This is a genomic window from Litchfieldia stipae, from assembly GCF_014837155.1.
Lineage (GTDB): Bacteria > Bacillota > Bacilli > Bacillales > Bacillaceae_L > Litchfieldia.
Map to the genome: position 1 here is coordinate 1 of NZ_JACYHA010000002.1, position 230,686 is coordinate 230,686.

General features: G+C 34.9%; 222 protein-coding genes, 1 other RNA gene, 3 pseudogenes, 1 riboswitch and 1 other annotated feature (1 of these 228 cut by a window edge). Of the genes and pseudogenes, 92 read left to right on the forward strand and 134 right to left on the reverse strand.

Going from position 1 to position 230,686, the window contains the following annotated elements:
- Positions 1 to 270 precede the first annotated feature (270 nt).
- A complete protein-coding gene (locus F7888_RS02175) occupies positions 271 to 774 on the reverse strand; it encodes a QcrA and Rieske domain-containing protein (RefSeq protein WP_191776804.1) in 504 nt (167 codons plus the stop codon).
- Between the two features lie 214 nt (positions 775 to 988).
- Here F7888_RS02175 and lgt point away from each other — a divergent pair, with 214 nt between their 5' ends.
- The 10 genes from lgt to F7888_RS02225 all read left to right on the forward strand — a co-directional run bounded on the left by lgt (position 989) and on the right by F7888_RS02225 (position 9,634).
- Complete coding sequence (gene lgt, locus F7888_RS02180; protein ID WP_225228558.1) at positions 989 to 1,852, forward strand: prolipoprotein diacylglyceryl transferase; 864 nt, start codon at positions 989 to 991, stop codon at positions 1,850 to 1,852.
- Positions 1,853 to 2,143: 291 nt separating this feature from the next.
- Entirely contained in the window at positions 2,144 to 2,485 is a 342-nt protein-coding gene (locus tag F7888_RS02185) for a metal-sensitive transcriptional regulator (RefSeq protein ID WP_225228559.1), read from the forward strand.
- A gap of 17 nt (positions 2,486 to 2,502) precedes the next feature.
- Complete coding sequence (gene copZ, locus F7888_RS02190; protein ID WP_191776807.1) at positions 2,503 to 2,709, forward strand: copper chaperone CopZ; 207 nt, start codon at positions 2,503 to 2,505, stop codon at positions 2,707 to 2,709.
- 178 nt (positions 2,710 to 2,887) lie between these two features.
- Entirely contained in the window at positions 2,888 to 5,320 is a 2,433-nt protein-coding gene (locus tag F7888_RS02195; protein WP_191776809.1) for a heavy metal translocating P-type ATPase, read from the forward strand.
- A 556-nt stretch (positions 5,321 to 5,876) separates the two neighbouring features.
- Positions 5,877 to 7,250, forward strand: coding sequence for a HAMP domain-containing sensor histidine kinase (locus tag F7888_RS02200; RefSeq protein WP_191776811.1), 1,374 nt, complete (start codon positions 5,877 to 5,879; stop codon positions 7,248 to 7,250).
- A 4-nt stretch (positions 7,251 to 7,254) separates the two neighbouring features.
- Positions 7,255 to 7,923 (forward strand): response regulator transcription factor, encoded by a 669-nt coding sequence (locus F7888_RS02205; RefSeq protein ID WP_191776813.1) that lies wholly within the window; start codon positions 7,255 to 7,257, stop codon positions 7,921 to 7,923.
- A 27-nt stretch (positions 7,924 to 7,950) separates the two neighbouring features.
- A complete protein-coding gene (locus tag F7888_RS02210; protein WP_225228561.1) occupies positions 7,951 to 8,367 on the forward strand; it encodes a NusG domain II-containing protein in 417 nt (138 codons plus the stop codon).
- Positions 8,368 to 8,485: 118 nt separating this feature from the next.
- Positions 8,486 to 8,716 carry a DUF2933 domain-containing protein gene (locus tag F7888_RS02215; RefSeq protein WP_191776815.1) on the forward strand — a complete coding sequence of 77 codons (231 nt, stop codon included), beginning with the start codon at positions 8,486 to 8,488 and terminating at the stop codon, positions 8,714 to 8,716.
- A gap of 456 nt (positions 8,717 to 9,172) precedes the next feature.
- A complete protein-coding gene (locus F7888_RS02220; protein WP_191776817.1) occupies positions 9,173 to 9,388 on the forward strand; it encodes a hypothetical protein in 216 nt (71 codons plus the stop codon).
- A 27-nt stretch (positions 9,389 to 9,415) separates the two neighbouring features.
- Positions 9,416 to 9,634: a thioredoxin domain-containing protein gene (locus F7888_RS02225; RefSeq protein ID WP_191776820.1), complete on the forward strand. Its 219-nt coding sequence runs from the start codon at positions 9,416 to 9,418 to the stop codon at positions 9,632 to 9,634.
- A 97-nt stretch (positions 9,635 to 9,731) separates the two neighbouring features.
- On the opposite strand, the gene F7888_RS22790 is transcribed toward F7888_RS02225, so the two are convergent.
- Entirely contained in the window at positions 9,732 to 9,854 is a 123-nt protein-coding gene (locus tag F7888_RS22790) for a hypothetical protein (RefSeq protein ID WP_263601176.1), read from the reverse strand.
- Positions 9,855 to 9,872: 18 nt separating this feature from the next.
- A complete protein-coding gene (locus F7888_RS02230) occupies positions 9,873 to 10,115 on the reverse strand; it encodes a hypothetical protein (protein WP_191776822.1) in 243 nt (80 codons plus the stop codon).
- 628 nt (positions 10,116 to 10,743) lie between these two features.
- Between F7888_RS02230 and F7888_RS02235 the strand changes: the two genes are divergently transcribed.
- Positions 10,744 to 11,475: an urease accessory protein UreH domain-containing protein gene (locus F7888_RS02235; protein WP_191776824.1), complete on the forward strand. Its 732-nt coding sequence runs from the start codon at positions 10,744 to 10,746 to the stop codon at positions 11,473 to 11,475.
- 49 nt (positions 11,476 to 11,524) lie between these two features.
- The gene (locus F7888_RS02240) at positions 11,525 to 12,595 is read left to right on the forward strand and encodes a F510_1955 family glycosylhydrolase (RefSeq protein WP_191776826.1); all 1,071 of its coding nucleotides are present in this window, start codon (positions 11,525 to 11,527) and stop codon (positions 12,593 to 12,595) included.
- A gap of 235 nt (positions 12,596 to 12,830) precedes the next feature.
- Here F7888_RS02240 and F7888_RS02245 read toward each other — a convergent pair whose 3' ends face one another.
- On the reverse strand, positions 12,831 to 13,178 hold the full coding sequence (locus tag F7888_RS02245; protein WP_191776828.1) for a four-helix bundle copper-binding protein: 348 nt from the start codon (positions 13,176 to 13,178) through the stop codon (positions 12,831 to 12,833).
- A 175-nt stretch (positions 13,179 to 13,353) separates the two neighbouring features.
- On the opposite strand from F7888_RS02245, the gene F7888_RS02250 reads away from it, so the two are divergent.
- The 13 genes and pseudogenes from F7888_RS02250 to F7888_RS02310 all read left to right on the forward strand — a co-directional run bounded on the left by F7888_RS02250 (position 13,354) and on the right by F7888_RS02310 (position 24,629).
- The gene (locus F7888_RS02250; RefSeq protein WP_191776830.1) at positions 13,354 to 14,661 is read left to right on the forward strand and encodes an MDR family MFS transporter; all 1,308 of its coding nucleotides are present in this window, start codon (positions 13,354 to 13,356) and stop codon (positions 14,659 to 14,661) included.
- A 22-nt stretch (positions 14,662 to 14,683) separates the two neighbouring features.
- Positions 14,684 to 15,388, forward strand: coding sequence for a hypothetical protein (locus F7888_RS02255; protein ID WP_225228562.1), 705 nt, complete (start codon positions 14,684 to 14,686; stop codon positions 15,386 to 15,388).
- 267 nt (positions 15,389 to 15,655) lie between these two features.
- Positions 15,656 to 16,021, forward strand: a complete 366-nt coding sequence (locus F7888_RS02260) for a sigma factor-like helix-turn-helix DNA-binding protein (RefSeq protein WP_191776832.1) — start codon at positions 15,656 to 15,658, stop codon at positions 16,019 to 16,021.
- Positions 16,022 to 16,048: 27 nt separating this feature from the next.
- Complete coding sequence (locus tag F7888_RS02265) at positions 16,049 to 16,249, forward strand: type 1 glutamine amidotransferase family protein (protein WP_191776834.1); 201 nt, start codon at positions 16,049 to 16,051, stop codon at positions 16,247 to 16,249.
- 759 nt (positions 16,250 to 17,008) lie between these two features.
- A pseudogene (locus tag F7888_RS02270) lies at positions 17,009 to 17,533 on the forward strand (LLM class flavin-dependent oxidoreductase); the annotation flags it as partial.
- Positions 17,534 to 17,647: 114 nt separating this feature from the next.
- Positions 17,648 to 18,472: an aldo/keto reductase gene (locus tag F7888_RS02275; RefSeq protein WP_191776836.1), complete on the forward strand. Its 825-nt coding sequence runs from the start codon at positions 17,648 to 17,650 to the stop codon at positions 18,470 to 18,472.
- Between the two features lie 159 nt (positions 18,473 to 18,631).
- Positions 18,632 to 19,024, forward strand: coding sequence for a hypothetical protein (locus F7888_RS02280; RefSeq protein WP_191776838.1), 393 nt, complete (start codon positions 18,632 to 18,634; stop codon positions 19,022 to 19,024).
- A 111-nt stretch (positions 19,025 to 19,135) separates the two neighbouring features.
- The gene (locus F7888_RS02285) at positions 19,136 to 19,522 is read left to right on the forward strand and encodes a hypothetical protein (protein ID WP_225228563.1); all 387 of its coding nucleotides are present in this window, start codon (positions 19,136 to 19,138) and stop codon (positions 19,520 to 19,522) included.
- A gap of 87 nt (positions 19,523 to 19,609) precedes the next feature.
- Positions 19,610 to 19,876 (forward strand): DUF3221 domain-containing protein, encoded by a 267-nt coding sequence (locus tag F7888_RS02290; protein WP_191776840.1) that lies wholly within the window; start codon positions 19,610 to 19,612, stop codon positions 19,874 to 19,876.
- 513 nt (positions 19,877 to 20,389) lie between these two features.
- Positions 20,390 to 21,493, forward strand: a complete 1,104-nt coding sequence (gene bglB, locus F7888_RS02295) for a beta-galactosidase BglB (protein WP_191776842.1) — start codon at positions 20,390 to 20,392, stop codon at positions 21,491 to 21,493.
- A 263-nt stretch (positions 21,494 to 21,756) separates the two neighbouring features.
- Positions 21,757 to 22,755 (forward strand): TRAP transporter substrate-binding protein, encoded by a 999-nt coding sequence (locus F7888_RS02300; RefSeq protein WP_191776844.1) that lies wholly within the window; start codon positions 21,757 to 21,759, stop codon positions 22,753 to 22,755.
- Between the two features lie 13 nt (positions 22,756 to 22,768).
- Positions 22,769 to 23,272 carry a TRAP transporter small permease gene (locus tag F7888_RS02305; protein ID WP_225228564.1) on the forward strand — a complete coding sequence of 168 codons (504 nt, stop codon included), beginning with the start codon at positions 22,769 to 22,771 and terminating at the stop codon, positions 23,270 to 23,272.
- Between the two features lie 58 nt (positions 23,273 to 23,330).
- On the forward strand, positions 23,331 to 24,629 hold the full coding sequence (locus F7888_RS02310) for a TRAP transporter large permease (RefSeq protein ID WP_191776845.1): 1,299 nt from the start codon (positions 23,331 to 23,333) through the stop codon (positions 24,627 to 24,629).
- A 63-nt stretch (positions 24,630 to 24,692) separates the two neighbouring features.
- On the opposite strand, the gene F7888_RS02315 is transcribed toward F7888_RS02310, so the two are convergent.
- Positions 24,693 to 25,454 (reverse strand): IclR family transcriptional regulator, encoded by a 762-nt coding sequence (locus F7888_RS02315; RefSeq protein ID WP_191776847.1) that lies wholly within the window; start codon positions 25,452 to 25,454, stop codon positions 24,693 to 24,695.
- 338 nt (positions 25,455 to 25,792) lie between these two features.
- Between F7888_RS02315 and F7888_RS02320 the strand changes: the two genes are divergently transcribed.
- The 14 genes and pseudogenes from F7888_RS02320 (at position 25,793) to F7888_RS22440 (ending at position 35,819) form a co-directional block, all read left to right on the forward strand.
- Entirely contained in the window at positions 25,793 to 26,440 is a 648-nt protein-coding gene (locus tag F7888_RS02320; protein ID WP_191776848.1) for a bifunctional 4-hydroxy-2-oxoglutarate aldolase/2-dehydro-3-deoxy-phosphogluconate aldolase, read from the forward strand.
- Positions 26,441 to 26,444: 4 nt separating this feature from the next.
- The gene (locus F7888_RS02325) at positions 26,445 to 27,458 is read left to right on the forward strand and encodes a sugar kinase (protein ID WP_191776849.1); all 1,014 of its coding nucleotides are present in this window, start codon (positions 26,445 to 26,447) and stop codon (positions 27,456 to 27,458) included.
- Between the two features lie 160 nt (positions 27,459 to 27,618).
- Positions 27,619 to 28,461: a 5-dehydro-4-deoxy-D-glucuronate isomerase gene (kduI, locus tag F7888_RS02330; protein WP_225228565.1), complete on the forward strand. Its 843-nt coding sequence runs from the start codon at positions 27,619 to 27,621 to the stop codon at positions 28,459 to 28,461.
- Positions 28,462 to 28,504: 43 nt separating this feature from the next.
- Positions 28,505 to 29,287, forward strand: a complete 783-nt coding sequence (kduD, locus tag F7888_RS02335) for a 2-dehydro-3-deoxy-D-gluconate 5-dehydrogenase KduD (RefSeq protein ID WP_191776850.1) — start codon at positions 28,505 to 28,507, stop codon at positions 29,285 to 29,287.
- A gap of 374 nt (positions 29,288 to 29,661) precedes the next feature.
- Positions 29,662 to 30,495, forward strand: coding sequence for a sugar phosphate isomerase/epimerase family protein (locus tag F7888_RS02340; protein ID WP_191776851.1), 834 nt, complete (start codon positions 29,662 to 29,664; stop codon positions 30,493 to 30,495).
- Between the two features lie 146 nt (positions 30,496 to 30,641).
- Positions 30,642 to 30,947, forward strand: a complete 306-nt coding sequence (locus F7888_RS02345) for an MGMT family protein (protein WP_191776852.1) — start codon at positions 30,642 to 30,644, stop codon at positions 30,945 to 30,947.
- Positions 30,948 to 31,005: 58 nt separating this feature from the next.
- Positions 31,006 to 31,722 (forward strand): ABC transporter ATP-binding protein, encoded by a 717-nt coding sequence (locus tag F7888_RS02350; protein WP_191776853.1) that lies wholly within the window; start codon positions 31,006 to 31,008, stop codon positions 31,720 to 31,722.
- A complete protein-coding gene (locus tag F7888_RS02355) occupies positions 31,712 to 32,893 on the forward strand; it encodes an ABC transporter permease (RefSeq protein ID WP_191776854.1) in 1,182 nt (393 codons plus the stop codon). The genes F7888_RS02350 and F7888_RS02355 overlap by 11 nt, the downstream gene beginning before the upstream one ends.
- Positions 32,894 to 32,952: 59 nt before the next feature.
- The gene (locus F7888_RS02360; RefSeq protein WP_191776856.1) at positions 32,953 to 33,516 is read left to right on the forward strand and encodes a GNAT family N-acetyltransferase; all 564 of its coding nucleotides are present in this window, start codon (positions 32,953 to 32,955) and stop codon (positions 33,514 to 33,516) included.
- Between the two features lie 19 nt (positions 33,517 to 33,535).
- Positions 33,536 to 33,817, forward strand: coding sequence for a hypothetical protein (locus F7888_RS02365; RefSeq protein WP_191776858.1), 282 nt, complete (start codon positions 33,536 to 33,538; stop codon positions 33,815 to 33,817).
- Between the two features lie 136 nt (positions 33,818 to 33,953).
- Positions 33,954 to 34,430 (forward strand): DUF2975 domain-containing protein, encoded by a 477-nt coding sequence (locus F7888_RS02370; protein WP_191776860.1) that lies wholly within the window; start codon positions 33,954 to 33,956, stop codon positions 34,428 to 34,430.
- A gap of 10 nt (positions 34,431 to 34,440) precedes the next feature.
- Positions 34,441 to 34,656 carry a helix-turn-helix domain-containing protein gene (locus F7888_RS02375; protein WP_191776862.1) on the forward strand — a complete coding sequence of 72 codons (216 nt, stop codon included), beginning with the start codon at positions 34,441 to 34,443 and terminating at the stop codon, positions 34,654 to 34,656.
- A gap of 152 nt (positions 34,657 to 34,808) precedes the next feature.
- Positions 34,809 to 35,267: pseudogene (locus tag F7888_RS22435) on the forward strand (DUF3231 family protein); the annotation flags it as partial.
- A gap of 30 nt (positions 35,268 to 35,297) precedes the next feature.
- The gene (locus tag F7888_RS22440; RefSeq protein ID WP_225228584.1) at positions 35,298 to 35,819 is read left to right on the forward strand and encodes a DUF3231 family protein; all 522 of its coding nucleotides are present in this window, start codon (positions 35,298 to 35,300) and stop codon (positions 35,817 to 35,819) included.
- A gap of 204 nt (positions 35,820 to 36,023) precedes the next feature.
- On the opposite strand, the gene F7888_RS02385 is transcribed toward F7888_RS22440, so the two are convergent.
- The 3 genes from F7888_RS02385 to brnQ all read right to left on the reverse strand — a co-directional run bounded on the left by F7888_RS02385 (position 36,024) and on the right by brnQ (position 39,170).
- Positions 36,024 to 37,097: a Gfo/Idh/MocA family protein gene (locus F7888_RS02385; protein WP_191776864.1), complete on the reverse strand. Its 1,074-nt coding sequence runs from the start codon at positions 37,095 to 37,097 to the stop codon at positions 36,024 to 36,026.
- A gap of 111 nt (positions 37,098 to 37,208) precedes the next feature.
- Positions 37,209 to 37,712, reverse strand: a complete 504-nt coding sequence (locus tag F7888_RS02390) for a hypothetical protein (RefSeq protein ID WP_191776866.1) — start codon at positions 37,710 to 37,712, stop codon at positions 37,209 to 37,211.
- Positions 37,713 to 37,817: 105 nt separating this feature from the next.
- A complete protein-coding gene (brnQ, locus tag F7888_RS02395) occupies positions 37,818 to 39,170 on the reverse strand; it encodes a branched-chain amino acid transport system II carrier protein (protein ID WP_191776869.1) in 1,353 nt (450 codons plus the stop codon).
- A gap of 193 nt (positions 39,171 to 39,363) precedes the next feature.
- Between brnQ and F7888_RS02400 the strand changes: the two genes are divergently transcribed.
- The 3 genes from F7888_RS02400 to F7888_RS02410 all read left to right on the forward strand — a co-directional run bounded on the left by F7888_RS02400 (position 39,364) and on the right by F7888_RS02410 (position 41,847).
- Positions 39,364 to 39,846, forward strand: a complete 483-nt coding sequence (locus F7888_RS02400) for a hypothetical protein (protein ID WP_191776871.1) — start codon at positions 39,364 to 39,366, stop codon at positions 39,844 to 39,846.
- A gap of 336 nt (positions 39,847 to 40,182) precedes the next feature.
- Positions 40,183 to 41,349, forward strand: a complete 1,167-nt coding sequence (locus tag F7888_RS02405; protein WP_191776873.1) for an FtsW/RodA/SpoVE family cell cycle protein — start codon at positions 40,183 to 40,185, stop codon at positions 41,347 to 41,349.
- Between the two features lie 33 nt (positions 41,350 to 41,382).
- Positions 41,383 to 41,847 (forward strand): DMP19 family protein, encoded by a 465-nt coding sequence (locus F7888_RS02410; protein ID WP_191776875.1) that lies wholly within the window; start codon positions 41,383 to 41,385, stop codon positions 41,845 to 41,847.
- Positions 41,848 to 41,938: 91 nt separating this feature from the next.
- On the opposite strand, the gene F7888_RS02415 is transcribed toward F7888_RS02410, so the two are convergent.
- Together F7888_RS02415 and F7888_RS02420 are read right to left on the reverse strand one after the other, a co-directional pair.
- Positions 41,939 to 43,057 carry a DUF1648 domain-containing protein gene (locus F7888_RS02415; protein WP_191776877.1) on the reverse strand — a complete coding sequence of 373 codons (1,119 nt, stop codon included), beginning with the start codon at positions 43,055 to 43,057 and terminating at the stop codon, positions 41,939 to 41,941.
- 5 nt (positions 43,058 to 43,062) lie between these two features.
- The gene (locus F7888_RS02420; protein ID WP_191776879.1) at positions 43,063 to 43,443 is read right to left on the reverse strand and encodes a GntR family transcriptional regulator; all 381 of its coding nucleotides are present in this window, start codon (positions 43,441 to 43,443) and stop codon (positions 43,063 to 43,065) included.
- A gap of 279 nt (positions 43,444 to 43,722) precedes the next feature.
- Here F7888_RS02420 and F7888_RS02425 point away from each other — a divergent pair, with 279 nt between their 5' ends.
- Positions 43,723 to 44,241, forward strand: coding sequence for a GNAT family N-acetyltransferase (locus F7888_RS02425; RefSeq protein ID WP_191776881.1), 519 nt, complete (start codon positions 43,723 to 43,725; stop codon positions 44,239 to 44,241).
- 89 nt (positions 44,242 to 44,330) lie between these two features.
- On the opposite strand, the gene F7888_RS02430 is transcribed toward F7888_RS02425, so the two are convergent.
- Positions 44,331 to 44,966 (reverse strand): pentapeptide repeat-containing protein, encoded by a 636-nt coding sequence (locus F7888_RS02430; RefSeq protein WP_191776883.1) that lies wholly within the window; start codon positions 44,964 to 44,966, stop codon positions 44,331 to 44,333.
- Between the two features lie 173 nt (positions 44,967 to 45,139).
- Between F7888_RS02430 and F7888_RS02435 the strand changes: the two genes are divergently transcribed.
- The 5 genes from F7888_RS02435 to F7888_RS22445 all read left to right on the forward strand — a co-directional run bounded on the left by F7888_RS02435 (position 45,140) and on the right by F7888_RS22445 (position 49,473).
- On the forward strand, positions 45,140 to 45,796 hold the full coding sequence (locus F7888_RS02435) for a DUF1801 domain-containing protein (protein WP_191776885.1): 657 nt from the start codon (positions 45,140 to 45,142) through the stop codon (positions 45,794 to 45,796).
- Between the two features lie 39 nt (positions 45,797 to 45,835).
- The gene (locus F7888_RS02440; RefSeq protein ID WP_191776887.1) at positions 45,836 to 46,681 is read left to right on the forward strand and encodes a class I SAM-dependent methyltransferase; all 846 of its coding nucleotides are present in this window, start codon (positions 45,836 to 45,838) and stop codon (positions 46,679 to 46,681) included.
- 156 nt (positions 46,682 to 46,837) lie between these two features.
- Positions 46,838 to 47,752 carry an ABC transporter ATP-binding protein gene (locus tag F7888_RS02445; protein WP_191776889.1) on the forward strand — a complete coding sequence of 305 codons (915 nt, stop codon included), beginning with the start codon at positions 46,838 to 46,840 and terminating at the stop codon, positions 47,750 to 47,752.
- Between the two features lie 4 nt (positions 47,753 to 47,756).
- Positions 47,757 to 48,992, forward strand: a complete 1,236-nt coding sequence (locus tag F7888_RS02450; protein ID WP_191776892.1) for an ABC transporter permease — start codon at positions 47,757 to 47,759, stop codon at positions 48,990 to 48,992.
- A gap of 19 nt (positions 48,993 to 49,011) precedes the next feature.
- A complete protein-coding gene (locus tag F7888_RS22445) occupies positions 49,012 to 49,473 on the forward strand; it encodes a hypothetical protein (RefSeq protein ID WP_225228566.1) in 462 nt (153 codons plus the stop codon).
- A 93-nt stretch (positions 49,474 to 49,566) separates the two neighbouring features.
- On the opposite strand, the gene F7888_RS02460 is transcribed toward F7888_RS22445, so the two are convergent.
- Positions 49,567 to 50,208, reverse strand: coding sequence for a cupin domain-containing protein (locus F7888_RS02460; protein ID WP_191776894.1), 642 nt, complete (start codon positions 50,206 to 50,208; stop codon positions 49,567 to 49,569).
- Positions 50,209 to 50,400: 192 nt separating this feature from the next.
- Between F7888_RS02460 and F7888_RS02465 the strand changes: the two genes are divergently transcribed.
- The 15 genes from F7888_RS02465 to F7888_RS02535 all read left to right on the forward strand — a co-directional run bounded on the left by F7888_RS02465 (position 50,401) and on the right by F7888_RS02535 (position 65,840).
- A complete protein-coding gene (locus F7888_RS02465; protein WP_191776896.1) occupies positions 50,401 to 50,562 on the forward strand; it encodes a hypothetical protein in 162 nt (53 codons plus the stop codon).
- Between the two features lie 21 nt (positions 50,563 to 50,583).
- Complete coding sequence (locus F7888_RS02470) at positions 50,584 to 51,012, forward strand: GNAT family N-acetyltransferase (protein WP_191776898.1); 429 nt, start codon at positions 50,584 to 50,586, stop codon at positions 51,010 to 51,012.
- Between the two features lie 240 nt (positions 51,013 to 51,252).
- Entirely contained in the window at positions 51,253 to 51,801 is a 549-nt protein-coding gene (locus F7888_RS02475) for a hypothetical protein (RefSeq protein ID WP_191776900.1), read from the forward strand.
- Between the two features lie 65 nt (positions 51,802 to 51,866).
- Positions 51,867 to 52,141: a binding site (T-box leader), on the forward strand.
- 62 nt (positions 52,142 to 52,203) lie between these two features.
- Entirely contained in the window at positions 52,204 to 53,850 is a 1,647-nt protein-coding gene (metG, locus tag F7888_RS02480) for a methionine--tRNA ligase (RefSeq protein WP_191777434.1), read from the forward strand.
- Between the two features lie 330 nt (positions 53,851 to 54,180).
- Positions 54,181 to 55,197: an ABC transporter permease gene (locus F7888_RS02485; RefSeq protein WP_191776902.1), complete on the forward strand. Its 1,017-nt coding sequence runs from the start codon at positions 54,181 to 54,183 to the stop codon at positions 55,195 to 55,197.
- A gap of 17 nt (positions 55,198 to 55,214) precedes the next feature.
- A complete protein-coding gene (locus F7888_RS02490; protein WP_191776903.1) occupies positions 55,215 to 56,087 on the forward strand; it encodes a carbohydrate ABC transporter permease in 873 nt (290 codons plus the stop codon).
- Between the two features lie 57 nt (positions 56,088 to 56,144).
- Positions 56,145 to 57,638 carry an extracellular solute-binding protein gene (locus tag F7888_RS02495; RefSeq protein ID WP_191776904.1) on the forward strand — a complete coding sequence of 498 codons (1,494 nt, stop codon included), beginning with the start codon at positions 56,145 to 56,147 and terminating at the stop codon, positions 57,636 to 57,638.
- Between the two features lie 126 nt (positions 57,639 to 57,764).
- Positions 57,765 to 59,942, forward strand: a complete 2,178-nt coding sequence (locus F7888_RS02500; RefSeq protein ID WP_225228567.1) for a glycoside hydrolase family 88/105 protein — start codon at positions 57,765 to 57,767, stop codon at positions 59,940 to 59,942.
- A 22-nt stretch (positions 59,943 to 59,964) separates the two neighbouring features.
- Positions 59,965 to 62,022 (forward strand): beta-galactosidase, encoded by a 2,058-nt coding sequence (locus F7888_RS02505; protein ID WP_412095975.1) that lies wholly within the window; start codon positions 59,965 to 59,967, stop codon positions 62,020 to 62,022.
- Positions 62,023 to 62,209: 187 nt separating this feature from the next.
- A complete protein-coding gene (locus F7888_RS02510) occupies positions 62,210 to 62,590 on the forward strand; it encodes a VOC family protein (RefSeq protein ID WP_191776906.1) in 381 nt (126 codons plus the stop codon).
- Positions 62,591 to 62,672: 82 nt separating this feature from the next.
- Complete coding sequence (locus F7888_RS02515; protein ID WP_318246218.1) at positions 62,673 to 63,464, forward strand: aminoglycoside adenylyltransferase domain-containing protein; 792 nt, start codon at positions 62,673 to 62,675, stop codon at positions 63,462 to 63,464.
- A 117-nt stretch (positions 63,465 to 63,581) separates the two neighbouring features.
- Complete coding sequence (locus F7888_RS02520; protein ID WP_191777438.1) at positions 63,582 to 63,932, forward strand: GNAT family N-acetyltransferase; 351 nt, start codon at positions 63,582 to 63,584, stop codon at positions 63,930 to 63,932.
- A gap of 18 nt (positions 63,933 to 63,950) precedes the next feature.
- Positions 63,951 to 64,463, forward strand: a complete 513-nt coding sequence (locus F7888_RS02525; protein ID WP_191776908.1) for a DNA topology modulation protein — start codon at positions 63,951 to 63,953, stop codon at positions 64,461 to 64,463.
- A gap of 36 nt (positions 64,464 to 64,499) precedes the next feature.
- Positions 64,500 to 65,561 (forward strand): alpha/beta hydrolase family protein, encoded by a 1,062-nt coding sequence (locus F7888_RS02530; protein WP_191776909.1) that lies wholly within the window; start codon positions 64,500 to 64,502, stop codon positions 65,559 to 65,561.
- A 108-nt stretch (positions 65,562 to 65,669) separates the two neighbouring features.
- A complete protein-coding gene (locus tag F7888_RS02535) occupies positions 65,670 to 65,840 on the forward strand; it encodes a hypothetical protein (protein WP_191776911.1) in 171 nt (56 codons plus the stop codon).
- A 23-nt stretch (positions 65,841 to 65,863) separates the two neighbouring features.
- Here the strand turns inward: F7888_RS02535 and F7888_RS02540 are convergent, their stop codons facing one another.
- On the reverse strand, positions 65,864 to 66,577 hold the full coding sequence (locus F7888_RS02540; RefSeq protein ID WP_191776913.1) for a nucleotidyltransferase domain-containing protein: 714 nt from the start codon (positions 66,575 to 66,577) through the stop codon (positions 65,864 to 65,866).
- Between the two features lie 131 nt (positions 66,578 to 66,708).
- Here F7888_RS02540 and F7888_RS02545 point away from each other — a divergent pair, with 131 nt between their 5' ends.
- The 4 genes from F7888_RS02545 to F7888_RS02560 all read left to right on the forward strand — a co-directional run bounded on the left by F7888_RS02545 (position 66,709) and on the right by F7888_RS02560 (position 69,291).
- Complete coding sequence (locus F7888_RS02545; protein ID WP_191776915.1) at positions 66,709 to 67,407, forward strand: Type 1 glutamine amidotransferase-like domain-containing protein; 699 nt, start codon at positions 66,709 to 66,711, stop codon at positions 67,405 to 67,407.
- Between the two features lie 92 nt (positions 67,408 to 67,499).
- Positions 67,500 to 67,703, forward strand: coding sequence for a hypothetical protein (locus F7888_RS02550; RefSeq protein WP_191776918.1), 204 nt, complete (start codon positions 67,500 to 67,502; stop codon positions 67,701 to 67,703).
- A gap of 299 nt (positions 67,704 to 68,002) precedes the next feature.
- A complete protein-coding gene (locus tag F7888_RS02555) occupies positions 68,003 to 68,932 on the forward strand; it encodes a DMT family transporter (protein ID WP_191776920.1) in 930 nt (309 codons plus the stop codon).
- 140 nt (positions 68,933 to 69,072) lie between these two features.
- Positions 69,073 to 69,291: a hypothetical protein gene (locus F7888_RS02560; RefSeq protein WP_191776922.1), complete on the forward strand. Its 219-nt coding sequence runs from the start codon at positions 69,073 to 69,075 to the stop codon at positions 69,289 to 69,291.
- A 9-nt stretch (positions 69,292 to 69,300) separates the two neighbouring features.
- Here the strand turns inward: F7888_RS02560 and xerS are convergent, their stop codons facing one another.
- The 9 genes from xerS to F7888_RS02605 all read right to left on the reverse strand — a co-directional run bounded on the left by xerS (position 69,301) and on the right by F7888_RS02605 (position 79,454).
- Positions 69,301 to 70,380: a tyrosine recombinase XerS gene (gene xerS, locus F7888_RS02565; protein WP_191776924.1), complete on the reverse strand. Its 1,080-nt coding sequence runs from the start codon at positions 70,378 to 70,380 to the stop codon at positions 69,301 to 69,303.
- Positions 70,381 to 70,522: 142 nt separating this feature from the next.
- Entirely contained in the window at positions 70,523 to 72,133 is a 1,611-nt protein-coding gene (locus tag F7888_RS02570) for a PAS domain S-box protein (RefSeq protein ID WP_191776926.1), read from the reverse strand.
- 218 nt (positions 72,134 to 72,351) lie between these two features.
- Positions 72,352 to 73,320, reverse strand: coding sequence for a CAP domain-containing protein (locus F7888_RS02575; RefSeq protein WP_225228568.1), 969 nt, complete (start codon positions 73,318 to 73,320; stop codon positions 72,352 to 72,354).
- A 156-nt stretch (positions 73,321 to 73,476) separates the two neighbouring features.
- The gene (locus F7888_RS02580; protein ID WP_191776928.1) at positions 73,477 to 74,388 is read right to left on the reverse strand and encodes a DMT family transporter; all 912 of its coding nucleotides are present in this window, start codon (positions 74,386 to 74,388) and stop codon (positions 73,477 to 73,479) included.
- Positions 74,389 to 74,483: 95 nt separating this feature from the next.
- Positions 74,484 to 75,224: a sulfite exporter TauE/SafE family protein gene (locus tag F7888_RS02585; protein ID WP_191776930.1), complete on the reverse strand. Its 741-nt coding sequence runs from the start codon at positions 75,222 to 75,224 to the stop codon at positions 74,484 to 74,486.
- A 215-nt stretch (positions 75,225 to 75,439) separates the two neighbouring features.
- Positions 75,440 to 76,882: an MDR family MFS transporter gene (locus F7888_RS02590; protein WP_191776932.1), complete on the reverse strand. Its 1,443-nt coding sequence runs from the start codon at positions 76,880 to 76,882 to the stop codon at positions 75,440 to 75,442.
- A 195-nt stretch (positions 76,883 to 77,077) separates the two neighbouring features.
- On the reverse strand, positions 77,078 to 78,115 hold the full coding sequence (locus F7888_RS02595) for a sensor domain-containing diguanylate cyclase (RefSeq protein ID WP_191776934.1): 1,038 nt from the start codon (positions 78,113 to 78,115) through the stop codon (positions 77,078 to 77,080).
- A gap of 468 nt (positions 78,116 to 78,583) precedes the next feature.
- Positions 78,584 to 79,078, reverse strand: a complete 495-nt coding sequence (locus F7888_RS02600) for a hypothetical protein (protein ID WP_191776936.1) — start codon at positions 79,076 to 79,078, stop codon at positions 78,584 to 78,586.
- The gene (locus F7888_RS02605; RefSeq protein ID WP_318246220.1) at positions 79,068 to 79,454 is read right to left on the reverse strand and encodes a hypothetical protein; all 387 of its coding nucleotides are present in this window, start codon (positions 79,452 to 79,454) and stop codon (positions 79,068 to 79,070) included. The genes F7888_RS02600 and F7888_RS02605 overlap by 11 nt, the downstream gene beginning before the upstream one ends.
- A 252-nt stretch (positions 79,455 to 79,706) precedes the next feature.
- On the opposite strand from F7888_RS02605, the gene F7888_RS02610 reads away from it, so the two are divergent.
- Positions 79,707 to 79,850, forward strand: coding sequence for a hypothetical protein (locus tag F7888_RS02610; RefSeq protein WP_191776938.1), 144 nt, complete (start codon positions 79,707 to 79,709; stop codon positions 79,848 to 79,850).
- A 37-nt stretch (positions 79,851 to 79,887) separates the two neighbouring features.
- Here the strand turns inward: F7888_RS02610 and F7888_RS02615 are convergent, their stop codons facing one another.
- The 9 genes from F7888_RS02615 to F7888_RS02655 all read right to left on the reverse strand — a co-directional run bounded on the left by F7888_RS02615 (position 79,888) and on the right by F7888_RS02655 (position 93,166).
- A complete protein-coding gene (locus F7888_RS02615) occupies positions 79,888 to 80,049 on the reverse strand; it encodes a hypothetical protein (RefSeq protein ID WP_191776940.1) in 162 nt (53 codons plus the stop codon).
- On the reverse strand, positions 80,042 to 81,238 hold the full coding sequence (locus F7888_RS02620; RefSeq protein WP_191776942.1) for a hypothetical protein: 1,197 nt from the start codon (positions 81,236 to 81,238) through the stop codon (positions 80,042 to 80,044). Before F7888_RS02620 ends, F7888_RS02615 begins: the two co-directional genes overlap by 8 nt.
- Positions 81,235 to 82,467 (reverse strand): sensor histidine kinase, encoded by a 1,233-nt coding sequence (locus F7888_RS02625; protein WP_191776944.1) that lies wholly within the window; start codon positions 82,465 to 82,467, stop codon positions 81,235 to 81,237. The genes F7888_RS02620 and F7888_RS02625 overlap by 4 nt, the downstream gene beginning before the upstream one ends.
- A 165-nt stretch (positions 82,468 to 82,632) precedes the next feature.
- The gene (locus F7888_RS02630; protein ID WP_191776947.1) at positions 82,633 to 83,280 is read right to left on the reverse strand and encodes a hypothetical protein; all 648 of its coding nucleotides are present in this window, start codon (positions 83,278 to 83,280) and stop codon (positions 82,633 to 82,635) included.
- Positions 83,281 to 83,398: 118 nt separating this feature from the next.
- Positions 83,399 to 84,154 (reverse strand): AAA family ATPase, encoded by a 756-nt coding sequence (locus tag F7888_RS02635; RefSeq protein WP_191776949.1) that lies wholly within the window; start codon positions 84,152 to 84,154, stop codon positions 83,399 to 83,401.
- Positions 84,155 to 84,281: 127 nt separating this feature from the next.
- On the reverse strand, positions 84,282 to 87,119 hold the full coding sequence (locus F7888_RS02640) for a bifunctional diguanylate cyclase/phosphodiesterase (RefSeq protein WP_191776951.1): 2,838 nt from the start codon (positions 87,117 to 87,119) through the stop codon (positions 84,282 to 84,284).
- A 154-nt stretch (positions 87,120 to 87,273) separates the two neighbouring features.
- Entirely contained in the window at positions 87,274 to 87,990 is a 717-nt protein-coding gene (locus tag F7888_RS02645; protein WP_191776953.1) for a glucosaminidase domain-containing protein, read from the reverse strand.
- Between the two features lie 226 nt (positions 87,991 to 88,216).
- Positions 88,217 to 90,076: a molecular chaperone HtpG gene (htpG, locus tag F7888_RS02650; RefSeq protein WP_191776955.1), complete on the reverse strand. Its 1,860-nt coding sequence runs from the start codon at positions 90,074 to 90,076 to the stop codon at positions 88,217 to 88,219.
- A 153-nt stretch (positions 90,077 to 90,229) separates the two neighbouring features.
- Complete coding sequence (locus tag F7888_RS02655; RefSeq protein ID WP_191776957.1) at positions 90,230 to 93,166, reverse strand: EAL domain-containing protein; 2,937 nt, start codon at positions 93,164 to 93,166, stop codon at positions 90,230 to 90,232.
- 220 nt (positions 93,167 to 93,386) lie between these two features.
- On the opposite strand from F7888_RS02655, the gene F7888_RS02660 reads away from it, so the two are divergent.
- Both F7888_RS02660 and F7888_RS02665 read left to right on the forward strand, forming a co-directional pair.
- The gene (locus F7888_RS02660) at positions 93,387 to 93,902 is read left to right on the forward strand and encodes a MarR family winged helix-turn-helix transcriptional regulator (RefSeq protein WP_191776959.1); all 516 of its coding nucleotides are present in this window, start codon (positions 93,387 to 93,389) and stop codon (positions 93,900 to 93,902) included.
- 127 nt (positions 93,903 to 94,029) lie between these two features.
- Positions 94,030 to 94,551: a hypothetical protein gene (locus tag F7888_RS02665; RefSeq protein WP_191776961.1), complete on the forward strand. Its 522-nt coding sequence runs from the start codon at positions 94,030 to 94,032 to the stop codon at positions 94,549 to 94,551.
- Here F7888_RS02665 and F7888_RS02670 read toward each other — a convergent pair.
- The 6 genes from F7888_RS02670 to pepF form a co-directional block, all read right to left on the reverse strand.
- Complete coding sequence (locus tag F7888_RS02670) at positions 94,537 to 95,964, reverse strand: PAS domain S-box protein (protein WP_191776963.1); 1,428 nt, start codon at positions 95,962 to 95,964, stop codon at positions 94,537 to 94,539. The two genes, F7888_RS02665 and F7888_RS02670, sit on opposite strands and share 15 nt — an antisense overlap.
- Before the next feature lie 44 nt (positions 95,965 to 96,008).
- Complete coding sequence (gene ybaK / locus F7888_RS02675; RefSeq protein ID WP_191776965.1) at positions 96,009 to 96,485, reverse strand: Cys-tRNA(Pro) deacylase; 477 nt, start codon at positions 96,483 to 96,485, stop codon at positions 96,009 to 96,011.
- 21 nt (positions 96,486 to 96,506) lie between these two features.
- Positions 96,507 to 97,217 carry a polysaccharide deacetylase family protein gene (locus tag F7888_RS02680; RefSeq protein ID WP_191776967.1) on the reverse strand — a complete coding sequence of 237 codons (711 nt, stop codon included), beginning with the start codon at positions 97,215 to 97,217 and terminating at the stop codon, positions 96,507 to 96,509.
- A 136-nt stretch (positions 97,218 to 97,353) separates the two neighbouring features.
- Positions 97,354 to 98,715: a PFL family protein gene (locus tag F7888_RS02685; protein ID WP_191776968.1), complete on the reverse strand. Its 1,362-nt coding sequence runs from the start codon at positions 98,713 to 98,715 to the stop codon at positions 97,354 to 97,356.
- 16 nt (positions 98,716 to 98,731) lie between these two features.
- Positions 98,732 to 99,007 carry an ACT domain-containing protein gene (locus tag F7888_RS02690; RefSeq protein ID WP_191776969.1) on the reverse strand — a complete coding sequence of 92 codons (276 nt, stop codon included), beginning with the start codon at positions 99,005 to 99,007 and terminating at the stop codon, positions 98,732 to 98,734.
- A 98-nt stretch (positions 99,008 to 99,105) separates the two neighbouring features.
- Positions 99,106 to 99,185: riboswitch (glycine riboswitch) on the reverse strand.
- Between the two features lie 143 nt (positions 99,186 to 99,328).
- Positions 99,329 to 101,119 carry an oligoendopeptidase F gene (gene pepF / locus F7888_RS02695; RefSeq protein WP_191776971.1) on the reverse strand — a complete coding sequence of 597 codons (1,791 nt, stop codon included), beginning with the start codon at positions 101,117 to 101,119 and terminating at the stop codon, positions 99,329 to 99,331.
- Between the two features lie 176 nt (positions 101,120 to 101,295).
- On the opposite strand from pepF, the gene F7888_RS02700 reads away from it, so the two are divergent.
- Complete coding sequence (locus F7888_RS02700) at positions 101,296 to 102,066, forward strand: hypothetical protein (protein WP_191776973.1); 771 nt, start codon at positions 101,296 to 101,298, stop codon at positions 102,064 to 102,066.
- A gap of 410 nt (positions 102,067 to 102,476) precedes the next feature.
- On the opposite strand, the gene F7888_RS02705 is transcribed toward F7888_RS02700, so the two are convergent.
- From F7888_RS02705 to F7888_RS02720, 4 genes are all read right to left on the reverse strand, one after another.
- A complete protein-coding gene (locus F7888_RS02705; protein WP_191776975.1) occupies positions 102,477 to 103,208 on the reverse strand; it encodes an endonuclease/exonuclease/phosphatase family protein in 732 nt (243 codons plus the stop codon).
- A complete protein-coding gene (locus F7888_RS02710) occupies positions 103,198 to 104,772 on the reverse strand; it encodes an alkaline phosphatase family protein (protein WP_225228569.1) in 1,575 nt (524 codons plus the stop codon). Before F7888_RS02710 ends, F7888_RS02705 begins: the two co-directional genes overlap by 11 nt.
- A gap of 129 nt (positions 104,773 to 104,901) precedes the next feature.
- Entirely contained in the window at positions 104,902 to 105,564 is a 663-nt protein-coding gene (locus F7888_RS02715) for a DNA alkylation repair protein (RefSeq protein ID WP_191776977.1), read from the reverse strand.
- A gap of 210 nt (positions 105,565 to 105,774) precedes the next feature.
- Positions 105,775 to 107,715, reverse strand: coding sequence for a glycoside hydrolase family 127 protein (locus F7888_RS02720; RefSeq protein ID WP_191776979.1), 1,941 nt, complete (start codon positions 107,713 to 107,715; stop codon positions 105,775 to 105,777).
- A gap of 274 nt (positions 107,716 to 107,989) precedes the next feature.
- Here F7888_RS02720 and F7888_RS02725 point away from each other — a divergent pair, with 274 nt between their 5' ends.
- The gene (locus tag F7888_RS02725) at positions 107,990 to 108,886 is read left to right on the forward strand and encodes a helix-turn-helix domain-containing protein (protein ID WP_191776980.1); all 897 of its coding nucleotides are present in this window, start codon (positions 107,990 to 107,992) and stop codon (positions 108,884 to 108,886) included.
- Between the two features lie 3 nt (positions 108,887 to 108,889).
- Here the strand turns inward: F7888_RS02725 and F7888_RS02730 are convergent, their stop codons facing one another.
- The 4 genes from F7888_RS02730 to F7888_RS02745 form a co-directional block, all read right to left on the reverse strand.
- A complete protein-coding gene (locus F7888_RS02730; protein ID WP_191777446.1) occupies positions 108,890 to 109,654 on the reverse strand; it encodes a carbohydrate ABC transporter permease in 765 nt (254 codons plus the stop codon).
- 165 nt (positions 109,655 to 109,819) lie between these two features.
- Complete coding sequence (locus tag F7888_RS02735; RefSeq protein WP_191777448.1) at positions 109,820 to 110,692, reverse strand: carbohydrate ABC transporter permease; 873 nt, start codon at positions 110,690 to 110,692, stop codon at positions 109,820 to 109,822.
- A gap of 121 nt (positions 110,693 to 110,813) precedes the next feature.
- Entirely contained in the window at positions 110,814 to 112,118 is a 1,305-nt protein-coding gene (locus F7888_RS02740; RefSeq protein WP_225228570.1) for an ABC transporter substrate-binding protein, read from the reverse strand.
- Between the two features lie 171 nt (positions 112,119 to 112,289).
- Complete coding sequence (locus F7888_RS02745) at positions 112,290 to 114,824, reverse strand: bifunctional diguanylate cyclase/phosphodiesterase (protein ID WP_191776981.1); 2,535 nt, start codon at positions 114,822 to 114,824, stop codon at positions 112,290 to 112,292.
- Between the two features lie 460 nt (positions 114,825 to 115,284).
- Between F7888_RS02745 and F7888_RS02750 the strand changes: the two genes are divergently transcribed.
- Positions 115,285 to 116,289 (forward strand): 2-oxoacid:acceptor oxidoreductase family protein, encoded by a 1,005-nt coding sequence (locus F7888_RS02750; protein ID WP_191776982.1) that lies wholly within the window; start codon positions 115,285 to 115,287, stop codon positions 116,287 to 116,289.
- Positions 116,290 to 116,315: 26 nt separating this feature from the next.
- Positions 116,316 to 118,628 (forward strand): thiamine pyrophosphate-dependent enzyme, encoded by a 2,313-nt coding sequence (locus F7888_RS02755; protein WP_191776983.1) that lies wholly within the window; start codon positions 116,316 to 116,318, stop codon positions 118,626 to 118,628.
- Between the two features lie 158 nt (positions 118,629 to 118,786).
- Here the strand turns inward: F7888_RS02755 and F7888_RS02760 are convergent, their stop codons facing one another.
- The 21 genes from F7888_RS02760 to F7888_RS02860 all read right to left on the reverse strand — a co-directional run bounded on the left by F7888_RS02760 (position 118,787) and on the right by F7888_RS02860 (position 143,519).
- On the reverse strand, positions 118,787 to 120,286 hold the full coding sequence (locus tag F7888_RS02760) for a malate:quinone oxidoreductase (RefSeq protein WP_191776984.1): 1,500 nt from the start codon (positions 120,284 to 120,286) through the stop codon (positions 118,787 to 118,789).
- A 286-nt stretch (positions 120,287 to 120,572) separates the two neighbouring features.
- Entirely contained in the window at positions 120,573 to 121,568 is a 996-nt protein-coding gene (locus tag F7888_RS02765; RefSeq protein WP_191776985.1) for an SPFH domain-containing protein, read from the reverse strand.
- Between the two features lie 44 nt (positions 121,569 to 121,612).
- Positions 121,613 to 122,404, reverse strand: a complete 792-nt coding sequence (locus F7888_RS02770; protein WP_191776986.1) for a TPM domain-containing protein — start codon at positions 122,402 to 122,404, stop codon at positions 121,613 to 121,615.
- Positions 122,404 to 123,429: a TFIIB-type zinc ribbon-containing protein gene (locus tag F7888_RS02775; protein WP_191776988.1), complete on the reverse strand. Its 1,026-nt coding sequence runs from the start codon at positions 123,427 to 123,429 to the stop codon at positions 122,404 to 122,406. The genes F7888_RS02770 and F7888_RS02775 overlap by 1 nt, the downstream gene beginning before the upstream one ends.
- A gap of 29 nt (positions 123,430 to 123,458) precedes the next feature.
- A complete protein-coding gene (locus F7888_RS02780; protein WP_191776990.1) occupies positions 123,459 to 124,016 on the reverse strand; it encodes a PspA/IM30 family protein in 558 nt (185 codons plus the stop codon).
- Between the two features lie 160 nt (positions 124,017 to 124,176).
- Positions 124,177 to 125,037 carry a PHP domain-containing protein gene (locus F7888_RS02785; protein WP_191776992.1) on the reverse strand — a complete coding sequence of 287 codons (861 nt, stop codon included), beginning with the start codon at positions 125,035 to 125,037 and terminating at the stop codon, positions 124,177 to 124,179.
- A 33-nt stretch (positions 125,038 to 125,070) separates the two neighbouring features.
- Positions 125,071 to 125,766, reverse strand: a complete 696-nt coding sequence (locus tag F7888_RS02790; RefSeq protein ID WP_191777450.1) for a phosphonate C-P lyase system protein PhnL — start codon at positions 125,764 to 125,766, stop codon at positions 125,071 to 125,073.
- Between the two features lie 71 nt (positions 125,767 to 125,837).
- Positions 125,838 to 127,031: an alpha-D-ribose 1-methylphosphonate 5-triphosphate diphosphatase gene (locus F7888_RS02795; protein ID WP_191776994.1), complete on the reverse strand. Its 1,194-nt coding sequence runs from the start codon at positions 127,029 to 127,031 to the stop codon at positions 125,838 to 125,840.
- A gap of 15 nt (positions 127,032 to 127,046) precedes the next feature.
- Entirely contained in the window at positions 127,047 to 127,898 is an 852-nt protein-coding gene (locus tag F7888_RS02800) for an ATP-binding cassette domain-containing protein (protein ID WP_318246221.1), read from the reverse strand.
- Positions 127,898 to 128,758 (reverse strand): alpha-D-ribose 1-methylphosphonate 5-phosphate C-P-lyase PhnJ, encoded by an 861-nt coding sequence (locus F7888_RS02805; RefSeq protein ID WP_191776996.1) that lies wholly within the window; start codon positions 128,756 to 128,758, stop codon positions 127,898 to 127,900. Before F7888_RS02805 ends, F7888_RS02800 begins: the two co-directional genes overlap by 1 nt.
- A gap of 19 nt (positions 128,759 to 128,777) precedes the next feature.
- Positions 128,778 to 129,860 (reverse strand): carbon-phosphorus lyase complex subunit PhnI, encoded by a 1,083-nt coding sequence (locus tag F7888_RS02810; RefSeq protein WP_191776999.1) that lies wholly within the window; start codon positions 129,858 to 129,860, stop codon positions 128,778 to 128,780.
- Entirely contained in the window at positions 129,861 to 130,475 is a 615-nt protein-coding gene (gene phnH / locus F7888_RS02815; protein ID WP_191777001.1) for a phosphonate C-P lyase system protein PhnH, read from the reverse strand. It lies immediately after the preceding gene.
- Positions 130,462 to 130,899 (reverse strand): phosphonate C-P lyase system protein PhnG, encoded by a 438-nt coding sequence (phnG, locus tag F7888_RS02820; RefSeq protein WP_191777003.1) that lies wholly within the window; start codon positions 130,897 to 130,899, stop codon positions 130,462 to 130,464. The genes phnH and phnG overlap by 14 nt, the downstream gene beginning before the upstream one ends.
- A gap of 172 nt (positions 130,900 to 131,071) precedes the next feature.
- Positions 131,072 to 131,908: a PhnE/PtxC family ABC transporter permease gene (locus tag F7888_RS02825; protein ID WP_225228589.1), complete on the reverse strand. Its 837-nt coding sequence runs from the start codon at positions 131,906 to 131,908 to the stop codon at positions 131,072 to 131,074.
- Between the two features lie 35 nt (positions 131,909 to 131,943).
- The gene (locus tag F7888_RS02830; protein ID WP_191777007.1) at positions 131,944 to 132,729 is read right to left on the reverse strand and encodes a PhnE/PtxC family ABC transporter permease; all 786 of its coding nucleotides are present in this window, start codon (positions 132,727 to 132,729) and stop codon (positions 131,944 to 131,946) included.
- Positions 132,719 to 133,507, reverse strand: a complete 789-nt coding sequence (gene phnC, locus F7888_RS02835; protein WP_191777009.1) for a phosphonate ABC transporter ATP-binding protein — start codon at positions 133,505 to 133,507, stop codon at positions 132,719 to 132,721. Before phnC ends, F7888_RS02830 begins: the two co-directional genes overlap by 11 nt.
- A 20-nt stretch (positions 133,508 to 133,527) precedes the next feature.
- Positions 133,528 to 134,604, reverse strand: coding sequence for a PhnD/SsuA/transferrin family substrate-binding protein (locus F7888_RS02840; RefSeq protein WP_191777011.1), 1,077 nt, complete (start codon positions 134,602 to 134,604; stop codon positions 133,528 to 133,530).
- 98 nt (positions 134,605 to 134,702) lie between these two features.
- Positions 134,703 to 135,428, reverse strand: coding sequence for a GntR family transcriptional regulator (locus F7888_RS02845; protein ID WP_191777013.1), 726 nt, complete (start codon positions 135,426 to 135,428; stop codon positions 134,703 to 134,705).
- A 430-nt stretch (positions 135,429 to 135,858) separates the two neighbouring features.
- Positions 135,859 to 137,226: a sodium-dependent transporter gene (locus F7888_RS02850; RefSeq protein WP_191777015.1), complete on the reverse strand. Its 1,368-nt coding sequence runs from the start codon at positions 137,224 to 137,226 to the stop codon at positions 135,859 to 135,861.
- A 109-nt stretch (positions 137,227 to 137,335) separates the two neighbouring features.
- Positions 137,336 to 140,548: a UvrD-helicase domain-containing protein gene (locus tag F7888_RS02855; RefSeq protein ID WP_191777017.1), complete on the reverse strand. Its 3,213-nt coding sequence runs from the start codon at positions 140,546 to 140,548 to the stop codon at positions 137,336 to 137,338.
- Complete coding sequence (locus F7888_RS02860) at positions 140,541 to 143,519, reverse strand: PD-(D/E)XK nuclease family protein (RefSeq protein ID WP_191777019.1); 2,979 nt, start codon at positions 143,517 to 143,519, stop codon at positions 140,541 to 140,543. The genes F7888_RS02855 and F7888_RS02860 overlap by 8 nt, the downstream gene beginning before the upstream one ends.
- Positions 143,520 to 143,742: 223 nt before the next feature.
- Between F7888_RS02860 and F7888_RS02865 the strand changes: the two genes are divergently transcribed.
- Positions 143,743 to 144,378, forward strand: a complete 636-nt coding sequence (locus tag F7888_RS02865) for a cell wall hydrolase (RefSeq protein WP_191777021.1) — start codon at positions 143,743 to 143,745, stop codon at positions 144,376 to 144,378.
- 87 nt (positions 144,379 to 144,465) lie between these two features.
- Positions 144,466 to 144,633 carry an SE1832 family protein gene (locus F7888_RS02870; protein ID WP_191777023.1) on the forward strand — a complete coding sequence of 56 codons (168 nt, stop codon included), beginning with the start codon at positions 144,466 to 144,468 and terminating at the stop codon, positions 144,631 to 144,633.
- A gap of 49 nt (positions 144,634 to 144,682) precedes the next feature.
- Here F7888_RS02870 and F7888_RS02875 read toward each other — a convergent pair whose 3' ends face one another.
- The 5 genes from F7888_RS02875 to F7888_RS02895 form a co-directional block, all read right to left on the reverse strand.
- Positions 144,683 to 145,090, reverse strand: a complete 408-nt coding sequence (locus tag F7888_RS02875) for a NusG domain II-containing protein (RefSeq protein ID WP_225228572.1) — start codon at positions 145,088 to 145,090, stop codon at positions 144,683 to 144,685.
- A 9-nt stretch (positions 145,091 to 145,099) separates the two neighbouring features.
- Positions 145,100 to 146,146 (reverse strand): lactonase family protein, encoded by a 1,047-nt coding sequence (locus F7888_RS02880; protein ID WP_191777028.1) that lies wholly within the window; start codon positions 146,144 to 146,146, stop codon positions 145,100 to 145,102.
- Positions 146,147 to 146,303: 157 nt separating this feature from the next.
- Positions 146,304 to 148,235, reverse strand: a complete 1,932-nt coding sequence (fbp, locus tag F7888_RS02885) for a fructose-1,6-bisphosphatase (RefSeq protein WP_191777030.1) — start codon at positions 148,233 to 148,235, stop codon at positions 146,304 to 146,306.
- A gap of 110 nt (positions 148,236 to 148,345) precedes the next feature.
- Positions 148,346 to 149,554: an MFS transporter gene (locus F7888_RS02890; protein WP_191777031.1), complete on the reverse strand. Its 1,209-nt coding sequence runs from the start codon at positions 149,552 to 149,554 to the stop codon at positions 148,346 to 148,348.
- 215 nt (positions 149,555 to 149,769) lie between these two features.
- Positions 149,770 to 150,771: an LLM class flavin-dependent oxidoreductase gene (locus F7888_RS02895; RefSeq protein ID WP_191777033.1), complete on the reverse strand. Its 1,002-nt coding sequence runs from the start codon at positions 150,769 to 150,771 to the stop codon at positions 149,770 to 149,772.
- A 219-nt stretch (positions 150,772 to 150,990) separates the two neighbouring features.
- Between F7888_RS02895 and F7888_RS02900 the strand changes: the two genes are divergently transcribed.
- Positions 150,991 to 152,589 carry an aspartate:alanine exchanger family transporter gene (locus F7888_RS02900; RefSeq protein WP_318246222.1) on the forward strand — a complete coding sequence of 533 codons (1,599 nt, stop codon included), beginning with the start codon at positions 150,991 to 150,993 and terminating at the stop codon, positions 152,587 to 152,589.
- Positions 152,590 to 152,624: 35 nt separating this feature from the next.
- Here F7888_RS02900 and lhgO read toward each other — a convergent pair whose 3' ends face one another.
- The 16 genes from lhgO to F7888_RS02980 all read right to left on the reverse strand — a co-directional run bounded on the left by lhgO (position 152,625) and on the right by F7888_RS02980 (position 168,329).
- Positions 152,625 to 153,833: an L-2-hydroxyglutarate oxidase gene (gene lhgO / locus F7888_RS02905; protein WP_191777035.1), complete on the reverse strand. Its 1,209-nt coding sequence runs from the start codon at positions 153,831 to 153,833 to the stop codon at positions 152,625 to 152,627.
- A gap of 88 nt (positions 153,834 to 153,921) precedes the next feature.
- Positions 153,922 to 154,599, reverse strand: a complete 678-nt coding sequence (locus F7888_RS02910) for a GntR family transcriptional regulator (protein WP_191777037.1) — start codon at positions 154,597 to 154,599, stop codon at positions 153,922 to 153,924.
- 102 nt (positions 154,600 to 154,701) lie between these two features.
- Complete coding sequence (locus F7888_RS02915; protein ID WP_191777039.1) at positions 154,702 to 155,904, reverse strand: CaiB/BaiF CoA transferase family protein; 1,203 nt, start codon at positions 155,902 to 155,904, stop codon at positions 154,702 to 154,704.
- Positions 155,891 to 157,426 (reverse strand): tripartite tricarboxylate transporter permease, encoded by a 1,536-nt coding sequence (locus tag F7888_RS02920; RefSeq protein WP_191777041.1) that lies wholly within the window; start codon positions 157,424 to 157,426, stop codon positions 155,891 to 155,893. The genes F7888_RS02915 and F7888_RS02920 overlap by 14 nt, the downstream gene beginning before the upstream one ends.
- Before the next feature lie 22 nt (positions 157,427 to 157,448).
- Positions 157,449 to 157,907, reverse strand: coding sequence for a tripartite tricarboxylate transporter TctB family protein (locus F7888_RS02925; protein WP_191777043.1), 459 nt, complete (start codon positions 157,905 to 157,907; stop codon positions 157,449 to 157,451).
- 73 nt (positions 157,908 to 157,980) lie between these two features.
- On the reverse strand, positions 157,981 to 158,970 hold the full coding sequence (locus F7888_RS02930; protein ID WP_191777046.1) for a Bug family tripartite tricarboxylate transporter substrate binding protein: 990 nt from the start codon (positions 158,968 to 158,970) through the stop codon (positions 157,981 to 157,983).
- Positions 158,971 to 159,050: 80 nt separating this feature from the next.
- Positions 159,051 to 159,476, reverse strand: coding sequence for a PaaI family thioesterase (locus F7888_RS02935; protein WP_191777047.1), 426 nt, complete (start codon positions 159,474 to 159,476; stop codon positions 159,051 to 159,053).
- Between the two features lie 3 nt (positions 159,477 to 159,479).
- The gene (locus F7888_RS02940) at positions 159,480 to 160,268 is read right to left on the reverse strand and encodes an enoyl-CoA hydratase-related protein (protein ID WP_191777049.1); all 789 of its coding nucleotides are present in this window, start codon (positions 160,266 to 160,268) and stop codon (positions 159,480 to 159,482) included.
- The gene (locus tag F7888_RS02945; RefSeq protein WP_191777050.1) at positions 160,255 to 161,487 is read right to left on the reverse strand and encodes a CaiB/BaiF CoA transferase family protein; all 1,233 of its coding nucleotides are present in this window, start codon (positions 161,485 to 161,487) and stop codon (positions 160,255 to 160,257) included. Before F7888_RS02945 ends, F7888_RS02940 begins: the two co-directional genes overlap by 14 nt.
- A gap of 222 nt (positions 161,488 to 161,709) precedes the next feature.
- A complete protein-coding gene (locus F7888_RS02950; protein ID WP_191777052.1) occupies positions 161,710 to 163,113 on the reverse strand; it encodes an SLC13 family permease in 1,404 nt (467 codons plus the stop codon).
- Between the two features lie 2 nt (positions 163,114 to 163,115).
- Complete coding sequence (locus tag F7888_RS02955) at positions 163,116 to 163,646, reverse strand: gamma carbonic anhydrase family protein (RefSeq protein WP_191777054.1); 531 nt, start codon at positions 163,644 to 163,646, stop codon at positions 163,116 to 163,118.
- Between the two features lie 24 nt (positions 163,647 to 163,670).
- Positions 163,671 to 164,456: an SDR family oxidoreductase gene (locus tag F7888_RS02960; protein WP_191777056.1), complete on the reverse strand. Its 786-nt coding sequence runs from the start codon at positions 164,454 to 164,456 to the stop codon at positions 163,671 to 163,673.
- Positions 164,457 to 164,488: 32 nt separating this feature from the next.
- A complete protein-coding gene (locus tag F7888_RS02965) occupies positions 164,489 to 165,481 on the reverse strand; it encodes a 2-hydroxyacid dehydrogenase (RefSeq protein WP_191777057.1) in 993 nt (330 codons plus the stop codon).
- A 21-nt stretch (positions 165,482 to 165,502) separates the two neighbouring features.
- A complete protein-coding gene (locus F7888_RS02970) occupies positions 165,503 to 166,378 on the reverse strand; it encodes a fumarylacetoacetate hydrolase family protein (RefSeq protein WP_191777059.1) in 876 nt (291 codons plus the stop codon).
- 57 nt (positions 166,379 to 166,435) lie between these two features.
- Positions 166,436 to 167,491, reverse strand: a complete 1,056-nt coding sequence (locus F7888_RS02975; RefSeq protein ID WP_191777061.1) for an Ldh family oxidoreductase — start codon at positions 167,489 to 167,491, stop codon at positions 166,436 to 166,438.
- Positions 167,492 to 167,618: 127 nt separating this feature from the next.
- A complete protein-coding gene (locus F7888_RS02980; protein WP_191777063.1) occupies positions 167,619 to 168,329 on the reverse strand; it encodes a FadR/GntR family transcriptional regulator in 711 nt (236 codons plus the stop codon).
- A 200-nt stretch (positions 168,330 to 168,529) separates the two neighbouring features.
- Between F7888_RS02980 and F7888_RS02985 the strand changes: the two genes are divergently transcribed.
- Positions 168,530 to 169,141, forward strand: a complete 612-nt coding sequence (locus F7888_RS02985; protein ID WP_191777065.1) for a FadR/GntR family transcriptional regulator — start codon at positions 168,530 to 168,532, stop codon at positions 169,139 to 169,141.
- A gap of 44 nt (positions 169,142 to 169,185) precedes the next feature.
- Here F7888_RS02985 and F7888_RS02990 read toward each other — a convergent pair whose 3' ends face one another.
- On the reverse strand, positions 169,186 to 170,334 hold the full coding sequence (locus F7888_RS02990) for a tetratricopeptide repeat protein (protein ID WP_191777067.1): 1,149 nt from the start codon (positions 170,332 to 170,334) through the stop codon (positions 169,186 to 169,188).
- A gap of 333 nt (positions 170,335 to 170,667) precedes the next feature.
- On the opposite strand from F7888_RS02990, the gene F7888_RS02995 reads away from it, so the two are divergent.
- The gene (locus F7888_RS02995; RefSeq protein ID WP_191777069.1) at positions 170,668 to 170,925 is read left to right on the forward strand and encodes a hypothetical protein; all 258 of its coding nucleotides are present in this window, start codon (positions 170,668 to 170,670) and stop codon (positions 170,923 to 170,925) included.
- Between the two features lie 184 nt (positions 170,926 to 171,109).
- Positions 171,110 to 171,556 carry a DUF2663 family protein gene (locus F7888_RS03000; RefSeq protein WP_191777071.1) on the forward strand — a complete coding sequence of 149 codons (447 nt, stop codon included), beginning with the start codon at positions 171,110 to 171,112 and terminating at the stop codon, positions 171,554 to 171,556.
- A gap of 51 nt (positions 171,557 to 171,607) precedes the next feature.
- Here the strand turns inward: F7888_RS03000 and F7888_RS03005 are convergent, their stop codons facing one another.
- Together F7888_RS03005 and F7888_RS03010 are read right to left on the reverse strand one after the other, a co-directional pair.
- The gene (locus F7888_RS03005; protein WP_191777072.1) at positions 171,608 to 172,069 is read right to left on the reverse strand and encodes a DUF3052 domain-containing protein; all 462 of its coding nucleotides are present in this window, start codon (positions 172,067 to 172,069) and stop codon (positions 171,608 to 171,610) included.
- Positions 172,070 to 172,073: 4 nt separating this feature from the next.
- Positions 172,074 to 172,742, reverse strand: coding sequence for an MOSC domain-containing protein (locus tag F7888_RS03010; protein WP_191777073.1), 669 nt, complete (start codon positions 172,740 to 172,742; stop codon positions 172,074 to 172,076).
- Between the two features lie 152 nt (positions 172,743 to 172,894).
- On the opposite strand from F7888_RS03010, the gene F7888_RS03015 reads away from it, so the two are divergent.
- The gene (locus tag F7888_RS03015; RefSeq protein WP_191777074.1) at positions 172,895 to 173,827 is read left to right on the forward strand and encodes a DMT family transporter; all 933 of its coding nucleotides are present in this window, start codon (positions 172,895 to 172,897) and stop codon (positions 173,825 to 173,827) included.
- A 54-nt stretch (positions 173,828 to 173,881) separates the two neighbouring features.
- Here the strand turns inward: F7888_RS03015 and F7888_RS03020 are convergent, their stop codons facing one another.
- On the reverse strand, positions 173,882 to 174,535 hold the full coding sequence (locus F7888_RS03020) for an HAD-IA family hydrolase (protein ID WP_191777075.1): 654 nt from the start codon (positions 174,533 to 174,535) through the stop codon (positions 173,882 to 173,884).
- 179 nt (positions 174,536 to 174,714) lie between these two features.
- On the opposite strand from F7888_RS03020, the gene F7888_RS03025 reads away from it, so the two are divergent.
- Positions 174,715 to 175,230 carry a CueP family metal-binding protein gene (locus tag F7888_RS03025; protein WP_191777076.1) on the forward strand — a complete coding sequence of 172 codons (516 nt, stop codon included), beginning with the start codon at positions 174,715 to 174,717 and terminating at the stop codon, positions 175,228 to 175,230.
- Between the two features lie 22 nt (positions 175,231 to 175,252).
- Here the strand turns inward: F7888_RS03025 and F7888_RS03030 are convergent, their stop codons facing one another.
- The 4 genes from F7888_RS03030 to F7888_RS03045 form a co-directional block, all read right to left on the reverse strand.
- Positions 175,253 to 175,594, reverse strand: a complete 342-nt coding sequence (locus F7888_RS03030) for an ArsR/SmtB family transcription factor (RefSeq protein WP_191777077.1) — start codon at positions 175,592 to 175,594, stop codon at positions 175,253 to 175,255.
- Positions 175,595 to 175,623: 29 nt separating this feature from the next.
- Positions 175,624 to 177,378 (reverse strand): SulP family inorganic anion transporter, encoded by a 1,755-nt coding sequence (locus F7888_RS03035; RefSeq protein ID WP_191777078.1) that lies wholly within the window; start codon positions 177,376 to 177,378, stop codon positions 175,624 to 175,626.
- A gap of 181 nt (positions 177,379 to 177,559) precedes the next feature.
- The gene (locus tag F7888_RS03040) at positions 177,560 to 178,888 is read right to left on the reverse strand and encodes a S8 family peptidase (RefSeq protein ID WP_191777080.1); all 1,329 of its coding nucleotides are present in this window, start codon (positions 178,886 to 178,888) and stop codon (positions 177,560 to 177,562) included.
- Positions 178,889 to 179,012: 124 nt separating this feature from the next.
- Complete coding sequence (locus F7888_RS03045) at positions 179,013 to 179,795, reverse strand: enoyl-CoA hydratase (protein ID WP_191777082.1); 783 nt, start codon at positions 179,793 to 179,795, stop codon at positions 179,013 to 179,015.
- 201 nt (positions 179,796 to 179,996) lie between these two features.
- Between F7888_RS03045 and F7888_RS03050 the strand changes: the two genes are divergently transcribed.
- Complete coding sequence (locus F7888_RS03050; protein WP_191777083.1) at positions 179,997 to 182,039, forward strand: metallophosphoesterase family protein; 2,043 nt, start codon at positions 179,997 to 179,999, stop codon at positions 182,037 to 182,039.
- Between the two features lie 104 nt (positions 182,040 to 182,143).
- Entirely contained in the window at positions 182,144 to 182,296 is a 153-nt protein-coding gene (locus F7888_RS03055) for a hypothetical protein (RefSeq protein ID WP_191777085.1), read from the forward strand.
- A 48-nt stretch (positions 182,297 to 182,344) separates the two neighbouring features.
- On the opposite strand, the gene F7888_RS03060 is transcribed toward F7888_RS03055, so the two are convergent.
- The 4 genes from F7888_RS03060 to F7888_RS03075 form a co-directional block, all read right to left on the reverse strand.
- A complete protein-coding gene (locus tag F7888_RS03060; protein WP_191777087.1) occupies positions 182,345 to 183,199 on the reverse strand; it encodes a Cof-type HAD-IIB family hydrolase in 855 nt (284 codons plus the stop codon).
- 23 nt (positions 183,200 to 183,222) lie between these two features.
- Positions 183,223 to 183,882 carry a peptidylprolyl isomerase gene (locus tag F7888_RS03065; protein WP_191777088.1) on the reverse strand — a complete coding sequence of 220 codons (660 nt, stop codon included), beginning with the start codon at positions 183,880 to 183,882 and terminating at the stop codon, positions 183,223 to 183,225.
- A 128-nt stretch (positions 183,883 to 184,010) separates the two neighbouring features.
- Entirely contained in the window at positions 184,011 to 185,324 is a 1,314-nt protein-coding gene (locus tag F7888_RS03070) for a Na+/H+ antiporter family protein (protein ID WP_191777089.1), read from the reverse strand.
- A 181-nt stretch (positions 185,325 to 185,505) separates the two neighbouring features.
- Positions 185,506 to 186,240 (reverse strand): GDSL-type esterase/lipase family protein, encoded by a 735-nt coding sequence (locus tag F7888_RS03075; protein ID WP_191777090.1) that lies wholly within the window; start codon positions 186,238 to 186,240, stop codon positions 185,506 to 185,508.
- A 156-nt stretch (positions 186,241 to 186,396) separates the two neighbouring features.
- Here F7888_RS03075 and F7888_RS03080 point away from each other — a divergent pair, with 156 nt between their 5' ends.
- Both F7888_RS03080 and F7888_RS03085 read left to right on the forward strand, forming a co-directional pair.
- Entirely contained in the window at positions 186,397 to 187,416 is a 1,020-nt protein-coding gene (locus F7888_RS03080; protein ID WP_191777091.1) for an acyltransferase family protein, read from the forward strand.
- A 134-nt stretch (positions 187,417 to 187,550) separates the two neighbouring features.
- Complete coding sequence (locus F7888_RS03085) at positions 187,551 to 187,757, forward strand: hypothetical protein (protein WP_191777092.1); 207 nt, start codon at positions 187,551 to 187,553, stop codon at positions 187,755 to 187,757.
- Positions 187,758 to 187,784: 27 nt separating this feature from the next.
- Here F7888_RS03085 and F7888_RS03090 read toward each other — a convergent pair whose 3' ends face one another.
- The 7 genes from F7888_RS03090 to F7888_RS03120 form a co-directional block, all read right to left on the reverse strand.
- The gene (locus F7888_RS03090) at positions 187,785 to 188,738 is read right to left on the reverse strand and encodes an ArsA family ATPase (RefSeq protein ID WP_191777453.1); all 954 of its coding nucleotides are present in this window, start codon (positions 188,736 to 188,738) and stop codon (positions 187,785 to 187,787) included.
- Between the two features lie 6 nt (positions 188,739 to 188,744).
- Positions 188,745 to 189,008 (reverse strand): cory-CC-star protein, encoded by a 264-nt coding sequence (locus F7888_RS03095; protein WP_191777093.1) that lies wholly within the window; start codon positions 189,006 to 189,008, stop codon positions 188,745 to 188,747.
- Positions 189,009 to 189,069: 61 nt separating this feature from the next.
- On the reverse strand, positions 189,070 to 190,815 hold the full coding sequence (locus tag F7888_RS03100; protein WP_191777094.1) for a carbon starvation CstA family protein: 1,746 nt from the start codon (positions 190,813 to 190,815) through the stop codon (positions 189,070 to 189,072).
- Between the two features lie 205 nt (positions 190,816 to 191,020).
- A complete protein-coding gene (locus F7888_RS03105; protein WP_191777096.1) occupies positions 191,021 to 191,620 on the reverse strand; it encodes a response regulator transcription factor in 600 nt (199 codons plus the stop codon).
- On the reverse strand, positions 191,620 to 192,756 hold the full coding sequence (locus tag F7888_RS03110) for a sensor histidine kinase (protein ID WP_191777098.1): 1,137 nt from the start codon (positions 192,754 to 192,756) through the stop codon (positions 191,620 to 191,622). The genes F7888_RS03105 and F7888_RS03110 overlap by 1 nt, the downstream gene beginning before the upstream one ends.
- A 114-nt stretch (positions 192,757 to 192,870) precedes the next feature.
- On the reverse strand, positions 192,871 to 193,890 hold the full coding sequence (desA, locus tag F7888_RS03115) for a Delta(5) desaturase DesA (RefSeq protein ID WP_191777100.1): 1,020 nt from the start codon (positions 193,888 to 193,890) through the stop codon (positions 192,871 to 192,873).
- A 114-nt stretch (positions 193,891 to 194,004) separates the two neighbouring features.
- Complete coding sequence (locus F7888_RS03120) at positions 194,005 to 195,438, reverse strand: aldehyde dehydrogenase family protein (RefSeq protein ID WP_191777102.1); 1,434 nt, start codon at positions 195,436 to 195,438, stop codon at positions 194,005 to 194,007.
- 119 nt (positions 195,439 to 195,557) lie between these two features.
- Here F7888_RS03120 and F7888_RS03125 point away from each other — a divergent pair, with 119 nt between their 5' ends.
- Entirely contained in the window at positions 195,558 to 195,695 is a 138-nt protein-coding gene (locus F7888_RS03125; protein WP_191777104.1) for a YuzL family protein, read from the forward strand.
- Between the two features lie 45 nt (positions 195,696 to 195,740).
- On the opposite strand, the gene F7888_RS03130 is transcribed toward F7888_RS03125, so the two are convergent.
- From F7888_RS03130 to F7888_RS03185, 13 genes and pseudogenes are all read right to left on the reverse strand, one after another.
- The gene (locus F7888_RS03130; RefSeq protein WP_191777106.1) at positions 195,741 to 196,832 is read right to left on the reverse strand and encodes a GerAB/ArcD/ProY family transporter; all 1,092 of its coding nucleotides are present in this window, start codon (positions 196,830 to 196,832) and stop codon (positions 195,741 to 195,743) included.
- A gap of 222 nt (positions 196,833 to 197,054) precedes the next feature.
- Complete coding sequence (locus F7888_RS03135) at positions 197,055 to 198,215, reverse strand: Ger(x)C family spore germination protein (RefSeq protein ID WP_191777108.1); 1,161 nt, start codon at positions 198,213 to 198,215, stop codon at positions 197,055 to 197,057.
- Between the two features lie 24 nt (positions 198,216 to 198,239).
- Entirely contained in the window at positions 198,240 to 199,784 is a 1,545-nt protein-coding gene (locus F7888_RS03140; protein WP_191777110.1) for a spore germination protein, read from the reverse strand.
- A gap of 368 nt (positions 199,785 to 200,152) precedes the next feature.
- On the reverse strand, positions 200,153 to 200,422 hold the full coding sequence (locus F7888_RS03145) for a DUF1292 domain-containing protein (RefSeq protein WP_191777112.1): 270 nt from the start codon (positions 200,420 to 200,422) through the stop codon (positions 200,153 to 200,155).
- A gap of 90 nt (positions 200,423 to 200,512) precedes the next feature.
- The gene (locus F7888_RS03150; protein WP_191777114.1) at positions 200,513 to 200,710 is read right to left on the reverse strand and encodes a hypothetical protein; all 198 of its coding nucleotides are present in this window, start codon (positions 200,708 to 200,710) and stop codon (positions 200,513 to 200,515) included.
- Positions 200,711 to 200,842: 132 nt separating this feature from the next.
- Positions 200,843 to 201,439, reverse strand: a complete 597-nt coding sequence (locus tag F7888_RS03155) for a branched-chain amino acid aminotransferase (RefSeq protein WP_191777116.1) — start codon at positions 201,437 to 201,439, stop codon at positions 200,843 to 200,845.
- A gap of 65 nt (positions 201,440 to 201,504) precedes the next feature.
- Complete coding sequence (locus tag F7888_RS03160) at positions 201,505 to 202,266, reverse strand: exodeoxyribonuclease III (protein WP_191777118.1); 762 nt, start codon at positions 202,264 to 202,266, stop codon at positions 201,505 to 201,507.
- Between the two features lie 170 nt (positions 202,267 to 202,436).
- Positions 202,437 to 203,387, reverse strand: coding sequence for a methyl-accepting chemotaxis protein (locus F7888_RS23020; protein WP_412095976.1), 951 nt, complete (start codon positions 203,385 to 203,387; stop codon positions 202,437 to 202,439).
- Positions 203,382 to 204,089 (reverse strand): annotated as a pseudogene (locus F7888_RS23025) (HAMP domain-containing protein); the annotation flags it as partial. The gene F7888_RS23020 and the pseudogene F7888_RS23025, both read right to left, overlap by 6 nt.
- An 18-nt stretch (positions 204,090 to 204,107) precedes the next feature.
- Complete coding sequence (locus F7888_RS03170; protein ID WP_225228574.1) at positions 204,108 to 205,103, reverse strand: BMP family lipoprotein; 996 nt, start codon at positions 205,101 to 205,103, stop codon at positions 204,108 to 204,110.
- Positions 205,104 to 205,338: 235 nt separating this feature from the next.
- On the reverse strand, positions 205,339 to 205,539 hold the full coding sequence (locus F7888_RS03175) for a cold-shock protein (RefSeq protein ID WP_078546559.1): 201 nt from the start codon (positions 205,537 to 205,539) through the stop codon (positions 205,339 to 205,341).
- Positions 205,540 to 205,656: 117 nt separating this feature from the next.
- Complete coding sequence (locus tag F7888_RS03180; protein ID WP_225228592.1) at positions 205,657 to 206,568, reverse strand: CBASS cGAMP-activated phospholipase; 912 nt, start codon at positions 206,566 to 206,568, stop codon at positions 205,657 to 205,659.
- A gap of 56 nt (positions 206,569 to 206,624) precedes the next feature.
- Positions 206,625 to 207,431, reverse strand: coding sequence for a polysaccharide deacetylase family protein (locus F7888_RS03185; protein ID WP_412095977.1), 807 nt, complete (start codon positions 207,429 to 207,431; stop codon positions 206,625 to 206,627).
- A gap of 179 nt (positions 207,432 to 207,610) precedes the next feature.
- Between F7888_RS03185 and F7888_RS03190 the strand changes: the two genes are divergently transcribed.
- A complete protein-coding gene (locus tag F7888_RS03190; RefSeq protein ID WP_191777126.1) occupies positions 207,611 to 207,805 on the forward strand; it encodes a hypothetical protein in 195 nt (64 codons plus the stop codon).
- A gap of 71 nt (positions 207,806 to 207,876) precedes the next feature.
- Here F7888_RS03190 and speD read toward each other — a convergent pair whose 3' ends face one another.
- The gene (speD, locus tag F7888_RS03195) at positions 207,877 to 208,683 is read right to left on the reverse strand and encodes an adenosylmethionine decarboxylase (RefSeq protein WP_191777128.1); all 807 of its coding nucleotides are present in this window, start codon (positions 208,681 to 208,683) and stop codon (positions 207,877 to 207,879) included.
- Between the two features lie 158 nt (positions 208,684 to 208,841).
- Here speD and ssrS point away from each other — a divergent pair.
- A non-coding RNA gene (gene ssrS / locus F7888_RS03200) (6S RNA) lies at positions 208,842 to 209,037 on the forward strand.
- A 37-nt stretch (positions 209,038 to 209,074) separates the two neighbouring features.
- On the opposite strand, the gene F7888_RS03205 is transcribed toward ssrS, so the two are convergent.
- The 9 genes from F7888_RS03205 to glnA all read right to left on the reverse strand — a co-directional run bounded on the left by F7888_RS03205 (position 209,075) and on the right by glnA (position 223,526).
- On the reverse strand, positions 209,075 to 210,052 hold the full coding sequence (locus F7888_RS03205; protein ID WP_191777130.1) for an aldo/keto reductase: 978 nt from the start codon (positions 210,050 to 210,052) through the stop codon (positions 209,075 to 209,077).
- 261 nt (positions 210,053 to 210,313) lie between these two features.
- Positions 210,314 to 211,669, reverse strand: a complete 1,356-nt coding sequence (locus tag F7888_RS03210; protein WP_191777132.1) for an aspartate aminotransferase family protein — start codon at positions 211,667 to 211,669, stop codon at positions 210,314 to 210,316.
- A gap of 156 nt (positions 211,670 to 211,825) precedes the next feature.
- Entirely contained in the window at positions 211,826 to 214,402 is a 2,577-nt protein-coding gene (locus F7888_RS03215; RefSeq protein ID WP_191777134.1) for a helicase-related protein, read from the reverse strand.
- Positions 214,403 to 214,444: 42 nt separating this feature from the next.
- Positions 214,445 to 215,938, reverse strand: coding sequence for a D-alanyl-D-alanine carboxypeptidase/D-alanyl-D-alanine endopeptidase (gene dacB / locus F7888_RS03220; protein ID WP_191777135.1), 1,494 nt, complete (start codon positions 215,936 to 215,938; stop codon positions 214,445 to 214,447).
- A 132-nt stretch (positions 215,939 to 216,070) separates the two neighbouring features.
- On the reverse strand, positions 216,071 to 219,157 hold the full coding sequence (locus tag F7888_RS03225) for an AAA family ATPase (RefSeq protein WP_191777136.1): 3,087 nt from the start codon (positions 219,155 to 219,157) through the stop codon (positions 216,071 to 216,073).
- Positions 219,158 to 219,172: 15 nt separating this feature from the next.
- Complete coding sequence (locus tag F7888_RS03230; protein WP_191777137.1) at positions 219,173 to 220,366, reverse strand: exonuclease SbcCD subunit D; 1,194 nt, start codon at positions 220,364 to 220,366, stop codon at positions 219,173 to 219,175.
- 132 nt (positions 220,367 to 220,498) lie between these two features.
- Positions 220,499 to 221,299: an HAD family hydrolase gene (locus F7888_RS03235; RefSeq protein WP_191777138.1), complete on the reverse strand. Its 801-nt coding sequence runs from the start codon at positions 221,297 to 221,299 to the stop codon at positions 220,499 to 220,501.
- Positions 221,300 to 221,376: 77 nt separating this feature from the next.
- Positions 221,377 to 222,003 carry a YitT family protein gene (locus tag F7888_RS03240; protein ID WP_191777139.1) on the reverse strand — a complete coding sequence of 209 codons (627 nt, stop codon included), beginning with the start codon at positions 222,001 to 222,003 and terminating at the stop codon, positions 221,377 to 221,379.
- 158 nt (positions 222,004 to 222,161) lie between these two features.
- Positions 222,162 to 223,526, reverse strand: coding sequence for a type I glutamate--ammonia ligase (gene glnA / locus F7888_RS03245; RefSeq protein WP_191777140.1), 1,365 nt, complete (start codon positions 223,524 to 223,526; stop codon positions 222,162 to 222,164).
- A 253-nt stretch (positions 223,527 to 223,779) separates the two neighbouring features.
- On the opposite strand from glnA, the gene F7888_RS03250 reads away from it, so the two are divergent.
- Together F7888_RS03250 and F7888_RS03255 are read left to right on the forward strand one after the other, a co-directional pair.
- On the forward strand, positions 223,780 to 225,072 hold the full coding sequence (locus F7888_RS03250; protein WP_191777142.1) for a DUF294 nucleotidyltransferase-like domain-containing protein: 1,293 nt from the start codon (positions 223,780 to 223,782) through the stop codon (positions 225,070 to 225,072).
- 81 nt (positions 225,073 to 225,153) lie between these two features.
- Entirely contained in the window at positions 225,154 to 225,678 is a 525-nt protein-coding gene (locus tag F7888_RS03255; RefSeq protein WP_191777144.1) for a putative nucleotidyltransferase substrate binding domain-containing protein, read from the forward strand.
- A 40-nt stretch (positions 225,679 to 225,718) separates the two neighbouring features.
- Here F7888_RS03255 and F7888_RS03260 read toward each other — a convergent pair whose 3' ends face one another.
- On the reverse strand, positions 225,719 to 226,342 hold the full coding sequence (locus tag F7888_RS03260; RefSeq protein WP_225228577.1) for a hypothetical protein: 624 nt from the start codon (positions 226,340 to 226,342) through the stop codon (positions 225,719 to 225,721).
- 136 nt (positions 226,343 to 226,478) lie between these two features.
- Between F7888_RS03260 and F7888_RS03265 the strand changes: the two genes are divergently transcribed.
- A complete protein-coding gene (locus tag F7888_RS03265) occupies positions 226,479 to 227,420 on the forward strand; it encodes a 3'-5' exonuclease (RefSeq protein WP_191777147.1) in 942 nt (313 codons plus the stop codon).
- 25 nt (positions 227,421 to 227,445) lie between these two features.
- Here the strand turns inward: F7888_RS03265 and F7888_RS03270 are convergent, their stop codons facing one another.
- The 4 genes from F7888_RS03270 to proB form a co-directional block, all read right to left on the reverse strand.
- Complete coding sequence (locus tag F7888_RS03270) at positions 227,446 to 228,357, reverse strand: MsnO8 family LLM class oxidoreductase (RefSeq protein ID WP_191777149.1); 912 nt, start codon at positions 228,355 to 228,357, stop codon at positions 227,446 to 227,448.
- Between the two features lie 73 nt (positions 228,358 to 228,430).
- Entirely contained in the window at positions 228,431 to 229,105 is a 675-nt protein-coding gene (locus F7888_RS03275; protein ID WP_191777151.1) for an NAD(P)H-dependent oxidoreductase, read from the reverse strand.
- A 109-nt stretch (positions 229,106 to 229,214) separates the two neighbouring features.
- Entirely contained in the window at positions 229,215 to 230,462 is a 1,248-nt protein-coding gene (locus F7888_RS03280; RefSeq protein WP_191777153.1) for a glutamate-5-semialdehyde dehydrogenase, read from the reverse strand.
- Positions 230,455 to 230,686, reverse strand: partial view of a glutamate 5-kinase gene (gene proB / locus F7888_RS03285; RefSeq protein WP_191777155.1) — the 3' end only. The gene runs 884 nt beyond the window's last position; the window shows 232 of its 1,116 coding nt (coding positions 885-1,116); its start codon lies off the right edge, out of view — the gene reads right to left on this strand; the stop codon is at positions 230,455 to 230,457. Before proB ends, F7888_RS03280 begins: the two co-directional genes overlap by 8 nt.

Consider the following 230,686-nt stretch of genomic DNA (forward strand, 5'->3'; position numbering starts at 1 on the left):
CAGCCTCAATCTTGCGGACCAAATGGTCCGCAGGCACAAGTTGTTCTAAAGCTATCATTTCTATTTGGTCACGATTCATCTGTGTATTTTTAGTTAGCATTTCATTCACCCCAATAAATTTCTCTGTACCTTAATTATACAAAAAAGACTGCCAACAAATCCGAATTTATTCGAATTTGTCGACAGTCTGAGGCAAGTGTGATTCAACACTTGCCTTTTTACTAAACGAATTATAGTAACATAGAAATAAAAAATTCATAATGTAATTTCCTATTTTCTTTCCTCAACACTTAATACTGGAATATAGACATTTCCATCTTGTAAAAAGGATTTATGAAGATCTAAAGGTCGTGGTGGAGGACCACCAACGTTTATTCCGTATTCATCATATTCGCCGCCGTGACAAGGACAAAAAAATGCGATGCCATTTTCTTGTTTACTTTCTTCAGCTGTTTGAGCTGTACATCCAAGATGAGTGCATATTGGTGACATGATAAGCAATGAATCATCTTCTTTGTTTATATTTACATAAACAAATCCATCTCTTTCTTGTTTAACCCAGGCATCTTGAATGGTTACTTTATATGGCACTTTCTTAGGGAAGGGACCTTTTTTTAATTCAGTAACAGAACCTAAATTGGCCATCGCACTGGTATCAATCTTTTCGGTGTTACATGCTACTAAACCTAGTGGTAAAACTGAAATTGCCAAAAAACCTACTGTTCCTTTTACACTTCCCTTTAGAAACTCCCGGCGATTTATTTGATTATTCATAATATTCCTCCTTCCAAATAAATACTAAATTCAAAATATGAAGATTTGATGGATTTCAATCATAGATCTTGTGAACAAAAAGTGAATAAACTCACTATTATTTCCTTTCAAAATGATGTTGCTAACTATAGTTATAATTTATACAAATTTTCTCGACAAAAACTCCATTTTTGCAAATTAAGATAAAGGAAATCATCAGAAGTGATTATTTTAGATGATTAATAAAATGGATAAGGAAACGAGGAAAATAGAGATGAAACCGTTAGTTAGTATAGGTCCATTCACAATTTACTTTTTTGGTGTGATGATCGCCATAGGTGTGTTAGTCGCAATATTACTTTTTATGAAGTTAGCGAAACAGAAAGGACTAGACCATAAAGTATTGTTTGATGGTGTTTTTTATTCTTTAATAGGAGGAATTATCGGAGCTAGAATTATATATGTATTAATTTATAATCCTTCCTACTATATATCTAACCCAATTAACATCCTTTCCATTCACGAAGGTGGCCTATCGATTCATGGAGGTCTAGTAGGCGGGTTACTTGTTGGATATTTCTTTCTAAGGCATCACAAGATACCTATATGGAAAACGTTGGATGCTGTTGCTCCTGCACTAATATTAGCACAAGGAATTAGTAGGATTGGATGTGATGTGTTTGGAGGGCCAATCTCTAATGCGTTACCTTGGGGGATAGAGGTAAATGGGGAATATCTACACCCTGCTCAAGCATATGAATTTTTGTTAGATTATTTGTTGTTTGGCTATTTATTCCTCCGCTTGAAAAGACCTGCCTATACTGGTCAAATTTTTATTCATTATCTTATTGGATTTTTGATAATTCGTGCAATCGTAGAGTTTTCTAGACTAAATCCAATGGTCTTTGGTCCTTTTAGTGTAAGTCACATTATGAGCTTAATTGGTATCATCTTTGCGATTATCCTAATGATAGTCAGGAAGAAAGATAAATCAACACCTAAGGGAAATGTTATTAAAAAGAATGACTTTATGAAAACAGCCCTTGTTGTAATAGGGTTAATGATTCTTTCTTTAGTAATCTATTATTTGGTTCAATAATGAAGATGCCGTATGTTAGACTCCGAAAGAATTATTAATTGAAGAAGATATTAGAAATAATGAAGATTAAATATCAATCATGAAAAAGAATATTGCGTTAGGCATGTTTTGAAACAACCTATAAGTGACAATTCCACTGTAAGTTTTGGTAAAAGTCGCTGCCAGTTCTTTTTACCGCTGGAAGTTACTAATTTTACTTTAAACTGATTATATGAATATATTGTCACAATATTGACACTGTATATAGGGTGCAGGGGTATGGTATTATGAGTTATGAGGAGGTGTAACGAAATGATACCCAAAATAGAAAATAGTAAAACTTCTGAGGAAGGTTGTTGTTCCATTTCAAGCGAATTAAAAAGTCATCATTCCAGTAAAGTAAAACAGAACTTGGTTTCTAGATTGAATCGGATTGAAGGGCAAATTCGGGGCATAAAGAAATTAATCGAAAGGGATACTTACTGTGATGATGTCATTACTCAAATTTCAGCAAGTCAAGCAGCTTTAAATAGTGTTGCAAGAATTCTTCTAGAAGCTCATATGAAAGAATGTGTTGTCGAAAGACTTCAAGATGGTGATTTAGAAGTTTTAGATGAAGTCCTTGTAACGATCCATAAATTAATGAAAAAATAATAGGGAGGATGATTAGAGTGGAAAAAGTAACTCTTAATGTAGAAGGAATGTCTTGTGGTCATTGTGTAAAGGCAGTAGAAGGAAGCGTTGGAGATCTAAAAGGTGTTTCAAATGTAAAAGTGCATCTTGAGAATGGGACTGTCGATGTTGAATATAATTCTAATGAAGTGACTCTTGAGGTGATAAAAGAAACTATTGATGATCAAGGTTATGATGTTAAATAAGAGATGAGAGATAACGTGCTAACACATTAGCACGCTCTCTTTTACAAATTAATATACCCTAGACAGGTATATTTACATTAGCGTGGTTAAATTGTATTTATATAATCATTTTGATACGAAGATTTCAATAAAATAAGTGAAACTTTAGACCCTAACTGATGATTGGAGGATAATGTTAATGGCAGAACAAACAAATACGAGGGTTCGGTCAAATTCAAATGCAGGTGAGAATGTCTCATTGAGCATAACGGGTATGACTTGTGCTGCATGTGCTTCTCGAATTGAGAAAAATATTGGTAAAGTCCCTGGTGTCCAAAAAGCAAATGTTAATCTTGCTACAGAAAAAGCATCGGTAACGTATAATCCTGATGAGGCTTCTGTTGAAGAGATTATTGCAAAAATAAAAAAGACTGGGTACGGTGTTCAGGAAGAAAAAGTGAATTTTAACATTACTGGCATGACATGTGCAGCATGTGCAACACGTATTGAAAAAGTGTTAAACAAGGTTGATGGGGTAACAGATGCAGTCGTAAATTTAGCAACAGAGAAAGCAAATGTTGAGTTTATTCCGGGAAAAACCACAATCGATCAACTAATTGCTGCAATAAAAAAAGCCGGGTATGGAGCTAAATTAAGAGGTGAAGCGGATGGAGACTACGAACGAAGTGCACGAGAGCAAGCCTATAAAATTCAAAAAACAAAATTTACTGTCGGTGCATTGTTATCCATCTTTTTCTTAGTGCAAATGATTTCGGATTTTACAATGGAATATGGTAACGGTGGATTTTTCCATATGAGTCCATGGGTACAATTCTTACTAGCAACTCCTGTCCAGTTCTACGTGGGTGGTCATTATTATCGTGATGCTTACAATGCTGTACGTGGGGGTAGTGCAAATATGGCAGTACTCGTTGTACTTGGTACATCGGCAGCTTATTTTTATAGTTTAATCGTAACAATATTGGGAACGGGGCAATTTTTATATTATGAAGCCGCGGTAATCGTTATGACATTGATTGTTCTCGGGAAATTACTTGAAACAAGAGCAAAAGGACAAACATCAGAAGCGATTAAGAAATTGATGGGACTTCAAGCGAAAACGGCTCGTGTCATAAGAGGTGGTGAGGAAATCGACATACCACTTGAAGATGTACAAGTGGGAGACGTACTATTTGTTCGAGCAGGTGAAAAAGTTCCAGTTGATGGAGAAATAATCGATGGAAGTACAACCGTTGATGAGTCGATGTTAACGGGTGAGAGTATGCCTGTAAGCAAGAAAATTGGTGACACCGTAATTGGTGCGACTGTTAATAAACATGGTGCTTTCAAATTTAAAGCAAAAAAAGTTGGGAAAGATACAGCTCTTTCTCAAATCATCAAGCTTGTAGAAGAAGCCCAAGGCTCGAAGGCACCGATCCAGCATCTAGTAGATAAAATCTCTGGAATCTTTGTTCCAATTGTCATTGTTATTGCATTATTTACGTTTGCCATCACTTACTTCTTGGTAGGATTTATACCTGCCTTAGTAAGTACTATCGCTGTATTGGTAATTGCATGCCCTTGTGCATTAGGATTGGCAACTCCGACAGCTGTTATGGTTGGTACAGGTAAAGGTGCTGAATATGGACTTCTTATTAAAGGAGCAGAGCATCTTCAAAAGTCTCAACGTGTAACAACAGTAGTCTTGGATAAGACAGGCACAATTACAAAAGGTGAACCAGATGTGACTGATATCGTCACGTACGGCAACTTCTCAGAGGATGATTTATTGCAGATGGCTGCATCAGCTGAAAAAGGGTCAGAGCATCCTCTTGGAGAAGCTATCGTCAATAAAGCAAAAGAAAAAGGACTTCAGCTTCAGGATAGCGAAAATTTCCATGCCATACCAGGACATGGAATTGAAGTGAAAATTAATAATAAATTGGTGTTAATTGGTAACAAAAAGTTAATGATTAAAAACAATGTAGAAATAACGAACGCTCTTAGTCGGATGGAGAAACTTGAAGGCGAAGGGAAAACGGCTATGCTTATGGCTGTTGACGGAAGTCTCGCAGCAATCATTGCTGTAGCAGATACTGTTAAAGAAACATCGTCTGAAGCGATTAGAGTAATGAAGCAGATGGGAATTGAAGTGATTATGATTACTGGTGACAATCAGCTCACAGCAAAAGCAATAGCTAAACAAGTGGGGGTAGATCAAGTCCTTGCAGAGGTTCTCCCGGAAGATAAATCAGCTGAGGTAGAAATACTAAAACAGAAAGGTAAAGTGGTTGCGATGGTTGGAGATGGTATCAATGATGCCCCTGCTCTTGCTGCTGCTGATGTTGGGATTGCAATTGGTACAGGAACCGATGTAGCGATGGAGGCAGCCGATATTACCTTAATGCGTGGAGATTTAATGGGAATCGTTGATATCATCAGTCTCTCCAAAGCTACTATGAGGAAGATCCGGCAAAATCTATTTTGGGCGTTTGCTTATAATGTCATTCTTATTCCAGTTGCTGCAATCGGTCTTTTAAACCCAATCCTTGCTGGTGGAGCAATGGCATTTAGTTCTGTCTCGGTTGTTGGAAATACATTATTCCTTCGTAATTGGAAACCAGTTCGATAAGTGGAAATTGAATAATAACACCAGTTGTTAAAAACTGGTGTTAATTTTTTTATATAAGGCTCTTTTCTGGAATATTTATGGTATTAAGCTGATGCAAGAGTAAGAAATGTGCTCAAGGCATACATTGAAAATAAACCGAAAAAAATACCTTACCAATACGATCAATGAGCGTTCTACTACATAAGAAAAGCAGTTTGCAAAAATAACCTTATAAAAATATTCACAAGAAATTAATCATTTATTCACCCTTTCTGCACAATTACTTGAGAAAGTAATCATAAGGAATGGGGGGAGAAAAGTGAAAAAGTCAACATTCATTATCTTTGGAATCATCATGTTAACTATTGTAATATTGGGAGGATGTATGATTAATCGCTATATGTTGTATGAATATAGATATGATGGAATCGATACTAATCTCAATATGCATAATCAAGATGTAGAAGGACTACCCCTGTTTTCTGATAAAAATATAACGTGGGGCAGAAATAGTTAGTCATTATCGTGATAGACTTTAGGAGAGAAATGGGAAGTAAATAATAGGAGAAATGAATGCATGAATAAACTTTCGGTTAAGCTCGGTTTGTTATTTTTCATTTTTTTAGTGATTATCGAATTAATCCTATTTTATTTTTTATATTCAGGTTTAGTGAATAATCGTGTTGAAGAAGAATTGGCAGAACTACAAGCGAGGGGAAATAGTCATCGCAATATCCTGCAAAAGCATTTTGATAAACCAACGATTAATCATGTCGCCTTAATGGAAACAGAAGCTGTTACTGATGTTGTCATAATGTCGCATGAAGGTGCAATCCTTGCAGCTTCTAATGAATTAACACCTGAAATGCAGGATTTGCTACAAACTGAGAAATCATCAATTCCAACAGAAGGTAAAATTGTAGAAGGCCGGTGGAAAACAGAATTAACGATCTCTTCGGTTAGTCCAGTCATGATCGATAATAAACTAGTCGGACATGTATTTATGTTTAAAGATACAATTTATATTCAAAAAATGATCTTGCAATTAAAGAAACATTTTATCCTTGTAGGGGCATTGGCGTTTGTAGTAACAATTATCACCATTTTCTTTCTTACAAGGGCGATTACCCTCCCATTAATAAAAATGAAGCAAGCAACAAAATCACTTAGTAAAGGTGATTTTTCAGTATCTCTTACTGAAATTACAAGTAATGATGAGCTTGGTGAACTATCACGAAGTATCCAAAAGTTAGCTGAGGATCTCCATCATTTAAAAGAAGAACGGAATGAATTTTTAGCAAGTATTTCACATGAATTACGGACCCCTTTAACCTATGTAAAAGGATATGCTGATTTAGCTAAAAAAGAAGGGTTGTCTGAGAAAGAGCGCAATAAATATTTAGCGATAATTGTTGAAGAAGCAAGCCATATTTCAAGACTTGTTAAAGATTTGTTTGAATTAGCAAAAATCGATCAGCATAGCTTTGTTATTCATCAAGAAATGGTTAACGTAAACCAATTTCTAACTAATTTGGTAATGAAAATGAGACCTGCTTTTTCTGAAAAAGGAATTGGGTTGCAGTATGATCCAGTAAAGGATCTACAAATTTCAGTAGACCCAAATCGGTTTGAGCAAGTACTTATCAATTTATTAGATAATGCCTTAAAATATTCAAATTCAAAAGATGTTGTAGAAATTAGAGTATCTAGTAATGAGGAAAATATATTTATAACAGTTATAGACTCCGGTGAAGGTATCCCACCTAAAGATTTACCATATATTTTTGACCGACTTTACAGGGTTGATAAATCAAGAGCGAGAAAAAGTGGTGGCGCTGGATTAGGATTAGCCATCGTAAAAGAAATAGTGGAGGCACATGGAGGAGTCGTGACCGCAAAGAGTGAACTTGGGAAAGGAACGACGATTACAATCCAATTAAGGAGGACATAAGGATATGAAAAAAATCTTATTGATAGATGATGAAGAAAGGATGATTGATCTTTTATCACTTTATTTAATGCCAAAAGGGTATAAGTGTTATAAAACGTATTCAGGGAAAGAAGCAATTACCTTTATAGAAAATGAACAGGTTGACCTTGTTTTATTGGATATTATGATGCCAGAAATGGACGGATGGACAACCTGTAAAAAGATACGTGAATTTTCTAATGTTCCAATTATCATGTTAACTGCGCGTGAACAAAAAAGCGATATTGTCAAGGGATTAACGATAGGGGCGGATGACTATATTACGAAGCCATTTGATGAAAATGAACTTATTGCCAGAATCGAAACTATTTTTAGAAGGACGAAGCATGCTTCTATCGTGGAATTTAAACAATTGAAATGGGATGAAAATCAAAGAGAAGTGACCTATAAAGAAACGAAGCTATCTTTAACACCTAAGGAATTTTTATTAATCGGTTTACTACTTAACAATCGGAACAGAGTCTATTCTCGTGAACAGTTAATCGAACAGATTTGGGGGTATGACACAAATACAGAGGTTCGGACGATTGATTCTCATATTAGGAATATAAGAGATAAACTGCGTCAAGTTGACTTTCCGATTGATGACCATCTACAGTCGGTATGGGGAGTAGGTTATAAATGGATTGACTAATCTATACCATTAAAGGTGGTCGTTATATTGAAAGCCTTTTTCAGCATGATCAAACAGTGGGATATAGTTATTATTGTAGTTCTTGTTTCCCTTTCTTTTCTGCCAGTTTTTATTTTTAGTTATGTTCAAGCAGGGAAAATAACGGAAAATTCAATGAATGTTGCAGTTATTTCGGCTCGAAATCAAGAAATTGAGCGAATAACACTTACTGGAAATACAGGGAATCAATTTTTGAACATACCTGAAATAGAATGTGATCTAAATGCAGTTGAGATTACGAATGAGCAGATTCGAGTAAAGCGTTCTACATGTCCTGAACAAATTTGTGTCAGACGTGGATATATTAATAAACCGGGACAGACAATTGTCTGTATTCCACATAAGGTTATAATCGAAATCGAAACAGATGAAGGAGTGACTGATGAATTGATTATCAGCTCATAAATAAAGCCTTAAAAGAATAAAAGCTATTACTCAAGAATGTGAAAATTTGTACACAATTTCTCGATAAAAAATCCTTATTTTTAATTCAAACTAAAGAAAAAAAGAAGGTGTGATTACAATGGAATGGTTTTCATTATTACTTTTGTTGTTATGTCCGTTAATGATGATTTTCTGTATGAAGGGACATTTAGGTGGACATAAGCATAGTCATAGAAACGACTCCCACCAAAATCATGATTCTCATTTACCAAATGGTGTCTTATCAAAAGTGAAGAATCTAGAAATGGAGAATGAAAAGCTTCGGAAGGAGATAAATGAACTGACAACACTGGTGAAAAAACAATTTTAAAATATGTAGGTAAGATTATGGGAAAGAGAGGAGGGAGCCTGGCATGATTTGAGCCAGGCTTTTCTTTGTTTTGTAAGGCACTTTTCTGAAAGATTGTTGCTATTAGGGTACCTTTTATTAAGACTGTATTTTGAATCAAACAAAATAAAGGATAGTTTCGGAAGAAAAGATGCCACTATACATGGTTTAATACTGATTTCTATGTACGCTTAAAGCAACAAAGTTTGTGAAAACAGCCTTTTGTAAAGTTGAAAACAACATATACATCTCAGTCTGTTTGTACCCAATAAGTAGAATTCATAATTAATGCCTAACCAAGTAATAGCAAATTAATAAATAATCTACCAATATAATTAGATATAATATTTACGTCTCTGTTCACAAAACTTCCTTTTTATATCAACGATATCTGCACATATTTTTGTAATGATAGTATCCAACGAGGAGGTGTGTAAAATGAAAAAGGTAGTTTTGTATTTTGGGGCTGTTGTCATGTTGTTCGTGGCCATTTTCGTCATTAATAATAATAATGGTAAAGAAACTGAGTCGCAAACACTAGCAAGTAATCAGGATTTTGTTGGAGATGAAAATTACAATATTGAAGAAGACTTAGACGTGCCTAAAGTAATCTTTGTTTATTCAGATCCGACACCGCATCACCCACAGGGTTGAGGAACTTGTGAAGCTCAGAAGCCCGTGATGGCTTCTTTAAAAGAGAAATATGGAGAAAAAGTAAAATTCTATTTTGTTGAATATAATCGGGAAGATGCAATTCCGGTTATCGAGAAGTTTAACATTCAATCACACCCAGAAACATTTATTTTGGATGAAAATGATGAGCTAATTTTCAGGATGGAAGGTCTTACTAAGAGTGAAAAGCAACTAGGAAAAGAAATAGAGAAAGCTTTAGGAAATTAATCTTTTTAGATTACAGGTGATTGATCAGTATCAGTCACCTCGTTTATTATGTAAAAAAATAAAAAGGATTGAGGACCAATCCTTTTTATTTCTAAATCTATCTATTTTTTCTTAATGCTAGATTTACAGAAGCATACACCACGATTCCAATCACGACTAGGTTTAGTATCCACCCTAGAAGTCCATAACCCACCATGCTAACGCCATGTACACCCATCATTTAGGAATCACCTCATATTTAAAGACTATTCATAATGTTTTCTGAATTTCCATTTTGCATCATGCCACCTTCTCCATGGCAAGTGTCGTACATTTCTTTTAATTCTTTTGTTGATAAATCAGGATGCATTTCTTCCATATAAGGCTTCATTTGTCCGAAGTTTAGTAGTCCCTCCCCGTTTCCGTTAGCCTGAGCATAAGTAAATGTTCCTGCTCCTAAGATAAATGCTGCACTTAAAATACCTATCACTGCTTTTTTCATTTCTAACATCTCCTTTCATGATTTTATCTTACCTCTCAGGAATGAAGAACTTGTGGAGAACTTATGTGGAATTTATGAAGATTTCCTTTTCCATTCTTCAATAATTATAAGATACAAATCTTTAACAACAACCCCACATAAATTAATCCATATTGACTTAGTATCAACTAATTATATGGTTAAGGCTGTTGCAGGAGAAACGATATAATATTGAATTCATTGCAAATAACCCTGGAATATGGCCATTGAATGGTACAAAGCCATTCCATAAAACAAATAATGGCGTTTCACCTGGTGGAATGCTTACGCGCCTAAAATACCTTTGAATACATGAAGGAGCCAGTTATTATTAGTAAAATAGCAATAAGGCAACGGTTCTACGTTGTCTTTTTTTGCTGTTGTATGTGTTCAGCGTTATTTTCTAAGTAGTCATATAGACTTACGTTTTTTTATCCCAACTAAACTCCACAATACATTACCTTTGTAATCTACTTATAGTGTAACCCATTTTTTCTATTCATCTTCACAATTTCTACACATTTATATGGTAGTATAATTGATTGTGAATAGTGGGTTATTGTAGTTTAGTAGAGACGAATGATATAGAGAAGACTAGGAGTGGTGTAACATGTATCAACTTTTATCCAAGATAAGTAATATACTGAGTGAGCCATTTATGAATATGTTCTACACTGTAGATGGCTTACCAATGCTTGCGGCATTGTTGCTAGGTCTTGTCGGTTCATTGGTTCCGTGTCAGCTTACTGGCAATCTTGGAGCAATTACCATTTATGGAAACAGTTCAATTCAGAAAAAGCTTGCCTGGGTTGAGGTCGGTTTCTTTATCATAGGGAAGATTGTTGTATTTTCAGGGTTAGGTTTTTTAGTTTGGTTATTGGGACAAGAATTCCGTGCAAATTTAACATTACTGTTTCCATGGGTGCGTAAAATGGTTGGTCCAATTTTAATTTTAATTGGATTCTATTTAATGGGTTACTTTAAAATGAGATGGACTATTAAGTTAGGAGAAATACCTGACAGATTCATAAAAAAAGGGAAATTAGGCGCTTTTTTATTAGGGTTTAGCTTTTCATTAGGCTTTTGTCCAACAATGTTTGTTTTGTTTTTTGTAACATTAATTCCTTTAGTCTTATCCACATCTTATGGCGCAATTCTACCAAGTGTATTTGCAATTGGGACCTCTATACCACTAATTATCGCCATTTTTCTAATCTGGTATTTTGACTTAGGGAGTATCTTTTTAAAGAAAAGTCGAAATGTAGGAACGATTGTTCAAAAAAGTGCAGGTTCGTTTATGGTAGTGATTGGGGTGCTAGATACAATAACCTATTGGGGATAAATAACGATAATTCAATCATAAAAATAGAAACTTTAGGAGTGACTTCACAATGAAAAAACTAATTATCTTAATCAGTACAACTTTCTTATTATTCGGCTTTGCTGCATGCGGTCAGGTTGAGAATAGTGAGCAAGATCTATCAAATCAAGGAACAGGACAACCGGATCTAGAAAGTAAAAAAATGAATGAAGAAATAGAACCAACTGATAAAGAAACTGAGCAAACAAGTGAAGATGGCGAACAGATCAATCAAGACTTGTCTCAATCTACTTCTAATATTGAAGAAGATCCTTATTTCGAGTCCTTTGAGGGTTCTATTGATCATGTTCATGGATTAGGCTACGCTGGCAATCAAAATGCAATCTTTTTTGCAGCACATGATGGTTTGAAAATATTTACTAATGGTAAGTGGTATAAAACAAAAGCAGAAAATAATGATTATATGGGTTTTAATGCAGTAGAGAAAGGTTTCTTTTCTAGTGGTCATCCTGGTAAAGACTCAAGTCTCCCTAACCCATTTGGTGTTATGAGAAGCACAGATAATGGACAAACACTTGAAACTCTTGGATTGTTAGGTGAAACCGACTTTCATCTAATGGGAGTAGGTTATGAAACGAATTCAATTTATGCAATTCCACCAAATAATAATTCTGAAATGGAGGCGGGTGGATTATATGTTAGTGAAGATGATGCTAAATCTTGGAGAAAAGTAAAAGCTGAAAATCTAGGGGAAAACCTATTTCATCTAGCAGTACATCCAACAAAAGCAGAGATCGTTGCTGCAGCAGGGGAAGATGGAATTTATTTATCAGAGGATCGTGGAGAAACGTTTGAATTACTAACAAATGGATTCCAGGGTACAACGGTTTATTTTAGCGACGATGATCTTTGGTATGGTGGATTTAATGGAAAGGCAATATTAATGAAGAAATCAATTCTTGATGGCAGTGAAAAGGAAATCCCTTTACCAAAATTGGAACAGGATGCAGTCATGTATATGGCCCAAAATCCCAACAATGAAAATGAATTAGTCTTTGTTAGTTTTAATGGGGATATTTATAAATCAACTGACGATGCAAAAACGTGGACAACAATTGTGAAAAATGGAGTGATTCAATAGCTCATAAACCAAAACAAGGGATTAACATGGTTTCCTTGCTCTATATCGAGCTGTTCGTTACACGTCTAATGCTTTAATGGTATTTTATTCTGCTAATTAAAAAATCCCTTCATGATTAAATTATCAAGAGGGGTTATATAAAATAAGTAACTATGGAGCGTTTTTAAAATAAAAAATGAAAACACAGAGAACATCCTTCTAGGGTTTTCTGTGTTTTTCATTGTTAATGTAATAATTACATAGAAGCCATTTTTCTGCATTCTTCTGCACACATACGGCAAATATCCGCACACTTTTGGCAGTGATCATCCTTAAACATTGCACACTCTTCTGCACATTTTTCACAAATTTTCGCACATAATTCACAATGGTCTTTAGAAAATTGTCCATTCATTGACATCATTGAAACAGACATTTGGCACATCATTGCACACTCTACTAGTATGCTTACACAGTTTTTTCTTGCACTTAAATCTGGTTCATTTAGACATGCATTAAAGCATTCATAACATGCTTGCGCACACTTTGTACAAGCATCAATACACGCTTGAAATTGATCATTGACATTTGCAACTACACCCATATTTAAACCTCCTAATAAGATTTATTAAACAAAAATATTATTTGAACTACAAACGAAATTATTCAAGGTTACACATAATAATTTAATAATACGGGGAGATTTTATACGAGAGCAATAAAACAATGTAGTCATTTTCAGTGTCCATCTGTTATTAACTTATTATGAGGTGTGATATATGGTATTAAAGAGATTCAAGCAGCTTGACCGCTCTTTACTCATCCTGCTTATCGGAGTTTTGTTGACACATATTGGTACTTATATGGTTTTGCCAATGTTACCTATAATTTTGAAAACAGATGCTGGATTGAGCGTTGTACAAATAGGAACCATTCTTGCGAGTATTGCTATAGCTTTTCAAATTGGTAGCGTTGTAGGAGGGTTTTTGGCTGACCGAATTGGACGCAGATTTATCATTGCGTTGGGGGCTTTCATAACGGCAATTGGAATATCTGGCTTTGGTTTTATAGAAGGATATTTTTTGCTTGTTTTGATGGCGATTACAATGGGGATTGGGACTGGTTTAAATGCGCCCTCTACTAAAGCATCGATAGCGGCTCTGTCATCAAAGGATAATCAAACTACAGCTTTTTCGTTGAGAGGTATTGCAGCAAATATAGGTACAGCTATTGCTGGATTAGTTGTATTCTTTTTAGTAACAGGTGCTTCGAATCTCATTTTTTGGATAGCCGGAATCATCTATTTAATCGTTGCCATAAAAAGTTGGATTTTGCTCCCGAAAAATTGTGGAGATGCTCCTTGTCCTACCATCCCTGCAGGTGCTTATAAGGAAGTTTTTAAAAATAAACCATTTATCGTATTTAGTATTGCAAGTATCTTCATATGGGCACTATACGCCCAATTATCACTTGCATTACCCCTTAGAGCAACAGTTGTTCTTTCGGAGCCAAAGAATGTAGCATTAATATGGACCATCAATAGTGTGATTGTAATTTTAGCTCAAAGCTTTATTACTAAAAGAATAATTGAACGAGTTCAACCACTTTCCGCCCTTGGTGCAGGAGTATTATTTATTGCAGCAGGTATAGCATCCCTTTATTTTTCCCAATCATTTTTTCACTTAGCTATAAGTGCCGCTATTTTCGTAATTGGAGAGATGTTGATATTACCAACAATAGACAGTACCATTTCTCAACTTTCGAAAGCTGAATTGATTGGTCTCTTTTTCGCCCTTTCGAATGTGGTGTCAGGTTTAGGGGAAGCAGGAGGTAAATCAATAGGAGGCGGATTGTTGGAATCAGGAGGAAAACTTCCGTGGTTTATTTTTGGTGGGACTGGAATCATCTTATTCATAATGATCATGCTGTTAAAAAAATGGGAACCACTTAAAACATCTTTAGAGAGATCTGCAAGAAAAGAGAATAAGCCGAAACATGCGCCTAGCATGCCAGTAGAACCACCTCAGCATCGAACCCATCCATTATCCAGTTGGGAGCAAGAAATTTTCTTTCGTAAAAAAAACTAGAACTGAATAAGGAGCGATTGCATTGCAAAATCATTCTGAGCATTCCAATCACCATCAACAACATCAAGGTCATAATATGAACAAGTTTGAGAGTGAAGTAGAGGTATCGGTTTCATATGAGGATAAATATTTAAGAATTAAATTGAAGGATACGGAGGGGAATATTCCTTTACTTGAAGAAACACATGAAAAAATGATGCATTTGATAGTTGTTAGTAATGACTTAAAAGAATTTTATCATCTCCATCCGACACAAGAAGGTAATGAGTTTCATACTGATATTTCTTTGTCCTATTCTTCTTATACAGCCTTTGTAGATATAAACCCAAAAGGGAAAAATTATGTTATTAAACCAATACGATTAGAGATAAACAAAAATTCATCCCCTTTTATGGGTCTAGCAAAACCACTAGAAAAAGATCAAAACCTAATAAAGGAAATAGGTGGGAAGACAGTAGAACTAATAACTGATCCACTTAAAGTAGATGAAGAGGTCACGTTAGAATTCACCATTTCTAATGGAACACCCGAACCCTATTTAGGTGCACTAGGTCACGTTGTAATTATTGATCAAGCTGTAGAGCAATTTATTCATGTGCATCCCGTTTCAGTTCATGATACAATTTTTAATACTCAATTTGAAAAGTCCGGCTTATATAAATTGTGGGCCGAATTTAGATTCGGTATTCATGTACATGCTTATCCTTTCGTTTTTGAAGTAAAATAATCTTCATTTACTCATCCCAAGGTCTTTGTCGCTTAGTGGACAAAGGGGCATTGATCTAAAATGTAATGTACCCAAATGTTGACACGAAACAAAGTCATCTGCTTCACAGTACAACGATACTTGTAACTAAATAACGACAATGAGGCGGACGATTACATAAAAGGTGATCGTCTTTATTATTTAATCTATATTGTGAACTATGAAGGGAAGAAGGATAATAAATAAAGATAAAATAAGATAGTTAGGGAAAGGAGTTGGGGGATATACATGATTTCTAGAGAAGATGCACTTTATTATGTAGAAATGTTGGGAAATGAAAGGATACATAAAACTAAGCGATACTATAAGTTATTAAATGATAGAGAATCTTTTGATTATAAGAGGATTATCAATGTCTATCTTGAACATAAAAATTATTTATCGGAGAGAGAAAAATTTGTCTTGGTTTCTATTTATGGGGTTAAAGAAAAACCTATGAAACTAAGAGAAGTAGGTGCTATGTTAGAACTTACACCTGAAAGAATAAGAGAACTAATACAAAAAGGTGAAAGGAGAATAACAACGATATTACTTAGTAAATATAAGATTGATAAAAAGTGCATTAATAATACAAAGATTATAAAAGATAGATAACCGTTAATTCGAAAGAACAAGGTGGCAATGGAGAAAACAGTTTTTGTGGGAGTAAGTGCCGGAGCAGTAATTTTGAGTCCAAATATTGAAGTGGTTAATCATTTTACCCCTGAGATGAATAAAGTCGAAATGGATAACTTAACGGCATTAGAGATAACAGAAAAAGCTGGGCAGTTTAACGTAGCCTCAGGTTTATTGTGGAGTGAGAGTGTAAAGGAATACACCTAAACAAACGGGTAGAGAATGATTAACAAGGGTATTCACCTTTCTTTATTTTTTGAAATTCTATGTTTGGAACAACCATATAGAAGTACGAGGTAGTAATGAACAGTTTATAGTAGAATCTAAGGAGCTGTCGGCTTAAACAAATTACAGAGAAAAGTCTTCACCTTCAACTTAAATAATAATTAATACCAATTCTTTTAAACTGATGATTTATCTTATCGGTATAATATGATATATGTTTTAAATTTAAATTGTCTCAAGATGATAAATTGGAACCATAGCTATTCTGTCCCCTTATATTTTTTAATAGGTGTATTTGTGAAGTGGTTTGTCAATAAGATTAAGAAAACCGAAAATATTTATTTAGAAACTACAAATGCACAAATTAAATAATGGTATTCTTATCTATTAAAACCTCGATTGTTTGATTAAAGAAGCAGATTATGAAGTATTGTACTAATAATAAAAGGGGATCTAACACAATAAGGAAAAAAATAATGAGCCTAAAATATGCAAGTTTTTATGCACTACTTGCGTATTTTGGCTTATTTTACATTTATAAAGGATACTGCCATTAACAGCATTTTTAATTGCAAAATATATTGTTTTGTCAATTAGGCAGTTCTTATCAAGAAAATTAAATCAAAAAAAATTAAAACTAGATTTTTTCGAGTAATTTCACCCATTAATTTTCGGGAGAAATTACTACAACTTAAGTACTCATAAGATTATTATTTTTTAACCATAAATATAACCTTATACAATGGTGGGAATTCTGAATCTGTCGTAAGAGCTGGTCTACTTGGACTTCCTCTTGTGCTTGCTATCATTGGTGGTAGTCCGATTCAATTTGCTCCATTAGTTGAGTTATATAAGAAGGCAGCAAAGCATGCTGGTCATGATCCATCTAAGTTACCAGTTGCTTCTCATTCACATGGCTTTATTGCTGAAGAGACTCAGTTGGCTGCTGATAAATTTTTCCCTTCTACGCAACAAGCTATGAACAAAATCGGAAGGGAAAGAGGATGGGGACATTATGATCGCACAAGCTTTGATACTGCGAGGAGCTTTGACGGGGCATTATATGTTGGTGATCCAACCACTGTAGCAGAGAAAATCATTCATCTACGTAAGAATGTGGGAATCACTAGATTTATGCTTCATGTACCGGTTGGAACCATGCCACATGGAGATGTTATGCGAGCAATAGAACTATTAGGAACTGAAGTTGCACCTCGTGTCAGAGCTGAAATTTCTAAATGGGAAATGGATCAAGCAGGAAATTAGGACAACCTAAAGTCTTAGAATTTTTAAATGATGGGTATTTATGGTACTCTATAAATTGATAGTACTTCATGTTATTAATAAATGAAATGATAGAGGAAAAGGAGAAATGTTTACATGAATTATGTAACTTTAAACAACGGTTTAAAAATGCCACAACTTGGATTTGGTGTATGGCAAGTAGCTGATGATCAAGCTACAGCTGCTGTTGCAAAAGCACTAGAAGTAGGCTATACATCGATTGACACTGCGATGATTTATAGAAATGAAGTTGGTGTTGGTAAAGCAATTAAAGAATCATCTGTTCCTCGTGAAGAATTATTTATTACAACAAAAGTATGGAATAGTGATCAAGGGTATGAAAATACTCTACGTGCATTTGATGAAAGCTTAGAAAGATTAGGGCTTGACTATGTTGATTTATATTTAGTACATTGGCCAACTCCACAATTCGATCAGTATGTTGATACATATAAAGCACTAGAAAAGCTCTACAAAGATGGCAAAGTAAAAGCAATTGGTGTATGTAATTTTGAAATTGAGCATTTAGAGAGAATTCTAAATGAATGTGAAGTAAAGCCAGTCCTAAATCAAATTGAATGTCATCCATACCTTGCGCAAAATGAATTAAAACAGTTTTGTGCAAAACATGATATTTTCGTTGAAGCATGGAGCCCATTAGATCAGGGTGGAGAAGTATTGGCAGACGAAACGGTTAAAAAGATCGCTGTTGCTCACGAGAAAACACCAGCACAAGTTGTGTTACGCTGGCATTTACAAAACAACACAATCGTTATTCCAAAATCAGTAACACCGTCAAGAATCGAAGAGAACTTTAATGTGTTTGACTTTGAGCTTAACGCAGAAGAAATGGAACAAATTAATCAATTAAACATCAATAGACGCAAAGGTTCACATCCAAACGATATGAACGTTCGATAATAACTAAATCAATTGATAAAACCCACTTTCGCTTAAGTGGGTTTTTGTGTGTATTCAAATAGGATAACAATAAAATTTCCATGTCTATGAAAGTATTGAAAAATATGGTAATCTCAAGATGGTTGATAGATTAATGATTTTATATCTCAGGAAGATAAGATGAAATTATTTGGAACAGTTATAACAGTTATTGTCTTTGGTTTTATTGGCTTTTTTGTAATAATCATACTTTCTTTAATCCGAGATGCAGAGTTTTATGTCATATTTGTTCCAATTTTTACGATAGGACTTATCATCAATAGCATACTTGCAATCTATGGGAAAATAAGAAAGAAATTAATAAAAAATAGTATCATTCTCTTTTATTGTTTAATGTTAGTTACCCTGATTGCTTTTGAAGGGTATCAATCTTATGAAAAGAGTCTTGAGGTCGTAAGTACACAGGATGTTGATTTATCTGAGTATATTCCGTTTACTGAAAACACCAAAACAGTTTCCTTAGAAGAGTCCACAACGTATCAAATTAATGATCAACTTCCTATATTAGATTGAGCGACGGCATTATATCCCGTTAATTAATGTAGAATGATATCCGTAACTTTTCTTATGAATATGCGTCTAATCCATAAAGGACAGATATTTATTAAGTGAGGAGGTGCATCAATGGTGAAAAAATATTCAATGGTAGGAATGATCATACTCGTTCCATTACTAGTCATCATTTTTTACTATTCACAAACAACAACTGTGTCGATAGGCAATATTGATGCTGAAGAAACGCTGAGACTCGATCCAGATGCAGATATTTTTCAATATAATGGAGTGATCTACAAGACCAATATAGATTGGGTAGATGAGTTAATGTTGTCAAAAGACGAACAACTTGCTGAGATTAAAACAAAAAATGAAATAAACACAGAATTTATTGATGAGATGTCGAACAAACTCCCAGTGGGTGCTAAGATTTTCTCCGTTAAAGAGAGAGGAGATATATTAATAGTCGAATTCGGTGATGAGCTTTTGAAGTATCTTGCACTTGTTGAGGGATAATTTTATGAAGAGGTGATGAACATAAAAAACTTTAGTAAAATATTTACTCTTTTAGTTCTGACTATGTTTCTTGTAAGTTGCTCAAATATGAAGGTTAAAGGATATATCATCGAGCTTACTGAGCAATCGATCTTAGTTGCTACAAATATAACTGAAGAGCAATTTAATGAAGTGAAGGACATGTCTTCAAGTGAAATCCTAACGCAAAATCTTCGACTCATTTCAATACGGTTGAGTGATACTGCAAGCTTCAGAAAAGGAGACAAAGTAGAAGTTTCAATTGACGGAGAAATAGCAGAGAGCTACCCAGAGCAGGCTAAAGCAAAAAAAATCAAACTGATCAAGGGAAAATAAAGACCTACACATAAAGAATTGAGGAGTTTTCAATCCTTTAATAAATTGAAAACTCCTTCCACATACACATACAAATAAAGAATTCCATTCCAAAGAAAATACCCCAAAATAATTAGTATATATTTTATACTGTTCTTCATATTAATAGCTTGACTAAGAAAATAAAAAATATTCATTAGAATCTCCATAGATGTTGATATTCACCTCGAAAATCCCTATTTTAGTAGGTTTTCCTAATTATTTATTAATTTACAAAAAACGACAATACAAAAGAAAAACAATAAAAAGGCAAAAAAACAAAAACAAACAAGTTTGAAGATGTTGATTTTCATAAAATATCCTTATTTTTTGTCTTTTATTATGTTGACTTCGTTTATTGATACCCTTACAATAGCATTAAGAGTTGTGAAAGCGTTAACCGAAAATGAATCTTTGAAATTGCTTTCGAGGGTAAAAAGTTTACTAAAAAAACACAACAAGATTTTTTCGCTATAATTAATTGGAGGGTCTGACATGATTACGAATGAAACATTTATTGAAAGAAAAGAAGTAATAAATTACATTAATTTACTAATGGATAATCTTTCCCAAATAAAAGATAATACAGGTGAGTTCTTATTAAACTTTGATGGTTTAGTAGTAGATGATAAAAGCTGGAATGTTTGGAACTGGCCTCAAGGTGTTGGCCTTTATGGAATCTATAAATATTGGAGACTTACAAACGATCAAAAAGCATTAACAATTATTACAGATTGGTTTAATGCTAGATTCGAAGAAGGTGTACCACCAAAAAATGTTAATACAATGGCACCATTTTTAACACTTGCTTATCTTTATGAAGACACAAAAGATAAGACATTCATTCCATATTTAGAGGACTGGGCAGAATGGGTAATGTATGATATGCCTCGTACGAAGGAAGACGGTTTACAGCATATGACATACGGTCCAGAAAATAAAAATCAATTATGGGATGACACCCTAATGATGACTGTCTTACCATTAGCTAAAATCGGTGTTCTATTAAATAAGCCTGAATATATCGAAGAAGCTAAGAAACAATTTTTAATTCACATTAAATACTTATCTGATAGAAAAACTGGATTATGGTTCCATGGTTGGACATTTGAAGAGAACCATAATTATGCTGAAGCTCTATGGGCAAGAGGAAATTGCTGGATCACAATTGCTATTCCAGAAATCATCGAAATCCTTGATTTAAAGAAGGGTGATTTCTTCAGAGAATTCCTAATCGATACTTTAAATAGACAAGTTGAAGCGTTAGCTAAGTATCAACATGAAAGCGGTCTATGGCACACATTAATTAATGACAAGACTTCATACTTGGAAGCTTCAGCTACAGCTGGATTTGCATATGGCATGTTGAAATCAGTTCATAAACGTTATATCAGTCAAGATTATAAAGTAGTAGCACATAAAGCAATCCAAGGTCTAGTAAATGAAATTGGAGAAGATGGTGCAGTTCAAAAGGTTTCAGTTGGAACTGGAATGGGTGACAGTCTTGAATTCTATAAAGAAATTAAAATCACAACAATGCCTTATGGTCAATCACTTGCAGTATTAAGTTTATCTGAATTTTTACATTCATATATTTAATTGAATGATTAGCAGAATTTAAACACCTTAGGTAATAGACTAGAAAGGGATCTAATGACGGATTCCCTTTCTAGAAATATATAAACAATATGTTCCTTGTTTTATGGGAACGATTACAGATACAAGATACTATTATGAAATCGTTCTCAAATATTTCTTTACCTTGTGGTGAAAGCGTTACCATTAATTTTTGCCTATATATGAAAACGTTCACACATCTGTAATATTACGAAGCTAGAACTATATTTTTGGAGGAAACTGATATGAAAAAGAACATTTTGGTATTTGTACTATGCATGCTTTTTCTAGCGTTTTTTGCGGGTTGTAGTAACCAACAGGATGATAAAGTTGTTTTGAGATTCGCCTATGGTAGTAATGCGAAACCTCTAATGGATGCAATGGCACAGTTTGGAGAGATTTTGGCAGAGAAAACGAATGGTGAAGTTGTTGTTGAGTATTTCCCAGATGGCCAATTAGGTTCTGAAAGAGAATTAATTGAACTTACACAAACAGGTGCCGTGCAAATTGCAAAGGTCAACGGTGGAGCACTTGAGAGTTTCTCAAATAAATATTCAATCTTCGGACTACCGTATTTATTCGATGATGAGAATCATTTCTACGAAGTAATGGAAAGTGATATTGTAAAGCCGATTTATCAATCGACAGAAGACTTAGGCTTTGTTGGGTTAACTTACTATGATTCTGGTCAAAGAAGCTTCTATCTTACAGATGGTCCAGTTGAACATCCAGATGATTTAAAAGGGAAAAAAGTCCGAGTAATGCAAAGTGATACTCAAATAAAGATGGTTGAGTTATTAGGTGGATCACCAACGCCAATGGGAGCTGGTGAAGTTTATACGTCATTACAGCAAGGGATTTTAGATGGAGCAGAAAATAATGAATTCGCTTTAACTGAAGGTGGACATGGAGATGTATCAAAGTACTACTCATATGATGAGCATGGACGTGTTCCTGATATCGTTATCATAAATAAAGCAACTTTAGATGAACTAAGTGAAGAACACCGAAATGCAGTATTAGAAGCTGCTTATGAATCGACACAATATGAGAAGAGTGTATGGAAAGAAGCTGTTGAAGCTACTAAGCAAAGAGCGATTGACGAATTCGGTGTAACTTTTAATGAAGTAGATAAAGCACCATTTCAATTAGCAGTAGAACCTCTACATGAGCAATTTAAGAATAATCCTGATTTTAAAGATATTTACGAACAAATTAAAAGCTTGAGTGTGAATGAAGGATAGGAGGGAAAACAAGATGGATCGTATGAAGAAAATACTTGATAGAACTTTAGAAACCATCACTGTTGCATTATTCGTGATTATGATCGTGGTCGGTTCATGGCAGGTCATAAGTAGATATGTATTCAATAGTCCAAGTACAGTAACAGAAGAATTTTTAAGATTTAGTCTCATTTGGTTAGCAATGTTAGCAGCTGCTTATGTAATAGGTAGAAATACACATATCGCCATCACAATGTTAAGAGATAAATTAAAAGATGGTCCTAGAGTGAAGTTGGATATTTTAGTACAAATTATTTTCATCCTTTTTGCTGCCATCATCATGTTGTTTGGTGGAGGAAAAGCGACAAGCTTAACAATGGGTCAGATTTCGCCATCACTTGGTATCCCTATGGGACTCATTTACTTGTCATTGCCAGTATCAGGTGTATTCGCACTATTCTATAGTACTTACAATATTCTCAATTTGTTGAAGGAAAAGAAAGAAATTGAGGTTAATTCAAAGAGAAATGCAGCCTAGTAGCTTAGCATTTGGAGATAGGTTTATCACACTAAAATAATTGAAGCAGGTGAGCATAATGGTATTAGAAGCCAGTTTAATCTTAGTCCTTGTATTTGCCGTATTAATGGCAGTGGGTATCCCAATTGCAGTCAGCATCGCAGCTGCATCCTTAGCTACATTATTACTAGTGTTACCATTTGATGTAGCGGTATTTACTTCAGCTCAAAAAATGGTAGCAAGCTTAGATAGTTTTTCATTATTAGCAGTACCGTTCTTTATCTTATCTGGAATTATCATGAATAATGGAGGAATTGCTATTAAATTAGTTAATTTCGCTAAATTACTAGGTGGTAGAATTCCAGGTTCACTAGCGCATACCAATATCATGGGTAATATGTTCTTCGGTTCAATCTCAGGTTCAGCTATTGCAGCTTCAACAGCAATTGGTGGAGTAATGGTACCGTTACAGAAAAAAGAAGGATATGAAGATACTTATTCTGCAGCTGTTAATATCGCCTCTGCACCTACTGGGATGTTAATTCCTCCTAGTTCTGCATTCATTATTTATTCATTAATTAGTGGTGGTACTTCTATTGCAGCATTATTCATGGGTGGATATGTGGTTGGTATTCTTTGGGGATTAGCTACTATGGCTGTTGCTTATATTATTGCAAAGAAAAGAAAATATCCAATTGCTAATAAATTAGTTAAGAAAGAAATAAAAAAAGTAGTTGTCGAAGCAATCCCAAGTTTACTACTTATTGTTATTATTATCGGTGGTATTTTAACAGGAGTGTTCACAGCAATCGAAGCTTCTGTTGTGTGTGTAGTTTACTCTCTATTCTTAGCAATGATCTATTATAAATCCATTTCAGTTAAGCAATTACCTGCAGTTATTGTTCAAGCGGTTGAAATGACAGGAACAATCATGTTATTGATTGCTGCTTCATCAATTATGTCATTTGTTATGGCACTAACTGGGATTCCAGCGGCATTAAGTGACTTCATTATGGGAATTTCAGATAATAAAATTATCATTCTATTGTTAATCAATGTGATTTTATTAATTATTGGTACTTTTATGGATATTGCTCCAGCAATTCTTATCTTCACTCCAATTTTCTTACCAATTGCAACAGGTTTAGGCATTGACCCAGTCCACTTTGGATTATTATTCGTCTTTAACCTATGTATCGGAACAATCACTCCACCAGTTGGAACAGGTTTATTTGTTGGATCAAGTGTAGCTAAAGTGAAGATTGAGAGAGTAATCAAGCCATTACTTCCATTCTATGCAGCAATATTCGTTGTTCTTATGTTAATTACATATATACCTGAAATCAGTTTATTCCTGCCGAATCTTTTTGGACTATAAATTTGATCATTTTGAGACCTAGTAAATAAAAAACCAGCCAATCTAGGCTGGTTTTGTTCTTATTTATTGTAAATCTGCTAGTATATCCAATTTACACTTTTGAATCGCATCGATAATTTCTTGACGGAATTCAGCTGTTAATCGATATTTTGGAACGCTTACACTGATAGCTCCATAGTTTCTCTCGTTTAACGTTAGGGAAGTACCTACACAGAACACATCATTTTCGTGCTCTGAGTTATCAAAAGCATATCCATGTTTGCGAATTTTTTGAATCTCATTAAAAAACGCCTCTTTTGTAGTTAATGTAGTGGCAGTATATTGAACAAGAGTCGTTTGGTCTAAATATTGTTCGATTTCTTGATCTGATTTTTCAGCTAATATCGCTTTACCCATAGCTGAACAATAAAGTGGAATGATTTTTCCTACTTGAGAATACAAGCTTACTGGATTTTTACTTTCCAATTTAGTCACATAAACAATATTTTTATCTTCTAATATCCCTAAATGGACTGTTTCTGATGTAATATTATTAAGTTTTTCTAGATGTGGTTTAACAATATCTTTAATATCTAATTGGTTAATTGCTTTATTTGCATATTTGATAAGTGCTTGTCCAAGGGAGAACTTCTTAGAGTCACTGTCTTTATGGACATAGCCTATTAGTAGCAAGGTATCTAGAATTTTTAATGCAGTAGAATTTGTTAATTCTGTTTGTTTTGAAATACTATTTAAGCTCTGTGGTTCATTCGAGCTAGATAAAAAATCTAATATCAATTTCGCTTTTAGAAGTACGGTTCCATAAGGTTGTTTTGGAGTAGTCATGTATATATCCTTTCTTACATAGTTATATGAGCTTGATCGAAACTTCTCTTCATATCATAACCATTAAGTGAGAATGGCAAGTATATCAAGTAATTATAGTTACTTACAGATAAATATCAACCTCCAATGGTAAAAACAAAGCGTTTCAAAACAAAATAAAGATGAAATTGTGAATAATTAATGATATTCAAACACAAAAAAGATAAAAACAAAAGATTTTTCTTAATGAATGATTGAAATCTTATAGAATATTATATATAATAAATTTGTAGTTTCCAAATAATAAACTTGATTTCCAAATAAGAAATTTTGGAGAATCTCGTTGCTGGAGGACATATATGAAAAAATTTAAGATTTTATCTCAAATATCAAATTGTGGAGTAGTTGCTGTTGTAAGAGCTGATTCTCAAGAAGAAGCGATCAAGATTTCTGATGCATGTGTTAAAGGTGGCATTATGGGGATTGAGATTACTTTTACCATTCAAGATGCTGATTTAGTTATTAAAGAACTAGCTAAACTCTATGCTGGGAATACAGAAGTCGTAGTTGGTGCAGGGACTGTGTTAGATGCAGCAACAGCACGTATTGCAATATTGGCAGGTGCTCAGTTTATCGTAAGCCCTTGCTTTGATGCAGACACTGCAAAACTATGTAATTTATATCAAATTCCTTACATGCCTGGTTGTATGACAATTACTGAAATGAAACATGCATTAGAACACGGTGTTGATATCATAAAAATGTTCCCTGGAAACGCTTTTGGTCCTGATTTTGTTAAGGCTGTTAAAGCACCTCTTCCTCAAGTTAACTTAATGCCAACTGGTGGAGTTAGCTTAGACAATGTTGATCAGTGGATTAAAAATGGTTGTGTAGCAGTAGGAGTTGGGGGTAATTTAGTGGCTCCAGCGAAAACTGGTGATTATGATCAGATTACTGAATATGCAAAACAATATACAGCAAAAGTAAAAGAAGCGAGAGAGGCTTAAATATATGAAAAAGATAGTGACTCTAGGAGAAATAATGCTTCGTTTATCCACTGGTGTTGGAGAGAGACTATCTCAAACAGGCTCCCTTTCAATGCATTATGGTGGGGCTGAGGCTAATGTTGGTGTTTCACTTTCTCAATTTGGTTTTGATGTCTACTTTGTTAGTAAGGTTCCAAATAATGCACTAGGTAAGGCGGTTGAACGTCATTTGCTTTCAAATGGAGTTCATACAGACTACTTAGTAAAAGGCGGAGAACGTCTTGGAACTTACTATTTAGAAACTGGAATTGGAGAAAGAAGTGCTCAGGTTACTTATGATCGAAAATATTCCAGTTTTTCAAACTTAACTGTAGATGAATTAGATTTAGAAGCGATCTTAAATGATGCTCAAGTCTTCCATATGTCAGGTATCACTCTTGCTTTATCACCTGGATTAAGGGAGTTAGCCTTACTAGCAATGAAGAAAGCAAAAGAGTTAGGTGTTAGGACTAGCTTTGATTTTAACTATCGAGCAAGTCTTTGGAGTCAAAAGGAAGCAGCTGAAGCCATGAAGCCTTTACTACCTTATGCTGATATTTGTTTCTGTGGTGAATTAGACGCAATCTATCTACTTGGTATTCAGCAAGCTGATGAGTCGCTTTCAAAAACTGAAAAACTAGAATACTACTATAAGGAAATACAGAAATTATATCCAAATATACAGGTGATGAGTTCTACATTTAGAACCGTACTTTCAGCTTCGAATAACAAACTACAAGGAAATCACTATGTGGCTGGTAAGTTGTATCAATCAAAGGAGCACCATATTAGTCAAATTGTAGATCGTGTCGGCGGAGGAGATGCATTTGCTTCAGGTGTGATCTACGGATTAGTAGAGCAACTGGCACCTGACCAAGTCATTTCATTTGCAACAGCTGCTTCAGCATTGAAGCACACTGTACATGGAGATGCTAATGCATTTTCAGCAGAGGAAGTATTCAAATTTGCAGGAACAAACCCTGGTGAAATCTTAAGATAAGGTAGTTGTTTTAGATAAATAAATTTAGCAGCCTGAAACACGGAGGCTCACCGGTTACCCCGTAGGACGGGGAGTGTATTCAGGATGCGGTTTTTAAAGCAATAATTTATACGAATAAAGTTTAAGATAAAGACTTTTTTAAAATTAATAGAGAAGGAGAATGATAGATATGTTAGAAACTCGTTATGCAACTTACCCAGGAGATGTAAAAAAATATACAACCGATGAATTAAGAGAGCACTTCTTAGTAGAAAAGCTTTTTGATCCTGGCCAAGTACTATTAACTTATACTCACAATGATCGCATGATCTTTGGTGGTGTTACACCAGCAGAAGAGGAGTTAACAATTAAGCTTGATAAAGAGCTTGGAGTAGACTATTTCTTAGAGCGTCGTGAAATGGGGATTATCAATATCGGTGGTGATGGCGTAGTAGTACTTGATGGTGTTGAGTACGAGATGCAATTACGTGATGGTTTATATGTAAGTAGAGGAACGAAGGAAGTATTATTCCGTTCTAAGGATGCAAATGCACCAGCTAAATTTTACATTAATTCAACACCAGCACATCACACTTATCCAACAGTTAAGATTGATATTAACAAAATTGTACCATTAGAGGCTGGATCATCAGAAACATTGAATGATCGCAAAATCTATCAATATATTCATCCGAATGTGTGTGAAAGCTGTCAGCTTCAAATGGGATTAACAATGCTTTCACCTGGTAGTGTGTGGAATACAATGCCTTGTCATACTCATGAGAGACGTATGGAAGTGTACTTGTATTTCAACATGGAGCCAGAAACAAGAGTATTCCATTTCATGGGCAAACCAGAAGAAACAAGACACTTAGTGATGTCAAATGAACAAGCTGCTATTTCACCAAGCTGGTCAATCCACACGGGTACTGCTACAAGTAACTATACATTCATTTGGGGTATGTGTGGAGAGAACATTACCTATACCGATATGGATATGGTGAAAATGGAAGAATTACGTTAATACACAAATTTAATTAGACAACACAATACTGGAGGAAATAACAATGACAAACCAATTACAAGATTTTTCACTAGATTTCTTTAACTTAGAAGGTAAGACAGCAATCGTAACTGGTGGTAATACTGGTTTAGGACAAGGTTATGTAGTTGCACTTGCAAAAGCTGGGGCAGACCTTTTTGTTGTAACATATGATACGAACTGGGATGAAACTAGAGAATTAGTAGAAAAAGAAGGACGTAGAATTGAGTTCTTCCAAGCTGATTTAACAAAGACTGAAACAATTAGTGATGTTGTTGCAGCATGTGTAGAAGCTTTTGGGAAAATTGATATTCTTGTAAACAATGCAGGTACAATTCGTCGTAATCCATTACTGGAGTACAAGCAAGAGGATTGGAATGCAGTAATGGCAATCAACTTAGACTCTGTATACTTCTTAAGCCAAGAGGTTGCAAAGGTTATGGTTGAGCAAAAGAGTGGAAAGATCATCAATATCGCTTCAATGCTTGCTTTCCAAGGTGGAAAATTTGTTCCTCCTTATACTGCTAGTAAGCATGCGGTGGCTGGTATTACTAAAGCATTTGCTAATGAATTAGCAGAGCATAACGTTCAAATTAATGCGATTGCACCAGGTTATGTGGCAACTGCAAATACAGCACCAATTCGTGCGGATGAAAAGCGTAATGCTGAAATCTTATCTCGTATTCCAGCAAATCGTTGGGCGAATCCTTCTGACTTAATGGGAACAGTTGTATTCTTATCAAGTAGAGCTTCAGATTATGTAAACGGACATATCTTAGCAATCGATGGTGGTTGGTTAGCTAGATAATTAGTTAATTATAACTTTCTAGAAATGTACAAATGCCGCATCACCTTGAACAGTGGTGCGGCTATTTTTTATCATTGCTTTCGTTCTATATGATGGAAAGCAATAGGAAGATTTTTGAAAGTGTTTTATAATAGAATTTAATTATATTTTAAGGCTTTTTTCTTAAAGTTTGTTGCTCTAAGAATAGAAATTAGTTTCTAGCAGACTGAATACACGGAGACTCCCGTGGGATGCGTGGCCAAAGTGAGACCCCGCAGGAGTGTAAGCGACGAGGAGGCTCACCAGTCACCCCACAGGACGCGGAGTGTCAGGCTGAGGTGTGAATAGCAACAATCAGTATGAAACAGTCTAATTAAAAAAAGGGTGGCGAGAAAATGAATATCGGTATCAGAGGACATGACATTGAGAAACTACCATTAGAAGAGCTTGTAGAAGTAATTGCAAATAAAGGCCTAAAAGGGGTTCAATTAGCTCTTGCAAAATCGTTCGATTTCAATACAGACAACGGAAGCCTAAGTCCAGGGATGGCTCACTATATAGGGAGTGCTTTTCGCGATAAAAATATTCAAATCGCAGTGTTAGGTTGTTATATCAATATGATTCATCCTGACATGGATGAAAGAAGAAAAGCACTGGACCGTTTTAAAGAGCATGTAAGATATGCTAGAGACTTTGGTTGCAGCATCGTTGGGACAGAAACTGGTAATGTAAATGCAGAAATTTCCTATACAGAAGAAAATTTCAAGGAAGAGCCTTTTTTAGAAGTGGTAGAAAGTGTTCGTGAGCTTGTTCAAGAAGCTGAGAAGTTTGGTGTGATTGTTGGAGTTGAAGCAGGGGTCAATCATCCGATTTATTCATCAAAGGTAATGAGACGTCTATTAGATACAATTGATTCTAATAATCTTCAAGTAATTCTTGATCCAGTTAACCTATTAACCGCAGAAACGTATAAGAATCAAGATGAAATTATTCAAGAAGCATTTGAATTATTGGGGGATCGTCTAGCTATTCTTCACGCAAAGGACTTTATCATTGAAGATGGCAAATTAAAGTTTGCTCCAGTTGGAAAAGGCCTACTTAATTATGACCTAGTGATGAAATTATTAAAAGAGAAAAAGCCTTTTATCAATATTTTAATGGAAGATACACAGGAGCCATACATTGATGGCAGTATGGACTACCTAAAAGAGAAGTATGAGAGTAACTAACAATTAAAGTACAAATAAAACGAAAGTGACTTCAGCCTATTTGGAGTCACTTTTATTTTATTTGTCAATTTATACTAGAAAATATGGTATAATTTAGTGGAATAATTTGTGTTTTCGAAATAAAACACATGAAGGGACCTGTTTAAGTGACACCTTTTACAGAAAAAGTTATGGATATCATTAAAGGCATCCCTAAAGGGAAGGTCATGACATATGGGCAAATTGCGCAATTAGCTGGAAGCCCTAGAGCTGCACGTCAAGTTGTTCGCATCCTCCATTCAATGAGTAAAAAACATCGGTTACCATGGCATCGTGTGATAAATGCAAAAGGACAGATTGCCTTACAAAATGAAGAACTTTTTAACGAGCAATGGGTATTCCTTGAAAACGAAGGCGTAGAAATAGGTGTTGGTGGAACCATTGATTTACAAAAATATCAATGGAGAGGATAATTAATTATTTTTTATTAGGAGAATACAGAGTTTATATCATAGTAAGGAGAATTAAAGGATGACTTTATTAACAGTAGGAATTCATTCAGCGGGATACGAGAAGGAGAAACCGACAATAACAGATGTTCATTTCAATGTGAAAAAAGGAGAACTAATAGGGTTGATTGGTCCAAATGGTGCTGGTAAAAGTACGACCATAAAAACCATTTTAGGATTGCTAGAACACACTGAAGGTTCAGTCATCTTTGAAAAACAATCCAATTATTCCTATATTCCTGAACGACCTATTTTTTATGATGAGTTAACATTGTGGGAACATCTTGATTTTGTCGCTGCAGTGGAGGGGCTATCTGACAAAGAATTTAAGAATAAAGCTAGTGATTTACTTGAACAATACCAATTAGCTGAACATGCTCATAAATTTCCAACAAAATATTCTAAGGGAATGCAGCAAAAAGCAATGTTAATTTTAGCGATGATTGCAAATCCATCATTGTACATTATCGATGAGCCGTTTATGGGGTTAGATCCAAACGCAATGAAGCTTTTTCTTGATTCAATTGAGATAGAACGTGAACGTGGTGCTGGTATCTTGATGTCCACACATGTTCTAGATACGGCTGAAAAGATTTGTGATCGTTTAATCATCATTAATAATGGGCATTTAATGGCATCGGGTACATTAGAGGAAATTAGAATTCAATGTAATCTTCCTACAGGATCACTCTATCAATGTTTTCATTTTATTGCTGAGGGTAATGGAAATGAAGAGTAGCAAACTGTTTAGTAATCGGTTACTCAAAGATTTGAAATTTCAATTTAGTGTATTTAAGACAATTGCTGATTGGACGATATGGCTGTATCTCATTATTCCATCAATCGTTATTTTTATTTTTATTTATCGCTCTTGGTGGTATGATATTCCATCATGGATTGAGGGGTTTCCGCTTTTTACCTTGTTCTTTATTCTATATTTACTCTCTTGGAACGGTCATATTCGTACATATCTGGAAGAAGCAGACAAGGTTTTTTTGATCAAGAGATATGAATCTATTTGGATGTTAAAAAAATGGGGGTATAGTTACTCTCTCATAAATCAGTCAATCAGGACTACAGCGATTATATTCATCTTACTCCCATTTTTGTTATACTACTATTCTTTAGATTGGCATAGAATTATTTCTCTCCTACTTTTCTTTATTTCCTTAAAGGTATCCTTGATGCTTGTCAAATATTATTTAAGAAAAATTGAATCAAGGTGGAAGAAAATAGGGGTAGGTATCTTAGTGTTTATGAGCTATAGTTGGTTCACACACTTTATCTACACAATGTTTGATAATGGGCTGTTACTAGTTGTTTATATTTCTGCTTGGACTCTCTTGTTTTTATCAATTTATCTGAGTTTAACAACTATAAGAAAAGTTAGTTCACTAGATTATGAGATTGAAATGGAGCAAGAAAGAAAAACAAGCATAATTAAAGCCATTTTTATGGCAGCACCAGAAATTGAGAAACCACATGTTTCAAAACGTACAAAGCCATTTCTGTTTCGAAAGTCTAAGCGTATCTTAAAAAAGCGGACACCAGCGAATGGGTTTATTGAAGTGTTTATAAAAATATTTATACGAAATTATTCTTATGTTAGTGGATATTTAGTATTAATCAATACTACGACAGCTGCTTTTGTCTTAATACCACCAATTTGGTTTAGAATCTTCCTTTTTTTAGTGTTTTTACTAATGATGAATTCTTGGCTAACATTGATTTGGGATAAAATATTTAACACTAACCCGCTTATGAAAAAGTATACTGAAAGTGATACCTATTTTTCAGCAAGGAAAAAGGCGGTAATGGGCATGTTTATTCTCGCAATAGTCTTGTTGTCTGTTTTCATTCTTGTTGGTATAACTCTTTCGACAAAGTGGGGAATTAGTTATGATTCTTGATTTTAAAGTATGATGTCAGGCCAAATTATTTATTTTATGATAAAAAGGAGGTTTTATAGATGAATCCACTTCTATTAGATTTTCATCATGAATTTCAAACGGAAAGACTAATCATTCGACTTCCCAAGCCAGGTGACGGGAAAGTCGTATATGAAGCGATTAATGCTTCGATCAATGAGCTCAAGCTGTGGATGCCTTTTGCGCAAAAACAACAAAGTGAGGAGCAAGTTGAAATAAATATACGTGAAGCTCATCTACTATTTTTAAAGAGAGAAGATTTAAGATTATTAATCTTCCACAAAGAAAGCGGAGAATTTGTAGGTTCATCTGGATTACACCGAATTAACTGGGATTTACCGAAATTTGAAATAGGATATTGGATTGACAGCAGGCAGTGTGGCAAAGGGTATATGACAGAGGCAGTAGAAGGGATTACTAAATTTGCTTTAGAAGAGCTTTCAGCAAAAAGAGTTGAAATACGATGTGATGCGAAAAATTTGCGAAGTCGTGCTATACCAGAAAGACTTGGGTTTCAACTTGAAGGTATTTTACGTAAAGATGATCTGTCTGTAGATGGAACAGAAATAAGAGATACCTGTATTTATGCATTAATTGCTAAATGACAATTAGGGGGATGTACGGGTGGAATTAAAGACACAAACGTCTCATCAGATTGAAATTGTTACTAAAAAAGAAATAACTATTAGATCTGTGTTAAATTTATTTGGTATTTTTGCTGTTTTGGTTCTTGTTTTATCAATTTTTACAATTCCTATCTCGATAAATAGTGCCGGTAATCTTCATTATAATGAAGAAATACAAATGGAATCTAAAAAGATAAAGGAGTTCTTATTCTTTATTTTAAGTTCTGCCTTCGTTTATTATTTGTTAGTTAACATGTACTACAAACTTAAGCATTCCTAATTATAGGGATGTTTTTTGTTTGAGGTTAGAAGTGCTTAGCAACAAAAATATCTTAAAAATTAATAAATATTTATTGGAAAACAATAAATACTGTGGTAAATTCAATTAGACAATAAATATGTGAGGTGTTTTTTAAATGAAACGAGGGTCAACATTATTTTTGAAAATAGCTTTATTCTTAATTGGAACTCCAGTTCTGGCTGTGTGTATATTCGGAGGAATTGAGATTGTAAAGAATCCTGCAAATCCCGATTATGCACATATACTCTATCCAATTATAACTGGGATACTTGTATCAGTAATCCCATTCTACGTCGCACTGTACCAAGCTTTTAAACTTTTAAGCTATATTGATAAGAACCAAGCGTTCTCTGAATTGTCGGTAAAAGCTTTAAAAAATATCAAACACTGTGCGATGTTAATAAGTGGTGTGTATGTAGTCGTTTTACCTTTTGTATTTCTTCTTGCAGAATTAGATGATGCTCCTGGACTTGTGCTATTCGGAATGGTCCCAATTTTTGTACCTATGGTAATCGCAGTCTTTGCTGCAGTTCTTCAAAGACTATTACAAGAAGCGATAGATATAAAATCAGAGAATGACTTAATCGTCTGAGGTGATAACAATGGCAATTATAATTAATATTGATGTGATGCTGGCAAAAAGGAAAATGAGCGTAACAGAACTCTCTGAGCATGTTGGGATAACAATGGCAAATCTGTCTATTCTTAAAAATGGCAAGGCGAAAGCGATTCGTTTTTCAACGTTAGAGGCAATTTGTAAAGCTTTAGACTGTCAACCAGGAGATATTTTAGAATACAAAAGTGACACTGAAAGTTAAATAATATAAGAAGGACAAGGTGTTGATCTTTATTAAGATTAGCACTTTTTTTCATAATGAAGGGTGTGAAGTAAAAAACTAGCAAAAAGAAGAATAAATAACAGTACAAAGAACAATATATAAGAAGATTGTTTAGAAAGGAAAGTTGATAAATGGATATCAATAGAGTAAGTTCTCAAGAAATTTCTAATTTGTGGGCTCATTATATTAGAGAAACGATGGCAGTATGTGTTAGCAAATATGTATTAAGTTGTGCTAAGGACCCAGAAATCACCTCTATTTATGAGTATTCATTAAAATTATCAAATGATCACATAAAAGTTCTAGAGAACATATTCAATCAAGAAAACTTTCCTATTCCTAACGGTTTTATTGATGATGATGTTAATTTAAACGCTCCACCATTATTTTCTGATAAATTCTGGATGAGTTATATTTAAGGAATGTCCATGCATGGAACTTCGTTATATAGTCTATCTTTTAATACCTCAGCAAGAAAAGATCTTAGAGATTTTTATCATAAATGCTTGAATGATAGCATGGAGGTTTACAATAGATCGATTGAAGTCCTTATTTCAAGAAAAATGTACGAGAAATCTCCGTATTTTGCTACACAAAAGCAAATAGAGTGCATAACAAGTATGAGTTATGTCGCCGATGTATTTGGGAATTATAGACCTTTAAATTCGGTTGAAAGTGGAAATATTTTTTTTAATTTGAAGAAAAGCATGCTACAAAAAGGGATTACATTGGGTTTTAGTAAAGTATGTAAGTCAAATGAAGTTCGTAAATTTATGGAAAATGGATTAAAAGTCATCACGAAGCATATCGGGTTATTCTCTTCCATTTTACATAAAAATGATCTACACACGCCTACATCATTGGATTTAGAAATAACAGATTCTACAGTTGCTCCTTTTTCAGATAAGCTTATGTTATTTCATGTAGGGACTTTGTTCAATATGGCAATCACATATTATACCTATGCAGCTGTATCGAGTTTGCGAGCAGATTTAGTTGTACATTGTGAAACGGCAATATCACGAGATTTTAAAATTCTAGCTCAGTTCTCACATCTAATGATAAAAAATAAATGGTTGGAGCAACCACCTACTGCAGATGATCGAATTAAGACAGAAAACAAACAGGAAAAACAAGAATAAGTCTTGTTTTTCCTGTTTCTATTTGGCTGTATTCGTAAAAATTGTTGCTTTTAACGTCGCAGCCTGAATACATTCCGCGTCCTGTGGGGTTTCACTTTGGCTCACGCATTCCAGGGGAGTCTTGAGCGTATTCAGTCTGCTAGAATTCTATCTTTTAAATAATGTACAACTAAAACAACAAACGTTGGGAAAACAGCCTTCTATTTAAAGCTGTATCTTTTTCCCTTCAAGAGATGACATACGAATCGCGTCTAGGATTAATTGAGTTTGATGGCCATTTTCAAAATCAGCGAGATACGGGTGCTTGACCCCAGAATCAAAGGATTCTTTGAGTGCGTCAAGCATTCGGTGGAATCCATTATAATATCTGGCAGCTATTTCTGGCATTTCAACTGGTGCATGAATGACAGGTGAAAGCTCTACTTCCTCTAACTTGGTATCACCGTATGAGAAAAATACTTGGTTGTCATCTAGCATAGATAGTGTTCCATTTGTTCCAAATATCTCTAATCGCCAGGTGTTTGTTGTTTGTCGTGTAGCGGAAACAAGCTCTAATGTGACAGTTGCCCCATTAGCTAGTCTACCAATTACTTGGAATCCATCATCAGCAGTGCGAACGTCTATTGCTCCGTCTGAATCAGTATAAGTAGGAACGTGTATTGGCAGATTTGCAAATACTTCTTTAAAGGTAGCTGATGTCCACCATTGAAGGGTATCAATCATATGTGAACCGAGTGCTCCCAACATACCTCCGCCAGCTTCCTTTTGACCAAGCCAACCTCTTGATCTTGATGTAAGTGATTCATAGCTAGCAAATGTACATTCATATCTGATATGTAATAGCTCTCCTAATTCGCCACTGTCTAGTAGCTCTTTTACTTTTGTCCGAGCGGGTAAGAATCGAAACTCGTGATTGATTAATCCAAATTTATCAGCATTGTTTCTTACAGAGAGCATTTCTTCAGTTTCACAACTATTTAGCGCCATTGGTTTCTCACAAATAACATGTAACCCTTTTTCATAAGCTGCTAGAACCATTTCTTTATGAAGGAAAACTGCAGAAGCGATAACTACTAAATCAAGGTCTTCTTCCTGGAGCATCTTTTTCCAATCAGTGTAAACATTATCGACTAGGCTTTCTTTCTTGACTTGGTCGATATTTCCTCTAGACACACTTGAAATTGCTACAACCTCAAAGCCTTCGTGAAATTTCATCATTGGTGCATGAACCTTAGCACCAAAGCCAGTTCCAATGATACCAACTTTTATTTTCTTCATTTTAACCCTCCTTCTTATCCTTATATTAAATTATTGTCAGATAATTTGCGAATCTAAAGCAATTTAAAAAAGAAAAGAAACCTATAAATGTAGGCTTCTTGAGTGAATGTATTAGTCTTTGATAGGGATGTTTGTTTCAATTTCACTTTGAACAATAATGACTTTTTCAATATTTTTACCTTCTTCATAACCAAACTCAATAACAAATGTCCTTGGAGTTGCGTCTGCTGTACAGTTTCCAGTAGGTTCTGATAATGGCAAAGTCAACGTTTTGTAATCAGAGCTTATCTCAATCGTTTCTAAATCATAAGGACAGCTACCTGATTCTTGAAGGCCGATGAAGAAGACTATTTTGTCATCAAGGTTTTCACTAGGAATGTCACTTTCAAACCCAAATTCTTTCCATTTGTCTTCAAAATCTTTTTGATTTGTTACCTTGTCAATAAGATAATGATAGAGAGGTGGTGAGGTTCTTTCAAATGCAATCTCATAAAAATTTGTAGGTAGTGTTTTTTCGCTTGCTATTAATTTGAAATTTGTGTCCTCATTACTACAGCCAGATAAAACAACTAGTATCAACAATACTATAGAAAACAGCCATTTAAAGTAAGTCAAATGAATCCCTCCATTTCTATGTAACATTAGTCGTAAGAGGGACCTGAAAAGTTACTTATAAATATAATAAGACCTCAGTAAAAATACTGAGGCTAATAACATTTATTAAGCTTTTTGGAATTGACTCTTTGTAGTTGGCCATATAACACCAATAAGTGCACCAATGATCGCAGGTAAAATCCAACCAAGACCAATGTGGTAAAAAGGTAAATAGTTCGCGTAAAATTCTAGGACGGCTTCAAGTATTAAAACTGATGCTCCTGGTAGGCTATTAACTAATGCACTATAGCCATCAATAATGCTGACAAAGAAGGTTAGAATCATTGAAGCAGCATAAACAGCTTGCTTATTACCAAACAAAGGTGAACATAGTGCTGTTAAGATCAGAACAATGGCAAGTGGATATAAGAACATTAAAACAGGGATTGCAAATTGAATGATATTATTTAAACCAACGTTTGCAATTGTAAATGAAACTAAGCACAAAATGAAAACGAACATTTTATAGCTTATCTGTGGCAATATATGATGAAAAAATTCACTACATGCTGTAATAAGGCCGATACTCGTTTTTAAACAAGCAAGGACAATAATAATTCCTAATAGGATCGCACCAAATGATCCAAAATAATGGCCTGAAACTGCAGCGAAAATAAGACCACCATTTTCAAATGAGTCTATTGCTGTTACACTCGATGCTCCCATATATGTGATAAGACCATAGATTAACATCATTAAGCCCATAGCGAAAATTCCAGATTTCAATGTAGCAGCTGAAATTGCTTTTTTATCAGTAATCCCTTGTCTTTTTATGGCATTTATGACGACAATTCCAAATGCAAGTGAGGCAAGGGCGTCCATAGTGTTATAGCCTTCTTTGAACCCTGTCATAAATGCTAAATGAGAATAATCTCCAACTGGTTCTCCGAACTGTCCCATAGGTTTAATTAATGCAATTCCAATTAAAAAGAATAAAAACAATAGGAAAGCAGGTGTTAAATATTTACCGATATAGTCCATGATTTTTGCAGGATTAAGTGAAAAATAATATACAATTACAAAAAATAGAAAACTAAAAATCGCAAGCCATAGAGTTACCTGCTCTGGATCGATAAACGGCTCAAATCCGACTACAAAGGGAACAGTCGCTGTCCGTGGAATGGCGAAAAAAGGTCCTATTGTCAAGTATAGGACAACTGAGAAGCTTATACCAAACACTGGATGAACTCGACTTGCTAAATCTCTAAGTCCATTGCTTCCAGTTAATCCAATCGCTAATATTCCAATAAAAGGTAATCCAATGGCTGTCACTAAGAATCCGATAAGAGCTGGCCAAAAATTTGTACCTGCAAGCTGACCCATCTGGATAGGGAAAATTAAATTACCAGCACCAAAAAACATTCCAAATAGCATCGTACCAATAATGGCATAGGTTGAAAACGATATTTTATTTTGCATAAAGTAAGTTGTGCTCCTTCTAGAAGTAGATAGTTATGCTAAAAAACAATAAATATAATCATATCAATCTTTGTTGAGTGGTACAACATCTTTTATACACAAAATTGCTTTTATTTCTTGATAAGGATGAGTTTTTTTGAAAAACTTGGACACGATAAAAAGGATAAAAATAAAGTGGTAAGAGGTGTAAGAAATGGCATCAAGAAGGCACTCAATTTTTAATCAAGTATTAGTCATCATTCCTTGGTTAACAACCTTGTTTATGGGCAAACGCAGTTTCAAACGTTATTCTATATCTGGAGTTTTTATTATTATTTTTGAGATTATCAATCATATGTATGGGAAACAAAAGAAATGGTGGAAGTTTTACGATAAGCCTAGGTCTTTTTTAAAGGACGAGCTTCCATTTAGTGTTGGTCCGTATATGCCTCTTTCAATGTGGTTACTTAAAGTTTCAAAAGGTAGCTTTAAAAAATTTGTGTTACTAAATGCGATAGCAGATGGGCTCTTTGCATTTGTTTTCATTAATATATTTAAGAAGTGGAAAATTGTAGGTTTAAATCGATTAAGTAATTGGCAGTTTTTTCTTTACCTACACTATAAAGTTTATTTATTATTTGGCTTTCAGTATTTATTAGAGAAACTAAAGATCGTTGATGGAAACAATAATGGATAATCCATTTTAAAAGTCTCCCAAAACAGGTGAGGCTTTTTTAGATTCCCCCTTGAATAATAGAACCGTTTTTTATTTTGTGGTAAAAATATTTAAAATGTTCTAAAATATGTAAAGAGACATGTAAAAAATGGTTGTATTTTATTAAATGGCTGTTTTCTCAAAGTTTGTTGTTGTTTTGAGATGAAATATTGAGAATGAAATTTCTAACAGCCTGAATACACGGGGGACTCCCGTGGGATGCGTGTGTCCCCACAGGACGCGGAGTGTATTCAGGCTGCGGGTATTAAAAGCAACAATTATACGAAAACAGCCTATTAAATAGAGAATGGTGATGGAATGTCAGATTCTAGCCCTAATAAAAGTTATTTTGATTATAGCTTAATTTTCTTTACTTTCCTGCTAATGATTTGTAGCTTGATTGCTATTGCAAGTGCACAGAAATATTCTCAATACGATGAGAATTTTGTGATGAAGCAACTCATATGGTTTGGGGTTGGCTGTGTAATTGTGATTTTTTTGATGTTCTTTGATTTTGAACAAATTAGCAAGATTACTCCGATTCTTTATTGTATAGGAGTATTGTTGTTAATTGCTATCCTTGTTGCACCAGAATCAATCGCTCCAATTCGAAATGGAGCTAAATCATGGTTTATAGTACCTGGCTTCGGTTCACTCCAACCGTCAGAATTCATGAAGATATTTCTAATCCTCATGCTTTCATATGTTATTGATAAACATCAGAAATCAAGATATAGTTTCGATATTAAACAGGATCTATTTCTGTTGGTGAAAATAGGTATTATCTCTTCCGTTCCGATCGTTCTTGTATTGCTACAAAATGATTTTGGTTCATCATTAGTGATGGTCATCATAGTTATAGGAATTACGTTTATATCGGGGATCAATTGGAGGATTATTTTTATTCTTGTCTCATTTGCTTTAACCCTTGTTGCGGCTCTTGTTTTCATATTTTTACAGAATCCTAATCTACTATTACAATTTTTCGATGACTATCAGCTGAATCGCATCTACTCGTGGTTAGACCCATTTGGTAATGCAAAGGGAATCGGCTATCAATTGGCACAATCGATATTAGCAATTGGCTCTGGAGGAATTGAAGGGAAGGGCTATTATAATAGTAATGTTTATATCCCTGAGGCACATTCAGACTTTATCTTTTCAATTGTAGGAGAAGAATTCGGGTTTTGGGGAGCTTGTATTATTGTTAGTCTTTATTTCTTGATGATTTATCGTATGATTGTGATTGCGATGTATTCTAATAGAAATACGTTTGAGCTGTGTGTAAGTATAGGTGTTTTCAGCCTCTTTTCATTCCATGTCTTTCAAAACATAGGAATGGTCACTGGTTTGCTTCCGATTACGGGAATTCCACTTTTATTATTAAGCTATGGTGGAAGCTCAGTCCTTGCTAGTATGATAGGGATTGGTCTTGTATTGAATATTTCACTTAAGAAAAGGGATTATATGTTTGATCATCAATGATTAATATTATATATAGTAACTGGAGGGATTGTGTTGAAGCCAACAATGAATAAGAACGATTTACTAAATAAAGCGGATATATGGAATGCTGTAATAGATGTGTTAACTGACCATGAATTAACAACAGAAATGAACAGTTTAAATGAAGCTATACTAGTTTATCAATATTATTCAGAGCTTGAAAGTGGTGGACATGAAAGCTTATACAGATGGCTTGAATCGTTTATAAGGGAAGTAGGTATACAGCAATATCTATCTAGAATAATAGATATTCTTGAAAAAAACGGTGCGAACGATTATGCAGCAATTGAGAAGAAGTATGGTCAAGAAATGTGGGATTTGTATGTGGCACTTGAAAATGAGGAAATTGATGAAGAAAAGTTTTATCATGTCATTGAAAAAGCCGATAACGAATACTACAATCTTGAAGGAAAGCTGGAAGGATATTTAGAAGAATATTTTGCTGAAATATATACTGACTTAATCGAAGTGGTCTAAATAAATTAGCTAAATGTTCACTTAAATGGAGCTATCAAAAGACACGTAATGCTCTAAAAGGACTACGTGTCTTTTGTAATGCTGGATTTCTTTATAGAAAAAATGGAACAATGATCATCAAAACTACAGGAACAACGATAACCAAATAGGCGATTGGATTAGCAAAATTTATCGTATATCCAATTCCAAAGCGTTTTTCTACAAAGACAGAAGAATCATTACGGTTAAAATAAAATACGCCAGCTTTCCAATATTGATCTTCGTCTACTCCCTCAACCTGTAGATGTCCAGATTGTGTCACATCTATGATATTCTTTCCTTCAAAATCAGAATCCACGCTACCAACCTTTATCGCTAACCATATGGAGCCAGCTAAGACAATTACTAAAAAGCCGATTGGAACAATGATTAAGACAAGTTGATTAATAATGTTTTCATAGAGTAGGTTTAACTGTAATACCGAAAATAAAAGAGTGATCAATATATTTACTATAAATAAGAACCAACTAGTATATTTACGCAAACGAAGCTGACGAAGTTTCGATGATGTGACATTACCGGCATTGATTTTAATACCAGAACGTTTTGTAAAATAGTTAATAAAAAAGAACATTAGCTGCATAATGATTAACACTAATGGTAAGTTCAGTGCAACGATCCAGCTCTTGTCACTAAACGCATCTGCTATACCATCTGGTCCCCAATGTGTAGGAATCTTCCCAGGTAATTGATCATAAGAAATGGCTGTCAAAAAGATGATTCCAACTGAGATCACGACTGGAATAAGATGGACAATGGATGATAGCATTTCATCTTTTGAGCGTATAGATAATTCTGTATAATGAACCTGCTTTACTTTTCCAAACCAGTTTTGCTTGTTTTTGAGCTGAAACATTTTAGTATGAAAATATAAATAAAGTAAAAAACCAATTAGTATTGTACATATAAGAAGCATCATCCCTGTTAGCGCAAGCTGTCTTTCATCAACAGCTCCTACTTGGTTCCATAGGAAGAATCCTCCAATAGAAATAAGGGCAATAATTGAAGTGATAGCGGCATACCTTTTTTTGTACTGCATGATTTGGGGATGCTTTGCTTGTTCATAGGGAATGGTGACCCCAAATACAACACTTCGTTTCACAAAAAATGGAATAAAGATTTGAAACACACTTACAAATAAAATGGTTATTAACATAATGATGAATTCCATTTACTTTAATCCTCCTTCATTTTTAACATAATATTTGAGATTAGCTCTTGGATTTCTTCTTTCTTCATACCGTGTACGAGTGCCTCTGCAACAACAGGTCTCAATTCTACTGTAATGTCTTCACGCTGTTTTTTTGAAGCAGCTGTTTCTTTATCTGCAATAATAACAGCCCCTTTTTTATGAACAATTTCAATGATTTCCTTTGACTCGAGTTCATGATAGCTTTTATTTACTGTGTGCATGTTAATTCCTAAATCAGCTGCTAATTTACGTACAGAAGGTAATGTATCTCCTGTCGATAAATCACCACGAACGATGGATTCAATAAGCTGAGTTTGCAGTTGTAGGTATAATGGAATAGATGATTCAGGATCGAGGATAATCAAATAAGTACCTCCTGTTCTATGAGAACTATAACAAATACTGTTCTATAAAAACTATAACAGACATAAATAAATATGTAAATAGGAGTCTAAGAACATTATCTTAATTAAAGGATTTATTATTGTTTGTATCGAAATGACTACACATACCTTTTAATGGTTTTCTCTGTAGTATAGGTTGGTGTATAGGTCGAGGGTTTGAAAAAGAAATGAAGAGATAAATCAAAATATGATGATTTAAAAAACACGTTATTGATTATTCAATCGAGAGGATATGTAAACATGAATATAAAAATGGAAAAATGTTCATTAGATGATTTACTTGTGCTTCAAGAAATTAGTTATGAAACTTTTAACGATACATTTAAGAATCAGAATTCACCAGAAAATATGAAAGCCTATTTAGATAAGGCATTTAATTTAGACCAATTAGAAAAAGAATTGAGTACGATTTCTTCTGATTTCTATTGCGTTTATTTTAATAATGAAATTGCTGGTTACTTAAAGGTAAACACGGATAATGCACAATCTGAACAAATGGGGAATGAATCCCTTGAGGTTGAAAGAATTTACATAAAAACGAAATTTCAAAAAGAGGGACTTGGTAAGTATTTAATAAATATAGCCATGGAGATAGCAATTAAACGAGATAAAAAGAACATCTGGCTAGGAGTATGGGAAAAAAATGAGAATGCGATTGCATTTTATAAGAAAATGGGGTTTGTCAAAACAGGATCCCACTCTTTTTATATGGGCGATGAAGAACAAATTGACTATATTATGACGTTATCTCTAGGTTAACTTGAAGCCTGAAAATAGAAAGTATTTTGTTGAAACTAGAGAAACCAACTGAATACAGAGTATTTTCAGGCTGTTAGGGAGAAGACGATTTAATCAATAATTTCTAATCCGAGTAGGGAAGCAAATTGTATAGCTTGGTAGCTAGATACTTTACAACCCTTTAGGTCGGATAAAGAAACAATAAGAGATTTGAACGTAGATGAACTAATGTCAATCCCTTTAAGTGGAGTACGTTCAAAATTTACATTGTCAATATTGCATGATATAAATTCAACCTTCTTAAATTTACATTCAAAAAAGTCAGCACTTTCTAATGAAGTATTCTCGAACTTTACTTTTTCTAATTTCGAGGTTCCAAAGGCAGATAAGTTTAGCAAGGATTGGTCAAAAAGGACATTTCCGAAACTAGACTTTGTAAAATCTACCCCTACTAATTTACAATTTACAAATTCAACTCTATGGATAGAGGAATCTCTCATTTTCACATTCGAAAAATCACAGTTATCAAAGATCACATCAGTCAAATCCATACTAGAAAAGTCTGTATGATTAAATTTGCAGTTCTTCAAAATGACTTTATATAATCGAACTCTTGGTAATACTTCATTCTCAAAGCTAGAATCGTTGATTTGACATAATTCAAGCTCAGTTTCCTCTTCATAGAATATATCGTTGAAATGTTTAAATGGTAATTCATGTTGTATTTTCGGTGATTCAATTTTCATACATGTCCCTCTTTCTTTTATCTAGAATGTGCTAAAATGTAGTATAAACTAATTCTCTTATGTACTATAGGGGTTTATTCATCTAAATATAAGACTTTATTTTTGATTGAATGTATGTGCAATGAGAATCAACTTTCAAATGAATATATTAAATAGAGAAAGAGTGGTCTTAAATGACTAATCATATAATGAATCCTAAAGTTGAAGAATTTATGACTAAGACTACAATGTGGAAAGAAGAATTCGAACTACTAAGAAAAATCGTTCTTGACTTTGGATTGACTGAGGAATTTAAGTGGATGCATCCTTGCTACACGTTGAATGGCAAAAACATTGTTTTAATTCATGGGTTTAAAGAATATTGTGCATTCCTATTTCACAAAGGTGCCTTGTTAAAGGATCCGAACAGTATTCTTATACAACAAACAGAGAATGTTCAGTCAGCACGCCAGATTCGATTCACAAATTATGCAGAAATACAAAAATTGGAACCTGTATTAAAATCATACATTCAAGAAGCTATAGACATTGAAAAGGCTGGATTGGAAGTAAAGTTGAAAGATAAAACAGAATATATCATACCTAAGGAATTACTAGAAAAATTTGAAGAAAATCCTTCTTTAAAGACAGCTTTTGAAGGATTAACTCCAGGAAGGCAAAAAGGTTACATTCACTATTTTTCTCAAGCAAAGCAGCCAAAAACTAGAATATCAAGAATTGAAAAGTACACGCAGCAAATTCTTGATGGAAAGGGCTTAAAGGATTGCACTTGTGGCTTATCGAATAAACAACCCAATTGTGACGGCTCTCACAAAAACATTCGTGTTTAATATCGAGTGTACATTTTTCAAATAAAGGAAAGTGATTCCATGACTGAACTAGAAATAAAGGAAATTGTTGACTATATGGCTACAAGTAAGGTTTCATATGATGTTCAGCTGATTCAAACGAAGCATCGTATAAAGCTTGTCGATTTCTGGGGGATAAAAGAAGGTAGTAACATTCTTGAAATTGGCTGTGGACAGGGAGATACAACCGCTGTTCTTGCTACTTATACCGGAGAAAATGGTCTTGTTCACGGAATTGATATAGGTTCACCGACTTATGGTAGTCCAATTACACTCGGCGAGTCTGCGGAATACTTATTGAAATCAAAAGTTGGAAAACAGATAAAGATTGATTTTAATACTAACATTTTATCAGCTGAGATAGACTTCAAGGAACATTCATTCGATTATATTGTTTTTGCCCATTGTTCTTGGTACACGAAGTCACGAAGTGAGCTACTAGACATCATGAAAAAGGTGAGAACATGGGGAAAGCAATTATGCTTTGCTGAATGGAATACACAGATTAAGTCAACTGAGCAATATCCGCATCTATTATCAATTCTAATCCAGGCACAATATGAAGCATTTAAGGAAGACAGTGATTCTAATGTTAGAACCTTGGTGACTCCGAGTGATGTGAGAGAAATTGTAGAAGAAGCTGGCTGGCAAATAAAAAAGGATACAACAATCGATTCACCGGATTTACATGATGGTATGTGGGAAGTCGATAAAGTTTTAGAGGATGTTCATAATGAACTTAGTCTTATCACGAATATCCCAGTAAAACTTAAGGACCTTATTTTATCAGAGGTGAAAATGTTAGAGGAATTTCATAGAGTAAGTGAAATGAAGCCACTTTCGGTTTATAGTTTTCTTGCTGAATAATGAATTGCATTTGAAATCATGTGAAAGCAGGTCTAGCTTTCCATGATTTTTTTTCTTATCATTCTAATAGGAAATTATTTGAAACTTTTTTAATAGCTTTTCGTAAAAGAGTTATGTGCATTTTTGTATATAGGAATCAAGTAAGGGGGAATAAATTTGGAAACTTTTTTAGAAGTCGAACATTTGAAGAAATCATTTAAAGACACTCAGGTATTAAAAGATATTTCTTTTAAAGTAAATAAGGGGGAAATCATGGCTATTCTTGGTCCAAATGGAGCGGGGAAGTCAACAACTATACGTAATATTATGGGAATTATGTATCCTGATGAGGGCAAGGTAACATTTCAAGGGAAGACAGAAATTCCACGTAATAAAATTGGATATCTACCTGAAGAAAGAGGTCTTTACAAAAATGTTAAGGTGATGGATATCCTTTTGTATTTAGCGGATTTGAAGGATTATCCAATTAAAAAAGCAAAGGAGCGGGCGCTTTCCTATCTTAAGATATTTGGTCTTGAAGGAAAGGAGAAGTCTTCTATCGAAGAATTGTCAAAAGGGATGGGGCAGAAGGTCCAATTTATTGCGTCGATTCTACATGAGCCAGAGTTTTTAATTCTTGATGAACCTTTTTCAGGTCTGGATCCAGTAAGTCAGGAGTTATTTAAACAAGAAATACGTAAACTGGCAGCCAATGGTACAGCGATTCTACTTTCGTCTCATCAAATGAATTTAGTAGAAGAAATGTGTGATCGATTGTTCTTAATCCATCGTGGGCAAAAGGTTATATACGGTACGATGGATGAAGTGAAGAAGGAGTATGCAAATTTCAAGTGTACAATAAAAGGAAGAAATAAAGTAGAAGATTTGGCAGAGCTTGAAGATGTGCAAAGGGTAGAACAAAAGGATGATTCTATTACTTTATTTTTATCAAAGGACGTGAATGTAGCGTCTTGGATCAAGAAATTACCAGACTCATTGGAAATTAATGAGTTATCCATTGATCGCATCTCACTTCACGAGATATTCATTGATATTGCAACAGATAAAAATATCTTAAAGGAGGGGGCTTAAGACAATGCGTAACTCATTAAAAGTGGCTAAATGGGAAATGAAACGAAATTTGAAGAATAAATCCTTCATTATAGGATTATTTTTGACACCATTACTATTCTTAGGGTTTATGTTTATCGGAACCCTCTTTGGAGATTCAGATGGAGAAGAACCTGCGACACTAGTTCTTATCAAAGACGAGATTGGTGTAATGGATGCTTTGGAAGAAACTGTTACAAGTCATCAATTAAATTTAGAGATAGAACCTACTAATAATGCAGTAGAAGCAGTGATTGAAGAATTGACAGAAATGGAAAATACTGCATTTATCCTTTTTGATACTTCTTCTTTTGAAACTGGAATGTTCACTGTTTATTCTAGTGAAGACATGAACCCATTCTTTATGAACCAAGTTCAAATGTTAGAAACCCCTTTGAAGTCTTTACAAATGAAGCAATTAGGGTTAACTGATGAAGAATTGGTAGCTGTGTCAAAAGGAATGGTTTTTGAAGAAGCAGCTGTGGATGAAGTGTCGGTTGAGGAAGAAAAAGTGTCGCCTTCAGTAGGTGAAGATTTAATAAAGAGAGCTGTACCAGGTGCATTTGCAGGTATCATCCTCTTATCCATTGTTTTCTCAGGGATGTATATCTTTCAAAGTGCCTCTCAAGAAAAGAAAGATAAAGTGGCTGAAATTATCCTTTCATCACTTACACCTGGAGAACTCATGCAAGGGAAAATTATAGGATATTTTGGTTTAGGAATGGTTCAAGCTATAGTATTTCTTGGATTCGGTATTCCAATTGCTCTTTGGAAGCTAGATCTCCCATTATTTGAATATTTATTGGTTCCAGAGCTTCTTCTATATATAGTTATTGCTATTTTGGGGTATTTTCTATATGCAGCGCTGTTTGTAGGAGTCGGTGCTACAATGGCAGATATGACAACAGCTGGGAACTTTCAAGGAATGGTCATGATGCTTCCATTTCTCCCATTTGTATTTATTGGTCCGATTGTGGGGGATCCAAGCGGTATATTTGCTCAAATTGGTACCTACATTCCATTTGCCACCCCTGGTGTTCTATTATTACGCTTAACTTTATTAGATAGCTGGCCATGGCTTGAAATCATTATTTCACTAGTGATCCTGGTAGTGAGTATATGGTTATTTATGAAGTTAGCAGGAAAAATCTTCAAAACAGGTATCTTAATGTATGGGAAAAATGCAACTCCAAAAGAAATTTGGAAATGGATTCGTGCTTAACAACTAGGAGGTAATCGAGTTGGAAAAACAAGTGGAATCAGTTAAAGTTCTACTAAATGAAATAAGGAGTTCGGTTAGTAAGGATTTGATAACGAAACTCGAAATAGATAAATGTGAACGGATTGTTGAGAGGTTAGGGACCTTTTCAACGAATTGTCATGAATGCCAGCAACAGTTAATAGAATTAAAGAATCATGTTGAAAAACTAAGCGACAATCTGGAACAAATTGAAGAGAGTGAAATCAAACAGCATAAACAAATGATTAATCTAGTCGTTTCTCATTTTCAAAAGAAACATCAATTGGTACCTGAAGGACATTATCTGGCAATTTATTTGTCTTTAGGAATAAGTTTAGGGCTTGTTTTTGGATTAGTGATATTTGATAACATCGCATTAGGTATTCCAATAGGCATGAGTTTGGGAGTAGCGCTTGGAGCTGGAATGGATGCTGATGCAAAGAAAAAAGGAAATACTATATAGTTCTAAAAAAGAAACTAGGCCTCAACACTAAATTATGAGAGGCCTAGTTTTTTAGTTTCAATCTGAGAACAATTGGCTCATACAACCGTTTTCTTAATAATAACGATACTGGTGTGCGTATGGTGAATGTGGGTAGTGCTGTGGATATTGGTTTATTTGATGTGATTGATTTCTAGGTTGATATGTCGGTTGCCCTGCTTCTTTCTCGCAATCCTTATAAGGACCTATATAAGTTGTAGGTTTAACATGTGATATAGCATTTTTCCACTGTTTTTCATCGAGACAATAGGTATGTGCCATGATATTAGCTGGGGTAAATTTCAATAAATCCGATCCCAGAATGACTTCTGGAGTAGGAGCATTGAAAATAGCTAATAGATGAGTGTTATCCACTAACGCTACTTCATAATGCCACCAACCTTGAGGAACATTTGCTACTTGACCAGGTGTAATGGTGTAGTTAAGTACTTGTTTGGAGAAAGGATTCAAAATTGAAACAGTCGCAGTTCCAGAAATGCAATAAACGAGCTCAGCAGCATTTTGGTGATAATGTGGTTCGACAACATTATTTTTACTAAGGAAAATATCGAGAAGAGAAACATTTTCTAGCGTATTTAATTGCTTAATACCCAATAAATTAATGTAGTTTTTGTTATCTTTTTTGAACAAAGGATTCGTATTTACGTCAAAAGTAAATTGTGTAGAGGGATCCGTATAATCCATATATGAAACCATTAATTCTTCACCTCATTTTAATAAGCATCTAACCCATATGTATGTTGTTTATAAGGATTGGTGTAAATCCATTTAAATAAATTTCAGATAATTTATTTTATTGGAAAAAGAAGGAATGATTTGTCGTTTTATAGAACTTTATAAGAATCGTTTTTTCCTAATAAGGTGAAGATAGTTGAGGAGGATAAAGAGATGAAATGGTTCCTAGTGATTCCAATTAGTGTATTAAGCATTCTTTTAATATCTGTGGCCATTGATCAGTTAGGTCAACTAGGCAATATTATAATGAAATGTATAGGGCTATTTGGTTTATTTTCCGTCGGATTGATTGTTAGGAAACAAAGTGTTAGATGATAGAAATGGAGGGGAGTCTTTTTGGAATTACGAGAATATCATTCGAAGGATATTCTGTCCCTAACGGAGTTGATCGCTGACCTTGGTTATCCTTCTTCACTGAAGGATATGAGAGCTAGAATGGAGAGAATGGAGTCTAACCCTAATTACCGAACGTTTGTTTCGGTTAAAGGTGAAGCTGTTGTAGGCATGGTAGGAATCACACTACATTCTACTTATACAAGTAATAATTTAAAGGTGCAAATCACCTCTGTCGTTACGAAGAAGGAATATCGAGGTCAAGGAATTGCGACTACATTGCTGAAGTTTGTTGAAGATTGGTCAATAAGAAGTGGAGCGACTTTTATTTATTTACTTAGCGGGATAAATGACAATAGAGTGAAGGCTCATGAACTCTATAAAACTCTTGGCTATGAAATAACAGGCTATAGATTTGTCAAAAGGATATGAATGAAATTGGGGAGGATTTTGAGGTGACTAAAATAGCTCATATACAAAAAATGAAGGTTAGCTAAACTGTTGGCAAACCTGCATTTTTTGTATAGAGTTACTGTTATTTTTCTATTATTCATTAAATTGAAAAAATATGAAACTTTAAAGTGAGCTAAACCGTATATTATTAAAATTACATAACCCTTTACAGCATATAGCGTACTTACCTTTAATTAAATAATAAATAGGAGGAGACTTATGATATCAATTGAGAAAAAACAATACTATTTAACTAGTGCACTTGTCATTGTTTTATTTGGAGGAATTAGTTTCTTTTTTCTACCTATGGTTTTACAAGATATCATGTATAGAACAACAAGTACTTGGTTTATTCAAACTCCATCTGTCGTAATCAAATTGTATTTCGTAACCATTGCATGCTGGGCTATTGCTTCTCTTCTTATCTATTTTTTCTGGAAAAAAGCGATTATTCCTAGCATTCTTTTATTTATTGCTGGATTAATTGTTATTGTTCTATCTGTGAACAATTATCAATTGATGTCAGATAATCATATCGCTTGGAGTGAATTGAAGACGTTTGAAGAAAAATCTTATTCATGGAGCGAAGTCAATGAACTCCAATCAATTCCTAATGAAAACGGAAAGGGTTATACTATTAAAGTTAATTTCTCTGACGGAGAAAGCATAGCTTTTAAGAGAGATACTAATTTCAATGCTAACTATTGGAGACTGCAAGAGAAAATGGTCGAGCATAACCTTCCTTTTGTTGGTGTTGAACAGGAGTAGAGTTAAATTAGAAATACATATTGACAGATCAAATAAAAGTAAATAAACTTATGGTAATTATTTACTCAAAAGCGTTGAAGAGAAAAAGTAAGGTGATCATGTTTTTCAACAGAGAGCTTCGGTAGCTGAAAAGAAGCAAAAACAGTCATTTGAAAAATGGTCTCTGAGCTTCGTACTGAACGTACTTATTTGTATTAGTAGGATACGACGAGTTTTGGCACTCGTTATCAATGTCACAGTATAAGAGTATAATAAATACTCCGTACTTGCAGAGGCAAATGGTGTGAACTATTTGCAAATTTAAGGTGGTACCGTGTGGAATTCAAACCTCGCCCTTAACGATTCAGTTAAGAGCGGGGTTTTTTGTTTTTTTCATTACACATTTCAGGAGGGAAATAAATGATGAACATTTTTATTGGGGGAGCTTGGGCATATGCGAATGGCTCCTTGCATTTAGGTCATATTTCTAGTTTATTACCTGGGGATATACTAGCTAGATATTATCGATTGAAAGGAGAGAAGGTGCTATATGTCTCTGGTAGTGACTGTAATGGAACGCCTATCACAGTTCGAGCGAAACAAGATGGTGTCTCTACACAGGTAATCGCGGATCAATATCATAAAGAATTTGAAGAATGTTTTTTAAGGTTAGGATTTTCATATGATCTCTATACAAGAACAGATACAGAACACCACCATAAGATTGTGCAAGAGATATTTTTGGACTTACTTGAAAAAAAGCTGATATATATAAAAGAGGTAGAACAAACATATTGTGAACAGTGTCAACAGTTTTTACCAGATCGTTATGTTGAAGGGATTTGTCCTGTTTGTAAATCGCAAGCTCGTGGTGATCAATGTGATTCTTGTGCTACTATTTTAGAGCCACATGAGCTGGTAGATAGAAAGTGCAAAATATGTGGAGAAGAACCTACAAAAAGATTTACTGAGCATTTTTACTTTTGTTTAAGCTTTTTTCAAAAAGAGTTAGAAAACTATATGAAAAATGCTGAGAAAAATGGACAATGGAGAGAAAATGCTATATTGCTTACAAGTCGTTATTTGAATGAGGGATTACAAGATCGAGCAGTGTCTAGAGATTTGTCAATTGGAGTAAGTATTCCAGTAGCGGGATATGAAGGTAAAAAAATATATGTTTGGATTGAGGCAGTATCAGGATACTATACTGCAAGTAAATTGTGGGAAACCGTCACAAATAATGATAGTTCTAGATTTTGGATGGAATCAACTAAATCTTATTATATACACGGAAAAGATAATATTCCCTTCCACACAATAATATGGCCAGCTATTCTGTTAGGGCTTGGAAAAGCATCTTTACCAACATATATTGTTTCAAATGAATATCTAACGTTAGAAAAGCAGAAATTATCAACCAGTAAAAACTGGGCTGTATGGGTTCCTGATATTTTGAAAAGGTATGATCCAGATTCTATTAGATATTTCTTAACAATTAATGCCCCAGAAAGTCGCGATGCTGATTTTTCTTGGAGAGAATTTATCTATAGTCATAATAGTGAACTATTAGGAGGGTATGGGAATTTTGTAAATCGAACGCTGAAATTTATTGAGAAATCGTTTGGAGGCGAAGTTCCAGAAAAGACAATCACGCAAAGTATTCAAGATAAAGTCAATCATTTATATGTAGAGGTGGGGCATTTAATCGAAGGTGCGTCATTTAAACTTGCGTTAGAACTAATATTTAAATTAGTTAGATTCAGCAATAAATTTTTTGATGAAAAACAACCTTGGAAACAACTAAAATATGATGAGGACTCGTGTAAACAAACTTTAGCTGATTGCTTATATTTAATAGCAAATATTAGTCATGTTCTAACTCCATTTTTACCTTTTTCAAGTAGTAAGGTAAAAGAAATGATCAACATAGAACATGATGGATGGTACTCATTTTCTGTCCAAACTCAGAACTTGTCAGACGTTGCTCCATTGTTTGAGCGGATAGATCCATCTAGAATTGAAGAAGAACTTCAACGGTTAAAGATTCAATCAACTTGTATCAAAGAGTGAAGTTTAGTAGGTTGCTGCGGCAGCCTTTTTGTATTTTTTATAGTTTATTTGTGCATTTCACTTTGAACCATTGTTTCTCAATGAAGATAGTTGTGAAAAAAACAAATATTATTTAATAATTTTTTAAAAAAGAGTGAAATGCTGTAAAACCTTGTTGTTAAGCGCTTTCACAATAAAAGTCAAACACAGAAAAAAAGTAAAAGGCCCGAATTTTCTTGAAATTAAAAATGTATTATTGCTGGAAATGTTCATAAATACTACATTTAGAACTAGGAAGCAGCAATTTTAAGTACATTGTTCATCATTAAAGGAAAGGAGAGTCAAAATGAAATGAATGCTAAAAATGATTTAGAAAATGGAACCGTTTACAGTAATACTGTTATTGAAAAGAAACCCATTCTGGGCAAAGATCCAAATAAGAAACCAGTTAAAGAAACAAAGGGAATTAAATTATGGCAACAAATTAAAAAGGATAAATATCTATATTTGCTTGCCCTTCCAGGCTTGATTTACTTCCTTATCTTTAAGTATTTACCTATGTGGGGGATCACGATCGCTTTTCAAGACTTTTCACCATTTATAGGTTTTGCGGACAGTCCTTGGGTTGCGTTTGATCACTTTATAAGACTATTTAATTCACCAGACTTTTGGATTATCTTTCGTAATACACTAGCGATCAGTCTTTTAAATATCGTACTCTATTTTCCATTACCAATTATTTTGGCAATTATGTTAAACGAAGTGCGTGTCCAATACTTTAAGAAAACGATTCAAACGATTGTCTATCTGCCGCACTTTTTATCATGGGTTATCATTGTTACTTTAACATTTATGATGGCTTCAAAATCTGATGGAATTATCAATATGCTATTGGTTTACTTTAATTTCGACAAAGTCGATTTATTAACAAATCCAGCTGTATATTGGGTAGTTCTAACCGTTCAAGCAATTTGGAAGGAAGCTGGTTGGGGAACGATCATTTTCTTAGCTGCTATTGCGGGTGTTAATACAGAGTTGTATGAAGCAGCAAAAATGGATGGTGCGAACCGATTTAGACAAATTTGGCATGTTACCTTACCTGCAATCCGAAATGTCATTCTAATTCTTCTTATTTTACGTCTAGGAAGCATTATGGATACAGGCTTTGAACAATTATTCCTTATGTATAATGGGGCTGTATCAAATGTAGGGGAAGTATTTGATACGTATGTATATCGGGTCGGTGTACAGCAAGGCCAATTTAGTTATAGTACAGCCGTTGGATTATTTAAATCCTTAATTGGCTTGATATTAGTTGTTTTAGCAAATAGAACTGCGAAGAAATTTGGAGAAGAAGGTATTTATTAGAGGAAGGAGGAGGAAATATGAATACTGCAACAAGAGGAGAAAAAGTCTTTAATGTCGTTAACATTTTGATTCTATCCTTAGTTGGAATCGTTACGTTTTTCCCAATCTATTATGTGTTTATTGTTTCTTTTACTGAGCCAGCGGAATACTTATCAAAATCATTTGTATTATTCCCGGAAAATTGGTCATTAGATTCATATAAATACTTACTTTCAGCGGATACATTTATGAATGCGATTGGGGTTAGTGCATTCTTAACAATCGTCGGAACGATATTAAGTTTGCTTATTTCATCATCATTTGCCTATTCGCTTTCAAGGAAGAAATTTAAAGGAAGAAAGATCATACTGATGCTAGTATTGTTCACAATCCTTTTTAACCCTGGAATTATTCCAAACTATTTACTTATTAAAGAATTAAATTTACTTAATAGTTTGTGGGCAGTAATCCTGGTTTCATTAACAAGTGGTTGGTTTGTTATTCTGATGAAAGGGTTCTATGATAGTATCCCTGAATCACTTGTTGAAGCTGCAACAATTGATGGATGTAATGACATAACGGCTTGGATCAAAATTATCTTACCTTTATCCTTGCCATCAATTGCAGCGTTTGGTTTATTCTATGCAGTTGGTTATTGGAATCAATATTTTAATGCCCTACTATTTTTAAATGATGCTTCAAAGTGGCCTATTCAAGTGTTGCTTCAAAATATGCTTATAGATTCTTCTGGTAGTAGCTTAGGGGATGTTGACCCTCTCATTAAGCCACCACCAAGTCAAACATTGAAGATGGCCGCTGTTATTATAGCAATTGCACCAATCTTATTAGTTTATCCATTCTTACAAAAACATTTCGCTAAAGGGGTGATGATTGGGTCAATTAAAGAATAATAGATGGATAATTACAGTTGAAAAATGTGCAATAACAAACTCAAGGGGGAATTCTAAATGAAAAAGGTATTATTAGCTGTTTTCTCACTAGCTTTAGTTTTTACATTAGCAGCATGTAAGGACAACAGTAGTACTAGTAGTTCTTCGGGTGGAAATGATGAGACAATTAGAATTATGAGTCATTTCTTTAACCCAACACCACCTTCTAAGGATAATGAAGTAGAGCAAAAAATTGAAGAAGCAACTGGTGTGAATTTAAATATTGAGTGGGTTTCAGCAAATAACTATGCAGAACGTTTCAATGTTTTACTTGCATCACAAGATATGCCAGATTTAATGTTAGTACCTGATCCATTCAGTCCTACATTTAGAAAAGCTGCTGAACAAGGTGCGTTCTGGGATGTATCTCCTTACATTGATCAGTTTCCAAATCTAAAAAATGGAATTGCAGATATTGCATGGGAGTTAACATCAATTAATGGTAAGAGTTACAGTATTCCACGTCCAAGACCAGTTGAAGGAGAAGCATTCTTTGTTATCCGTAAAGATTGGTTAGATAATTTAGGATTAGAAGTTCCAACAACATCTGATGAACTATTAGAAGTTATGAGAGCGTTTACTGAAGATGATCCAGACGGTAATGGTCAAAACGATACAATTGGATTTACTGGTTATGTTAATGATGAAGATTTAGGCGCATTTGGTATCTTTGTTTCTAGTTTCACAGGTGTAAATGGTGAATGGAAGGAAGAAAATGGTGAATTAATTCATACTGCATTCTTGCCTGAAACTCGTCAAGGCCTAGAATATGTTGCAGATGCTTATGAAAAAGGTTATATCACTGAGGATTTTGCTTCATTACAGGTGAGTCAGGCAAAAGAAATGTTTATGGCTGGAAAAGCAGGGATCATTAGTGAGAAGGCTGGAACAGCTCGTGAATATTACGATGCATTATCTGCAAATAATCCAGATATAGAATTCGTTGATTTTTACCCATTAACAAGCATTAATGGTTATAATCCAAAAGGTGCTGGTTTTGCTGGTACAAATGCAATTCCAAAATCTGTTCCTGAAGAGAAAATGTTGAAGATTCTTGGGATGATCAATGATTGGATGGAAGAAGATGTATTTGTTTATCATAAACAAGGGATTGAAGGTGTTCACCATACAGTTGAAAATGGTGAAGTAGTTATTGATACAGATCAGATGGTAAAAGACGCAATCGGAGACTATAACCAAATTGTAAACGTTGCTGACCCAACTGTGTATGAATTCCCACCGAACTTCCCAGAAGAAGCAGATAAATTATATACTGAGATTACTGCGGAAAGAGCAAAAACAAGTGTTGCTAATATTGGTCTAGGATTATATTCAGAAACTGGTGTTACGTACTTACCAGAATTAAGAAAGAAAATTCAAGATTTAAACACAAAAATTATTCTTGGTACTGAAGATATTACTGCATGGGATAAGCTAGTAGAAGAATTAAAGAATGATGGAAACATGCAAAAATTAATCGAAGAAATTAATGAAGCTTATAAGAGTAGATAAGTAGAAATATAAATAATAAGGAGGAGGATAAGTATTATTCCTCCTCCTATTATTTCTAGTAGAAGAAATTTCTGGCTACATATGAAAATCATGCAATCAAGCGTTAAATTATATGGAGGGATTAGAATGAACAGTTATATTCATATGAACGATAGTGTTTTTTTAAAGCAACGAGATCATATTGAAGGCGTATTGGAAACGATTGCAAACCGTTATATTGGTGATAATCCTCCTCATCCAGTCGCTTATAGGGCTTTTCATTATAAAAGTCCAAAGAGATTAAAAGATTATCGATATCATTTTAATATAAATGAATATTTCCCTAATGGGCAAGAAGGTCAATATGTTTATGCTTGGGGAAAAATTTGGCAAGACAAGAAAACAGATATTGCCTTTGCGGTAAACTGTTTTGGTCCTGTCCAATTATACTTGAACGGTGAGATCGTTTATCGAAATACAATTGTTGAGGAATTAGATCCAGATAAAAAAACAATCTTCCCATTACCTTTAGAAAAAGGGTGGAATCATCTCGTTCTTAGATTTAAAAAGACGATGTCTGGCTGGGGAGGCATAGCTGGAACAGGTTCCTATAAAAGACACCCTCTACATTTCTTAACTCCAACTGATGAGAGGAATGGTCAAGAGGGCTGGCTGTTTTCAGAACCACTAGATCATACACTTGATACGATTCCAACAGAAGATACGGAAAATAGTACTGAGATAAATTGGCTTCCTAATCAAGAAGCTTTATTGGAAGATGGAATATACAATTTATCTAAGTTCTTCGGTTCTGACAAAAATTATTCCTCTATCGCCTGGACTACTATTCATAATGAAAGTGCTGATGAAAAGCAAGTCCAATTACAGGTGACATCAGTTGGACCGATTGAAATTTACTTGAACGAGGATTGTGTTTTTCGTACCGAAAAAGATACGAACAATCAAATTAAGGTGAACGTCACTGGTGGTCATAGTGATCTTGTTGTGAAAAGTACTAGTAATGGTGGCTCTTGGGGTTTTCAGTTACAACCTATAAGTGATGATGTGTACCTCTCTCTCCCAGTAAAAGTTGAAGGGACAGAAAGTGAATGGCTTTTTGCTGGACCATTTAATCGTTCGGAAGATCTCCATTTCGAAGAACTCCTACAAGTAGATACATTGATTGAGAGTATTCAAGGACCAACATTTTGGCGTGTAGATGAAGTGAATACTTGGGTGCGTCCATATTTAGAAAATACACTTTTTGGGAAATGGGATTATCCATTAGGAGTTACTTTGTATGGTTTACTTAAAACAGCTATTGAACTGAAAAGAGACGACATTGTTAAGTATTGCATTAAACACATTCAAACGAGCACATCTCTATATAGCTACTCACTCTGGGATCGTGAAAAGTACGGAGCTGCAGGAGTAAATAACCAATTATCTGCGATAGATAGCTTAGATGATTGTGGTTCCTTTGGTGCAACAATGCTGATGGCAATGGAGCTATCACCGATTAAGGATGGGGATTTAATAGCAAAGGATATTGCAAATTACATAGAGAATATTCAAGCAAGACTCCCAGAAGGAACATTATATAGACGAGAGTCCCATGTTGACTTTATGAAGGATACGATTTGGTGTGATGATCTATATATGAGTATCCCGTTCTTATCGAGATATTATAAAAAAACCGGAGATCGTTTATATATAGATGATTCTGTAAATCAATTTCTACAATATAAAAAGTTTCTCTATATGCCAGAATCGCAAATTATGTCTCATGTCTATAATCTGAAGCTTGATACGGGTACACATATTCCTTGGGGACGTGGAAATGGATGGGTTATCTTCTCACTTGCAGAGCTGCTTACTGTCTTACCAGAGGATCATGAACAACGTCCTGAGCTTCTTGAGTTCTTCAATCAGCTTTCAGAAGGATATCTGAAACTACAAGGTGAGAATGGATTATGGCATCAGGTACTAAATGTTTCAGAATCATATGAGGAAACCTCCTGTACATCCATGTTCATCTATGCCTATTCGAAAGGGATTCGCTCTGGCTGGTTAACAGATCAGGAAAAATATATTACTTCTGTTAATAAGGGCTGGCAAGGATTATCAAAACATGCAATCGATAAGACGGGAAATGTGTATGGTGTTTGTCAAGGTTCTGGTTACTCGTTCACTTCAGATTACTATAAAGATGATTTGACCTGGATCTTAAATGATACTCACGGAATTGGGATTGTACTGTTAGCTGGTATAGAAACAAGAAAACTTCAAAAATGGATAGTTACAAGGACGAAGGAGCTAATTTAAGTTATATCGTAAGGGAGGACATTTGAAGATGAAGAAAAACAAACAGGTCACGAAAGCGAACTTTTTCTTACATGGTGGCGATTATAACCCTGATCAATGGTTAGATCGCCCAGATATACTAGCTGATGATATACGATTTATGCAACTTTCACATACAAATACGTTTTCAGTTGGTATATTTGCATGGAGTGCCCTCGAGCCAGAGGAGGGTGTCTATCATTTTGAATGGCTTGATGAAATCTTTGATAATATCCATCAAATCGGTGGTAAGGTGATTTTATCTACTCCAAGTGGAGCACGTCCAGCATGGATGTCACAGAAATATCCTGAAGTGCTTCGTGTGAATGCTAGTCGCCAGAAACAATTGCATGGTGGTCGTCATAATCATTGTTTTACATCACCGGTTTACCGAGAAAAAACACAGCAAATCAATCGTCTGTTAGCCGAAAGATATGGGAATCACCCTGCCCTTTTATTGTGGCATATTTCAAATGAATATAGTGGTGATTGTCATTGTGATTATTGTCAAAATGCTTTTAGGCAATGGTTAAAGGAAACATATAATCATGATTTGAAAGCATTAAATGATGCATGGTGGGGTCCTTTCTGGAGTCATACTTTTTCTGATTGGTCACAAATTGAATCTCCTTCACCGATTGGAGAACGAGCTGTTCATGGACTTAAATTAGATTGGAGAAGATTCGCTACAGATCAGACGATATCTTTTATAGAAAATGAAATTGTTCCTATACGAGAGATTACACCTGAAATTCCAATTACAACCAATTATATGGCAGACACTGTTGATTTAATCCCCTTCCAAGGACTTGACTACAGTAAGATTGCAAAGCACATCGATGTGATAAGCTGGGATGCGTATCCCACGTGGCATAATGATTGGGAATCAACAGCTGATTTAGCAATGAAGGTTGGATTTATCAATGATCTCTATCGTTCCTTAAAGCAGCAGCCATTTTTGTTAATGGAGTCCACACCGAGCCTTGTAAATTGGCATAAGGTCAATAAAGCGAAACGTCCTGGGATGCATTTGCTTTCTTCGATGCAAATGGTTGCTCACGGTTCTGATAGTATTATGTATTTCCAATGGAGAAAATCTCGTGGCTCATCTGAGAAATTCCATGGGGCGGTTGTTGATCATGATAATAGTCCAGAAAATCGTGTGTTTAAAGATGTAGCTGAAGTTGGTGAAACTTTAGAAAAGCTCGCTACGATTGTAGGGGCTCATCGAGATAGTGATGTTGGCTTACTGTATGATTGGGAAAATAAATGGGCTTTAGATGATGCACAAGGTTACGGACTTGATACTAAGCGATATACACAAACTCTACAGCAACACTACCGTCCATTTTGGGAAGAGGACATTTCTGTTGATGTTATCACTAAGGATCAAGATTTCTCTAATTACAAATTATTAATCGTACCAATGCTATATATGGCGAGTGAAGATACAATTCGTCGAATGAAATCGTATGTTGCTAATGGCGGAAGACTAGTGATGACCTATATTAGTGGAATAGTAAACGAACATGACTTAACTTATTTGGGTGGTTGGCCAAAAGATTTACAAGAAGTCTTCGGAATTCAACCGACTGAGACAGATACATTTTATCCAAAGGATCGAAATTCTGTTCATTATAAAGGCAAATCTTATGAAGTTCATGACTATGCAACAATAATAAATATGTTGGATGGAACAGCTGAAGGAGTTTATAAGCAGGATTTCTATGAAAATACTCCTGCTGTGACAAGTAATCATTATGGAAAAGGAAAAGCCTATTATTTAGGTGCACGACTAGAGGATGAATTCCATCGTGATTTTTATCAGGAAATCATCGATGAACTAGACATAGGCCCTGTTGTCGATATTAAACATGAGAAAGGTGTTTCCGTTCAGACAAGACAAGGTGAAGAAGCAGATTATGTATTTGTCATGAATTTTACAGAAGAAGATCAACAAATTCTTATCCCAAGCCAACTAACGGATATTATTACAGGTGAGGTCCTTATAGGTGAGCTAACTCTACAAAAATATGAGGTTCGTATCCTTATTTCTAAATAGCTTCATGCATAAAGAGCATTTCTTCACTTAGAAGGGATGCTCTTTTTCATTCTTATTATAAAAATACTGATGCTGAAAATCTTTAATAAGTAATTCTTATCAGAAAACATTGAATATTGACATTATACTTATGTTCATTTGGAGATTACAATAAAAGTGAAGTAAGTAATTACATGGAGGCGATGTTATGATTATTGGGATACATCATGCTCAGATAACCATACCTAAAGGAACGGAAGAAACGGCTAAACAATTTTATTGTGACCTTCTTGGATTAATAGAAAAAGAAAAGCCAGACTCATTAAAGCATCGTGGAGGATTTTGGGTAATAGTTGGGGAAAGTGAAGTTCATATTGGGACAGAGGATGGTTTTGATCGTTTAACAACAAAAGCTCATATAGCCTATCAAGTAGAGAATCTGTCATATTGGAGAAGTGTACTAGAACAAAATAATATTCAGGTCCTTGAAGGAATTCCAATACCAGGATATCAACGATTCGAGTTTAGGGATCCATTTGGAAATAGAGTCGAGATGATTCAGGCAATTGAGGGTCCTTTCATTCGATGAAATAAAGGATAATTGCCGCCTTATGTTGAACGTACATAAGGATAGAAGTGATTCTTTAGATTTAGTAATAGGTGGGAGTATAGTGTATATAAGTTGGGACACGAGTTCACTTGATGTTAAAAACGTAGTTCATCAGATTTTAAGAGAGTCAAAAGGGATTATTAGAGATAATTTCATCGGATTGTATGTACATGGTTCATTGGCGATGGGCGGGTTTAATCCTCAGAGTAGTGATATAGACATTATAATTGTAACGAGAAAATTGTTGACTGTTGAAGCGAAAGTTAGCTTGGCTCAACTGTTATTAAGAATTTCTAACAATCCATATCCAATTGAAATTAGTTTTCTGAATATAGAACACTTAAAAAAGTGGGAGCATCCATTGTCATATGATTTCCATTATAGTGAATATTGGAGAACTCGTTATGAGGTGGATATGGCAGTAGGAACTAAACAATATATGAACAATGGACAACAAACAGATCCAGATTTAGCAGCACATATTACAATTATAAATCACCGTGGCATTTGTGTAGAAGGTATACCAATAACGGAAGTATTCCCATCAGTTCCTCGTGCGGATTATATATCCTCAATCATGGGAGACTATTCCGATTGTTTAACAAATATAGAGATAGAACCTATCTATTGCACATTGAATTTAATTCGAGTGTATTGGTATTTAAAAGAAGATGTGATTTCTTCAAAGTATGAAGCGGGTATATGGGGAGCATCAACTTTTCCAGCAGAAATAGCGGCAACGGTGAAAAAAGTGTTGGATTGTTATAAGGATGAAAAAGGTAATATTGAGATTAAGAGAAATGAACTTTTATTATTTAGAAATTATATAGTTAATCAGGTGGGGAATTATTAAATTAACCAGTGATGGAGAGTTTTTATTTGAACTAAGCAGATATTGAGAGGTGATATTTTGGTAACTGAAATTCGCCAAGTTAATAAGGAAGACGTTTGGGAATTAAGGCATAAAGTTATGTGGCCAAATAAGGAATATGATTTTATAAAATTAAAAGATGACGATGAAGGGATTCATTTTGGGTTATTTATAGAGAAAAATTTAATATCTGTTATTTCACTTTTTATAAAAAATGACGATGCTCAATTTCGAAAGTTTGCTACATTGCAGCAAGAACAAGGGAAAGGTTATGGAACAGCACTGCTAGACTTTATATTAAATGAAGCAGAAAGCTATGGTGTGAAGAGGATTTGGTGTAATGCAAGAAAGAATAAGGCAGATTTTTATAAGAAATTTGGATTTGTTGAAACCAATTCTACTTATATCAAAGAAGGGAAATCCTTTGTCATCATGGAGAAATACTTGTAGCGGGTTAGGTGGTTTATTGTGAAAAAAATAGTATTGATAGGTTCTGGAGGCTCAGGTAAATCTACTTTGGCAAGAAAACTAGGTAAAAAGCTAAATATCCCTGTATATCATCTCGATGCATTATTCTGGAAACCGAATTGGGTAGGTGTCTCGCGTGCAGAACAAATTAAAGTTCAACATGAATTAGTGAAAGAACAAGAATGGATAATAGACGGCAATTATGGTGGGACAATGGAGATTAGACTTAATGCAGCAGATACCATTATTTTTCTAGATATTCCTAGAGTTATATGTACATATAGAGCCTTAAAACGAATGATTCAATATAAAAATAGAACGAGGCCGGATATGGGAGAAGGCTGTGAAGAAAGACTAGATTTTGCTTTCTTAAAATGGGTTTGGGAGTATCCAAAAACAAAAAGACCTGATATCTTAAAACGGCTTAATCAGCTGTCTGAAGATAAGCAAGTGTATATTTTAAAATCAACAGGAGAAGTTCAATGTTTTTTAGATAAGGTGATAGAAAAATAGAGTAAGACTTATTTAGCATTTTTATAGGGGGATACCATGAATTCTTCAATTAATGTAGGAAGAGTTACAAAAGTTCTTGTTGATAAAACGAGAAAGGAGTTTTATGAAGAAAATAAAGAGTTTCGTTCTTTTCCAATTAGTATATTTTATCCTACGGAAGAAATTACAACTGAATCGAATCTTATTTCTTTATTTCATACAGCAAGAAATGAAGCAATTGATGTGTTTTCAAAAGTTGGTATTAGCAAAGAACAGTTAAATGAAGTGAAGACATTTGTTAAGGAACATGCTGAGCCTGTACGAAATATCTCTTTTCCAGTATTGTTGTTATCTCCAGGTTTCGGTATTGACAGAGACTTATATATAGAGGTCATTACAGCCATAGTACAAAAAGGATATATAGTTATTACTGTTAGTGTTCCATACGACAGTTTTTTAACGGTTTTTACTAATAATAAAATCGTCTATCAAGCTAAAGAGTTTCCAGATGATCAGACGCAAGTGTTAACAAGAATGAAAGATATGCAGTTTGTTATAGAGCAGTTAGAGAAATGGAATCATGAGGAATATTTTAATGGTCTATTTGATACTAGTAAGATTGGAGCATTAGGTCATTCGTTAGGTGGTGTTTCGGTACTTAATTTGGCATCAATTGACAATCGAATAAGGTGTGTTATTTTATTTGATGCTAGTTTGTATCTAACAGGTGAGAAGATACCAGAGATTCCTGTTCTAAATATCCGTCAAGAAGCTTCAAGCTATGATGAATTTATAACAATGTTAATGGAAGAGGAGAGCAAAGCAGTTAGTGAGGTCATAGCTACTACGTACATAGAGAAACAGTTAAAGCTGTATGAACACTTACCTGTAAGTCGTTCTTTCATAAAAATTATAGGTGCTAATCATCTATCATTCTCAACGATTGGTAGATTTATAACAGAAGAACCACAACATGTTATGACTTCCATTCAGGATATTACTATTGCTTACCTTGAAGAATTCTTAAAGGGGAGAACTAACATTTATTTAGACAAAATAAATGGAATAACTAGACCAATTGGAGTCGTAGAAATTGATGGAAGAGGTTTACAGCTTTAATATTTCTTAATAAATGAGTAGAATGAAAGTTTTTTCTAGATTAGCCTTATATATATTATATACTTAGAGTCATAAAGGAAATTAACGTTTATAGAGGTGAATAGTTTTATGATGAATGTATTAATCGTCATTGCTTTAGGTTTGGCTGTTTTCTTTTCATTTGTAGCTTGGCTGAATACGCAAACTATTATAAGAGATTTAACGGAAATAAAGGCTAAGTTAGGAATTGTTGAAGGAGAGAAAAGCACTTTTCTTGATAGAGACATAGACAACGATTAAAAAAATGTGATATTAGGGGAAATTTATCGTTTCCCCAATGAAAATCCTTCGAATAGTCTTCCACCGTATGGTTCTAGTACCTTGTCGATTAAGACAACGATCTTATCAATGTCATTTGTTTTGTAGTAGGTATCAAATGCAACAACAAATTCGTTTGCAAGTTTCTTGTCATAATGAGCTAATGAGCGAACAGTCCATTTTGATGAACCTATCCATTTACGTTGGGTTCTAAGAATAAATTCACTAAGCAAGCTACCGAGTGTATTAGCAATAAATATGGCTTCGCCTCTATTATTACTGCCGATTAAGTCATCTAAAGCATCTGTTATGAAATATCGTTTTAGATGTATGGTTTCCTTTGACCATGGTGTTGGGCCTTGTTCTAATAATTTCTTTGCTTCTTTTTTTATTTCAGATAACACGCCGGAATCTTTTATTATGAACCCTTCGTGCACCATTCTAGGCATACTAGGTCTTGCTTCGTTACAATCTTTTTCAAAAAAGTAGCGGTATGATGTTAAGTTATGTGCAAATAATTCAATTGGCCAGCCTATTTCAACTAGAGATTCCCGATAAGAAGATACTAGGCTATTGTCGAAAATCACTATATCTAAATCAGAGGTTTCAGTAGCTTCTCCCCGAATGACACTACCAGCTAAGATGGCACCATGACAATGTGGAAAATGTTTCTCAACAAACTTGGTGGCAGCGACTATATGATTTGGTCTATTTTTCATAAACTTGCTCCTTTTTCGATAATGAATATAGGGGTATTTTAACATTAAATTATCAAAAAAGTTATTAATATCTGCAGGATTGATGACATGTATGTTGAAATTAGTACTAATTAAATTAGAGGTGATTCATGATGAAGCAGATTATAGCACTAGGTGGAGGAGGATTTTCGATGGAGCCTGAAAATCCTTTGTTAGATACATATATCCTAAGCCAATCAAGTAAGTCAAATCCGCAGGTTTGTTTTGTTCCAACAGCGAGTGGGGATTCAGAAAACTATATTAACCGGTTTTATCAATTCTTTCAGAACCAAGAGTGCCAGCCTTCACATCTATCTTTATTTAAACCACCAACAAAAGATTTAGAATCGTTTATTTTAGAAAAGGATATTATTTATGTTGGTGGAGGAAATACGAAGAATTTGCTCGCGCTTTGGAAGGAGTGGGGGTTAGACAGCATTTTAAGAAAGGCATGGGAGCAAGGTGTAATTCTAGCAGGGATAAGTGCAGGGTCAATTTGTTGGTTCGAAGAGGGTGTAACAGATTCATTCGGGGGTGGATTAGAACCACTAGATTGTCTAGGATTCTTAAAGGGAAGTAATTGTCCACACTATGACGGTGAATCAGATCGTAGACCAACGTACCAACAACTAGTCGCTAGTCAAAAAATAAAGCAAGGTTTAGCTGCAGACGATGGAGTGGCCATTCATTTTATCAATCAAGAAATAAAAAAGATTGTGAGCTCTAGACCTAATGCCAAGGCATACCAGGTTTTTTTTGAAGGTAAAGTAATAGAAAAAGAGCTTGAAACGGTCTATTTAGCATTTAATTAGTTTTTCCTTGGGGAGAAGCGGGGAGTATGTTTTAATAAAAGAAACAAAGAAATTTAGCGTAAATTAATTGAATAGGAGCAACAAGGTCAATCATGAAAAGATTTAAATTGAAGGATGATTTTAAAGGCTTCAAAAAAGGAACACAGTTTTATTTGGTTGCAGAATCGGAGTTCATCGGGATTAAAGAGTTCGTATTTAGAACGATTGATTTATCGGTAAGGATCTCTACTAATGAAAGAGAAATGTTACATTATTTCGTGGAAATTACTTCTTTCTATAGTGAGGATACAAAGTAAGAAGACATAATGGTTATACGATGATTGAAAAAAATTAATGAAAGTGAAAAAATAAAAAAATTTATTCCGTCTCAATTTCAAAAGTATACTTAGTTATGAGACGGAATTTTATGATTTTTAATTTAGTTCCTATAATATATATTATGTTAACTAGAATAAACAAAATAAAATATTAAATGATTATTTTAATGCTCCCTCCTGTTAGATGATTACATAACCAATTGCAAGATATTTTCCAGTTTGCTATATTGATAGAATATATAAGAAACAATTTCTTATTAGAAATGAGGTGAGATCTATTGAAAAAATATACCGTCCTATTACTGCTTGTTTTAGCAAATTTATTCTGGGCTGGAAATTATGTGTTTGGAGAGTATTTAGTTGCTGAAATGACACCGATTCAAATGACGTTTTCGCGCTGGTTGATTGCTCTATTCTTGTTGTTCCCACTTGCTCATTGGATTGAACGACCTGATTGGAAAAGTGTATGGAAAAAATGGAAAACACTTTTGGTGTTAGCGATCCTTGGTATTATTAGTTATAATTTTCTTTTATACGAAGCCTTACAATACACTTCTTCACTGAATGCATCTTTAGTTAATTCGATCAATCCTGCTGTATTAGTTTTGTTTTCTGTTTTGTTTTTAAAGGAGAAATTGAGATTGAAGCATGGAATTGGAATCGTTATTTCACTGTTAGGTGTTCTGTTAGTATTAACAAAAGGTCAACTGCAATTGATTTTTCATAATACATACAATCATGGTGATCTTTTGATGTTAGTCGCGATTGTGTTATGGACGATTTATTCGATTATTAGCCGAAAAACGAAATCGATTCCACCCATTGCAGCAACAACGGTCTCCGTCTTATTTGCATTAATCTTGTTACTTCCAATCATCTTTTTTTCAGATGTCGAGTTTAATATGAACCTAAGTAATCAGGCCTTGATTGGTATCATTTATATGGGAGTATTTCCATCAGTAGGGTCTTTTATCTTTTGGAATGTTTCATTACGTCATATAGATGCTAGTAAAGCTGGAGTATACTTAAATTTGATTACGGTTTTCACAGCAATCATCAGCTTACTTTTGGGCAAATCGATTACATTGATTCAAGTACTTGGGGGAATTCTCGTGTTTACAGGGGTCTATTTAACTACTAAAACAAGTCATACTACAGCGAAAGATACTTCAATACCTACACAATCTAAGAAATTGACTGGCTCTTAAGTTTTATTAACAAAATTAAAACGGTGCCTGGCTTATGACACCGTTTTTTATGCAAGTATGGATGTAAAAGGTCTAAATTTCATATTTCCTCAATATTTTATACAAAAGTATTAAAATTTTCTTATTAAGGAGAAATGACTATGGCTGTTGTGCACTTTATTGATGGAAGAACGGTTGTATTAAGTCAGTATTTAGCTAACATTCCTGCTGTAGACCAGGCGATAAAAGTTAAAGGACGTAAAGGAAAAGTCATCAATGTAATCGAAATTGATGAAAATCAAGTCCAAGTGTATGTAGAGTTAGAAGCAAAAAATAAAAATCAGGTTGCTGCAAAGGACACGAAAAAGAAAAAGCGATAAGACTCGTGCTTAGTCCTTTGGGATATCCATTTTATCGACTGCACTCCTTAAATCATCATTTCGTATATGGGTATAGATCATCGTTGTTTGAATGGATGAATGCCCTAATTGTCTTCTTAGTTTTGGTACATCATTTATTTCTGAATGATATCTTGTGGCAAATGAATGACGCAATTTATGAACGGATAGGGAAGGCTTACCAAATGCAACAGCATATTTCTCAATCAACTTTTCAATTGATCTGGCTGTGAGCCTTCTTGATTTTCCTTTAGGTCCCATTGCTGCTGCTACAAATAGTGCTTTATTGCTTTTATCTACCTCATAGCGAACGGCTCTGATTTTTAAGTATTCTTGAAGGTCATCCATCGCTATTTTACTAAAATAAACATATTGTTCTTTATTACCTTTGCGAATGACTCTTGCTGAGAACTTGCTGAAATCGATATCGTCTAAATCTAAATTGACAACCTCTGAAAGTCGTAGTCCAGAACCCAATATGAGGGATACAATTGCCGTATCACGTTCAAGATTTAATTTATGAAAGTTTGATAGCTTCTTATTTTCTTTCACCAATTCTCCGTAATCAGAGGCAATGAAGCGTCTGAATTTCTCATATTCATCTCCAAGTAGAATTTTTCCTTCCATTTTATTTGCGATTGTTTCCATACTTTCTTTAAGCTCATTAAATTCAATTTTCGCCATCACGTTACGCTGGAGATAGGGCTTCAGATCTCTAGTTTCTGCGATGTTTTGTAAGTAGTTAAACAACGATTTGAGTGCTGACAATTTGCGATTAACTGTGATTTCTTTGTTTTTCATTTCATATGTAAGAGCTTGTAAAAATCCTTCAACTTGCTGTACAGTTAGTGATTCTAGAAATTCTAATGGAATCTCTTTAATTGAGCCGTTATAAAGTTGCTCAGATACAATCCAGTTAAAGAAGATTTTGAAATCATGACAGTAATTTAATAACGAGGCTGCCGAAAGCTTTCGACGTTTATGATCGAAATATTCTTCAACATACCATGGTAATTCCTTAACAATGATGTTCAATTTTTTATAAAGCTGTTGTTGTGATTCACTTACCATAAAAATTCACCTCAATCCGATTTATCCTATATTTAGTTTACAATTCATTCTTTATTACGTCAAATTTATATTTTGCGTAATAAACTATTTGAGAAATATTCGATGCTTCAATCCACCTCTTTTAAAGCATCGAAGTTTATTATTATTTATCATAAATTTTATAAAGTGTTTTTGTTTTCTTCGCATGATACATGGCCATATCAGCATGGCGGAGAAGTAATTCTATATCTACACCGTGATTAGGATAATACACAATACCAATACTTGTCGTAAAGTTCACAATCGTATTACCTATATAAATGGGCTGTTTGATAACTTCAGCTATATTTGTTGCAATATCCCTGATTTCGTCATCATTTTTATGATTAGGTAATACAATGGCAAATTCATCTCCACCTAAACGATAAATCAGTCCAACATGACCAATGGCTCCTGATAATCGAGCTGTGATTTTTATTAATGCTGTATCTCCTGCTTGATGACCATAAGCATCATTCACTTGTTTTAGTCCGTGTAAATCTAAATACATGATCGTGAACATTTTGTCTTCGTTAATTTCTTCTGCTATATCTAATTGGAATTTAAGACGGTTGGGTAAATCTGTTAACGTATCATGGTAGGCACGATATCGGATCAAATCCTCTTCCTTCTTTTTTTCAGTAACATCCCAAAATACTAATTGAACAGCTGATTCACCATTCAGTTGGACAGGTATCCCATTCACTTCAACATCAATCTCTTTCCCATCTAACCGAATAAATCTTTCATAGCATGGTGAACTAGGTTCTACATTTGAATTTTTAACACGATTTGTAACAATTAATCTATAATCTGGATGGATGATATTTCGAAAATGTAATCCAATAATGTCCTCTGGCTTTTTTGTCCCAAGTAGCTGTAATGCAGTTGAATTAGCATATTTAATAATGTTATTTTGATGTACTAAGATTCCTAATGGAGCATACTCTACTAAACTCCGATAACGTTCTTCACTCTCTGTCAGAGCTTGTTCGATTTTTTTTCGCTCTGTGATATCTCTGTAGCTTAATAAAACTGCTCTTCTTCCCATGAAATTAATTGGGCTAGCAGAAAAAACGGTATCGATTAATTTTCCATTTTTACTCCGTAACGTTGCTTCAATATCAAGAATGGGCTTATTCTCTAACAAAATCTCTTGAGTCATTCTATATGCTTCTTCTACTATTGTAGGATCTATAAATTCCTGAATATGTACCCCCTCTATATCTTCTACCGTTGTACCTACTAGATCAGCAGCTGATTTATTCGCGTATATAATATTAGTTCCATCATGCACCAAAATGGCATCAGGTGAGTGTGTTAACAAGCTACGGAACTTTTCTTCACTTTCAATTAAATTTAGCTCCAATTGTTTTCTTTCTGTAATTTCTTGAACTTGAGAGATTAGATATAAGGATTTATTCTCTTCTCGAACAACAGAAACTGAAAGTAAAACCCATACAATGGTTCCGTTCTTATGTATATACCTCTTTTCTAATTCAAAATAATCTTTTTTTCCATCAATTAATTCCTGGACTTGATTAATATCAGCTTCTATATCATCTGGGTAAGTAATATCCTGAAAAGTTCTTGATAGTAGCTCTTCTTCCGTATAGCCGGTAATCTTGGCTAAGGCTGGATTTACTTTAATCCAATTTCCTTCTAATGAAACCAAAGCCATACCAATAGGAGAATAGTAAAAGGCTTGCTCAAATCTGTCTATGAAATTTATCATAATACTCCCTCAAGTTGAATAATATTCGATGTATTTCTATCATTAAAAAAACACTTACAATTCTTACAAAAAAAGGAACAAGATTTACTAATTATATGCATTATCATAAGTACTTGGCAATTATAATATTCGAATTCGAACGTTTTTTTGAATAAAATATGAACGAAAGCCAAAAAATGAAAAGACCTCCAAATAGATTGAAGGTCTTTTGTTATTCATTATTTTCCAATAAACATTTGTGTCCAATGGTGCCCTGATTGTTGGTATCCAACTCCGATATGTGTGAAATCTTTGCTTAAAATGTTCTTACGGTGTCCTTCGCTATTCATCCATGCTTGAACAACCTGTTCTGGAGTTTGTTGTCCTTGTGCTATGTTTTCACCTGCTGTTTTGTAAGTTACATTAAAGTCCCTCATCATGTCAAATGGTGAACCATATGTTGGGCTTGTATGTGAGAAATAATTGTTCTTTTGCATGTCATTAGATTTTTCTCTTGCTACACCGCTTAATTGTGTATCTGCTTGTAGATTTGATAGACCATTTTTTCGTCGTTCTGCGTTAGTTAAATCAATAACTTGTTGCTCAAATTGACTAATTCCTTCTGCTGCTTGAGACTGCTCAGGTGCTTTTGCCTCCTGTTGTGGCGCTTGCTGTTCAGCTGGCTGCTGTGGTGCTGGAGTTGGTGCAGCTTGTTGCTGTTCAGCTGGTTGTTGTGGTGCTGGAGCTGGTGCAGCTTGTTGCTGTCCTTGGTTAGGTACAGCTTGCTGACCTGGCTTTAAATTGGTTAATTTATTTTGTAATTCTTGTAGTTGATTTTTATCAAGTTTTACATATTTAAATTTTGCCTCTTGAATCTGAACTGCTTTTGTATGAGGATACTTATTACTCGGTGTTTCCGTTTTATCAGCAGAAATGTCAGTAAGTGGACTGTTGTTACCACCTAAATCAGTCCAATTTCCATTGTTATTTCTGTTCCGGTTTGTATCCCTCGTGTTAAAAATTCCACGATCATTTTGATCTCGATCATTTGTGAAGATGTTTCGGTTGTCATTCTGAACATTTCTGTTTTCTAATGTTCCGAATTGATTATGATCTCGGTTCGTCATTCCTTGATCATCATAGTTGCACCCTACCATTGTAAGTAAAGCTACACCTGAAATAACTGTACATAGCTTGCGTTTTATCAATTTTAATGCCCCCTTTTTTTCGATTGTTGGTATTACCCTCATAGTTTTCAACTTTAACTGAAAAGTATTTATGGTAATAATCGAGAAATAAGGAGGCACACTATACGCATAGCATTTATTCAATTGTAATTTAATTTCCATTTGATACTTGTTACTTTATAATGGTACACCAGATGGCCCCTTCTCTTTTTGCTTGATAGCTGCTCCCTTCTTATTCTGTGACCCTAAAAGAACACCTGTTCCCACAAAGAGGAATCCAATAATTTGTAACATTAAAATTGGCTCATCCAATACGATTACAGATGTAATGGCTGCTATGACTGGAACTCCGTTCATGAAAATGGCAGATGGGCCTGGGCCAAGGATACTAATTCCGCGGTTCCAAAGCATATTCCCTACCCCAGTTGGAAAAATTCCTACATACAGGAGCATTAGCCATAGAAGGGCATCAGTCGGAATACTATTCCATCCTTGTGCGGCTTGTTCCCATAACACCATTGGTATGTAACAAATACAAGAAATTGAATATGCGTATAAACTGATGATCGCAGGTGGAAACTTACTATCAGTTGCTTTCTTAATGAAGATAAAGCTTATACTGAATGTGAGTAATGCACCCACAATGAAGAAATCTCCGATATTAAAGGATAGAGAAAATAAGTTTGTAATTGACCCTTTTAATACCACTAAGGTTACACCAATAAAACCAAGAGCAATTCCTATTATTTGTTTTTTCCGTAATGGAGCACTAAACACCAGGTATGAGATAAAGGCTGTAGCTAACGGTGTTAATCCCATAATGAGTGAAGCATTGGTAGCTAGCGTGTATTTAAGCCCAATTTGAAAAACGACATTGTTGATTACTACACCAATTATGGATGCCCATAGCACATAACCCCACATCTTCTTCGTTTTTGGTGTAATAAATAGGTATTTTCGCGTAATCCATAATAAGGCAATTGCTGCAAAAAGGTTGCGAACAAATAATAACGTCCAAAACGGGAATGCTTCAAGTAATAGCTTTGTAAAAACAAAATTACTTCCCCACATTAGAATTACGACTAACAATATAAGCTTCATCCTTGTATGATTCAATGTGTCATCTTCTTTCAAGGTTATTATATAAATAGTGAGCCAAAAGGAAACATAAGAACCGTCGCCAATTAGCCTGGGAAAATCAATTTAATGGCACCAATGGTTCCAAGAGCTAAGATAATCCAATGAAAAATTTTCTCAGGGATAAATTTGATGATGAAGATTCCTAAGAACGCACCAATGATAATGAATGGTATCATCGTCATGTTAAAGTAAAACGAATCCGTAGAGACCATACCTAAAAATAAGTAAAAAGGGATTTTGATGATGTTTACGAATAAATAAAACCATGCCCCTGTTCCAATAAATTCATTCTTTGGAAGTCGTTTCGCAATTAAGTAAATGGACATAATGACCCCAGATACATTACCGATCATTGTCGCAAATCCAGCTAATACTCCCATGGCATAGGTAAACCATTTTGATTCTGGCAGTAATTGATTAATATTTGATTTAATAGAATCTTTGCCTACCTGTAATATGATTAATGTTAATATTAAAACTCCTAAAAGTAGTGATAGTTGTTCACTATTTACCTTCCACAAAACAAAAAAGCCGATAAAAATCCCTGCAAGCACCCATGGTATTAATGAAAATAAATGCTTCCAGACAACACTTCTTCTGTAGTAGAAGACAGCAAATATATCAGCGATGATAAGCATTGGAAGCATAATCCCAACTGAGTCTTTCGCCGGAAACACCTGGACTAGAAGTGAAACATTAAATATACCCAATGTTGAAATGGCTGTTTTAGAAACCCCGATAAGAATGGCGACGGTAATCGAAATAAACCACTCAAATAATTCCATAGAATTAAAGATAATAAACCATCCCCCTTCCTGCCTTATCCTTTATTATAATGACAATTGATGTTCAGAAAAAGATGTAAAATTAAATTTTGGGAATTTTGCCAACTATATACAAACTTCTCGTGACATTCTGCTGAGAAGAACAGCGTAAGAACCGTCCCCAATTAGCCAAAAAAAAAAACGCCCTTCATTGGAGAAGGACGTTTCAATTTGTGTTAATGATTACTTACAGTAACATTTTTATTTTGTTGTGTGACTTCTGTGTTTGCACTCTCTTTCTTATCATACTTAATAAAAAGTGCAATGATTAAAGCAATTAGAGAAAGGACAGCTACTACAATAAATGATACATTCGCACCATAAATGTCTGGTGTTGCGATCGCAGGGTTTTGTTCAGCTAATTGTTCACTTGTTGTTAAAACTGTAACTAGAATTGCTGTTCCAACAGAAGCTGCAATCATTCTCATTGTATTATCCATGGCAGCACCATGTGGAATAAGATGTTTTGGTAGCTGATTTAAAGCAGCAGTTTGAACTGGCATCATGACCATAACTAAACCAAACATACGGATAGCATACATAACAGTTATATACGTAAACGAGGTTTCTACTCCTAAATTCGTAAACGTAAACGAAGATGCTGTTAGAATGGTTAGTCCAGTTAATACAATCCATTTAGCTCCAATTTTATCAAATAATCTTCCGATAATTGGTGCCATAATACCTGACACTAATGCCCCAGGTAAAAGCGCTAGACCTGCTTCAAAAGCTGTGAAATCACGCATTTCTTGCATATATAACGGAATTAGGGTTTCGATTCCAATCAACCCCATAAAAGCAATCATCCCAATAATAACCGCAAATGGAAAAATTGGATATTTGAACACTCTAAATTCAAGCATTGGCTGCTTTAATTTTAATTGTCTTGTGATAAATAGGATAAGTGATAATACTCCAGTTCCAATCGTGAGAATAGTGATTGGATTTAACCAACCGAAGTTCCCGGCACTTGTGAAACCGTAAAGAAGTCCACCAAATCCTAAAGAAGAGAAAATGATTGATAACACATCTAATTTGGGTTTAGTTACCTCTGTCACATTTCTGAGTGCAAAGTACGCAACGAAGATATCGATGATGGCGATTGGCAGGATAATGAAAAATAACAATCTCCAAGAATAATGTGAAGTGACCCATCCAGATAAAGCAGGACCGATCGCAGGAGCAAAGGAAATCACTAGACCAATCAGACCCATTGCTGCCCCACGTTTATTAATTGGGAAAATCATTAAAAAGACTGTTGTCATAAGTGGTAGCATAACACCAGCACCACTAGATTGAATGACTCTTCCAAGTAATAATGTAGGAAAATTAGGAGCTATTCCTGCAACTAATGTACCAAAAGCAAAAACACTCATTGCTGTGATAAATAGCTGCCTTGTTGTAAACCGTTGCAATAAGAATGCACTAATAGGAATCATAATCCCATTTACACACATGAAAACAGTTGTTAACCATTGAGCACTATTAGCTGTAACATCCATTTCATTCATGATAGGTGGTATTGCTGTAATCATGAGTGTTTGATTCAAAATGGCTATAAACGAGCCTGCAAGTAAAAGTGCAACAATCGTTGATCTTTTAAAACTTGATGATTCCATATATTTTCCTCCAATCTATTCATAGCTAGTTTAGATACAATCAATAACCCAAAGACATAATTTTATAGACTAATTGATTATAAACAATTAATCTGCTATTTAAAAGTAATTAATCTTTCTGAAAAGTAATATTTAAAAGAAGTTCTGTTAAGTAACAACATAACCTCTTCTCTACGAATATCATATTTACTCGTATTATTCACCTTGAAAAAAGTTTAACATCTTCGCTAATATACCTGACTTTTGTATTGTGATGTTTGCCATTTCCTCTGTATATATTTTGTAAGTGTTCTTACCTTTGCGTTTTGCAAAATACATTGCCTTATCGGCAGTTTGGAGAAGTGATTTTTGATCTTTTCCATGCTGTGGATAAATGCTAATACCGATGCTTGGGGTGACACGAGCTTCCTGATTTTTAATCATATATACTTTAGAAATTTCTTCAATGATACGTTCAGCTATTTGAGTGGCTTCCTCTAGGCTATATCCTTCTGTCACAATGATAAATTCATCTCCACCCAATCGTGAGATAATGTCATCTCCTTTTAAAGTGTGAGTTAATCTTGCTGCAACATCCTTTAATAATAAGTCACCAGCATCATGTCCTAAAGTATCATTCACTTTTTTAAACCCATCGAGATCAATGAAAAAAACGGCTAATTGTCCTTTTGAGCGTTGAACACTTTTTAAGGATTTTTTAAATAACACTTCTAACATTTTGCGATTGGCTAATCCCGTTAATTTATCATAATAAGCCATCTCAGTAAGTTTTACTTCATAATTTTTACGTTCAGTAATATCACGCGCAACTGTTAAAACTAGATTCTTTCCTTTTTCTTTATACAAAGTGGAATGTAATTCGAACGGAATTTCCTCCCCATTTTTTGTTATGAATATTGTTTCCAGTTTATTATTTTCTTCATCTTTAAGAATGTGTTCCAAGCTATTAGTGAATTCAGTATGTTTCTGTTCAGAAATTAGTTGTAATGGTGTTTTAGACCGGAGTGCTTCGGCACTGTATCCTAATTTCACATAAGCCATATTATTTACATAAATAATATTACTCGGCTCCCCATTTTTTAATTCGAAAATTAGAATAACGTCACTTATATTATTTAGGATCCGTCGATATTTTTCTTCATATTCGATTGCTATGTCTAAATGGTTCATCAACTCAATATGTGTTTTTTCTAACTGTTCATAGTTCGTTTTAAGTGACTTTATTTGTAGCATATGTTTTCGTACCAATAGAAACATAAGGAATAGGAAAATTAGAAACAAAGTTTGTATGATTATATTATTGATATTTATGATAACTAAGAAAGATATTGTAATTAATATAAGCGTGTATATACCCAATTTGTATTTGTTCATTAAACAACCACCATTTACATACTCTCTATTTTTATATTGCTTAGTCTACCCTAAGTACAAAACTTGATCTCAAGATCTAAACATATTGCAAAAAAAAGAGGATTTCCATAGTGCTTAGCACATTGTTATAGGAATTCCTCTTTTATGAAGGCTGTTTTCTCAAAGTTTGTTGTTGTTTTGAGATGAATTATTGAGAGTGAGATTTCTAGCAGACTGAATACACTCAAGACTCCCGTGGGATGCGTGTGTCCCCACAGGACGCGGAGTGTATTCAGGCTGCGGGTTTTAAAAGCAACAATCTATACGAAAACAGCCTTTATGAAACACTTATTTGAAAATCACTGATATAATTTGTGCAGAAGACATTTGGCTATCCACTTCATAAGTTCCAGGACGTAATTTGCTGGCTAGTCCCTTCTTTTCAACATCATTAAAGAAATCCATTGCATTATCAATAATGTTTGCCTTAACAAGTGCTTCCCCTACATCAATACTTGTCATACCAGTTGTTACTGTTAGCATTGTGCGGTAGATAACTGTTTCTTTTACCTCATCTTCCTTTTCATTCGTTTCAGATCCTTCTTCTTTGCTATTATTTTTACTAGCAGCTTCTTCTGCGGCAGCCAATTGTTCTTTAAACTCGTCTTCTGTATGGATCACATATCCCGTTGAAGCTAGTAATTCTTTCATTTCTTCAGTAGAAGGAGCTTCAGCACGTTGTACATTCGTCCCTTCACTCTTGTCTAGGAAGTATACCGCTCCTGAGATTCCAGTAGCAACAATAAGACCTGCTGCAAAGCTGCTCACTAATTTAGCTTTCATGATCCACTGTTCTCCTTTCATCATCTTTAGAAGTTAAGTAAGGAGATAGTAATTGCTCTGCTTCATTGATTGCTAATTTTTTTTCAGCTGCAATGCTCTCAATAGAGTATCCGCGTTTATATAAATCTAGCATTTCACGTAACGCTAGTCTCTCTTTTAGAGTAATTTGCAAACCCGCTTCCCTTAAAGTAATTTCAGCATCAAGCTCGATGTTTCGAATTTGGTCTTTTAATTGAGTGAGTTCATTCATCATTGAGATGTGAACCATGTCAATTTCTCTATGTTCTTCCTTAGATGACTGCCTAGTTTTCAATACTGAGATAATCAGTAACAATACTGCTACGCCAAGTAAAATGGCTAACGTCCATTCCATCATAATATGAACCTCCATGAGCTTTAAATCTTACAAGTATTTATTATACCTTCAAATTCGTCAAATTTCGATTCAAATCGCGAAAACACTTCGAAAGTTTGACGGAAATGCCATAATTTAACGGAGTAAAAGAACTGAAAATAGGAACATAGTGCCTTTTAATAATTAATTCTTCCTTCCACACTGTTATTATTTTCTAGAAAGAAACATACAATATCCATAATTAAATTTATTAAAAAACAAGGAGTTTACATCATGGGGAAATTAATACAACTGAATTCAATTCCAAAAATATTGGAACTTGGTGATCGCAATGAAAATTTACGCAGACGACGAGACTCCATTAATAAGCGCTTAAAAGAAATTGAAGAAATAAAAAAGAATATATTTAAGAAATAAAAAAGGGAATAGCTTAGCTATTCTCCCTTTTGTGTACTTAATATGTCTTTTCTCGTTGCATCCCATAATTTCTAATGGCTTCTACACGTTTGCGTAATTCCTGCCTTTTTTCTGAACGTTTCATACGGCGGTCATCTGTGATTTGTTTTTGTGTTTTAAACTCAATGATTTTTAATTTGTTATCGTTTGCTTTACTCATTTGTACCCGCCTCCTTTAAATGCTCTTGTATGCTATGATCTGATAACAAACAGAGAGCATGAATTAACCGATAGACTTCTCTTGAATCTATTATATCATTTTTCACTAATAAATGGGATACCTTTTGATCAGTTGTGTCAAAATGAAAATTGTAGACCCAAATTTTATGTTGATCAATATCCATCTTTACCCGTAATGAAACAACTGTATGATTCTCGTATGGATAGTTAATCACTGGTTGCGATAATTCATCCTTTACCACTTTGACTGCTCCCCATTTTTTGTACAAGCTTTTATCATCAAGAGAGATTTCATTAGGAGAAGAGCCTGTTGTCCCTACATCTTCTATCTTCTTTAAGAAATTCTTTCTTTTCTCATACAACGTAAATCCAGAAACTAAGTTTAAATCCTTTGTCGTAAATACACCATTCTTCATTCGGTATAAGACTTTATTAATATCCTTAATTAATTCAATGACATATTCAGCACCTTTAGAAAGTTCTTCATTTTCTTTTTCTAACTCACCAATCGCATCTTCATAAGTATTTACTAAAATATTAAACTTCTCATCTTGTCTATTTAATCTAGCTTTTAACATGGAGATTTTTGTTTCTAACTGGTGCTTTTCGGCCAGAAAAAAGTGATCTAAACGCTTTTCTAGATTATTGGATAATTCCTCAAAATCATCAGTAGTTATCTTCATACTAGTTAAATAATCATACAATCCCCGGAAATAGTATTCTCCCTTATTATCAAGAAAGGCTGACCGGAACATTTCATACTCCTGTCTTCGAAACAAGCGGTAAGCACCTGTATGAAAATGAGCACTTTCAAACTGTAGTAATTTCGGGTAGTAAAAACAAATTGTAAATATGTATCCTACTACTAATCCGACAGCCATAGAACCAATGTAGTCGATCCAGTCACTAGGTGAGAGTGCGACAGTGCCTGTTAACATTGATAGAAATGGGATAATAGCTAAAAAGAAATTAGATTCGGAAAAACTTTTTAAACCATTATGTACTGATTTTATCTGCGCTATATCACGTAGCGGACTAAATAAAAGCCAAAGGAACCAGTTTGAATATTTCTCATCAATGTAACTGCCCTTCATTTTTTCAATCACCTGGTCAAAAGCATGACTTAATCCAAGAAGCCGACTATGATAGTTTTTCTCTTCATTCTTCATCCCAAAATCACCTCTTGCCTTGTTTTTGCAGGAAAACGTAAAATGACCGTAGTTCCTTCACCTTTAGCACTCTCAAAGTGAATGGATCCATTATATTTTTCTACAATATTAAAACAAATCATCATTCCCAAGCCAGTCCCTTTACTTTTCAAAGAGTAGAAAGGAGTACCCAATGATTTTATTTCTTCTCTTGACATCCCACATCCTTGGTCCTTTATTTTAATTTCAACATTTTTTTTGGAAGGCTCAACAACTACAGTTACTGTATCCCCATCATTTGATGCTTCGATTGCATTTTTAATGAGATTAATGATCAATTGCTTAAACTCTATATTATTTGCAGGAATAAAGCATTCTTCTTTTACAAATAAGTCAATATTATTGTCGTGAAAAAGTCCATACGATTTGAGTAAATCAGTTACACTTTCAAGGGAAGTCTTCACATTGACAGTTTCTAGTTTGATAGCTCCATTAGGTTTTGCAATCGAGAGAAATTGAGAAATGACATTTTCAGCCGTCTTTAATTCATCAATCATTAAACTGAAGTTTCTCTTCACATCTTTATTAAAGGAAGGATCACTTTCATATAATTGCAAGAAACCATTTACGACAGTAAGCGGGTTTCTAATTTCATGAGCAACTGCAGCTGCTAATTGGCCAGTTGTCCGTAAGCGCTCAGAATGTTGTATTTCCTCGTAATAAATTTTGAGCTTTTTAATGCGAGCATATGTTAAATGAAAAATGAGATACAAGAATATTTGGCTACCAAAGAAATTGATGATATTGCCAATAAGGTCTTGATTTATATCAGGGTAAATGTTTCTTAAATCCGTTAATGAAATATAACTAAATGTAGCCATCATTAGAATCGAATTTACGACCAAGGAAAAATAAAACAATTTCGAATCAAAAAAGAATATTGAAATACCTGGGATCATACAAAGAAAGATAAAGCCTGTCCAAGTATTGGGATATAGAAAGAATATCGTGTAGAAATAAGCCGATGCGATTAGAATAATGAGTATTCTTAAATACTGACTTTCAAATCGAGGATAAAGCAAAATACTAGTTGCTAATGACAAAACTAGTACTATATGTAGATAATACCCTAACGGATGTTCACTAAGTAAAGGATTAATGAATAATAACCCCATCACCATTAGAAATATGACTGCTAAGATTAATTTATAGTAATATGATTTATTTATTTCTGTATAAAAATCCTTCATATGTACTCCTTCTATTCTATAACCAAATTGAGACTAATAGTTGTGCGTAATCTTGAATGGAATATCCATATCTTTCTAGTATATACGTATTTTTTTATGAAATTCAACTTTCATGTCATGTAAATACCGCTCCTTTTTGGGAGCGGTGGATATTAAACACTTGATTTAAAAGCTTTCATACCAAGACGTTTCGTCTAATGGTACGCCATCTTTCAAATAATCTACGTGTACATTTGCATGCTTTAAATCTGCTTCTTCTTTTAAAAAGGTGATAAAGTCATTAACTAATTCCTCATCACCGGATTTTGATTCCCTTGGTACAAACACCATGATTGATGGTGTTACATCATAGTCTCTATAACTATTTGGGTTCCTATAATCAACAGCTAAATCATATTCTATTCTCTCATCGAAAAAAATCCATAAATCATCTAATTCACCGAATGTATCTTCTAAATAAGGTCGAATCACTTTAGCCAACTCATTTTCCCATTTATCAGCTATATAGCTATCTTCTGTTTGCTTTGTATCCTTATTATAAAATACTAAAAATTCCGTTTGATCTTCATTATTTATCACATTGGCTGCATACTCAAAATCACTAAAATTTCCCATGTTATCATACAACGTATCAACTATTTCCATATCTGCTTGAGGATACTTCTTTTTAAGATGTTCTTGCGCCTGCTCTGTTACTCTTGCAACCTCAGCTTTATCCGGTTTCATACTTTGCAAAAATGCAAATACTAAAATAGCCACTCCTAAGATAATAATCCCAAGAATAATTAATCCCCACTTTAGAAATCTCTTCAATTAATCATTCCCCCTAATCGACCTTTACTAGCATTATATCTTATTTTGTTGGTTAATTCTTCCTTATATTAGCAGAAAAAACTAAGGGATATGAAATGATAAATACGTTATCAAGATCTCACTTTAAAAGATGATGAAACAATCGTTCACGGTCATCAATAAATTGTTTCATAATTAAATAGTGATTGGTTTCTTCAATAGTGACTTCATCCATGCCATCTTCAGTGAGTTGAATAATTTTTGAGTCTGGGTATGCCATGATAATGGGTGAATGTGTCGAGATAATAAATTGAGAACCTTGATTGACCAATTCATGAATTCTAGATACTAAAGATAATTGTCTCAAGGGCGATAGTGCTGCTTCTGGCTCGTCCATAATATATAGTCCATTTCCGCGGAAACGGTTTATGAAAGCAGCAAAGAAAGACTCTCCATGTGATTGTTGGTGAAGGGACTTACCTCCGAAGGAATCAACAATTTTTGGACCCCCACTTTCTAAATCTAATTCTTCAATATTTGTTGCAACATTATAAAAGGTTTCGGCCCTGAAGAAAAAGCTATCTTCTGGTCGATAAACTCCTTTAATGAGTCGAATATACTGATCTAGGTTAGAGTGTGAATGATAAGTTGAAAAGTTAAAATTCATTGTCCCTCCTTCAGGATTAAATCCTAACCCAATCGAGATGGCCTCAAGTAATGTAGACTTACCCATTCCATTCTCACCGACAATATACGTTACATTAGGATGGAAAGCAATTTCTTTGAAGCGTTGCACAATCGGTAAATTAAAGGGAAATACATGTTCATTAGGGATAAGCTCTTTCTTTAGATAGAGCGCTCTTACATATTGGGAATCATAATCTAACTGTGGCATTTCATCACCTACTAAAAAGTTTGATATGAATATAGTAAAATATAGATATCAGATATACAAGTAAAAGGAATATTCATCCAATCATAAATAAAAAAATGACGTGTTAAAGCCATTTATGGCATACACGTCATTCATTGTTACTATTACTTAACTGAGTCCATTGTTCTAGCCAATTTTTCTTTTGCTCAAGCAACTTTTCAATTTCAGATACGGGAACAGGCTTACAAAAATAGAAGCCCTGTAGTTCATCTATGTCATGATTTAAAAGGAATGTAGTCTGGTCTTTCGTTTCTACACCTTCACCGACAACCTTTAAATGTAATGATTTTGCCATATGAAGAATGGCTTCAATGACAACAACTAGTTTTTCATCTTCATTTATTTTCGCGATGAACGAACGATCTAATTTAATTGTATCAATTGGTAATTGAGTAAGCTGCCATAGGCTGCTATATTCCTTTCCGAAATCATCAATGGAGATATGAATACCTAGGGACTTACACTTTTCCAAGTTGGTAATGACCCGCTCGTCATTAGAAATAAAGCGTTCTGTAATTTCGAACTCAAGACATTCTGGAGGTAGACCAGTTTCCATTAATATCATATCTAGATTGTCACAAAAATGTTTGTCATGCAATAGCTGATTTATTGATAAATTAACTGAAATCTTATTTAGACCAAGACCTCTATCCTGCCAATCCTTAAGTTGTCTACAAGCCTCCTTAGTTACCCATCTACCGATTGAATTGATCTGCCCAGTTTCCTCTGCAATTGGTATGAAGACATCTGGGCTAGATTTCGGCCAACGAAGTAGAGCTTCAACACTTTTAATTAATCCTGTTTTTGCATCTATTCTAGGTTGATAATGAAGTGTGAATTCTTTATTAATAATAGCTTCTTCTATTTGTTGTTCCAACATTATACGATCATTATAGCTTTTGCCTATTTTCTCAGAGAATAGTATCCAACTTTTTTTTCCTGTTTGTTTGACATAATAAAGTGCAATATCAGAGCTTTTCTTAAGTGTGTATTCATCAAGTCCATGCTCGGGGTACATAGCAATTCCTATACTTAAGTCAACCTTAAAGGAATAATTTGACGTTTCCATGCATTTACCCATATCAGTTAAGAGCATTTGTGCTACACCTTTAATGTCCTCTTTTGTGATATCTGGGCAAATAATTCCAACTTCATCTCCACCCAGTCGGCAAATGATAAATCGGTCTGGTAAGATCTCTTTAAGTCGTTTGGAAACTTTGACTAAAACCTCATCTCCGACATCATGTCCAAAGGTATCATTAATATGCTTAAAATTATCAATATCTAGCGTTATTATGGCAAATGAGTCCTCTTGTTTTACTTCATTAAATGTTTCAGTTAGTTTCTGTTTGAACAGTCTTCTATTCCCCAAACCAGTCAAATCATCATGAAGTGCAAGATAATTTGCTCGCTCCTCTGCTTTTTTTCGTTCGGTTACATCTCTAGCACTGATAAGAAGGGCTTGCTTATCTTCAAAATTGATCATTTTTCCTGACATAGCGATCGTTAATTCTCGTCCATCTGGAGTGATTACTCTCCGATCTAAAAGTGGCAAATCTGTACCATGAAAAAGCTTCTGATTCCTTTCTAGTGTAATTCCTCTATCATTGGGATGAATTAAATCTATCCAATTAATACCGTTAATTTGTTCAAGACTTTCTGCACCTAAAAGCTCTAATGCCTTCGGATTACAATAAAGAATGTCATTCTCATCTAATAATAAAAATGGTTCAGGAGATGCTTCGATTAAAGTTCTGTAACGTTCCTCACTAGCTTGTAAGCTTCTTACCATACTATTTCGTTCTGTTATATCTCTAAACATGGCAACCGCGATTATTTTGCCTTTATTGACAGGGCAGTATGAGGCTAAAAAATCGAGAACTCTTCCATCCTTTGTTACTCTTTTTACTTCTTCATTTTTAATTTCTGTTCCATTCATCATCTCTTTAATAAAGTTCTCAAAGTCTGGTATTTCACCTGGCAAGAACATTTGTTCTGTGAACTTGTGTTTTATTTCATCCAAAGTATATCCCATGATTTTTGTAAAAGTAGGATTTACATTAATAATCCCATCTTCGGCAAATAACAATATTGCATCAGAGGAATTATTCCAAACGAGCTCTAGCTGCTCTTTTATCTCTTCCTTTTCTATCTCTATGCTCTTAGTTTTTGATATATTTTTTGCTATACCATATAAACCATCAATTTTACCGTTCATTATAATCGGAATGACTTTTAGTTCAAGATGAATAATATCTCCATATCGGTCATAGATACTTGTTTCAAATTCTACTGATTCACCATGAATCGCTTTATGAAAGAATTCAATGGTTTTGGTTACTTCTTCTTTCAATAATAGGTGTACAAATGATTTACCAAATAACTCATCATTGGAATAGCCAACAATTTCCTCGGCTGCTTTATTTAAATGTCTAAATCGACCTTGTAGATCCAACTCATACACGGCATCCAAATTGTATTCGATAAGTGAGTTAATTCTTAATTGATCCTTCAAAAGCTGTTCTTGAGTTTTTATGTATTGATGTTCCTTTTGACTTCTTTTAGTAATATCCCTTACGATCGAAAATAGGAGCGTTGTTTCTTCAGTATGAAGGAACACTGGATTGATAATTGTTTCACCAATTAATTCACCTGTGATAATAGGGGTTGAAAGCTCGAAAGTTAATGATCTTTTAGTTAAGATCGCTTTTTTTAAGTATGAATATAATAAATCTGCGTAAATAGGATCTAATACCTCTGTGATTTCTTTACCGTAGATATCGTCTTCTAAACTAAAGCTATAAATGGCTGATTGATTAGCAAAAAAATATGTAAATGAATCATTATTTTTGTCATACTTGAAAATAAAGATAAAGTCACTTATAGAATTAAGAATCTTCCTATATACGCTGACTAATTCATCCAATTTCTTCACCTCCAGGAAATGAATGATATACCCGCACTTATTCTTTTATACTACCCTTTTTTTCTGAGTTAAACCCTATTTTGGAAATAGTAAGTGAGTATCTTATATGTATAAAAAAGAACCCAGGATAGATCTATCCTAGGGCAGTACTTAATTAACTATGGATATCACTTTTAACGGTATTCATAATATCTACAATATTTTGAACCCAATAATCATTTAATCCAGTTTGATCATTATCTGCATTTGATGGAGCATATTTCTTTTGAATTTCTTCTATAGTTTCTGTACCATTTTCTAGATAACGTAATTTAAGATAAGCAGCTTTGAAATAGATACTATCCTCGATCGATTGAAACTTTTGCCACTTCGTTCCACCATCAACTGTAGAACCACAGCCAGGATTTGGATACGATTCCCCAAAAATCTCTTCATAGTTATCAGGCATACAAGTCATTCCACCTACATTATTCCAAGGAGCTCCCATTAATAATGAGTCACCCCATCCAGTTTCTTGTGCAGCTAGAGCAGCGAGAAATATTGGATCTATTTCATGCTCTTTTCCTGCGTGTACAAATTCTTGACCTAAACCTTTTAAATCTCCCTTTAATTGTTCGTCAAGCATTTTACCGGATAATTGAATCGTTTCATTCTCAGACTTTATATTATAATCGGCTGTCGCGGGTTCACCCGTCAACATTTTCTTTATTTCAATGATTTCTCTTTTTTCCATTTCTATTAATTTGTATGGCTGGACTTGCACTTGCTCAGTATATGTTAAGTTTGAAAATCCTGTATTAATTAGTAAGACAAACATTAAGCCACATATAAATAGAAAGGAAAGAGAGGTTAGATTTGTTCTATTGTTCATTTCCTCAGCTCCTATTCTGATTCTTACTTGCGGCTCTAATCTTAGCAAAGAAGTATGACAAAAAGATTACAACTTATATAAAATGGTACAATATACCTTGGGATTGCTTGGAGAATCGCTTCATACCAAACTCTACTAAGATTATTTGCTTGTGTAATTACATTATATTACCACTAGTTAAATACGAAAAAAGCCCCTCTACAAGAGTAGAAAGGGCTGGTTTGAATCAAACCATAACTTTACATATGTCATTTGTAAATTCAACTGGATCTTGAATTGGTAAACCTTCGATAAGAAGTGCTTGATTATACAATAGCTTTGTATATAGCTCTACTTTACCTTTATCATTGGCAAAGGCATCTTGTAATGAGTGGAATACTTCATGGTTTTTATTGATTTCTAGCACTTTATCTGCTTTAATATTTTGATTATCTGGCATGGCTGCAAGAATCTTTTCCATTTCAATGGAGATTTCTCCTTCAGTTGCCAAGCAGACTGGGTGTGATTTCAATCTCTTTGAAACTCTTACGTCTTTCACTTTATCAGCTAATATATTCTTCATGAAATCAAATAGCTCTTTGTTTACATTATCACTAGTTACTGTTTCTTCATTGCTTTCTTCTCCATCGATTCCTAAATCACCACTAGAGATTGATTTGAACTCTTTTTCCTTGTAGGACATTAACATTTTGATAGCAAATTCATCTATATCTTCCGTGAAATAGAGAATCTCATATCCCTTCTCAGTCACAAATTCTGCTTGTGGCAGTTTCTCTATACGTTCAATCGATTCACCTGAGCCATAATAAATGTACTTTTGATCCTCAGGCATTCTTGAAACGTATTCATCTAGTGTAACAAGCTTCTTTTCTTGTGATGAATAGAACATGATAAGATCCTGTAACACTTCTTTATTTGAACCGAATTCACTATAGACTCCATACTTTAACTGACGCCCGAATGATTGGAAGAATTCTTCATATTTTTCTCTTTCATTTTTCAGCAGATTTAATAATTCACTTTTGATTTTTTTACTGATATTTTTAGCAATTAGCTTCAATTGGCGGTCATGCTGAAGCATTTCTCTTGATATATTAAGAGATAAATCCTCAGAATCAACCATCCCTTTCACAAAGCTGAAATGATCAGGGAGTAAATCTGCACATTTATCCATAATTAATACACCATTTGAATAAAGCTCTAAGCCTTTTTCAAATTCCTTTGAATAAAAATCAAATGGAATCTTTTCAGGGATATATAAGATGGCGTTATACCTAATTGTGCCATCAACACTAATATGAATAGCTTTGAGAGGCTTATCAAATCCATATCGTTTTTCTGTATAGAAGTTCTCGTAATCTTCATCAGTAAGTTCACTTTTATTCTTCTTCCAGATAGGAACCATACTATTGATGATCTGCTCTTCTCCTTTTTCTGCTTCTTCATTTTCAAGATTTACGTCCATTTTAATTGGATAGCGTATGAAATCAGAGTATTTCTTAATTATCGATTTTAATCGATATTCTTCTAAAAATTCATCATAGCTCTCATCTTCTGTATTTTCTTTTATTTTTAAGATGATTTCAGTCCCTATTGACTCTTTTTCAATCGGCTCTATTGTATATCCATCAGCACCCTCGGATTCCCATCTGTAAGCCTGGTCACTACCAAAGGCTTTACTAATTACAGTTACAACATCTGCAACCATAAATGCAGCATAGAATCCTACTCCGAACTGACCAATGATGTCATAGCCATCCTTTATTTCGTTTTCCTTCTTAAATGCTAATGAACCACTTTTAGCAATTGTACCAAGATTGGTTTCTAGTTCTTCTTTATTCATCCCAATACCAGTATCGATAATCTTTAAAGTTCGTGTTTCTTTGTTTGGAACCACTTTTATGTAGAACTGCTCTTTGTTGAAATCTAATGAATCATCAGTTAATGATTTGTAATAGAATTTGTCAATCGCATCACTTGCATTGGAAATTAATTCTCGTAGGAATACCTCTTTGTGTGTATAAATTGAATGAATCATCATGTCCAGTAGTCGTTTAGACTCTGCTTTAAATTGTTGTTTTGACATATAAACTCTCCTTTCCATACTTATTAGCACTCTATCTAAATGAGTGCTAATTCAATATAATTTTAAACCATATACCATTATGCTTGTCAATAGTTTGAACTGGTGCAAGTATAAAAAAAGCATCTCAAAAGGGTACCTTTCAAGATGCTGTTATTAAGATTTTAGATAATTAAGCCTATCTTCTTGCAGGATGCTAGAGTCTGGAAGAAGTGGATTTTCGTTTATTTGAAGAAGTAGTTTATTAAACTCTAATGACAAACGGTCTTGTTCGGCTTGATTTAAGATGAATTCAAAGCCATATTCATAGACCCCATCTAGCTCAAATTTCCAAGCATTCCTACCAATAAACTCAACCTTCTTCCCTAGGATCAATGTTTTAAATTTGATAATCATATCACTTCTTACAGGCAGATTAATGTTTGTGACATATTTTATCCCACCAACCCCCATATCTTCTATAATCGCCTTTGATGAGCCTAGTGTTACATCCTTATTTTTAAATTTAATAATTGTCATCTTAGCCGTTAAAGGATAATCAAGCTTCAGTCGGTAGTATTTTCTTCGATCCTCAAAGGCCTCTGTCAGTACATTTTCTTGATAAGGATGAATCACTTCTTGTTTGAGTAATGATTCATATAGTGTCGCTGAAACTGGCTTACTGTAAATATATCCTTGAATCTGATGACAGTTGTGCTGAAATAGGAATTTTAATTGTTCCTGTGTTTCTACTCCCTCAGCAACAATATTAATACCAACTTCATTAGATAAAGAAACTAAGCTTTTCACAATGGCATCATTCATTGATTGAATCGTAATACCATCGATAAAGCTTTTATCGATTTTCAGTGTATCAATGTCTAAATCTTTAAGATAGGATAATGAAGAATAGCCAGTACCAAAATCATCTAATGCAATTTTTACACCTAATGCTTTTAATTCTTTTATAATATTTTTAGTAGCTTCAGTATTTTTTATAATCGTTTGCTCTGTTAATTCTAATTCAATTAAGCTTGGATCTATGCCCGCTTCCTGAATGGTTTCCTGAACGGTTCTAACAAAACCAGTCTTAAGTAAACGCTTTGGAGAGACATTTACAGAAACGGGAACGACTGGGAGACCTTGCTTCTGCCATCTTCCAAGTGACTCACAGACTTCTTTTAACACCCAGTCACCCATATTGAAGATAAATCCGTTTTCCTCTGCTAACGGAATAAATTCCCCCGGTGAAACAATTCCCCACTCTGGGTGATTCCATCTAATAAGTGCCTCAGCACCAACAATTTTGGACGTCTTCGTATTCACTTTTGGTTGAAAATTAAGATAGAGCTCTTCGTTCATTAAGGATTTTCTTAAATCTCTCTCTAAATGGTAGAGCTTAAAGGATTCTACGTTCATTGAAGGAGAAAATATTTGCCAATCGTTTCTTCCAGATTCTTTCGCTTTGTATAGTGCGGCTAGGGCATTTCTTAAAAGTGTTTTTGAATCTTGTCCATCTAGTGGATACATGCTGATTCCAATGCTTGATGTTATAAACAGTTCAAAATCATCAATATTAAATGGCTCTTCAATAACACTAATCAGCTCATTTGCAAGCTTGATCGCATCTCTTAACCCTAACATGTGATTAAAAATGATTGAAAACTCGTCACCACCGATACGAGCAAAGAATGTATGTGTATCTAAGTAGTCTTTCATTCGCTCTGAAAAACAAACGAGCAGCTTGTCTCCAATCTCATGTCCTAACGTATCATTAATATATTTGAAACGGTCTAAGTTCAAATATAATACGGCAAATTTTTCGTCGGTTTTAGAACTATCATTGATGAGCTCATCGATTCTTCGTTCAAAAAATCTTCTGTTTGGTAATTTAGTCAGGAAATCATGATCCGCTAAAAAAGCAAGGGATTCTGTATACTTTACTTTTTCAGTAGTGTCTCTAATGATTCCATCAAGTCGTATAATCTTCCCTGAATGGTCTAAATAGGGAATTGTTTGACCTTCAATCCACTTGATGTTTCCGTTTCCATCAAATATCCGGTATTGAATTTGAATTTCCTGCCCATTTATTAATTTTTCGTACTCTTTTTCTATCATTTCGATATCGTCTGGAAATATCACTTTTTTCCAGAGTTCGGGCTCTGCTTCGATCTTATCCCTACTTATCCCTAATACTGATTCTATTCCCTGAGAACAAAAGGTTATTTTATGTTCTATGAAATCATAAGACCAAATTCCAACAGACAACCGGTCTGATACTGATTTGAAGCGTTCTTCACTTTCATTTAATTTATCTTCTAAGTCTGCTTGATCAGTAATATCCTGAAGTGTTCCAAATATTCGACTCACTTCTCCTTCTTCATCGAGAATCGGATTCGTCCTCACAAATAGTACACGTTCCTGCCCATCATCTCGAGTAATACGATGAACAAAATCCAGCGGTTTCTTTTCCTTCTTGATTTTCTGGAAATTATCACGATAGATTTTCTTATCTAATGAATGTACATATGTGAGAACATTGTCCCAATTTAACGAAAACCCTTCCTTTTGCACACCCATAATTTCATACATTTGGTGACTCCAATACGTTTTGTTGGAGTGGATATCATATTCCCAAATGCCAACGTTTATCATTCTTTGAGAATCCTCTAGTTGATCATTTACACGAATTAACTCGTCTTTAAAGGTATTAATTGAGCTCATATCTTTACAAATAACAAAGATGTATTTTGTAGTTGGAATGAAAGTTATTTGAAGAGGAATTTCATTGCCTAATTTATGCTGTAGAATTATCTCAAATGAAGTCTTTTCTCCTTTTAAACATTTCTGAAAGTGCTGATGAACTAGCTCAGGATTTGAAGACTGAAAAAAAATAGTTGCGAATTTTACAATGTCTCTCTGTTTATAGCCAAACAAAGAAGTAAACTTTTGATTAAATGAGAGTATATTCTCTTCATCATCAGTGATAAAAATTGCTTCTGGATTCTCTCTATAAAGCGGGTGGAATTCTTCAATTATTTCGTGTTGCTCTCCCATTTTGACCCTATTCGTAAATAGATTTAATAATCCCAACCTTTTTCCCCTTAATTTCATTGAAAAATTCACCTCCACAACTTAAACATGATTGTCTTTTTAAAGTCTTTTTTTATCATTTATATAAATTTCTAATTTTCATCATGATTATATTATCTAAGTATATGAAGTATTTGTCAAAATATAGCGTATTATGTAGAAAAATATGGGTATTAAAAAGAGTATTGGTGGCTGTTGAGGTCATACTAAGTGTACATACCAATAAATGGAGGGAAATCTTATGAGTTCTTCGAAAGAATGGTTTGCTAAAAGCTATGAAGTGTATGCTTATATACGTGGGCTTAACTTTGTAATTGAAGAGGACATTAGACAGTCGTTAAAAAGCTTAAAGCTTACATTTTCCGCCTTTCGAATTCTCTGGATACTCTATTTTGATTCCAAAGAGTCAATTACGATGACAGATTTAAAGTACCTCGTACAAATGAATATCTCGAATGTATTTCGACAGCTGACAAAGTTAAAAGAGGAAGGCTTAGTGGAGATTTATAATGGAGAAGATGCTCGAACTAAACATATCTCTCTTACCGAATCAGGGAGGGTTCAGGTGTTGGTTTTTTTGAACGCACATCTTGATCATTCAAATTTGGAAATCATTAAGAAGGTAAAAGAAATTCCAGAGAGTGATTATGAGAAATTTATCGAAGTCGCAAGGTTCTTAAGTTCTGACTTAGTTGGGCCAACTTTTACAAACTGGGCAAAAGAGTCAACAAACAAGATTGTCGAGCTTGAAAAATAATTGCCATATATGAATAATTTGCAATCGCAAATAATTCATATATGATTGTGTAATAATATGACTACATTACTCATGTTTGAGTGCTTCGTTACTTTGAAGCGTTCCAGAAAGGTGTTGAGAGGTAGTCATGACTCCAGAATTAATTATTAAGTTAATTCTATTTGTTCCTTGGATTTCTCTGTTATTTATGAAAAAGGCAATACTTAAGCGATATACTCCGATTGCAACTTTTGCAGCTTTATTAGTCACACTCTATTTCGAACTGAGTTATACACAAAACTGGATCATACAAGAAGTTAAAATTACAGACGATCTTATTACGTTTGTCCCTTTCACCTTTGGTGTTTTTATCATAGGTACGATATGGATATATGCTTTAACTTACGGTAGATTTTGGTTATATGTTATCTTCAATGTAGTGATTGATGGATTTTTTGCTTTCATCTTTCAAAAATTTCTTCTAGTTCCTCAAGGAATATTTATTGAGGAAAAGCATGGCAGTATTGAAACCTTTATCTCGTTTCAAATTATGTCAATTATCTTATACATTTATCAAAGCTGGATTGACGAAGCCCTTTTTAAAAAAGAAATAACAAATAAAAACAAAGGACTAGCTGAACGTTTACGCTACATCTTAATTGAAAGATAACGGTAACGTTACGTTAACACTAGTACCTTGCCCTACTTTACTTTCAAAGTGAATCGATCCTTTATGATGTTCGATAATCCGGTAGCAGGTCATTAAGCCAAGTCCTGTCCCTTTTTCTTTTGTTGAATAAAAGGGTTCACCTATCTTGGACAAACGTTCACTCGGTATACCAATGCCTTCATCAACAATTTTTATAGATAGAGTTTGTTCATCATAAGAAATCACCACATCTATTTTGCCTTTTTCATTGGAAGCATCTAGAGCATTTTGAAGGATGTTAATAAAAACCTGCTTTAAGGAGCTACTGTCACCTAAAATAATACCATCTCTTATTGGTTTTTGATTAATGCAATTAATTACTTTATTCTCAAGCATTGCTTGAGGATTTATAAGTTGAATCACCTGTGAAATCAATTGATCAACAGAGATGAATTCCTTCTTCTCACTATGTGGCTTTGCGATGGAAAGAAATTCTGCAATGATTCCTTCAATTCGTTCAATCTCATCTAATACTATTTTTGTATATTCCTTATTTAATTCAGCACCAGCATGGGCAACTTGCATGAAGCCCTTTATTGGGGTTAAAGGATTCCTAATTTCATGAGCAACTGCAGCTGCCATTTGTCCAACAACCGCTAGCTTTTCTGATTTTCTTAATAATTCATTGGTTTCTATTCTTTGTTGGATATCCCTTGAAACAGAAATAAGCCTAGTTTGTGTCTCTTCTTTATTATATACAGATTTAATTGTACTTTCTATCCAAATAAACGTCCCATCTTTTTTCTTCATTCGGTATGTTGAGATAATAGCAGGTTTATCTTTTAGGACCATTTCATGAACATCTCTAACCTCTTTTTGATCATCAGGATGGATAAATTCATAGGGAAGCTTTCCTATTAGTTCATCCGCTTCATATCCTAATGTTAATTTTATTGAAGGAGAAACATATAAGTATGTACCATCTACCTCGTGCAGATTGATCATATCAGAGGAGTTCTCTGCTAATAATCGATATTTCTCTTCACTTCTTTTTACATTTTCTTCGATTTCTACTTTCTCAGTTAAGTCATATACTTGGCCAAGAATATATCTTTCGTTACATGCCTCATCTTGAATCATAGAAACTATTAGTCGGCCAACCTTTATATTGCCATTTTTATGATAATATTTTTTCACCATTTCATATTCAGCGATTTGGCCATTTAATAGCTGTTGTAAGAGTTCCCAGTCCCTTTCGAAATCCTCTGCATTCGAGAAATCCTGTAGAGTGACTGAGTCAAGCTCACTTTTAGTGTAGCCAAGGAATGTAGTAAACGCATGGTTAATTTCAACGCATTTCAAATCTACGGTACTAATTAGTTGAGGCAATTTTGATTGGAAAAAAATATTTTTAAACAGATTGGAATTTAGCATGTTACCTCCGAAACGGTCTTACCATTATATAGTTTGATAATACATTATTTAGTAATAAGTGCAAAATGAGCTTTCGTTAACTTAAGTAAGTCTTGAGGTTTAAGTTCTATTTGTACGCCAATAGATCCCCCACTAATGATGATACTCTCTTTCTCGTCTCCACTTGAATCTATGTACGTAGGATATGCTTTTTTCATTCCGATAGGCGAACATCCACCTCGTATATATCCTGAGACTTTTTGAATATCTTTAACAGGGATCATTTCTATTTTCTTTTCACCTGTAGCTTTTGCAGCCTTCTTTAAGTCTAATTCTGCTTCAACAGGAATCACGAAGACATAATAGGAGTTACTTGTCCCTTGTGACAGTAATGTTTTATAGACGATGTTCAAGTCTCGATTTATTTTGGCAGCAGCTGATAGTCCATCGATTTTTCCATCAGTAGTAGAATATGTTAACATCGTATATTCAATTTTTTCTTTATCCAAAATTCGCATTGCATTTGTTTTATTGTGCTTCAATTGGGTCCATCTCCTATTAAATTAGTCCTTAGCTGCTAATTTTTTTAACTCATCTACCGTGACAAATGAATAGCCTTCATTTAAAAGTGTTTCTATGATTCCTTTAATAGCCTCTAGCTCTTCACCTGTTTGATCATACATTGGATGCATTAATATGATTGAACCAGGTGTTATTTGATCACTGACATATTGAACCATTTCAGATGAGGAAGAGAAATAGGAATCTGGTTCTAGGTTCCACATAATAGTTTCCTTTTCTTGTTTTGATAGATAATAAGGTAATCCAAAAAGTTTCTTTCCGTTAGGCGGTCTAAAAACAATCTCATTCATATATCCCGCGTCTTTTATTAACTGATCTGTTTTTGTAATCTCAGTATCGATGAATTCAAGCGATTTGAAAATCATACGTTCGTGTGAATACGTGTGGTTACCAACTTGATGGCCAGCCTGTACAATCTGTTTCACTTCCTCGGGGTTTTCTTCTATATCTGAGCCAATTAGAAAAAACGTTGCTTTTATTTTATAGTGAGCTAGCATATCTAATATTTCATCAGTTTGTTTTGTGGGACCATCATCAAAAGTTAATGCTACCACCTTTTCGTCGGTTTCTACCTGGTAGGTTAGTCCACCGAATAATTGAAAGGTTCTAGCGTTCATTAATTTATAAGTACAAAAGAGTAGTAGGATAAGCATAAACAAAACGAATCCTATGGCAAGGTATTTCTTTTTCATTCAATAGCAACTCCTAGAATGTTTGTTTACACCATTATAACAATAATTATAGTTAAAGAAATCAATGATTACTCACTGATAATAAAAAGAATGTGATTCCTTTTCAGAAGTCACATTCTAATGTTAGAATTAGTGTTTAATTTATTAGTGATTGTAGCGGAGCTGGAATTCGTCCACCTCGACGAATTAATTTTTCAGATCCAAAAGAGTTAACTCCTAGTACTGGTGCTCTCCCAAGAAGTCCTCCGAATTCAACCATATCCCCTTCGACTTTCCCCGGAACGGGAATCACACGGACTGCGGTTGTCTTCTTGTTAATCATTCCTATTGCAGCTTCATCAGCGATGATTCCTGATAATGTAGTCGCTGACACATCACCGGCAAGTGCGATCATATCAAGACCTACTGAACAGACACAAGTCATAGCTTCAAGCTTTGACAGAGTAAGTGAATCATCGATGATTCCTTTAATCATACCGTTGTCTTCACTTACTGGGATGAAAGCACCGCTTAAACCACCAACATAAGAGCTTGCCATTGCTCCCCCTTTTTTGACCGCATCATTCATTAATGCTAGTGCAGCAATCGTCCCGTGAGTACCAACGCGTTCAAGACCAATCTCTTCTAGGATTTCGGCAACACTATCATTCATTGCGTTAGTTGGTGCAAGGGAAAGATCCATTATTCCAAATGGAACACCTAATCGTTCTGCAACAACTCGACCAATTAATTCACCAGCACGTGTGATTTTAAATGCTGTTTTCTTAATAATGTCTGAGACTTCACCAAGGTCAGCCTCGGGTTGTCTCTTTAAGGCACTAAGTACAACTCCTGGCCCACTTACTCCTACATTAAGGACAACCTCGCCTTCACCTGATCCGTGAAATGCTCCAGCCATGAATGGATTATCCTCGACTGGGTTACAAAACACTACAAGCTTTGCACAAGCAATCCCGTTTTGGTCTTTTGTTTTTTCAGCAGCCTCTTTAATGATTTCGCCAACTTTGCGCACAGCATCCATATTAATACCAGCTCTAGTTGTACCAACAGAAATGGAGGAACATACCCTTTCGGTAACACTTAAGGCTTCTGGAAGAGCATCAAGTAAAGTTTGTTCTCCCTTTGTGATACCTTTATGTACGAGTGCTGAATAACCACCTATGAAGTCGACACCTAATTCAACAGCAGCTTTATCAAGAGTTTTAGCAAGTTCTATCGCTTGTTCGATTGTTGCGTGACCTAATAATTCTGCAATGGGAGTAATTGAAATTCGTTTATTTATAATGGGAATCCCAAACTCTTTTTCTACATCTTCTGCTACTTCCTTTAATCCACTTGCATATTGGATAATTTTGTTATAAACCATATTGTTCATTTTTTCAAAATTAGAGTCCGCACAATCTGATAAGCTAATCCCCATTGTAACGGTACGAATATCTAAGTTTTCCATTTGAATCATGCGGATGGTTTCCATCATTTCATCAAGTGCAACATTCATTGAAAGCTCCTCCTTCTTAAACGCGATGCATCGCTTTAAAGATTTCATCTAGCTGTACATTTATTTTTAAATCTAACTCATTACTTATCTGATCAAATTTACTTTGCAATGCATCTAAATTCTCAATTGTTGATACGTCGACAATCATCATCATTGTAAAGAAGTCCTGTAGAATCGTTTGACTAATATCAAGGATATTGACTTGATTCTCTGAGAGGATGGTTGTTACCTTCGCAATAATCCCCACTTGGTCTTTCCCAACTACACTTACAACCGCACGTCTTTGTTTCATAAAAAAACATCTCTCCTTAAAATAAAAATAAAAAAGATTGGAATCATATCCAATCTCGGGTAGGTAGTAGAATAACGTTCATACAAATAAATAGTATTAGTTACTCTTCTGTCCTTTTGCCTGAGATTGTGAATCCTTCGGCTCCACTTTGGATAGTGGTATCTCCAGAAGCTGCTCCTGTTATAGTGTTATCCATAACATTCATTGCATGTATTAAAAAATAATATAATAGTGATACTAGCAAGTTCTACAGAGCCCGTCAATAAAAAAGACTGTGAATAGACAAATAAAAAGAGCACCAATTATGATGCTCATCAAATATTACAGAGTGGAGAACTCCTCAATAAGCTCTTTGAACTTTTTAAGGGAATTTTCAATTGGGTATGGTGTTGTTAAGTCCACTCCTGTTTTCTTTAACAACTCTAGTGGATAATCAGAGCTACCACTTTTCAAGAACTCGATATAAGCGGTTAAAGTCTCTTCATCACCCTCAAGAATTTTAGTTGCCAAATGGATAGCAGATGCAAAGCCTGTTGCATATTTGTAAACATAGAATGGTCGGTAAAAATGAGGAATACGGGACCAACCGTATTTTACTTCTTCATCAAATACAATTTCTTCGCCATTATATTCCCTGAATAACTTCTCATAGATTTCATTAAATACTTCAACGTTCAGTGGCTTGCCAGTCTCAACCAATTCATGGGTTTTCATTTCAAATTCAGCAAACATGACTTGAGTGAAGAATGTTCCTTTGAATTGATCGATGAAATGATTCAAAAGATGCTTACGAATTTCAGTATTTTTTTCATTGTTCAATAAGTAATTAATTAATAAGACCTCATTAACGGTTGAAGCAACCTCAGCTACAAAAATACTATATCGAGCTGTGATTTGAGGTTGATGGAGTGAGCTTAATTTACTATGCACTCCGTGACCACATTCATGTGCTAAGGTAAATAAGCTATCTAAATCGTCCTGATGGTTTAAAAGAATAAATGGATGAACCCCATATACCCCAAGATTATATGCGCCAGATCGCTTCCCTGGCGTTTCTCGCACATCAATATATCTAGCATCTTTGAACTCTTTGAGAATGCTTACGTATTCCTGACCAAGTGGGGCTAGTGCTTTACACATGGTTTCATAAGCTTCCTCATAAGAGATTTCTTGCTTCACCCCGCTTACTAATGGAACACTTAAATCGTATTGGCGTAGTTCATCTAGCTGCAATTTTTCTTTGCGAAGCTTAGTGTATTGATGCATAGAGTGGATATTTTCTTTTGTAGTTGAGATAAGATTTTCATAGACCTCTTTAGGCACACGGTCACCAAATAATGCTTTTTCCAATGCCGATGGATACTTTCTGATTCTAGAAGTCGTTACATTATTTTTAATTGCTGCTGACAGGGTCGAGGCAATTGAGTTTTTTAATTGCATATATGGCTTGTAATATGCTTTATAGGCTTCTCTACGCTTCTCTCGATTTTCATCCTCTATTAATTTCGAATACAAACCTCGTGTCAATTCAACACGCTCACCCTGATCATTCGTTACATCTCCAAACTTGATGTCAGCATTATTGATCATCCCAAATGTATTGCTAGGTGCAGAAAGCGCTTCTCCAAGCTCTGAAAGGATTTCTTCTTGCTCCTTGGTTAATACATGTGCTTTGTAACGGAACGATTCAAACAAATCTTCTTTAAAATAGTCAAGTCCTTTTTCTGTTTCTATGTATTCATTCAAGGTTGATTCATCAAGGCTTAACAAGAATGGCATGAAGAAAGAAGTGGAAGAACTGACCTTTACACTTAATTGCTTTGCCCGGTCGATTAATGATTGTGTTTTGGTATTACGCGTATCTTCATCAACACTAAGCATGGCATAAGCATAGAGTTTGTTGAAGACAAATGATAGCTCTTCATTTTTCTTTAGAAATCGATATAGACTCTTACCATCGTTGATAGCGCCATCGAATGTTTTTAAATGTTGTGCTATTTGTTCGATTAAGAGATAATCTTCATCCCATTTTGCTTGATCTGAATAGAGATCTGCTAAGTTCCATTTCTCATGAAGAGGTACTTCACTTCTCGACTTATATGTAGTAGTCATTTGAACACTCCTTTTTTTATGTATGAACTATACATCCATCATACTAAATATATTCTATGATTTCCTTCATTAACCCTTGTTCTTGGTGATTTCTTTCATTCGGAGGAATGCAAGGCCTGTTCTATTCTTTGTTTACTTAAAATAGTGTAAAATACATAGTGAAAGGAAGTGGAACAATGGCAATCACTTTACCTCATAGGGAAGATTTAAATAATACGAATTATATTCCACCAGTTGGACAATATGAAACATTTATTGATGACGATCATTATGCTGAGAAAGTAAGAGAATGGGGATTATCAACAACAAAAGAAGTGAAAACGGAGTTTTGGTATAAGGACAAAACCCATCAACGTTTGGTCACTATTAAAGGTTATCAAGTGTATGGTGTTTCAACTGAATACTATACCGTGATTATCGAGTTTCAGGATGGGAATCTTAGCTGTATACATCCTGCCTATTTGAAGGAAATGCAGGCTGCAAGCTTCGGGAAAGCTCTGTTATCAGATACATCAGAAGTAAATGTAGCCCCGAAAATCGAGACTAAATCACAAGAATCCAAACCAATAGAAGCAACTAAAAAAGTGAAGAAAGAAAAGAAAGAAAAAGAACCGAAGTTAGAGTTGCCTGAAGAAAAGGTGCATTTCACTGGTACGGTTAAACAGTTTGCACTTAGCTGGAATCATTTCAATGAAGAACATGATGAAGTTGTAGTACTTGAGAACGTAGTCATTGATCAAGACCAGCCATTAGAAATCGGACTAGCATGGTGTTCTCATTCCAAGACACTTAAGAAGTTTGAATTAGCTCCTGGTGAAAAACTAGAGTTTGATGGCAAAATCGTCAAAAAGAAACTTCCAAAAGGTAAAGATGTTGAGGAAGAATTCATCGTTGAATCCCCTGTCCCATACAAGATTAATAATCCATCGAAAATCAAGAAAAGCTAAAGAAATGACTCTAAACTACTTCGCTTTCGGGTTCAATTTTATTCTAATGTATTAAGGAAAGACGTATGGAATGGCATACGTCTTTTTCCTTACTTTCGTGCCGTTGATTTTGTAGGAAGGTGAAGGTCCATACTTAAAGCTTGAAAAATTGTTGAGTATCTGCGTTGTTGAAAAATAAACGGAGAAATTTCGCTTATCTTGTAATTATTTAAAAAAACCAGCTTAAATAACCGAAGGAATTCCCTCTATCTGCTAAAAAGATGGCAAAATTGATGTTTTTTCAATGTATAGACGGAAATCCTTCCCTTATTTCCCTTGCAATTAGTTCCATCCCTATAAATTAGCGGAAAATCTCCCCTTATTTTCTTTTATTAATTATAAATTTCCGGATCAAGTCCAACATACCTTAATTAAATCGTGATTGTTGCCAGAACAGGTAGATGGTCAGATGCAACTGGAGTATTAGAAAAAACAACAGCTTCATTTATCTGAATCCCTTTAGTTACAAATATATAATCAAGTCTTGTGCGTGGCTTTGTGGAGGGATAGGTGTTCCCTGCTCCATTCCCTGCGATATTCCACGCATCGGTATACATTTGTGTCATCCGAATCCATTTACTTGAACCACTTCTCATATTCCAATCACCAAGTACAATTGCAGGTTCATGATACTTACTTAGAATGAACTGGCTTTGCTTTTTATGAAGTAATGGATGCAAGCTTAAATGAGTAACGTAGCAAGAAATCTTTCTTCCATTTACATCGATTGTTGTCTCAAGAATGGAGCGTCCTTCAGTGAAGGGTGAACGAAGCTGAAATAGATGGTTCTTATGCTTATGAATAGGAAAACGAGAAAGCAAAGCATTCCCATACTGTGATTTCTGTTGTTTATTTCTCCGCTCTATAGTGATAGAGGGACTAAACACATGATAAAGTTGATTCTTATTTGCAAGGTACCTTAACTGATCTATAAAATGACTCCGCAATGAAAAATGACAATCTACCTCATTTAGTCCAATAATGTCGGCATTACTTTTAGAAATAACCTCTGAAATTCTCTGTAAATCCAGTTTCTTGTCATGTCCTTGACCATGATGGATATTAAATGTCATCACTCTCAAGCATTGTTTATTAGAGCTCATTGTTCTGACCTATTATTCGAAGAATCCATTCTTTCAAATCAATCATTCTTTGGTGCTTTGGTTCTTGATTTGTTCCTACAACAATCATGGGGAAAAAAGTATCCTGCTTATGGAGCGAACCATGACTTCCGCCTCCAACATGTCTGGGTGAACCCTCTCCAATAAATTCATACCCTGGTTTTGCGTCAGCAACGATATAACGACCTGAATGTGAATGAAATGCGCTATAGAGCCGAGCCAATCCATCTGGATAATCATCATATGATAGAAATTGATCTTCAGTAATAGAAAGATCTAATATACTTGTATTTCCTTCAATGGTCCATGTTTGCTCGTATTGATCAATAAATGGACCCTCAGGTTTGAAACTGAGTTTTCCATCATGATTGACAGATTGTACATGTACAAGTTCTCCTTCTTTCCAGGCTAAATGGTCAATCCGTTCATCTTTTAATAATTTCTTATTAATTTCTTCAGTAGTTATTTGATCATCCAACAAGTAAATAAAGGTCATTCTTTCATTCAAACCAAGAACAATTTGATCATGTGTCTGTATTGGTTCAGTAATTTTGTGAACTTGATATTCTTGAAGCAGCTCCCTCAGATCAATGAGAGCTTTTTCCTTGTTATCAGTTATATCTGTTTGTCCACTATCCCCCATAACAATCCAAACATTTTCCTGGATTGCTTCATCCCAGGAAGGATACATATTCAAAATTTCTTGTAAATGTTGATCTGCTTCTTCTATTCCTTTCATTTCTAATGCTCCGTTTTTATGGACCTTCTTATCGTTATCTGATAAATAGACTAATGAATAACTTGGGAGCCGATTGTTTTTAATCAAATATTTCAGCTCACTAGTAGCAAACTTATCATTAAAACCTAGAGCCTGCCAAAGTTGATAGTTTTTATTTTCAGGATTTAGAATCGACAATAGTCCATAGGAAAAATAGCTAGGAGCCTGAACGGTTTCGCTTTTATCAAACAAATTAAACACATTTAATAGTTTCGGGATATTTAAGGGTTTCATATGATTCCCTCTATATACTAAAGTATTAATGGAGGCAGTATCGCCAATTTCTTCATGGATGGTACTTACCTTAGGACTTAGATGTTTATGATTTAAGTGAAACACACTATCCAAAAGCACCTGTTTTCCACCTAATTTCATAATTTCTTTTGCAGCACTTCCATAGCTAATAAATCTTTGCTCGTCGGAATCAAACCAAACTAAAGCGGGTATTTTGTGTTGATCAGCATAGGTTCCAGTTAATAATGTACTGTCAATGACAACTGACATCGTAGGATAACTGGTTACCATATGCGGATAATAATGTCCTTTATTGATTAAGTATTCAAAAGCGGGTGCTTTTCCATTCTTGATTGTTTGTTCAAGTGCTTCGTTCATTAAAGAATCAACAATAATCATGACAACTCGTGTTGATGGTATGCTTGCAGTTTGTTCTAATTGGTTATTTGTAATGCCTTCGTTTTTCACGATATTCATATATAGAACGATTAATACAATGACGATCACAAGAAGAATTATAAGAAATTTATACAAGCATTTTCAGCTCCTAATTTTGGTTATCCTATATAATTTCCACAAACTCCCTGACGATTATCCCTATTTTATGAAAGTTTGTGTTTAAAACAAAAACCGGTACAGATGATTCCTGTACCGGTTCTTATCCTAAATGTATTTGCTTCCTTCTCGAATGCTAAGTTTTGAAAGTTTATTTCCTTCTATAAATTTTTTGACTGAATCTGGATTTGTTTTTGAGTATTCTCGTAAAGCCCATCCAATCGCTTTCTGAATAAAAAATTCCTTACTATCAGCATTCAAGATAATATAACGATATAATCTATTTTCATCAGTTTCCTCTTTATATCTAAGCTGATAAAGGATTGCTGCTCTTCGAAGCCATAAATAATCGTTTGTTGCCCAGCCCTCAATTGTTTGATCAATGATTTCAGGTGATTCTTTTGCTATTTTTCCAACGGGATGTGGAGCAATTGCGTCCACTGTGTCCCACCATGATTTTGTGGTGATCAATTGTTCTAATAAAGCTAGATGATTTTTATTGATCTTTTTTAAAGATTTGTTCATATAGTCAAGTGCAGCATATTGAAACTCACGCTCTTGTTTCTTCCATAAAAGTTCAATAAATTCTGGAAGGAAATCTTGGTGTAATATCTCAGTGTCAGAATAAAAGACTTTCATTATCTCTCTTCTTAAAGGAGTTTTAATCCCCAGAAAAGGGAAATGGTCTTTCATATATTTTTGCATAGCAATCGCGTTCTCTTCATTACGATTTGCTTCAAATAAGAAAGTGAGTGAATGTAGAATTTTCATGACTGGCTCCTATGTTTTTTGAAGGCTGTTTTCTCAAAGATTGTTGTTTTTTGAGGTGAATTAGTTGAGAATAGATTTCTAGCAGACTGAATACACGGGGGACTCCCGTGGGACTAGTAGGCTCCCACAGGACGCGGAGTGTATTCAGGCTGCGGTATCAAAAGCAACAATATATACGAAAACAGCCTTTTTGAATGATTATATCACTTTCTAGCGTTTCTCATTTATCCATACGATCATTTCTCCTGCCTCGCGATTGCACCATGCATAGTAAGGTATTGCTTTAAAAGTGACTGGAGTTGTTTGGGTAGAAGTAGGTTTATATAAGTAGTTGGACCAGTCATCCTCCACAATCCTCTCGCATTTACCTGTTAGCGTCATTACACCATCAAGCAAGTCTTCAACAAATTCTGCTTGTAGTTCGGCATCCTGTGGCAAAAGTAAACCGTGGAGGTTCTTACCATTATCCACTTCTTCAAGGCAATAAACAATTGGTCCTCTTTGTAGAGCTACCTTTCCTATGTTTTGTCGAACTTGTGGATTTGATTGTATACGCCAGGTAATCATTGGGAACGACAGATCGACTTGATCGTTTTCTCTCCACGTCCGCTGAATGTATGCATATCCATTTTTAGTAACTGGTTCATGGTCTATTATTTCCCCATTTACTTTTATAATGGTACCCTTCGCCCAACCAGGTATGCGAACGGCTAATGTAAATGTTTGATCCATTTCAGGAGTAACTTGGATGGATACATTCCCATCCCAAGGATATTCTGTTTTTTGGATAAGTTTTACTGGCTTTCCTTCTACCTCTACTGTTGTTTCATTGCCCATATATAAATGAACAAACAGTTCTTTTTCTTTTTGAGAATAGATATAATGACCAATTGAAGCAATTAACCTCGCTAAGTTTGGTGGACAGCATGCACATCCAAACCACGGCTGACGAACTGATTTGACATGCTTTTTATCATTTCGTTTTGCGCTTGCTTCAGGTAAAACCTCAAGAGGATTGACATAAAAGAATTTCTTTCCATCTAAATCCATTCCGCTAATAGTCCCATTATATAACGCAGTTTCCATAACATCTGCATATTTACTATTTGCTTCGAGGTTAAGCATACGATTTGCCCAGAAAACTAAAGCAATCGAAGCGCAAGTTTCGGTATATGACAAATCATTTGGTAGATCATAATCAAACGAGAAAGCTTCTCCGAATACCATCGAACCAATTCCACCGGTAATATACATTTGCTTCTTAGTCACATTTTCCCACAGTGTTTCACAAGCTTTTTTCAAGCCTTCGTCTCCAGTTTTTTCGGCCAAATCAGCCATTGCTGTATACATATATGTAGCTCTAACTGCATGACCGACTGCGTATTTTTGATCTCGAACTGGTTGATGAGCTTGGTGGTAAGCATAGTCATCGTTAAACCAGAATGGTCGTTCATCTCCTCTTTTCTTCTTTTCAATATCAAAATAATGTGGCTGATTACCACGTTCATCGATAAAGTACTTACTTAAATTCAAGTACTTTTCATTATTGGTAGCTTCGTATAATTTAATAAGAGCTAATTCGATTTCTTGATGACCTGGATAACCTTGTAATTTTGTTTTGCCACTCCCAAATATCGTATCTATATAATCAGCATATCGTGACATAATGTCTAGGAACTCTCTTTTTCCAGTTGCGTGAAAGTATGCTACTGCAGCTTCTATTAAATGTCCAGCACAATAGAGTTCATGATTATCACGTACATTCGTCCAACGTTTATTTGGTTCCTTCACCGTATAATACGTATTTAGATAACCGTCATCTCCTTGTGCTCTACCTAAGAGGGCAATTACTTCATCTGCTGTTTTCTCTAGCTCAGGATCTGGATGATTTTCTAGACTGAAAGCCACTGCCTCTAACCATTTAGCAACATCACTATCCTGAAACACCATTCCATAATATTCTCCTTCAGCTTCCCCTGCTGCAATTTTAAAATTCTTTATCGCATGGCTAGGTGAAGCTCCAGGAATATTATCGTTTAGAGCATCCCATTGATAGGGGATCACTTGATCTCGGACAACTTTTAAATAATGTCCCCAAAATTTATCTGTGATTTGAACATTATTTTTATGATTTTCAATCGTTTTTTTCATCTGTACATTCCTCCAACAATTAAGTATTAGGTGGACAAAAATGACTTTTGTATGGCTCTCTTCTATTCTTCGGTTCTCGTTTGTTCATCACCTCCCTATAGTTCGAGTAGAATAATAGTTTATTAGAATGTAGTCTCAGAGTACTTGTTTCGATATTCTTTACTAATGAAGCGTTTTCATTATTTGTAAAGGATTTATAGGTTAAACATAGAATAATAATATTAAGATCTTCCTTCTATAAGCAGCAATCCAATTAAAAAGGTGGGACTGATGGGTGAACAAATTTCTTAAGACGAAAATTCTTAGGCCAATTGAATTTATCTCAGGAGGACAATTTATTTCAGAAACACCATGGATCCATACGAAAAGGACAATCGATAGCTTTGAATTGATTATAGGCTTTAACAAGACTCTTTATATTGAGCAAAAACAGATGAAATATGAAGTGAATCCTGGTGATATTCTTCTTCTTCTCCCACATCACGAGCATCACGGATATAAAATGTGTGAAGAGGATATCTCCTTTTATTGGTTACATTTCTATTGTTCAGACGATTACTTGATTATTGATGACGAGACAATGAATGATGAAATTGCAAGACTTCGTACAAATCCGAATTATTATAAGTCTAATACCAATATTTATCTTCCGAACTTTTTCACGCCGGGAAGTATAGATCGAATTAATATCATGTTTCATCAGCTTTTGCATGTTTATAGATCAAATTATTATACATACCACAGCGGCCATTATTTAGTTACTTCTCTCTTAATTGAAATAACAGAGCAACTTATTGCTAATTTTAACTTTCTGCAATCATCAACAAATGGTAATACAAATATTAATAAAATCATGGAATGGATTAGAATACATTCCTTAGGTAATATAACAGTCACTGATATTTCCGATAAATTTAATTATAATCGGGAATATTTATCTCGATCTTTCAAGAAACATACGGGTATGACCATCACAGAATATATACATTTACTGAAATTATCGAAAGCGAAAGACTACCTATCTAGTACTAATTGCAGCATTAAGGAAATTGCCTATAATGTTGGCATCCAGGATGAAAAGTACTTTATGAAATTATTTAAGAAATATGAAAAAATGACCCCTACTGAATACCGTGAATCCTATTTTAGAATTAAAATGAACAAGCAATAGGACTTACTCACCCTTTAAACCTGACAATGTCACTCCTTTTATAAATGCATCCTGTGCAAGCAAAAAGATAATGATAACGGGTAGCACACTAATAACTGTTCCCGCCATTAATACTGGCCAATCGGTGGCATACATCCCCTGCATCGAAGCTAACCCTAATGGAAGAGTCATTTTACTTTGGGTATTAATATAAACCAATGGACTAAAGAAATCATTCCAGGTTCCCATGAAAACAAAAATACCTAATGTTGCCATCGCTGGCTTTGTTAATGGCAAGAATATTCTCCAATAGATCCCAAAAGGTGTACATCCATCTATTCTTGCAGCTTCTTCTAGTGACTTCGGGATAGTTAAGAAGAATTGTCTCATTAAAAATGTACCAAATGCACTGACTAAACCAGGGAGAATTAGGGCCCAGTGTGTGTCCACTAAACCATAAAAACGCATGATGACAAAGTTCGGTATCATTGTTACCTGTAAGGGAATCATCAATGTAGCAAGATAAAGTCCAAACAACAAATCTCTTCCCTTAAATTGCAATCGTGCAAATACAAACCCAGCCATAGAGCTTGTAACTAATTGTGAAAAAACGACAATGCTGGTGACTTTTACACTGTTAAGAAAGTATTGCATAAAGGGAAACCGATCAGAAATTTTTAAATAATTGTCCCATCTAATTTCCTCTCCAAATAAGGTTGGTGGAAAAATAAAAACTTCACTTAAATCCTTTAAAGAGGTACTTACCATCCATACAAAAGGAAATAGCATGGTAATCGCACCTAAACTAAGAAACAGGTGGGCAAGTAAATTCCGATAATTCACACGTTTTTTATTTGGACTTACATTATTGTTCGTTTCTAATTTAGAAAGTCCTTCATTTAAAAACTCTTTTTGATTTAATGTAGGCTTACTCAATCATACTCCCCCCTCTATTTAAATTTCTCTTTTCTTTTGTAATGAAAATTGGATTAATGTGAAGGTAAGGACTAGGAAAAATAATATATATGCCATCGCACTTGCATATCCCATTTGAAAATATTCAAATCCATTTTGATATAAGTAGTGAACAAGGACTGATGTTGAACGTGCTGGTCCCCCTTGAGTTAATAAGAACACTGCATCAAATACTTGGAAAGAACCGATTATTGCCATCACTGTCACAAAGAATGTAGTTGGCCTTAATAAAGGAACAGTAATAAAGATGAATTTCTTAAACCAGGTTGCACCATCAATGTCAGCTGCTTCATAATAGCTCTCAGAGATCCCTTGAATCCCAGCTAAGAATATAAGCATATTAAAGCCTAATCCCTTCCAAATACTTGTAATCATGACAGCTGGCATCGCCCATTTTGTATCACTTAACCAGCTGGGACCATCAATGCCAACAAGACTCAATAGAAAATTCAGTAATCCATACTCAGGGTTATAGATCCACTGCCAAATTACTGCAACTGCAACCATGGAAGAAATAACAGGAAGGAAATAAGCAGCTCTATAAAACTTGATAAAGCGAATTTTCTGGTTTAGAGCAACGGCAAGAAAAAGTGAGATAATAATCCCTACTGGGACCGTCACTACAGTAAAATAAAGTGTATTCCATAATACCTTTCGAAAGGTCTCGTCTTTAAATAGATTTATATAATTTTCAAATCCAACCCACTGAATACTAGTTAGCAAGTCCCAAGCTGTAAAACTTAATAAGAAAGATGCCACAACCGGGAAAAGAACAAAGACAAAAAAACCAAGAATACTAGGTAGTAGTAATATAAATGCCCATGTACTGTCCTTATGAAATAGTGCATTCATCTTCAAGCCGAGTCCCCCTTTTTCATTTACTACAGAAAAGACACTATGTAGTAGAACAATGGGTTGAATAGAGACTAAAGTGTGAGACCAGTAGCCTCTAATTCAACACCAAGTGAAGTCATTATTTTGAAAACTCGTCATTCACCCTTCGCTCAATATTCGTTAGTATCGTATCAGAAGGCTGACCGTCGTACCAAAATTTGTCTAATTCTTCAATCATAATGTCATCAATTTGATTCAATTTGTTGATGGCAAAAGGATCAACCGCTGCATTTTGGAAATATGGAACTAACTCTTTAAAACCTTCGGGATGAACATCTTCATTAAACCACTGTGCAATTCCTTCCTCAGAATAGAGCGATAACCTATTTGGCATCCATAGCCCTTCGCTAATTAAATCCGTTTGATATTCTTCTGAAGATAAGAATTTAATAAATTCCCACGCTTCTTCAGGATGCTTTGTACTTACAGAGGCTGCATGAAGATGTGCTTGACCTGTTGTTTGGGCTTTTTCAAATTTTGGTAGTGCAGCAACTCCAACTGGAAAATCCATTTGTGCTAATTGCTGAAGAGCCCATGACCCATCAATTAACATTCCAATTTTCCCTGTTTGAAGCATCTGTGAAGCACTCATCCCTGATTCCTCTAATAACTTTGCTTCTGGACTATATCCATTATTCTTTAAGGTTAAAATCGATTCTAATACCTCATTTGCTTCAGTTGAGTTCATCGTAGTAGCCGAGAAGTCTTCGTTAAAGATTGACCCATCATTTTCTAATATCGCAGCGATCGTGTTTGCGAAGGTTTCAAAACCATAAGTACCAAATTGAGATGTTTTGTTTCCATCCTTCACTGTTAATTTTTCTGCAGCTTCAGAAAATTCCTCCCATGTCCAGGCTTCTTCTGGATTGCTTGGTGGATACGCAACTCCCGCTTCATCAAATAGCTCTTTGTTATAATATAGAACAGGTGACACAGTACAACTACTGACACCATAAATCTTCCCGTCAATTTCCATGATTTCACCTGATGAAGGAATAAAGTCATTAATACTTAATTCATTATTAAAGTAAGTCGTTAAATCTAATAGAACATTACGTTCTTGAAATGAGCGATAGTCACTAGCATTAATAAAGAAAACATCTGGTGCAGCAGCTCCGGCCATCATTGTCAATAATTTTGAAGCATATTGATCTCCTGGGACTGGTGTATATTCAATCTTAATATTCGGATGAGTAGCTTCAAATTTTTCAATCCCCTTTTTAACACTTTCAGTCTCTAATGGACTCGCTTCCCACCCCATAAATTTAAGCGTCACGATTCCATCCTTATTTCCCTCTGACGTGCTTTCTTTTGCTTGACAGCCTGATAGGACAACCGAAATAGCAATTGCCAACATAAGAAAAATGGTTACTCCCTTTTTCAAATAAAATACCTCCCTTTATCCCTTTTTAAAACAAATAATGAAAGCGCTTTATTAATATTTATATTAACACCTCAAGCTAATCTTGTAAGTGGACATAAAAAAACAATAGGTGTACAAAAATGACTTCTCCTAAAATCGAGAATAAGAAAAAGCTAAAAGCAATTTCTGCTTTTAGCTTGTAGAATTAATATATCGTTGTTTAAATTCTTCTTTCATTAATGGTTTATCAAATAAATAACCTTGCATCACATGACATCCATTATTTAATAGATACTGTTTTTGATGCTCAAATTCTACTCCTTCGGCAATGATTCCTAATTTTAAACTTCTTGCTAAATGAATAATTGCATCAGAAATCTCAGTGTTTTGTCCCTTTTTATCAATTCCTTTTATAAAGGATTGATCTATTTTTAAATAATTGAGTGGCAATTTTTGCAAATAACTTAATGAAGAATATCCAGTTCCAAAATCATCAATTGAGATGGCTACGCCTAGTCTGTTCAATTCCTCCAGTGCTTCGATTGTTTCAGTCATATTATTTAATAGTGCACTCTCTGTTATTTCAATTTCAAGTAATTCAGCTGGAAAATGATGTTCATTTAATGCACTTTTAATACTATTAACTAAATATAATGAATCTAGAAATTGTACTGGAGAAACGTTCACTGAAACAGTGATTTTATTTTCTAGCAGCTGATTCCATTCAATAATTTGAACCATTGCCTTTTTTAATACAGATTCAAATAAAGGTTGGATTAAACCTGTTTCTTCAGCAATTTGGATAAAATCAATTGGTGATATATAACCAAGTTCAGGATCATTCCATCTGACAAGTGATTCAACTCCTAAAAGCTTATTAGTCATAGCATTCATCTTAGGTTGGTAGAATACGTCTAATTGGTCTTCTTCTATGACTTTTCGGAGACGTGTTTCAACATGTATTCTTTCTTTAATAGAATGAGGTCCATTAGGATTGAAAATAACTGCTTTATTCCCACCTTGTTTTTTCGCTGAATACATAGCTAAGTCAGCATTATTTATAAGTGTATGCATATCTTTAGTATGCTTAGGATAAAAACTAATTCCACAGCTTGCCCCAATGAAAATTTCTCTCCCGGCTAATTCATAGGATTGCTTTATTTGTTGAATCATTCCTTTGACAATCTCTTCTACTTTTTCTTCACTTATATCTTTTAGCAATATGATAAACTCATCGCCACCTTGTCTGGCGACAACACTTGAGTAGTTTGCTAAAGATTTTTTTATTCGTTCTGCAATAAGTTGAATTAACAAATCCCCTGTATTATGTCCCATCGAGTCATTAATGTGTTTAAATCGGTCAATATCCATAAAAATTACGGCGACTAACCCATTCGATGAGTCTGCTTCGTGGAACATTTTTTCTAATTTTTCTTGTATAAATCGTCGATTTGGCAAGGTAGTTAATGGGTCATGGTAGGCTTGAAACTTAATGACTTCCCGGCTATTTTTTAAGTCATCTGTATACGATTTTAATTCATTAGATAACGCATTAACATCAGATGCTAAGTGACCAAGCTCGTCTTTCCTTTTTATCTTCAGTTGATTTCCAAAATTTCCGCGGGCTATATCATTAACATGATTCACAATCTGTGCGATTGGTTTCGTAATTGAATGTGAAAAAATGAGACTTATTAATAGAAGGATCAACATAAACGTAAGTGAAGAATAGACATAATTTTCAAGTTCTTTATTTAACTGTGCTTGAATAATGTTATAGTCGTATGTGAATCCAATGACATATGGCTCATTTGCATCAGCCTGAATAGGTACAAATGTTTTCTTTACATATTTCCCATTGATTGCTTGTGTGTAGCTTATCATCTCATTTTTGATTAAGGCTGATTGGATATAGTCAGAATCGATGTTTTCATTCTTGTAATTGTAATTTCCATACCAAATAGGTTGGTCAGATAATCGTACAAAGCTATTTCCATTTAAATGTACAACCTCATCCTTTTTTCCAAAATTCTTGGGATTAAACACTGTTAGTTCTAATACTCCATCAAGACTATTGGTCACTTCCTGCATGACTTTTCCAGGACCGAAACGTTCCTCGTACTCTAGAACCTCATTATCTCTCAAATAGGGATTGATGATATAATTTGTGCTTCCATCATAATAATACCCCCATTTATCTGTATGGTCTGGATTACTTGATGCTACTTCAATTGGCCCAGACCAATAATCCGGCAAAGTCAAACCAATTCCAACATTCACTGATTTCTCGTCCATCAGCTGTTCGAAAGCATCATACCAGTAGCCCCATCCTTTTGTGGACATATTGATTTCATGAGGATCTGATGATTTCACACCAACAATATCATCAGGAGTTCTTTCTAGGAGAGTGATATGTGATACCATTAAGCTTTCTGCAAGTGATTCGAGTTGTTGATTTGTGACATCCTGATGATTTGCAGGGAGGGAATTTCTTATAGCGATGGATGCTGTTCGAAGTTCTCTTCCTATAATCTTTTCAACATATTGTGACCCCTCTTTAGCAATCTCAACTTGATATGATACTAGTTGAGCTAACAATGAAATTTCTCGGTCATAATACTTAATTAATTGGTTTTTAGATAATATATAATGCAATGAATTGTTTCCAACTAAGATTAGAAGAACCAAAATACTAAAGAGAATCGGTATTTTCTTTTTGATCGACATTATAAATGCCTCCATTAAATTGACATAAAATATCCCCCAAACAGAAAGCTCTCTTAAGGGGAGTTTGAAAATTATTATTCTAGCATAATTAATGACTAATTCGTATGGCAATTGGAACCACTTTATAAAAGATAATTAGACATAATTGGATTGGGGTACATACATGTATTGTTCATTTGAATTAGATAAGGGCTTCAATTGATATTAACTAGAGTGTTATTGTTATAATACAGATAAATAGTTGTGGTATAACAACGATTCGTTTTCTTTTGTTTTCCTAATAAAAAAGTTAAAACTCCCTATGATTATTGAGATTGTGTGATTAGTCATTATTTGAGGACAAAACACTGTTGTAATTTAATTTTCTTCCTGTTACAATGAAAGCGTTATATTTATTGATAATTTATAATTTTCAATCTAATGAGCGAACTAAAATGAATATTCGATTGGAGGAATCTGTTTGACTACTCTACCAAAAGTGAATGAGTTAGGATTTTTCGAAATTCGTTTAGAGTCAATTGGAGGTTTAGGTGCCAATTTGGCTGGTAAGATGTTATCAGAGGATGGCGTCGTTGGGAACGGACTAAATGGAGTCGGATTTTCTTCGTATGGCTCAGAAAAAAAAGGCTCTCCTGTTAAAGCACATATTCGTTTCTGTGATCCTGATACTAACATTCGAGACACCACACCTATTGAACGTCCTCATGTAGTTGGCATTTTCCATGATGCCCTTTTCAAAACACTCAATTGTACTAGTGGAATTTACAGTGACAGCACCATTTTAGTTAACTCAAAGAAAACGCCTGATAAACTGAAGGAGTTACTGGCTATTCAAGGTGGAACAATTGCAGTTATAGATGCAACTGAAATCGCTTTAGATGAACAAACGAAAGTTAACACAGCTATGCTCGGTGCTCTCTATCGGGTACTAGACTTCTTAGATCCAGAATCTATGAAACAAACAATCCGTCGCACATTTGAAACGAAATACCCATATTTAGTAGAGCCGAATTTACGAACGTTTGAACGAGGATTTAACGAGGTAGTATTTAAGACCTTCACACCTGCAATTGGTTCAGCAGCTGCACCTTTTAAGAGAGCAGAATCAGCTCTTGGATATGAGACCCAACCTATTGGGGGGACAGTGATTAATCCTGGAAATAGTATTTTAAAAGATTTAAGTATATCTCGAGCGGGTATGCTCCCTCATTTCCATGAAAACAAATGTATTAATTGTGCTGCGTGTGACACTGCCTGCCCAGACTTTTGCTTTGTTTGGGAAGAAAAAGAAGACAAACGTGGTCGACCACAAATGTTCTTGAAGGGTATTGACTACCAATATTGTAAAGGTTGTTTAAAATGTGTTCAAGCCTGTCCTGTGGAAGCGCTTACTGACGAAAGAGAGCTTGATGACGGTTATGCAGAAGCGAATCGTGTCCCCCATTTATTTGATTTAGTTAAATAGTTAAACGAATGAAAGGTGGCAACCAAATGTCAATCGATTTTAAAAGTGAAAAGAATAGACCACAGCAAGGAACTGTAGAACAAAGCATTGTGTTTGAGTCTGGAAATGAAATGGCAGCTTATGCTGCACATCAAATCAATTACCATGTCATGGGCTATTATCCTATCTCCCCTTCTACGGAGGTTGCGCAGTTTTTAGATGGGATGAAAGCTAAGGGGGAGCATGATATCGTCTTAATACCTGCTGACGGGGAACATGGTTCTGCAGGGATATGCTATGGTGCTTCTACTGGTGGTGGGAGAGTATTTAATGCTACTAGTGCAAATGGGTTCTTATATATGTTAGAACAACTACCGGTTCAATCAGGCACACGTTTTCCGATGGTATTGAACCTTGTCAATCGTTCTGTGTCTGGTCCTTTAAATATTCATGGTGATCACTCTGATTTATATTTTGCTTTGAATACTGGTTGGCCAATTTTAATGGCTCGTGATCCACAAATTGTTTATGATATGAACCTTATGGCAATTAAGTTAGCTGAAGATCCTGAGGTTCGACTTCCAGTCATCGTTTCTTTTGATGGTTATTTTACTTCCCATCAAAAGCGTCGTGTTAGTGTGATTAAGGAGAAAACAGATGTTCAGAAATTTATCGGAAAAGCACCAACAAATTTCCCTCATGCTCTAGATCGGGAAAATCCAGTAACAATTGGTCCATATATGAATGAGCCTGATTATATTAATAACTGTTATCAACAATCTGAAGCGATGTATAAGGCAGAGGAAGTATTTGAAAGAATATCAAAAGAGTATGCCCTTTTAACTGGTAGAGAATATCCTGTCTTAGATTTATATAAGATGGATGATGCCGAGGTAGCAGTTTTCATGTTGAATTCTGCTGCAGAGGTATGTAAAGATGTCGTCGATCGCCTTCGTAAAAATGGAATCAAGGCAGGAGTGATTTCTCCAAATATGATTCGACCATTCCCTCAAAAACAGCTGGCTAAAATATTGGAACATGTAAAAGCTGTGACTGTTGGAGACCGCGCTGATTCATATGGTGCACATGGAGGAAATATGGCACTTGAAGTGCGTGCGGCATTACAAACGTATGGAAATAGTAAGACAAAGGTTGTCAATCGAGTCTATGGTTTAGGTGGAAAAGACTTCTATTCTGATGATGCTGAGCATTTCTTCCAATTAGCACTAGAAGCAGCTGCTACAGGGTTAGTTGAGAAGCCATTTGATTATTTTGGTCATACTCCTGGTAACCCAGAATTAGCACCAAAACGTGTTGTGAATCCTTTGAAAAAAGAGGATTTAAATACAGGACTCATTCAGGTAACTCCTAATGAGGAGTCGGGTGAATTAAAAGTGAAAATTCCACCTTTAAGAAGTTTGACAAAGAAACCAAAACGGATTGCTTCTGGGCATGGGGCTTGTCCTGGTTGTGGTATATTCTCTGGTTTAGAGTTATTCTTTAAAGGGATTGAAGGAGATATAGTCGCATTATTCCATACAGGCTGTGCAATGGTAGTTACCACAGGTTATCCATATAGTTCACATAAGGCTACTTATATTCACAATTTGTTCCAAAATGGATCTGCTACATTATCAGGTCTTGTTGAAATGTTCCATGAAAGGAAACGTCGTGGTGAATTTGAAGAGCTTGGCTTAAGCGATGATTTTACCTTTGTAATGGTTACAGGTGATGGTGGTATGGATATTGGTATGGGGCCAGCGATCGGAACTGCGTTACGTAATCATAAAATGATTATTCTTGAGTATGATAATGAAGGCTATATGAATACCGGTAGCCAGCTCTCCTACTCTACTCCTATGGGACATATGACCAGTACTTCAAATGTGGGAAGTTTTCAAAATGGTAAACCGTTCCATCATAAAGATACAGCCCAAATTATGGCTGCTACCCATATTCCATATGTATTTACTGGAACGGAAGCATTTGATCGTGATCTATTGAAAAAAGCAGCAAAAGCACAGTGGTATGCGAATAACGAGGGATTGGTATATGGGAAAATCTTGATCACATGTCCATTAAACTGGAAATCTAAGGATGAATTGGGGCAAACAATTGTAGAAGCTGCTGTAAACTCCTGCTTCTTCCCTCTCTATGAAGTAGAGCATGGCATTACAACAATCACCTATGATCCTGAAGCAAAGAAAAAACGTATCGATGTTTCCGGCTGGTTAGAGCTCATGGGTAAAACAAAGCATTTACTAAAAGACAATAGCAAGCAAATGCTTCACATGTTTGAAACTGAGGTAGAACGTCGATGGAATCAATTGAAGGCAAAGCATGATAGTCCTTATCTGTAAACTGTTTGTATATAAAACAAAGCTACACGACATTTCTTCTGAAATGTCGTGTGCTCTTTTATTTATCGTTTTACTATATCCTATTTTAAAAATCTAGTAGAAATTGAAAATGATTCGTCTTTATGATCATCCAAACCTGGGTGTCGAAATTTAATCTTTCAATTCAGTACAAATTCCTTTTCAAATAACCCTAGTGATTTTGCTGTGGAAGCATGAATTTGTTGCAAGAGCTCTGGATGATCCATTAATGTCATACCATAGGACGGTATCATTTCGATAATCTTCTGCTCCCATTCGAGCATGCGCTCAGGAAAACATCTTTTGATTATCTCAAGCATGACATGTACGGCTGTTGAAGCACCTGGAGAAGCCCCTAATAGTGCCGCAATCGAACCATCTGCTGATGTAATTACTTCCGTACCAAATTGAAGTGTTCCCTTTCCACTTTCTTCTGTATCTTTGATAACTTGAACACGTTGACCAGCTACAATCAAATCCCAATCCTCTGCTTTTGCATTTGGAATAAATTCTCGTAACTCTTCCATCCGTTGCTCCTTTGTTAGCATTACTTGCTGAATCAAGTATTTAGTTAGAGCCAATTCTTTCGCTCCTGCTGCTAACATTGTTAATACATTATCTAATTTAACAGAAGTAATTAAATCAAACATTGAACCATTTTTTAAGAATTTTGGAGAAAAACCGGCAAATGGTCCAAAAAGTAATGATTTCTTATTATCTATAAATCTTGTATCTAGATGTGGGACAGACATTGGTGGCGCACCAACCTTAGCTTTACCATATACTTTTGCATGATGCTGTGCTACTACCTCAGGCTTATTACACACCATAAAAATACCGCTTACCGGAAATCCACCAATATGCTTTCCTTCTGGAATTCCTGATTTCTGCAACAAATGTAGGCTTCCGCCACCACAACCAATGAATACGAACTTAGCTGTTTGTGTGACAATCGTACCGTTGCCTTTCCGTACCTTCACTTCCCACAAACCATCTTTTCGACGTTTAATATCATTGACACTGTGATTATATTTTATTTCAACTTGTTTACTCTTTAAATGATCAAATAACTTTCTAGTTAACTCTCCGAAATTGACATCTGTTCCATCATCAATTTTTGTTGCAGCAATGGGTTCCTTTATTTCACGATCCTTCATAATGAGAGGAATCCATTCCATTAGCTTCTCTGGTTTATCTGAAAATTCCATTCCTTGGAATAATGGATTTTTTGAGAGCGCTTCAAAACGTCTCTTCAAAAAGTTAACATTTTGCTCCCCATGGACAAAGCTCATATGTGGTAATGGCATAATAAAGTCCTGAGGTTTTCCAATCAGTTTTTTCTTTACAAGATATGACCAGAACTGTAATGATACCTGAAACTGTTCATTAATATTTATTGCTTTACTAATATCAATAGTTCCATCTGGTTTTTCGACGGTATAATTAAGCTCACAAAGTGCCGCATGGCCTGTACCTGCATTATTCCATTCGTTTGAACTTTCTTCTCCTGATTTTGCTAGCTTCTCAAATACTTTAATTTTAAATTCTGGTACTAATTGTTTTAGGAGTGTTCCTAAAGTCGCACTCATGATTCCTGCGCCAATTAAAATGACGTCTGTATTAGTTTCTCTGCTGCTCATATTTACCAACCTTTTCCTATCAAATTTTCAGATCAGATGTAAGAGTCACACTAAACTAATGCGCAACCTGTTACACATTTAAAGTAGCAATTGTAACCATATCAAAGTCTATAATAATCCAATCATAGAATAGTATATCTACTATTATATGATAATTATGAATAATTTAAAAGGTGGAAAACATGAAGTCTTATGTAAACAAGCTAAAAACACTCAAAAACAGATAAAAATCAAAGCCTAAACCTCTATTTATTGAGGGTTTAAGCTTTGATTTTGGTTAATATGGTTAAATTAATTTTTGCCCACAATTAGGACAGAAGTTCGCACCAGTTGTTTTTTGTCCACAGTTTGGACAGAAATTAGGTTTCTTTCTTTCCTCAGTTGGTGGAGTAGCTGGTTGTTGTGATTGGTTTTGTTGTTCTTGTTTTGGTTGTTGATTCTGATTCATATTTTTCATCATTTCATTCGCTATATTCATACCCATCATCATACCAGCCATATCAGCTGCTGCTCCTCCTCCAGATACTTTACCAGAAGAGATCCCTTCAGTCATAGATACTTGTTTGAACTTTTCAAGGTCTCCAATCATTCCATGAGAAGCTGTTTTGGTAATCATATCCTGAATCTCCTTAGGATAGTTAAAGCTCATAATTGTAAATTCAGTAATTGTTAAACCCGAATCAAGAATCTGCATATCAAGATCTTCCTTGATACCTTTTCCAATCTCAAAGGAGTTTGCTTGGAGGTTGAACATATTCTTCCCTTCTCTAGAAATCCATTTCATCAATAGTTGATCAAGAATGGAAGTGATTCTAATCTTAACATCCTCAACAAGATAGCTATTTTTAATGCCTGCAATTTTATCGATTAACGCAACATAGTCATTTACTTTAAAACTAAAGGTTCCATTTGCACGAATGGGCATCCCGCCTGGAAATTCGGGAGTAGGAATGTTAATTGCGTTTTTAGTTCCCCATTTGACAATAAATTCTTTTGTATTTACAAATAAGACTTCTACTCTCATTCCACTGTTGAATCCAAATTTGAAACCTTTTAAAGTGGATAAAAATGGGATGATCTGTGATTCAATGTTATACTCCCCATCCTCTTGAAAGATTCCTTCGATTTTTCCATTATTTAGAAAGATCGCATCTTGACCAGGACGAATAAGTAGTTTACTACCTTTCTTAATCTCCTGATTGCTCCATTTCCAGAAGATCATGTCATCACGGAATTCTTCCCACTCTACCACATTTGCAAATTGATTCCTAAAAAAAACCATAGATATCTCAATCCTTTCGTTCGGTCTAGTCCGTATATTAACTTTTAAAAACTACCTCGGCTTCCACTATGTGAGTGTCCACCTCTTGTTATTCCTCCACCGCTACCTCCACCTCCACCAGAATTATTAGAAGGTTTCTTCCGCTTAGAGACTGAGGTCCTTATATAAGTATCTCTTTGATTAACGACTTTCGAATTATTTGGATCGATATAGGTTCGGTCATTGACTGTGACCTTTCCTCCTGTATTAAAAACCATAACTGAAATCACCACTCCGGCAATTACTAAAGACAATAAGATTTGAAACCACAGCTTAAATAATATATTCTCTGGGTTAACTCCAGGTCGTATTCCCATATACTCGTAGGAGGTTTCGATAAAAGTAGAAGCTGCTCCAACATAATCCCCGTTTGATAAGGCTGGGGTAATCTTATCACGGATAAGATCTAATCTGCTATCATCTAAATAGGTTTTAGCTTTATAAAATCCAGCTAAATAGATTTCCCTATGTTCCATATCAACAGTCAGAATCGCAGTATTCCCATGAGGTTTGTCGTAGCCTAATGCTTTCTCATCGTAAAAATCCTGCATGAATTCAACAACATTTTTCCCTTCTGTATCATTAGTAGTTAAAATGATAAAATCCGTTTGTCTCTCTTCACCATACGTATTTGCTAGTTGTTCTAGTTCCGCTTCTTCCCCAGCTGTTAAAAGATCAGCGTAGTCATAAATCTTCTGATTGGCTTCAGCAGCAAAGACATTACTAAAAAAAGTAGAATAAATGAGTAAAATGGCAATGAATGAAAAAAGGACTTTGAAAGCTCTTTGTCTAATCATTATAATCCTCCTTTCATAAAGTAGGAGAGTAAAAATAGGATTATAAATGAGCTTCCGGCAATACCACTAAACCATGTCGCTACTTTTTTTGAACTAATTGGTGGTTTACCAACCACTTTTCCTGTTTGCCCATTCATAGCAAATGTATGTTCTTGTTGGTCAAAGTCATAATAGATCATCCAGACTGGTAATAAGATATATGAACTTCGTGTTTTTGATGTATCTACATGTTTTTTATTATAGCGTACGGTTGAATAACCTTTCGTTGTTGAACTGATAAAGGAGTCGATATAACTCGATATTTTCGATTTTACTCGTGAAAAAAGTTCTTCATCATCAAAGCCATATTTTTCTGCTATATATCCTGCGAGATATGGTGTTTTAAACTCCTTCAAATGGCTATAATCATAAGGTTCTAACTTATCCATGAGCTCGTCACTCATTTTTTCTGAAGCATCAACAGGCACTTTCAAATAATTGAGGTTGATATCTCTGAATACTTCGTAATACTTTGTTTCAGTAACAATGTAATCCCCGCTTGTGTACGTACGTACTTTTGTTGCTGCAGCTTCTACCTTTGCTTTGCTATTTAAATCATAGATCCAAAAAGGTACATAAATGCCTGTAATCTCCTTTACACGATCAGCAGTCATAAATCCTTTTGGAGTTAATATTCCGTTTTTACACCATTTTCGAAAAGCTTGCATGGCTTCTTCTTTACTGATGGTAAATGGAATGACCTTCGCGGGAGCTAATACGCCGGATATTCGATCGGCTAGTACGACAGCTGCTCCACAAAAGCTACATCTTGTTGCTGAGGTTTCGGCTTCAGTGATTACTACAGCTCCACAATTTTCACATTGATATTCTTTTGCTTCATCTTCAGAAAAAGTTGTTGTAATAAACTCTTCATTAAAGTCCTCGATATTGTCTTTTCTTCCACAGCTTTGACAGGATAATTTGCCTGTTTCACTATCAAAGTTCATGTCAGATCCACAGTTAGGACATTTATAATGAATGACCATTTTCTTCACCTCTTACATATGTTGTTTTGTTAAATGTCAAATCGGTCCTTACGTAGTTCAGCAAGTGCCTCTGCCTCAGCTAGTTCACGTTCAACCTGCTCTTCTAAATGTTCAAATTTTGAGGTTGTATTAGCTGAAGATTTCGTTTTTGTGAGAATTGTCTTATTTTTAAGAGTGTTAGCTCTTGATTGCAGGTCTGTGAGGTCAGTTGTTAGCTTATCGTTTATTTGTTTTAGTTGGCTGGTATTAATCATAGCAGTTTCATACGCTTGTTGAAGTACTACACTTTTGTTCGTAGCTTCAGCTTTTTTCTCTAAAAATTTCCTTGCCCCTTCATCATTGCCGTCTTCAATTGACTTCATCGCATATCTTTCGAATTTGTTTATTTCTGCTTTGCAGTCATCTAACAATCTTTTTGCACGCTTTTCTTGTTCAATCATTGTCGTCATTTCAGCATTTACTTGACGTAAGTCTATACTTATGGTCCTTAAATACTCGTTTAATAGTTGTTCAGGTTTTTCTGCTTTTTCTAGAAGGGGGCTGATATTACTTGCCATAATGGTTTTAAATCTTTTAATGACGCTCATGGGACACTCCTTTCTGTCAACATTTAGATTATTCTCTTTCTTAACATAAATATAAGTACGTTTGAAATCAATAGAAGTTTCAACGGTCCATAAAAATGAGCTAACCAATAAAATTGTTGGTTAGCTCATTTATAGACATATAAATTTTATTATTCATATATTAAGGGTGTGAAAGCTCAATCTTCCGCTTTAATAGAAGTTCCAAACAATCTTCCCCTAAGTTAAATGTCCCTAAAGGAACTTCGGCATCACCATAGAATCCGTGGAAGTCAGATCCACCAGTCTGAATAAGATTGTATTGCTCAGCAATTTCTTTTGCTTTTATTTCATCTGCGACATTATGCAAAGGATGCTTTACTTCAATTCCTTCTAACCCCATTTTGGCCCACTCTCTTGCAGCATCAAAATTATTAAATTGACCAGGATGCGCTAAGACAGGAATCCCATTAGCTTCTCTTATCACTCTTATTGCCTCAATTGCATCGACATATTCGAGTGGAACATAGGCAATACCGGGTTCTTTGATCGCATTTCCTCTAATGAAGAGCTTTTTATAGAGGTCTCCGTATATTCGATTTGTATATCCTTTATCCAGCAAAGCATGCATAATATGTTGTTTGAATACACTAGTTCCACCTTCTGCATAGCTTTGTACTTCTTCCCACGAAAGGTCGTAACCATTTTTGATCAGCTGCTCTACCATTAAGTAAGACACTTCATTTCGCTTTTCTAAAAAGGGTTGGCAAAGCTTAGAAATGGCAGGATGTCCTGGAGTGATAAATAAACCTAAGATATGAGCTCTTGTGTTTCTTTTGTAATCATATGCTGAGATTTCAATGCCTGGGATAATCGTCACTCCGATCTTTTCACCAAATTGCATTGCGTATTCTAATCCCGCGGTTGTATCGTGGTCAGTAATAGCAAGATGTGTGACATCATTTCGTTTAGCCTGCCATAGAACTTCTTCAATTGTAAAAGAGTTATCTGAAATCTTCGTGTGACAATGAAGATCAATCTTCATTCTAGCACCTCCATTTTTGACATTAAATGCTTCTTATACTAGGGTTTCTCTTGTTAAGCTATATGTTCGATCAACAACGGTTTCCATAAAGTCAATATCGTGGAAAATTCCTATCATACTTGTTCCAGCTTCTTTCAATTCAATAATCATCTCCTTGACGGAGTCCTTGGAAGCGTGATCTAGTGAAGCGGTTGGTTCATCTAATAATAATAGCGTTGGTTTCTTGACCATTGCCTGTGCAAGATTAAGTCTTAGCTTCTCACCACCACTAAAGGTCCGAGGATATGAATCCCAAAGTGTTTGTGGAAGCTTAAAGTGAGTAAGAATCTCTTCTGCTTGCATTCTTATTACGTCTAATTGATCTGAAGTTGCTTCACTTATCGCTGTCATCACAACTTCAAGAGCAGTGACACGTGGCATCACATTTAAGAACTGAGATACATAACCGATTTCTTTCTGACGAATTAATAGAATCTCTCGCTCTGAAGCTGTCACTAAATCAATAGGTCCAAATTGTCCTGATTGATAGATGATTTCTCCACCTGATGGAGTATAGGTGCGGTAGATGCTTTTTAATATGGTTGATTTACCAGAGCCACTTTTTCCGGTAATACCGAGGAATTCACCTTTTTGTAGTTCAAGATTAAATCCGTTACACCCTATAATCTTTTTTTCTTGATCATGATGAATCGTAAATGTTTTTTGTAGATTGCGTATTTTTAATAGCATCTTCAAAGCTCCCCACCTTTTTGTTCATTTTGGGTATGAGTTTGTATGAACAGTCTTACTTAATGTAGTAACTAATGAATAACTCTAGTAAGTGATTGAGAATGATAATTCATTTGACATACAATATGGCCATCAACGAGTACAGTATGCAATACAGGTCTTACTCCATCTTCACTTACAATCAGGAGATCTGCCTTTTTACCGATTTCAATTGAACCAACTTCATGGTCTAGCTTTAAAGCTTTTGCTGGATTTAAGCTGACCATATTAATAGCTTCATTGATTGGTAGATAAGTATTAGCCAATTTAAATGGTGCATGGAGCATCGATGATGGATAATAATCTGAACAGAATATATCTACAAGTCCACTCAGGATAGCTTCCATTGCTGACAGATTATTGCTATGAGATTTACCTAACAGAGCATTTGGTGCTCCCATTACAACATAAAGCCCCATTTCCTTTGCTTTTTTTGCTACTTCAAACTCGATTGGAAACTCGCTGATCGACGCATTCCACTCTTTGAGCATTGATAGCTTTTCGATGGTGTCATCATCATGAGATGCAATCGGAATGTCATATTGAGTTGCTAGATTGGCAATTTCTTGTAAAGTTTTACGATCTAGTTTCTCCATTGATTTACTTTCTTCAATGATTTGAAGAGCTTCTTCTTCAGAATAATGACGATGCTCCATTAAGAAGTTTTTGTGCATGTCAATATCACGATATTGACCTTGTCCAGATGTGTGATCCATGAAGGACAGCTGATCAATCTTATTTGTTTTAATTAATCGCTCGACATCTGGTACACCACTTTTGTTTGTTATTTCAAATCTTAGATGCGTTTTATGACGAATTAAATGTTGTTTTATCGCCAATCGTTTGATATCTTCAATGATTTGAATGACAGTCTGATTTTGTCTAATCCACTTTTTGGCATTCTCTTCGTATAATGATAATGAGTGGTAAATTGTTGTAATGCCTTCACCTACAAGCTTCTTTTCAAGCTCATAAAAGGAAACCTCGATTGGGAATTTGCTACTTGGTCTTGGCTCTAATTCAATTTCAATTGCGTCACTATGTGAATCAACCAAACCTGGTAATAACCAATTTCCACCTGCATCGATATCATGTTTTTCTATCTTATCTGGTATGCCTTCCTTGATCCCGACTATTCGATCTCCGTCAATTTCGACTGTTCCGTTTTTTATTACTTCTGTAGGAGTTACAATGTTAGCTCGATAGATCTTCAGTTGTTTATTCATCATTTCACCTCTAATTTATAGTAAAGAATGAACCAATAATTGCGTATAAGGATGCTGTGGATCTTCTAAAATTTGATCTGTTAATCCTTGCTCGACCACTTTTCCATGTCTCATAACCATCGTTCGATCAGCAAGCATACGAATGACTCCTAAATCATGTGAAACGACAATCATAGCTACCTTGCTTTCTCTTTGTATCTTTCGTATAAGGTCCAAAACTTTTGCTTGAACTGACAAATCTAATCCAGTTGTTACCTCATCTAATAATAGAATCGGTGGATTATTTGCTAGTGCTTTTGAAATTTGGACACGCTGTTGCATTCCACCGCTAAACGTACTAGGTGGTTCGTCCATCCGATTAGTTGGAATTTCAACATGCTGTAAGAGCTCTGATGCCCTTTCTCTTATTTTTCCTACATGAAAAGAACCTGAAGCAATTAGCTTTTCTACAATGTTTCCACCACTGGAGAAATTCATTTTCAAACCTAACCATGGGTTTTGATAGACCATTCCCATTAAATAATTTCGAATGTAGCGTTTTTGCTGAGCAGATGCTGCGAGAATATTCGATTCTCCATCATGGTAGAGTGATATGGTTGCATCACCATAGGTAACCTCATCATCAAAATATAAACATTTCACAAGGGAACTTTTTCCTGATCCACTTTCTCCAACGATTCCAAGGATTTCTCCAGGATATAAATCTAGTTCGATATTGTTACATGCCCATACACTTCCACAATGCTGACAACGATTTGTATCCTCCCCTAACATTTCAGGTTCAACACAATAGGAACACCCATTACCATAACGTTTAGTTAACTTCTCGACTTTTAATAGAGGTTTTTCATGTATAGAAGCTACCACTAGACGAGCACCCCATTTTCTTTTTGCATGGTTGAACAATGTCCTGTATCAGAGCACTGATAGATGATTTCACCAGAGATATCATCATAGATTTCATCAAGGAATGTATCTTCACTTTTACAGAGACGACACGATAACCCATCAAAGTGCTCTACTTGAAATGGATAATCATCAAATTGCAACGGTGTGACATTTGTAAAGGGTGGTATAGCATAGATTTTCTTTTCTCTTCCAGCACCAAATAAGTAGAGACCTTCAGCCTGATGAAGCTTTAATAAATCAAAACGTGGGATGGGGCTAGGATTAAAGATATATCGATCATGAGCCATACTTGGATAATCAGCCCCTATCGTAATTTCTCCCCATTTAATGATATCTTCATATAATCTTAGCCACATGCTGCTATAATCCATTTCAGCATGTAATCTTTTTGTAATCTTTTCCTTAGATTCCACTCTTCTAAGCGGCTCTGGCATTGGAACTTGAAAGACCAGAATCTGTTCTGCCCTTAGATTTTTTTCAGGTATCCGATGACGTGTTTGAATCACTGTGGCCTCTTCTGTATTTGAAGTCGTAGTTAGATCTGTGCACTTCTCTACTAGCTTCTTTATACTAACGGCATTCACACTATCATCATGACCTTGATCAATGACCTTCAAGCAATCTCCATTACCGATTAAAGAAAGTGTTAATTGAAGTCCACCTGTCCCCCAGCCACGTCCTATTGGCATTTCTCTGGATGCAAAAGGAACTTGATAACCTGGGATTGCAATCGCCTTTAATGTAGCTCTACGAATTTCTCTTTTAGAGCCTTCATCTAGAAACGCATAATTATAGCTTTGTTCAACTAGCTGATTCATTATGTTCATTCCTTTCTTTCTATTTAGCTAAACCTTGGGCATTTCGGATTCGGTCTAGCATGGATTGGAAGGTGATATAATGTGGCATTTTTAAATGTGATACGAATCCATGTGCTTCAACTGGGTCTACATGTAATAGAACAAATTCTTCGTCCTGAGTAGGGGCATTACCGGATGTTTCAAGACTTCGTTCTAATATCGCCATTGAAATGGCTTTTACTTCATTTTGCCCGTACGTGAGTCCGTACCCTAGCATAAACTCCACATCGCCTTGCTCATTTTGGGTAAAGGAGTTGATGGTTTCAACCTCGGTTAGAAGGATTTCCCCTATATAAATTGAATCATCGTCTTCTTCGTTACTAAATGGATATGGGATACTTACTTCTGCATACCCAACTCGCAATTCTCCAATCGTTGGGTGTACGACCCCATAACCTCTCATACTGCTGTAAGCCATGGAAGTCATTGCTCCTGTTTCTCCTCTAGTTAGAATTTGAAGTCTAGCAGAACGTGGAGCTGGGAAGGTTAACTTTTCCCGAGTAATATCAAATGGTTCTGTTTCGTGTAACTCTCTATTTGCAAGCAATCCCTGTTTTCTCAGTAGGTCTGCTACCTTTTCAAATGTTGGCAATGTCTCTGTTGAAGGTAGTTCTAATTCATATTCATTTATAAAATCTGAGATGGACTGATCGTCCTCATCACGTAACTGAAAGTTTAATAGGCGATGAGTATAATCATAGGTTGGTCCTAATAGTTGACCGCCTGGAATATCTTTGAAGGAAGAAGATATTCTTCGGATTACCCTCATATTTTTCGGTTCAAGAGTCACTGAATAATGATTTCTAGGTAATGTAGAGCGATAAGCTCTGAGTAGAAATGCAGCTTCCTGTGTATCACCTTCTGATTGCTTAAGGGCTAATGCTGCATATTCAGGAGCATAGAGCCCACCCTCGCCCATTACTCGATCAATCAGAAGACGCATTTGGTTTGTGATTTCTTCAGTTTTTAAAACATTTTGAACGCCTTTAAGTCGGTACATTTGAACAAGCTTTTCCGCTTGTTCAATCGCTATTTGACCGCCAGTAACTGCAACATATCCCATTTATGAACACTCACTTTCTATCAAAGTTGTTCTTGGAATTGCTAGGATTTCTCCAGAATCATTTGTTAAAATTAGATCGATTCCTAAAGGGTATTCTTTGTTTAACTCATTTCGAAGCCTTATCCAATGTGGAGATAATCCTTCAAATGAGCAAAGCTTCTCACCAGCTATTCCTGGTCCGCTTAATCGGTATGTATCTCCTTCTTGAAATGATGAAAGATGTAAAACTAAGGTTGCGCTTTCGTGTGGGTCTTCTAACGATCCAATATTTACACAACTCATGATTTCATGGATGTCTTGCTCATTTAACTCTTTATGGACAAAGATATAGTCTGCTTTCTCGAGCTGTTCATTCTTACTAAATGTCTTCCAATGAAGGAATTGTGCAACATCTCTTTGTCGATTCGTTATGACGTGAAAGCTCACTTCCCGATCGATAAGTGTATAGGCAATGGCCATTAAGGAAGGTGAAAAATCATGAGTTTGCTCGATACCAGTTATCAATTCTTGGATATCATTTATCTTTCCGGGTCTAGCCATGCAATCTATTAACTTACGGTAGATTTGTTGGGCACCGTAAATATAGTTAAACGTAACCTGTTCAGCTTTTGTCATTGTAATCCTCCATCGTGTCGAAATGTACTTGAGATTGAGAAACAATTTTACTTTCCATTAGCTGTTTGTTATATATATTTCGTTCTTCCTCTTCAAGTTCAAATTTCCAAGAGGAGGTGATGTCAAGCTGCGCGTTAAAAGCTGCATCAATTACAGCAAGTTGATAGGCTTTTTCTAACGCTTCACCCATAATGACCCCAATTCCAAATGAATCATTAATAGCGACAGTACATTCGCTCAGCAGAACCTCTCCCATATAGAATGGCTGCATTGACACTGAATCTCGAGCCTTTATCATCACTAATCCACAAGAAGCAGGTCGTTCTAATTGAACATGTGATCTTCCTTCAACCTGGGTTGATAATTTCTTTAATAGAGCAGGATCACCTTCGACTAATATTTTTGTTAATCTTGATTTCTTCATGGCTACTCCTTTCAATTCTGGTATGTAAGGAAATATGTATTCCATAGTTTAAGGTTAGCTTATCTACAAGTTGGCATGGTTAAGCTAATGTAAAAATAATCTAAAGATAGAATTTACAATCAACAAATCTATGATTAAATAGAAAAAACGCCTTTTCGGCGTTTTTTTAGGCTTACATTTTTACTTTTAGCTTTGCCTTTATTCTTGTTGCAATAATTTCTAACATAATAGCGACAATTAAGACAAAATAGGTAATCATCCCAACCTCTCGTAAATCTAAATAAAACGCACTTGCCATGAACATATCAAAACCAATACCGCCAGCACCAGCAGCTGCGCCCATCGCGATGGCTACTCCAAAGTTAATTTCAAATCGTAGAAATGTCCAAGAAATTAAATAAGTCATTGATGATGGGATGACTGCTTGGAAGATAATTTGCCACCAATTAGCCCCACTCCCACGTAATGCCTCGATGACTCCCTTATCTAATTCCTCAAAAGACTCAGAATAGGCTTTAACTAAATAGCCCATGGAATGGAAGGTCATTCCTACTACAGCAGCCACACTACCAAGTCCCGCTGCAATGGCGAAGATTAATACCCATAATACAGTCGGCACTGCCCGGATAAATGCAATGATCCCTTTAATAAGGTTAGAGACTCTTTTCGATGATAAATTTTCTGCAGCAAATAGGCCGAGGAATAATGCTAACACAGCACCGAAAATAGTTGTTAGCAATGCAAGTCCAAGTGTAATTAAAACCTGGTAAACCGCCTCACTAAATGTAAAGTGATTGAAATGTGCTTCAGTAAACATCACCTTCAAATTAGTACCAAGCATTAATAGTCCATCAACCATTTTTACATCCTTATAATCAAATGTCATAAACCCGTACACCGTTAATATAATCAAGATGGATATTGTTAATCTCAAAACGATGGTAGCTCTAGTTAATGGTTTTACTTTGATTTTATTTTTTATATCTGGCAGTGATCCATTGCCTTTCATGTCTGGATGAATTTTTGATAGTTCACCTACTCCCATTATAAGATCACCCTTCTAACATAGTTTGATAGAAACTCAATGACTAAGATTGAAGCGACAATCATAATAACTACAAGACTAGCAGCATTATAATTTAAGCTTTTGTAATATAAGTCGAAGGAAAACCCAATTCCTGTTCCTGTTAAAAGACCAACAAGTGTTGCACTACGCACATTCGTCTCGATCATAAATAGCAGCCAACTCATGATTTGACTTATACTTGATGGAATAACCGCATTCATAATAATTGAAAAATAGCTTGCACCAGTAGCCCTCAATGCTTCAACAGAACTACTTCCCACTTCATCAATGGTTTCCATAAAAGCCCGAGTCAAAAAACCAAATGAGACAAAGAACAAAGCAAAATATCCAGTTAATGCACTTTGTCCAAAAGCAAATAATAAAATCAATGCCCAAGCTGCGACATCTATATTACGAAATAGTGTTGCTATTCCCCTACAAACCACACTAAAAAAACCATTTATTTTCGTTGTGTTTGATCCGAAAATCGCAAATATCAGTGCGAAGAACGCTGCAATTGTAGCCGAAGCGATCGAAATTAATAGTGTTTCTTGCAGCTTACTCCAAATATTGGGTAGCCTTTCGAGTGACTTTGCATCTGGATAGAAATTGGTCAAGCCCCAATGAATTGCTGCTGGAATTGAGGTCAGTCCTTTAATCACATCGAACTCAGTAATCATGATGGCTCCATATGTTATAGCAATCATGATGAACAGAATAATAAATGTTGTTCGTCTTTTCTTTGCAAAAAAATCAGCCTGCATGTTTACCTCCAATATCTAAAATGAGGTCTCCTACTTCTGAGCCGTAAATCATATGAATTTGCTCCTCTGATATATCTTGAGGGGATCCATTGTATACGACGCTTCCTTGACTAACACCGATAATGCGATCTGAATACTTCAAAGCCACATCTACTTGATGTAGATTTACAATGACTGTAATACCTAGTGAACTAGAAATGTTTTTGAGATGATCCATAATGATTTTTGAAGCATTCGGATCTAATGAAGCGATCGGTTCGTCGCAAAGCAATAATTTAGGGTTTTGAATTAAGGCCCTTGCAATTCCGACACGTTGTTTTTGACCACCACTCAACTGGTCACATCTCTTGTATATTTGCTCCTCAAGCCCTAATGTTTTTAATAGCTTAACTGCTTGCTGTTTCTCCTCTTCACTATAAATTCCTAACATCCCTGTAAAGGTTGATTTATACCCTAATCTACCATGTAAAACATTCTCTATGACACTAGAGCGATTGACTAAATTATAGTGTTGAAAGATCATGCCAATTTGTGTTCTTAATTTCCGTAGACTTCTCCTTTTTAACTTCATGACCTCAACATCATCAAAGATAATTTCTCCGCCAGTTACATCAATCATCCGATTAATGCAGCGAAGGAGAGTTGATTTCCCTGCGCCAGATGGCCCAATAATGGAAACAAACTCTCCTTCCTGAACAGAGAAGTTAACATCTGATAGAGCTACAGTATCATTTCCATATTGTTTAGATACATGATTAAGTTTCAATAGCGTCTCCATAGTTAACTCCCTTTTTACTGTTATTTTGATAGCTCACGAATTGGATTAAACCAATCATCTTCTACATTTACAAAACGTTCGTCAGCTGTTTTATAAAATAACCCACTAACACCAGAATCCTTTGGAACAAATATTTTTTCATTGTTAGCTACTTCATCAGAAGTAAATGCTTCAACTAGAGCTTGAACATCTTCATCACTAACCTTGTCTTTGTTCACTGCGAATGGAGCGTTTAATACAGGTGTAACTGAAATTAACACAAATTCTTCACCTGGAATGGTATTAAATGGTTCAGCCGCATCCTCTAGTACCTTATATACTGCACCTGGTCTATTATGAGTACCTTCTACTAGTTCAATATAGTTTTGAACACAAGTATCACAAAATGCTGCAACATCAGATTTATCAGTCAATAAATTAACTGCAGAACCTTGATGTGAACCACCATATTGTACATCACTAAAGAAAATACCACCTTCTAACAAGTCTTCAGCGTCTAAATCCTTATACTCATCCATTTTGCTAAAGTGATTAACAATATCAGTTGACGGAACTTTAAATCCAGAAGTTGAACTGTTCGATACAAATGAGAATTTTTTATCAGCAATATGATCAATGACAAACTCATCGCCATTTTTGTACTCATCCTCATTACCCCTTTTTACAGCTAACCAGCTGTAATACACAGCATCTTCAAGTGTTCCAGAAACTCCACTTGGTACAACTAATGGTTGAACATTCGCATTTTTTGCATTTGCTTCAATATAGCCTTGAGCACCCATGAAGGCTAAATCAGCGTTTCCATTAGCAAGAGATTCAATCGCAATAATGTAATCAGTTGTTGTTTTATGCTCTACTTTCTTACCAGTTACTTCTTCAACTAGAGCACCGATTGCATCACGTGCATCCTTTAAATCTGCACCAGATTCATTCGGATACCAAGTAATTGTGAGTGTCCCACCTTCTGCTGTTTCACTATCAGTTTTTGTCTCTGGTGTTGACTCTGTTTCAGAATCTGAATTCGTATCAGTTGATGAACAAGCTGTAATGAAAGCCATCAATGCGAAAGTAAAAAGGATTAATAGAGTTTTTTTCATTATTAAGTTCCCCCTGATTAAATAAGTGTTTTATATGGAATTAGGTTCCTACAAACTAGATATGTACGCTTATTAAACTTAACCGATGTACCACCTCCTTAAAATATGACTAAGCATTTCTGCCGATCTCCTCTTATTCTTGCTACACTAAATTCAATCGGAGTGCCATTAGGATGATTCATGAGACTTTCAATTTGTATAATAGGAACACTTTCTGGAATATCAAGGTGTTCAATATCTGATAAGCAAGGTAAGCTAGCTTGAAATATCGAGCGAGATCGATTAGGTCGAAAATGGTAGTTCTCAAGCAGTATTTGATATAAAGATGTAAAACGATCAAAGTATTTTTCTATTCCAGGTACTTCTTTTTCAAGTAAGGCGGTTGTCGTTATCGAAATTGGTAAATCATCTACATATCGTAAAATTTCTAAGCGATAAATGAAATCCTGATAGGAGATGCCTAAATTCTCTTTTTCATTCTCTGATGGGTATTCTTTTGTCCAACTGAGCAATTTACTCTTATAATCTACTCCTACTTTTTCCATATTGTCTGAAAAACGGGTTTGTTCCGTAATCGCGTATTGTATTGGCTTTGGGATTGAATTGACGAAGTAACCTTTTCCTTGTACAGGGCTGACCCAGCCTAAATTTGTGATCCTAGTAATTGCTTGTCGTACTACCTGTCGATTCGTTTCAAATTGGCGGCACAGTTCGTTTTCAGAAGGGATTCTTTCATTTACCTTTATACCTTCAGCTTGAATCTGTTGAATTAAATATTCAGCAATCTTCAAGTGCTGCGGAGAATCACCTAGTCTATTTATCACCCGTCAAAGGCCCCCTTTCGTCTTGTTTCAACAATTATCATCTTAAATTAGGGATATTTTGTCAGCATTAACTCAATGTAAAAAAGAATAATAGTTTTGTAAATTCGGGTAAATATGTGGATTCAGGCTGAGAATAAAGAATACTAACTATCAATTTAAATAGGCTGTTTTCGTATATATTGTTGCTTTTGATACCGCAGCCTGAATACACTCCGCGTCCTGCGGGGTAACCGGTGAGCCTCCTCGTCGCTTGTGCTCCTGCGGGGTCTCACTTTGGTTACTAGTCCCACGGGAGTCTCCGTGTATTCAGACTGCTAGAAATCTATTCTCAATTAATTCACCTCAAAAAACAACAAACTTTGGGAAAACAGCCTTTAAATAAAAAAAGACCCTACAATAATGTAGAATCTTATTTATGTTCTTTCTATATTTAGTTGAACAAGCCCATTAACCAATTCAATAGACCTATTGAATCTAGAAAGACGAAAATGATAGCAATTGGTGTAATATACTTTAGCAGATAGTACCATAATGAAAATCCAAGTTTCCCGATCGCAGATCCTTGCTTCAGTTCACCAAATAATTCCTCTTTCGAGACTTTCCATGAAATAAAGAGAGCAATTAACAAGGCCCCAATTGGTAATAAGATATTACTTACTAAATAATCTACGATATCAAAGAAAATTCGATCGAACAGGATGAACTCTGCCATGACACCGTATGATAAGCAGGAAGGAATACCGATAATGAAAATGATGATCCCAATGATCCAAGTATATTTCTTTCGTTTAGTATGATTATTTTTGGTCAAGGTTGCGACAATGATTTCAATCATTGAGAAGGACGAAGTTAATGCAGCGAATAAAAATAGAACCAAAAACGCAATTAAAAAGACAAATCCAAATGGTAATTGATCAAACACAGCCGGTAAAACAGTGAATATTAATACTGGTCCAGCATTAGGTTCAAGTCCAAATGAGAATACACCAGGGAAAATGGCCAACCCTGCTAATAGTGCAATCGCAATATTCATCAGGATAATTGATAGAGCAGACTTTGGTAAGTTCTGGCTCTTAGGTAAATAAGAAGCGTATGTAACCATAACGGATGCCCCTATTGATAATGTGAAAAATGCTTGGCCAAGCGCAAAAATAATCGTTTCTGATGTTAGTTTAGAAAAATCCGGAACAAGTATAAATTTAACTCCCTCAATTGCTCCATCTAATGTAAGAGAACGAATCACTAATACGATGAAAAGAATAAATAAGGCAGGCATCATTATTTTACTTGCTTTTTCAATCCCTTTTTGAACACCTTTGGCGACAACCAATACTGTTAACAGGATAAATCCTAATTGAGCTACTAATGTTAGGAGCGGATTTGCGATTGTTTCGCCAAACATTTGCCCATATTGATCCTGGGATAACCCATTTAAGCCCCCTGTCAAAGCTTGGATTAAATAAAGGATAATCCAACCTCCAACTACACTATAGAATGACAACAGCAAAAAGTTAGTGAAAACGCCGATTTTCCCAACAATAGCCCAGTTTGTATTCGGTGCAAGCTTTCGATAGGTTGTAATTGCATCACTTTGGCTGTTCCTGCCAATCGTAAATTCACCGATTAATAATGGCCAACCTAATAATAAAGTAAATAATAAAAACACCAAGAAAAAGGCTCCGCCGCCCCCAGTTCCAGCAACATAAGGGAATTTCCAAATGGCTCCTAAACCAATAGCAGAGCCAGCGGCAGCTAAGATAAATCCGATTTTTGATGTCCATTGATCTTGTTGTGACATAAGTGAAACCCTTTCTATCTAGAAATTTCAAAAAAAGTGTACTTTCGTTATATTACACTAATTAATAGAAAAGAGTAAGGTCTTTTTGCATTTTGTCATATTCCTAGCATTAATCGATTGTAACGATCTTATTTGGAGTGACAAAATAAAGCTGTGCTTCCTGAACCTTTTCACTTGTCATCTTTTCCCATACTTGCTTGTATAATTCAATTTGTGTTCGATAGTAATTTGTCAGCTCAGGTAATAGCTGAACATCTTTGGGGCGATCGGTTTTATAATCTACAATTTTCCACTGCCCATTCAACTTATACACTAAATCAATGATTCCAGTTAGATAGATAGTATTCGCATTAGATTGATGATATATCTGATCAAATAATTCATCACCTTCATGGACTGGTAAAGAAAATGGTACTTCCGTTAGTACGGTTTCAGCCGTTTGAATCTCATTCCAAACAGCAGAGGATCTAAATTGTTGTAAAAGTTGCCTTACTTCTTCTAGTCGATTATCTGATATCTGATGTTTATTTAAAGCTAGAGTAATATCTTGATCAGAAATTTGTTTATTGATTTGTTTTTCAAGTATCTCATGGATAACAAGACCCCAATCCTTACCTCCCCCTGCTTCTCGTTCGATTTCAAGCGTATAGATTTCTTCCTTATCATCAGTTGGACTTAGCTTTGTAAATGAAGGGATTGAACTTTCTTCAATCCAGCTTGGTAATAAATTCGCTGTTTCTTTGAGAAATCCATCGTGAGTAATCATTTCAACTGGGATATTTTTTTCTTCTATTACAATATCGTCCAGTGAAATTTGTTCAGTATCTTTTAATCCATCTAGTAGAATAGACCAAGGATTGTTGTTGTTTTTTGATTGACAGCTACTGATAATGATTTCTTTTTCGGCACGGGTTGCTGCTACATACAAGATGCGGAGTTCTTCTTGAAGAAGGTATGCCTCCTCTTCTGCCTTATAATTTTCCCAACCATGTGGTTCGGCGATTGTCTTTGATACAAATCCATTCTTTTCCACAAATTTAAAATAACCCTGAGAAGTTTGATCATCTCTTTTAATATGTGTTGAGATTCGTTCACTAATATCAGTTTTCTTTCCTGGATGTGCTAGAAAGACAATGGGTGCTTCAAGTCCTTTGGCTTTATGCACATTCAGGATTCGAACAGAATTTGCTCCTTCATCTAAATCTACTACTTTTGTCTTTGCATCAATCATTTTAGCGAGAAATGCGACTGTTTGGTGATACATTGTTTGTCCTTCATCTTCCTGTTTGCGAGTAGCCTCAATTAATTGAAGAAATTGAGTATACTCTCGATTACCATATCCCTTTGCAATAAGTAATGGATAAAGGCCAATATCCTCTGTGATTTTCTCAATTGCTACAAATGGTGAATATTCTCCAACCCATTTTGTATACTTTCTTAGTGTATTTAATGCAACTGAAATAGGATGGGTTTGTGTATTGAACTCTTCTGGTGGTTTGGAAAAAACGGAAAAACTTCCTCCAGCTTGTTTCCATTGAAACAATTCTTCGTCACTTATTCCAAACCAAATACTACGAAGTGTTGCTACCGTTGCGAGTGAATCTGTTATATCTACAAATGTTTTTAAAAGAATCAATAAATCATTCCAAACCATAGTTGTCCCAATCTGCAACTCACCACTAACACTAATGGGGATTCCTGCATTTTCTAGGGTGTTAGCATATACATCCATTCCACCATTATATCTAGTCAAAATCATGAATTCCTTTGGTTCATGCCCTTTTTGTAGCAATGATTTGAGATAGAGTGTAATGTTCTCTGCGTCTTTTTCAAGGATCATTCTTTGGTTTTTGCTAAACTCTGCTGGGACCATAAGTGTTTTAATCCTTGAAACGTCGTTTTCTTGATCCTCCTTAAACGAGTTAAGTGGTCGGTAGGCGGCTTGATATTTCGTTTCAGTTTCTGGTAACTGTAGTCTAAATACATCATTTAATTGCATTGTGATTGAATCAATGGTTCGAAAATTCATCGTCAGCTGGAGAACTTCTCCTCCATGTGCCTTCATTAGTTCTTTCACCTTATTATAAATGTCGATATCAGCGCGTCGGAATCGGTAAATCGCTTGCTTAGGATCACCAACAACAAATAAGGAACCAGCTCTTGGTTTGCATTTGCTCCAATCCTTTTCAGTAACATCTTCACCTGTTAAATAAAATAACATTTCTGCTTGAATTGGATCTGTATCCTGATACTCATCTACTAACAAACATTTATATTTTTGCTGAAAATACGTACGAACTTCAGGGTTCCATCTCAGCAAATTGGTCGTGTTGATTAATAAATCCTGGAAATTCAGTAACGAACGCTGTTGTTTGATTTGCTCATAAACTTGATAAGCACCATGTAAAAACTCGATAATAATAGGGTGACAATATTGTCTCCATTCTACTAATAAAGGAGAAATTCTTTCTTCGAAAAAATCCTCAATTCTTCCTTGATACTCCTTACTATCTTCCTTCGACGTCCACTTTTTTTGTGTGATTTTAAATGCAGATTTTTTATCAAACAACTCAAATACCTTAATGCATAGTTGATCATTTTTTTTCAAAAGACGTTCCATACGAAGTGCTTCTTTAATGACTTTTTGAAGATTATCTGGTCCCTTATCGATTTTCTCTGGTATACAACGAGATGCTTCATTTAATAGGTTTATAAATGCTAAATATGTATCTGAGAGCTCTGGTTTATCAATATGAGACTTTACCCAATCCACATCAGGATAGGTTTTCAGTATTTGAAATCGATCTAGCAAAGTATTCTCGTCAATGCCTAGCTCTCGAATCTGTTTAAGTCGCGAGACGTCATTCATTTGAAGCATTGTTAAATAATGATGCCATGCTTCTTTTGCAATGAGATCATCATCCTCGTCCTCTAATTCACTGAAGGTGATATCAAGCTTTGCCTCTACAGGTCGTTCACGCAACAAACGTGCACAAAACGAATGAACGGTTCCAAGAAAACATTGCTCCATATTTTGTATTGCTTGCTCGAGTCTGTGTCTTACATCTGTATCTATTTCTTCTTTCCATGTGTTCTCAAGTTCATTTTGAAAACGAGTTTTGAGCTCATCTGCCGCTTTTCGAGTAAATGTAATGGCAACAATTTCTTCTATTTGACATGTACCAGTTTTGACTAAATTAACCATACGTTCAACTAAGCTAGTTGTCTTTCCTGATCCTGCCCCTGCTTCTACTAAAAAATTAAGATTTAATATGTGTTTGATTTTATCACGTGCTTCTTGATCAACGACCAGTTTAGTCATATGCCCTTACCCCCTTAAAGCGACGTACTCCTGTTGCCTCATGATCTTGATGGATTAATTCCATTTGTTCTTTGTCATATGTTGAGCGTCTACATACATCTTTTAATTGACAATAGCGACAGTCATTTTCATCATCTGTCATAGTAAAGTGACCGTGTTCAATCACAGTTAATAAATTTTCCAGAATGTCACGACCATTTGTTCTAATTGATTCTTCTTGTTCCCGTTCAAAGACCTGTCCTAATCCTTTTTTTGTTGGGAATAAGTAAGAACTTTTCTGAACAACTCCTTCGTCTAACGACAAATGATTTTCAATGGCTAACGTATACAACATATGCTGTAGCTGACGTCCGCCTCGAAAGATTGTATGACCATCATATCCCCATGTGCTACCAGTCTTATAATCAATAATATGATATGTTTCATCATTTTGTAGATCGACTCGATCAATTTTGCCTGAAACATGGATTGTACCTGATGGTAAAGTGATCATTGCTGGTTCTATACCATCCACTCCAAAAGAATACTCAAAGAACTTTGGAACCCCATGGATACTGTTTTCTTCTTCAATTTTCAAAAAGGTTTCACAGGATTCTAAAATTTCTGCTGTCTCTTGTAGCTCTACCTTCTCACTTGGTGGTGGTACAGTTTCCTTCATTGTTGCGAGACTATTTAGAGCTATGTCGTGTATAAGAGTGTGATGCTTTTCAACTGAAGGCCTTTCATTTAAATCTTGTAGCTTTCGATAGAAGGTTTCGAAAATCTCATGTAATAATGTTCCTCTTGTTGGTGGATCTAACCAACGATCAATTGAAAAGCCCGTTTCTTCAAGGGGCTTAATCTTCAATACCTCTTGTAAAAAGTATGAATATGGACATGTTGCTAGCATTTCAAGTTTTCCAGCTGAAATCGTTTTTTCTTTGTTTTTCCTTGGATCTAACATAGTCGTATCACTAATGATTTTTCCATCAAAGATTGTGAATGCTGATTTCATTCTTTCTTCATCAGCTTTAATACCTAAGGATATATGTTCATAGTTTTTTAATAATGATTGCTCGAGTACTTTTTGATTGGCTGAAGTCAATTTTTGAATCCACCAATCCCTTGCCAATATGATGTCTTCATCAAGTGAAGGAAGAGAGCGCTTTAACTTTTTGAAATCGGCTTGATGCCAGCCAGATTGTAGGCGATAGCATTGTAAAAACAAATGTGATGGGCTTGTTGCTCGGTTTTCATTTACATCAAATTGACAATAGCTCATTGTAACGTGACCACTTGAAGATGCTAGTACCTGAAGCATTTCATATAGTTTGTCTTTAGAATTTTCCTGAAGAAGTGGAATCATGTTGCCAAGTTTTTTTCGCTCAAGATCTAAGAGCAATGGATTTTCTCCACTTCCTCCCGGGAAACGCCGATTGTCTAAACCAACGATAAAGACATGCTCTCTAGCCAGATATGCAGCGTTTTTGAAAGAACTTATATGTAAATGACCAGGCTTGGGTCTTGAGGCTCCCACTTGAAGTTGCAATAATAGCTCCTCAGTGCGATAGATCCCCTCATTTAATGTCACCATTTCATTGGAATAGGACAAAATACGATCTATTTGCTCTAATAACTGTTCTTTTGCCCCTTGATCATAGCTAGACGATATTCTACTAAAGTCTCGAATCATCTGCTGTAAACCAAGTAAAAGCTCACGGTAAGTAAGTTCTATGCTTGAATGTGGTAATTTAGCAAACACAGCCTGATACCATTCTAATAACCATGATAGATCATGACGTAGCTGTGAAAGATACTCATGCTTTTGAGCGTCATGCTCTTGATGAAGTTTGCCTTCAACATTTCTTAGTTCATTTTGTAATTGAATGAGATAACGTCCTTCATTCCATCCAATATTTAATTTTCTTAGTAAGGTTGTCCATCTTGTTTTGGCAGGTCCTTCTTCTCCAACATCAATCAACCCTTCTTGTAATAGATGAATAAACGCTGAAACGCTATACCCTTCCTTAATCCATTGTAAAAGCCCTGTTACTAGTTTTCCTGGTCTTGTCAACTTGATAGGAATTCCTTCACTAAAAGTGACAGGAAGATGATAAGCCTCTTTTAGATGATACATTGTTGTTAAATAGGGATTGCTTTGACTATATAAAATGACACAATCATCAAATTTGAGCTTCTTTTTTCCTATTTGACCAATCATCTGTTTTAATTCTTGTTCCTCTGTTTTACTTGAAAATAGATTTAAGTTAACTCTTTGATCTTCTAATGCTTGCAGCTGATAGATATAACTAAGTGGCGTTGCAGCACCTTCTGATATTCTAGAAAAATTGGTCTGTTGGGGTTTTGCTACACCATAAACGGGTGCTAACGGAAGATGAACGATATGCTCTGAGATGATTTTCTTTAAAAACTGTTCTTGCAAATATGTAACTGAAAGATTGCTTTGAAGGATATAAATACAGTCTAACCGATTTCCTCTCTGAATTGCTTCGTGATATAGATGATAGTCATCCTTTAATTTATTTTCATGTAGTAACATCTCATAGCCCTTTAGAATGTGAACCATGTCATGTCCTTTTGCCTTCGTAACAAACTGTGACTCATTTATCGTTTCACTCGTATAACCTGCCAGGCGTAATTCTTGAATAATTTCAAACATTCCATAGCTAAGTGCTGGGGTAACTTCGAGTTCATGAAAGTATTGTAGCTGCTGCTCAACCTTTAGATTTTTTAATAATTTGTATAAAAGGTGAGAGCCAATAGCAGGTGTACAATATTCATGATGTAACTCTACTGACGCTAATGCTAAGTCACGTATTGTTTTTATTTTTAAATTGATCGCATGATATCCTTCTTTCATGTATTGAGAAATCACTTGCTCCCCATTGGAATAAGAATCGACTAATAGAATTTTCTCCTTCAACAAATTTGTTTGACAAGTATGATGTAACGCTTCAATCAGAGATTTCATGGGTCTGCTCCTTCCTTTTTTCATCTGAAAAGCAATTCATTTGACTATTATCAATATTATAAAACAAATTTGTAGATTTTTACATTTCTCCCCTTTTTAAAGATGAAAATAGCTTTGTAACTTGTCCGTAAAGAAACTGTAATACTATCTGATTTTTTCCTTACATAGTAATAGTGTTAGATAAGAGTTGTCCAAAAAACACGACTACTAGGAGGATTATTTAATGAAAAAATTACTTTTCTTATTAACATTACTAGCTTCTCTTTTCTTTGCGGAGCATGCATTTGCATATACGGTAAAACCAGGAGACACTATGTCTGAAATAGCTAAGAATCATCAATTAACATTAAAAGAACTTGCGAAAGTAAACCCACAAGTGAAGGATCTTGACCTCATCTATGTCGGTCAGGAAATTAATATAGATGAAAAGAAGAGCACTACAACACCGAAAGTAGAGAAAGCGCAAAAAGTGAAGAAGGTCCAATCTGAAAAAGTAAATATCTCCAACTCTGATTTAGATTTATTAGCTAGAATCGTACGAGCTGAAGCACAAACGGAGTCATTTGAAGGTAAAGTCGCCGTTGCTGCTGTTGTTTTAAATAGAGTAGAAAGCCCTCAATTTCCAAATACAATTAGAGAAGTTATTTATCAACCCCGACAATTTCAACCCGTAGCAAACGGTCAAATCAATAAACCTGCTGATAAAGAATCGATAAGAGCCGTTCAGGCAGCTCTTTCAGATATGAGGAATATCGTGCAGGACTCATTATTCTTTTACAATCCCGATATAGCAACCAGTCGCTGGCTTGATTCAAGAGCTACAACGGTAGTCATTGGTCAGCATGTATTCAAAAATTAGTAGGCTCACAACTTAGACTTGCATTGTAGAAAGCTCAGGTTTTCGTTAAACTAGTAGTATATGTTACGAAGAAAGTGGTGGAAAACAATGAAGTCTATAGAGATAGAAAATAAACTTACTGAACTGAAAATGGAGTACATAAGAACCCAGGGAGATATAGAAAGGCTTGAATCGCTGGGTCATCCGATAGACAAACAAGAGCAAAAATTACAAGAACTAGAAAGAGAAATCAAATATCAACGATCTCTACTGTAAGAAAAGTCCCATAAGTGTGTGATGCTTATGGGACTTTTTTTATTGTCATTTAATGTGAAATAATCATATCATCATCACTCGGTTTCTCAGAAACTAATTCAACTAAGAGTCTATGGGGTAGACATACGATGGTTTCACCGGGTTTATCTTTCCAACCCATTTTCACCCCGACTTGATCTGGGCTATTATCTTCTTTAATTCTAATTCTCTCCCCATCAATCTCCATTAGGTTATATTGATTTCCCTTGCCTTCTATAATGAATTGCTCGTTTCCTTCGTGACCTGTCAGTGTAATTTCTCGAATCACTTCTCCATCTTGTGTAATGACTGCGATGACTGAATCCCCTTCTTGAAAGTCCTGATTTAGAATAAATATAACAACTGGTACAAAAGAAAGCAAAATCAGAAATATAACGATAATTATGTCAAATGGCCTTACAATTTTCATGAATTTCATCGTCTCATATTATACATTCAAAAATTTAACACAGACTGGTTCTGGAACTTTTACTTCAGATTGAATTAAAGTTAGTTTCCCAGTGTTTTTGTCTCTTCCAAACAATGTCATCGAATTCGACTTTTGATTGGTAGCTACAAGAAATTCTCCTGAAGGATCAATCACAAAGTCACGTGGCCAATCTCCTTCTGTTGTAGTCCATTCAACAAAGGATAGTTGATTTGAATCCTGTTCAACCTTAAATACCGCAATGCTGTTATGACCTCTATTAGCAGCATATACATATTGACCATCAGGGGAAATATGGATCGCACTTCCATCATTTATTTGGTTAAAGTCTTTTGGAATTGTTCGAATAGTTTGTTGTTCTGTGAAGCTACCATCCATCTCGTTATAGTTTAGTACAATTACTTCAGAGCTAAGTTCTGTCATGACATAAGCAATGTTCTTATTTGGATGAAATGTAATATGCCTTGGACCACTACCTGGCTTTGTATGGAATACTTGTGTCTCAGTCAATTTCCCATGATTTATCGAATATGTAATCACACGATCACTACCAAGATCAATTGCAATTGCGTAGTTCTCATCAGGCGTAAAACCAGCAAAATGCATATGAGGTTTTTCTTGTCTTTCATGTGGACCAGAACCAGCATGCTCCACAACTGAAGCGGCTGGATTTAGTGAACCATCTTCATTTGTTAAATATGATGCAATGACAGTTGTATGGTAATTTGCTGTTAAAACTAAGCTATTGTCATGATTGATACTAACATGGCAAGGAGGTGATCCTGCTAATGCTTGACTATTTAATTTTGAGAGTTCGCCTGATTCAGGATTGATTGATAAGGCAGTAACTCCACCTTTGTCCCCTTCTTTTGCAACTGCGTACAAATATTTATTATTATGACTCACTGTAACATATGTAGGGTTATCCAATTCTGCCGCTAATTTTACTTCCTTAATTACTTTATCATCAGTATCCAGAGTGAACTGATAAACGCCTTTACTTTCCTCTTTTGTATAGGTTCCAACATATCCAATTAATTTTGTCATTGTAAAACTCCTCTAAATAATAATGTCGTCTTCGTGTTTACATGTACCAATATAACAAATTAAAGATTCTAAGAGAAGTATAGTCCTACTCTTCTGGTGAATACTTCAATATTTAGACATAAAAAAAGCAAGGATTTCCATCCAAGCTTTTTCATGTTTAATTCATATAGCGATACTCCATTAAACTCTTCAGAATAGAGACTTCTTGACGTAATTCGTCTCCAACATTTGTTTCTGCTACTTTCTTTCGCTCTAGCTCTTCATCCACAAGTCGTTTTACTGATAAGACATCTGTTCCATTTTGTAAAACATCTTTTTTGGAATTAAATTGTTTATGTGCAACAAGCTGCATGCCATAGGAGTTATATAATAAGGTATAACCAGCAATCCCAGTAGTTGATTGATAGGCTTTAGAAAAACCACCATCAATGACAATCATTTTTCCATTTGCTTTAATTGGATCCTCACCGTCTATCTCTTTTACAGGGGTATGCCCATTTATAATATGACCCTGATCAGGATTTAGATCAAATTCTTCTAAAATTTTTCGGCAGATATCCTCATTCTCACGTAAATAATAGTATGGATTTTTTCGTTCTTTATGGGTTTTCTTATCTTTAATGAAATATCGTTCAAAAGTCGTCATTTCTCTTTTTCCAAAGAGTGATGAATTTTCACCTGTCCATAGGTACCAAACCATATCTGTCGCAAGATCATCAGTTATTTGCGGATTGGCAAAAGCATGGCGCAAATACAGTTCAAATGTATCAAGCAACTCACGTCCTGCATAGGTCTTGTTTTCAATCTCCATTTTTTCCATATTCCCATTATCATCTAAAGGGATGCACCCATGAATTAATAAATTTCCATTATATCTCAAGTAAAGACTTCCTTTTTTCATTAGGAAATTCATATGTCGTGCTAGCTTTTCTGAATGCTGGACAGCAAATAATAGCTTGTCCATGACCTTCTCTTCCTCTTCTAAGAGTTCATCAGGTTGATTTGGATTAATCGTTGCAAAGCAAGTATGATCAAGCGGGTATGTATTCCCATTGATTGTGATGATGTTTTTGTCATAATCTATTTTTTCAAGCAATAGTCGTTCCGTCATATTAAAATGAGGTCTTCTCTTGATAATTGGACTTTCAAGCTTGAATTGAATCATGGCAATGGCTTGATGTATTTTTGTGATTTGTAATTGTTCTTCCTCAGAAAGATGATTGTCTGTTTGTCTCTTTGGTCTAAATGCTGGGTTGTCAACATAGTATTTCTCAGCCAGATTTAGGAGTGGTCTAAGGTTAATACCATACACATCTTCGATAATATCTAAATTATCATATCTGGCACAAATACGAATAATGTTTGCAAGGCAAACCTTTGAGCCTGCAAACGCACCTAGCCACAGGACATCGTGATTTCCCCATTGAATGTCTAGAGAATGATACTTAATCAGTGTGTCCATAATCTTGTCAGGTTCAGGTCCACGATCATAGATATCTCCAACAACATGAAGATGGTCAACTACTAATCTTTGAGTCGTATAGGCAAGACCAATAATGAGCTTGTCCGCCTGGCCTAAGGATATGATTTGTTGAACAATCTTTGTATAATAAGGTTCCTTATTCGATAACTCATCCTTTTTATAGAGGAGCTCTTCAATTATATAGACAAATTGACTAGGGAGTGCCTTACGTAATTTTGATCTTGTATATTTTGATGAAGCATAAGATATAAGCTTGATCATTCGTTCAATGATTTCTGTATACCACTCATTTAATTCTATTACATTACTAAAATGATTCTTTATTAATTGAATTTTTTCTTCTGGATAATAAACTAATGTTGCGAATTCATTTAGTTCTTTTTCTGTTAAAACACCTTTAAACAGGTCTTTTATTTTCTCTTTCACATTCCCCGAACCATTTCTTAATACATGTTGAAAGGCTTGATATTCTCCATGCAAATCACTGACAAAATGTTCTGTTCCTTTTGGTAGATTCAGGATTGCTTCTAGATTAATTATTTCAGTGACTACTTTTTCTTCACAATCATATTTTTGTGCCAATAAATCTAAAAATTTTGAGTTCAACCACATTTTCCCCTTTCAAAAGATTAAGATTCTCATATTATATCAAAAAAATGGCAAATTGGGGACGGTTCTCACGCATCATAAGAAGCATGAAAGCCATCCCCAATTGTTTACTTCTCCGCAAGAACCTTTGTCTTAGCAGAACCTTGCAAATAGTTTGTATTCATATATGCCATAGTAGTTGCAATTAACAGTAATACACCAGTCATGATAAATACGCTTTGTACTGGGAAGAATCCCCCGATAACTCCTCCAATGATTGGTCCAATCATTCCACCTAATTGTGTGGCGGTTTGGTTTAATCCAAATGCCCTGCCACGAAAATCCTCAGAGGTTGATTTAACAATTAGCCCGTTTAACGCAGGGAATACCGCACAGAAGAACACTCCAAAAATGAAGCGTAGTAATGAAAATCCCCAAATTTGAGAAAAAGCTACTTGGGCGATCATTCCAATCCCTCCACCCAATAGTCCGATGACAAGTATACGATGAAAACCAACCTTATCTGCCCATCGGCCCCAGTAAGGAGCAAATAGTGCACTAGCGATACCAGGGAGTGAAAAAACAATTCCTGCTAATAATGAAGCATTGTCTGTTGTACCTCCCAATTTCACAATATATAAGGGAAGGACCGGTTCAAGCGTCATCACTGAACAGCTTGTAATGATCGTCATAATTAGAACCATTAATAGTGGTCGGTTCGCGATGGCTAATCTAATGTCGGTTCTAACTGAGCCTTTCTCCTTTGCAGGGACAAAGTTATCCTCCTTTACCCAAAAGATAATCAGTAACGTTGAGATTAGAACGATGATTCCACCTGTACCAAAAGCCCATCGATTACCTACAATATTAGCGATTACACCTCCAAGTAAAGGTCCTAGAATACTTCCTGAAGCACTAGCTGATGAAATCATTGAAAGAGCATACCCTACTTTTTCTTTTGGAGTATTGGTCCCAATCAAAGCAATAGCCCCAGGGATAAAGCCGGTTAATAATCCTTGAGAAATACGTAACGCCAAGATTTGATAAGGATTTGTTACAAATGCCATTAGAAAATAAATAAGGAATAAGAACAACCCTGCTCTAATAATCATTGGCTTTCTGCCATACCTATCGGCTACCCGACCCCAAAAAGGTGATGCAATTGCGCCGGCAAAAAAGGCGGAGCTAAATAACAATCCAGACCACAATTCGGTGTGATCATGTACCCCTAGCTCTATCAGGAAAATTGGCAAAAATGGGATAACCATTGAAAAGCTAGCTCCTGTAAAAAAGACCCCAATCCAAAGTACTAATAAATTACGTTTCCACGTTTCCAACTTGTTTCATCTCCACGAGCTGTTTCAGTAGAATAATTGTTTTACGCTACCAATGCTTTATTTTAATAAAGTAATAATATCATATAATGAATTTATTTTCACTATCGAAATATTCGGTTCCTGAAGTATTTGGCTTTGAAACTAATTATGTTCAAAAAAATCCTCATTTCAAATATGAAATGAGGATGCTTTCCTATTGTTAGACGAAAGCGATGTTAACGACCTTCAACCACTTCTTTTAAAATTTCATAAGAACGTTTTTGTTTTTCAGGATCAAAAATGTATGAAACTGCCATAATTTCGTTAACATTATACTTCGCCTGAAAATTAGTTAACTGCTCTCGTATCGAATCTTTACTTCCGAGAAGTGTGACACTTGACATTGATAACGCCATTTGTCTTTCAGCTGGACTCCAGATCTGATCCATATTTTCAACTGGTGGTTTAAGCTTCATTTGAGACCCTCTTACGACATTTAGGAAAAATTGTTGCATCGTAGTTGATTCAATACGGGCTTCTTCATCTGTTTGGGCTGCAATCACATTTAGGCACACCATCATATACGGTGAGTCTAAGTATTCAGATGGTTGGAATCTATTACGATAAATCGAAATGGCTTCTTCCATATGCGCTGGAGCAAAATGTGAAGCAAATACATAAGGTAATCCTAATTTTGCTGCTAAATAGGCTGAATCTGTTGATGAACCAAGAATGTAAATCGGAATGTTTGTGTTTACACCTGGATATGCTCTTACTTTTCCTTGTTGGTTTTCATTACCAAAATAAGTAAGTAACGTGTTTACATCATCAGGGAATGTATAAACAGAATCATGTTGAGACCGTCTTAGAGCACTAGCAGTGACCATATCTGTACCTGGCGCACGACCAAGACCTAAGTCAAGACGATTTGGATAAATAGTTGCCATCGTTCCGAATTGCTCAGCCACCACTAATGGTGAATGATTTGGAAGCATAATGCCACCCGAACCTACACGGATGCTTTCTGTGTGTTCTAATGTATGTTTAATTAAAATGGAAGTCGCTGAACTTACAAGAGTTGGCGTGTTATGATGCTCAGCTATCCAGTAACGTGTGTAACCCATTTTTTCTGTTGCTTGTGCCAAATCAACAACTGATTCAATGGCTTCTTTTGAATTCTGACCTTCTCTAATCGGTGCTAGGTTAAGAACAGAAACAGGTATTTGGATATTTGTCATTTGATTTATCCTTTCTTGATGGAATAAAACTATAGTATCAATTTACTTCGAGAAAACAAACTTATTTGCTTTGGATAACATGAGAACCGTCCCCACTCTTCCACTTATGGCAACTTCTTGAAATTTAATGATTCATTCTTTCATTTATTTTGTAAAGCGTTATAATGTTTAACATTAGATATGTATTTATTGTTTTACTAGAATTTGGAGGCAGCAATTGTGGAATTTATTTTACATTTATTAGAAGAGCCACTTTTATTGTTATTTGTTATATTATTCTTAGGATCTTGGTTAGGACAAACTAAGATTAAGGGGCTAAGCTTAGGCTCTGCCGGAGTGCTTTTAGTTGCAATGACATTTGGACATTTTGGTTTTCAAGTATCTTCTATTGTACAAAATTTTGGATTAAGCTTATTTATAGTTGCAGTTGGACTTCAAGCTGGTCCTCGTTTTTTTCGTATGATTCGCTCGTCTGGACTAATTTTCGGAATCATTTCCATCATTATTATTATTGTAGCCGCAATAACGACAATTATTGTGTCAAAAGTCTTCCATTTATCTCCTGCCTTAAGTATTGGGATTATGACTGGTGCATTAACAAGTACCCCCGGTCTTGCAGCTGCACTACAAGCAACGAATGATCCAATTGCTTCAGTGGGTTATGGAATTGCCTACCCATTTGGTGTGTTAGCAGTTGTCTTATTTGTTCAACTATTGCCCAGAGTAGTAAGAGTTAATTTGATGGAGGATTTACAAAGAAAAAACAACCCGGTAAAAAATGAAACCTCACCAGAAATGATGACAATTGAAGTAGCTAACCCTGAAATAAATAAGCGAACATTGAAGGAACTGAAATTTCAGAAGAAGCATGATGTAGTAATCAGTCGGGTAATTCGAGGAGATCGGAATATCATTGCTTTGAATGATACAGTTATTTTGAAGGGAGATTTACTTGTAACAGTTGGGGCTCAATCTGAATTAGAGAAGTTTTGTAGTTTTGTTGGTGTGAAGGTAGCAACAAAGCTTAAAAATGTAGACCATATAAAACTGCGTAAAGTAACAGTAGATTCTGATGAAGCGATTGGTAAATCATTAAAGGAATTGAATTTGAGACGAAATTTTGGTGTGACTGTTACTCGCTTTGAACGAGCTGGAATTGAATATAGTCAAAATGCAAGAATTCGATTTGAACGTGGCGATGTTCTTACGATTGTTAGTAGTGAGGATCGGCTAAATGATGTAGAAAAACTCTTCACTCGAAAAACATTTACAGTCACAAATGTGCATATATTTTCACTTAGCATCATTCTTTTAGTTGGTATCCTTCTAGGTATGGTGCCGATTCCCCTCCCTGGATTAGGCACCATTACTTTGGGGGTAGCAGGAGGCCCGTTATTTGTTGCACTAATTATTGGTCATTTTGGTAAATTGGGTCCAATACAAGCTAGGTATTATCAGCCTTCAAATGCAGTTATCCGTGATATTGGTCTTGCTTTGTTTCTTGCAGGAGCTGGAACGACAGCTGGACAAGGGATAGTAACTGTTATTCAGGAGGAGGGAATTAACTTATTAATCGGAGGTGCATTAATCACGCTACTACCGATGATTATCGGTTTCCTAATAGCTAGGAAACTATTTCATTTAAGCATTGTCCATTCTTTGGGTGCCCTTTGTGGTGGGATGACGAGTACCCCAGGACTTGGTTCGGTCAATCAACTCATTGATACAGAGGATGCAGCCATTGCATATGCAGCTGCATATCCTTTTGCACTCATCCTTGTGGCTATCACATCACAGTTGTTGATTTTCTTCTTATAATAGAAGCTCCCTACCCAAATGGGCTAGGGAGCTATTTATACTGTGATGAGTGACTGTGGATTTTCTAGGTATTCTACGATTTCTTCTCCGATTGATAATGAAGCCGTTGCTGCTGGAGAAGGTGCATTGCAAACATGGATGGATCTATTACCTCTAATCATTTTAAAATCGTCTAATAGTTCACCCTCATTTGTTAAAGCTTGAGCTCTGACACCAGCATTAGAAGGAATTAAATCATCGATTTGAACGGCAGGTACTAATTTTTGAACGGCAGTTAAGAATTGCTTTTTATTGATCGATCGATACATTTCACCCATACCATATGTTAAGTTCTTCTTCGCAATTTGCCAGAACGGTGGATATGTCATGACTTCAAAAAAATCTTTCATATTAAAATCTGTTTTTTTGTAACCTTCACGCTTAAACGCTAATACTGCATTCGGCCCGACATGGATGCTTCCATCTATCATTCTAGTAAGATGAACACCAAGAAATGGAAACTTCGGATTAGGAACGGGATAGATTAGATTGTTCACTAAATTCTTCTTTTCATCCTTCAGTTCAAAGTATTCTCCTCTGAAAGGAATAATCTTCAATTGTGGGTCAATCCCTTGAAGCTTTACCATACGATCACTAAATAAACCAGCACAGTTAATTAAATAGGATGTATGAAAAGTTCCGTTACTTGTTTCTAGCACAATTTCTTTTTCTTGTTCAATGATGTTTTCTACTTTTGTATTGGTTTTGAGTTCTCCACCATTTTCTAAAATGTAACGAACCATAGATTGAGCGACTTTTTTATAGTTTACAATGCCTGCTGTTGGGACATGAATGGCTGCTATTCCTGCAACATTTGGTTCATATTCCTTCATTTCTTCGATCCCTATTTTCTTTATGGAAAGGCCATTTTTTAAGCCACGATGATAGAGATTATCCATATGAAGGAGTTCTTCTTGATCAGTAGCTACAATTAATTTCCCACAAATCTCAAATTCTATTTCATTTTGTTGACAGAAATTGATTAAAGTTCTAGAGCCTTCTTGAGCAAGTCTAGCTTTTAGACTGCCAGGTTTATAATAAATACCTGAGTGGATGACTCCACTATTTCTCCCAGTTTGGTGAGCGGCGACGGTTTCTTCTTTTTCAACTATTAATATTTTCGCATGTGGATATTTCTTTTTGAGTGCGTATGCTGTTGAAAGTCCTACAATCCCTCCACCTATGACAATATAATCGTATAACATCAACTTCCCCCTTTTTTCAAACAAAGCTGTCCCCGAAATTCGTGAACAGCTGATTGTGACATATGTCGTATTTAAAGTAGGGTATTTGCTACTGATTTGCTTGATTTTCTTCTTCAATTGATTTTTCTGTTGCTTTCCAAGCATTATAGATATGTTTCTCGGTTATTGCTTGAGCAAGTTCAGCATCCTTAGATATGATTGCTTTTGCAATTTCTCGATGCTCCACCATCGCTTGGTTCTTACGTTCTTTGAAATTGGTCCAGTTAGATGCCCGAGCAACCGCAATTGGAATTGATAAGCTATCTAACATTTTTGTTAACATATCGTTTTTGGCAATTTGGCAAATCATTTGATGAAATTCCACATTTTTCTTGGCAATTTCTTTATATTGTTCATGTTCTTTTTCTCGATCATATACTTCTTCCATTCCAATTAAGAATTCTTTGAATAGTTCTAGCTCTTGATCAGTGGCATTTAAGGCAGCTAATTTGGCGGCGAGACCTTCTAAAACAATTCTAATTTGGTGAAAATCTTGAACATCCTTCTTCGTTAATTTCTTCACCGTAATTCCTTTATGAGGAGTAAGACTAACTAAGCCTTCCGCTTCTAATCGGTGAACCGCATCTCGAACAGGTGTTCTACTTACTTCTAACTCATTTGCTAATGATATTTCTGTCAGTTTATCACCGGGTTTGTATATACCTGATAAAATATTACTCTTTAGTTCTTCATACACATATTCTGTCATCGTCTTTGGTTTATTCATTTGCTACCATTCCTTCTCATCTACTCCGATATCTTATCCTTTATATTATAGAATATCGTTTCAATTTCCAATGATTTTGCTAAATTCCCCCTTAAAATATCTTTAATAAGGTTGTTGCTCAAAGGAATTGATAACACCATTTTTAGAGAGTTGATCAATTTCTCCTATGTTGTATCCCAATTCTTTAAGGATGATTTCTGTATGTTCTCCTAACCTAGGAGGGAGGCTTCTTGCTTTCCCTGGTGTTCGAGATAGTTTTACAGGTATTCCTAGCATTTTGACTGGCTGACCTGTTTGAGGGGTCATTTCAATCACCATCTCACGTTCCAACACATGTGGATCTGTTAATACATCAGAAAATTTATTAACTGGTCCACATGGAATTCGAGCATTTTCAATTAAGGTAACCCATTCTTGTACGGTTTTTTTCTTAAATAATTCATCTAGCATTGAGATCAATAATTCACGATGTTCAAGTCTTTTTGAATTTGTCGCAAATTTTTCATCTCTAAACTCTTCTATATTCACGGTATCTACGAATGCTTCCCATAATTTATCATTTCCTACTGCTAAAATAAAGTAACCATCTGACGCCTCAAACACTTGATATGGAACGATATTTGGATGAGCCGCTCCAAGTGGTTCAGGATCTTCATTTGTCGCAAAGTAGTTCCCTGCAAGATAAGTTTGCCAAGAAATCATCGTGTCTAAAAGAGAGGCATCTATCCATTGGCCAGTATTCGATCTCTCTCTTTCCCATAGTGCTGTTAAGATACCGAATGCTGCCCACATTCCAGAGCCAATGTCTGCCAAGGAATAGCCGGCTTTCACAGGAGCTTTCCCTTTTTCACCAGTTACAGACATGAGCCCACCCATACCTTGAGCTAATACATCATATCCTGGTTTATGAGCATAGCTACCTGTTTGGCCAAATCCTGAAATAGAACATAAGATAATGCGAGGGTTCGTTGCCTTTAATGTCTCATAACCTATTCCTAAACGATTAATCGTACCTGGACGGAAATTCTCGACAACAACGTCTGCATTTTTTACTAATTCTAGCAGAATTTCTTTCCCCTTTTCTTCTTTTAGATTTAGTACGATGCTTTTCTTATTTCGATTTATACTTGTATAATAGGCACTTTCTTCGTTAATAAATGGAGGTCCCCATTTTCTTGTATCATCACCTGATGGACTCTCAATCTTAATCACTTCAGCACCCATATCTGCAAGTGTCATTGTACAATAAGGTCCACTCAAAATTCTTGTTAAATCTATGATTTTAATTCCTTCAAGAGGTAACATCTATTCCACTTCCTTTATCTTTTTTCTTATCGATATACCCTTTGATGATTGGGAAAATTAAGATCAAGAGTAACAGAATAAATAGTGTTAATGAAACGGGACGCGTAACAAAGATTGAAAGATTTCCCCCTGAAGTAATAAGTGATTGTCTTAAAGAGTTTTCAGCTAATGGTCCTAGAACTAGCGCTAGTACCAATGCTGCTGGTGAGTAACCATATTGTTTCATCAGAAAACCAATAATACCAGTAGCTAGTAGAATCCATGTTTCAACGATACTTCCATGTATACTAAACGTTCCGATGATACATAGGATAAGGATTACTGGAGTTAACATGCGATATGGGATTTGAATGATTTTTACAAATAATGGAATAGCTATTATATTCACCAAGAGTAAAACCATATTTCCTAAATACATGCTACTAATTAAGCCCCATGCAAAATCAGGATTTTGTTCCATTAATAGTGGTCCTGGTTGTAATCCCCACATGAGAAATGCACCAAGTAAAACTGCTGTAGAACCTGATCCAGGGATTCCTAGTGTTAATAGTGGAATCATAGCACCAGCAGAAGCTGCATTATTTGCGGATTCAGGTCCAGCTAAGCCTGCCATTGCCCCTTTTCCAAATTTTTCTGGAGTTTTAGACAATTTTTTCTCAACTGAATAAGACATTAAGGAAGCAACAGTTGCTCCTGCACCAGGTAGAACTCCAACAACGAATCCAATGATAGAACCACGTATAACTGTAAATTTACACTCTAAATAATCTTTAACGGATGGCCAGAATTGACTGCCACGATAAGAGAATTTAATAATCTCTTTCTTTTCTTTTTCTTTGTGTAATCCGGTGTAGACGCAGTGAAACAATTCTCCTAATCCAAATAATCCAATTGCCACTGGTACGAAGTCGATTCCGTTTATTAATTCAGCTGATCCGAATGTAAAACGCTGCATACCAGAAACAACATCTACTCCAACAGTAGCAATGGCTAATCCTAATAGAGCTGAGACAACACCGTTTCGTTTATTCTCACCTGTCATAATCGTAATTGTTAATAGTCCAATCACCATAAGCATGAAATATTCTGGTGGCCCAAATGATATGGCAACTTCAGCAAATAAAGGTGCTAAGGAGCAAATAAGGATTACCCCAATTGTCCCACCAATAAAGGAAGCAACTGCTTGCATGACAAGTGCGGGGCCGGCCCTTCCTTGTTTAGCTAGTGGATACCCATCTAATGTACTTGCTACAGTGGCTGACTCTCCTGGAGTATTAATTAAGATAGAAGTGATTGTTCCACCGTACATCGAACCATAATAGATTCCAGCTAGCATAATGATAGCCGTTGTTGGGTGTAAAGAGAACGTTAAAGGTAATAGAATGGCAATCCCTGCAGACGGTCCAAAACCAGGGAAGATACCAACGATCATTCCAACAAAAGCACCGATCACTAAAAATAATATATTTGTTGGAGTAACAGCAACTTCAAATCCATGCATCAAATTTGATAAAAATTCCATAGTGTTCCTCCCGAATTAAGAATCAAAAAATTCCTAAGAATCCTTTTGGTATTCCTGCATTTAACCAAACCTCAAAAAGGAGATATATTAACGTTGGTAACACTAAACTGACAAGGATATTTTGCAAATGCTTCCCACGATTAAAAACAAAGATAATCGCGAATACGAAGAGGATCATTGAAAGTAGTCCACCCAAAACCTTTAGTAACAAGATCGTTATGGCAATAGTAATAATTATGAAAATTACATCTTTGCTGTAGTTTGCTTCAGTATGATGATTTTCATTTGATTTTTTCTTATATTGAAATTCTCTTACATCTTTGTACAAGGTAATCCCAGTAAAGATGATAAGAAAGACTCCGATAATGATTGGAAGAAAGCCTGCACCAGGTCTTCCATCCTTGAAAAAAGTAAGTCCTAAACCAATCTGGGTATACGCCAGAGAAAAAATGAATAAAAAAGCAGAGAATGCTAGTTTCATTTCATCACCCTTTTAATAAAGTGGTTTCGGTTGTAACGAATGATTTCTTATGCTACAACCGAAAGTTTAAATACTATTTCTTCTCTTCAATCGCACCGATTTCTAGTAGAATATCTTCAAATGTATGATGTGTTTCAGCTAAGTAGCTTCCAAATTCATCGCCAAACAGTTGATAGTCAGTTAAACTATTTTCTTCAATATATTTTTTCCACTCAGGTTTTTCTACTACTACTTTTAACGTTTCTACCCACCACTCTTGAACTTCTTTAGGGACATCTCCAGCTAAGATTACTCCTCGAGGCATTGGAAGTGAAACCTCATAACCAGACTCTATTAGTGTTGGGACATCAGGTAACTGTGGAATGCGTTTTTGACCAGAGAATGCTAACGCTTTCATTTTACCACCTTGAATTTGTCCAATCGTTTCAGCAGGATTTGCCATTATAGCATCAACACTTTTTGATAGTAGACCTGATGTAAGCTCTCCTCCCCCTTGGAATGGGACATACTCAAACTCAAAATCTGCTTGATCAGCTAGTAATTTAGGAATCATCATGTCAACATTAACTGCACCAATTCCTCCTATTGACAAAGTTTTGCCACTTTTTGCAGCATTAATAAAATCTTCTAATGTATTAAACTCTGAATCTTCATTAACAAGCATAACCATGTCATCAGTAGCTAGCAAAGCAACAGGGGTAAATGATTCATGACTAAACGGGACATCAGATACTAATGGAGTATTAATAAAACTTCCACTAGTTGAACTGATTTGATATGGATCACCTTTTTTTGAATTCAAGTATCCCCATCCTACGGCTCCACTTCCACCCTCACGATTTTCTGGAACAATATCATTTGGGTACAGATCATATTGATTGATGATATCAATAATTGTACGGGACATAATATCATTTCCACCGCCTGGACCGAATGCAATCGTCCAATTCAATGTTTTTTCTGGATAATTATCAGTATTTCCACCACCAGATTGTTCACTATTGCAAGCTGTAAGCGTTATCAATAATACCAAGGCGACAAACGATAAAAGGACTTTTTTCATTACCATACCTCCTATGTTATCCTATTTTATTTATATTTCTAATATTCAGAAATAAATTCTCGTAGTAAGGATAGATTATATTAATCTATCCTATACCATGTTGCGTTTGCAATCGCGAGTAATTTGCCATCCTCATTGGACATACTTGACTCAATCGCAACTATGCTTTTGCCTTTTTTGATAAAGGACGCCTGGCATTTTACTATTCCTTTTGATACAGATCTTAAGTATTGTGTTTTCATTTCTAGGGTTACAGCTGTTCCAAGAAATCTTTTGCAGAGATGACCCATTGAAACATCTAGTGCGAATGCAATTACTCCACCATGCAAGAATCCTTGAGGATTATACATATAATCTTCCACTGGGAATTGAACCACACAGGTTTCTGTTTCCTCTGCATAAGATATATCAAGCTGATAGAATTTCGCTAAGAAATACTTTCCAAATTCCTGTTCATGAGTTTCGAGGGCTTCATCTACAATTGTTCTAACGCGATCTTTATTCATACATTACGACCATTTAAATACTGGTTTGCGCTTTTCCATAAATGCTGCAACACCTTCTTTGTAATCATCTGATTCAAAACATACAAGTCGTAAGCGCTTAGTTTCTTCAGTATCTTCATCTACTCCTGAAGAAATTTCATTAATAATGTATTTCATACTTCGGATGGTAAATTGGGCTCTAGTACATAATAATTGAGCAAATTCGTATGTCTTTTCTTCAATCTCTTCTGGACTGTGAATTTCATTAACTAATCCAAAATGGTAGGCTTTGTCGACATCTATAATGTTTCCAGAGAATAGGATATATTTCGCATTTGATGGACCTACAAGATTTACTAATTCTTTAGTAGCGTCCAATCCATATACGATCCCTAATTTGGCTGGGGTGATTCCAAATTTAGCATTTGTATCTGCAAAACGGAAATCACAAGCAGCAGCTAATTCACATCCACCACCAATACAGTAGCTTTGAACCATTGCAATAGTTGGTTTTCTAAATTTCGCTAATGCTCTTTCTGCTACATGAGTTGCGTCATTATAGATTTTAGCACCTTCTGCAGTTGATCGTAACGTCTTGAATTCGCTAATATCAGCTCCTGCTGCAAAGGATGTTTCATCAACACCTCTTAACACAAGAACTTTGATAGCACTGTCTTCATCAACCTCTTTTAGCAATTGTGGAATCTTCTTCCACATATCGTGTGTTAATGCATTTCTTTTGTCTGGTCTATTGAAGTATAGGGTTGCAATTTCTCCTGTTTTCTCTACATACACATGATTATTGTTTTCCATTATTAACACCTACCTCTTCTTCTCGATATTTGTTATAAATAACACCTTCTTCAAATAATTCATTAATTTCCTCATCTGTGTACCCAGCAGATTGTAATGTTTCGACTGTATCCTGCCCTAACCATGCAGCAGGTCTGCGGATTTGAAGTGGTGTTTCTGAGAATTTAATCGGAATTCCTAATGTTTTTATTTTCCCTAACTTTGGATGATCGACTTCCACAACCATATCCCTTGCTAAAACATGTGGGTCATTTAATGTTTGATCATACGTATAAACTGGTCCTGCTGGTACTCCAGCTGCATCTAATTTCTCAACCCAATATGAAGTTGGCTTAGTAGTTGTAATGTTTTCAATCTCTTTTTCTAATACATCAACATTTATCACTCTACTATCTAGTGATTCGAATCTAGGATCAGTTAGCCACTCTGTCGTATTTAATACTTCTTTACAAAGTCGTTCCCAAAGTCGCTGACTTCCTGCACCAATGGTTACATAACCGTCTGCAGTTCGATATGCTTGATATGGTGTTGAACGTCTATGACGTGTTCCTGTTGGTTCAGGTACTTCACCTTTGCCGAAATATGCAGCCGACTCCCATACCGTCCAGGCTAATCCAGAATCAACTAATGATGTATCTAAGTATTGGCCTTTTCCTGTTTTTAATTTGTGAACGTAGGCTCCTAGAATCCCATATAATGCAGTTGCTCCAGCTGCGATATCATTGATGGCAATCCCAACTTTAGCTGGTTTTCCATCAGGCTGACCCGTCATTCTCATAAATCCCGTTACCCCTTGGGCAATAATATCAAATCCGCCTTTAGAACTATAAGGTCCAGTTTGACCAAATCCTGAGATCGAACAATAGATGATTCCTGGGTTTCTTTCCTTGATTGTTTCATAGTCAATTCCTAATCTTGCTGTAACACCTGGCCTGAAATTTTCAATAATAACATCTGCTTCTTCTGCAAGACGTGTGAAAATTTGTTTTCCTTTTTGACTTTTGAGATCAATGGCTAAGCTCTTCTTATTACGATTCGGCATCGCGAAGCAATATCCTTCATCATTTATAAAAGGACCTAATCTTCTTGAGTCATCTCCTAATGGAAATTTCTCAATTTTTGTAACATCTGCCCCCATATCGGATAGAACCATTGTACAATATGGCCCAGCTAAATATTGAGTAAGATCGAGTACTTTCATTCCATCAAGTGGTAACATAGTTATTCCCCTCTTCCCTTTTTGTATATTGTATACAATATAACTTTAAAAAAATAATAGGCTAGTTATAGATACTTTTGTATATTGTATACAATCGAGAATTAAAAAATGAAACAGTAAACACTGTTTGTATATTGTATACAATGTTATTGTATGTCATCATCACATTCTTTACAATCCTTTTTGGTTAATTTTTCTGAATATTCTTTCGACAGAATTCGCTTATGGCGAGATTCCCATTAACGGCCAAACAACCAAACAGACAACTAAAGTAAAGAAGAACATGATCAGTGTTAATATTAGACCTGATTTCATCATTTCCTTTTCTGTGAAGAAACCTTGACTAAAGCTTAATAAATTTGATGGAGATTGGATCGGTAAGAAATAACCAAATGAACAACCTATTATCACAATTTGTGATAGCCATACAGGATTAATATTCCACAAACCTGCAATACTGATTGTAATTGGAAGAAATACAGCTGTTATAGCAAGCATATTAGCAAAACCTAAACGAACGATAATTGTAATAAATAACATAATTGTTGCTGCTAAAAATGGTGAAACTGATGGAAACACTGAAACAATTTTATAAGCGAACCAATCTGCTGTTTGATGATGAACAATTGCATCTGCCATTGCAAATCCGGCACCGAATAGAATCACAATATCCCAATCAATCTTCTGTGAGCCTTCCTTCCAGCTTTGGACACCAATAATAGGTATGCAAGTAACGATTGCAGCGAATAAAGCGATCATAGAGACTGAGTATCCATGTAATGATTCAGTGCACCAGCCAATGACAGTAAGTAAACCAATTATACATATCTTCCATTCGTTGGCAGTCATCCGTCCTAAAACTTCAAATTCTTTCTGTATATAAACAAAACCTTCACTTATAGTACCTGTAGGTAACGGAAAAAGGACACGGAACATGAGCCATAAAGAAAACAAGGAGATGATCATAAGTGGAAAGTTGAATTGCAACCAACTAAAGTAAGTCCACTTATAGTTCACCGTGCTTTCTAGAAATGAGATGGCATAGATTGATGAGCTTGATCCAGTGATTACCCCCCAAGACATAAAGCTTGAAGTAAAGGCAATAGAAAGCATTAGGTTTTTGGAGAAGTTGAGATATAGAGATGTTCCTTTCATCACTTGAATCATTCCAATACAGATGGGTATAATCATCGCACTACGGCCAGATGCGGTCGGTATCATAAAACCTAATAATACAAGGGTAAATAGAACGTATAAGATCGAAAGGCTACTTTTACCTTGTGCTTTGAGCAAAAGCCAAAGAGCGATTCGTTTACCAACACCCGTGATTTCAACTCCTGCTGCTAGTAAAAATGTTGAGATTAATAGCCAAACAAAAGATTGTGAAAAACCTTTTAAGCTATCATTAAAGGTCCCTAACCCAAGAATAGGAATATAAACCATAATTAATAATGAAATAATTGGTTGGGGAAGAATCTTCATCCCCCAACCAGTAAGTGCAAAGACTAATAACATAATTGTTTTAGCGTGGACAATTGGTATAAACAAAAGTAAAAGCAAGCTAGATAGATTAAGGACAACAAAAACCAGAATGTTAAGCTGCATTGTCGCTTTTAATTGTTTCATTCTTACTTTCGCTCAATTTCTGTTAAGTATTCTTTAAACTCACTTCCTTTTTCGACATAAGAAAAAGAAATTCGCGTATTCATATTATTTACCTCTTCTTCTGAGAGCTCTCTGACTATTCTCATTGGATTACCAACAACAAGTGTTCGTGGTGGAACTGTTTTTCCTGGAGGAACAACAGTTCCTGCTCCTACCACTGCGTATTCTCCAATGTCTGCTTTGTCTAACACAATAGCACCCATCCCTAATAGTGCTCCTTTTCGAACAGTACATGCATGGACAATCACATTATGTCCAATTGAAACATCCTCCTCAATTACAAGGGGCATGGATTTATTGACATGCAGTACACTACCGTCCTGAACATTTGTTCGGGCACCTATAATGACATGAGAATTATCTCCTCGAATTACTGTGTTAAACCAGACGGTTGCTTGTTCATCAATGCGAACATCCCCAATTATTTTAACCCCGGGCGCTATATAGACTGATTCATCAATTTTAGGATGTTTATCTTTAAAAGAATAAATCATGGTTTACCCTCCACAAGAACCAATTTAAATTGACTTAACCATTCCACCATCGACTAGTAATGAGCTACCTGTTACGTATGAACTAGCATCTGATGCTAAGAAGGTAACAACCTTTGCAAATTCTTCGGGTTTCCCATATCTTCCAAGTGGAATGTTTTGTTTTGATTCCACTTCAACTTCTTCCCTTGTTTTTCCAACTTTATCTGCCTTCAATTGATCAAGAAACGCAACACGGTCAGTGGCAATGCGACCAGGTGCAACGGTATTTACTAGAATATTATAAGGTGCTAGTTCTTCTGCTAAGCTTTTTGCTAGACCAACAATGCCCATTCTAAACGTGTTTGATAAGATTAAGCCAGGAATTGGCATTTTTATTGAAGAAGATGCAATATTAATAATTCTTCCGCCTTCTTCTTTTAAATCAGGTAAGACTTCACGAATGATTCGAACATAGCTTAATAGGTTTAATTCAAATGCTTTTTGCCAATCGGCATCTTCGAATTGATCAAATCCTCCACCTGGAGGTCCACCAGCATTATTGATTAAGATATCAATCTTTCCAAATTCCTCTTTTGTTTTTGCGACAAGAGCTTTAATATCGTCAACATTTGTAATGTCACAACTTGCATATGAAACTCTTCCCTTAGCAACGCTTTCAATTTCTTGTTTAGTGGACTCTAGCTTCTCGCTATTTCTACTTGATAACATCACGTTTACACCTTCCATTGCCAGTTGAGTGGCAATAGCCTTACCTAATCCTTGACTTGATGCAATGACGATTGCTGCTTTTCCATTTAAATGAAGGTCCATTTCTCATCTACTCCTTGTTCATATTGACAAATTTAGTTTGTTTTCCCGCTTGGAAGGGCATTCACAACGTTTTTGGCACTCCCACCATTAGCTACACTTTTAATATTAGCAAAGGTAAGCTGCAATACCCGATCTAATGTATCCTTCGTTCCCGCTCCAATATGTGGTGTTGCAATGACATTATCTAGCTTAAGTAAAGGATTGTTTGCGTTCACTGGTTCTGATTCCCACACATCGATTCCTGCACCAGCAATTTGTTGAGTTGTAAGTGCTTTTGATAATGCTTCTTCATTGACAATGCCCCCTCTAGAAACATTGACAAGAATTGCATTTTTTTTCATACATGCTAACTCAGATTCACTTATTAATCCTTTTGTTTCCTTGATTAAAGGGAGATGTAAGCTAACGATATCTGCTTGACTAAGTAAGTGTTCTAAAGGGCTGTATTCTACACCAAGTTCTTCTTCTACCTCAGTTGGCAAACGGAATTTATCATAATAAATAATGGTGGTACCAAATGCCTTTGAACGTTTAGCTGTCTCTCTACCAATTGTACCAAAGCCGATAAACCCATGTGTCTTTCCACTCATCTCATAGGATGTTGGTCGGAGCTCCCACATTAACCAATCTCCATTTTTCGTTGCTCTATTAAGAATATCTAGCTTTCTATATAAAGCTAAAATAAAGAGAATAGTAAGCTCCGCCACACCAGAAGCGTTTCCTCCTGGTGTATTTGATACAGGGATTTGAAGACTAGTTGCTGTATCGAGATCAATATTATCGACACCAATACCAGTCTTCTGAATTAAGCGAAGCTTCTTAGCTTTAAGTATCAACTCTTTGTCTATTCTATAAGTCGCAACGATAAAATAATCTGCAGCAGAAAGAGCCTCTTCTTTCTCTTCATCACACATTTCATGCCAAAAAAGTAAATTGAATTCTGGTGGTAAATGTTCATATAATATTTCTTTGAACTCTGCAAACACTTGATCAAAATAAATAATTGTATTACCATTTGAACCCACTTCTACTCCACCTCGAATCAACTAATTTACTTTTAAGTCCTTTACTTTGTTTGATAGTGATTCAAACCCTTCAATATGACAAGAAACAATATCGCCATCTCGAATTACCACTGCTCCTGGTGTACCAGTTGAAATGATATCTCCAGGTAATAGTGTCATCACCTGAGAATGAAAGGCAATTAGATTCCATGGTTGGAATGTCATGTTTGCAACAACATTTTCTCGGTGTAAGTTTTCATTTATAATTGTGGCAACCTTTAAGTCGAGTACTTCATCAACCTCATCTGGTGTTACAAGCTGTGGTCCAAAGCTAAAGAATGAATCAAAGCTCTTTGAACGAGTTAAATAACGTGGGTTACGTTGTAAAATGTCTTCTGCTGTCATATCAATAATAGTTGTATATCCAGCAATCACGTTTGGTGCTTCTTCTTCAGTCACGTTTTTACACACTTTCCCAATAATAATCCCAAGCTCAGCTTCAGCGGTGGTACGCTCTGACTGATGTGGGATTTTAATTGTATCACCAGGTCCAATAATGGATGTTGTTGGTTTCATAAAACTAGCTGGTTCGGTATTTGGAGCAACCTCGCTTAAGTCAGAAGCATGCTCAACATAGTTCAGACCAATTCCCCAGATTTTACTTGGATTACGATATAGTGGTCCATATTCGATATCCTCGGTTGGAATAGTTTCGTGAAAGTCATTAAGAAGCTCTTCTCCCTCTTGTTTATACCATTCAGTTATTTGTGCTAGATGTCCACTTTCAATTACTGCTAATAAATTCTCTGCCCAACTTTTGTTGAAAGCTTTATTGACTGCCTCAACTAATACCGCTCCGTTCACTGTGATGATAGCCGCTTTCTCTACCCCAAATCTTTTAATTGTAGCTAAACGCATACAAATCTCTCCTTTTCACTATTAATATAGTTTTATTCTATGAAATTACATATGGATTTATAGCAAACTTAAATTATATTTTTCTCCTACAAGTTGCAGCTCATGAATAATTTCTTTCGATAAAGGAATTCCATTCTCAGAGCGGTCCTTATAGGTTATATTCTCTATTTCACCAGGGAGATAGATTTTGTCTACGCCTTTCATAACTGGAACTGTTCGGATTTCCTTGATCATTTGATCCATTCTACTTTTGAATTTATCAATATCTTGAAATAAATCAGCTCTCATACAATAGAAAAATTGACCTACATTTTGTTTATTTTCAAAATTTGTATATAAATCTCCAATATGTGGCCCAAAAGCAGAGCCAGTGACAATGGCAGAAAGAGTTTCTACTAAGAATGTAATCCCATATCCTTTATGCTCGCCAAAAGGTAGAAACACTCCCTTTAATGCCTCATTCGGATCCTCTGTAGGTTGACCATCTGAGGACAACGCCCAACCAATTGGTATGTTCTGATTATTCTTTTGAGCTAACACAACTTTTCCTTTTGCTACCTTGCTTGTTGCCATATCTAATACAATATTGTCTTCCTCACCAGTAGGGATTCCATATGCAAATGGATTGGTACCAAAGAATGGTGATTTACCTCCCCACGGTGCCATGTTAGCAGGTGCATTCGTCGTTGCTAAGACGATACAATCTTCTTCAACGGCTCGCTGTACATAGTCTGCTAACATCCCGCAATGGTTAGAGTTATGGATAGCAACAATTCCAATCCCAGATTTTTTTGCCTTTTTGATAGCTAGCTCAATTCCAAACGTTGAAACGGGAATTCCTGATGAATTGTTTGCATTAATTAGTGCACTAACTTCACTTTCCTTCTCAATGATTGGATTATAGGTTTTATCTACTAATCCTAAATCTAAGCGTTTACAATAGATGGATACACGACTAACTCCATGTGAATCCATCCCTCTTAAATTTGCTAATACAAGATGTCTAGAAATCAATGTTGATTGTCTCTCGTCTAAACCAGCTTCAATAAATACGTTCCTTACGAACTGCTCAAGTTGATCCTTTTGAATCCTTTTCCCTTCAATCTTGGCCAATGCTTTCAACCCCTTCAATCCCTTCATCATAAGATATTGAACTTCTGCTGAGTCAAAATAAAGTTAATAATTTAATATGGTCAGACCAATTTTTTATAAAATAAGATTCTACATTTGAAAGCGACAATTAACTGTTCTTTAATAAGGACATCATCTTATTTTCATTTTGCATCAGATGTTTTCTCATTGCTTCGGAGGCCGCACGAGGATCTCTGGCCTTTATCATTTCTATGATTTCTTCATGTTCTTTTTGGGCTTCTTCAATACGTCCTGGTAGTCTTGCAGATTGCATTTTGCTTAGTCTAATCCCCTCATCAAGTTGTGATGAAATACTCTCATACACGTCTTTATAAATCGTGTTGTGAGAAGCAAGAATAATTTGATAATGGAATAAATAATCTTCCTTACTACCTAATTGATTAGCTTCTTGTGCCTCTAATAGATGTAAATGGGCTTGCTCAATCAAGACTATTTCTTGTGGTGTCGCTCTTTGTGCCGTTAATGCAACCGCTTCTACCTCGATTCCACGTCGAAACTCTAATACCTCCTGAAGATTCACATTCCGCAATAAATTCTTCGTTACGCGTTCAGCAATCGTTTCCCCTTCTAATTCCTTCAAAAATATACCTGACCCTGTTCTTTTTTCAATGACACCGTTAGCTTGCAAAACACTCATTGCTTCCCTTACGGCAGTCTTGCTCACTTGAAAGATAGACGCAAGTTCATTTTCAGAAGGTAAACGATGTCCTGGTTGGATGTTTTCTCCTTGAATGTATTCCTCAATTGCCAAAATTATTTCTTCAAACAACTTCTTTTTCTTAATCGGTTTTAAAGACATGTAATCACCATCATCATATTATTTAATGATTCGTAAAGAAAAGCACTCATCACCTTTCTTTTTATAATATGGTCAGTCCATAATATAAATTCATTAAATTGATTATTTCATATTTTCAGACTATTAGTCAATGATATAATTTAGTTACCTACAAGTTTTTTTTGTTACACTATAACTAATTTAAAAAAATGGAGACATTTATGAAAAAAATTAATCAAATACCTAGAATGTTTGAAGAAGTTTCTAAGCAAATCATTAACTACATCAATGATGAAAACTTGCAAATTGGAGATAAATTACCGACAGAAAGAAAGCTAAGTGAGCTGTTAGAGGTAAGTAGATCTTCCATTCGTGAAGGTCTAAGAATCCTTGAGTTGCTGCAGTTTATTGAGTCTCGTCAAGGTGATGGAACTTTCGTTTCGGTCCCCCCTCCTTTTATGATTCCAAAGGAAATGATTAAACAAAACCTTGATCTAAAGTCATTAAATAAGTATTTTGAAGTAGCAAAGCTTCATGCTGAGCAGATCATATCAAGTTCCTGGAACCGAGGTCATAAGGTTTCACCCTTTGATCATAATAAAAACGTCTGGGATGTATTTCACCTTTTTATAAATGAACTTGGTAACAAAGTAGAAAATGATTACCACCTAGCTTTGTGGAATAACATTTTTCGGATGTTAAAAGAACAACAATATTTTGAAGGATTAAAGACTGATATAAGCAGTGAAGATTTGGTTCATGCGATAAATGAACAGGATTCTTCAATGATTAACGTTTTTTTATTAATTAAGCAAAGTGATCTTCATGACTAAAAAGAAGCATGCCTAGATTTTTCAGGCATGCTTCTTTTTTTGCATTATTTATTTTTTTCATCTAACCAATCTTCAAACATTTGCGAATCCCAATCTGTGCGTTTTGCTGACTCAACTGCTTGTTCTGCAAATTCTATTGCCTTTGCTTTATCGATATTATAAGCAATTTCTGCTGCTTGAAAGTATATAGTTGGATTATCATTGAACTCCAGGCGCCTTTCAATCATTTCCAATGCCTCTTCGAAGCGTTCTTGTTTTAAATAAATACCTGCTAACAATTGATATATATATGGAGATTCATAGAAATACGGACCCCTTTCTTTAAAATAAGCTAATATTTTTTGTTCAGCTTCTATCTCTTTTTCTACCTTTAGTAATTCTTCTATCTCATTAATAAACTCCCAGTCTTCTTGGAATAGTAAGTGGGCAGTCTCTAATTCAATATTCGTTAAATCAATAAAAGCAGTTTCAAAATCATTCTTTTCCTTTGTTGTTAACATCAAATCTAGAAAAATATCTTTATTAAATTTATGTAATAAATATTCTGCAACATAATGCATATATAAATAGGTTCCAGAGTAATAACCCTCATTTTCTCTTTGTATATCGTTCAGTGGGATAACATTATATTCTACACCTTTATGTAGGTGTAGTGGTCGTGCTATACGAAAGGCAAAAAGTTCGGCAAAACCTTCATGATACCAGTCTGGTAAGTCACCTTCCCCTAATCCTAACTGTGAAGCGGTGTTATGTAGATAAAAGTGTGCCATTTCATGTGCGAAAGCATTTTGTAAAGATTGACTATCTGAAGTATCACTTTTTAATAACATAATGTTATCAGAAGTATACACCCCTGTACCACTTAATAAAGGATTGGGTTCATCTTGTTTATTAATTAAATAAATAGTTAAATCTTGTTCAAGGAAATGTCTATCACCAAAGAAATCTTCACTTAGTTTCGTTAATTCTGGAATCATCATTTTTAAGTGTTCAATCTTTTCTTTGTCTTCAGGTCTGTAATGAAAGTTGTATGAATATACTTCTTCTTCAACATAATCAATATGGATCCATTTCAATAATGTCTCAATGGGCTGGTTTTTAAGCCAGTTTAGCCCACTTAGCATGAATATGATTAAAACAAAAAGAATACAAAGAATTATTATTACCTTTTTTCGTTTCAGAATATTCACCATAAGATTCCCTCTAATTCTCCAATTTTGTTGAAATTATACCATAATTTGGAGTAAATAAGTTGCATCTACATCTTTTCTCTTAAAAGATAGTTAATATCTAATTTCTAGCAGTCTGAATATATGGAGACTCCTGTAGGATGCGTGGCCAAAGTCAGAAACAAAAGGAGCTTGAGCGACACGGAGTGTATTTTAGAATGCGAGGGTTAAAGCAACATTTTATTAAATTATCAGCCCGATTTATCTTATTTTATTTGATATATTGTTGCTTAGAAATGATAATATATTGAATGGAGAATATAATAAACAAACATTATTGATTAGGGGGAATTAAGTTTGGAATTATCTTTTGGCTTACTCTTATCAATTGTTATTTGTATTTATTTAGCGATTGATGCACCAAAGCATGGTAGAAGTCCATGGTTATGGGCAATATTTGGATTTATTTTTGGGCCGATTGTTTTAGGAATTTATTTAATTGTGACTGGTAGAAAACTTCTCGGATGGATTATTGTCATCATCTCATCTCTACTTGTCATTCTTGTCGTTTTATTCATAGTTGCTTGGGTTCTCCTTATATTAGGTAGCCTTTGAATTTCTTAGCATTCTGAATACACTTTAGATACGACAATGTAGAATGTATTCAGAGTGCCGAGTTCAAAGTGAATTCTTTAGCCTAATTGTTTTTAGGAAATACTCCTGTTCATACTCATACTCTCTACTTCTCATTCATATGAATAGAATATAGACAAGTTATGGGGTAATGGGGGGATGAGGAATGCAGGCTCCGTGGGAACTAGAAGGTAGTCGAATTACAAAAGAGGACAAGGACTCTCTTATACGATTAATCGATTTTGACCAAAAGCATAATCATTATAAGGCTTTACATTTTAAGTTAACAATGCTAATGATCAATATATTTATTTTTACAATGGCAAAATATTATTTTCAATTTTCAGTGTTTCCTGGCTCCCACCCACTTATTGACGTTGTATTTAATGAGCGAAACATAATTTTGGATTTATTTATAAATGTTGCTTTTCTTTTTACAACAACGCTCACAAATAACTTAAAGGAAAAAGCGAAAAGTGATTTTAAATCGCTCAAAGCTGAAATCGTAGATCTATCAAATAAAGAGTGGTACAAAAAGTATGATGGAGCAAACAGTGAAATATTCGATTATCTTTATAAGACTTACAAAATTAGAATTAATCATAAAACATAAAAAATGAAAGCTATAATCGCCGATTTACCGGTCAATTATAGCTTTTTTAGCTTACTGCTTTGTTGTTCTCTCTATTCCCTCTTCAGTTACTGCAAACTTTCTTGTCATCTTTTTAATGTTTTCTGTTTTCCTAAATCGTAATGCTGACCAATCTTCATCAATAGCTATTTGTCGAACTGGCTCATAGCCTTCATTTGATAACATTCCAGTCACAGTCTCTCGACTACAATCTGAACCCTTATATGTTTTAGATGATTTCTTCGGATAACAAAGCCATAATAAGCCGTCTGTCTCTACATTGTGCACAGCAGATTGTGCAAATGATTGAAGTTCAACATTTGTTGTTCCAAAAACTTGTATAAATTGATATTTATCATTCTTTGCTTCTCGATGAACGTCTCCTTGAAATTCAGCAATTATTTCTTCATAGCTTGTCGGAGAATGGATGATGAGAACTGGTTGGCCAGCTTCTTTGAATTGTAATTTTTTTAATACTTGTACTGCATCTGACACTTGGTTATTCCTCCAAATCGTTATAATGTTTTTCCTTTAGGCTAATCATTAATTGACGCCATTGATCTGCAAGCTCTTTTACATCTAGAACTTTTTCTATATCACTTAATGTAGGTGACTTGTCATGAAAGTATAGCTGATGGATTTCAGAAACACTCACTCGTTTTGGATGTGGTGAGATTAATTTGATGGTCGAATCCTTCTTAATTGTCCCTTCTTCTAACACACGGAAGAAGTAACCAGTATAGCCTGTTTCAAAAATTCTCTTTAATAAAAGATGGTTATCATTTCGTTTATTGATCGTCGCACAAGGATAGCGTCCTTGTGAAACTTGAAGAACAGCATCTCCGATTTGAAAGATATCACCGATACACACTTCATTTTCCCTCATATTTAAACCAGCAATATTCTCACCAAAAGCAGATGGTGTTAAAGTCTGTTTAAACTCTTGTTCCCAATATGTATAGTGCTCAAATGGATAATAGCATATTACTCGTTCTGAACCACCATGGTAAGCTGGATTTGCCACTTGATCATCAGTAATAGAGTGAAAACCAACATTTAATTCATCCGTTTGTTCCTTCCATATCCCTGATTGGTATTCTGTTCCTTGATAGCTTTTACTTACGGGCTTACCTTTACTAATATAGATAATTTCTCTATTCTTCACCATATCCCCTCCACTCCCTTTTTTATTTTAAGCTTAGCATCGCTTCACAATCAAGAACAGACAGAAATATATATTTTTTCAGTAAATTAATATTTCGAAACTCGAAAAAAATGGTACAATACATTTTATAAAATCATTTATTGAAGGTGACATATATGGAAAAAAGATTATGGCTTACTTATGGAATGCTTACATTGGCAACTGCAACCTGGGGAAGTGCTTTTATTGCTGGCAAAGTTGCTGTGCAGAGCTTTGAACCCGCTACAGTTGCTTTTTTACGTTTTTTTGGAGCAGCATTGCTTTTATTCCCATTGATGTGGGTAATGGATAAAAAGAAAGTTAAACCAACATTAAAAGATTATGGTTTGTTTGCAGTACTGGGATTAACAGGAATTGCTATCTATAATATTTGCTTCTTCCTGGCTAGTAAGCACGCCCCCGTTATTAAGAGTTCTTTATTTATTGCCTCAAATCCAGTGTTAATTGTTCTTTTGTCCGGTCTATTTCTTAAAGAAAAGATTACAAAGAATCATATTATTGGAATGATCATTGCTCTAGTTGGTGTTACTTTTATTATTACAGATGGTCATCTAATGAGTTTGTTTCATATGGGATTTGAACCAATTGATTTTATTCTTTTAGGTGCAGTTATTAGTTGGGCATTGTATAGCGTAGTCGGAAAAATAGTGTTAAAGAAATTTAGTTCGGTTGTATCTACTACTTATGCTTGTGCCTTTGGAACTTTATTTTTATTTCCTTTTGCCATTGCTGAAACAACTTGGGCGGATGTGAAGCAAGCCCCTTTTGATGTGTGGTTATCAATTGCACATATGAGTATTTTTGTTACAGTCATTTCTTTTGTCATGTATTATCATGGAATCAAAGAAGTTGGTGCGGCTAAAGCATCAATTTTCATTAATGTCATGCCATTATCGGCTGTTATTATGGCGACCCTTTTTCTAGGTGAGAGCTTTACCTGGGGACATGCAATCGGTGCTATTTGTGTTTTAACTGGAGTGTATATTGGGACTCAATCAAAGAAAATTCTTCAATTAAATAAAAGCACTTCAGAAAAAGTTGTTAGTTAATTTAAACACAAAAGCCACTCATTTAAAGTGGCTTTTTGCAATTATATTCAATATTTATGAAACTTCTAGTATTATTTTTATTTCTTCAACTTCAGAAACGATATAACTTGGTTTAGCTTCAGTAAGTTCTTCCACTGAACCGTAGCCATAAGTGACAGCAATAGAGTCAATGCCAGTGTTGTTTGCTCCAATGATGTCATGCTTCCGGTCACCAATCATGATAAATTCACTTAGTGGCTGCTTACTGTAATTGTTCAATATGTAATCAATAATCTCGGTTTTAGCACTTCTGGTTCCGTCAAGATTACTTCCAACGATTAAATCAAAATAATGTGCTATATTGAAATGTTCTAGAATTTGTATTGAGAATTCAGTCGGCTTAGATGTTGCGACAATGAGAGTATAGTTCTTTGAAAGTAAGTTCAATAGTTCTGGAATCTCTGGGAAAATCTTATTTTCAAACATCCCTATTTTTTTAAAGCGCTCCCGATAATAGTCAATCGTCTTTTTCGTATCCGAATCATTCATACCGTATCCCTTTGAAAACGTTTCTTGTAAAGGTGGACCAATAAATTGGGTTAATTGATCAAGGTCTGTCTCAATTATCCCCATTTTCTCTAAACCATATTGAACAGATTTCGTGATACCCTCTTTAGGGTCAGACAAGGTGCCATCTAAATCAAATAATACATACTTATACTTAGTCATCCAATCACCCTTCCTAGTCTAATGATATATTAGACTATATTAACACTTTGAAGTCAGTGGTTGTGGTTTTCGGGCTAAAAAATGAAGAAATTGTGTAAATTGTAGATATTATATTATTCTGATTGAATAAACATGGTATATTCATATATAGAATGAGACAAGGAGTGAATAATGTTTAAATGAAGAAATTAAAGCTCTTAGCTACACCCTTTTTGGTTGCGTTATTATTAACTGCTTGTAGTGGTGAAACTAATATTGCAACTCAAGATTTGAAAGAAATGGTGAATGACTTTAGTGTTGGCACGAAAAAAGATCAGTCCGCTTCAATCACTTCAACACACCTAATTGTCACTAGTAGTAATGGTGATAAGACAGAGTATGATTTGTCTGAAGAGGACTTTTTTATTTCAATTGCACCTTTCATTAATGAAACACATCCCTGACTGAACCATAGCTTGACAGGTTGTCAAGGTGAATTAAGTAATGAAGAATTTAATGTGTATATTGAAGATATGGATGGAAATATCATCATTGATGAAACGTTGAAATCACATGCAAATGGCTTTATAGATTTATGGCTACCTCGAAATAAAGAGTTTCGGACAAAGATAGAATATAAAGGAAAAATTGCTGAGTCAGAGATTGCAACTTTTGAGAATGATGGCACTTGCATTACAACCATGCAGTTGAAGTAAAAAGCACCTTATTAGGTGCTTTTTACTTCTCTTCAACTTCATTTTCACTAAATTTGTCAAGGAATGTAATGGTATCGACTAGGTGATTGTTGAAAATTTGACGTGCAACCTGTAATAATTCAATAATCATGGGATCTCTTAATGTATAGATGACCCTATTTCCATCTTTTGTCCCTGTTACAATATTTTTCGCTCTTAGGATTGTGAGTTGTTGGGATACTGCCGACCCTTCACTTCCAACAATTTGCTGAATTTCATTTACGTTTTTATCCCCTTCTGCTAGTATTTCAAGAATTCTTATTCTTAAGGGGTGTGCAAGTGCTTTGAAAAAATCCGCTTTAAATTGCTGCATATCAAGGTTCAAATAATCTACCTCTCTTTGTTCTTATTTTTCTACAATGAAAACTTATCTCTTTCTTTTATTTGATCTTCTGTACAAGATAATATGGAACACTCTCTAAATGCAAATTGTTTGCATCCAAGACACTTTCTGTGATTCAGATGTTGGAGAGCATAGTTAATTGCATCTCCCGTATGGTCAAAAAAATGTTCTTCTCCTATTAAATCATAAACAGAAGACTTTTTTAATACACTTTTTGGTTGTGGGTTTATTCCAGAAACTAATAGGATCCCATGTTTAGAGAAGTTTTTAACAATACTTGTAAAGTAAGATTCCCCTGTCGTATCCATAAATGGAACCTTTCCCATCCTTAATAGTAGAATCCTTGGTTTATAGTGGATGTTCTTCATAATTGATTGCTCAAAAGCTTGTGCAGCACCGAAAAATAATGACCCTTCCACGTTATAAATGCTAATCTGTGGACAGTCTCGAGATGATGTGACCATCTGAGATTCGACTTTTTCATGTTTATTGTTAGGATTAGGCAAGGCTTTTACCGTTACCATCATATTACTCATTCTCTTTGTAAATAAGACAACAGCTAATATAAGTCCTACTTCAACTGCTACTGTTAAATTAACAAATACAGTTAGTAAAAAAGTGACAACTAGAATGATAGAATCCTCAGTTTTTGTACGTAATACATGTAGGAACACATGGCGTTCACTCATATTCCATGCCACTACCATTAGGATAGGAGCCATACTTGCTAATGGAATCATTGAAGCATATGGAGCAAATATAAGTAAAATGAGTAGTACAATTATGCCATGAATGATTCCAGAAAAAGGTGAAGTGGCTCCATTTTTTATATTGGTTGCTGTTCTTGCGATTGCACCAGTAGCTGGAATTCCACCAAATAATGGAGTTATCATATTTGCAACGCCCTGACCAATAAGCTCTCTATTACTATTATGCTTACTATTTGTCATACCGTCAGCGACTACTGCTGATAAAAGTGATTCAATTCCACCAAGAATGGCTATCACAAAAGCAGGTCTAATTAAGAGTTGGATACGTTCAAGTGTAATCTCTGGAAACTTAAATTGTGGTAGTCCACTTGGGATGTCGCCAAAGGTGGTACCAATGGTTGCTATTTGAGTAGGATAAAAAATGATTGATACTACTGTTGAAAGCAATAATCCAATTAAAGGTCCAGGGACTTTAGGTGCAAGTTTAGGAGTAACTAAGATTGTAAATAAGCAAATTAACGCAGTTAAAACACTATATAAATTAATTGAATTGAAGTGATTAAACACCTCATTGATATTAGCTAAAAAGGACTCATGTTTCTCCACATTTGTTAGTCCGAGGAAATTAGCAATCTGTCCTGTAAAAATAATCACTGCGATCCCAGACGTAAATCCAATGGTAACGGGTCTAGGAATATATTTAATCAGCGAACCCAGTTTGAAAAGTCCCAATAAACATAAGATGATTCCAGCTAGAAATCCTGCAATTAGCAGATTTTCATAACCATAAGTCATAACAATCCCAAATAATATAGGGATAAATGCACCAGTTGGCCCTCCAATTTGATATCTTGATCCACCTAAAAGTGAGATTAGGATACCTGCAATAATCGTTGTATAGATTCCATATTCAGGATTGACTCCGGATGCAATTGCAAATGCCATCCCAAGTGGAATGGCTATTACTCCGACTACTATTCCAGATAATACGTCTTTCTGAAACCATTTAAGTGAATATCCTATATATCGTCCAGTGAATAACCATTTTTGTCTCATGATAAACCCTTCTTTTTATTGTTTTTAATATATGTATATTTGAATATTTGAATATACTACTTAAATTTAGAGCATTTTTCATGATCTGTCAAAATAATCTTTATGCACTATTTTTAATATGAATAAAAGCTGTCCCTTAAATATTATAAGGAACAGCTAGAAAAGAGTTTATTATATTTATTTATTCTGGAATTGATTTCTCAGCGTTAATATATCCAGCTCCATAAACATTTGGATCTCGGTTTTTCCACAAATCTGCTCCTGACATTAGTAAGCTTTTAACTTTATTTGGAGTAAGATTTGGGTCATGCTCTTTCATCAATGCGACAATCCCTGCCACAATAGGAGTTGCCATAGACGTACCAGATGCTACTATATAATTACTGTCGACTCGACTTCGTTTATCTATTCGATCCATATATGAGTTAGGGGATCTAAGTGAGATGATATTAACACCTGGTGCCAAAATGTCAGGTTTATTTACCCCATAAATGGTTGGACCTCTGCTTGAAAAGCTAGCTACATCATCATCTTCTCTTGTATCACTTGTATCATTGTCATCAAGAGCACCAACAGTAATGACCTGATCACTTATTCCTGGACTTGCAATTGTTTGTCTTTCTGGCCCATCATTTCCAGCAGCAACAATAACAGTAATACCACTTGCCCATGCTTCCTCAACAATACTTACCATGGGATCGTTATTTTCCTCAACAAAGTTTTCTGCCCTACTACCAAGTGACATACTTATAATATCAATTTTTTCATCGGGGTTATTTTCATTATATTCAATACACCATTCAACACCTTGCATAATTGTTTCGAATGAACCAGAGCCTTGTTTATCTAAGACCTTGACTCCTACTAAATTAGCTTTAGGTGCTGGACCCATATATTTGCCTGAAGATGCTGCGCCATTTCCTGCGGCATCCCCTGCACAATGTGTTCCATGCCCATTATCATCATAAGGCTCTGATCTATTATTAATAAAATCTACGAAATCTGTAATTCTACCAGAAAGATCTTGATGTGGATAGATTCCTGTATCAATAATCGCCATTTTAACACCTTGACCAGTAAGCTCAGTATTATTTCTTACAATTCGTTGTGCATTTGCTGATGGTACTGCCACGTCAAGAAGCGCTTGAACCTCACGATTTAAATAGATTCTCTTAATGTGCTCACAGCTTGAAAGTACATCTTCTAATCCTTGTGGAGTCATATCTACACTACAGCAAGAAATTCTTGAGAATTCTCGTTTAATTTTATTCTTTTTATGAGAGTGTAATACTTCATGAAGATTTGTGCATCCATCATGATAGCAGCCTTTTTCAAACTCAATAATGACATTTAGTTTTCTACTTTTTTTAATTGCTGCTTCAAACATTTTATGCATGAAACATGGTGTCCACTTAAATGGTTTGTAGAGGTTTAGTATTTTCTCGCGCAATGGGCGATCTAGCTTGCTAGCATTTAGCCTTACTAACTGAACCATTGAATAACCAAACATTCTATCATTCCCTTCTAAACTTTTAATAACAGCTTATGAAGGTTGATAGATATAGCTTGGACATTCTTCCTATTGAATGAAAAAAAGAGGCAACTATCTCCTTTTTCTTAGTATAATGTGATTACTATTGTCCTTTATAGATGGGATTTCTTTTTTCTTTAAATGCTTGCAGACCTTCTAATCGATCTGATGTTGGAATGGTAATGTCATAAGCATTCTTTTCAATCGCCAATCCTGTATGTAAGTCTACGTCATAACCATGTTCAATTGAGTATTTTGCTTGAGACACAGCAATCGGCGCATTATTTACAATTTGTTCTGCTATTTCATATGCTTTGTCTAAAAGTAAATCTCTAGGTGTGACATACTCAACAAGTCCAATTTCCAATGCTTCACTTGCGTCTACCTTTCTAGCAGTAAAAATCAGTTCTTTGGCTCTTCCTTTCCCAATCAACCTTGGTAATCTTTGTGTGCCTCCAGCGCCTGGAATAATTCCAAGTGAAGTTTCAGTCAGACCAAGTCGTGCGTCTTCAGAGGCAATTCTTATATCACAGCCAAGCGCTAGTTCTGTCCCTCCACCTAGTGCAAATCCATTTATTGCTGCAATGACAGGCTGTGGTAAATCTTCAATTCTGTTAATTGTCTCCTTGATGAAGGAAACAGCCTTTCTTGCTTCATCCATAGTCATACCTGCTCGTTCCTTCAAATCAGCGCCAGCACAAAATGCTTTTTCACCCGCTCCAGTGATTATAATACAACGAATTCTTTTGTTATATTTACTGTCTTCTAGAACTTCGGTTAATTCCGAGAGTATTTGCTTTGAGAGAGCATTGGCTGCATGTGGTCTATTTAGTGTGATACAAATAACTCCTTTTTTGTTGTCTGATACAAGTATGGTTTTTTCCATCGTCACCCTCCGTTGGCAGATTACAATTAGATATGAAGCGCTTACAAATTGTAATTGCGTATATTTTCTTATTACTATTTAATTCTTCTCCTTCCTTAAATATGTCAAGTTCACTTTCTTTATTTAGTGAAGTTTTAGCAAAACACGTTGTGCCTAATAGATGAATAGACTATATCATCAACGTTCACGGTGGTGATATTCTTGGATCTACCTACAATATTAGCCGGACCTATTCTTAGACGTGTTGAACCAACACAGATTGTCATATGGGCTGCATTAAGTGAAAATTATCAAGTAACTGCAAAGCTATATCATATAGATTCTAAGAATGATAAATATCAATATGAAATGATTAGTGACTTAACTGAAACCCAAGCGGTTCAGCTCGGTAAGAATATCTATATCAATTTAATTAAAATAGTTCCAACCAGAGGAACATTTCCGACAAAATCGTTATTAGGATATAACCTTATGTTTACTCATGAAAGGATTTCAATGGACTTAAATGATTTTCAATTACTTACTCCTAATGATCCTCATTCGATTGTATATGGTGATTTGAAGTATCCTTCGTTTTACATTAATGATGATGCGAATGAAACACGGTTTCTTTATGGTTCATGTCGAAAGCAGCATGGAAAAAATCCCGATGCATTAGTTAGTGGAGATAGAGTTCTAAATGAAACATTTTCTAACGTAGCCTCACGACCAAGCTCATTATTCATGATGGGAGATCAAATATATGCTGATGATGTAGCAGATCCCCTTGCCCCCTTTCTTTACAAATTAGGGAATTATTTAATGGGAGAAAACGAAAACTTATCTCAAATAGAACCTAAGTTAAAAAATGAGAATACCATTAATCAGATTGGTGGGCGCTCGAAAATAATGAAGGAATATTGTGGATTCACCTCAAGCCATTCAGATAATCACATGATGAGTCTTGGGGAGTATACAGCGTTATATTTATGTAGCTGGAGCCCTGAAATCTTACAATTGGCTTTTGAAGAAAACCAGATTGAGTCATTCAATCTCGTACTTTCAAAGGAAGGATTTCATGAAGAGCTACTAGGAAAACAGCAGGAGGTAGAAATTGATACACTGCGTAAACGATATAATGAGCAAAAAGATGAGCTTATTTCTTATTTAAATGGTCTTCCACAAATAAGAAGGCTTTTGGCAAACATACCCACTTATATGATATTTGATGATCATGATCTAACAGATGATTGGAATATTACAGAGAAGTGGAAAGAAACTGTAAGTAATAAACCTCTAGGAAGGCATATTATTGCAAATGGATTGACAGCTTATTGGGCTTTTCAAGGCTGGGGAAATGAACCTATTGCTTTCTCGAAACCATTTATGAGAACGATGAAGTCGTATTTGAATTCAAAAAATCTAGAAAGTGAAGATTATAGAGAATGGCTTGATACCATTTTGGGTTTTGACTCATGGCATTATATTGCCCCTACTTTTCCGAAAGCAGTGGTGTTAGATACACGTACCCAGCGTTTGTCCCCTCCAGCACCAGACCAATTTAATTTAGAAAAGTATCTAAAATACGCTGCACAAGGTCCTAATTTAATACGTAATGAAGCTTGGAATAAAGTAGATGAAAGTCTAAAGCAAAGTAAATGGAAATCAAATTCACCACTAATCATTATTTCACCATGTCCTTTGTATGGAATCAGTCTGATTGAAACTTTCTTACTGCAATTTATGTTACCGCTTAGCTCCATTTACTCCTCATTAAAAACGATGCTTGATCTCGAATGGTGGAAGTTTAATGGAAGAGGATATACAACTTTCCATCAGCAAATCGCTAAATGGGATCCTAGTGATTGTATTATTCTTTCTGGAGATGTTCATATGGCCTTTTCCCTTCAGGCAAATGTTCAGCTCACAGATCAACCCGACGAAAGAATCATTTATCAATTTACAAGTAGTCCCATGAAGAATATGAGCTTTGATGGGTTAAAAGGTGTAATCTTGAAGGCACTCTTAACATTACATGGTAAATACACAGTGAATCGATATTGTGATTCTTCTAACTTGATTGGATTAACAGACTCAAGAAATACACTTTGGAAAGAAAAGATTAGCTATCATCTTCTAAAGGATGATTCAATTGCTAATTTAGATAATAATCTAGGCTCATTTTTTTATTCAGCAAATGTGATTCAGAATCGATTGTTGAATGCAAAAGGTGAAGTAAAGAATATGAAAACATATAAAAAATAATAATCATGATAATACATGTATAAAGAATATGTGCAGAAGAATAAGGAAAAATTACCTGTTATTTGTCATTTGTTTTCAAGCATCCTATTAATGGAGGTGAGAGAATGACAAATCAACATCCAATTGAATATACAGGTAAAGTTCTTGATCAAAGAAACAATCTAACTGGTCCCAATGATCAAGGGAAGGCATCGTATCCAATTCCCCCTAAACAAGTTAAAATTGGGAAAAAATCAACAAGTAATGAAAATATGTAAGATATATTTACTCGATAAAAAGGCTGCCAACTTGACAGCCTTTTTGATTTATAATGAGAACTTAGTTTTTAAGTAGTCGGAAACTCCATCTTCATCACAAGTGAATTCTGTAACATCACGTGTGATTTCTTTAATATGATCTGGTGCATTTTTCATCGCAACTGGATAATGTACAAATTTTAACATTGGCAAATCATTATCGCTATCACCAATTGCCATTATTTCATCAGCACTCATATTAAAGTGGTTTATCATTTGTTGAATTCCTGTTGCTTTATTTACATTCGCGACCATTACTTCTACATTGTAAGGTGACGAAATCGAATAGGAGAATTCTAGTTCTTTCTTTAATTCTTCAAGCTCATGTTTCCAATTATTAATGTGTTCCTTTGTTCGCGCAAAGAAATAAAATTTAGAAAATGTGTTTCCTTCAACTTCATCTGTCCATGAAATTTCTTCATTCATTGCTTGTTTTCTTGAAAGCCATTCATTTATTCCAAGACCATCAGGCATAGGGTCTCTAATTTCTTCAACCATATATGACTGATCTTGTTTCAGTGTTATTCTTGATGCACCGTATGGAAATAGTTCATAATATACTTTATGTTCTCTTGCTTTTTTAATAAGTCTGTCCACTAATTCCCTAGAAAGTGAGTGTTCAAATAAAACATTTGTATCTATATAACCAGCCATTCCATTAGATGTTACATACCCGTCTACTTGAAATCCTTTTGGCACTACTTTTTCGATTTCAGCAAATGCTCTACCTGTAGCAATGAATACGTAAATACCTTTTGAACGTAGCATATCAATCGTTTCTTTTGTGTTGACACTTACTTTATTTTGATGATTTAAGATCGTCCCGTCCATATCTAGAAATACTGCTTTAGGTAACGATTCCATATTTACTTCCCCCTTTTCCAATTCTATTGCTTAACAGGGTCTTTATAATCAAATCCAAATGTGTCTACAGTTACTTTTTTCATGATTTGGGGATTCAATGGTTTGTCTGCTTCATCTGTTTCGACTTCAACGATTTGATCAACGGTTTCGATTCCTTCAATCACTTTACCAAATGCAGCATATTGACCGTCCAGTTCTGGTCTATCCTTAACCATAATAAAGAATTGCGATCCAGCAGAATTAGGATCATGTTGAGTACGTGCCATAGAAATCACACCACGTTCATGTGATAATTGATTGTCAAAATCATTGGCTGTGAATTCACCTCTAATACTATATCCAGGATTACCCATGCCAGTTCCTTCAGGATCTCCTCCTTGTATCATAAATTCAGGAATCACTCGATGAAATATCAGTCCATCATAATAACCTTGTTCGATTAATGACACAAAATTCATCACAGTATTTGGTGCGATTTCTGGATAAAGCTCAATTTGAATTTGATCATCATTCTCCATAGTAATTGTTACAATTGGATGTTTTTCGACCTCGAATGGTTCTGGCTGCTCAGCTGGTGTTTCTACATTTGTATTGTTGTTCTCAGTATTTGTTCCACAACCAAATAAGATTAACGTAAGGAATAGTAAAGTTATCCCTAGTTTGTATGTAATATTTCTTCTCATGTTTTTTCTCCTTATTTATTTTGTATGCTATTCATTATAACAATACTGTTTTACAAAATTCCATTAATGTTATTATGTTAAACCTAAAGAAGGTGAATTTCTTCTGGAGAAATTCACCTTCTGAGCGATTATAATATCATTGCTGCCAGCCATCCAAAAAGAATGAGTGGTATATTATAGTGTAGAAATGTTGGAACACAAGTATCCCAAATGTGATTGTGTTGTCCGTCTACATTCAGCCCTGCCGTAGGACCAAGTGTACTGTCTGACGCTGGAGAACCAGCATCACCTAATGCTGCAGCAGTACCAACTAGTGCAATGGTAGCCATCGGACTAAATCCTAATTCTAGTGAAAGTGGTACAAAAATTGTTGCAATAATTGGAATGGTAGAGAATGATGAACCTATTCCCATCGTAACTAAAAGTCCCACGAATAGCATAAGAATAGCTGCTAGAGCTTTGTTCCCTCCTATGATACCTGACACCTGTTGAACGAGTACCTCAACATCTCCCGTTTCTTTAATCACATCAGCAAAACCAAACGCTGCCAACATAACAAATCCAATGAAAGCCATCATTTTCATACCTTCAGTTAATAGTGAATCTGCCTCTTTCCATTTGATTGCTCCGCTTAAATAAATAACAATGATACCGGCTAATGCTCCAAAAATCATTGAATCTAGTAAAAGCTGTACAGTCAACGCAGCAGCAATTGCAATGAGTGCGAAAATAATTGCAAGCTTCGAGTAGCTATGTTGTTCATTCTTTGTCATTTCAATAGTTTGATAGTTTTTTGGTTTACGGTATGAAATGAAAATAGCTATTAATAAACCAATGACAAGTCCACCTGTTGGTAGAAGCATTGCTTTTGGAATATCACTGATTTGAATAACAAGTCCACTATTTGCCATGTTTTCTGCGATGATTTCGTGAAAAATCTTACCAAATCCAGCAGGTAGCAGAATATAAGGTGCAGTAAGTCCGAATGTTAACACTGAAGCAATGAGGCGTCGATCAATCATTAATTCGTTCATCATATGTAACATTGGTGGAATTAAAATCGGAATAAATGCAATATGAATTGGAATAACATTTTGAGAAAAAATCGCCATGATTAGAATTGAAAAAATGATAAGAGCTTTAGACAGAGTTTTCTTTCGTGTCTCTCCTTCTTTTCCTATTGTTTTTAAAACTTTATCGACCATCAAATTAGGAAGTCCAGTTTTTGAAATGGCTATTGCAAAACCGCCTAATAAGGCGTAAGATAACGCCACTTCAGCACTCCCACCTAATCCATTTGAAAAAACATCGATTGTCGTTGTGATACTTAATCCGCCAGATAATCCACCTAGCAAAGCCCCTCCGATTAAAGCAAACACAACATTTACTCTTAAAAGACTTAATATAAGCATAACAAGAACAGCTATGATGACTGCATTCATGATTGTTCTCCTCTCGTTACTTTAGTTTGGTAAATTGTTAGAGTGTTAAAATGTATTCTAAAAATATCATAAGTATTTAACTACTGTCAATTATTATTTTGAAATAAAAAAATACCAGCTTAGCCGGTATTTAAAATTTAGATTGATTTCAGGAATAACAAGGTATATAATTTTTCAGTTCTCATCTATTAATTTTTGATTGCTCATTTAATTCTTCCATTTTTTTGAGTAATCGATGTGCCAATATGTCGTAGCCTTTTTCGTTTGGATGTAATGAGTCACTAAAAACATCCGTCTTTGGTTTGCCTTGAAAAAGGTCAATTGTTGGTACATAGGTAATATGATCAACTTCTGAAATAACAGCTTGTATTTGCTTATTCCAATTAATAATTAGCCTATTTAACTGTTTTGAATTGTTATGATCTTCATAGGCATCATACAGTCCGAATACGAAAATCGGAGCTGAAGGGTTTAACTCTTTTAATATAACCAGAATTTGTTTTAAGTTCTGTACGTACTGTTTTTGTCCTTTTTTAAATTCGCTCAAATCTATTTGATTAAAGGAATAGCTTGTACTTTTCCTAAAATCATTTGTACCAATATTTAAGATAAGATAGTCTGATTGTTGTACTGCCTTTATTACTTTTTGTGATTTGAGCTGATCTAATGTTTGATTTGTTTTATATTTTGGTATAGCAAAATTTTGAATAATTACGGGGTTTTTAATTTTATCTTTGAGCCTTCCAATGTATCCAATCTTCTTTGGGTCACCAGTCCCATACGTAATCGAGTCCCCTAAAGCAACTATGTTTGTTTTATTGGGAGTGGCTGATGCAAGTGATTCATGAAATAAAACTGTAATCATTGTAATGGAGAGAATTGTCATTATGATGACTTTAAATGTTGGAATTTTCATAAGTGGACTCCTCTTTGTAGAGATGTATGTCCTTATTTTAACCTGAAATTTATATTTCATGTAATTAACAATCGTATATCAATTGCCACAATACCCCCACCTTTTCATAATTTTTATAGTATTTTATAAGGACCATTTCTTTTAGGAGGTTACATCATGTCAGGTTCTTTGAATAGAAATGCTTACTTTGATAATGCAAGGTTCATTCTCATTGTATTAGTTGTCTTTGGACATCTTATCAGTCCATTTAGATCAGACCACCATTTATTAACGACAACATATAACTTTATTTACAGCTTTCATATGCCTGCCTTTATTTTGATTGCAGGATATTTCTCTAAAGGGTTATTTAAAGAGGGATACTTAACAAAGGTTGTTCAAAAAGTTCTAATTCCTTACATTATTTTTCAATTTATTTATTCGATATTGTATTCTATTCAAGATAAGGAGGTCACGTTTACACTAGTTGACCCTTATTGGACCCTTTGGTTCTTATTAAGCCTTTTATTTTGGAATGTGCTAACTAAATTATTTACAAAAATGAAGTATCCACTCTTCTTCGCCGTGTTAATCGCACTATTGATTGGATATGATCAGGATGTTGGTGGCTATTTAAGTCTATCTAGAACCTTTGTTTTCTTCCCAATATTTCTTTTAGGACATTATTTAAATCAGAAGCATTTTAATTATTTAATCACTGCAAAAGTAAGAATTATATCTGCGATTTCAATGTTGCTCATCTTTCTCGGATATTATTACTTTTTCCCTGAGGGTGGAAGAGATTGGTTATTAGCATCATCATCGTATATTGATATGGGGTATGAAGGGCAACTTCATATTGCGATGCTTCTACGATTAGTCATGTATGCTGTGTTTTTTATCATTACCGTTTGCTTTTTGGCTTTAGTTCCAAAGGGGAATTATTTCTTCACCCCGCTTGGTGGTAGAACATTATATGTATATTTACTTCATGGACTTGTCATTAAGCTGCTACAAGAAACATCTTTGTTCGAGTTCTCTAATACAATTGAAGCAGTAATCGTATTTACATCTACAACCTTAGTTATAAGCTTCTTGTTAGCTAGTAAACCAATTATTGCTTTAACTCAACCAATCATCGAATTCCATCGGTATGTGAAAAGAAATAAACGTTCAAAACAAGAGATAACATCATAAAAAGTAGCTGTCCAGTTAGTGTGTACTTAAGCTGGACAGCTTTTTCTATTCCAAATCATAATCACTTATTCATATAAGGAAATAAGAGGAATATAGATGAGAATAGACAAGTTTATTTAGAAAGAGGGTTGATTATGGGAATACAAATTGAACAACGACTGGTGAAAGAAATTTCAAGAGCGCTTGAAACATATCGTGAGATCCTTCAAGGTGAAGTCGTCTACAAAGAAATTGTAGACCGTGCTGAAATATTCAGAGGCTCACAACGTCCAGGATTAATTATAAAAGCCGAGGATGGCTCAACTTATCAAATCAAAATAGAACCAGCAAGTCTCTACTAATATAAGAAAAAAGCGATAACAAAGTTATCACTCTATCTTAAGCATCATTTTTTCTTGTATATGCAAAGCAAACTCTTCCAATAAAGAAACTGAATTAATATCACTTTCAAACAATGGGATATAGAATTTTTGTTGCTGCGCAAATTCCTGTTCAATCCAACTTAAATATTCGGCTTCAGTTTCTTTTCTTTTTTTCCAAAAATCCCCCTCAATGTCTTGTGATAGAATTTTATTGATTAGAAGTGTGCTTACTTCTAATTTATGTTTTTTTAATAGGGAAATTGCTTTTGCTGTTTCTAGTATAGGTAATCGTTCAGGGTTTAGAATGAAAATAAATCCTGTTACTGATTTGTCTAACAGAAGCTTACGGACTTGTGCAAAACGTACTTTTCTATTTTGAAGTACTTCATAAATAGGATCTTCAACTGGTTCTCCGTCATTTAACAGCTGGGTATAATTGTCATTCCGTTTTTTTCTTCGATCTAACATTCCATCAATCCAAACACCCATGATTTCAGGAAGAGTTAATAATCTTATCGTATGTCCTGTTGGTGCCGTGTCAAAGATAATTGAATCGTAAATGGCTGATTCGTCTAAAATAATAGATACGATTCGATCAAATAGAGCAGCTTCTTCTGCACCTGGTGAAGAGCTTGCCAAATCAATTTGTCGATTTACTTCTTCGTGCATATGTGAGCTTACTACATCTTTTATATTATTTTTCACAGATTTAATATAGTCCCTTGCTTCAATACTTGGATCAATCTCTATTACATCAAGATGTTGCGCTACATTCATTGCTTTGTTACATAGGCTTGTGTGAAAGATATCACCGAGATTGTGAGCTGGATCAGTTGAAACTAATAAAGTTCTAAATCCTTGTTTTGCATGTAATAAGGCAAGAGCAGCAGCACTTGTTGATTTCCCTACTCCTCCTTTTCCACCGACAAACAGTATTCTCTTATGCCCTAGCATATTCATCATCCTTTAACAACATCGAATTCCATCAAGTGGTGATTTCTCCATACCCATTCGTAAATGCCAGTCATGAAACTTCTCAATCATATAGGGATAAAGCTCCAACGTATAGTAAAATGCTGGATTTGGTAGACCTAAAGTTTCAGATAAACATAAAAGAAGAAATATATCATCTTCATTTCGTAACTCTCTAGCAATTTCTGTTCGATGATTAACGGATAGTATTTCATCATACAGCTGTATTATTTTTTTTAATGAAGACAGACCAATCATGAACATCACTCACTTTATTAATTATTGAAAAGGAAACCCAGACAAGCTGGGTTTCTGCTCATTACATTGTTTTATTAATACTTGGTGGTCCATCCTTTCTTGTTAGTTCTTTCATTGCCGTTAAAACAATCCAAATGGCAAACACTAGAATGATACTTCCGAAGATGAATAATAAAAGATTTGCATCTGTTGCCCCTACACCTGACCATTCGAAAATAACCTGTTGGAACATCGCCCAAATCGTCATAAACAATAGGAAAACCATTGGAATAAAGGAAACTAAGTAATTTCTCCCTAGACGTTTCAGCCAAATGGATATTAATAACAAGCTGATTGCAGCTAAAAGCTGATTTGTGGTACCAAACAATGGCCATAGTAAATATCCACCTGATCCAAATCCATTTGGACCTTTTGGCAGAAGAACTAAAGCTGCAGAAGCAACAACAGCTATTGATGTAGCGACATGTGTCTTAGAAAGCGTCGGTACATTATATTCACTACCTAGCTCAGCAATAATGTATCTCATTAAACGGACAGAGGAATCAAGTGTTGTTGCAGCAAAGCTTACAACAATAATAGATATAATGGTGCCAGCAATATCTGAAGGAATACCAATACCAGTAGCTAGCTGTGCCCCTCCTGCAATAAAGTTTCCTAACCCCCCACCATTTGCTGCGCTAAAACTATGATAAGCTTCTTTAAATTCACCAGCATTTGCAAAAAGAGTAACACATGCAATAATTGAAATTAATGCTAAGAATCCTTCCCCAACTGCCCCAAAATAACCAACAAAACGTGCATCTGTTTCTTTATCTAATTGCTTAGAAGTAGTTCCAGAGGCTACAAGTCCATGAAATCCAGAAATTGCTCCACATGCAATGGTAATGAAAAGTAATGGAAACCATGATGAATCAGATGCCCCTGGATTTGTGATTGGAGCTGTTATTTCTGGATTTAAGAATAATAACCCACCGTACATTATAAATAAGCCGACTACCAATTGATGCGAGTTAATATAATCTCTTGGCTGTAGCAATTTCCAAACTGGTAGAATGGAAGCAATATAACAATAAATCATCAGTATAATGATCCAAACAAAGAAGGACATTGCGACAGCATCAAGACCAAAGAGTGTCGTATTACCTGCTCCCCCAAAGTAATTGACCAAGTCAATTTGAAGTGCTGGCACCTTACTAGTTAGTACAGCAGAACCATACATGATTAAAAGTGCAATAATAGATGGTATCAGCATATTTCCTTTTTTCTTATAAACAGCATAACCAATCCAAATTGCAAGTGGTATTTCTAAAAAGACTGGGATAACACTCGCAGGGTATTTAATAAATAAGTTTGAAATGACCCATGCGAACACAGCGTTAACCATCAACACCAAAATTAATATGATAAATAAGAATAATAACTTTGCACGTTTGCCAATTAATTTATTTGCCAGTGTTCCAACGGATTGTCCTTTATTTCTAACAGATAAAACTAATGTACCAAAATCATGAACGCCTGCAGCAAATACGGTCCCTAACAAAACCCAAACTAATGCAGGTAGCCAGCCCCAATATACAGCAATTGCAGGTCCTACGATTGGAGCAGCACCTGCAACCGAAGTAAAATGGTGCCCCCATAATACCGTTTTCTTTGTTGGAACAAAGTCAACTCCGTCTTTAAATTCATGTGCAGGAGTAACAAAGTTAGGATCAAGTCGATAAATCTTTTCAGCTACATACTTTGAATAAAAACGATAACCTAAAATAAATACAATTGTTCCAATTACCGCTAACCAAATTGCATGCAAAAAAATCCCTCCTAATTCCTTTAGGTTTTTCTTACGAACAAGTAATGCCTATTAGTACTAATAACAACTTATGTAAGCGTTAACAATATTATTATCTGAATTTTAAGTAAAAACAAAAATAACCTAACTGAATTATCAGCTAAGTTATTTTCTTGATAAAACTGCCATTTGGACTGGTAGAATGCAATCTTGAAATATAGTGTATTTATTTAAACCAGCCTTTTTCTTTCGATTGCGAAATCGCTTCGATTCTATTTTTAACCTCTAATTTATCAAGTATGGTAGATATATAGTTTCGAACCGTTCCTGTTTTAATGCTCATCGTATCAGCAATTTCTTTTGTATTTTTCCCATCTGCAACTAGTCCTAATACTTCTTTCTCACGTTCTGTAAGTGGATTTCCTTCACTATAAACATCATCCATTAGTTCTGGCGCATATATTCTCATTCCTGCCATCACATTTCTAATGGAGTTTGCAAGTTCGTCACTTGGACTATCCTTTAATAAATACCCTTTCACACCTGCTTTGAGTGCACGTTGAAAATAGCCAGTACGAGCAAAAGTCGTTAGTATGATGACCTTACAATCAAAAGACTTTAGTTCTTCTGCTGCCTCTAACCCACTTTTTTCAGGCATTTCAATATCCATAATACATATATCTGGTTTAGTTTGATGAACAAGGTTAATAGCCTCTACACCGTTTGTTGCTTTCCCAACGACTTCTATATCATCTTCTAAACTTAGCAGTGAACCAAGTGCACCAAGCAGCATTCTTTGGTCTTCTGCTATAACGATTCTAATCATCAATTTAACTCCTTTCCTAACTGCTTTCTCACGTCTGGCACTTTCATAATTAATTTTGTTCCTTCAAATGATTCAATGTCAAGACTGCCATTAACAAATTCAAGTCTTTCTCTCATCCCTATCAGTCCACTACCTTTGTGTAAGGAATTTTCATCTTGAATGCCTATTCCATTGTCATGGACAATTAGTGTTATTTCATCATTATTTTGTTTAATTATAATTTGACAGGTTGTAGCATGACTATGCTTAACGACATTGGTTATAGCTTCCTTTAAACACATACTTAGTATATTTTCTAAGAATAAAGACAAATTTGATGATTGTCCTCGTTCATCATGAATGATTAATTCAATGTCAGCAGCCTTAAGTAATTGTGTTATTAGTGTTATTTCTTCCTTTAACCGGATCCCACGCATTTGCGAAACCATTTTCCGTACCTCATTTAAGGCCGTTCTTGCAGTATGTTGAACATCCTTCATTTCATTACGAGCCTGTTCTGGGTCTTTGTAGACGAGCTTTCTAGCAAGATCACTTTTTAAACCAATAAGAGAAAGCCTTTGACCTAATGTATCATGTAGATCTCTAGCAATCCGTTGTCGTTCCTCTTGTTTCACAAGCTCTGCAATTCGATTATGAGCATCTTCTAGCTGTTCTTCCAATAAGCCTTGTTTCTTCTTGTTATAAATATTAAAAGGGAGAAGGATGACACTAATCCAGATGATAATAATGAATGGCAGCTGAGATAAGAAGTCTTCTTGTTTTGTAACAATATTATAATTAATCGCAGCCGTTGTAAAAACTAAATGAATGATATATAAAGTTATAAAGGCAATTCTATTCTTAATATTTCCATTGTAATAAGCGATATAAAATGCAAAATATGCATATTGGAAATGAACGGTCATTGTGATCGAGATGGCTATTAAGATTGAGGTCCATAAATAAACAGGCCATTTAGTCGAAATGAAAGCGAAGCGTAAAGCGATAAAAAAAACAATTGTTAACGCAATCCCTATCCCTATTTCAACTGATGATGATGCTTGAAAGATAAAATAGAATGGTAGGATACTAAATACGCTCCAAATATATGGTGATATTCCCGATCCTTTTTGAAAAATGAAATACCTTTTTTTCATAGATAAACCTCGTCTGTTTTTGTCTAATCATATCACAAATATGAATAAATGTTAAAAAATGGCTGACCTAAAAGTTAATTCTTGCTTTTTAGGAGCAGCCATATTACATATATTTTACGTTGTGCTTACTTTTTCCTTCAGTGATGTTTGTTTGATGGCTTTAAAGCTAACAAATACCTTATTGTCTTCGTCCCACAAACGAAATTTCAATGAGCTTAAGCTTGTCGCTAGAGTAATCGTTGGTACATGCTGTAATGGAAGTGTATTATTATGTGCTTGCTCAAGCATGTAATTTGGTACTCGCGGACTAAGATGATGAACATGGTGATATCCAATATTACCTGTTAACCATTGTAATAACTTTGGAAGCTTGTAGAAAGAACTACCTTCTACAGCTGCTTTCACATACTCCCATTTCTCATCTTCTTCAAAATATGAGTCCTCGAATGTATGCTGGACGTAGAATAACCAGATACCAGCTGCTCCTGATATAAATAAGATTGTACCTTGAACAATCAGGAACGCTTTCCAGCCTATGATTAGTGATAAACCTATCGATAAAGCAAGAATTGAAATGTTAGTTATATACGTATTCATTCTTTCTTTTTTTCTCGCACCTTTTCGATTGAAGCGATTTTTGATTAGAAATAAATAGATAGGCCCTAATCCGAACATAACTAATGGGTTTCTATAGATTCTGTATGCGATTTTTGTTGAACGTGGTGCATCCATGTATTCTTTTACTGTCATTACCCAGATGTCACCAACTCCACGTTTATCTAAGTTAGAGCTTGTTGCATGATGAACAGAATGCTCATGCTTCCATTGACTGTACGGAAATAATGTAATTACACCTGTGATTGTTCCTAGGATTGCATTTACACGACGATTCTTAAAGAACGATTGATGACAACAATCATGGAATATAATAAATGTTCTTATAACAAATCCTGCGGCAAAAATGGCAAAGAAGAGTGTTAAGAAATATGAAATTGAAAGACTTTTATAAGCTAAGAACCAAAGAATGATTAAAGGAGCAAGAGTATTAATAAGCTGCCATATGCTATCTTTCGTATTGGCTTTTTCATAAGGAGACATTTGTTTTTTTAAGTTCAAATTTTGTTGTTTACTCATTGTTTTAATTCCCTTCATCTTTGTTATAATCCTATGATAAAGGGTTTCATAAAATGGTGTAAGTCATACATGTCATGTATGTCATATGACAAATGTCATGTATGTCCCTAGAATTTAATTTCTATTAATAATAACAAGCTTCATTTCAGTCATTTCCTCAATGGCGTACTTAATTCCCTCTCTACCTATACCACTATTCTTCACACCACCATATGGCATTTGATCCACTCTAAAGGTGGGGATATCATTAATAAGGACCCCACCAACTTCTAATTTGTCAGCAGCTTCAAAGGCAGTATTTATATCTTGTGTGAAAATTCCTGCCTGGAGTCCAAATTGAGAATCGTTCACTTCTTTAATAGCAACATCAATACTAGGAACTTTAGTGATTAAGACTACAGGGGCAAACACTTCATGACAAGAGATTCTTGATGTCGGAGGAACATTTAACAGGACAGTAGGATTCAATATTTCATCCTGCATATCTCCACCCAAAGCAACGCTTGCTCCTTCCTCAATTGCTTCTTCAAGCCAGGTCTTCACTCGTTGACTATCATTAGATGAAATCAAAGCTGAAATATCAGTTTCCTCATGGAGAGGATCTCCTATTTTTAATGTTTTTGTTTCTTCTATAAATTCTTTCACAAATTGAGAGTATATCTTTTCATGTACATATATTCGTTGCAATGAAATACAAACCTGACCTTGAAAAGAGAAGGCACCAGCAACACAACGCGAAATAATTTTATTCAAAGGGGCATTATGATCAATAATCACAGCAGAATTTGATCCAAGCTCTAGTGTCACCTTTTTTAAGCCAGCTTTTTTTCTTAGCTTAATCCCTACTTCTGGACTTCCTGTAAATGTTATTTTCTTCACGAGTTTACTCGCTGTTAACATTTCACCTATTATACGTCCCTCTCCAGTAACAATATTAAGTACACCTTTCGGTAATCCAGCCTCCTCACAAATTCTAGCAAGAAAATAAGCTGACATTGGTGTTTGAGATGCTGGTTTAAGTACGACTGTATTGCCTGCTGCAATTGCTGGTCCCACTTTATGTGCAACTAAATTCATTGGAAAATTAAAAGGCGTAATCGCAGCTACAACACCAATTGGTTCTCTTTTTGTATAGGCAATTCGATTTTCCCCACCAGGAGCTGCGTCAAGGGGAATAAGTTCACCAGTAATACGTTTGGCTTCTTCTGCTGCAAATTTATATGTTTGTATTGTCCTGGATACCTCAACTCTAGCTGCTTTTATTGGTTTCCCAGCTTCTTTTGCAATCATTTCTGCAGCTTCATGAAAGCGTTCTTCAAACAAAGCAACTATTCTCTCAAGAATGGATGCACGCTCGTGAGAAGGCATTTTGCGCATGATATCCACTGCTTGATATGCTGCTTCAATCGCATGTTTAACATCAGTAGCCGTAGCAACAGGGACCTCTGCTAAAGGCTGATGTTTATAAGGTGAAAAAAGAGTTTTATACTGTTCTGCAACAATCCATTCGCCATTGATGTAGAGCTTTTCTTTCAAAATAACTGACATAATTCACACTCCATTTCAACTTTTATTCTAGTGTATTTGTTTTAAATCAACTATAGTCGCTTTTTACTCGAATAAAATAGGTTTCGATAAGTGAAACTATTCGAAGGAGGTGTCTGATTATGTCTAGACCAAAAAAAGATCCATCTACCATCGGCTTGAATTCTTCTCAAGTTGAAGGACAAGGAACGACGAATAAGGAATTTGATGGAACAAGTAAAGATTCAGCAAGAAAGAAAACTAAAAAACAAGACGTATAATGTATTAAGACCTCCCAAAAGTACTGGGAGGTCTTAATATTTGATTTAGTCTGTAACTTTTTGTTTTTGATGCTTATTTTTTATTCTCATTAATATAAAGATTCCTACTATACATATCTCTAGGAATAAACCAATTGTTGCCCAAGTATAGAATGAGAATTCTAGTAATTGGATGTTATTTTTAAATAGTAAGATTGCCAATGTCCCAAGAAATAAGCCCATAGGTAAGACTAAATGAGAAGATTCAGATCCCTTAATATAGCTTAAAGACTTATTAATACAATATAATGTTAAAGCTATTTTACAAAACAAAGTGGGTGCCCAAACTGTTACAATGATTAAATCAAGTCGATCCAAAAAATCAGTAATATTTATTTGTTGGATTAATTGATAATTCGGGAATGTTGAAACTTTAGTGATATCTGCACCTAAAACAGCTAACTCTAGAATGAGTAAAATAAATAGTAGGATCATTGCAAATAATGCTCCTAATATGCTTATTTTTTTAATATGTTTAATTGGTTTTATATAAGGTATCAGTAAGAATACAATGACAACTTCCCCTAACCACGCAATAAGAAGGTACGATGATTGAAAGAGTGATGGGAATGCACTTGAACCTAATATAGGCTGTAAATTATTAAATTCAATTTCATTGGAAAGCATGAATGGTAGTAAGATAATGACAGTTGCCAATACAATAAATTGGATAACTGTTATACGAGTTATCACCTCTAATCCATTATGAACAATATAGATTACGGTCAAAACTGATAAGACCGTTAGAATTTCAATGGGTGTCGAAGGCAATAAGCTTGAAACAACAAAATCAGCTAATGCACGAACATCTCTTATAAATGCTAGTGATAAAAATAGAAGCATAAAAATACCAAAAATTTTCTCCATATATGGAGAAGAGTTGCCTATTTCTGTGCTTATTTTGTTTTTCAATTTTCGACTTCTACCTATTCCTAAAAATATAATGAGTATAATGATTGGGTAACTAATGAATGGGACCATCCAAGCATTTTGTTCTGCTATTTGTACCAAGACTTGAGGTAAACTAATTAAAGTGCCAGTAAAGAGAAAATTGGCTATTAATATAGAATATTGAAATGGTGATATTTGTGGTTTCATCTTGTAACCACCATCCTCGTAAAACGACCTATCGTATTGTTCAAAAAAATGATAAATTCTTCAAATCCAATGAAAAATGGGATTAAACAAGTTAAAATAAGGGTTATTCCACTTAGTATAAATCCTATATATACATCAACTTTATTCATTTCTTTCTTCTTTATTTGTAGTCCTATATAAAGGATTAGGAATATCCATGTTAATGTCGTACCGCCCATTTTATCAGTCCTCTGCGTCAATCCCTGTATTTGTTATTGTCCGAATATCAGTATCGGCTTTGATTGTCACTTCTAAATCTTTAAGTAGTTGGTCCCAGTTCTTTTCCCATTGATCCTGCCATTGCTTGTTTTCATATCTAAATAAATACCAACCGAAACCAAATACATCAATAGATTCAGATTTTGAATGTTCGATGATTGATTCTATTTGATCTTCTATCGTTTTGTCTAATTTCTCCTTCAACTCTCCATAAATTTCTGAATTTTTAATTGTAAAAGATTGTTCGTTTTGTTTCAATACGGAATAGGCCTTAACATTTATCGTAAATGACGGTTTTCCATTACTAATATTGTGTGTAACCGTTAAGTTTTCTCTGTTTATTTCAACATTCACTTCTTCAGTATCCCCAATAGGATATGTAATTGATTTTCCTGTCATTTTTTGTTTTAACCACATGATTCCTAAGGATTCTTCAGGATTTGTTGAGAAGACTAGTTTATCGTTTTTTAATACTGCGAAACGATCAATTTTAATTTCATCAGACTGTTCTTCTTTTTTATCATTATTTGTCTTAACGGTGTCTACTATTGGAATCACTGGGTCTTTACCTGGCCTGCTAATATCAAGTAAAACGTCTCTAACATTTATTCCAAGTGAGTTCTTTGTCATCTCCCGAATAGCTTCAGCTGGAAGTTGCTCTAAATGTGGGGAGGCATTAAGGATATCTATTGCTTTCCCTTCAGTAATCACTACAAAAGTAGAAAGCCTTGATTGAGGTTGAACTAGTATGACATCTAATGATTTTTTAAACCCTGAGGATGCTAATTCTTTACCGAAAACTACGACCCTTCGATGCGCAAAATATAGTCTTCTGGACATCTGTTGTTGAAGGTTATCATTACTCTCTTTAACGTTTCTTCCTAAACTTGAATCCACGTAATAAGGTTTCTCACCACTTGTTCCTCCACCACCACCACTTGAACCAGCACCACCCATAGCTCCTGGTAACGGTATTTGACAGGAGACTCGAAATTTATTTTCGTCTTCTTTATCGATTCCTGTCGCAGTAACAAAAGCCAAATCATTGATTTCAATACGATCCCAACACCCTGTTAAACATATTAATGTTATAAACATTACAAAACGTTTCAAGTTAAGATCCATAGATATCCTCTTCTTTAACAAAATTTAATTATCTTGTTTAGGAGATGGTTTCAGATTTGCCTTTTCTCTAACAAGATTTTGGTGAACAAAGTTTTTTGGTCTTTTATCCATTGACCACCATGGTGTCCGGATAAAAACATCTTTGAATTCATTAATCGATAATGGACCCAGTGGTGAAAAATATGGAATACCAAATGATCGTAAACTACATAAATGAGTTAATAGAATAATTGAGCCAATTACAATTCCAAATAAACCAAATGATCCAGCTAAAATCATCATTGGAAATCGTAATAAGCGAATTGAAATAGCCATATTAAATCTTGGAACTGTAAATGAAGCAATACCAGTTAGTGAGACCACGATTACCATGGGGGCAGATACTATACCTGCTTCAACGGCTGCTTGACCAATTACTAATGCACCAAGAATACTTACTGCTTGGCCAACTAATTTAGGAAGACGGATTCCAGCTTCACGCAATGCTTCAAAAGCAATTTCCATAATCATTGCTTCTACAAAAGCTGGAAAGGGAATGGCCTCTCTACTTGATGCTATGCTATATAAGAGGGTTGTTGGAATCATTTCTTGATGATAGGTGGTCACAGCAACATAGAATGCTGGTAATTGTAATGCGATAAATATAAAGACGATTCGTAGCCAGCGTAGAAAGATTGAGATATGAAATCGATGATAGTAATCTTCACTTGCCTGTAAGAATTGCCAAAAGGTTGCTGGTGCAATTAATACAAATGGAGTCCCATCAATGATGATTGCCACTCTTCCTTCTAGTAAATTCCCAGCGACAGAATCAGGTCTTTCGGTATTCTGGATTTGTGGAAAGAAACTCCATGGATGATCTTCTATGAGTTCCTCTATATAGCCACTTTCAAGTACACCATCAATCTCAATTCGATCTATCCGTGTTAATACTTCTCTTACTAAATCATCTGAAGCAAGACCTTCTATATATAAAATGGCTAAAGCAGTTCTTGTTTCAGTACCAACTTCTTTAGATACAATTTTTAACCGATTTGACCGAATTTTTCTTCTAACTAGACTCGTATTTACTCTAAGACTTTCTGTAAATCCTTCTCGCGGTCCTCTTATTGAGGTTTCAGTTTCTGGTTCAGCTACAGCTCTTCTTACCCCGCCTTGAGCATGTAAGATGATTGCTTTCTCAATCTCGTCAATAATTAAGACTGTGTTACCTTCCAATACTTTCTTCACTAATTCATTCAGGTAATTTGATTCGGAAACTTGTGCGATGGTAACCATATTTTTTTCAAAATAATTAGCATTTATTTCTCCGATATCTTCAATCTTGTCTAAAAGTTGAAATAAAACGTTAAATTCTAAACTTTTTGTATCAATCAACCCATCTACAAAAATTAAGTATGCTTTTTTTTCCTTTATTGAAAATTCCCTAAAAACAATGTCAGAACAATCTTTGAATAATTTCTTCAATTCGCTTATATTATTGAGAATATCTGATTTAAGAGGTTGATCAGATGATAAGTGGTTATCAAGTGTTTTTTTGTTTTTGGGTGTCTTTATAAATCTTCTCATTAGTTACTCCATTTTTTTAAATTTAACCAATATAGCATAAATTAACCTATTTTTTATATTTATATTCCCAAGGTAACAAAAAATAAAAGAAGCAAATCTAGTCATTAGATTTGCTTCTCTTTTATTTTGGCTGTTTTCTCAAAGTTTGTTGTTGTTTCAGATGAATGATTGAGAATGAGATTTCTAACAGACTGAATACACTCAAGACTCCCGTGGGATGCGTGAGCAAAGTGAGACGTGAGCAGGAGCGCTAGCGACGAGGAGTTTCACCGGTCACCCCAAAGGACGCGGAGTGTATTCAGGCTGTGGTATTAAAAGCAACATACGAAAACAGCCTTTATTTCCAATATTTCATTTTCAACTCTTACTTATTCCTCTTCATCCATGACACTTTCAAATGCGTTAGATACTTTTTCGAATTCGTCATCATCCTCGATATAAGAGAATTCTCCATCATCTTCCACCTTTAAAAAGAAGATATCAACATCTTCTTCAGAATCAACTTCAATATCCTCGACAAAACCGATTGCAATATAATCTGAGCCTGAAACTGTCATGGAAGCTAATACTTCGACCTCTTGTTCATTCTCATTTTCATCTGTAATTGTAAATACTTCTCCTACTTCGATCTTATCCATGTAACATCATCCTCTCTTTTCTTAAGTAACTAAATCTATCTTTCCATTTAAACAATTATTACATTCGGAATAAGAGATAATTATCAAAAATTAATACTTTCTATCAGAATTTGCTATTTGTTTTTTCATTATCTCATGAGATTTTTGAATAATATCTGTTAGAACATCACCTTTATATACTCTGCCAAATTTTGTGTTTTGTTGATAATATTCAACAATTTCGTCAAGTAAATCTGATGTTTCTTTACTAACTCGTACATTTAATTGAATTCTTCCTTCAGTACTCATTATTTGCACCTCTACTTCATACATTAGCATAGTGATAGCGACTGCTAGCACTATGCTATCTTTTAATAATTTATTGTTTTTCTTATTTCATCTTTAAAAAAACGCTTCTTAGTCAGAAACGTTGATTGTTACTTATTTTTCTTCAATGACTTCAATCAATTGGAATATTGAAGTGTATACAAGTTGGTAGGCACTCCCAATTGTCATTTCTTCATGAAACTCGTTAATAGCGTTTAATGAGAAATTAACATCCCATAAACCATCATTTTGGCTAAAACTCAGTTCAAAGCTTGTAGAGTCATTTTGCATTAATAGAAGTAATTGATCTTTTAATGCTTTTTCAAGTTTTTTTGGAATCTTTAATCCTAGCATGACATCATAGTTTCCGAATACATCATCTACTTCAATTGAAACAGCATCGACACCAATAATGTCAAACCAAGGTGATTCAAGATAAATGAATTCATTTTTATGGTCTTTTAAATATGTAAGTGGCTGATTTAGAAATGAATGATTTTCTTCTGATAGTAGTTCTTCAGTCTCTTTATCAGATCTTTCGATATATGCATCATTGAATCGTGAATTTCCTTCAATTATATTCATGTTGGTGTTAGCATCTAGAAGGTTGTGCTTATGTATATAATTATATTCCTCATTGTATACTTCAAGTGTTTTTTCACCTGTTTCAATCTTATTATTAATATAGTTCTGGATTTGTTTTCTCAGCATTCGTTCCGTGCCTCCATATATCGGTTTTTTTTAATAGTATATCCAAATAAGAAGTTGTCACAACTTTAATGTGTTAGATCCAGTTCAATACAAACAGGACAATGATCACTTCCAAGAATGTCTGAATGGATTTGTGCTTTCATTAATTGTTTTGTTAGTCTGTTTGAGATGATGAAATAGTCAATACGCCAGCCAATATTTCTTTCACGAACTTTGTTCATATAAGACCACCAGGTATAAGATCCTTCAATCTCAGGATATAAGTATCTGTATGAATCAACAAACCCCGCATTTAACAGCTCTGTCATTTTTCCACGTTCTTCTATTGTAAATCCTGAATTCCCTTTATTTGATTTTGCATTTTTTAAATCAATTTCTTGATGAGCAACATTTAGATCACCGCAGAGAATAACCGGTTTCTTCTTATCTAATTCCATTAAGTATGTACGAATACGATCTTCCCACTCTAATCGGAAGTTTAGTCTTGCAAGATCTCTTTGAGAATTTGGAGTATAGGTATTCACTAGAAAAAACTCGTCGAATTCTAATGTAATAATTCGACCTTCAGCTTCCTCTTGTTCCTCACCAACTCCATATTTCACTGAAAGAGGCTGCATCTTTGTGAATATAGCTGTACCCGAATAGCCTTTCTTGATCGCATAGTTCCAATATTGATGGTATTGAGGTAAGTCTAAAGAGATTTGGCCTTCTTGTAATTTTGTTTCCTGCAAACAAACAATATCTGCATCTATTTCATTAAAATAATCTAAAAATCCTTTTTTTACACAAGCTCTTAATCCATTTACATTCCAAGATACTAATTTCATCGACAAACTCCCTTAATCTTTCATTAAATTTATCTCTAACTATTAATACTATACCATTCCTAGCCATTCAATCTATTTTTTCGCTTTCAAAATGTAAATAAAAATGAAGCTATCTCAAGTAAAGTGTGTTAACACATATAATGAGATAGCTTTTGTTTAGAGTTGATTACTTATTTTGTTGTAAACTTTGAAATTAGATTCTGCAATTCAGATGAAATATCTGTGAGTGATTCTGCTGCTAATTGAACTTCATCCATTGTTGTTAATTGTTTTTCTCCTGATGCTGCAAGTTTCTGGATACTTCCACTTGATTGTCTCGCAACCTCAGACATTTCGTGAACTGAAGCAGATACTTCTTCAGAGCCAGCTGAAATTTCCTCTGTTGTTGCTGTGATTTCTTGAATTTGAGACATAACATCATTCATTGATTTCATGATAATAATGAATTTTTCGGCAGTCTCATTTGCTTTTTCTGAACCAAGAGAAACACTTTGTTTCACAACTTTCATTGCATTAACAGAACTTAAAGTTGATGATTGGATTTCTTGAATTAATTGGCGGATATCGTTTGATGATTTTGTTGATTCAGTGGCTAGTTTCCTAACCTCATCAGCAACTACTGCAAATCCTTTTCCAGCTTCTCCAGCTCTTGCGGCTTCAATAGCTGCATTTAATGCAAGTAAGTTTGTTTGCTCTGCAATTCCTGTAATAATATTCACAATCGTTGATATTTCATTCGACTTATCAAATAGTTGCTGAATTGCTTGGTCCGTTTCAGTAACAGAACTAAAGATTGATTCAATTTGATCAACCGTATCGCTTAATGAACCACGACCGTCTTCTGCAAGCTCAGTTGTCTTTTCGGTCAGATCAGAAACCGTTCCAGCACTTTCTGCTATTCGATTAATACCAATTGATGTTTCCTCTACTGCACGAGCAGATTCCTCTGCCATTAGCTTTGTTTGCTCTGCTCCTGAGGCTACTTGGTTCATATACGTTGTTATTTCCTTCGTAATAGCAATTCCTTCATTTGCATTCGATTGGAAACTCACTGCAGACTGTGATAAATGTGTGCTCGTTGTCCCCACCATTAAGATAATATTATTTAGATTGTCAACCATTGTATTAAATGAGTGATTTAATTCAGTAATTTCATCTTTTCCTTTTAAATCAACCTTCTCAATGATTAAGTCACCATCTGCAACCTTATTAGCATTTTCGGTGATTTTATTAATTGGTCTTGATATTTTATTTGAAAAGAATATTGCAACAATTATTGAACCTACTACAAGTAACGCAATAGCTATAATTGAGAACAATATTAAGAAAGAAACTTTTTGTTTTTGGTTAGCTATTACATTCTCATAGTTTTCATAGGAAAGATTATAAAGTTTAAATATGTCATTTATAATTCCTCGTGCTCTAATCGATTGGCGCTTCAGTTCTTCGTAATCATTAGTAGAAATGGCTTCAAGTGATTCCGAATTGATTTGATCAAATTTATCAGTCAATGATGTGAAAATTTTTCTCTGGTCATCCTGTTGTAGTACTTCACCCATCTTTTCTAGTGATGGTTCAATAATATTTAAAATTGATTTAACCTTTTCGGCACTTGCTTCAGTTTTGTTAAAAGCATTGGCTTCAAGTGATTGTTGTAGTGACTCGATATTTCCCTTTAATTGTTGCGTATTTATTAGCATTTCCACCTCTGCATCTGAATCCGATCTTAGCTGATTCATTTGAACAATGACAATAATGAAAATGAGGGTAAGTAATGATAATGGGGCAAGAATATTTATTAGTAATTTTTGTTTTAATTTCATTCTCTTAGTCACCTATTCCTAATTAATTGTAACTTTACCGTTGATAATGTCTTGCTTAGCTTTTTCAAGCTCTTCTTCTATTTCAGGAGTGATTGCTATGTTACGAATTGGTGCTAAACCAACACCATTTTCTTTAAGACCTAGCTCCATATGCTTTTCAAGTAAGGTACCCTCAGTTTTTAGTTCGTTTAATGCTTGGAAGATAACGACATCTACATTCTTTAACATCGAAGAAACAACTGTATTCTCTGCAAAGAAAAATTGATCAGTGTCGACTCCAAATGCAAATATATCCTCTTTCACTGCCGTAGCATGGATGGCTCCTAATCCTGATAATCCTGCTGCTGGATAAATCATGTCTACATCATTATCCATCATCTTATTCGCAATTACTTCACCCTTTTTCAGATCGCCAAAATCATTTGTGTAGTCCACATAAATAGTACCTTCTGGATCAATTCTTTTAACGCCTTGTTCAAAACCTACACGAAATCGTTCAATCACGTCTACGCCTTCCATTCCGCCAATAAAACCATATGTATTGGTTTTAGAAGCTAAGGCAGCTAATACTCCAACTAGATATGAACCTTCACCCTCTTTGAATGTAATTGAGTGAACATTCTCTAACTCAGAAACACCATCAATAAATAAGAAGCGTTGATTGGGATATGCTGCTGCTACCTTTTCTAAATCCTCTTGCATCGCAAACCCTAATCCAACCACTAAATCGTGATTTTCTTCAACTAATGTGGTTAACCCTTTCTCATAGCTATTATCTTCGTCTAACTCCATATAATTAAATTCAATTCCTAGTTCATCTCTAGCCCTTTCTAATCCTGTAAAGGCCATGTCACTAAATGATTGGTCTCCTAAACCAACGTCAGATAGCATAATCCCAACCGTTATTTTTTCGTCTATATTTGATGGTTGTCCTAAATTACAACCTGATAAAACAAAGAATAGAACGAGCGCAACTCCTAACGCGAATATCTTTTTGATTGAAAATTTGTTCATGTAAATTTCTCCCTTTAGGCACAAACTTAGTACCGATTTCTTTTTTATAGCTTCTCCATCCACAAAAATAATTATATTAGTATACACACAACATTATATCGGCATAACGAAGGGAATGTTTAGCAATAGTTAACACAAAAAGAGATTGCTCAAAAATATGCTAAGTACACATTTTTGAAACAACCTCTCTTTGATTGACCTATGGATTTAAATAGAGAATAACACTTATGTTAATCTATACTTTACGAACGTTAGTCGCTTGAGGACCACGTTGACCATTTTCGATGTCAAAAGTAACCTCTTGACCTTCGTCAAGTGATTTGTAGCCATCACCTTCAATAGCTGAGAAATGTACGAATACATCTTCTCCACCTTCTCGCTCAATGAAGCCGAAGCCTTTTTCACTGTTAAACCATTTTACTTTACCTTGTTCCATTCTTGTTCCTCCTAGCATGTTGCAAATACAATAGATTGCAATTGAATTAGTGTTGCATTATTCTTATTCCCATTATTGAACTGTTTTAATCCTAATATGATTAAATTTATTATTAATTTATAGTTTTTCATTAAAAAAATGTGTGATTTCGCTTTTTTGTTCTTGAAACACTTTTTGTCCAAGCTCTATTAAAGAGCCTATCGAAGTAATATCATCAAATGGCACTTCTTTGCCTAAATCCTGATTTATTCGTAAATAATTAGACTTTAATAACTGACTACAGTGAAATGAAACAGATTCTGATGATAAATTTAATGCTAAATCAATTAATTTAGGAGTTACTTTCATCGAAGATAATTGAAAGGGCAGCCATTTCTTTACTCCCCAATATTTATTATCATCGATTGTAAAATCTATGTTTTGAAGTCCTGTACCAACTGACATGATTTGAATATCAGAAAGTTCTTTATTAAAATGGCTTAAGGCTTCTGTAATACAAACCATAGATGGATTATTGGCCCACAAACCACCATCTATTGAGAGGTATTTATTATCAATATTATTTGGAGGAAAGTATACGGGTGCAGAACATGAAGATAATACAGCATCCCATAGCTTCACATCCATATCCTTACTCAAATGATGTCCGTAATTAGAGCGATGAATATACGGTCTCCCCTTTGTTACATTTACTGCTGGAATAAGTAATGGCTTCCGTATATCTTTAAGAGTGATATGACCAAAAGCATCTTGTAAATAACTTCGTAAATATTCATCACTATAAACACTTTTAAACAAACCAATCTTTGCTTTTGGAATAAATATTTTTGCTCCATTCTTCCTATACAGGTTTAACACGTCAGTCATTTTATTATTCATAATAATTGAAGCTGCAACAATAGCTCCAGTACTAGTGCCTGCTATCACATCAAATAACTCTACAATTGGCTTTTTAAATTCTTGTTCTATTTCTTTTAGAATGGAGATGGCAAAAACACCTCTAATGCCACCACCATCTATACATAACATTTTCAAATAACGTCACCTATTTCAACTCAGAAACTTTTGTCTAGATTGCTTTCAAGTTATTTTTTGTAGGGGATATTCAATAGGTCTGGTACGGTTTCAAATTGGAAGCCTTGGGCTTTTAATGTTGGTATAAGTTGATCTAATGCTCTAATTGTATTTGTTCGATCTGCATCCCATTCACCACCATCATGCATCAGAATGATGGCACCTGGGTGAATGTTGCTTGTCACTGTATAAGCAATCACTTCTGGAGCATCCTCCTGCCAATCAAGTGAATCAACAGACCAACCAACCACCGTATAATCCATTTCTGCTAATTTCTCAACTAATTCGTTGTATAGGAAACCATAAGGTGCTCGAAATAATTTAGTTCGATACCCAATGATTCCTTCTAATTCATCCTCTGTTTGGTTAACTTCTCTCTCAAGTGTTTCTAGTTGCTCTTCCTCAACAAAGTTAGGATGAGTATAGGAATGATTCCCAACAATATGCCCATCATCAATCATTCTTCTAACGAGATCTGGGTATTCTCTTGCCCTAGCTCCCATGACAAAAAAAGTGGCTTTGATATCATGTTTTTTTAAAACATCTAATACTTGTGATGTAAAACGTGGATCCGGGCCGTCATCAAAGGTTAATGCAAGTTTATTTTCACTCATTGCACCTCTTAGAACGATCGTTTCTGGATATCTTTGTTGAAGAATAATATTTGAAACTGGCTGTCTCACTCTTTCTGTCGACTCTGCTCCTCCCTGTGGTTCAGGTAATTGTCGACTTGTATTTTTCGCTTCATTTGCACTTACAGATTGTATCAACGGTATTAAAAGGAACATTACAATAATTAATATCTTCACCCTCATCATATTTTTCATGCTCAATCTCCTTCTAAAAATCATGGTTTTTGTTATTTTTCTATAAATGAAGGAGCTTATACCCTATACTGAAAATATTTATATTTAAGGATCTACTTCCAGTTCAAATTCATAAGACTACCCTAACACTAATATGCTTAAAGTAAGAATTCTTTAAGGGGGAGCTTGATTTGAAGATATTTAACCAAATTGCACTGTTTTTTGTAGTTCTTTATTCAGTAATCATTATTATGAATACTTATTTAGGTCAAATTGATAAGATACAGTCTAATGTTGTTATTTTTCTTATGAATGGCTTCGCTTATATTGTTTCTTCAATCGAGCTTGAAAACGAAAAGAATCCAGATATTAAAGTAGAGGGTTAATATTATGGATAAATAAAAGGGCTGTCCGATTTAGCTTGATCATAAGCGTTTGGACAGCCTCAGGAATGTTGTTAATGAATATTTTTCCCATAAAAGATTTCATCCATTTCGGACTTTAATCTTTTCGTGATTTCTTCAACCTCTTCTGGGGATAGTTTTTCTTTTGTATAGCCAAATAAATAATTATTAATATCAAATTCCTTTAATTTACATTTTGTGTGGAATATATTTTCTTGATAAATATTCACATCTATAAGATCAAACAATTCCTTCACTTCGTCAGGAATATAATTCTGAATTGAACTGATTTCATGATCAATAAATAATTTATGGCCTTCAATATCTCTTGTAAACCCACGTACTCTATAATCAATGGTCATAATATCTGTATCAAAGGAGTGAATTAAATAATTTAATGCTTTTAGCGGAGAAATCTCTCCACAAGTAGATACATCAATATCAGCTCTGAATGTACTGATTCCTTCATCTGGATGGTATTCTGGATAAGTGTGAACGGTGATATGACTTTTATCCAGCTGTAAAACAACATTATCTGGAAGTGGTCCTGGAGACTCGTCATAATGTCCAGTTGGAACCTCTACGATCGGTCCTTCTGATACAAGAACTGTAACACTTGCCCCTTGCGGTACATAATCCTGCTTAGCGATATTTAAAACATGAGCTCCAATAATCTCAGATACATGACTTAAGATGCTTGTTAATCGATCAGCATTATACACTTCATCAATGTATTCAATGTACGCCTCGCGTTCCTCTTTTGTTCTTGTATAACAAATATCATACATATTAAAGCTTAATGATTTTGTGAGGTTGTTAAATCCGTGTAATGTGACTCGTTGCTCTGGTGTAAGATCCACGCTAGATTTCCCCCTTCTTTTAGTCCTATAAGTGAAGATTTCTAATTGTAGTATCAACTAAATATTCTTATAATACCCATTTTCTTCATAAAAAATCTGTTACATGATGGTCACAACTGTAAATTTGATATTTTGATGAGTTTAGTATAATATATAAACACAAGCTGCATTGTTCGTAATCATAATAAAGTTTTAACCTTTAAGCTTATATAGGGAGTTTAACATTGAAGCTGGAATGGCAAGCCTCTGTCTACACGACAAGGAGGACATACAGGAACGTTTCTGCGAACACCCACTTTGAGGAGTGGTGGTTTAAAACTTTCTTACTTACATTACGGCAATTGCGGCTTACCTTAAAACAAAACCCTCACTGTAAAGTGAGGGTTTTGTTTTAAGGTAATTTTACACCACGTGAGCTTATATAAAGTGTATACCATTCTTCTCTTGTCATTGTTTCTGCAATTCTAATTGCATCCGCAGATGCTTTAATTCTGGTAGGATTGGTCGTACCAATAACTGGCTGTATTTTTGCTGGATGCTTCATTAACCAGCCTAATACAATCGCCTCTAGTGTTGTTTCTTTTTCTTGAGCCAGCTTTTTCACAAGATGAGCTGTTTTTGCTACTGAATCATTTTCATTGATAACAGATCTGCCAGAGAACTTTCCTTTGGCTAATGGTGACCAAGCTTGGATTTGGATATCTTCCATTTGGCAATACTCAAGTATACCATCCGAAAAATATCCATTTTCTCCTGCCTTTTGATTCACATGGACACCATGATCGACCCAATCTAAATGTGATAAACTCATTTCTAATTGGTTGACGACTAGTGGATCTGAAAGGTTTGATTGCAAGAATTTCATTTGCGATGCATTCATATTTGAAACACCAAAATACTTCACTTTTCCTGCTTGTTTTAAAGAATCAAACGCCTCAGCAACATCTTCAGGATCCATAAGAGGATCTGGACGATGTAATAATAAAATATCTATGTATTCTGTACCAAGTCTGCTTAAAATACCGTCAACTGACTGTATTATATAGTCTTTTGAGAAGTCATAACGGCCTGGTATGTTCCCTTCTGGAAAACGGATACCACATTTCGATTGAATGACAATCTTTTCTCTTAAAGCGTGATTGCTCTGAAGTATCTCACCAAAAACCTTTTCTGCCTTTCCCATTGTATAAATGTCGGCATGATCAAAAAATGTGATCCCTGCTGAAAGCGCTGTATCAATTGCTTTTTCTGCCTGGATGATATGTTCTTTCGTTATCGGTTCTTGATTCCAGCCTCCCCCAAAGCCCATACATCCTAAAGCTAATCTGCTAGAAGAAATTCCACGCTTTTGTAATGGCATTTGTTTCATAATGGTACCTCCAGTTCATTTTTTATTATGGCTATTTTCGTATATATTGTTGCTTTTGATACCACAGCCTGAATACACTCCGCGTCCTGTGGGAGCCAACTAGTCCCACGGGAGTCCCCCGTGTATTCAGGCTGCTAGAAATCTATTCTCAATTAATTCACCTCAAAAAACAACAAACTTTGAGAAAACAGCCTTTATTATAAGAAAAAAACATGTGACAACTACTTCACATGTTTCTTTGTCTACGATATATGATAACATCTATATTATAGTATGCAAGCCTTTAACGAGTGTTTCAATTAAGTAATCTAAATCCTCATTTTTAATAGTTAATGGCGGTGATAGTGCTAGGATATTATTAAACCCTGCAACTGTCATTCCGTTCTTCCCAATAATGACTCGATTTTGTTTACAATACTGAACGACTTGATTTAATTTATCAACATCTAATGGCTCTTTTGTTTGTTTATTACTTACGAGTTCAATCCCTATTAGAAGACCTTTTCCCCGAACATCGCCAACATATGGGTGATTCAGGAGTTTTGACTTTAAAGTAGAAAGAGTTTTTTCACCGAGGACTTTAGATCGGAGAAATAATTTTTCCTGTTCCATCATTTCAATGTTTTTTAATGCAAGAGAACATGCAGCTGGGTTTCCTCCAAAAGTATTGATATGTCTTAAATAGTCGTAATCATCTATACCATTGAATGCCTCATAAATATCTCTACGAACGGCAGTTACAGCAAGTGGTAAGTAGCCACTTGTGATCCCTTTTGCCATTGTAATTATATCTGGCTTCACACCATAATGCATGAAACCAAATGCTTCACCCGTTCGTCCAAAACCACAAATGACTTCATCAACGATGAGTAACGCGTCATGCTTAGCACACACCTCTTTTACACCTTTAAGGTAATGCTCATTCGGAATTAATATCCCGCCGCCAGTTATGATCGGTTCCATAATCATTGCAGCGATTGTTTCACTAAGCTCCCATGTCATTACACGATCTACTTCTTTAACAGACTGTAATTCATGAGGATCTGTTATATCCTTATCACCATCACGATAACAATCTGGTGGAGAAACATGAATGAATCCTGGTGCAAGCTGCTCATATTTGTATTTTCTTTGTGCTTGACCAGTAGCAGCTAACGTGGCAATCGTATTACCATGATATCCTCTATATCTTGCTAAGATCTTATATTTATTATGATGATTTCTTTGCTGATGATACTGCCTGGCGATTTTGAATGCAATTTCATTTGCTTCAGAACCACTATTGGAAAAATAGAAAACATAATCTCCACCTAATAGATCGTTTAATTTTTCAGCTAGCTTTATCGCAGGGAGATGACTTTGAGTAAGTGGATAATATGGCATTTCTTTTAATTGTTCATAGGCTGCCTCAGCCAATTCTTCTCTTCCATACCCTACATTAACACACCATAGTCCAGCCATGGCATCTAAATAGCGATTTCCTTCATGATCAGTAATCCATGAACCTTCAGCTTTAGTAATAACTAATGTGTCAGATGGTTGATAAGGCCTCATTGAGTGCCAAACATACTTCTCATCCTTTGTTAGATGTTCATTTTGACCCTGCTTTTTTTCCATATAATCCCCTCACTTTATGTGATTATGATCATATTGATTAACTGAGCTGACGATGAAAACATGCTAAATTATGATAAATATAACTTATTTTTCATAAAAAGTGTGTCGAAATCTCATTTTTATCAACAGAAAAAAAGTCAGCCGTAGGCGACTGACTTAAAATTGATTATGCTGTCTTCTTCTTTGTCTTCGATGAAAACAGTCACTACAAATTTGGAATTCATAATCCCAAGGAAGAGGCTTTCCACATTGCTTACATTTTTTTGAGTAGGCTTTTACATTGCTTTTTAAGTGTTCATGAATTTCATCACTAAGCCCTTCTCTTACTCTTTCCCAATAAGCTGCTTCTGTACGCTGCTCAAGTCGATATAAAAATAACAAATGTAATCCGATGGCCTTATAAGAGAGCTCTAATTCTTCAAGAGTGTCCTTATTCCTAGTGATTGGCTCAGGAAGCTCTTGCCCATTTACAATTGCATACATCGTGTTTTTCCACTGCTTAACAAGTGCTGGTTCATTTGATGAAAATGGTAGATGCAAAAAGCCATAAAGCTCCATCATCGGCATTCTCACTTCAATTTCAGTATCCTGAATGTTTTCAAATAAAGCTCTTTCTTCAGCTAGAGTAGATTTCTTCGTTCCTTTTGGACTCTCAAATTTATCCCAGATATCAAAAAAGGTTTGGAGATCTCTAGAATAACGTTGAAACCGTTCAAACACAGTATTTGTTGGTGCAATGGCAAATGTATGTACAGGCTGATCCTGATCAAATAAAAGTCGTTTCATGATTTTTATATCTTTTGTAAATGCAACTTTTCCGACATTATAAATCCCTTTTCGACCCGCTCGACCTGCAATTTGTTTTACTTCTTGAGACGTCAAGCGCCTTCTTCTCGTTCCATCAAATTTCTCATTTTCCAAAAATACAATACGCTGAATTGGAAGGTTTAATCCCATCCCGATTGCATCTGTTGAAACAATTACAGTTGTTTCACCATCAATAAATTGTTGCATTTGTTTCTTTCTTGTTTCAGGAGGCATACTTCCATAGATTAAGCTTACTTTATATCCTTCACTTTGTAATTTCGAAGCAGTTTCTAGTACTCTTCTTCGAGAAAAACAAACGAGAGCATCTCCTTTTTTCGTATATTTGATGTTGAATGGTTTCCCTTCAACCTCTAACGGTACATCCCGTTTGTATTCGTGGACTTCAATATTTGCATCCTCTAATAGCTGTAAGATCATTCTTTTTAAATTCATACTGCCGACAATATGAACTTCTTTTGCGTTAGCTTTTGTTATTGCTTTATACCACGAGAATCCTCTATCCTTGTCTGCGATCATTTGAGCCTCATCAATGACTACAACTTCATAAAAGTCCTTTTCATGGAACATTTCTACTGTTGAAGAAAGATGTCTTGCTCCATCTACTTCCTTTTCTTCTTCACCTGTTTTTAACCCGCAAGGGACTCCTTCTGAATTTAGTTTTTCAAATACTTCAAGAGCTAATAAACGTAAAGGGGCAAGGTAAATTCCCGAGCTAGCTTCTTTCAGACTCTGAAGTGCTTGATAGGTCTTTCCAGTATTCGTTTCACCAACATGCAAAATATATTTCGTATTGTGACTATATGATGGGCTATATTCATGCTTGAATATGTCAGCTAAGATCCTGGCTTCTTCCTCTTTCTGACGTTGAATTTCAGCAAGTTCTTCTGCTCTTTTTCTTTCTCGCTCCTTCAAGTCATGCTCAAAGATATCTACATGCACCTCAGGATCAAATGGGATGGTTAACAGATTCATTAAATCTTCAATTCGTTCTTCCTGAATCATTAAAAAATATTGCTTTGCTAACATAGCGAGTTCATTTGCCATGTTCTTTTTATATTCTCTAATTGTTAATCTTTCTTCAGGTATATCTTCTGCATTTGACAGTTCTAGCTTAGTTATTTCTTGATACAGAAGTTTACTTATATGATCGAATACATAGTCATTAATTAAATGCTCATATATATAATAATAGGATTCAAACTCAACATTATTTTTTCCCCAAGAAATGGTTTGATTAAGATTACCAGTTAATTCATACAGAAAATCATTAACTGTTTGATAGTCAGAGATTTTTAAGGAACCCTTTGACTTTAATTGATCTTCAAATCGATAAGCTTTTGTCTCAATATATTTTTTTCTTGTTTGAAAATCATGTTGTAGCTGTTTAGCCATTTCAAATCTAAGGTATACATAATAAAAATGATGTTTTTTATTAATAAGATCTCTTGACTGTTCTTTTAATTGTGATTTAAGTTCTTCCTTTGTCTTCTCTAGTTCTACCTCTTCCATTTTCAAAAGATAGTTGCTTCTAGCATGCTCATAACGTTGGTTCCAATTTGTTTCATTATTTAAATACGTTTCATTAAGCCATTCCATTACGTGAAATGGTTTATATTCTCTTAGTTCATTTCGAAAGAGGGAATTAATGATTTTGCGATCTATTCCCTCGACCTCATATCCTAATTTGGAGAGAAACTCCTTTTTTTCCGTTCTTGATACTTTATTAGTCGCTTTATTCAGCCAAACATTGATCCAAATTTGGTCAATATAATGCATACGATCTGTTATGTAATTTTCAAATGAACTGGGTGTATCCTGTTCACCTAAATATTGGTCAATGTCTTCTAGTATTTTTGCTTTTGTATGTTCAATAGCTTGAAGATGTGTTGCTTGTAACTGTTCCATGTTACCCCCCTATTTGTTTGTTCGGTCATTAAGTGTAGCTATTCATTCATAATGCTCATAGATTGTATTTATCATTTGATCTTCAATCTTTTTCCCGATTGATTCATCTAATAAGTTATTTAAGATGATTGAAAAAATGAGAGTTTCACCTGTTTTAGTTTCAAGATATCCAGACAATGAGCTAACGGATGTAATTGTACCAGTTTTTGCTCTTACTTTCCCTAATAAGGTGGGTGAAGTTAATCGATATCTTAATGTTCCTCCAAGTAATCGTTCATTAAATCCAGATACAGGTAGTGAATCAAGATAATGATCAAACCAGGGTTTTGATTGAACAAGATATAATAGATTGGTCACTTCATTTGGGGTTACTAAGTTGACATGTGAAATTCCTGAACCATCTCGAATCAGAAGTTTATCAGAGTTAATCCCCAAATTAGTTAATTCATTATTTACAATCTCAATCCCTGACTCCCAAGTACCTTCGTCATTCTTCACTTTTCCCATCGCTTTCACTAACGTTTCACCGTGACCATTATTACTTAATTTCATAAAAGGAACAAGTAAATTGGACAAAGTCATTGACTGATGATCGACAAGGAGATCTGCACCATTGGGAGTAACACCAGTTTTCAAATTCCCCTTAACTTCAATCTCATTTGACTGTAGTGATGATGCTAGTAAATGAACGACGTAATTTGTTGGTTCCCAAACAGAAACCCACTCTTTAACTAATCTCCCTTTTAATGGAATAGTGCCAGTGACGTGAATAATATTTTCCCCATGCTCACGTTCTATCTTTATAAGGTGTTTCCCTTTATTTTCAATGGTTTTAGTTTCATTTTTGATGACAAGGTAATCTGTAGCTGGACTTAATTTAACGATTGCTTCATCATTTACTTTTTTTCCTGGCGAAACTTCAACTATGATTGTTCCTGCGTCATAGTCTTTGTCTGGCGAGACTGTCAAGGCTGATATTTGTGCACCATAATATGTAGTTTCATCACTCCATGGCAAATCAACGGAATACCTAATAGAATCATAATATGTATCATCACCAATCAGGTTTCCGTTTACTTTTTTTATCCCATGTTCGTGAAGTTCTTTCACCATCTTATCAAGGTCTTCTTTTAATAATGTAGGGTCACCATTTCCCTTAATATATAAATTACCATTCAACGTCTCATTTTTTATTTTTCCATCTGTTAATAGTTGTGTTTTAAATCGATAATCTTTCCCTAAAACGGAAAGAGCCGCGGCAGAGGTAAATAGCTTTAAATTAGAGGCAGGTCTTAATCTGGTATCTCCAATATGCTCATAAAGGATTTCACCTGTTTTAGCAGAGCGGATACTGACCCCAGTCAAACTTCCTTGTAATTGTGGTTCTTTATTAATCATTTGATTTAATGTTTTAGTCAAATCATTTCCCTCTTCAAATGCTTGGACATCATTTGCTTTATAGAAGTGTATATATATGGAGACCAATAATATTAGGAAGAATACGGATAATGCTATTGTTATTGGCTTTTTATGCAATTCATCACCTTCTCATTTATCATTATGAATTACTATTATTTCCAATCATATCTATTATTAGTATAATACAGAGACTGATTCATAAATTGTTATACGTTTATAATTCAGTCTCTATTAATTAATCAACGTAGGCTATTTCAAGATAAATTGTGTTTGGCTATAGCCTTCTTTTGTTTTTGAGACTTCAAGTATGGCTGGTATAGCTGCTTTTAGTTCTTGAACGTGTGATATAACGCCTATCATGCGACCAGATTGTTGAAGTTCAATAAGTGTATCAATGGATTTGTATAGCGATTCTTCATCAAGAGAGCCAAATCCTTCATCAATGAACATCGTTTCAATAGAAACTCCACCTTGAAAGCTTTGAATCACATCTGCCATTCCTAAAGCTAAACAAAGTGATGCATTAAATTTCTCTCCACCAGATAAGGTTTTCACATCTCTAGTCATACCAGTATAGGCATCATACACATCTAGACCAAGTCCACTTTGTTTACCACGACTTTCTTGACGGTCACTTCGTATTAAATAGAATTGACCATTTGACAAAGTCTTGAGTCTTTCGTTCGCAGCCTGAATAATTTGCTCTAAATATTCAATTTGAATATATCGTTCAAATGATATTTTCTTCTGGTTTTGTCCTCTAACCATATCGTATAAATCTGTTATAATTGATAACTGCTTTTCATGTGTTGCTACTTGCTCATTAGAAGTACGAATATTACGTAATAACTGTTCTCCCTCAGACTTGTAATCTTTTGATAAGTTGTATGCATGAAGTGCTGTTTCATATGCATGTTTTAATTCTTTTAATGTCTGTTCCATTTCAGTTAAATCAACAGACTTCTTATCCTTTAACTCAAGTTCTAGTTCATTTACTTGCTGTGTTAATGAATGGTGAAGTTGTTTAAATGTCGTGAATTCGTTTTTTAATTGTTCTAATTTCTCTTTTGGTTGTTTCGATTTAACATAATCATCTTTTGATTCAAATGATGCTGCATGAAGTGCTTGGTCAAACTGATGAGATGCTTCTAGTTTTTTCGAGATGACTTCATTTAATTGTTTTCTTGCGTGTTCAACATTTAAACTAGCTGTTGATAGAGATGCTGTTGCTTGTTGATATTCATTTTGAACCTGTTCCCAGGCATTCTCGAGTGCTGCTCTATATTGTTCGGTTTCTAAAATTCTTGTTTCTAGCTTTGTTAATATTTGCATTTCTTCAGGTATGATTTGTTGTTTGTTTTCAAGGATTGCTTTATTTGTATCATAAGCAGTCTTGGTTTCAAGGTATTCCTTTTCTACATTTACTTTCTTTTGAGTCGTTAAATCTAGCTCTTTTTCAATCGTGTCAAATTTATCTCTTAGTGGCTGTAAAGTAGAACGAATTTGTTGCAAGTGATCAAGAGTCATTCGTAATTTTTTTCCTTCTGCAACTAAATACTCAGCTTCATCGTTTATTGAAGCTGTTGTTAAGCTTGTCACTTCTTTCAGTTTTATGTTCAACTGTTCAAAAGATGTTCGATATTCAGCTTGAATTGTACGGAACTTTGTTTCATACGTGTTACTTTCTTGTTTAGAGGCATCAAGCTGTTCTTTAGTAACAATGATCTCATTTTCATTTGCCTTTTTCGGATGCTCTAGACTTCCACAAACTGGACAAGCGTTGCCATCATGTAGATGTGCAGCAAGTACACTTGCTTGTGAATTGACCCAAGCATTCTCGATTTGCTTATACTGTTCAGACCAATTGTGATAAGCATTTTCTGCATTCTTAAGGTCAACTTCAAGTGTTTCCACTTGCTTTTGTATTCTTATCACTTCATTAATGGTTTTATATTGTTCTCTTAATTGAGCATGTTTTTCTTGAATTTCCGGCAACTGATCAACTGTTCTTTCCTTTTCTTTTATTTGCTTTGCTAAGTCTTCTTTCTCTTGACGTGTTGAATCGATTTTATTCGAATAATCGTTTATTAAATCAGAGTAATAATTCATTCTTTTAGTTAATTCAAGATGTAAGTCTTTTCTCTTCTTTAAATCTTTTACTTCTGGTAAATAGCTCTTTAATCGTGTAAGAAGTGCAGCAGTATTTTCACGTTCTGTTTTTTTATTTTTTTCGACTTCGAATTGTATTTGAATTTGTTCTAATCGTTGTTTTGCTACTTTTTCATGAGTTAAGGACTCTTCATATGTGTTTGTTTTATGAAGCACTTCCTGAATAAGGGAATTCAATTGGTTCTCATATGCTTGAAGATGACTAGCTCTTTCCCCCTGTTCAAACTGTTTTTCTTTCAATTCTATTTCTGCAACCTGATTATTCAATTGCTCAAGTTTTTTGTTTTTTTCAATAAGGACATTGAATCGTTCATTTAACGAGTTTGCGATATGGAATTCAGCCAATTTTAAATCATGTTTTTGATATGCAAGATCATAGTTTGACTGGTCTTTTTCCATTTGGTTTTCATAATACGAAACTTCTTCTTCTAAAGCAGCTAAGACTTGGTTAACATTATATTGTTCCTGAGCTAATACAGAGATTAGTGTTGAATCTTCTCTCATTGGTAGCACAGATGAGATACTCTTCAAATAAGAGTCGCGTTTAATCACTTCTTGATTATAGATTTCATTGGTTACAGCTTTCTTTTCTTTTAATCGTTCACTCATTTTCTTGTAGGAGTCAGTTTTGAAGATTTTCCTTAGAATTTCCTCTTTATTTTCTGTTTGAGAGGTTAGTAGTTTTCTAAATTCTCCTTGTGGTAACATAACGATTTGACTGAATTGATCCTGAGTAAGCCCTATTAATTCTTCGACTTTTTTATTGATTTCTGAAACAATTTGCCTGTCAACACACGGCTTCTCCCCATCAGAGCATATTTCATAAAATTCATATTTCTCACCTGTTGCACTTTTATTGCCTTGTTTGACATGGCTTAACTGTCTTAAAATTCGATATTTTCTTTCGCGCAGTTCAAACTCAAGCTCTACACATGTATGTGTTTCATCATCTGCAAAATCACTTCGTAACATCTTTGTTTCACTTCGATCCTCACCACTTGCAGATCCATAAAGAGCAAAGGAAATCGCATCAAAAATGGTCGTTTTTCCTGCTCCTGTTGAACCAGACACAACAAATAGTCTGTTTTCCTTCAATTCTCTAAAATCGATTGTCTCACTATCTCTATAAGGACCAAAAGCAGTCATTATTAACCTTATTGGCTTCACTAGTTTTCTCCCCCTTTATGATTTTGTAACTAGATCTTTATTCACAGTGTGTGTCTCGTTTTGATGATGTAGAAATTCTTGTAAAATTTCTTTGAAGATAGTTTCCGTTTCTTCAGATGCCTCTGTTCCTTTCACTTCTTGATAAAAGGCATGAAAAAGTGATAAATCATCCATTTTATGTCGTTCGATTATTTCTTTGGTGTCATCTTGATCATTTTTTTGTAAGATAGGAATTTTACGTTCAACATGCATTGCATTAGGATAAACGGAGCGGATTTTTTCCATTGGTGATAGTACAGGCGTTTCATCAAGTAAGCGAACAAATACATAATCATCATTTCGCTCATGATTCATTAAATCAACAATCGTTGATTCTACCGTTCGAACATTTCTTCTTGGGATAAGTTCTCGCTTATCAATTGTGACGTTACCTTCTCCATCTAACTCAACAACTAGAAAGCCTTTTTTGTGATTTTCCTCTGATATCGAATATTTAAGAGGTGAACCAGCATATCTAATCGTTTCATTAAGAACAAAGTGGGCCTGATGTAAATGACCTAAAGCGGTGTAATGGAAATTTGTAAATAGGCCAGCACTCACATGCTCAGCTCCACCAATTGCAAGTGGACGTTCCGAATCACTAGTATTTTCTTTTTCCTCACCAGATGGTGTCACAAAAGCATGTCCAACAAGAACATGTCTTGCAGTCTTATCGTAATTTTCAATAATGTGATCAGTTATTTTCTTCATCGCATCATGATGAGAACGTATTTTTTCATCATCAAATAAGTGTCTTACATAGCTTGGGTCAGTATATGGGATTAGGTGAAAATGGACTTCACCATGTTGATCATTTAAAATGACAGGACGAAGCTCTTTGCTTAGTTGGCCGACAATATGATAGCCATTGTTTTTCATCAACTGACTTCCAAAATGCAAACGACCTGGACTATCATGGTTTCCTGCAATGGCTAATACTGGTGTATTCAAATCAATGACAATTTTCTCTAGTAGTTTGTCTAATAAATGAACAGCTTCTGTAGGTGGAACTGCTCTGTCATATAAATCACCAGCAATGATGACAGCATCAGGTTTTTCTTCTTCAATCTTGTCTATAAATTGCTGTAATACATATTCTTGATCTTCCGTCATATATATTCCTTGAACAAGCTTACCTAAGTGCCAATCTGCAGTGTGAAATAACTTCATTGAAAACAGCTCCTTTATTCCTTTTTACATATTTATAATCTTTAGCATTCTACTACTTATTTTACACTACTAAAAAGGACTATGTCGCTTCATCAACATAGTCCTTTTTGTATAATTCTTGGAAGTAATCTTCTATACTAATTTCAATATATTCTTAATTGCATATGATACTCCACTATCATTATTACTCTTTGTTACATGTGTGGCACGTTCTTTAATAGCCTCTGGTGCATTATCCATCGCAAATGACATCGTTGATATGTCAAATTGTGAAAGATCGTTTCCACCATCACCAAATGAATAAATTTCAGCGTATTTCTTTCCTCTCATTTCTTCAAATCGGCGTATCGCTTTTCCTTTTTGTGCGTCTGAAGATGTTATTTCAACATTATTTGGAAAAGAAGAAGAACATGATATTTCATCGATTAATAGAAGACGATTTCTTACTTCTTTAATTCGATGACTTTGTGCACTTTCTACCCAAGCAATTATTTTATATATTTTTAAATGATCCAATTCTAATATACGATCGTAGTCTTGCTCATCAAACATTGTTTGAATTTCTTCACTAGTTTTTCCTCGTAATTGTGGCAATGTCGCAGGATAGCCACCCTGGTTGGTATAAACTAAAATACCAACATGAAGATCTTTTAATTCTTGAATAAGATCCTTGTATAGCGTTAGAGGGATTGTTGTCTCATATAAGGTCTCACCAGTTTCAGAAAAAATCATAGAACCATTTAAACAAAAAATAGGGCAATTTAATTCTGTCACTCCTGGTATTTTGATAACATCCTTATATTGACGACCTGTATTAATAATCACATCAATTCCTTTAGTTTTCAAATCATGAATAACAGCATGATCTTCATCAGAAATCTGGTGCTCTGAATTAAGTAATGTTCCATCTAAATCTATTGATACACACTTCATAAATTATGCCCCTTTATAAAAACAATCTTTTAAAATAGTATCAATTGCTGGCATTAATTTCAATATATTTCCTAAAATTAAACGCGAATTTGTTCTTTTTCTAATGTAGCGACGCTATCCTTTTCCATTTTCTTTATTGGTGATTTTTTATATCTGCCAATTAAACTACTTGCAATGAAAATACATAACACAGAAAGTAAAGCCTTTGACCAGCCTACAATTGCAAGTGCGAATAAAATGATTAATGAATCACAAATAAAAATGACTAAACCTCTATTTAATCCTAATTTCTTCTCAAAAAAGAGACCAAGTATATGAATTCCACCAAGCGATGACCCATTATTTAGAACAAATGTTACACCAATTCCAATTAATAATCCAGAAAGTATTGCTGCAATGAGCATATTCATTTCAAAAGGAGGAATCCATAAGTCTAGTAGGTCGCGAATGAATGAGATGGCTGTTATAGAGAGTAGACTAGATAGGGTAAACCATTTCCCTAATTGCTGATAAGAGATAATAAAGAATGGTAAGTTAACAATAAAAAACCAAATTCCCCAAGATGCTTCAGTAATGTATGTAAGAATTGTGGCAATTCCTGCAGTACCACCAAACGTTAGTAGACTAAGAGAAAGAAGTTTGATTCCAAGCGAAGTAAGTAATAGACCGAGAAAAACGAAGATCAGTTTTTTAATTAAATTCATAATTCCCTCCATAAAATCATTGTACATTTAAATTTATCTATATAAGCCAGATTGGTCAATAGATATACAAGTAATAAGTCAAATCAAAACTTTTTGATATATCTGTCAAAAAATAAAATCTCATAAAAATAGTGAGGCTTTCACCCCACTATTTCCTATTAGAATTTTGATTGGTAGTTAACTAATTCCCAAGTATGGACAGCTGTTCTATAGTCATCCCACTCAGCTTTTTTCATACCAATGTATTCACCGTATACATGTTTTCCTAATGTTTTGAGTCCGATTTCAGAGTTCTCTAATTCAGCAATTGCAGCTTCAAGACTTCCAGGTAAATTCTCAATCCCTAAACCGAAACGCTCTTCTTCTGACATATGGAAGATGTCTTCATCAATTGAAGCAGGAGGTGTTAATCCTTTTTCAATCCCCTCAAGACCAGCTGAAGCAATTGCAGCAAATGCTAAATATGGATTTGCTGATGGATCTGGACAACGAAGCTCAACACGAGTTGCCATTCCACGTTTTGCTGGGATTCTGATTAACGCAGAACGATTAGAAGGAGACCAAGCAATATAACAAGGTGCTTCATAACCCGGAACCAGACGCTTGTAAGAGTTAACTAATGGATTAGTAATTGCAACAATGCTCTTCATATTCTCAAGAACACCAGCGATAAATTTGTATGCTTCCTCTGAGAGCTGATGTTTGCCATCTGCATCATAGAATAAATTTTCGCCATCTTTAAAGAATGACATGTTTACATGCATTCCAGAACCATTAATTCCAAATACTGGCTTCGGCATGAATGTTGCATGTAATCCAAATTGATTTGCAACAGTTTTCACAACCCATTTATAGGTAGTAGCTAAATCAGCTGCTCCAAGTGCATCTGCATATTTGAAATTGATTTCATGTTGTCCTTCTGCTACTTCATGATGCGAAGCTTCAATTGTGAACCCCATTGCTTTTAATGCCTTATAAATTTCTAAACGAACACGCTCACCATAATCCTTTGGTGATGGCTCAAAGTATCCACCATTATCACCTAATTCAAATGTTGGGTTTCCATTTTCATCTGCTTTAAATAAGAAAAATTCTAATTCAGGTCCTACAGAAATTGAATAGCCGTGATTTGCAGCACGTTCAACCGTCTTTTTTAGAACATTACGAGTATCTCCTTCAAATAAAGTTCCATCAGGATTTGAAACCGAGCATAAGAATCGAGCTTCTGAATATCCTTCTTCAACTGACCAAGGTAATACAGCGAATGTTGAAAGGTCTGGTACTAGATAAAGGTCTGATTTATTAATTGGAGAAAATCCTTTGATAGAAGAGCCATCAAACATAATTTTCCCTTCAACAACATCTTCTAATTGTTCAGCTGTGACTGTAACATGCTTCAAAATCCCTTCAATATCGACAAATTGTAAATGTAATAGTTCAACTGATTTTGTTTTAATTGTTTCTGTAATAGATTCAAGTGTAATAGTATTAATTGTTGTTTGAGATACTGTTGCTTCCGACATGTTTGATTACCTCACATTCAATGTTATATTTCCTAACAATGATTTAATTATAATGAATTAATAGTAAATTTACAATCTTTTTTTCTAAAAATATTGTATTTTTATGAAACTATTTGTTGTAAGCGCTACCCTTCGAGTGGGATAAATAACTAAATTGTATAGTAATTCAATTTCTGAGAATTAAGTGTTTTCGTTTTTTTATCTAATAAATATATGTTAGGGTTAATGTAATCCTATATAAGGAGGAGAAAATGTGACACATGAACAAAAACTACAATCTTTATTGAAAGATTATTACCTTTTTGATCAATTAACGTATGAAGAATTAAGTACTGTTGTTACTGATGCCCAGAGTGTGCATTTTAGAAAGGGAGAGTTTATCTTTCATGAAAATGAATCAATTGAAGATTTAGATTTATATTTCTTAATCGATGGCCTTGCTAAAAATATTCTACATCAGTCAAATGGGAAGCAAGTGTCATTAAGATATTATTATCCTGGAGATATAGTGGGTCTTATGGTGATGTTCACAAGTGGAGAATTGAACTTTTCTGTTCAAGCATTAGAAGACTGTACTGTATTCAAATTAAGTAAAGCACATTTTTTCAATATTATGCTAGAGAACTCTACTTTCTCTAAAGTGATTTGGGAAAGTATCGGAGAAAGAATGCAGACCTTATACAATGAAATAAAAAGTAATGCATCTAATGATGACGATAATAACATTCGCTTATTAAGTACAAGGGTTAAAACATTTATGACACCTCCCGTATTTATCTCCCCTACTGCAACGCTTATTCAAGCAGCTAACCTTATGAAAAAACATGACTTGAGTGGATTAATCGTTTGTCAAGACGATAAAACATTAGTGGGTACTCTGTCTTATTCAGATTTACTTGATTATATAATAGCTGGAGAGAAAACAGATCTAGTTGAAAACTGGTATAACAAAAATTATTTTAAAGTTACGGCCAATACCTTCACTTATGAAGCATTAGCGTATCTAAAATATGATCATATTCAAATTCTACCTGTATTAAATCAAAACAGAGTCATTGGGATGTTAACGCCTCGGTCATTCTTACATTTAAATGCGTCTAGTTTTCTTGAACTCTCTTATCAAGTCTTAAATGTTGAGCAAATCTCACAATTAAGAGAATTTGGGACTACAAAAAATTCAATGTTCCAATCATTTATATATGAAATACTAGAACATGAAAATTTCGCCTATGATGCAACGGAGGTAATATCAAAGCATAATGATATGATCCATCGTCAGTTGATTAAATTGACAGAACATGAAATGAAAATTGAAGGTCATGGCAAGCCACCAGTCAATTATTGCTTTATTATCATGGGAAGTCAGGCACGAGAAGAACAAGGGCTTCACACCGATCAAGATAATGGTTTAATTATTGATAATTACAAAAACAATGTCCATGTTGATCGGTATTTCCAGATCTTCACAACCAAATTGAATACTCATTTAAATGAAGTTGGATTTCCAGAGTGTACTGGTTTGATTATGGCTAAGGAACTTAAATAGAGAAAAACAATAGATCAATGGAAAGAAGATATTCAATCATGGAAGAAAGAATTAGATGCAGAAGAAATTCAGCGATTCACGATGTTTTACGATTTTAGACCCATTTATGGTGATTTTTCTCTAGCAGAAGAAGTACGAACATTTCTTATTGAAACTGTACAAGGGTCAAATTTGTTGCAGTTTCTACTGGTAAAGGATTCTTTGAGATGGAAAATTCCAGTCGGTCCACTTGGGATGATAAATCGAACGAAGAAAACAAAAATCCTTGACATTAAAAAAATAGGTTTAATTCAAATAATAAACACTGTTCGGATTTATGCAATTAAGTATGGAATTAAAGAGGTTAATACAATACAACGACTTCATCGATTAAAAGAGATAAAGGCAATGCACCCAAGAGATGTTGAAAATGCAAAAACAGCCCTACATTATTTGCATTATTATCGTTTAAAACATAACCTCCATCAACTCTCTGAAGGTCAACCTATTTCAAATGAAATTAGAATTTTAGATTTGTCTAAAGAGGATAAATGGAAATTAAAAGAAGCCATTCACATTGCAGCTCGGATGCAGCAGGCAACAAAGATTACTCTTAATCGAATTTAAACGAGTGAACCAATAAGACTAGGTTCACTCGTATTTATTTTTATAGTAAAGTTTTAATATGATTAATGCTTAGATTATCTTTTATCCCTTTTTTATTTTTTATATAATTTATCAATTCTTCATCAGTCATCGTATACGTATTCTTTATCCCTCTCAAAATAGTTGATAAATATTCATCTGAAGGACCCTGATATGGTACATCTCCTTGATCCCAAAAAGAAGTAAATGTAAATATTGGGTATAGGTCTTGTTCACCTAGATGGATGATATGACCATACCAAGAATTCCTAAAAGTAGATGCCTTTTTATCAATTACCTCAGTTAAATTTATATCTAAAGTGTTATCATCATTTTCTTGTCTGACGACATCCTTAAATTGGTCTGCAGTGATTAAATACATTCTACCAAATGTAAAATCATCTATTTTTGTTTCATGACCTATAAACGCAACACCACCATGATTCCATCTTGCTGCATTTTTTGCAAAATATAAGGAGTGTGGTATGATGATATCCTTTTCGATTAATGGATGTGTTTTATCCTTACATCCCCTCTCCTTCTTCGAAGAACCCTTAGGCATTCCTCCTTCGATATAGCATAAAAAGCGATTTCGATCTAAATTTGAACCATAACTGGCATACCAAACTAAATTGGATTGTTGCATTTTTGTCATCCTCCCTTTTTCAAAGAATATAATTCATTTGTATGTAATGCTTTAAATCTCCTAGATTGGAATATATTGATTGTTTCTAGAATTGTATACTTCAATTATAATAGCCTGTTAGATAGGGGGTGAATTTATGGCAGAAATAAAGCAATATGTATTTTTCGACTTTGAAATGCTCTGTTCTACCAATGGTATGACATTTTCAGATATGGAGAGTATTCGATTAGGTGCTGTTAAATATGATATCGATACAGAAAAAGTGGACTATTTCGATCACTATATTCGTCCAATTCATTTTAAAAAATTGTCTTATTTTTGTAAGCAATTAACAGGAATAAAAGATGAAGATTTAATTGGTGCTCCAAGCTTTCATGAAGTGTTTGACCTATTTATTGAATGGGTTGGTGGGATTAAGAAAACACGTTTCTTCTCTTGGTCTAAAAGTGATTTATCACGCTTGAAAATAGATGCTGTACTCCACGATATCTCTCCAAGTACAATAAAAAAAATCGAGAAAAGATATGTGGATTTCCAAGAGATATTCACAAAAAGAGTGACAAAAAATCAATTTTCTGTAGAAAATGCATTAGCACTATATGGATTACATTTCATTGGTGAAAAGCACAACCCAATGTATGATGCTTTTAATACGTTAAGAATCTATCTGGCTTTTCTAAATGAACCTGTGAAAACAGACTTAGTGATGTTACGTCAATTTATTTTTGTTGATCCAGATGAAGTACCAGAACTAAAGGACATTAACCAGAGATTAAGCAATTATTTATCAAGTGAAATCCAGCAGTTTGTTCAAAATTTAACTGATATATATTCATTAAAAGACTTTCATAAAGTACTGAAATCAATTCGAAAGCTAGTTGAAAAATATGAAAATATTATTTGTAATCGATCCGGTTTGTTCTCTAAGCGTAATATTTTGATTGTAAGGAAATTCGTTGATTTTTATCATGAAATGTTATTCGCTTATCAAGAGCACTCAAATCATTCTTCTAGAATTATTATACTAAATGAATACATTGTCCAACCAATAGAATTTTTAACATTGAAGCGAGGATGACTACATCTTCCTTCGTACATAATTTTCACAGTAGTTTGTCTGCTATAAGTTGAAGGGAAAGTAATCGTTCCTCATATGACCTTGCAGGTGTATTGATCATGATTTCTTCTGTTTGATACTTTTCTTTTAATTCCTCTAGCTCTTCTTGTACAACATGGGGATCTCCTACTATTGTTTTTTGTTGAGTCATATTCTCTTTCATATCCTCTGACAATGTGCTGATCATCTCTTTCGCTTTATCGGTTGTTTTGGCACAAATTACATTGACAGTAATATTTGTTTGTGAAATCTTCATATTACCATATCTAACTTTCCATTCTTCTCTATATCGCGATAGAATTTCTACTCCACTTTGGTCACTCATGAATTGCCCAAATGCATAAGCCATTCCCATTTCAGCTGCAAGAATTGCACTTTTTTGACTAGTTCCCAGAATCCATACTTCTGGCTTCTGTTGTGGAATAGGTATTGGCAACACCGAAGAATATTGGTGTTCTTGTGGGAATGTTTGATGAATGAAATGCTTCAGTTCTTTCACTTTTTCAGGAAATTTATAGACTTCTAGTAAAAATTGTTCAGATAAAGCCATCGTAGCTTCAGCTGACCCACCAGGCGCTCTACCTAATCCTAAATCTACACGGTTAGGAAAAAGTGCTGCCAACGTGTTGAAGGTTTCAGCGATTTTGTAAGGTTTATAATGAGGAAGAAGTGTTGCTCCGGACCCAATTCGAATTCTTTTTGTCTTAGCTCCAATAGCAGCTAATAAAACCTCAGGTGAGGAGCTGGCTAAATTGATAAAATTATGGTGCTCTGTTAACCAATAACGATGATAACCTAGTGCATCTCCCATTTGCGCAAGCTTAATTGCTTCTTTTAAAGCCTGCTCTGCAGTTTCATTTTCTAGAACTGGGGCTTGATCTAAAATACTTAGCTTCAACTTTAAACCCTCCTTTTAAACAAGGAGCTTACACCTTCGGGACGTAAGCTCCTTACATCATTTCAACCTTAAATTAAACCCATTCTACAATATCACTTAGTTCTTTCCTTGTTTTTGGACGTGGTTCTTCTTCTCTGTATCCAAAAGCAACCATCACTGCAACACCTAGATGCCCATCCTCTAATAAATTTCGTTCTTCTAGAATTGAAGTAACTGCCTCATAATCAAACCCTTCCATCGGACAAGAGTCTATGCCAATTTGAGCAGCTGCAGTCATCATGTTACCAAGTGCAATATAACATTGCTTACAAGACCAATCAAAAATCGTTCGTTCAGTTTCTAAGATTTTTGTATCAGTTTCCTGAAAAACTTTGTAGCGTTCTTTGATTTGATCAAGTAATTCAGCAGGAAATTTCTTAACATTAAGCATATGATTCTTTATATAGTCAGAGTCATATTTCACATCTTTAATAGTTCTTGCCAGAATAATGACAAAGTGGCTTGCTGTAGGTAGTTGACCTTGCGCTCCCCAAGAAACAGTACGCAGCTTTTCCTTTAATGCTTGATCTTCAATCACTAAGAATTTCCAAGGCTCAAGTCCGATTGAACTTGGAGATAGCCTACCAATTTCTAAAATAAATGAAAAATCATCTTGAGATATTTTTTTATCTGGGTTGAATTTTTTAGTGGCATGTCTGAATTTAAATGCTTCTATGATTTGTTCCTTCGTTTTTGTTTTGGATTCCACGTTCTCATCTCTCCAATCACTTCAAATACTTAGATATTAACAAGTAAGTAACATCTAATTTATAGTAGTAACATTAATTGTCTATTTCATTCAAGAAATAAGCTTCAACCTATTCCCGAATTTGTCCATTTCCATAAATGAAAAACTTTGAAGACGTCAAAGCATTTAAACCCATCGGCCCTCTTGCATGTAATTTCTGTGTACTTATACCGATTTCTGCGCCATATCCAAATTCAAAGCCATCAGTGAAGCGTGTTGAGGCATTGTGATAAACAGCAGCTGCATCAACATGAGTTAAAAAACTTGTTGCGTGCCTCGTATTTTCAGTAATAATAGATTCTGAATGTTTCGTTCCATACGTATTAATATGGAAAACGGCATCTTCCACTGTTTTTACGACTTTTACACTTATCACTAAATCTAAGTATTCTGTATACCAATCTTCTTCTGTTGCTAGTTTAGCCTTCGGGTAAATGGCTGTCACATTTTCATCACCGATGATGGTTACACCATGTTCTTCAAGCTGGTGAAGAATGGTTTTTCCATGTGCATTAAACCAATCTTCATGGATTAGTAATGTTTCTATCGAATTACATACAGAAGGTCGCTGTGTTTTTCCATTCAATACAATTTGAGAAGTCATTTCAAGGTCGGCTGTATCATCAATAAAAATATGGCAATTTCCAGCACCTGTTTCAATTACAGGTACAGTTGCTTCTTTTACAACTGTTTCAATTAAGTTTTTACCGCCTCTAGGTATTAATACATCTAAATACTGATTTAAATGAAAGAATTCTTTTGCTGTTTGTCTGCTTGTATTTTCAATCAGTTGGATAGCTTCAACAGGGATATTTGTTTGTTCTAAAGCTTTATGCATTGTTGCTACTAACACTTTATTTGAATGAATAGCAGAAGAGCTACCTCTTAGAATCACTGCATTTCCGGTTTTTAATGATAATGTGGCTGCGTCGACAGTTACATTAGGTCTTGCTTCATAAATCATACCAATAACACCTATTGGGACACGCTTTTTGAAAATTTCCATTCCATTATCCTTAGTGATTGTTTCAAGTGTATCTCCTATAGGGTCTTTTAGATCAATTAATTGATCTATGGCTAATGCCATATCATTAATTCGTTTTTCATTTAACATAATCCGATCTAGAATGCTTTCTGATAGTCCTTTTTGTTTAGCTTCATCTAAATCTAATTGATTGCTGATAATAATTTGATCTTTGTCTTTCAACAATTGTTCAGCAATTTTCTTCAGTGCAATATTTTTCTGTTCAGTAGTTAATCCGACCAATGAATAACTTGTTTGTTTGGCTTTTAACCCTTTTACTCTTACTTCACTCATTTGGAGCCCCCCATTGTGTAGACGTCACCCATTTATCACGGTGTATTACCTCTTTTGAATGATCAGATTTTAAGATCGAATCACGTTCTTTAATCATTACTTTAAGTTCTTTTGCTGAGTAATACACTTCACCCTTACCTAGAATTTGATCATCAAATAATACTTCTACTACTTCTCCTTTATGAAAATCTCCTTCTATCTTGAGAACTCCTGCAGGTAGCAAA

What these genes read in the sequence shown, in the direction of transcription:
- F7888_RS02590 (WP_191776932.1), bottom strand. Translation starts at nt 76,882, where the DNA reads ATGGAATCATCAAGTTTTAAAAGATCAACGATTGTTGCACTTTTACTT.
- F7888_RS02280 (WP_191776838.1), top strand. Translation starts at nt 18,632, where the DNA reads ATGAAATTATTTGGAACAGTTATAACAGTTATTGTCTTTGGTTTTATT.
- F7888_RS03210 (WP_191777132.1), bottom strand. Translation starts at nt 211,669, where the DNA reads ATGGAAAAAAAGCAGGGTCAAAATGAACATCTAACAAAGGATGAGAAG.
- F7888_RS03020 (WP_191777075.1), bottom strand. Translation starts at nt 174,535, where the DNA reads ATGACTAAGTATAAGTATGTATTATTTGATTTAGATGGCACCTTGTCT.
- kduI (WP_225228565.1), top strand. Translation starts at nt 27,619, where the DNA reads ATGATAGATATGTTAGAAACTCGTTATGCAACTTACCCAGGAGATGTA.
- F7888_RS02720 (WP_191776979.1), bottom strand. Translation starts at nt 107,715, where the DNA reads ATGAAAAAAACGATTGAAAATCATAAAAATAATGTTCAAATCACAGAT.
- F7888_RS02765 (WP_191776985.1), bottom strand. Translation starts at nt 121,568, where the DNA reads ATGGTTTTTTTTAGGAATCAATTTGCAAATGTGGTAGAGTGGGAAGAA.
- F7888_RS02935 (WP_191777047.1), bottom strand. Translation starts at nt 159,476, where the DNA reads ATGAATAAAGATCGCGTTAGAACAATTGTAGATGAAGCCCTCGAAACT.
- F7888_RS02925 (WP_191777043.1), bottom strand. Translation starts at nt 157,907, where the DNA reads ATGAAACTAGCATTCTCTGCTTTTTTATTCATTTTTTCTCTGGCGTAT.
- F7888_RS02910 (WP_191777037.1), bottom strand. Translation starts at nt 154,599, where the DNA reads ATGAATAAACCAAAGACGATGACAGAATATGTGTATGAAGAACTAAAG.
- F7888_RS02825 (WP_225228589.1), bottom strand. Translation starts at nt 131,908, where the DNA reads ATGAAAGGCAATGGATCACTGCCAGATATAAAAAATAAAATCAAAGTA.
- F7888_RS02425 (WP_191776881.1), top strand. Translation starts at nt 43,723, where the DNA reads ATGAATATAAAAATGGAAAAATGTTCATTAGATGATTTACTTGTGCTT.
- F7888_RS02450 (WP_191776892.1), top strand. Translation starts at nt 47,757, where the DNA reads ATGCGTAACTCATTAAAAGTGGCTAAATGGGAAATGAAACGAAATTTG.
- F7888_RS02775 (WP_191776988.1), bottom strand. Translation starts at nt 123,429, where the DNA reads ATGGTCATTCATTATAAATGTCCTAACTGTGGATCTGACATGAACTTT.
- htpG (WP_191776955.1), bottom strand. Translation starts at nt 90,076, where the DNA reads ATGTCAAAACAACAATTTAAAGCAGAGTCTAAACGACTACTGGACATG.
- F7888_RS02625 (WP_191776944.1), bottom strand. Translation starts at nt 82,467, where the DNA reads ATGAAGGATTTTTATACAGAAATAAATAAATCATATTACTATAAATTA.
- F7888_RS02660 (WP_191776959.1), top strand. Translation starts at nt 93,387, where the DNA reads ATGAGTTCTTCGAAAGAATGGTTTGCTAAAAGCTATGAAGTGTATGCT.
- F7888_RS02760 (WP_191776984.1), bottom strand. Translation starts at nt 120,286, where the DNA reads ATGAGCAGCAGAGAAACTAATACAGACGTCATTTTAATTGGCGCAGGA.
- F7888_RS02230 (WP_191776822.1), bottom strand. Translation starts at nt 10,115, where the DNA reads ATGAAAAAAGCAGTGATAGGTATTTTAAGTGCAGCATTTATCTTAGGA.
- F7888_RS02285 (WP_225228563.1), top strand. Translation starts at nt 19,136, where the DNA reads ATGGTGAAAAAATATTCAATGGTAGGAATGATCATACTCGTTCCATTA.
- F7888_RS02655 (WP_191776957.1), bottom strand. Translation starts at nt 93,166, where the DNA reads ATGAAATTAAGGGGAAAAAGGTTGGGATTATTAAATCTATTTACGAAT.
- F7888_RS02340 (WP_191776851.1), top strand. Translation starts at nt 29,662, where the DNA reads ATGAATATCGGTATCAGAGGACATGACATTGAGAAACTACCATTAGAA.
- F7888_RS02860 (WP_191777019.1), bottom strand. Translation starts at nt 143,519, where the DNA reads ATGAAATCTCTGATTGAAGCGTTACATCATACTTGTCAAACAAATTTG.
- F7888_RS02700 (WP_191776973.1), top strand. Translation starts at nt 101,296, where the DNA reads ATGGCAATCACTTTACCTCATAGGGAAGATTTAAATAATACGAATTAT.
- F7888_RS02870 (WP_191777023.1), top strand. Translation starts at nt 144,466, where the DNA reads ATGAAGTCTATAGAGATAGAAAATAAACTTACTGAACTGAAAATGGAG.
- F7888_RS02685 (WP_191776968.1), bottom strand. Translation starts at nt 98,715, where the DNA reads ATGAATGTTGCACTTGATGAAATGATGGAAACCATCCGCATGATTCAA.
- F7888_RS02670 (WP_191776963.1), bottom strand. Translation starts at nt 95,964, where the DNA reads ATGCTAAATTCCAATCTGTTTAAAAATATTTTTTTCCAATCAAAATTG.
- F7888_RS02250 (WP_191776830.1), top strand. Translation starts at nt 13,354, where the DNA reads ATGGTATTAAAGAGATTCAAGCAGCTTGACCGCTCTTTACTCATCCTG.
- F7888_RS03065 (WP_191777088.1), bottom strand. Translation starts at nt 183,882, where the DNA reads ATGAGAAGAAATATTACATACAAACTAGGGATAACTTTACTATTCCTT.
- F7888_RS02595 (WP_191776934.1), bottom strand. Translation starts at nt 78,115, where the DNA reads ATGCTACAAATAAAGTCACTTAAAACGAACTATGAACAGTTAGAAAAA.
- F7888_RS02730 (WP_191777446.1), bottom strand. Translation starts at nt 109,654, where the DNA reads ATGCTATTTCCTTTTGTATGGATGGTAAGTACCTCTTTAAAGGATTTA.
- lhgO (WP_191777035.1), bottom strand. Translation starts at nt 153,833, where the DNA reads ATGTTATACGATTATATTGTCATAGGTGGAGGGATTGTAGGACTTTCA.
- F7888_RS02385 (WP_191776864.1), bottom strand. Translation starts at nt 37,097, where the DNA reads ATGAAGAAAATAAAAGTTGGTATCATTGGAACTGGCTTTGGTGCTAAG.
- bglB (WP_191776842.1), top strand. Translation starts at nt 20,390, where the DNA reads ATGATTACGAATGAAACATTTATTGAAAGAAAAGAAGTAATAAATTAC.
- F7888_RS02520 (WP_191777438.1), top strand. Translation starts at nt 63,582, where the DNA reads ATGTGGCCAAATAAGGAATATGATTTTATAAAATTAAAAGATGACGAT.
- F7888_RS22440 (WP_225228584.1), top strand. Translation starts at nt 35,298, where the DNA reads ATGAGTTATGTCGCCGATGTATTTGGGAATTATAGACCTTTAAATTCG.
- F7888_RS03130 (WP_191777106.1), bottom strand. Translation starts at nt 196,832, where the DNA reads ATGAAACCACAAATATCACCATTTCAATATTCTATATTAATAGCCAAT.
- F7888_RS02550 (WP_191776918.1), top strand. Translation starts at nt 67,500, where the DNA reads ATGAAAAGATTTAAATTGAAGGATGATTTTAAAGGCTTCAAAAAAGGA.
- F7888_RS02805 (WP_191776996.1), bottom strand. Translation starts at nt 128,758, where the DNA reads ATGAATCAGCTAGTTGAACAAAGCTATAATTATGCGTTTCTAGATGAA.
- F7888_RS02235 (WP_191776824.1), top strand. Translation starts at nt 10,744, where the DNA reads ATGTATCAACTTTTATCCAAGATAAGTAATATACTGAGTGAGCCATTT.
- F7888_RS02850 (WP_191777015.1), bottom strand. Translation starts at nt 137,226, where the DNA reads ATGTCACAACAAGATCAATGGACATCAAAAATCGGATTTATCTTAGCT.
- F7888_RS02500 (WP_225228567.1), top strand. Translation starts at nt 57,765, where the DNA reads ATGAACAGTTATATTCATATGAACGATAGTGTTTTTTTAAAGCAACGA.
- F7888_RS03070 (WP_191777089.1), bottom strand. Translation starts at nt 185,324, where the DNA reads ATGAATGCAGTCATCATAGCTGTTCTTGTTATGCTTATATTAAGTCTT.
- F7888_RS03230 (WP_191777137.1), bottom strand. Translation starts at nt 220,366, where the DNA reads ATGAAGTTATTTCACACTGCAGATTGGCACTTAGGTAAGCTTGTTCAA.
- F7888_RS02735 (WP_191777448.1), bottom strand. Translation starts at nt 110,692, where the DNA reads ATGAATGCACTATTTCATAAGGACAGTACATGGGCATTTATATTACTA.
- F7888_RS03055 (WP_191777085.1), top strand. Translation starts at nt 182,144, where the DNA reads ATGACAAATCAACATCCAATTGAATATACAGGTAAAGTTCTTGATCAA.
- metG (WP_191777434.1), top strand. Translation starts at nt 52,204, where the DNA reads ATGAACATTTTTATTGGGGGAGCTTGGGCATATGCGAATGGCTCCTTG.
- F7888_RS02915 (WP_191777039.1), bottom strand. Translation starts at nt 155,904, where the DNA reads ATGTTACCTCTTGAAGGAATTAAAATCATAGATTTAACAAGAATTTTG.
- F7888_RS03035 (WP_191777078.1), bottom strand. Translation starts at nt 177,378, where the DNA reads ATGAGACAAAAATGGTTATTCACTGGACGATATATAGGATATTCACTT.
- F7888_RS02645 (WP_191776953.1), bottom strand. Translation starts at nt 87,990, where the DNA reads ATGAACAATAGAACAAATCTAACCTCTCTTTCCTTTCTATTTATATGT.
- F7888_RS02865 (WP_191777021.1), top strand. Translation starts at nt 143,743, where the DNA reads ATGAAAAAATTACTTTTCTTATTAACATTACTAGCTTCTCTTTTCTTT.
- F7888_RS02275 (WP_191776836.1), top strand. Translation starts at nt 17,648, where the DNA reads ATGAATTATGTAACTTTAAACAACGGTTTAAAAATGCCACAACTTGGA.
- F7888_RS02970 (WP_191777059.1), bottom strand. Translation starts at nt 166,378, where the DNA reads ATGCGTTTAGCTACAATTAAAAGATTTGGGGTAGAGAAAGCGGCTATC.
- F7888_RS02745 (WP_191776981.1), bottom strand. Translation starts at nt 114,824, where the DNA reads ATGTCGATCAAAAAGAAAATACCGATTCTCTTTAGTATTTTGGTTCTT.
- F7888_RS02300 (WP_191776844.1), top strand. Translation starts at nt 21,757, where the DNA reads ATGAAAAAGAACATTTTGGTATTTGTACTATGCATGCTTTTTCTAGCG.
- F7888_RS02530 (WP_191776909.1), top strand. Translation starts at nt 64,500, where the DNA reads ATGAATTCTTCAATTAATGTAGGAAGAGTTACAAAAGTTCTTGTTGAT.
- F7888_RS02880 (WP_191777028.1), bottom strand. Translation starts at nt 146,146, where the DNA reads ATGACAAAATTAATTGGATATGTTGGAACCTATACAAAAGAGGAAAGT.
- F7888_RS02325 (WP_191776849.1), top strand. Translation starts at nt 26,445, where the DNA reads ATGAAAAAGATAGTGACTCTAGGAGAAATAATGCTTCGTTTATCCACT.
- F7888_RS02600 (WP_191776936.1), bottom strand. Translation starts at nt 79,078, where the DNA reads ATGAAAGCTAAATTAGTGAGCAGCTTTGCAGCAGGTCTTATTGTTGCT.
- F7888_RS03160 (WP_191777118.1), bottom strand. Translation starts at nt 202,266, where the DNA reads ATGAAATTAGTATCTTGGAATGTAAATGGATTAAGAGCTTGTGTAAAA.
- glnA (WP_191777140.1), bottom strand. Translation starts at nt 223,526, where the DNA reads ATGTCGGAAGCAACAGTATCTCAAACAACAATTAATACTATTACACTT.
- F7888_RS02400 (WP_191776871.1), top strand. Translation starts at nt 39,364, where the DNA reads ATGGCATCAAGAAGGCACTCAATTTTTAATCAAGTATTAGTCATCATT.
- F7888_RS02895 (WP_191777033.1), bottom strand. Translation starts at nt 150,771, where the DNA reads ATGACAAATATCCAAATACCTGTTTCTGTTCTTAACCTAGCACCGATT.
- F7888_RS03185 (WP_412095977.1), bottom strand. Translation starts at nt 207,431, where the DNA reads ATGATGAGGGTGAAGATATTAATTATTGTAATGTTCCTTTTAATACCG.
- F7888_RS02875 (WP_225228572.1), bottom strand. Translation starts at nt 145,090, where the DNA reads ATGAAATTCATGAAAATTGTAAGGCCATTTGACATAATTATCGTTATA.
- F7888_RS03255 (WP_191777144.1), top strand. Translation starts at nt 225,154, where the DNA reads ATGTTTTACGATTTTAGACCCATTTATGGTGATTTTTCTCTAGCAGAA.
- F7888_RS02315 (WP_191776847.1), bottom strand. Translation starts at nt 25,454, where the DNA reads ATGACTACTCCAAAACAACCTTATGGAACCGTACTTCTAAAAGCGAAA.
- phnH (WP_191777001.1), bottom strand. Translation starts at nt 130,475, where the DNA reads ATGACAAAAGCTGAACAGGTTACGTTTAACTATATTTACGGTGCCCAA.
- F7888_RS02790 (WP_191777450.1), bottom strand. Translation starts at nt 125,766, where the DNA reads ATGCTATTAAAAATACGCAATCTACAAAAAACATTTACGATTCATCAT.
- F7888_RS02955 (WP_191777054.1), bottom strand. Translation starts at nt 163,646, where the DNA reads ATGATTTATTCTTTTAAAGATAAACATCCTAAAATTGATGAATCAGTC.
- F7888_RS02755 (WP_191776983.1), top strand. Translation starts at nt 116,316, where the DNA reads ATGTCAATCGATTTTAAAAGTGAAAAGAATAGACCACAGCAAGGAACT.
- F7888_RS03170 (WP_225228574.1), bottom strand. Translation starts at nt 205,103, where the DNA reads ATGAACAAATTTTCAATCAAAAAGATATTCGCGTTAGGAGTTGCGCTC.
- F7888_RS02490 (WP_191776903.1), top strand. Translation starts at nt 55,215, where the DNA reads ATGAATACTGCAACAAGAGGAGAAAAAGTCTTTAATGTCGTTAACATT.
- F7888_RS23020 (WP_412095976.1), bottom strand. Translation starts at nt 203,387, where the DNA reads ATGGTTGACAATCTAAATAATATTATCTTAATGGTGGGGACAACGAGC.
- F7888_RS02430 (WP_191776883.1), bottom strand. Translation starts at nt 44,966, where the DNA reads ATGAAAATTGAATCACCGAAAATACAACATGAATTACCATTTAAACAT.
- F7888_RS02290 (WP_191776840.1), top strand. Translation starts at nt 19,610, where the DNA reads ATGAAGGTTAAAGGATATATCATCGAGCTTACTGAGCAATCGATCTTA.
- F7888_RS03015 (WP_191777074.1), top strand. Translation starts at nt 172,895, where the DNA reads ATGGAAAAAAGATTATGGCTTACTTATGGAATGCTTACATTGGCAACT.
- F7888_RS02785 (WP_191776992.1), bottom strand. Translation starts at nt 125,037, where the DNA reads ATGAAGATTGATCTTCATTGTCACACGAAGATTTCAGATAACTCTTTT.
- F7888_RS02945 (WP_191777050.1), bottom strand. Translation starts at nt 161,487, where the DNA reads ATGTTACCACTTGATGGAATGAAAGTACTCGATCTTACTCAATATTTA.
- F7888_RS02690 (WP_191776969.1), bottom strand. Translation starts at nt 99,007, where the DNA reads ATGAAACAAAGACGTGCGGTTGTAAGTGTAGTTGGGAAAGACCAAGTG.
- F7888_RS02980 (WP_191777063.1), bottom strand. Translation starts at nt 168,329, where the DNA reads ATGTCTTTAAAACCGATTAAGAAAAAGAAGTTGTTTGAAGAAATAATT.
- F7888_RS02680 (WP_191776967.1), bottom strand. Translation starts at nt 97,217, where the DNA reads ATGAAAAAGAAATACCTTGCCATAGGATTCGTTTTGTTTATGCTTATC.
- F7888_RS03155 (WP_191777116.1), bottom strand. Translation starts at nt 201,439, where the DNA reads ATGCTGAGAAAACAAATCCAGAACTATATTAATAATAAGATTGAAACA.
- F7888_RS03080 (WP_191777091.1), top strand. Translation starts at nt 186,397, where the DNA reads ATGTCAGGTTCTTTGAATAGAAATGCTTACTTTGATAATGCAAGGTTC.
- F7888_RS02205 (WP_191776813.1), top strand. Translation starts at nt 7,255, where the DNA reads ATGAAAAAAATCTTATTGATAGATGATGAAGAAAGGATGATTGATCTT.
- F7888_RS03085 (WP_191777092.1), top strand. Translation starts at nt 187,551, where the DNA reads ATGGGAATACAAATTGAACAACGACTGGTGAAAGAAATTTCAAGAGCG.
- desA (WP_191777100.1), bottom strand. Translation starts at nt 193,890, where the DNA reads ATGAGTAAACAACAAAATTTGAACTTAAAAAAACAAATGTCTCCTTAT.
- F7888_RS02605 (WP_318246220.1), bottom strand. Translation starts at nt 79,454, where the DNA reads ATGATGGAATGGACGTTAGCCATTTTACTTGGCGTAGCAGTATTGTTA.
- F7888_RS02985 (WP_191777065.1), top strand. Translation starts at nt 168,530, where the DNA reads ATGAAAAAAATTAATCAAATACCTAGAATGTTTGAAGAAGTTTCTAAG.
- F7888_RS03205 (WP_191777130.1), bottom strand. Translation starts at nt 210,052, where the DNA reads ATGAAACAAATGCCATTACAAAAGCGTGGAATTTCTTCTAGCAGATTA.
- F7888_RS03110 (WP_191777098.1), bottom strand. Translation starts at nt 192,756, where the DNA reads ATGAAAAAAAGGTATTTCATTTTTCAAAAAGGATCGGGAATATCACCA.
- F7888_RS02620 (WP_191776942.1), bottom strand. Translation starts at nt 81,238, where the DNA reads ATGAAGAATGAAGAGAAAAACTATCATAGTCGGCTTCTTGGATTAAGT.
- F7888_RS02770 (WP_191776986.1), bottom strand. Translation starts at nt 122,404, where the DNA reads ATGATTAGACAAAGAGCTTTCAAAGTCCTTTTTTCATTCATTGCCATT.
- F7888_RS02460 (WP_191776894.1), bottom strand. Translation starts at nt 50,208, where the DNA reads ATGGTTTCATATATGGATTATACGGATCCCTCTACACAATTTACTTTT.
- F7888_RS03075 (WP_191777090.1), bottom strand. Translation starts at nt 186,240, where the DNA reads ATGAAAATTCCAACATTTAAAGTCATCATAATGACAATTCTCTCCATT.
- F7888_RS02780 (WP_191776990.1), bottom strand. Translation starts at nt 124,016, where the DNA reads ATGAGCGTCATTAAAAGATTTAAAACCATTATGGCAAGTAATATCAGC.
- F7888_RS03125 (WP_191777104.1), top strand. Translation starts at nt 195,558, where the DNA reads ATGTCTAGACCAAAAAAAGATCCATCTACCATCGGCTTGAATTCTTCT.
- F7888_RS02305 (WP_225228564.1), top strand. Translation starts at nt 22,769, where the DNA reads ATGGATCGTATGAAGAAAATACTTGATAGAACTTTAGAAACCATCACT.
- F7888_RS02540 (WP_191776913.1), bottom strand. Translation starts at nt 66,577, where the DNA reads ATGAAAAATAGACCAAATCATATAGTCGCTGCCACCAAGTTTGTTGAG.
- F7888_RS02855 (WP_191777017.1), bottom strand. Translation starts at nt 140,548, where the DNA reads ATGACTAAACTGGTCGTTGATCAAGAAGCACGTGATAAAATCAAACAC.
- F7888_RS02320 (WP_191776848.1), top strand. Translation starts at nt 25,793, where the DNA reads ATGAAAAAATTTAAGATTTTATCTCAAATATCAAATTGTGGAGTAGTT.
- F7888_RS02705 (WP_191776975.1), bottom strand. Translation starts at nt 103,208, where the DNA reads ATGAGCTCTAATAAACAATGCTTGAGAGTGATGACATTTAATATCCAT.
- F7888_RS03180 (WP_225228592.1), bottom strand. Translation starts at nt 206,568, where the DNA reads ATGTTATGTATAGATGGTGGTGGCATTAGAGGTGTTTTTGCCATCTCC.
- brnQ (WP_191776869.1), bottom strand. Translation starts at nt 39,170, where the DNA reads ATGCAAAATAAAATATCGTTTTCAACCTATGCCATTATTGGTACGATG.
- F7888_RS02610 (WP_191776938.1), top strand. Translation starts at nt 79,707, where the DNA reads ATGGGGAAATTAATACAACTGAATTCAATTCCAAAAATATTGGAACTT.
- F7888_RS02240 (WP_191776826.1), top strand. Translation starts at nt 11,525, where the DNA reads ATGAAAAAACTAATTATCTTAATCAGTACAACTTTCTTATTATTCGGC.
- F7888_RS02175 (WP_191776804.1), bottom strand. Translation starts at nt 774, where the DNA reads ATGAATAATCAAATAAATCGCCGGGAGTTTCTAAAGGGAAGTGTAAAA.
- phnG (WP_191777003.1), bottom strand. Translation starts at nt 130,899, where the DNA reads ATGAAGAAATCAAGATTAACAAAAATATTAGTCGAAGGTGATCCTGCT.
- F7888_RS02465 (WP_191776896.1), top strand. Translation starts at nt 50,401, where the DNA reads ATGAAATGGTTCCTAGTGATTCCAATTAGTGTATTAAGCATTCTTTTA.
- F7888_RS02440 (WP_191776887.1), top strand. Translation starts at nt 45,836, where the DNA reads ATGACTGAACTAGAAATAAAGGAAATTGTTGACTATATGGCTACAAGT.
- F7888_RS02310 (WP_191776845.1), top strand. Translation starts at nt 23,331, where the DNA reads ATGGTATTAGAAGCCAGTTTAATCTTAGTCCTTGTATTTGCCGTATTA.
- F7888_RS02200 (WP_191776811.1), top strand. Translation starts at nt 5,877, where the DNA reads ATGAATAAACTTTCGGTTAAGCTCGGTTTGTTATTTTTCATTTTTTTA.
- F7888_RS03000 (WP_191777071.1), top strand. Translation starts at nt 171,110, where the DNA reads ATGCAGGCTCCGTGGGAACTAGAAGGTAGTCGAATTACAAAAGAGGAC.
- F7888_RS02665 (WP_191776961.1), top strand. Translation starts at nt 94,030, where the DNA reads ATGACTCCAGAATTAATTATTAAGTTAATTCTATTTGTTCCTTGGATT.
- phnC (WP_191777009.1), bottom strand. Translation starts at nt 133,507, where the DNA reads ATGGAGACGCTATTGAAACTTAATCATGTATCTAAACAATATGGAAAT.
- F7888_RS03150 (WP_191777114.1), bottom strand. Translation starts at nt 200,710, where the DNA reads ATGAGTACTGAAGGAAGAATTCAATTAAATGTACGAGTTAGTAAAGAA.
- F7888_RS02990 (WP_191777067.1), bottom strand. Translation starts at nt 170,334, where the DNA reads ATGGTGAATATTCTGAAACGAAAAAAGGTAATAATAATTCTTTGTATT.
- F7888_RS03260 (WP_225228577.1), bottom strand. Translation starts at nt 226,342, where the DNA reads ATGCAACAATCCAATTTAGTTTGGTATGCCAGTTATGGTTCAAATTTA.
- F7888_RS02940 (WP_191777049.1), bottom strand. Translation starts at nt 160,268, where the DNA reads ATGGAAAACAATAATCATGTGTATGTAGAGAAAACAGGAGAAATTGCA.
- F7888_RS02960 (WP_191777056.1), bottom strand. Translation starts at nt 164,456, where the DNA reads ATGGACCTTCATTTAAATGGAAAAGCAGCAATCGTCATTGCATCAAGT.
- F7888_RS03265 (WP_191777147.1), top strand. Translation starts at nt 226,479, where the DNA reads ATGGCAGAAATAAAGCAATATGTATTTTTCGACTTTGAAATGCTCTGT.
- F7888_RS03040 (WP_191777080.1), bottom strand. Translation starts at nt 178,888, where the DNA reads ATGTTTGGTTATTCAATGGTTCAGTTAGTAAGGCTAAATGCTAGCAAG.
- F7888_RS02510 (WP_191776906.1), top strand. Translation starts at nt 62,210, where the DNA reads ATGATTATTGGGATACATCATGCTCAGATAACCATACCTAAAGGAACG.
- F7888_RS02545 (WP_191776915.1), top strand. Translation starts at nt 66,709, where the DNA reads ATGAAGCAGATTATAGCACTAGGTGGAGGAGGATTTTCGATGGAGCCT.
- F7888_RS02360 (WP_191776856.1), top strand. Translation starts at nt 32,953, where the DNA reads ATGAATCCACTTCTATTAGATTTTCATCATGAATTTCAAACGGAAAGA.
- F7888_RS02225 (WP_191776820.1), top strand. Translation starts at nt 9,416, where the DNA reads ATGGCTTCTTTAAAAGAGAAATATGGAGAAAAAGTAAAATTCTATTTT.
- F7888_RS02220 (WP_191776817.1), top strand. Translation starts at nt 9,173, where the DNA reads ATGAAAAAGGTAGTTTTGTATTTTGGGGCTGTTGTCATGTTGTTCGTG.
- F7888_RS02215 (WP_191776815.1), top strand. Translation starts at nt 8,486, where the DNA reads ATGGAATGGTTTTCATTATTACTTTTGTTGTTATGTCCGTTAATGATG.
- F7888_RS02375 (WP_191776862.1), top strand. Translation starts at nt 34,441, where the DNA reads ATGGCAATTATAATTAATATTGATGTGATGCTGGCAAAAAGGAAAATG.
- F7888_RS03010 (WP_191777073.1), bottom strand. Translation starts at nt 172,742, where the DNA reads ATGGTGAAGAATAGAGAAATTATCTATATTAGTAAAGGTAAGCCCGTA.
- F7888_RS02495 (WP_191776904.1), top strand. Translation starts at nt 56,145, where the DNA reads ATGAAAAAGGTATTATTAGCTGTTTTCTCACTAGCTTTAGTTTTTACA.
- F7888_RS02930 (WP_191777046.1), bottom strand. Translation starts at nt 158,970, where the DNA reads ATGAAAAAAGTCCTTTTATCGTTTGTCGCCTTGGTATTATTGATAACG.
- F7888_RS02795 (WP_191776994.1), bottom strand. Translation starts at nt 127,031, where the DNA reads ATGAATAAACAACTGAAGATCTATCGAGCTAACATTGTAACTCCTACA.
- F7888_RS02195 (WP_191776809.1), top strand. Translation starts at nt 2,888, where the DNA reads ATGGCAGAACAAACAAATACGAGGGTTCGGTCAAATTCAAATGCAGGT.
- F7888_RS02615 (WP_191776940.1), bottom strand. Translation starts at nt 80,049, where the DNA reads ATGAGTAAAGCAAACGATAACAAATTAAAAATCATTGAGTTTAAAACA.
- F7888_RS02585 (WP_191776930.1), bottom strand. Translation starts at nt 75,224, where the DNA reads ATGGAATTATTTGAGTGGTTTATTTCGATTACCGTCGCCATTCTTATC.
- F7888_RS02535 (WP_191776911.1), top strand. Translation starts at nt 65,670, where the DNA reads ATGATGAATGTATTAATCGTCATTGCTTTAGGTTTGGCTGTTTTCTTT.
- F7888_RS03105 (WP_191777096.1), bottom strand. Translation starts at nt 191,620, where the DNA reads ATGATTAGAATCGTTATAGCAGAAGACCAAAGAATGCTGCTTGGTGCA.
- pepF (WP_191776971.1), bottom strand. Translation starts at nt 101,119, where the DNA reads ATGACTACTACATATAAGTCGAGAAGTGAAGTACCTCTTCATGAGAAA.
- F7888_RS02435 (WP_191776885.1), top strand. Translation starts at nt 45,140, where the DNA reads ATGACTAATCATATAATGAATCCTAAAGTTGAAGAATTTATGACTAAG.
- F7888_RS03235 (WP_191777138.1), bottom strand. Translation starts at nt 221,299, where the DNA reads ATGAAGTGTGTATCAATAGATTTAGATGGAACATTACTTAATTCAGAG.
- F7888_RS02185 (WP_225228559.1), top strand. Translation starts at nt 2,144, where the DNA reads ATGATACCCAAAATAGAAAATAGTAAAACTTCTGAGGAAGGTTGTTGT.
- F7888_RS02560 (WP_191776922.1), top strand. Translation starts at nt 69,073, where the DNA reads ATGGCTGTTGTGCACTTTATTGATGGAAGAACGGTTGTATTAAGTCAG.
- F7888_RS02830 (WP_191777007.1), bottom strand. Translation starts at nt 132,729, where the DNA reads ATGCAGGCTGATTTTTTTGCAAAGAAAAGACGAACAACATTTATTATT.
- F7888_RS03120 (WP_191777102.1), bottom strand. Translation starts at nt 195,438, where the DNA reads ATGTCAGTTATTTTGAAAGAAAAGCTCTACATCAATGGCGAATGGATT.
- F7888_RS03045 (WP_191777082.1), bottom strand. Translation starts at nt 179,795, where the DNA reads ATGGAAAAAACCATACTTGTATCAGACAACAAAAAAGGAGTTATTTGT.
- F7888_RS03215 (WP_191777134.1), bottom strand. Translation starts at nt 214,402, where the DNA reads ATGGAACAGTTACAAGCAACACATCTTCAAGCTATTGAACATACAAAA.
- F7888_RS03135 (WP_191777108.1), bottom strand. Translation starts at nt 198,215, where the DNA reads ATGGATCTTAACTTGAAACGTTTTGTAATGTTTATAACATTAATATGT.
- F7888_RS03240 (WP_191777139.1), bottom strand. Translation starts at nt 222,003, where the DNA reads ATGAATTTAATTAAAAAACTGATCTTCGTTTTTCTCGGTCTATTACTT.
- F7888_RS02950 (WP_191777052.1), bottom strand. Translation starts at nt 163,113, where the DNA reads ATGAAACAATTAAAAGCGACAATGCAGCTTAACATTCTGGTTTTTGTT.
- F7888_RS03280 (WP_191777153.1), bottom strand. Translation starts at nt 230,462, where the DNA reads ATGAGTGAAGTAAGAGTAAAAGGGTTAAAAGCCAAACAAACAAGTTAT.
- F7888_RS03140 (WP_191777110.1), bottom strand. Translation starts at nt 199,784, where the DNA reads ATGAGAAGATTTATAAAGACACCCAAAAACAAAAAAACACTTGATAAC.
- F7888_RS02415 (WP_191776877.1), bottom strand. Translation starts at nt 43,057, where the DNA reads ATGGAATTCATCATTATGTTAATAACCATTTTATTTGTAAGTGTGTTT.
- F7888_RS02920 (WP_191777041.1), bottom strand. Translation starts at nt 157,426, where the DNA reads ATGGAATTTTTATCAAATTTGATGCATGGATTTGAAGTTGCTGTTACT.
- F7888_RS03060 (WP_191777087.1), bottom strand. Translation starts at nt 183,199, where the DNA reads ATGGAATCGTTACCTAAAGCAGTATTTCTAGATATGGACGGGACGATC.
- xerS (WP_191776924.1), bottom strand. Translation starts at nt 70,380, where the DNA reads ATGGTAAGTGAATCACAACAACAGCTTTATAAAAAATTGAACATCATT.
- F7888_RS02405 (WP_191776873.1), top strand. Translation starts at nt 40,183, where the DNA reads ATGTCAGATTCTAGCCCTAATAAAAGTTATTTTGATTATAGCTTAATT.
- F7888_RS03095 (WP_191777093.1), bottom strand. Translation starts at nt 189,008, where the DNA reads ATGATTGGTCTGTCTTCATTAAAAAAAATAATACAGCTGTATGATGAA.
- F7888_RS22790 (WP_263601176.1), bottom strand. Translation starts at nt 9,854, where the DNA reads ATGATGGGTGTACATGGCGTTAGCATGGTGGGTTATGGACTTCTAGGG.
- F7888_RS03145 (WP_191777112.1), bottom strand. Translation starts at nt 200,422, where the DNA reads ATGGATAAGATCGAAGTAGGAGAAGTATTTACAATTACAGATGAAAAT.
- kduD (WP_191776850.1), top strand. Translation starts at nt 28,505, where the DNA reads ATGACAAACCAATTACAAGATTTTTCACTAGATTTCTTTAACTTAGAA.
- F7888_RS02245 (WP_191776828.1), bottom strand. Translation starts at nt 13,178, where the DNA reads ATGGGTGTAGTTGCAAATGTCAATGATCAATTTCAAGCGTGTATTGAT.
- F7888_RS02810 (WP_191776999.1), bottom strand. Translation starts at nt 129,860, where the DNA reads ATGGGATATGTTGCAGTTACTGGCGGTCAAATAGCGATTGAACAAGCG.
- F7888_RS02635 (WP_191776949.1), bottom strand. Translation starts at nt 84,154, where the DNA reads ATGCCACAGTTAGATTATGATTCCCAATATGTAAGAGCGCTCTATCTA.
- F7888_RS02475 (WP_191776900.1), top strand. Translation starts at nt 51,253, where the DNA reads ATGATATCAATTGAGAAAAAACAATACTATTTAACTAGTGCACTTGTC.
- F7888_RS02840 (WP_191777011.1), bottom strand. Translation starts at nt 134,604, where the DNA reads ATGAAAAAAACTCTATTAATCCTTTTTACTTTCGCATTGATGGCTTTC.
- F7888_RS02370 (WP_191776860.1), top strand. Translation starts at nt 33,954, where the DNA reads ATGAAACGAGGGTCAACATTATTTTTGAAAATAGCTTTATTCTTAATT.
- F7888_RS02355 (WP_191776854.1), top strand. Translation starts at nt 31,712, where the DNA reads ATGAAGAGTAGCAAACTGTTTAGTAATCGGTTACTCAAAGATTTGAAA.
- F7888_RS03090 (WP_191777453.1), bottom strand. Translation starts at nt 188,738, where the DNA reads ATGAATATGCTAGGGCATAAGAGAATACTGTTTGTCGGTGGAAAAGGA.
- F7888_RS02570 (WP_191776926.1), bottom strand. Translation starts at nt 72,133, where the DNA reads ATGATAAATTTCATAGACAGATTTGAGCAAGCCTTTTACTATTCTCCT.
- F7888_RS02715 (WP_191776977.1), bottom strand. Translation starts at nt 105,564, where the DNA reads ATGAAAATTCTACATTCACTCACTTTCTTATTTGAAGCAAATCGTAAT.
- F7888_RS02265 (WP_191776834.1), top strand. Translation starts at nt 16,049, where the DNA reads ATGGAGAAAACAGTTTTTGTGGGAGTAAGTGCCGGAGCAGTAATTTTG.
- F7888_RS02350 (WP_191776853.1), top strand. Translation starts at nt 31,006, where the DNA reads ATGACTTTATTAACAGTAGGAATTCATTCAGCGGGATACGAGAAGGAG.
- lgt (WP_225228558.1), top strand. Translation starts at nt 989, where the DNA reads ATGATTAATAAAATGGATAAGGAAACGAGGAAAATAGAGATGAAACCG.
- F7888_RS02485 (WP_191776902.1), top strand. Translation starts at nt 54,181, where the DNA reads ATGAATGCTAAAAATGATTTAGAAAATGGAACCGTTTACAGTAATACT.
- F7888_RS02260 (WP_191776832.1), top strand. Translation starts at nt 15,656, where the DNA reads ATGATTTCTAGAGAAGATGCACTTTATTATGTAGAAATGTTGGGAAAT.
- F7888_RS03175 (WP_078546559.1), bottom strand. Translation starts at nt 205,539, where the DNA reads ATGGAACAAGGTAAAGTAAAATGGTTTAACAGTGAAAAAGGCTTCGGC.